We start from the raw sequence: 230,686 nt of genomic DNA on the forward strand, positions 1-230,686 counted from the left end.
CTCTTAATGATCTTCTTGCTGATTCGTCATCAACAAGCTAGGTCGGCTATACTACTCTCTTTCCAGAGAAAGTCAACAGGTTTTGTTAAATTCTTTTCCGACAAACCCAAGCTTAAATCCAATCTTAAAATCTCATTCGAAATCTTAACAATCCAACCAACTTATTGATTTACCAGAGGTTTTATTTAACATCACCGCCGATGGATACGCATTATAGGGGAAAAAAATTCCTGCGCAACCCCTTTTCTTAACTTTCCCTATCGGATGAGTGTTTATTCTACAAAATATGACGTTTTTCTTATTTTTTGCATGCAAAAGGTACAGAATTGGCAAATTCATCACGCATTTTTTCTTGTTTATTTTTTTCTTGCCATGTTAATGAGCGACAATCGATATATTCACAGTAGCCACTTTCGCCTATTTCTTCATGATGATTAATTTTAAGTTGATATTTAAAGCTCCCAACATAACCAGCAGCTAAACCAAATTTAAAATCTCCACGACTTTGTGCTTGCACAGAAATACATGTGCCATCTTTACCCTCATACCCCCACTCAAATTCACGCGGCAGATACATAACTTGTCCATTCGGCGTTTTCACCTTTGGATAAACACGATGTACTTTAAAGCGCACATTTTCATCAAACATTTGTGCAATACCCGTTTTACCATCGCGTAAATACAAACGAGACTGCAAAATACCGTTAAAAGAATCTCGAACTTGTGCCAATAACAACTGGCGATTATTTTTCAGATTAATCACTTGATAGGTAAAAAATGCCAAAGGCAAATATGAAAAGTTAATTGAGCGTGCAAATTCAAAACAACCCATTTGCCGAATTGCCATTTTTTGTTCTTTATAAATGATCTCACCTTCACATTGACACAATAAAGACCAATGATCCGCCAAGCCCATACGTAACTTAGTAAAATAAGAAATAATATTGCTGGTGGTAATGGATAAATCAAAACTCAGCTCTTTATCTTTGCGCTGAATACGAAAATGAGGGAAATTCCCTGAAATCATTTCTCGATCTGCAAATTGAAAGTATTCTTTTTTAAAATGACAGTCTTGTTTAATTGAATACGAGTTCAATTGCCCAATCATGTGCGGGCTGACACTGGCAATAATGGTCGCGGTATCTAAAGCAGTGGAGTGAATCGCACTTTCATTGCGAAGCATTGGGGCATTGGGCTGACCAATAATGCTTAGAAAATTTAAATAATGTAAGGGTGCGGGAAGGTTCGGAATAATCAAGCCTTGATGAATGGTTTTATATCGACCTTTTTGCGCATGGTAAGCCAACTGCGCCTGAAACGGAGCTTGATTGAGTTGTTTAGACTGATCCAATAAATCATGAAACAACTGCATATCATGCTCCTTTTTATTTTCAGTATCGCTATCTCATTTTTATGTTGTGGTATTTTTTCTGGCCATAAATGTGGTCACAAAGCCAGACAGTGCATAGATAATAGAAATCACTAAAATACCCACAGGAATATTATAAGTCATTGCAGCAAAGATAAATACGGCAATAGGTAACACCGCAAAAGGCACACGTTTACGATCAAATGTTTTAAATGAATAATATTTAATATTGGAAATCATTAACAAACCAACGGCAACAATCAGTACTGCATTGGTAATTTGTACACTAACTTCACGTAAATCAAAAATATCTGGGAAGTCGCGTCCCACCCAAACGATGGTAATCATTAAAATGGCAGCCAACGGACTGGCAACACCAATAAAATAGCGCTTATCGACCACGCCTATTTGCACATTAAAACGCGCTAAACGAAATGCAGCACAAGCGGTATACACAAAACAGCATGCCAAACCAATACGACCTAAATCATGCAAACTCCAGCTATACATTAAAATAGCGGGTGCTACACCAAAAGCCAGCAAGTCAGACAACGAGTCATATTGTTCACCAAAAGCACTTTGTGCACCAATCGCACGCGCCACACGACCATCCAAACCGTCGAGTAATGCTGCCAAAAAAATGGCATAAATGGCATGGGTAAAATCACCATTCATACTCGCGATAATGGAATAAAAGCCCGACAGCAACGCTGCCGTGGTAATGAGATTCGGCCACAGATAGATTCCACGACGTTTCACCTTTTGTCCCTCTTGGGTATGCTCTTCTTCTTCCACTTCAAAAGTGATGCCATCAAATGCATGTTCATCGCGGGCAGAAGATTCACTTTCAGGTTTATTTATACTTGTCATTCTTATCGATCCTAACTGTAACCTATCTCTCTTAAACGTCTATCTTATTCGCCAACCAACCAACGCACCGCAGCATGTCCGCCATTTTCACTCATGCGTAAATGCGGGAATAACCACTGCAATGCTTCATCAGCATCTTGTGAGAATTTCCAAGGTGGATTAATCACCAGTAAAGCACAACCGTTTAAACCGACTGGCGTATCATCTGGCCATACACAAATTTCACACACCAATTGACGACGAATACCCGTTTTCATCATTTTCTTTTCAAAACGATCAATCATGGCGCGATCTTTAATTGGATACCATACAGCAAAAACACCTGTCGGCCATTTTTTGTGTGCAGTCGTCAACAATTCGACCAATTGCGGAAAGTCCTTACGTTCTAATTCGTAAGGTGGATCAATCATAACTAAACCGCGTTTTTCTTTTGGCGGAATAACCCCTAATAAGCCTTCATATGCATCACGTTCATGCAAGCCTGCACGGCGGTCACGAATATTGAAATATAATTCTTGAAAAACTTCTTTTTGCATTTCAAAAATAGTGGCTTGATCAATATCACGCATACCTTCTAGCGCAAACCACGGCGAACCAGGATAAGCACCCTTACCTGAACCGGCACGCATATCTTCAACAATTTTAAGATATTGCTTAACGGCTTCAGGTGCATTACGGGTAATTGAATCATCTAGCTTTACTAAGCGATGAATACCCGTTAAAAACTCACCTGATTTTTGTGCTGCAGAGGTCGATAAATCATATTTACCCGCACCACCATGCGTATCGATATAGCGATAAGGTTTATCTTTGGCATTTAAACGTGTTAAAAGTTGCAGTAATAACACATGCTTCATGACATCGGCAAAGTTGCCTGCATGGAAATGGTGACGGTAATTCATGTTTCTTTAATTCCTATAATCAACAGACATTTTAGCATGAAAAAATGTTTCGTTCCGCAGGATATCTTGCTCTAGAATACGCCAGCCTTTTCTATATCATTTTTGAGTATATGTGTATGGATGTAATTCAACTCCCAAAGTCTTGGAATGTTGATCAAATTATTGAAGATTTAGATCAACATGGTTTTACCGTCATTGATAATGCTTACCCTTTAAACTATGTACATGCTTTAGTTAAAGAATGCACGGCTAACCTCAAGCTTTTCCGTGATGCCGCGATTCAAAGTGGGGTGGTCAGTCAAATTCGTAGTGACCATATTCTTTGGATTAGCGATGAATTAGAAATAGCACAACAACACATCGAAACCCTGACAGCACTCTCCCAAGATTTAAATCGAAATTTTTATTTGGGCATAAAAGAAGTCGAAGCGCATTTTGCCTGCTATAACGCAGGAGAATATTATGCTTTGCACCGTGACAACCCACAAAAGAAAAATGATCGAGTCATTTCTACAGTTTATTATTTGCATGAAGATTGGCAAGAGGACTGGGGTGGAGAGCTACATCTACAAGATAAAAATGAGCAATGGCATATCATTCAACCTAAACCAAACCGTATTGCGCTGTTTCAAAGTGATTTATTACATGAAGTGATTCAAGCCAAACATCAACGTTTATCCATTACCGCTTGGTTACGTAGCGGTCAAAACTTATTCTAAGTATTGATCATAAGCAAAACAGGGTGCAAGATTTGCCTTTAAATTCCTGCGATTGCCCCGATATACTGAGCATTCATCAAAGAGGTATAGGCTAATGTTTGAAAATACAAAACAAGTTATCGAGCGTATCGGTGAAACAGACCAATTGTATTTGGAAAACAATACACCTGCCCTCGCTTTAGAACGTGCAGATTTACGCTTACAACTGGTGATTTTTAGTAATTTGCGTCAAGAACAGATTCATTTTTTGCAAGAAGCCGTGGTGCTTTTAGAACAAGCACGGATTGAACATGAAGAAATGCCGATGTCTTTGTATTTAAATCTGTCCTTGCATCTCGCAAAAGCCTATATGTTGTATTTCGAAATGACCAAGGAACAGCGCTTTGCTTTAATTACCCAGCAAATTTTAAAACCGCTGAGCCAACATGAGCATAGTGATATTTACTTTTTCCTTGCCTATGCATCGATTTCTAGAAATGAAACTGCACTGACGCGTCACTGGCTCAACAAATATCGTCAAACAGCTGAGTTTGATTTAGAATTACTACAGAAGCATCCTTCGTTTAAAGTCCTACACGAAGAATTTTGGTTTACGAAACTGATTCAAAGTAAATTGCATTAAGCTTAAAAATTAAAAAACTCCTGAAATCAGGAGTTTTTTTATATCTTTTTTAATATCACGAACGCTTACAAAACACTTATACAGCCAGACACAAGCAAAATAGGTTCTACATCTATAGCGGTCTAGACCACCTGTAATTTATAGGCATCCAAGTGTAATTGCTGATTTAATTCATCAATCCACATCGCCCAGTCATCATCTTGAACCAAATGACTAATCAAAAAATCTCGCTGAGATTTATTCCAAAAAGAGGCATCATGTAAATTTTGATGTGCGGGTAATTGATGGGTACGCACATATAATTCAATCGCTGCTGGGCTATTCGCCAACCCCAATTGTGAAAACAATAATGCTAAGGATGGTGTATTTTGATTGAGCATCTCGCCCTCCTTATCAACTAATCTGTCATTTATTATTCAATTAACTTATAAGATATTGATAAAAAAACCTAGTCATAAAACTAGGTTTGTTGTTTCAATTTGTATTCACAGCTCGCATGACCCTAAAAGCTGATTTTCGACATGTAATTGCTCATTTAAAATATCAACCACCATTGCCCAATCATCATCTTTTTTCCAATGGCTGATAATAAAATCATGCTGTGACGGTGTCCAAAATGGAGCTTTATGCAGCGGTATATCCATGGTCAATTGATGTGTTTCGATAAACCGATCGATGGCTTCTGCACTCGCGTCGAGTCCCAATTGTTCAAAAAAAAGTTCTAATGTCGGCTGCTGATCAAACATAGGGTTCTCCTCAAGTCTTGCTTACTTCCTTCTAAGTTAGACCGAAGCCTGTGCAAGTTCAGTTGTCACTACATCACAGCATGTTATTTTTTGTTCAACACAAGAATCTATTGACAACTATGCGTATTTTTAAAGCATAAAAAAGCACCCCTAAATGGAGTGCTTTTTCTCTAATTTAAAATCAGCTTAAGCTGAAATCAATTAGTTGAACAAGTGAGCAATCGCAGCACGTTCGCCTTCTAACTCTTCAAGCGTTACGTCCATACGTTCACGGCTGAATGCATCAATTTCTAAGCCTTCAACACGTGTGTATTGACCGTTTGCACATGTTACTGGAACACCGTACATAACGCCTTCTGGAATACCATAAGAACCGTCAGAAGGAATACCCATTGTTACCCATTCGCCATTTGTGCCAAGAGCCCAATCGCGCATATGGTCGATTGCAGCATTCGCAGCAGAAGCAGCAGATGAAAGACCACGTGCTTCAATGATTGCAGCGCCACGCTTACCAACGGTAGGAAGGAATACATTTGCATTCCATTCTTGGTCGTTGATCATGTCTTTAACGCTTTCACCGTTGATTGTTGCAAAACGGTAGTCAGCATACATGGTTGGAGAATGGTTACCCCAAACAGTAAGATTTTTGATGTCTTTAACTGCTTTACCCGTTTTAGCCGCAACTTGGCTAAGCGCACGGTTATGGTCAAGACGAAGCATCGCAGTGAATTGACCTGGGTTTAAATCAGGAGCAGATTTCATAGCAATGTAAGCATTCGTGTTCGCAGGGTTACCTACAACAAGAACTTTAACGTCACGGCTTGCGTGGTCGTTAATTGATTTACCTTGAACAGTAAAGATTTTAGCATTTTCTTGTAAAAGCTCTGCACGTTCCATACCAGGACCACGTGGACGAGAACCTACAAGTAAGCAGTAATCAGCATCTTTAAAAGCAACATCTGGATTATCAGTACCGATCATACCTTCTAAAAGAGGGAATGCGCAGTCTTCAAGTTCCATCATTACGCCTTTAAGCGCAGCTTGAGGTTTCTCAAAAGGAACTTCGAGCAACTGTAAAATCACTGGTTGATCTTTACCTAACATTTCGCCGCTTGCGATACGGAATAATAGGCTGTAACCAATTTGACCTGCAGCGCCAGTAACGGCAACACGAACTGCTTGCTTCATCTAATTCTCTCCAATAGAGGATATTCAATGCGATTAAATAGTTAGTCCATTTAATCTAATCATCATAAACGCGAAAGATTGTACTCCAATCTTTTGGCAGTTGCATGTAAAAGAGAATGGATTTCAACAAAAGTATAATGGGAAATATGAATAAAATTGCAAAGAAACGCTTAGTAAGAACCTTTTATTATGAATGACACGGGACAATTCGTTTCAACTGTCGCTGGACATTGTTTGTACTGACCATTATTTTTGTAGCACAGTTTCACCTCGGTCAAAATAGGCGTTCCATGTGAAACTGAACAATTAAATTTAATCGCATTGACTGGCAAAGTCGGATTCAAACGTAAAAAGCGTAAGCGAAGATTCGCTATATGCATGGGACGTGTTTCAGGGCTGGTCAATTCAGCCGGGATTTTGAGCCGTTCAGCATAATTAATTATGGTACGAAAATATTGACTGGCATTCATCGGGACACAACCGCCAATCGCAGACCAAAGCTGGACTCGTGCATTTTCATCGGGCATGACGCGTGCCACAACTTTCGCTTGCAAGGGTGATAAAGCCGCAGAAGATGCCGTTTTGCATTCTGACTCTGAGGTTTCAGGGAACAAACCAGCAATATTCAAAGAATAACCCTCTAAACATTTTCGTTTTTTTGACTTTTGAGTATCCAATAAACACACAGCAGGTGTCATTTGCACCAGCATCACATAACCCTGCACAGGCGCTGCAAAAACATGAGATGTAAACAGACTCAATCCGACACTGCTCAATACCAACAGTGCGAACCGTTTTAAAACTGCTGTGTACTCAAAAAATATCATTAACAAGTCAGACCCATCAACAAAATTAAAATGATTAAGGATTATTCTTTAATGGAATAATATTCATACGTTTTTCAATGGATTGTGCACCTTGCCCAAGCAACACCCCATAATGCGTTGCGTTGGTCATCACATGTTTTACATAATCGCGAGTTTCAATAAGTGGAATCGTTTCAGTGTATTGATCTGCTGCAATAGGTTGTACATCGGGTTGCCAACGACGTGCTCGATTTGGCCCTGCGTTATAACCAGCAGTGGCTAAAACAGGACTATTACTTAACTGGCTCTGAATCATGGACAAATAAAAGGTGCCATAGCGAATATTGGTATTCATATCGGTTAATGCCGCAGGGTTATAAGTTTCACCCATCTGGCGCGCCACGAGTTTTGCGGTATCTGGCATAATTTGCATCAGACCGCCCGCCCCAACATGTGAGCGCGCATTTGAAACAAAACGACTTTCTTGACGCATCAAGCCATACGCCCATGCAGGATCGATACCTGCATTACGACTGTGGCTAACCACATAACTTTGGTGTGGCATGGCATAGCGATAAGCATAATTATGTTTATTTTCAGTACGGTCTGCCGCATATATCGCACGGTCATACCAACCCATATCTGTGGCACGTTTCGCTGCCGCAAGCAGCAAGCCATCATCATGTTTTAAATACGCCTGACGGACTGCCCAATTCCATTCACGATTAATATAATTGTCAGGTGCATTGACACGGCGTAAAGCAAAAGCACGGCTAAAATGAATATCTTGGTTTAAGCGCTGTATGTCACTGTTGGACGGTTGCACATTATTTGGAATGTTATTGTAACTTTGCCCCAAGTGATCTTTGGCCAATAAATTATGATAATCATCACCGTGTGCCAATCTTTTAAAAATTTCTTGTGCAGTGCGTTTAGAACTGGCATCTCCGCGCTGCTCAGAAGCACGTGCCAACCAATATTGCCAACGATCTTCTTGTTTTTGCGACACACTCATGGCATCAATGGCACGAATTAAACTTTCCCAACTGCTGAAACGAATGGCTTGACGGGCATAAATTTCGGCTTCTTCGACACTAAATGGCAATCCATAACTGGCATCTAAATAATCCAATACTTCACGATTGAAATTATTTTTCATCACCGTGGTGCCGCCAATATATCCGACAACACGATATAAGGCTTTTTGCACTTGCACAGGTGTTCCTTGTGCCGCACGTTGTACAGATGATATGGCCGAATTTAAATCACTGTCGGCTAAACGTCCCAGCGCAAAAACTAAATAGGCATGATCAGTAGCGGATGCTTTGGGTGCAGACCATAAATAATTTAATGGATTGGCTTGAATTTGATTAAGTTGAGATAACGATAAGCTCATCCCCAAGGTTTGTGCAGTCGCCAAAGCCTGACCCGACTGCCCTGCGCGAAGCTGTCCCCATAAGCGCTGTTGACGGTCTTGCTCTGTCATTAAAGGACTAGAGAGCATCATGCGCCCCAAACCCATACAAGGTTCAGGTTGGGAATTGGTGTTGAGCCAAACATCCTTATATTCAGCAAAAACCAGAGAATCACCTGACTTTGCGCGTACCTGAGCCACAGCACAGCTTTCTGCTTGATCCGCATTGGTTACATACTGCAAAACAGGTTGTGCTGTTGCGAAATCGGCTTGTTTGACTTTTTCTTCAACGTAGTCTGCTGCTAATTTTTCAGCCATAGCGGATTGCGGATAGCGCTGGGCAAAATTAACAATATTGCTCGCAGGTTGGATCGCTAAATTCGCATTCAGTGACCAATACTCAGGATAATAGCCCAAAACATCATTTTGCATAGACGTTTGGAATTGTTGCAGCAATCCGATATTTCCAGTATTAGATGCTTGTAAAGCATCATTAAATTGCTCATCTGCTGCATGCGTCACCGACACATATCCTGCTGATGCCAAACCTAAAGCAAGCACTTTATAATATTTTTTATTGATTAACTGATTGAACATCTGCTTGCCTTCCGTCATTTAGTGTTGCCTTGATCGCACCTAATCATTTTTAAATAGTGTAATTATTATTAAACTACTCTACTGTTCTGTTGTGTAACCTTATGATTAGACAATATTAATTTTCCAGCATTTTTACCTCATAAATCAATCTTCTGGTCTGCTTATTTATGACTATAAGTTTATCTTCAATTCCTGTTAAAATGTGCGCCTTTCTTCTATTCAAATCGCAATTTTTAATTATTTTAGCCAGTCCCCCTCATTTTCCGAATTCAGTTTCAAACATGTGTTGAAAGAAAATGGTAAAAAGCAACTCGCTAAATGCCTCACCCTCTATTGGAATGAGACGATTAAATTGCGATTTCTTCGATTTATCTTTTAGGAGCCTACATGACGGTTCAAACCTTCATTCCCAATAGTGCCCAAGCTGCTTCAGAAAACACTGTTACCCAGCCACAGCACACCCCAGCCGACGGATCAGTGAAAAAGCTGTATATCGAAACGCAAGGGTGTCAGATGAATGAGTATGACAGTCATCGTATGGCGGACCTTCTAGGCGACTCGCACGGTTATGTGCTGACCAAAGATCCGAAAGAAGCCGATATTCTACTGATGAATACCTGCTCAATTCGTGAAAAAGCCCAAGAAAAAGTATTTTCTGAGCTGGGTCGCTGGCGCAAACTAAAAGACAAAAATCCTGATTTGGTGATTGGGGTTGGTGGTTGTGTGGCTTCGCAAGAAGGTGACAACATTCAAAAACGTGCGCCTTATGTCGACATGGTTTTTGGCCCACAAACCTTGCACCGTTTGCCACAAATGTTAGACCAACATAGCGAACAAGCTGAAAAACCAAAGAAAGATAAAATCAAACTGGTAGATATTTCCTTCCCTGACATCGAAAAATTCGACTTTTTACCTGAACCACGAGTTGAAGGTTACAAAGCTTTTGTTTCGATTATGGAAGGCTGCTCAAAATACTGTTCTTTCTGCGTCGTGCCTTATACCCGTGGTGAAGAGGTTTCACGTCCACTGGATGACGTACTGGCTGAAATTGCTGGTTTGGCTGAAAAAGGCGTGCGTGAAATTTCGCTTTTAGGTCAAAATGTGAATGGTTATCGCGGTGAAACCTTCGAAGGCAACATTTGTACCTTTGCAGACTTACTACGTTTAGTGGCTGAAATTCCGGGTATTGGTCGTTTGCGCTATACCACGTCACATCCGCTTGAATTTAACGATGATTTAATTGAATGTTACCGCGATCTTCCGCAAATGGTTTCACATCTACATTTGCCTGTACAAAGTGGCTCAAATGATGTTCTGCAAGCCATGAAGCGTAACCACACAATTGATGTTTACATCGATAAGATTGCAAAACTACGTCAAGTGCGTCCAGATATGCATTTATCGAGTGACTTCATTATTGGTTTTCCGGGTGAAACCGATACGCACTTCGAAGAAACCTATCAATTCATTCAAGATCTAGATTTTGATCACTCTTATAGTTTTATCTATTCCAAACGTCCGGGTACGCCTGCTTCTGAATTACCAGACAGTACACCTGAAGATGTGAAAAAAGAACGTCTTGGCAAAGTTCAAAAATGGATTAAACGTTCGAGTATTGATAAAACAGATGCCATGCTGGGTACGATTCAACGCGTTTTGATTGAAAATGTCTCGGATAAAGATCCAAACCTGTTGGTGGGGACTGCCGATAACACACGTTATGTCAGCTTTATTGGTGATGCAGCATGGGTCGGTCGCTTTGCAGAAATCGAAATTACCGAAATTAAAACTTTGAATTTTGTTTACGGTGAGCTATTGAATCTTGAGCCTGACGTGGCGTAATGTAAGCAGATAGATTTAACTTCCCAAAAGGATATCTCTTGACTGCAGCGATTCGACGTACAGTGGCTTTTCCGGGTATTTCAGTAGATCGTTTAAAAAGCATGCTTGGTGCTTATAACGGTCATCTGAAACAAATCGAACAACGTTTAGATGTAAAAATTTCTCACCGTGGTGATAGTTTTTTTATCGATGGTGATATTGATACGGTTGAGAGAGCTGAGGTTTTATTGCAGCGCTTACATGAAGAAGCCGAGGTCTCTCAACAAATCAGTGCCGACACACTACATTTGATGATTCAAGGCAGTCAGACCGATCGTGAGTTACAAATCGATCCTGATCAAGAACATACAGGTCTCGACGAGGTTTGGTTACAAACGCGTAAAGGTCGAATTAACCCACGTGGTGCAAACCAAAAGCGTTATGTACAACGTATTTTGCAAAGTGATATTTCTTTTGGTATAGGTCCAGCAGGGACAGGTAAAACCTACCTTGCCGTTGCCGCTGCTGTCGACATGCTGGAACGCAATGAAATTCAGCGTATTCTACTGGTTCGTCCCGCCGTTGAAGCTGGTGAAAAACTTGGTTTTTTACCGGGTGATTTAAGCCAGAAAATTGATCCCTATTTGCGTCCACTTTACGATGCTTTATATGAAATGCTGGGTTTTGAAAAAGTTGCTAAACTGATTGAACGTCAAGTGATTGAAGTTGCTCCATTAGCTTATATGCGTGGTCGTACCCTCAATCATGCTTTCGTGATTTTAGATGAAGCACAAAACACCACACCTGAACAGATGAAAATGTTTTTGACCCGTTTAGGTTTTGGTTCACGTGCCGTAATTACGGGTGACATTACTCAAGTCGATTTACCGCGTGGTCAACAGTCAGGGCTATCTCATGCCCTGCGTGTCATCGAAAACGTGAAAGAAATTCATATTACTCGTTTCCATTCTCGTGACGTGGTACGTCATCAGCTGGTACAAAAAATTGTCGAAGCCTATGAAGGATGGGACAGTGAACAACACCGTCTAAGTGCAGAAGCGCGGGCAGAACGCAAAGCCCTTCAAGAAGCGCTGATTGCTGAAAATAATGCTGCCGCCGATGCTCAAGACTGACTCAAATATTCAATGAATTAAGGATTCATGTTGAAACTTAGCCTCTCTTTACAGCAAAATTTTCAAGCTCCTGAATTGGTGCTGAAACGTGCTTACCTCAAAAAGGTGGTAGAAACCTCGTTACGTCACATTGCAACACAAAGTAACTGCGAAATTGGTATTGCCTGTGTCGACAATGCTGAAAGCCAGCAACTGAATTTGGAATATCGTGGTAAAGACAAACCGACCAATGTATTGTCCTTTCCAAGCGACCTTCCCGATGAAATGGCGGCAATTTTAGATTCATTCCCAATTGGCGATTTGGTGATTTGTATTCCTGTGGTTTTACAAGAAGCGCTAGATCAGCAAAAAACACCAATTGAGCATTTCACCCACATGCTGGTCCATGGCACATTACATTTAATGGGTTATGACCATGAAACCTCTGAGGCAGATGCCGAAGAAATGGAAGCGTTAGAAATTGAAATTCTGAAAAAACTCGGTTTTGATAACCCGTATAAAGAACAGTAATTTCAAACAGCTAACTCAATCAATTTCGCTCGATCAATTTCGATTGGTCGAGCGAATTTAAAAACCAATCCAAGAAAATAAAAACACCTTTAAAGACACATCAAATCAAGACACATTAAAATATAGAGGCACCTTCATGAAAAAAATTCTGACTGCACTCTTCTGCATTTCTTCTTTAGCTTTTAGTTCACCGCTCTATGCCCATAATGAAACCACCTGTAAGCAAGTAAAGTTTCAATCTACAGATAGCACGTGGGCAGGACATTATTATTTACAAGGCGTGATGGAGGTCGGTTCTGAACTTTTACTTGAACCCAATGGCAAATTCAAATGGTATCTTGCCGTCGGTGCATTAGATCAATATGCTGAAGGAACATGGTGGAAAAATGGCAACTGTATTGGTTTAAAAGCAGCATCCAAATATGCCAAAAAATTAGAAATATTCCCAACCCGTTTAGAAATTCATGACAAAGATTTAGCTGTAACTTGGCTCGGCGGACAACAAGATGGTGTTTATCACCTTGCTGAATAATTGCCATGAATCCATTTAAATTCGGCTTATTTCACTTCAAATTCAGCTTCGGCTGGATCAAAGCGCCAAGTTCGCACGATACGTAGCTCTGAAATCTCTTTCATCCCTTGATCAAAAGCACCAAAAGGTGCGGCTTTACGCACTGAAGCTTTGGCTGCCTCATCAAGCAAACCATGCCCTGAACTATCAATTAAACGAATGGCACGAATTCCGCCGCTCTTATTTAGAATAACCATTAAACGTACTTCCCCTGCCAATTGTTGTGCCTTGGCCGCATCGGGATAATAACGGTTGCCGTAAAATTCAACTTTTTGGCGAAATTTTTCTAGATAAGCCGCTGAAATATCTTGTTTTGCCTGAATCCCATCGACCGTTTTAATCTTTTGCTGACGACTAAAATTTTGCTGTCGTTGTAAGTATTGTGCTTCTAAACTTGCCACCATCGCGGCTTTGGCTTGAAACTGACTATTCAGCTCTTGCATCGCTTTTTTACGTTGATTTTGTTCGGCTTCCTTTTTCCAACTTAAGGTGGTCATTAAAACTTTTTCATCAAAGCTTAATTCACGCTTTTGTTGTATTTTCTCTAAACTTTCTTGCTGTTGCTCACCAGCACTTTGCTCAAGCATGGGTGCTGGCATATCGCTCGACATTCGGTGTGCTTCACGAAATGTGCCTGAACCCTGCTGATCTGCCTGAGCCAGAAAATCAGCATTTTCAACTTGGTCCTTCGTGGGACGCAAAGTCACCGCAATCTCTTTCACTGCGGCATCACTTTCTTGCGGCATTGCAAATTGCAAAGTTAAAATAATTAAATGCAGAACGGCAGCTAAAATCACTGCGCCGCTAAAAATAGGATCTTTCCACCATGCATACATTAAAGGTGTAAAACTGATTTTCTTAAGCATCACATTAAACCGACAAAATGTCTGGTTCCCCAAACTGTATAAAAACAGCATAAAATAAATACAGCTTCTACTTTTGAATAAAAAACGAGAATTCAATCAACAAGCGAACTGCATAGAATTAAAATCATGAAAATGGTGCAATTAATTTTGCTAAACTGCAAGACGGAATACTTGTATTTTTAATACTTTCGACAAAACCTATCGAAGTCCAAGAAGATTCACTTGCTAGGATGCTTTATATGCAAACGCTAATATCCAATATCTCTAAACGTATACGTCAAGTGTACCAAAAAGCAGAGGGATTTATTGAAGATGAGCGTGATTTCCCATTATCCCAAGTTTTTCTCAATGCCACTTTCCAGCGTTTTGTCACCGACAATGTCTCTATGCTCAAAGACTTGCATGCAGACTTACATGATGACTGGTTGCGTTTATATGCAACACTCGATGTTAAAGGTTTATACATTACCCTTTCGGTCGATTTAAAACTAATTCAAATGGAAATGAATAAAGATATCCAGCTCATTGTTTTTGAACAAATCAGTGATACGACATTAATTGAAGCAAAATTTAAAAATATAGTGCAAAAAATTGCGGTCAACTTTGCTTTGTTTTTCTACCAAAAAGTCTTAAATAAAGATCCTTTAGGTATGATTCTTGAAAAGTTAAAAGTCATTAAAGTCAAAGATGATTTACTGCATTTGGACTTAAATCGCTGGTTAGGCAAAAACCGTTCGATTATCGACACCTTAGCCAAAGTTCATGTCAACCATGCCGTTTTACGCGAAGCTGAATTGGTGATCATTGGCAATGTCAATCTGACTGCTTTATTTAGAAAAATGTCGGAAGAACCAGTAGACAACTGGAGCGTAGAAGATGATCTAGCGGATAAAAAAGCCAGTTCAATTAAGCAAAAATAAACTAAACTATTTTCCCAAATTAGAATCTGTATTTTTATCCCTAGAAAAACTACATAAAAATACAGATTGGACAAAATTTCGAATTTTATCTTCATAATCAAAGTGCATAATAGAAACCAAGCAAGCAATTTGCACTTTATTCAAACTTCATAGGAAGACTGTACTTATGGCTCACAATGTATTGAAAACAATTGCGATGACCTCTGGTGTAACCGCTACACTGTTGTTTGCTGGTTTCTCAAACCAAGCATTTGCCATAAGTCCATTCCAAGCAAGTTATCAATTTAGTTATAACGGCAAAAATATGGGCTCGGCAACACGTAATTTAAGCAAGTCGGGCAATAACTGGACGTATGTTTTTACGGCAAAAGCGGGTGCTATCGCATCTGCCACTGAAACCAGCCGTTTCAGCTTCAATGGCAACCAGATTGTTTCAGATAGTTTTAGTCGCAGCAGTAAAATTTTAGTGCATAACAACACTATGAGCATAAAATTTAACCCAAGCACTAAAACCATTTCGACTAAGAAAGATGATAAAGCACGTTCTTTTGCATGGAAAGCAGGTGTTTTAGATGAACTCAATGCAGAATTACAACTGCGTGAAGACTTAAAAGCCTCGGGTTTAAAATCGAGTTATGCCATTGCAGATGCGAAAGAAGTTGAAGCACGTAAATTTGTAAAACAAGGTTCAGAGAAAGTGACAACCTCTTATGGAACTTTCGATACCATTAAAGTTGTCATGAAACATGATAAGCCAAACCGCGATACCATTTTTTGGTTAGCACCTAAACTTGACTATGTACCAGTGAAAGTTTCCCACCAAGATGGCAAAACATCGTACGGTTTGCTGCTAACTGGGTATAAAGGCTCCACGAATTAATCGATTTGATCAATTTTGCTTGCATTTTTTCAGCGCCTTTTTAAAATACGCCTTTGCTTGAAAAAGCATCCGCCCTTAGAGGACTCTCCTGTGCACGCACTAGAACAGAAAATCTTAAATGAAGGTATCGTTCTATCTGATCAAGTTCTGAAAGTTGATGCTTTCTTGAATCATCAAATTGACCCTGTATTGATGCAGCAAATTGGTAAAGAATTTGCTGCTCGCTTTAAAGATGCAGGCATCACCAAGATTATTACCATTGAAGCTTCAGGTATTGCTCCTGCAGTAATGGCAGGTTTAGAACTAGGCGTGCCTGTCATTTTCGCGCGTAAATATCAATCTTTAACGCTAAAAGATGACTTATATCGCTCTAAAGTATTCTCTTTTACCAAACAGACTGAAAGCACAATTGCGATTTCCAACAAGCACATTAACGCGAGTGACAAAGCATTAGTGATTGATGATTTCTTGGCAAATGGTCAAGCGGCTTTAGGTTTAATTGACCTGATTCACCAAGCCAATGCAGAAGTGATTGGTGTTGGTATTGTGATTGAAAAATCTTTCCAAACCGGTCGCGATCTCCTTATTGAAAAAGGCTACCGTGTTGAGTCTTTGGCTCGTGTTAAATCTTTAAGCAACGGTACTGTTGAATTTGTTCGTGACTGAGTTTCAGTGTGAATTTTAAAAGAGCGCTTAGACGCTCTTTTTTTATTTTGGAGAAACTGGACATTTCTATTTGGGGCTTACAAACTAGATTCGTATAACGACCATTGTGTTAAATGGGTGTTAATCAGATAGATTAAGCCTGTCTATTTACAACTCAGATCAACTTCGATGTTGTGATTCAGCTAGAATTAAATTGGTATGAAATTGCCCTGACAACATGCGTGAAAAGATACAAGCTGTTATGCTTGGTTGTAACGATTGATTATCTGTGTGGCGTATTTTAAACACGTCCTCACAAGATCAAGAACAGATAAATAGTTGATGGAAAAATCTATGCTATGTCCTAAATGCGGCTCTGCTGAAGTTGAAAAACGAGACCACGAACAAAAGTTAAGAACCATTAGTGGCATTCTAATGACTTCTGCTGGCGCTACAGCAGGAACGGTCGGTGGTGCGGCAACGGGCGCATCAACTGGAGCGGCCATCGGAGCTGTCGCTGGCCCATTGGGTGTTATTTTTGGTGGAACGGTCGGGACTTTTGTTGGTGCAATTGCAGTCGGTATTACAGGTGGTGTTTTAGGTAATATCTTTGGCAAAAAAGCGGGTGTCATTATCGACAAAAATGTGTTCTTAGATTACAAATGCTTAAAATGCAATCATCGTTTTAAAGAAAAAGTTTAAACTGTAACGGTTTAACTTGATATTCAAAAGTCCAAAGCAATTCATTTTTCAATATACTTTGGACTTTTTTTGAGACAATTCAAAAATTCATACATGTTAGAAAAACTTAGAAAGTGTGCTGATTAAACTCACTTTCTACGCGACCAATCATGCACTTGCTTGTAACTTCTGCACCACTTTACCCAAACATTTACCCTGTTCGACACAGAGGACTTTTTCATCTTGGCTTAGACCCAAGTCATGACGCGGGCCACTGACATGACTTGCACCATACGGCGTACCACCAGATTTGGTATTGGATAAAGCAGGATTAGCATTTGGTAAGCCCATAATCATCATACCGTGATGAAACAACGGTGGAAGCATGGTCAGCAAAGTACTTTCCTGCCCACCATGCATCGAACCTGATGAGGTAAAAACACAAGCCGGTTTATGATGCAATGCACCGTTTAACCAAAGACTTGTGGTCTGATCCCAAAAATACTTCATTTCACTGGCCATATTGCCAAAACGCGTTGGCGAACCCAAAGCCAAGCCTGAACAAAGTGCCAAGTCATCTAAAGTACAATAAATATCGCCATCCGCAGGAATACTTGCTTCCGCCTCTTGCACCACAGTCGATAAATTGGGCACCGTCCGAATTTTTACCGCCATACCTGTCGCTTCAACACCATTGGCAATTAAATGCGCCATGTCTTTCGTTGAACCATATTTGCTGTAATATAAAACAAGGATGTAAGGCTGCATAATTTTTATAAACGAAGCTAAAAAAGAAAACTATACGGTATTTTTCCCATTTTTTGGTTAAGCTTAGTCATGAAAATTCATAAAGATGCTTAAAAAATTGAGACTTTATACTTATGTTAGAAAAGTATTTAAAAAAACTTCGCTTTTATGACGAGACATGGTTTCAGTTTGTTTTATTTGTCATACGACGTTTTGAAGCAGATCGTTGCCGTGAACAAGCAGGGTCTTTAACTTATACCACCCTCTTTGCTGTTGTACCCATGCTGACTGTTTTCTTGGTCATCATTTCTTCCATTAAAGCGCTAGAGCCAGCCAGACAACAATTACAACAACTGATTTATAGCAATTTCCTACCTAAAACCACCATTGCTTTTGACAAGGCTTTTAATGCCTTCACCGATAAATCCAGCAACCTAACGATCATTGGTATTTTATTTCTGTTTATTACCACAGTGATGATGCTGACCAGTATCGAAACGGTCTTTAACCGTATTTGGCGTGTTCGAGAAACGCGTGGCGGTATTATTGGCTTTATGCGTTATTGGACCATTATTTCACTTGGCCCAATTTTACTCGGCAGTGCATTTGTCATTTCATCTGCTGTGGCATCACTCAATGTACTGAGCAATAATTTTACCGGTTATGAGGTCGATGGTTCATTGATCTTTTGGTGCATTTCTTTTGCACTGACCATATTAGGTTTTTTTATTTTAAATTGGACCATTCCAAATCGCAGCGTTCCGATTAAAGCTGCATTAATTGCGGGGACTTTTAGTGCGGTGGTATTTGAATTATTAAAGCATTTATTTGGCTTTATTATGTCCAATTTCACCAGTTATGAAATTATTTATGGTGCTTTTGCCGCAGTGCCTATTTTCTTGTTATGGATTTTTTTGTCATGGAATATCGTGTTATTGGGCGTTGAAATTAGTTATGCACTAACGGCTTTTCATTCGGATAAAGAACAAAAACGCCATCCCGTCATCATGCTCTTGGACTTGCTAGAACTGTTTTATAAAAAGCAACACGTTGGCGAAAGTGTGTCCGATGAAGAAGCACTGGACGTCTTAGGACGTGGCGAAATTGGACGCTGGCCTTCTTATGTCTTAATGCTAGAACAACAAAATTTGGTCAGACGTACTGACAATAATGAATTTGTTCTGGTGCGTAATTTAACCCAAGTCGATTTCTGGCATTTCTACACACAGTTACCTTATCCACTGCCACGACGTCAAGATGTCGGTAATATCCACCCTGACGATGAGTGGATGCAAAAACTGGGACCTGCTCTCATTGAAGCCGATGATTACCTTTCTGCAAAATTAGCGATTCCCCTGTCTAAAATTTTGGAAGAAAAATAAAGTAGACTCATATTATTGATGAATTAAACAGAAACATCTCATGTCAATCAGAATGACTATCTTCGCCACCTCTTTCACAGAGCAAAAGATCGTTATTCTGATGGCGTTTCTGAAGTACTTTTCCAACAAATGATTGCACCCAAAGTCACCAAAAGCGTTCCGATCCAAAAACTCATTTGTGGTCGTGCATCCAAAATCAGCATCGACATCAAAGAAGATAAAATTGGAATAAAGTAAGTCGCAAGAATAAGCAGTTTGATATTGCCAAACTGTAAACTTTGATTCCAATTACTATAAGCAATTCCCACCAAACCACCAGTAACGGCAATGACTAACCACATCTTAAATTGAGGAACAATAAAAGGCTCATTCAGCACAAAATGAATTCCCCACAACGCCAGCGCAGTCACCATGAAAAATAGCGGGACGGCATTTTGCCCTTGGGCATATTTTTTAGTCAATACGCTATAACAGGGCCACAGCAATGCGCCTAAAAATGCAAAAAAATAGGCAATTGGGTTCTGCTGCAAAATATGCATCAATTGAGCTAAGTCTAGAATATCTGGATTGACCACCAACAAGAGTCCAAACACAGAAAGAAAAAATCCTAAAATAACTGGCCAACGATAATTAAGCTGCTTTGCCAGTATTGAAAATACAATGGTTAATGGCGGCCACAAATAATTAATCATCGCAATAATGAGCACTTGATCGTGATTGTGTGACAAGGCAATCGAAAGTAAAAATAAAATTTCATAACTGACAAATAAAGCGCCACAGCCCCACACATAAGCTTTAGACATCTGTTGAAAACGAGGTAGTCCATTGAGTACTAAAATACACAGCGCACTAAAACTATAAATCAGAGCAATAGCCGAAATAGGCGTTAAAGATTCGCTAATCAGTTTGACCACAGCAACCAAACTTGCCCAAATTAAAATAGAGGACCAACCAATGAATGTGGCTGATTTGCTAGACTTAAACATAGTGTAATTTTCTTTTAAGCCAATCCTGCATGCTCACCACCAATACTCCAACCATCACCAATATTGTCCCGAAAATAAAATTAGGCTCAATACTTTCATTTAACAATAAAACCCCGAAAAGTAGACCAAAAATGGGCGTCAAAAAAGAAAAGACTCCCAAATGGCTGGCTAAGTAGTTACGTAACAACCAAAACCACAACATCAAACTCATAAAGGACATGATCAGGGTATGAAAAACCAAACTACCAATTGCAATATAAGTCCAATGAATTTCCGCTTGCCCCAATAGAAAAGCCGCAGGAAATAAAAATACAAAACCACCCAGCAATTGATAAAACAAGGTTTGGGTGGGATGGGCTTCATTTAATTTGCTTAGGCGTAATGAAATTGTCGTTAATGCCCACATGATACCCGCCAACAATGCCAACAAATCCCCCAACAAAACTTGACTAAACCCTTGTTCAAGCAGATTTTCTCGACCAATAAATGTCGTTACAATCCCCACAAAAGCAATCAAAATTCCAGACCATTGAAGCTTAGATAAACGCTCAGATGGCAATTTCCAATGCAAACCTAAAGCCACAAAAATAGGGGCTGTATAGAGTAAAACCACGGTATGTGAAGCCGAAGTTAAAGTCAGGGCTTGTGCAACCAATAAAAACTCAGCAGAAAATAAAAAAGCCAACCAGATCCCCGGCCATAAATAGGCTTTCGAATAAAGATGAGTGCCTTGTTGCAATTGAATCAGTGGAAAAACCAGCAATGCGGAAAGCCCTGAACGAATAGCAATTTGCATGATGGGGGAAATATCAGCCGCAGCAATTTTGAGTACCACTTGCTGTAGCCCCCAAACAATACACAATACCATCATCAAACCAGATGCACGTGCATCGAGTCCTTTCCTCTCGCCCACAATACTGACTCATTTTAAAAGATCAGCACACTATAGACCTGTCATATTTTAAATATATAATTCAAAGTAGACAAAAGATCTTCTTATTCAGGCATTCGAATTTATGATGAAAAAAAGACGCCCAAATGAACAGTTCTTAGAAAAACTCAGCACCAATAATCAAATTTCTGCCCCGTTATGGATTCAGTTTCGTCATGCACCGGCACAATCTATTTATCCTGCACATGGACACGCTTGGGGCGAATTTATCTATGCCTTTCATGGGGTGATGGAAATTAATATTGATCAAATTGATTATATCCCCCCTCCGCCTTATGGCATCTGGTTACCGCCACATTTAGAACATAGTGGTTTAAATCGCACCGCAGTTTCACACGGTACACTCTATGTTCATGAAAACCTATGTACAGAAATGCCGAAACAAGCAGGAATTTTACTGACCTCACCTTTAGTCTCTGCATTATTACAACATCTTAAGCAACATCCACAAGATAAAGATGATCCTGAACATTTACGTCTATTACATGTTTTGCTAGATCAGTTGCATCACGCCACCCTCGTGGGAAGTTATTTACCCCATTCCGACCACCCTGTTTTAAAACAAATTCTTGATTATTTACATCAACATCCGTCAGATAACAGCACCTTAGAACAACTTGCCCAAGGCGTGAATATGACGGAGCGAACTTTGGCACGTTACAGTCAAAAAGAATTGGGAATCTCTTTAAATGAGTGGCGACAACGCTTAAAAGTCACCAAAGCGATGTCGATGTTAGATCAGGGAAAAACTGTAGAAAGTATTGCTTTAGATTTAGGTTATGCCAATGCCTCAGCGTTTATTAATATGTTTAAGCGTTGGATGCAATGTACGCCCGATCAATTTAGGAAACTGTATAAGTAAAATTTGCTATCATGTGTATAAGGATTCATTTTATTGAGAAAATGATGAAAAAAAAAGAACAAGATCTTCCAACCATTATTATTGATGAGCATAACCCTGATCAAGATAAGTATGAGCTGTTAAAAGAAAAGCTTAGATATAAACAGGCGTTACGCGAAAATTCAAAAAAAATTGACCATAAACAAGTCCGTTTAAATATTCAGGCTGATGCACTGCCGAGTAAAACATTCTTTATTATGAATGCCTTAGCAGCAATTATTGCTGGATATGGTCTATTGGCCGATTCCACCGCAGTGGTTATTGGTGCAATGCTCGTTGCCATGATGTTAGGGCCTATTTCAGGAATCGCCTTAGCGTTTATTGATGCGCGCTGGATTTTATTACGAACCGCATTAAGTACCCTGTCTTTAGGGGTCATGATGATTTATAGCATTGGGATCATCATGGGATTCATTCATTTTGATCTTCCCATGACCAATGAAATTCTCGCACGCACAAAACCGACAACCATTGACCTCATGATTGCATTAGCAGGTGGTGCAGCGGGTGCTTTTGCTGCTGTTTCACCGCGCTTATCTGTTGCAGTGGTGGGTGTGGCAGTAGCGACAGCATTAGTCCCTCCTTTAGTTGCGAGTGGTATTTTATTAGCACATGGTCAACTGCAAAACTCAGCCAATGCTTTTTTACTGGCCTTTACCAATATGATTGCCATTCAAGTGAGTTCATCTTTAGTTTTATGGATTACAGGTTTTAGACGTGGTTCAGATGAAGAAATCAACAGTATTTGGGGGTTCATTAAACGCAATAGTATTAGTTTGATTATCCTGATGATTCTGGCCATTTATTTGACCTTCAACCTCATTCAATCGATTCAAAAACAACTCTATGAGACTCAGATCAAGCAACAAATTAGTCAAAGTTTAAATGTAAATAACAATGTGATTGATATTGTTCAATTTGATCCGCGTGAGAATTTTACTGTCGTTCGTGCCAGTATTCGTGGTGATCTGGCTCCAACCTATGCTGAAATTGAAAAAATAAATACTCAACTTGCAGCAGATCGAAATGGTCATCCCTCTTATCTACAAATTCGATTTATTCCTGTACAAATTATACAACCGCGTCCGCTTAATACCGTTCACCTTAATGATCAAGAAGCACAAGAACTTGCCATTGGTACAGAAAATAAATAAAAATGGATGATAGTTTAAGTATGCTTTGTGCTTAAAATGCACATAAAAAATAGACCTGATTCTATAATCAAGCCTATTGTTAATTTTTATTCGATTGAATTTAAAAACTATTTTACAAACGTCTTCCACACAAAATCTTGGGTTTGTCCTTGTAAAGTCATGCTCAGCTGATCGCCCGCCTTTAACGCAGCAACACCTGCTGGTGTACCCGTCATCACCACATCACCTGGCTCTAAGGTAAAGACCCGACTAATATCAACAAGCAAAGTGGCAATATCAAAAATCAGCAATGCCGTATCGCCTGTCTGACGCAGCTCATCATTAACATGCAAAGTATAATGTACATTCTTCCAGTCTTTAACTTCAGTAACGTCCACCCAATCTGCCAATACACAGGAACCATCAAAAGCTTTGGCACGTTCCCAAGGCTGACCTTTCTTTTTCAAGTCATCTTGTAAATCACGTAAAGTTAGATCTAAGCCTAAAGTCACCGCACCCACCGCTGCTAACGCTTTGGCTGGATCGGTTTCTACCGTTAAGGTTTTATCAATCCTTAACGTCAATTCACATTCATGATGGCAATTGCCCCATGCAGGATTCCAACTAATCCCTTTCTCCAAAGTTGATAGACTACTCGGTGGCTTCATAAAGAGCACTGGATAATCAGGAATCGCATTGCCTAATTCTTCGGCATGGTCTGCATAGCTACGACCGACACAGACAATTTTAGATGGACGTGTACTCATGATCTTCCCTTTTATTTCTCTACGACACTGTTTTAAAATTTATTTTTTAAAGGTATTTTCAAATATGGTTTGATCCGCAGACTGCTCAAAAGCACGCTTAGGCACAATCACTACCGTACGATTTTTCAGTTCAATCATATAGGTCAACTTACCTATGGCAAAGTTTTGCACTTCATTGTAGTTGAAAATTTGCTTGCGGCCATTGGCATAAATTTCCGCATGATCTTGAAATAATTCGATGCCCTGCTCACTTTTACCAAACTGATATTTCACAAATTGACGTTTAAACATCATGGGTAAAAACCAGTAACGCATCACCAGTTGCATCACCAGAAAGAAGATCCCAAGCGCAACATAGTAACGTCCAACCCCAGTAAAACCGAGCATAAAGCCCCAAACAATGACCCCAATACTTACCAATGGGGTAATAAAACGTGTAATTTGCTTTTTACCAAAGGTTGCAAGGGCAAAACCATCTTGTGATTCTTCTAGGTTTAAAAAATAACGTACCGATACAGCAGGCTGGGTTTCAGACATAATTCATCATCAAATTATTACAACAATTGCGCTAGATATTACACCAGATTGATCAGTTTCTTCATATTGGATGCAAAGTTTTCAAGGCAGCGTTGTAGACACACTTTGGAATGAATCATCAGATATTATAGAAAATAGCGAACTATGATGATAATCGAAAACCATAAATCTTGAGATAGCTTAAATTGGATGCTGAGCCATAAAACAGACACAAAAAAACCGCAACATGTGCGGTTTTTCAGTCTTGATCAAGTTGGTGCGCTCAGAGAGATTCGAACTCCCGACCCCTTAGTTCGTAGCCAAGTGCTCTATCCAGCTGAGCTATGAGCGCGACGTCTTGATGTGCTGCATTATACGCATTTTTATTGATCTGTTAAGTGCTTTTTAACAAATAGTGAACCAAGTGAACAGTTATTGGGCGAAATTCGATTTTTCATCTATTTTTTAAACAAAAACCTAATTCCGTTGGTCTTAAATGCAGTATTGGCTGATTGATGTCATTCATTCGGACTAAAATTTGACGAAAGAAGCAATAAATTTCAAACACAAAAAAACCGCAACATGTGCGGTTTCTTCCAATTTTACATCTCTCGATGTGTTCAAGTTGGTGCGCTCAGAGAGATTCGAACTCCCGACCCCTTAGTTCGTAGCCAAGTGCTCTATCCAGCTGAGCTATGAGCGCGTACTTGAGTTGTCTTTCGACTTCGTTACTATAAATAACCACGTTTTACTTGATTGGTGCGCTCAGAGAGATTCGAACTCCCGACCCCTTAGTTCGTAGCCAAGTGCTCTATCCAGCTGAGCTATGAGCGCATTTCAAGTTATTCGTGGCGGTGAGGGAGGGATTCGAACCCTCGGTGGGCTTTAAGACCCACGCTCCCTTAGCAGGGGAGTACCTTCAGCCACTCGGCCACCTCACCGTAACGAGCCGCCATAATACAAACTAAACTCTACTTCTTCAAGTCACATTTGAAAAAATTCTTGTTTTTTTAATCAATCATCTATTTTTTGAACAATTTAGCCCTTTTTACTGCCCTTCTACCCAGTTTTTTAGCTGTGGTACGTGTGAAATATTTGGTAGCACGGTAAAATCTGACCTAAAAACACAATATTGCAATCATTTACGTGCAGTATCACGCGGCATGACTTATGCTAATCCTATCTTCTGACATGAAGCCAAAGACATTATGAAAAATTGGGTCGATCCTGAAGCTAAAGCTGAAGCTGAGCGTTATGACAATCCTATTCCAAGCCGTATTCTAATTTCAGAAACGATTGAAAAATTACAAGCACCACAGTCTCATTCAGATTTGGTGGAACACTTCAATATTGCAGACGAACGAAGCATCGAAGCACTCAGTCACCGTTTAAGTGCAATGGTACGCGATGGTCAGTTGATGAAAGATGGATTTAAATTCCAACTTGCAACCAACCAACCGACGCATGAAGGCACGGTCTATATCAACTCAAAAGGTTTAGGCTCAGTCAACATTGCCGATCATGATGATATTGTATTGCCTGAACGTGAACTGCGTTTGGTCTTTAATGGTGACCGTGTAAAAGTGCGTCAAACTTCTGTTGACCGCAAAGGTAAACCTTGGGGTTTTATTACCGAAGTCGTGCAACATCGTGTCAAACAGATTATTGGTAAAGTCGCTGTATACGATGGCGAATACTTTATTCAACCGGCTAATCCAAACGCACACCAACCCATTACCTTAGAAAAAGAACTGATTGAACATGCTCAGGTTAAAGTCGGTGATTCTGTTCGAGTCGCAATTGATGACTACCCGACGCGTGAAGAATTGCCAACAGGGCATATCGTGCAATCTATGGCAGACAAAGCTGACACTGAAATTATTATTCCGCAAACCATTTTAGAATTTGGTTTGCCATATGAATTTCCAGAAGAAGTGATCCGTGATGCAGAACAGTTTAAAGAACCCAATGCGCAAGACCGTGAAGGTCGCATCGATTTACGTGATTTAGCACTGGTCACCATTGATGGTGAAGATGCACGTGACTTTGACGATGCCGTTTACGCAGAAAAACGTCCGGGTGGTGGTTATCGTGTCGTGGTTGCCATTGCTGACGTGAGTCATTATGTGCGTCCTGACAAACCGCTTGATCATGAAGCAAGAGAACGTGGAACCTCGGTCTATTTCCCACACTTTGTTTTACCCATGTTGCCTGAAGCATTATCGAATGGTTTATGCTCACTCAATCCGCATGTCGATCGCCTCTGTATGGTGTGTGATCTGAATTTATCGCGTGCAGGTAAAGTGACTGGATTTAAATTCTATCCTTCTGTCATGCATTCCAAAGCACGTTTAACTTATACGCAAGTTGCACAATATTTTGATGGTGACAGTGCTGCGATTCCTGAAGATCGTGATGTGCGTAAATCCATTAATACCTTGTTCCAGCTTTATCAAGTGCTCAAAGGTTTACGTGCGCAGCGTCATGCGATGGAATTTGAAACCGTCGAAACCTATATGACCTTTGATGAGCTTGGCGGCATTAAAGAAATTTTGCCACGTTCACGCAATGAAGCGCATAAACTCATTGAAGAATGTATGTTGCTGGCAAATGTTGCAGCAGCAGAATATGCCTTAGAAAATGACATTCCAATGTTATACCGTGTGCATGAGCCACCTGAATTTTCACGTATTCAGAAAGTTCGTGAGTATGTGAAGTTACTGGGTTTGCCCTTCCCTGAACAGCCAACACAAAAAGATTATCAAGCCGTCATTGAAGCGACCAAAGAGCGTATTGATGCACCAAGTATTCACGCCGTGTTATTACGTTCCATGATGCAAGCCTACTACGGCGCAAACAACGCTGGCCATTTTGGTTTGGCGTATGATGCCTATACCCACTTCACCTCACCCATTCGTCGTTACCCAGACTTGTTATTGCACCGTGCCATCAAAGCACATTTAAAACAAAAGCCGTCTCCACTGTCAGGAGCTGCTTTAGATGATGCTGGCGAGCATTTCTCGCAGACTGAACGTCGTGCCGATGAAGCATCTCGCTCTGTGACCACATGGTTAAAATGTCACTATATGCAGCAGCATTTAGGTGAAGAGTTCATTGGTATCATTAGTGCAGTAGCTGAATTTGGTTTGTTCGTGACACTCAAAGACCTCTATGTCGATGGCATGATTCATGTCAGCCAATTAGGCGATGACTTCTTTGTTTATGATCAAGCCAGTCAAAGCCTCGTTGGACGTGGTCGTGGTCAAAGCTTTAGTTTGGGCGATGAAGTCAAAATTAAAGTCGCAGCAGTCAACTTAGATGATCGTAAGATTGACTTTGAATTGTTGCAACAAATGACCCATGCTGGTCGTGCGATTCGCAGTCGTGCTCCTCGTGTTGCAGCTAAACCTGCGCGTGAATCTAAAGAAGAAGTTTTTACGCCACGCGCTAAAGCCGTAGTGAGTGAAGATGGCGAACAGCCGATTCGTAAGAAAAAGCCAAAAACCAAATCACCGTCTGTTGCGAAAAAGTCAGACAAAAAGCCTTCGGCAAAATCTGATGTAAAAGCCAAAGATAAAGATAAAGTGAAGAAAAAATCTAAGCCAAAAAAGAAAAAATCCAATGCTAAAATAAAGCAGGATTAATTCTGAAATAAAAAGAGAGCTTCGGCTCTCTTTTTTTATTCATAATTTACTCGAACCATGCAAATTCAATAATCTTGAACTTAAAAATAACTCATCTAATAGCATTGCAATCTATTAGCCCTGTGCTATTAGGATTTCCCAATCATGTTGATCTTTTAAAACAAAGTGCAATGCATTGTTCAGCTTCGTTTAAATGCTCATCGAAGTTATTTTTAAATAAACAAAATAACAAATCTCAAAAGAAACCTTGATTTCCCTGCTCACAAGCCCTACATCTACTACTAAGTTTATCAATGAAATGGCGTATAGAAATGACTTTAGAAAAGGCGACTTTGCCGGTTCCACAATTTGATCAAATTCAACTTGCCGATTTAAAACAACAAATTGAACAAGCCATTCAGCAAGGACAAAACTTTTTAACAGATTTAACCGAAGTCCCTGAAAGTATTCAGGCACAACTTACAGTACTCAAACAAATGGATACGCTCGAAAATAATATGAGTGAAGCTTGGGGGGTACTTTCACACCTCAATGCAGTGATGAACAATGCTGAAACCCGCGAACTCTATCAATCACTGTTACCCAGTCTAAGCGAATACTATACAACGCTCGGTCAACACACGGCGTTGTATCAAAGCTATCAACAAGTGCATGATGCTGCACTGTTTAATAGCCTTCCTGCGGCACAGCAAAGTGCAATTAAACTGGCACTGCGCGACTTCAAATTGTCAGGGGTTGCTTTAGAGGGTGAAGCGAAAAAACGTTTTGCAGAAATTTCTGCGCGTTTGTCACAGCTTTCCTCTGATTTTTCCAACCATGTGCTGGATGCCACGCAAGCTTACTTCAAACCGCTAAATGAAGAACAGCTCAAAGGTTTACCACCAAGCAGCGTCGATCTCCTTAAACAATATGGTCAGCAACGTGAACTTGACCAAGCCGTGGCCACTTTAGATATTCCCTCTTATCTTGCCATTATGACCTATGCAGCTGACCGTGCCTTGCGTGAAGAACTGTATAAAGCCTACACCACACGTGCATCAGATCAATCTGAACAGACTGAATTTGACAACACCGAAATCATGGAAGAAATCCTAAGCCTACGTCAAGAAATGGCACAGCTACTCGGTTTCAACAATTATGCCGAGCTATCACTGGCCAGTAAAATGGCACCCGATGTCGCAACCGTCGAGCAATTTTTGGTTGAACTTGCAGAACATGCTCGTGCACCTGCGGAAAGAGAAATTGCCGAACTTAAAGCCATTGCACAACAAGATGCTATTCTGGATTTACAACCTTGGGATACAGGTTACTATTCCGAAAAGCTTAAGGTTCAACAATTTAATTTATCGCAAGAATCATTAAAGCCCTACTTCCCTGCACCAAAAATTTTGCAAGGCTTATTCCGTATTGTAAATCGTTTATACGGGATCACTATCGTGCAGCGTGAAGCCCCAGTTTGGCATCCCGATGCACATTACTTTGAACTGGAAGATCAAGGCACGGTGGTCGGTGGTTTTTACTTTGACCTATATGCACGTAGTGGTAAACGTGGTGGTGCATGGATGAGTGGCTTCCGTTCACGTATGCAAACTGAACATGGCATACAAAAACCCATTTGCTATATGGTCTGTAACTTCACGCCTGCTGTAGGTGATCAACCTGCACTGCTCACTCACGATGAAGTAAATACCTTATTCCATGAATTTGGTCATGGCTTACATCATATGTTGACCGAAGTAGATCATATTGCGGTGGCGGGTACTCATGGTGTCGACTGGGATGCCGTGGAACTGCCAAGTCAATTTATGGAATTTTGGACATGGGATCATGAAAGTCTAGATTTACTTAGTGAACACATCGAGACCAAACAACACTTACCGCAAAATTTACTGAAAGCTTTACTCGATGCACGTTTCTTCCAATCAGGTATGCAAACACTCCGTCAAATTGAATTTGCCTTATTTGATTTATCGATTCACAAACACAATCCAGCTTTAAATGCCGCACAAGTCCAAGCCATATTAGATGATATTCGTCAAAAATATGCCGTTGCACCGACAGCAAGCTATAACCGTTTTCAGCATAGTTTTAGCCATATTTTTGCCGGTGGTTATGCCGCAGGTTATTACTCGTATAAATGGGCGGAGGTTTTAGCCAGTGATGCCTTTGACCGTTTTGAAAAAGAAGGGATTTTTAATACACAGACTGGAAAAGAGTTCCGTCAATTTATTCTAGCAGTTGGCGGAAAAGATACAGCACTTGATGCGTTTATCAATTTCCGTGGACGTGAGCCAAAAATAGATGCTTTATTACGCCATCAAGGTTGGACGAATGCCTCTAAAAACACTTAAACTAAGCGCCTTAAATTGATCAAAAGGTAAGTCAGATGACTATTAAACGTCGTTTCATCGCAGGTGCTAAATGTCCCAAATGTGAAGCGTTAGATCGAATAGTCATGCTTAGCTCTGGTGACGATGAATGGATTGAATGTATCGAGTGTGATTATAGTGAAAATCGACCTACCCATGTCGATGAACCACAAATGCCAGAAGTTGCAGATGAAATCGGTGTCATTCAATTCAAACCTCGTCAACCAAAATCATAAAGGTTCATAAATGGCGTTAGATCAAAGAAATAGCCCAACACTTTTATTGGGCATTACTGGGGGCTTAGTTGCAATCATTGTGCTTTTTTCGGCCTATCAATGGTTTTTTTCAACCTCGAACGAAGCAATTCCTGAACATGAGGCAATCAGCTTACAAACGCCAGCAAAACCAGCTACTTCTGCTGAAGTAAAACCGACTGAAGCAAAGTCCGTAATCGATGAAAAAACCATTCAATTGGTCGATGAAAAAATTCTAAAAGCGCCTGTGCCAGAAAATGAATCATTGCTCAAAGAAGAAGTGGCTAAACTTGACGATATTCAAACTCAATTGAATGATCAAGAAGTCATGCTAAAAACACAACATACCGATGCTGATGACTTAATTGCACTCAAAGAAGAACAAATTAAATTACTTGAAGCTCAACTGAAAAAATCAAATTCAAATTGAAGCATGGCTTAATCTTTTCTTCCCTCAGATTGATCAGCTGATATATGAATGAAACATCAAAAACAGCATAGGACTTTGTTAACATCATAGTATGTATGCTGTAATAAAGTTGATTCTTATGCATGCGTTTATAAACTTGCACCCGCAAAATAAATTAGCCTTATAAACGCTATAACCCTTCTTTTTTCTAATATTCAAGCTATGTGCTCTGAGCACAATATTCAATCACGATCGTCTGATCGGATTTAGATGCATTCTCATCGCTACTATGTGGCGGTGTCTTTAATACAAGAACATTGAGCATAGCCATTCATACACCATGAAATCAAAAAAGCACCCGAAGGTGCTTTTTCTTCTACTGGTAAAATTTAGTGATACCAGCCAAATAATTTAAAAATGTAAGGAATATAAGCAATAATCAACATTGCAGGGAACATCACAATTACTGGCAAAATCCAACGTTCATAACGATAGAAGAATGGCTGATCTCTCACCTCAGCATCGGCTGCTGCTACTTCTGCATCACCAACAGACTGTCTTGCCAAGAGATGATTCAGTGCAACTGGTGGCGTTACATAGCCCAACTCGAAACCAATTAAAGTAATCATCCAAAAATGTATAGGATCAATGCCATATTGGTAGGCTACAGGTGCGACAGTTGCCGAAATTAAAATTACGGCACCAAATGGATCCATAATCATGCCGACAAAAATCATCAAGGCAACAATGAGTGTAATCACGATAAAGATACTGCTAATGTCCGTCGGGAAAAACTCCATAATCTCAATGCGTTCAAGGAATCCCCCCACACTCACAGACAATGCCATCAAAATGATTAATGCACCAATATGCCCGACTGTTTCACTGGTCGAAATATGCAAGGCTTTAAAGAAACCGACTTGACGTGGCTCATCTTGATCAGTTGTGGATGGCTTAGTGATTACGGACTCTTTAACCATGACAGATGTTGTGGTCATGGTTGGCGCTGCATCCATTGCAGATACTGCTGTCATTGCTGATGCTTGAGAATATGCATACTGCTGCTCCACGGGTGTATTGTTCAGCGTTTCATCCCAATGTCCAACTGGAGGAATCGGTGCAGGCTCATGACGTAATTTATCAAATAATACCATGACCAACAAAATCACGGGCATCATCACTGGCGCAGTAAACTCATTCATATCTGTTGAAAGTAAATACTTATAAAACAACCAGATCAGTATAAAAATACTGATATAAGGCAAAACGGGTAAAATTGCCCGTAATGATTTCGGTGCAGCAAATGCAGGTGATGCAATTCTGAATTTTTGCTCAGCAAAGTACAAAGAAACAATCAAAAATAACGTCGATGTCAATAAGAATACATACACACCATAATGATAGAGTACATCGGTTGTAACCTCTTTATTTAATGAGGCAACCACCACAATTAATAAACATGGACGTAATACGACCCCCATTGAACCCGACATTGCTGTTGCTGCCAAGGCAAACTGACGACGCCCCCCCGCATTCCAAACTTCCTTATAAATAATTGCACCTGCTGCAATTACGAAAATACCTGATGCACCGGTATAAGCTGTCGGTAAAGCCGCAGCAATCAAAATCAACCACGTTAATGTTTCAGGTGCAAGATTCCACGGACGCAAAATATTCAAAAATAAATCGACAATTCGTGTTTGCTTAAGCAACATACCAGCCCAGACAAACAAGGCCAAATTTAGAAAAATACTAGAGAACTCAACCAACTGCCCCAAGTAAATCCCTTGCCCCATTGGATAGTCCATGAAGAAAGTAAATGCAATACCAGTAATGATGGCCATATAGGCATACAACGGAACACTGAGGAAAGCCAAACCAACACGACCCCCTTCATCACTAGAAGGTCTTGGTGGTTTAATCAGTTGAAATAAACTAATACAGGTCAAAACAGTAAACAGAACAATCCACATCCAATAAATAGTATGCATTTCTCCTGTAACAGGTACACCTGAATCTTTGATCGAATTATATTGACTCCAACTTGATGCCATCAAGAAACCATTGGCAACAAACATAGCGATTGAATAAACACGAAAATCAATACGGGTTGCTGGACTGCGTAAACCAATATGGTGGGTTTTTAGCGTTGCACTGATTGCGGCAAAGACCACCATCAAGACCAATAAAATTGCCCGATTTTCACTTCCGAATTTAAAAATACCAAAGAATGAGGTTTCAATCGTGCGGTACATTCTTAGACTTGGGTGAGCCTGCATATGCTTAATGGCTTTATCATAAAATAGATACTTTTCTTCACACTGCTGCTGTGCTGCCAACACCGAAGCACGAACATCTGCAGCCGATGTAGTCCCAAAAATATCGGCAAATTCATCATTGGCATTGGCTTTCATTTGCTGTTGTACTTGCGCGTCTATATTTGGATTGCGATCGCAATCTGGCGCTGTCGGTTCTGCTCGTAGAAATGAATATTGCATACTGGTTGCTGGGTCGCCATATAAACGCTCGCCCATACGTAACAACTGGCCATGAATCATCTCGCCCGTGCCAATAATCAACGTAAGCAGCAATAAAGCCAGAATAACAAAGGTTGAGATCCACTCAACCCAGATATAACGTAATAGACCCAATCCGGATCTATTGTTTTCATCATTTTGCATGTGTATTCCTATTTTTTATTTTGGTCATCACAATTGGTTCAGCAATGCCAATGTCCTTTTTGAATAGAAAATATCCTTTCTCTACCCAATCTATTTATTGTTGTGTATAAATCTGCATCAATTTGGTTGGAATAAAAATGACAATATGCATTTTCTTTTATGTTTTAAATGTCAATCTGTTTGCCATCTATAAAAATAACACCATAAAATATAAAAGATTGCGATCATTACCCCCCAAATAACACCCAGTAAATGTGCTTCAACCAATACGGGACTGCCTATCAGTTCCGCTGTCCCAACACTGCCAATGGTATTTTCCCAAATCAATTTAGCAAGAATAAGAAACCAGACCAATACCGCAAAATTACGTTCTTTCTTATCTAATAAATGCACACTTGCAACTGCGACATATGCACCGTGCAAAACCCCAGATAAACCTGCATAAGCCTCAATATCGGGAAAAACATAATAAAAACTAAGACTAATTAAAAGGGGTAGCAACAAAAGTAAAGCCACAAAATGCCACACTTTCACGCGTGGAAAAATAAAGGGCAAACAGGCAAAAGCCAGCATGTTCAACAAATAATGAACCCATCCGACATGAACCCAATGTGCTGTCCATAAACGCCAAAACTGTTGCAGTAAGTCTGCTTTCCAGTAAATAAATGCATCTGAAAAAACTTGAAGGCATGCCGAAAATGACACCGCAATTGCAATAAAAACAATTTTTCGCATTAGAAATGGGTCTTTCATTGGCATGCCCCTTACTTAAAATACTTCTATCCAAAATTTAAACGATTCATTCTAGTCCCTTAAAACCCTATTTTTATTGAATCAAACTTAGGATTAAGCACCTTCCTTTTCGCTAAATAATTCATCTAATTCTGCGCTATTGTCTTTCTCATCCCAGAAACGTTGCATACCATCATCGCCAGTACGAATGCCCGTATGTTCTGTCCAATAACGGTCAGAAATGGCCTGTACCATATTCTTTGCCATGCTATCTACGAGTTTAAATTGTGGGTTGACTGGTTTTTCTTCTGAACGTGAAGCAGCAAAGGTTTTTAGTGCATCACGAATTTTGGCATCATCACCACTGGCTTGAGCAGCCACGGCATATAAAGCATGCGATAAACGCACCCCTTTTTGCTCGCCCAGTTGAATTGATGCTTTTAAGGTCTGGTAAGGATCTGGTTTACCATCACCAGCACCCGGCAACAACGTCCAAATCACCGCGCGCGTAGCATTGGGTGCACCCCAGAATTTTGCATTGTCTAAGCAGGTCATACCACGTTCAACCACTGCCGCAATATCTTTGGGAACATTGACTGCACCACCTGAATTAATATCATTGGTCATGGCTTGTAAACCACTAATCATCCCCATTAAGTAAACGGTTTGATCCAAATCACTTTTCATTTTCGGGCATTCTTCACCCAGTTTTTTGTTATATTTCGCTTCCCAACGATTTTCAAACAGTTGATAACCTGCATATTGACGCTGTGCAGCAATCGCCGCCCAGCGTTTTTGTTCTATACGGGCATCTTGCGCTTCTGATACTTGACCTGCCTTAGAGGCACGTAAATAGCGCAACTCTGATTCAAGCGCCTGATTTTCTGCACAAATTCCAGATGAGGCATATAAAAGTACCGCAATACGTGTTGGATCTGCGCCCATATCTTTGGTTGCCATAATGGCTGGGGTTAAAGCATTGCCTGAATTACACGCCATATCGGCATCATCCATGGCTAAAATAGGCGGTACGATATGCTTTTCGCTAAAGCCAAGTGCGACATTCGCCCCTGTTTTAACCACTTGAGAACAACCTGATAATAAAGAACTTGCAACTGTAATAATTGCCATACCTTGGCATATTTTTTGGACTTTCGACATTTTCCTGTCCTCTATAATTGTGTTTATGTCCATATAACTAAACATATCAGATGCGAAATCTGAATAAAAGAGCATTTACTCTAATTTAATTTGATACTTTGCCATGAAATGAAGTACAAAAAATTGACTGTATTCAATGAAATTAAAAAAATTAGGCAAAAAAAAGTAGCATTGCGACGGTTCGGCACATGCTACTTATCAAGTGGTAAAAGCCTATTGGCTTTCATGTTTTATCAACTGATCCTTCAGCACTGTTCCGAGTCGTCCAATAACAATTGCCAAAACAATTGCGATCACCAGAAACATCCAAGTTGGAATCACCATGATGATTTCCTCATTTGCTGTTGGTCTATTTAATGTACAGTTAGCGTCAAAAATTAAGCGGAGAAATTGTCTAACAATTGAAATAATGGCTATTTTTATATCAAAGCTGTCTTACATAGCGGGTGATTTAATACGTATACATCTGATTATTAATATTTTAATGTATTTTTATAGAGGTGGAATTGTCTAACAATTAAATCAATTTCGCCAATTTTTTTAAGGCTTTCCACTGTTGTCGCGGCAGTTGGTCTATCCAAATCAGTAATGGTTTTTCTCGGAAATGCTGAAAATAAACCACAATATAAAACTGATGATCAATCATATGACTCACTGAAACGCGTTTAACCGGCTTAGACTGAGTACTTGAAAGTGACCATTCTCGTGCAGCTAAATGCTCAAAATAAATCGGTTGTGACACTTTTAAAGCATAGGCATATGCAATGACTGCCAATAAAATGCAAAGTACCCATAACCATAACGACAAGAGTTGCTGTAAAATTACAATGAAAAGGGTAAAAATAATCAGCTGAAATACAAAGGCTAAGCGGCTGCGTCTCAGCTGAAAAGACCGATTAGCCATGCACGTAATGTTTCAATTTTACAATCAGCGCTTTCATTTCAGGGCGTGGCGGTTCCGAGACTTCCATAAACCAATCGAGTAAATCAGGATCTTCTTGTGCAACCAGTTCCGCAAAAGTTTCTTTTTCTGCTGTATCCGCATGCAAATAATATTGTTTTACATATGGGTCAAAATAAACATCAATTTCTTTTAAACCACGACGAGCACGATAAATAACTTTGCGCTCTTCCAAGCTCATTTCTTCACTCATAATTTCCCCCAATGCTGTACAAATTTTTGCTAGTTTACCCTATCATTAACGTATGTTTCGAGCCATTTACTGCAATTGACCAAATTCATCATTTTATGCAAATATTTGAGCATTCATCACATTGCCACCTCAGCAGCTATCTTCTACTTTCTATAGAACAATAACCTTGTAGATGGATACAATAAAAATGCAGTCAGGTGCGATTCGACCAATAGCCAATATGTTGCCACGTCATTTATTCACAGCAGAGCATGAAGCATTCCGTGAAACCGTGCGCAAATTTTATGCAAAAGAAGTAGTTCCAAACACTGAAAAATATGAACAACAGCAACATGTTGATCGTGACTTATGGAATAAAGCAGGTGCTATGGGATTACTCTGTGCAACGATGCCTGAAGCCTATGGTGGCTCAGGCGTTGACCGACTTTACAGCATGATTTTGATTGAAGAACAAGCTTATGCGATGGATTCATCTACGGGATTTTCCTTACATTCAGACATTGTTGCCAACTATTTAAATAACTTTGGCAATGAAGTACAAAAAGAATATTGGCTACCGAAAATGGCAAGTGGTGAAACTGTAACAGCAATCGCCATGACCGAGCCAGGTACAGGTTCAGATTTGCAAGCAGTTCGAACTACGGCTGTGTTAGAGGGTGATGACTATGTCATTAATGGCTCTAAAATTTTCATTACCAATGGCTACTTATGCGATATGGTCATTGTGGTGTGTAAAACTGGCAGTAGTGACAAAGGTTCAGCCAATTTATCCTTGCTTATCGTTGAAGCAGATCGAGTAGGTTTCAGCAAAGGAAAACCGTTAAATAAAATTGGCATGAAAGGACAAGATACCTGTGAATTGTTCTTTGATAATGTCCGTGTGCCGAAAGAAAATTTACTCGGTATGGAAGGTATGGGTTTTATGATGCTGATGAAAGAGCTGGCATGGGAACGCATGTTGGTTGCCATCATCTGTCAAGCAGGGGCTGAAGCTGCTTTCGCTCATACGGTGCAATATACCAAAGAGCGTAAAGCTTTTGGCAAACCCATTAGCGCTTTTCAAAATACCCGTTTTAAATTGGCTGAATTACGCACCGAAATTGACTTTTGCCGTGCCTATTTAGACCTTTGTATGGAATTACAGTTGGAAGATAAACTTGGCATTGATGCTGCCGCTGCTGCGAAATATAAAATTTCTGAAATGTTCTCTAAAGTGGTCGATGAGTGCCTACAATTACATGGTGGCTATGGCTATATGATGGAATATCCGATTGCCCGTGCTTATATTGATAACCGTGCAAATCGTATCTATGCAGGAACCAATGAAATTATGAAAGAACTGATTTCTCGCACTCTCTAAAATGACTCAGTAGATCCTAAAATGGGACCATTGTCCCATTTTTATTTGTTTGTTGTATTTCATCTTTTTATTCTATATTTTTCAAAAACTTTTCAATACTGGCTAAAACTTCACTTGGTTTTTGCTAATGTGGAAAATGACCAAAACCTAAACGATCATAAGCAATCACATCACGTCCAGTTAGCAAAGCCAACTTTTCTGGAAAATTTCTCCATAACGCAACACAGCCTAAAGACTCATGAAATAGAATAATGGGTGATTCCTGACAAGCATCTATACGGTCAAATTTCCATTGTTTAATAAATATTTGACCTTGTTCAAGCTCTAAATATCGTTCTTTAATTTCCATACAATTTAATACTATTGTTCATGAACAATACTACATTTTTAACATATTAAAATGAGGCCTAAATCATTTTATTTTGACCTTATCATCCACTTTTCAAAAATTTTATATTATTTAAATGCAGAAGCTAAAAACAAAAAAAAGAGCCGCAGCTCTTTTTAGAATAAACAATTTTTACGATACTAATTTCGGTTTATGCGAATCTTGTCGTGTACGTTTCTCGAATTTAAGCACACCATCATCAAACCTCGCATTTTTTAAAACTTTACGATCGGCTAGATAATTATTGGTTACATTCCACGGTGCATGCTTACCTTGTTTTGGCATGACATCCACTGCGCGTGCAATATATCCCGAAGATAAACTCCCCATCACGGTATCTTCCATCAATTCAGTTTGATCGCCTTGAGCAATGACTTCATCATAGCCATTTTTATCCATATAATTGATCATACGACAAATATATTCAGCAGCGATATCCACTTTAAGCGTCCAAGAGGCATTAATATAACCAATGATCATCGCCATATTCGGCACATCACTTACCATAATCCCTTGATATAACATATGCTTAGAGGTATCCATCGGTTTACCATCAATCGTCGCTTTAATCCCCCCTAGAATTTGAATCTCTAAACCTGTCGCAGAGACAATAATGTCTGCATCCAGATGTTGACCAGATTTCAACTGAATACCCTTTTCAGTAAACTGCTCAATTTGATCTGTTTCAATACTGGCTTTACCTGAGCGTAAAATTTTAAATAAATCACCATCTGGCACCACACAAAGGCGTTGATCCCATGGATTATATGCAGGAGTAAAGTGTTTCATATCGACTTTACCCTTCAGTTGCATTTCAATCGATTTCAGCAGCAATTTACGTAATAACTTAGGTTGTTTCTGTGCAAGTGCATAAATGCCACGTTGCATACCAATATTACGTGCGCGGGTGAGTTTATAAGCGAGATCTTCGGGCAATACTTTGCGCATCTTGTCATAAATAAAATCAATAGATGGTACTGAAGCAATATAGGTCGGTGAACGTTGCAGCATAGTGACATGTTCTGCACCGCCCTTCGCCAAAGCTGGAACCAAAGTAATCGCAGTTGCACCACTACCAATAATCACCACTTTTTTACCTGCATACTCTAAATGATCAGGCCAAAATTGCGGATGAATCAATTGCCCTTTAAATGCTTGTTGATTTGGAAAATTCGGTTGAAAACCCTGATCATAGTTATAATATCCAGTACAACCTAGAACAAAATTTGCAATCCAAGTCTGTTTTTTCTGATGTGAATCTTCAATTTCAACACGCCATTTTTTTTGCATTGAATCATAATTTGCCGCCAGTACACGATGTTGAAAATGGATTTTATCTTTTAGTTTATATTCATCCAATACTTCTGAAAGATAACCTTTAATTGAAGCCCCATCGGCAAGAACATTGGCTTTTTGCCAAGGTTTAAAATTAAAGCCAAAAGTCGACATATCAGAATCAGAACGAATACCCGGATATTTAAAGAAATCCCAAGTCCCACCAAAACTTTCACGACGTTCGATAATATCAAATTGACGTTGTGAACAATGCTTCGAAAGATGTACAGCCAGCCCAATACCTGAAATACCTGCACCGACAATCAAAATATCAATATGCTTTTCCATGTTGTTTTTATAGCCTGATTTAAACTTTATTTTATTAAACCACAAATCTGACAATACTCAATGTCAAGTTTAAACAATTCGGACAAAAAACATATCACTTCAGGACAAAATGATAAATTGTCTAACAAGCAGACATAAAAAAAGACCAGTGAAACACTGGTCTTTTTTCGAACAACTGAAGTTCTTCTGGCGAAATTATTTAACTTCGCGATCTACTAGCTCAACGTAAGCCATCGGCGCAGCATCACCTGCACGGAAGCCCGCTTTAAGAACACGTAGATAACCGCCATTACGTTCTTTGTAACGAGGGCCAAGAACGGTAAATAATTTACCAACAGTTACTGCTGAACGAGTACGAGCAAACGCTAAACGACGGTTTGCAACAGTATCGTTTTTAGCTAAAGTGATTAAAGGCTCAGCTACACGACGTAACTCTTTCGCTTTAGGCACAGTTGTTTTAATCAACTCGTGCTCAAACAAAGAGTTAGCCATGTTTTGGAACATCGCTTTACGATGACTGCTTGTACGGCCTAATTTCACACCACTATTACGATGACGCATGGTGATAGTCCTACTTAATTAACGGCTACGATAGGCAAAACGATCGTCCATACGTAAACTAGCTGGTGGCCAGTTCTCTAAACGCATGCCGAGTTGTAAGCCTTTTGAAGCCAGAACATCTTTGATTTCAGTTAACGATTTTTTACCTAAGTTAGGAGTTTTTAACAACTCAACTTCAGTACGTTGAACCAAGTCACCGATGTAGTAAATATTTTCTGCTTTCAAACAGTTAGCAGAACGAACAGTAAGCTCTAGATCATCTACTGGACGAAGCAAGATTGGATCCACTTCTTCGCGAGGTTCTTGAGCAACAGGAGCTTGATCTTTCTGAAGATCAACAAAAATTGCAATTTGTTGTTGCAAAATTGTTGCCGCTTTGCGGATTGCTTCTTCTGGATCAACTGTACCGTTGGTTTCAAGATCAATGATCAATTTATCAAGGTCAGTACGTTGTTCAACACGCGCATTTTCAACGGTGTAAGAAACACGTTTGATCGGGCTATAAGAAGCATCTAACTGTAAACGACCCACTGGGCGAGTTTCGCCTTCTGGGAAACGTGAGTCAGAAGTCTCATAACCACGGCCTTGAGAAACTTTCAGGCGCATTTTTAATGAGCCTGAAGCACTTAAAGTGCCAATCAAATGCTCAGGGTTTACCACTTCAACATTATGAGGTAAACGAAGATCAGCAGCAGTTACATCGCCAGGACCTTGTTTTTCTAATGTTAAATATGCTTCGTTTTGATCGAACAGCTTAATCGACAATCCTTTTAGGTTCAGCAAGAGCTCGACGATGTCCTGCTGCAAGCCTTCTAAGGTACTGTACTCATGCTCGACCCCTTCAATTTCAACTTCAACCACAGCAGCGCCAGGTAAAGAAGAAAGAAGGATACGACGTAAAGCATTACCCAGAGTATGACCAAAGCCACGCTCTAATGGTTCTAGAATCACTTTTGCCGAGGTCCCGCTAGCCGCTTCGACCTTAATCGCTTGCGGAGTTAGAAACTCATTTGCAGTACGCGTCATTATTGCTACCTCAAGGATTATTTAGAATACAATTCTACAATCAAGCTTTCGTTGATTTCAGCAGGTAAATCAGAACGATCCGGTGCAGCTTTAAACGTACCTTCCAATTTAGAATGGTCAATTTCCATCCAAGAAGGGAGGCCACGTTGAGTAGCCAATTCAATCGCGCCTTTAATACGCAATTGTTGTTTAGCACCTTCGTGAACCGCAATTACATCACCCGCTTTAACTTGGATAGACGCAATGTTAACACGACGACCATTCAAAGTAATGCTACGGTGAGATACAAGCTGACGAGCTTCTGCACGTGTAGAACCAAAACCCATGCGATAAACTACGTTATCAAGGCGGCTTTCAAGCAATTTCAACAAGTTTTCACCTGTTGCGCCTTTAACACGAGCAGCTTCTTTATAGTAGTTACTAAATTGACGTTCTAACACACCGTACATACGACGTACTTTTTGTTTTTCACGTAATTGTAGTGAGTACTCAGATTGTTTACTACCACGCGCTCCACCATGTTGGCCAGGAGCTTTTGCATGTTTTTTTGTCTTAACGTCAAACGGTTTAACGCCTGATTTAAGTTGCAGGTCTGTCCCTTCGCGGCGAGAGAGTTTGCATTTTGGACCAATATAACGAGCCATGAATGTTTCTCCTTAAACGCGACGTTTTTTAGGTGGACGGCAACCGTTGTGCGGGATTGGCGTCACATCGGTAATGCTGTTAATTTTATAACCCACTGCACCTAAAGCACGAACCGCAGATTCACGACCAGGACCAGGACCTTTTACAAGGACGTCCAAGTTTTTCAAACCGTAGTCTAAAGCAGCTTTACCAGCAACTTCAGCAGCTACCTGAGCAGCAAACGGAGTTGATTTACGTGATCCACGGAAGCCTTGTCCACCAGAGGTAGCCCAAGCCAGTGCATTACCTTGACGATCGGTAATAGTCACAATGGTGTTATTAAAAGAAGCGTGAATGTGTGCAACACCTTCAGAGACGGTACGGGTGACCTTCTTGCGTGCGCGAGTATCTTTAGCCATCTTTTAGCTTCCAGAAATCTTATTTCTTAATAGGTTTGCGCGGACCTTTACGGGTACGTGCGTTAGTTTTGGTGCGTTGTCCACGGACAGGCAAGCTGCGACGATGACGAAGACCACGATAGCAGCCTAAATCCATTAAACGTTTAATGTTCATGGAAATTTCGCGACGTAAATCACCTTCGGTCGGAACCTTAGTAATTTCTGCACGAATCGCATCAAGTTGAGCATCATCCAATTCACGGATCTTAGTAGTCGTAGCGATACCAACAGCAGCTAAGATATTCTTAGCAGTATGGCGACCGATACCAAAGATATACGTGAGGGAGATAACAGCATGCTTGTTATCCGGAATGTTTACACCGGCAATACGAGCCATTCACTTTCTCCAAAAAGGCAGTAGAGATAATCAACCGCCCGACAAAAACCTTGAGGGGCGGATATTAACCCAATTCACCTACTGAAATCAACAGGTCTTGATTAGATTAACCTTGACGCTGCTTATGACGAGGTTCAGCGCTACAAATCACGCGGATAACCCCATTACGACGGATAACTTTACAGCTACCACAAATTTTTTTTACAGAAGCTTGTACTTTCATGATGAAACCTCAAGTGCGCTTATCCCTTAGGATGAGCAGTCGTTTTTCTCATTAACGTTTGATTATCATACTGGTGCGAGGTGAGATGTGCTTGAAGCTGAGCCATAAAGTCCATCACGACCACCACAACGATGAGCAAAGAGGTACCACCCAAAGAGAATGGAATACCAAATGAGCTCTGTAATACCATCGGCATTAAACAAATCACTGTGATATAAATCGCGCCAATAAAGGTCAAACGATTGAGAATATGATCTAAGTAACGAGCAGTTTGCTCACCTGGACGAATACCAGGCACATAAGCTCCGCTGCGTTTCAAGTTCTCTGAAACTTCTTTCGGGCTAAACACTAGCGCCGTATAGAAGTAACAGAAAAAGATAATTAACGCACCAAAGAGCACCAAATACAACGGCTGTCCAGGCGACAATACGAGTGCCAAATCTTGTAGGCTACGTTTGATAATATTTGCACTAGGATCAGCACTACCCACCCATTGCCCTAAGCTCGCAGGGAACAAAAGCAATGAACTTGCAAAAATTGCTGGGATAACACCTGCCATATTAATTTTTAATGGCAAATGTGTCTGCTGTGCAGTAAACACACGACGACCTTGTTGTTTTTGAGCGTAATTGACTGGTATACGACGTTGTGCTTTTTCAATAAACACAATAGCTGCTAAAACACCTATAGACAACAGACCAAAAATAACCAAACCAATCAGGCTTGTTTGACCATTATCTACGGATGAGAAAGATTGCATAATTAAATTTGGCAATCCTGCAACAATACCTGCAAAGATGATCATGGATATACCATTCCCTACTCCGCGTTCAGTAATTTGCTCACCTAACCACATTAAGAACATTGTACCTGCAACTAACGAAGTCACAGCAGGGATATAAAAAGCCAAACCTTCTGTCAAGGTAATACCCTGACTAATAAGCCCAGCACACATCCCTACAGACTGCACAAGTGCAAGAAACAGTGTTCCCTGTCGCGTATATTGATTAATCTTACGCTTACCTTGTTCGCCTTCTTTTTTTAAAGCTTCCAGCGAAGGAACAACCGTAGACATTAACTGCACAATAATTGAGGCAGAAATGTATGGCATGATCCCTAAAGCAAGAATTGACATCCGCTCTAATGCACCACCTGAAAACATGTTAAACAAACCAAGGATCGTACCTTGGTTTGCATTAAAAAGATTTTCAAGTGCAGCACTATTAATGCCTGGTACTGGAATATGTGCTCCTAGTCGAAAGACCATCAATGCACCGATAAGAAACATCATTCGGCGAATAATTTCACGATATTTCACATGAAACGGTTGACCTTTCATCATGTTCACATGACCTGAAGAACTAGGAGACATAGACACTAGCGATTACTCCTCGACTTTGCCGCCAGCAGCTTCAACAGCAGCTTTAGCGCCTTTAGTCAATGCAACACCTTGAATAGTGAATGCACGAGTAATATCACCAGAAAGTACGATACGAGCACGAGTCATATCTTTACGTACAACATTCGCTGCTTTTAAAGTTTCAAGTGAAATAATATCACCTTCAACTTTAGCAAGCTCAGATAAACGTACTTCAGCAGTTTTTAAAGCGAGTTGGCTAGTAAAACCGAATTTAGGCAAACGACGATATAACGCAGTTTGACCACCTTCAAATCCTGGACGTGTACCACCGCTCTTACGTGAATTCTGACCTTTGACACCACGGCCACCGGTCTTACCAACGCCAGAACCGATACCACGGCCTAGACGAAGGTTGTCACGCTTAGCACCTTCTGCAGGTGCAATAGTATTTAAACGCAGAGTCATGGCTTATTCCTCTACACTAACCATATAGTAGACTTGGTTGATCATACCGCGGTTAGAAGGCGTATCTTGCACTTCTACAGTATGACCAATACGACGCAGACCTAAACCTTGAAGGCTAAGCTTGTGATTTTTCAAGCGATGCGATGAAGATTTAGTCTGGGTAACTTTAATCGTTTTCATGATTGATTACCCTTGAATTTGTTCAACAGTAAGACCACGTTTCGCAGCGACTTTCTCAGGAGAAGTCATATCACGCAAACCTTTGAAAGTTGCGTTAACTACGTTAGCAGCATTTGTAGAACCATAGCATTTTGTCAATACGTTATGTACGCCAACAGCTTCTAGAACTGCACGCATAGCACCACCAGCAATTACACCAGTACCTTCAGAAGCAGGTTGCATGTAAACGCGGCTTGCACCGTGACGAGCATTAATAGGATGTTGTACAGTACCGTTAACAAGATCAACAGTAATCATGTTGCGACGTGCAGCTTCAAGTGCTTTAGAAATAGCAGCTGGAACTTCACGTGCTTTACCACGACCAAAACCTACGCGACCATTACCATCACCCACAACAGTTAATGCTGTGAAAGAGAAGATACGACCACCCTTAACAACTTTGGCTACACGATCAACGGCAACCAGCTTTTCAACAAGACCTTCGTTTTGTTCAACTTTAGCCATGATTAGAACTCCAAGCCGTTTTCACGAGCAGCATCAGCCAAGGCTTTGATACGACCATGATATTTAAAACCAGAACGGTCAAATGCAACTTTAGTTACACCAGCTGCTTTAGCACGCTCTGCGATTAAAGCACCTACTTTTTGAGCTGCTTCAACGTTACCAGTTGTGCCAGCACGTAAAGTAGCATCTAAAGTTGAAGCTTGCGCTAAAACTTTGCCACCATCTGCTGAAATAACTTGCGCATAGATGTGACGCGGAGTGCGGTTTACACACAAGCGAGTCGCACCCAATGCACGAATGTGCAAGCGTGTGCTTTTCGCACGACGCAAACGGGATTGTTTCTTTTCGTTCATAAGAACCTCGCGCCTTATTTCTTCTTAGCTTCTTTACGAAGAACAACTTCATCCGAATAACGAACACCTTTACCTTTATAAGGTTCAGGTTCACGATATGAACGGATATCTGCAGCTACTTGACCCAACATATGTTTGCTTGCTGATTTCAAAATGATTTCAGTAGCAGTTGGAGTTTCAGCAGTTACACCTTCAGGAAGTTTATAATCGATAGGGTGTGAATAACCAAGGTTAAGGTGAACAACATCACCTTTAACCGCAGCTTTATAACCAACACCGATTAGTTGTAACTTACGTTCGAAGCCTTCACTAACACCCTTTACAAGGTTGTTAAGAACAGCGCGAGCTGTACCAGCTTGCATCCAAGCGTCTTTCGACTCTTTAACTGGAGCAACTTGAAGATTACCTTCTTCCTGTTTAAGCTCGACCAGCGCATGCAGGTTGAAAGACAAAGTACCTTTTGTGCCTTTCACTTCGACCTGCCGGCCGTTCTGAGTAACTGTTACACCGTTAGGCACAGTTACTGGGGCTTTAGCCACACGAGACATGAGGAATCACCTATTAAGAAACAAAAGCAATAACTTCACCACCGATGCCCGCAGCACGTGCAGCGCGATCAGTCATGATGCCTTTGCTTGTAGAAACAATTGCAATACCTAAACCTTGCTTAACGCTAGGAAGTGCATCTTTACCGCGATACTGACGTAAACCTGGACGGCTTACGCGTTTCACAGTTTCGATAACTGGTTTGCCTTCAAAATATTTTAACGTAATTGTTAAAGTTGGTTTGCCTTCAGCATCCGCAACTTCTACGTTTGAAATATAACCTTCAGATTGAAGTACGCTAGCGATAGCTACTTTCAACTTCGAGTTAGGCATAGAAACAGTTTGTTTCTTAGCCATTTGTGCGTTACGAACACGTGTTAGCATGTCGGCAACGGTATCTTGCATACTCATTTATAGTCGCTCCTTACCAGCTTGCCTTAACAACGCCCGGTACATCACCTTGCATTACTGTTTCACGTAATTTGTTACGGCTTAAGCCAAACTTACGGAAGTAACCATGAGGACGACCAGTTAAACCGCAACGGTTACGAAGACGTACTGGAGACGCATTACGTGGTAATGCTTGAAATTTCATCATCGCTTCGAAACGTTCTTCTTCGCTTGCATTTACATTTGCAATGATTGCTTTTAATTCAGCACGCTTTGCAGCAAATTTAGCAACAGTAGCTTCGCGTTTCAATTCGCGATTAATCATACCTTTCTTAGCCATATCGACCTCTTATTTGAACGGGAAGCCGAATGCACGCATAAGCGCACGGCCTTCGTCATCGGTGCGAGCAGTCGTAGTAACGGTAATATCCATACCACGAATACGATCAATCTTATCGAAATCGATTTCAGGGAACATAATTTGTTCCTTGAGACCCATCGAATAGTTACCACGACCATCAAATGATTTCGCAGAAAAACCGCGGAAGTCACGAATACGAGGGATCGCAATAGAGATCAAACGGTCTAAGAATTCGTACATACGTTCGCCGCGTAAAGTAACTTTACAACCAATTGGCCAACCATCACGGATTTTAAAACCCGCGATTGATTTACGTGCTAATGTAAGAACGGGTTTTTGACCAGCAATTGCTTGCATGTCTGATAATGCACCATCTAACAATTTCTTGTCAGCTGAAGCTGCACCAACACCCATATTAATGGTGATTTTAGTAATGCGAGGAATTTCCATCACATTCTTAACGCCCAATTGTTCTAATAATTGAGCTTTAAGTTCTTCGTTGTAACGTGTTTTAAGTCTGGCCATGGCCTATATCAACCTATTACTTCGCTACCGCCACTGATTCACCAGTTGATTTGAATACGCGAGTTTTCACGCCTTCAGTCACTTGGTAACCAACACGGTCAGCCTTTTGGGTTGTAGCATTAAAAATTGCCACGTTTGAGATATGAAGCGTAGCTTCTTGAGTTACGATGCTGCCTTCAGCGCCAGTAGCTCGGTTCGGCTTTTGATGCTTCTTCACCAAGTTAAGGCCTTCAACCTTAACGCGATCATTTGAAACAGACAAGACAGTTCCCTGTTTGCCTTTTTCTTTACCTGCGATCACAATAATTTGATCGCCTTTTTTAATCTTAGCCATGAGTGCCTCTTATAGAACTTCAGGAGCCAATGAAATGATTTTCATGAACTGTTCAGTACGAAGTTCACGAGTCACTGGTCCGAAAATACGAGTTGCAATCGGCGCTTTGTTGTTGTTCAAAATTACAGCAGCATTGTCATCAAAACGAATGATTGAACCATCCGGACGACGCACACCAAATTTTGTACGTACAACTACAGCATTCATCACGTCGCCTTTTTTAACACGGCCACGAGGAATAGCTTCTTTTACAGTAACTTTAATAATGTCGCCAACAGAAGCATAACGACGGTGTGAACCACCTAGTACTTTAATACATTGTACACGGCGAGCACCACTGTTGTCTGCTACGTCGAGCATACTTTCGGTTTGAATCATTGCCCTACTCCAAAACCGAGCATCACCGGTCACAATTTCGAAAGGCTCAAAGAGTACTCGAAATTAACCGATGATGCAACAAGAACGTCTAATTACTCAGCAGCAGCTTCAATAACTTCCACTAAAGCCCAAGCTTTAGTTTTAGAAATTGGGCGGCTTTCTTTAATGGTCACTACGTCGCCAGTTTTAGCAACATTGTTCTCATCATGAGCGTGTAATTTAGTTGAACGGCGGATTGATTTGCCATACAACGGGTGTTGAACTCGGCGTTCAATAAGCACAACAATAGACTTGTCCATTTTGTCGCTTACAACTTTGCCGGTTAACGTGCGAACTGTTTGTTCACTCATTGTCCGTTCCCCTGTTTTTCGGTAAGGAGTGTCTTAATACGAGCAATAGTCTTACGAGTAAGCGCAACTTCATGCGATTTACCCAACTGACCAGTTGCTTTAGCCATACGAAGACGGAATTGGTTAAGCTGTTGCTCATCAAGCAAAGCTGTCAACTCTTCTACCGATTTTTCACGTAGATCTTTAGTTTTCATTACATTACCGTCCGAGTCACGATAGTGGTTTTAAACGGAAGCTTCGCAGCAGCAAGCGTAAATGCTTCACGCGCTAATTCTTCGCTTACACCATCCATTTCGTACAAGATCTTACCTGGTTTGATTTGACAAACCCAGTATTCCACAGAACCTTTACCTTTACCCATACGAACTTCTAATGGTTTTTCAGTAATTGGTTTGTCTGGGAAAACACGGATAAAGATCTTACCACCACGTTTTACACGACGGCTAATTGTACGACGCGCAGCTTCAATTTGACGAGCAGTCATTTGACCACGCTCGATAGATTTAAGTGCAATAGTACCAAAAGATACAGTGCTACCGCGATGCGCTAGACCAGTGTTACGGCCTTTTTGCACTTTACGGAATTTAGTACGTTTAGGTTGCAACATGGATTATTCTCCTTTTTCAGCAGAACGATCATTGCGACGACCACGACGCTCTTGACCTTCACCACGACCGCGACCACGTTTAGCTGGACGTTCTTCAGCAGGAGCAGGGTTCATGACTTGTTTCATGCCACCTAAGATCTCACCACGGAAAATCCAAACTTTAACGCCAATCGTACCGTAAGTCGTTTCAGCACGCATAGTAGAGTAGTCGATATCTGCACGAAGTGTATGCAAAGGTACACGACCTTCACGATACCACTCAGTACGAGCAATCTCTGCACCACCAAGACGACCAGAAACTTCAACTTTGATACCTTTAGCACCAGCACGCATCGAGTTCTGTACCGCACGCTTCATAGCACGACGGAACATTACACGTTTCTCTAATTGAGAAGCGATAGCTTCAGCAACTAGACGAGCGTCTAAATCTGGGCGATCGATTTCGTTGATACTTACTTGCGCAGGAACACCCATAATAGATGTTAATTCGCGTTGTAATTTCTCAATGTCTTCGCCTTTTTTACCGATAACGATACCTGGACGAGCAGTGCTAATAGTAATTTTAGCAGCGCCTGTAGGACGTTCGATAAGAATTTTGCTGATCATCGCATTTTTAAGTTTTTTAGTTAAAAACTCACGAACTTGAAGATCTTTAAGCAAATATTCAGCGTATTGTTTCGGACTCGCATACCAGTTAGCGTTATGACGTTTCACAACACCTAGGCGGATACCGATTGGATGAACCTTCTGACCCATATCAAACCCCTACCTTAACGGTGATGTGACAAGTACGCTTAGTAATACGATCTGCACGGCCTTTAGCACGTGGCATAATACGTTTAAGGCTAGTGCCTTCATCAACGTAAATCGTAGAAACTTTAAGGTCGTCTACATCTAAACTGTTATTATGTTCAGCGTTTGCAATTGCAGATTCCAAAGCTTTTTTCACTAACACAGCAGCTTTTTTGTTGCTGAAGGTTAAAATGTTCAAAGCGTGGGCAATAGATTTGCCACGAATCAGGTCTGCAACCAAACGAGCTTTTTGTGCCGAGATAGCGGCACCGCGTAATTTAGCAGTAACTTCCATCATAGCACCTTAACGTTTAGATTTCTTGTCAACACCGTGACCACGATAGGTACGAGTTGGCGCGAATTCACCGAGTTTATGACCAACCATATGCTCTGATACAATTACCGGAACATGGTTACGACCATTATGAACAGAAATTGTTAAACCAACAAAATCTGGGAGAATCATCGAACGACGCGACCAAGTTTTGATCGGCTTACGGTTATTAGCCGCGATAGCCGCTTCAACCTTAGCGAACAAGTGCGCATCGACGAATGGACCTTTTTTCAGAGAACGAGGCATTAGTCAGATTCCTTTACTTGACGCGACGGTCGCGAATAATCATCTTAGTCGTACGCTTATTGGTACGTGTTTTGTACCCCTTAGCTTTTTGACCCCATGGGCTTACAGGTTGAATACCTTTATTACGCCCTTCACCACCACCATGTGGGTGATCTACTGGGTTCATCGCCATACCACGAACGGTAGGACGAATACCACGCCAGCGCGAAGCACCAGCTTTACCCAATGAACGAAGGTTGCTTTCTGCGTTAGATACTTCACCTAATACAGCACGGCATTCAACATGAATTTTACGCATCTCGCCTGAACGTAGACGAACGATAGCGTAAGAGCCATCACGACCCAACAACTGAACAGAAGTACCAGCTGAACGAGCTAATTGCGCGCCTTTACCGATTTTAAGTTCAAGGTTGTGTAATGTAGAACCGATTGGCATGTTACGAAGTGGTAAGCAGTTACCTGGACGAATTGGAGCATCGTTACCAGATTGTACTTTATCACCAGCACGTAAGCCCTTAGGAGCAATAATATAGCGACGTTCACCATCAGCATACAAAACTAAAGCAATGTGTGCAGTACGGTTAGGATCGTATTCAATACGCTCTACAGTAGCTGGAATGCCATCTTTATTACGTTTGAAGTCAACAAGACGGTAGTTTTGTTTATGACCACCACCAACGTGACGAGTTGTAATATGACCGTTATTATTACGACCACCAGTACGTTTTTTAGCTTCAACCAACGGTGAGTACGGTGCGCCTTTATGAAGATGGTCGTGAACGACTTTCTCTACAAAGCGACGTCCTGGAGACGTTGGCTTACATTTTTGAATAGGCATAAATTTCGTCCTTATTCCGCTGCGCTTTCAGCGGTATCGCCCAAGTCAGCCATTTCAACATCTTGGCCAGCTTTCAGGGTGACGTATGCTTTTTTAACATCAGAACGACGTCCTAATGTTTTACCAAAGCGTTTAGTCTTACCTTTAGTGATGGTCGTGTTAACTTTAACAACTTCCACACCAAAGAGTTGTTCAACTGCTTTTTTGATTTCAAGCTTGTTTGCACCAAGTGCAACTTTAAAAACTTGAACACCAGCAGCCTCACCTAAAGCTTGAGCTTTTTCTGAGAATACAGGTCCTTGTAGGACTTGATAGATACGTTCGTTGTTCATCCGAGTTCTACCTCAATTTTCTTAGCAGCAGCTACAGACATAACAACTTTGTCGAACGCAATCAAGCTAACAGGATCAATTGCAGCAGCATCAACCACATCTACATGGGGAAGGTTACGTGCAGCAAGATATAGATTTTCATCTACAGAATCCGTAACGATTAATGCGCGAACTGCATTTAAGTCGTTAAGTTTAGCAAGCAATTCTTTAGTTTTAGGAGCAGCAACTGCAAACTCTTCAACCAATATTAGGCGATCTTGACGAACAAGTTCAGCTAAGATGCATTGCATAGCACCGCGGTACATTTTACGGTTAACTTTTTGAGACCAATCTTGTGGACGAGCAGCAAAAGTCTTACCACCACCAACCCAGATTGGGCTACGAATAGAACCAGCACGCGCACGACCAGTACCTTTTTGACGGAAAGGTTTTTTACCACCGCCAGATACATCGCCACGTGATTTTTGAGCTTTAGAACCTTGACGACCACCAGCTAAATAAGCTGTAACAACTTGGTGTACAAGAGCTTCGTTAAATTCACGACCGAAAGCAACTTCAGATAATTCAACAGCAGAGCCGGAAACAGTATTTAAATTCACAATATTTCCCCTCAGGCCTTGATCGTAGGACGAACAGTAACGTTGCCACCAGTAGCACCAGGAACCGCGCCTTTAACAACAAGAACTGAACGCTCAACGTCGATAGCAATGATCTCAAGACCCTGTGTAGTTACGCGTTCAGCACCCAAATGGCCAGCCATTTTTTTGCCTTTGAACACGCGTCCAGGTGTCTGGTTTTGACCAGTAGAACCCAAAGAACGGTGAGAAAGTGAGTTACCGTGAGTTGCATCTTGCGTACGGAAGTTCCAACGCTTAACACCACCTTGGAAACCTTTACCTTTAGATTGACCAGTTACGTCAACAACTTGACCCACTGTGAACAATTCAACGGTAAGAGAACCACCAACTTCACGACCTTCAAGATCAGCTTCTGTAGCGCGGAATTCTTGAACTAAACGACCAGCAGCAACACCCGCTTTCGCGAAATGGCCTTTTTGAGCGTTAGTTACGCGAGATTCGCGACGTTCACCAGTAGTGATTTGAATCGCTTGATAACCATCAGTTTCAAGCGTTTTGATTTGAGTGATGCGGTTAGGATCAACCTCAATCACCGTAACAGGTACAGAAACACCAGCATCTGTAAAGATACGTGTCATACCGCACTTGCGACCGACTAAACCAATAGTCATGTGCATAAACCTCTAAAAAAGCGGCTTAATTAACCTAAAATGTCAATTAACCCGAAAGCCTTAACCCAATGCGATCTGAACATCAACACCAGCTGCAAGATCCAATTTCATCAATGCATCAACAGTTTTGTCTGTTGGTTGAACGATATCGATCAAACGCTTGTAAGTGCGGATTTCATACTGATCACGCGCGTCTTTATTAACGTGCGGAGAAGTTAGAACGTTAAAACGCTCGATGCGTGTAGGCATCGGAATTGGACCACAAACTTGTGCGCCAGTACGTTTTGCTGTTTCTACGATCTCTTGAGCAGATTGATCAATCAGACGATGATCAAAAGACTTCAAACGGATACGGATTCTCTGGTTAGACATACCAGTAAACTCCAAGCCAAATATATAAAGAATCACCTCTGACGCATCTCACCTAGTGGTAAGTGTCAAAGGCAGTGAAAATCACTAAGGTCATGATCGATGCCACGACTGTCACGATATTAACTACTTTATTCGTAGTTAACCCCTTTTATTAAAGGGTCGCTCATTATAGCGATTGTTTAACGCTTAAGCAAATCTCTTTTCAACTTTATCCTATCTTTTTCAAATCACAAATTTGCAGCATTGTTTAAAAAAACATCAGCATGCTGTTTTTTGCAAAACGTACTCTATTGCTTGGTTTAATATTTGATTTCCATCAATAAAATTATTTTTTGATGTCTTTTTGAGTTGTTGTTGCGTTTGTACATGCTGACCAGAAAAATGATCTAACTCCTCCTCATTTTCTAAAAACAAGTTTAATGTCTCTGGCGTAATTTCAGGGTGAAACTGAAAACCCAAGACATTTTTGCCAATTTGGTACATTTGGTTTCGACAGACATCATTTTCCGCCAAATGAATCGCACCTTTTGGAATTTCAAAAGTTTCACTGTGCCATTGCATCACATTAAACTCTGCTGGCAATTCAAAACATTCCGCAGGCACATAATTCACTTTACGCACTCCCGTCCAACCCAATTCCTGTTTTTCGCTTCGACTCACAGCAGCACCTAGGGCATTGGCGATCAACTGCCCACCTAAACATAAACCGATTGCGGGTTTTCCCATAGACAAGTATCGTCGTAACCAGCGTTTTTCTATTCTCAACCAAGGGAAATTGACTTCATCATTTACGCTCATTTCCCCTCCCATAATGATGAGTAAATCGACATCTTCTACCTGAGGTAAGGCTTCTATTTCCAAGGAACGATCGACAGGTAACGCAAAAAATTCCGTTGCACTAATTTTAGCATGGTGCTGTTTTAAAAATTGATGACAACTACCGAACCCTTCACCAGCAATATGCTGAAAATAATGTACTTTTAAATGCGACTTCATCCGCCCAAACCTATTGTTGTTGCTCTAATAGAGGTTTAGCAAAAATGAAGCCAACTTTTAAAAATGTAGCCCTTTTTATACGTTTGGGCATTTATATAGCCTAATGGGTCTGTTTCTCTTAAGCTAAAGCTCATTTTGATACGACTTAGAGCAGAACTTTGAAAAATAATCCACAAACTGCATTGATTCATGCACCACGACAAGCCCCTCAATACATTTCGACCATCCAACCTCCCCTGTTTCGTGCATCGACCATTATTTTCCCAAACACAGATGCACTGTTTAATCGCCACTGGAGTGATGCTTATGACTATAGTTATGGTACGCATGGCACACCAACAACCTTTACTTTAGGCGACAACATCGCGCAGATTGAAGGTGGAAATTTTTGTTTACTGGCACCCAGCGGTTTGTCTGCCATCAACCTTGTGAATGCTTGCTTTTTAGCACAGGGAGATGAAGTTTGGGTTGCAGATAACATCTATGGTCCAAATATGGAACATTTGCGCAATCTAGAAACACGTTATGGCATCCACGTGAAAATTTACAATCCAATAGAGGTTGATAGCTTCCAACCCTCAGCACAAGCCAAACTGATTTGGTTAGAGGCAGCAGGTTCAATCACTTTAGAATTCCCAAACTTGGTCGCTTTGGTCAATAAAGCCAAACAAGCCAATGTTTTGACTGCGCTGGATAACACTTGGGGCGCGGGGCTTGCCTTTAATGCCTTTAATTTTGCTGATGAACATTTAAGTGTCGATATTACTGTACATGCGCTGACCAAATACCCTAGCGGCGGTGGTGATATTTTAATGGGTTCCGTGGTGACACGTGATCAAAAGCTGCATCACCAACTGTTCCGTATGCATGCCATTCAAGGCATTGCCATTTCAGGGGATGATGCCGCACAAGTTCAGCGCAGCTTAGCGTCTATGCGACTTCGTTATGAACATCAATCACAAAGCACTTTAAAACTGCTTGATTGGCTGAAACAACAAGATGAATTTGTACAAGTCCTGCATCCTGCCGATGCATCCTCTGCTGGGCATCACTACTGGAAGGAAGTGTGTCAAGAGGGACATAGCGCAGGTTTAGTCAGCGTGATTTTTAAAACTAAATATGATTTAACTGCCATTCGAAAGTTTTGCGACAGCTTGAATCTTTTTAAACTCGGCTTTAGCTGGGGTGGCCCTGTTAGTTTAGTCATGCTGTATAACTTAAAAGAGATGCGTGAACTACAACATACACATTTACAACAAGGATTATTGGTTCGTTTTTGTATAGGGCTAGAACATCCAACCGATTTAATTCAAGATATAGAAAATGCGCTAAAACAACTGAATACACAACAACTCGAACAACCTAAACACAAGAAAATAAAATAGGGATAAACCGTATGGGTACAGCAATTGTTATTGCAAAAAAAACCTCAGACACACAACAAGAAATTGTTTTACATTCACAGTTTGCCAACCGTCACGGTTTAATCGCTGGAGCAACGGGCACAGGCAAAACAGTCACACTCAAAGTCCTTGCAGAAAATTTTTCCCGAATGGGTGTACCCGTATTTTTAGCCGATGCCAAAGGTGATGTATCTAGCCTTGCTCAGGCAGGAGCAAGTAGCCCTAAATTTGATGCACGTCTGAAAGTTTTAAATATTGATACAATTCCTTTTGCCGCTTCACCTGTCGTGTTTTGGGATTTATTTGCCGAACAAGGTCATCCGATTCGCACCACGGTTTCGGAAATTGGCCCACTCTTATTAGCACGTATGCTCAATCTGAATGACACGCAAGAGGGTGTACTTTCCGCAGTGTTTCGTATTGCCGATGATCAAGGCTTATTGCTGATTGATTTTAAAGATTTAAAATCAATCATTAGCTATGTGTCCGAACATGCAACCGAGTTTCAAGCTGAATATGGCAACCTTTCTCCTGCCAGTCTGGGCGCTATACAACGTAATTTATTGGCGCTTGCAGACCAAGGCGGTGATCAATTTTTTGGTGAACCCAGTTTAAATATTTTAGATTTCATTCAAACCGATAGCCAAGGCCGTGGTTATATCAATGTATTAGCCGCAGACAAGCTGATGAACACGCCCAAATTGTATGCCACATTTCTGCTTTGGATGCTTTCAGAATTATTTGAACAGTTACCCGAAGTCGGTGATCTGGACAAACCTAAACTGGTGTTCTTTTTCGATGAAGCCCATTTATTGTTCGACAACGCCAGTACCGCGCTGCAAGAAAAAATTGAACAAGTGGTCCGCCTAATTCGCTCTAAAGGGGTCGGAATTTACTTCGTGACGCAAAATCCGCTCGACTTACCTGAAAGCGTTTTAGGACAACTGGGCAACCGTATTCAACATGCCTTACGTGCATTTACCCCCAAAGATCAAAAAGCTGTCAAAACTGCCGCAGATACCTTCCGATCCAATCCTGAATTTAAAGTCGATCAAGCCATTACAGAACTGGGAGTTGGCGAGGCTTTAATTAGTTGCTTGGATGAACAAGGAATTCCACAAGTTGTCGAGCGTGGCTGGGTGATGCCGCCCTATTCATCATTTACCCCGATTAGTCTAGATGAACGTCAGCTCCTCATGAAGCAAAGCATTGTTGCAGGCATTTATGAGCAACAGGTCGACCGTGAAAGTGCTTTTGAGATGTTGCAACAGAAAATCATACAACGTCAACAACAGGCCATTGCAGAAGAAACAGCAAAACAACAAGCCAAAGAACAAGAAGCTATAGCCAAGCAGCAGGCCAAAGAACAAGAGGCTTTTGCAAAACAGCAAACACGTGAGCAAGAAAAAGAAACGGATCGTGCATCAAAACAACGTGAAAAACTCACCCAAGACATTGTGGGCACCTTTGCAAAAAGTGCCGCACGCAGCTTAGGTGGCAGTACAGGACAAAAAATTGTCCGCGGTCTACTCGGCTCTCTTTTTGGCAGAAAATAGCGCTCATTTCCCCTATCAAGATTTTTAAAATTATGGGATATTTAGATATTCCATAATTTTTTTATGGTTTTTTTTAAAAGATGTATTTACAAGCCAGTTTATAAAATGTATTTTAAATACATCTTATAAATAACAGCCATGAGAGATCTGCCATGACTCCGCACCAAATTGACCTTGTAAAAGCAACTGTCCCTGTACTTCGTGAAAACGGTGTAGCTCTAACTGGTTATTTTTATAACCGTATGCTGGGCAATAATCCTGATCTAAAAGAAACTTTTAATATGGGACATCAACGTAGCGGTGCACAAGCACAAGCCTTAGCAGGTGCAGTTTTGGCGTATGCTGAAAACATTGAAGACCCTTCAGTCCTTTTACCTGTCGTTGAATTAATTGCTCATAAGCATGTGAGTCTGAATATTCAATCACCAGACTATAATATTGTCGGTGAAAATTTATTACATTCGATTAGTGAAGTGCTCAGCATTCCAATGGAAGACCCTCTAATTGGTGCTTGGGCGGCTGCTTACGGTCAATTGGCGGATCTTTTCATTAGTACTGAAAAAGCGATTTACGATCAACATCAGCAAACTAAAGGCAGCTGGTTAGGCTGGCGCAATTTTAAAATTGCCAAAAAAGTGGTGGAAAGTGACGAAATTACGTCATTCTACCTCGCACCTGTAGATGGTGGCGAATTACCAAAATATGAAGCAGGACAATATATCTCGGTTCGTGTGTTTGTTGAGGAACTCGGTCTAAAACAACCTCGCCAATACACTTTATCAACCAGTCCACAAGCAGACTATTTACGTATTTCAGTGAAACGTGAAGATGAAAAAGGTGATTTGGCAGGCGGTTGGGTTTCAAATACGCTACATGGCTTGGCGGAAGGTTCAGAAATTGAAGTCTCTGCACCAACAGGTAACTTCTATCTCACTGACCCAAGTAAACGTAATGTCTTTATTAGTGGTGGTGTTGGATTAACCCCAATGATTGCCATGCTGAACCAATTGGTTACTTTGGATATGCCACAACCAGTGAGTTTTATCCACGCTTGCCGTAGCAGCCACGTACATGCCATGAAAAAACATATTCATGAGTTACAAGCAAAATATCCTCGCCTAAGCACATTTACTGCTTATGAAGCACCCCATCAGGGCGATGTCTTAGGTGAAGACTATGATGTTGCTGGACGTTTAGACTTAACCACAATGGATGCTGCTTTACTTCCTGTAAATGCAGATTACTACTTATGTGGTCCAATGCCATTCATGGCAGAACAACAAAAAGCTTTGGTCGCTCGTGGTATTCCTGCTGAAAACATTCACAGTGAAGCGTTTGGCACAGGTGGCGTTCATCACTAATCCGCTCCGCTAACATTAAATAAAGAGAGGGTTAGTCTTGTTATGCTAGACTAACCCTGATTTTTTTACCTTAAACACCCGTATTATCATGCAGCTAAATAAATTTACTGATTATGCTCTGCGTATTTTAATGTATATCTCACAACCCCAAGACAGCCCTTATACCATTGCAGAAATTGCACAAAATTTACGCGTCTCACAAAATCATTTGGTTAAAATTGTCCATTTCATGGGAAAACAAGATTGGATCATCACCACGCGTGGTAAAGGTGGCGGGATTCGTTTAAATGCAGAAACTTTAAATTTAAATTTGGGATACATTGTTCGGATCTTACAAGGCAATAACCAGATTGTAGAATGCAATACTCCACCTTGCGTACTTCGCCACAACTGTGGTCTTAAAGGTATTCTAGATCAAGCACTTGAACAGTTTTACCAGTCTTTAGATCAATACCGTTTAGTCGATGTTCTTGATCAAAGCAACGCCAGCAAAGTTGCAACTTCATCGCCTATTTCACTGATTAATCTTTAAATCACCACGCAAAGTTTTCCGCTTTCAAAATGCAAAGGTCGCTTGCCTAGACGACTTCCTTTATAATGCTTCTTTGTAGATCATTTATTGAAGTTGAGTTATGCACCACAGCAGAGGAAAATCCAAAAACAGTAAAATTTCGGCTGCGCCTAAGCAAAAGATTAGCTATGAGAAAAAAGTTGATCCAGCCATTACTGAGTACTCTGTTCGCTCGCTGAACTGGTTACACAAAGCCGAATTTTTAATGAGTGCGCCTAAGCTCAACCTTTGCGTAGATGATACAGGCTATGAAATTGCGTTTGCAGGTCGCTCCAATGCTGGTAAATCAAGTGCAATTAATGCATTAACCAACCAAAAGCAATTGGCACGTGCATCGAAAAGGCCGGGTCGCACCCAAATGATTAACTTCTTTAGCTTGGGTAATCCAGATCAACGCTTGGTCGATTTACCCGGCTATGGTTATGCAGCCGTACCTGAAGCGATGAAACTGGTTTGGCAAAAAGAACTGGAAAACTATTTAATTCATCGCCAAAGCCTACAAGGTTTGGTGTTGCTGATGGATATTCGTCATCCATTACAACACTTTGACGTCATGATGTTGGAATGGGCATATTCACGTAAATTATTTGTGCATGTGTTATTAACCAAGTCAGACAAATTAAACCGTGGCCCTGCATCAAAAGTACTGCAAGAAGTGCAACAACAATTGAAAAAAATGAAGCTTCAGTTCTCCATTCAATTGTTCTCATCCATGAATAAACAAGGTTTAGAAGAACTTGCCAGTGTGATGGGCGGTCGTCTGAACTTTACCCTCGAACAAGCCAGCGCATTTGATTTAGACAGTATTCCTGATGCATCAGCAGATGAAATTGAGTTTGTTGAAGGCGATGAGGAACTGTTTGATGAAAGCGAATTTGAAGATGCGATGCTTGAAGATGAAAGCATCGACCATAGCTCAGCAGATCTACCTAAAAACGGGCAATAATCTATATCAGTCAGATTATCTGACCAAACTCATCATCTATTGATATTTGAATGTCCTCTATTGCTAACCACAATTGAGGGCATTTTTTTATACTGATTCTAAAGCAACGTGAATACACTCACAGTGAAAAAACAATAGGACAGGATGATGAAGCTTTTATCTTTACTCAAGAAGTCTAAAATTGGATCTTCAATTCAATACCAAATTAAACCGCGAAAAGTGAAATTTGAATGGCAAGAAACACCCGTCGACTGGATTCCCAACCATCCTTTTACCAGTTACTTCATCAACGAAATTAATATGATTTTACCTGCCGGTGAATTTTGGTTTTGTCGCCTTTACAACAAAGTTCTAGCGCAAATTAGCGATGAAAAACTCAAAGAAGATGTCAAAGCTTTTATTCGCCAAGAAGCCATGCATGCTCAAGCCCATGCTTCAGCCAACAAAGAATATCTGACTGTGCGTAACATTGATGTACAACGTAATCTTGAAATTATGGATTTTCTCTTTGGTCAATTGCTGGCAGACCAACCGTTAGGTTTAAAAGTCCCTAAAGTACTCGAACATCAATGGGATTTATTTCGTCTCGGGATTATTGCCACAGTTGAACATATGACCTGCGTGCTTGGAAAATATGTTTTATACAACCAGCATTGGGAACAACTGGGTGCGGATCCTGCCATGTTAGACCTTGTTAAATGGCATGGTGCTGAAGAAATTGAACACCGTACCGTGGCCTTTGATTTGTACCGTCATTTGGGTGGTGGCTATATTGCACGTTACTATTTAAGTGTGGCGGTGATTGTTGGCGTACTGGGTTTATGGGTTGACGGCGCAGCGCATATTATGAAGCAAGATGAACGTTTTAAATCAATTCGTCCCAGCGTGTTTAAACCGTGGATTTGGCGCGAATGGTATGCCATTTCACAAAAAGATAACCGCATCATGCCGAATCCATTTTGGTTGGTTTCACAACAATTGGGTTATTTAATGCCGTGGTATGATCCTGTGCATGAAGCCAAAACCGAAGATGCCATTGCCTATTTAGACCACTCCCCTGCGGCAAAACGCGCAGCACTGAAAGTCGCTTAAAGCAGTCACACAAATACCAAACAGTAGGGCTTTATGCCCTACTTTTATTTGCATTACAATACATCCAGGTCAAAAAAAGATCAGGATAAAAGATGAAACCCTATATTTCTGTCATCACGCTTGCTGTTAACAACTTAGAGCAGTCATTGAAGTTTTATTGTGAAGGTTTAGGTCTACATAGCAAAGGTATTCTGGGTCAAGAATATGAATATGGTGCGGTTGCTTTTATTGAACTCCAGTCGGATATAAAACTCGCTTTATGGTCACAACAAAGTATTCAGCATGATACGGGTCTAGAACTCAGTACAATGTGTCCAACCCAAATGACCCTTGGACATAACGTTTTTAGTCCACTAGAGGTCGATCAAGTCATGGCGCAAGCAGCACGTGCAGGTGCCCAAATTATCAAACCAGCACAAGCCACATTTTACGGTGGCTATGCCGGTTATTTTCAAGACCCCAATGGACATTTATGGGAAGTGGTATGGAATCCGTGTTGGGAAAATGATTAAGTGGCCATTTCATCATCGCGGGTATGACGGTCTACCACCACACTAATCATCATATCGCCTTGTACATTGACCACAGTACGTACCGTATCCAGCAAACGATCTATCGGCAATAAAATGGCAATCGCTTCGGCAGGCAAACCCACCGATTGCAACACCATAATCATGGTCACCATACCTGCACTAGGAATGCCCGGTGCACCGAGTGATGCAATCATTGCGGTTAAACAAACAATTAGCTGCTGCCCGATGCTTAAATCTAACCCCATCAGATTGGCAATAAATAAAGCAGCAGCAGCTTCATACAGTGCTGTACCATCCATATTCAATTGTGTACCCAATGGGATAACAAAACCGGCTGTTGCAGGACGTACACCTAAATTTTCTTGCGCACATTTCATCGAAAGTGGCATGGTGGCAGAACTTGAACTGGTGGCAAAAGCGGTAATCAGTGCGCTACGTGCTCCTTTAAAAAAGGTCAGCGGACTCATCTTGCCAAAAATCCACAGTAACAGCGGTAAAACCACAACCCCATGAAAAATGGTGGTTCCCGTCACCACAGCAGCGAACTCAACCAAACGGTTCAGCACTGAAATATCTTCCGTAGCAATCAATTTCGCCAGTAAAGCAAAAATACCAATCGGCGCCAGTCGCATCACCCAAATAATCATGAACATCATCATGTCAAAAAACTGTTGGCTCAGTTGCCGTACCGTTTTAAAACGCTCACCGCCATGCACCAAAGCCACACCAAAAAACAAAGCAAACACCACCACAGCAAGAACATTGCCTTCAGAAAATGCTTTAAAGGGATTAATTAAGGTGTTTTGAATAAAATTAGTTAAAAATGAGGTTGGGGTTAACGTATCCGGTGTTTGATGCTGATTCATGGCATCCTGAAACATCGCAATGTCTACACCCTTCCCAACATCAAACAAATGCGCACAACCAATGCCGAGTATCAAAGCCAAAGTCGTGGTCGTGACACAGCAGGCCAAAGTGATTTTCCAAACCTTACCCAATTGCCCACCCGATTGTAAATTGGATACACCGACGACAATTGAACTAAAAATAAGAGGCACTAAAAGCATCTTCAATAAGCCAATAAAAATACTACTGGCAATCCCCAAGCCATACAAACTAGCATCAAAAAATGGGGTATTCGGATAAAAATTGAGAATAAAGCCAAAAGCTACGCCCAAAATCGCAGCAATTAAAATTTGTGTGTTTAAGCCCATTTCTGCATGCTTTTATTGTTCAGTCTTGTAGGCACTATGCCATGCCCTATTTTTAGAATCGAGGAATTTTTTGTCACAAGTTCAGCATAAATATGCCAAAGCATGATTCACCCTTTATCTGAATCAACAACGGCTTAATAAAGATATGGCATAAAATCTGCTTTTGAATTAGAACCATCGCCCCCATAATTAAAAGAGCAAAAATATGAAAAAAATAATCCTCATCGCCGCGCTGCTTTTAAGCATAGGGCAAACTTTTGCTCATTCAGGTCATGGCTGCCATAAAGATGTCTCCGAAGACATTCCACGCTACCACTAACACTCCACCATCAAAAACTGGGCTATATGCCCTAATGCCAGTCAGTTAAGGAGTTTTACAATTAACTCCTTAACTTTTTAGTTATTCACGACGGAGTCTTATCTCTTTAAATCAAATCCTTGGAGCTCGTTTGTTCCTTGCGAAACAATGTTTCTCATTAGCAAAAAGAACCAAAAACATTTGTCATCCGCAAAACTCGTCGAATACCTGTTATTGATCAATTAATCGCAGAAACTTTACTTTTTTTACAGTAGTTTTGCCTCAAACAGTTGCTGATGACGTTTCCGCGTATCAAGTAACATTATGAATTTAAAATAAAAAAACCAGTCAATTTCTTAACTGACTGGCATTAGCTATATGCCCAGTTTTTTAAAGTAAAATGACACTTTATTGGGTTTCAATTTCACGAATACGAATTAAACCTTCTTGTGTTGTACTACATACCAGCTCACCATTTTGCCACATGCGACCGAAGTTTAAACCGCGCGAACTTGCACTTACGGTCGCATCCATGTCGTACAGCATCCATTCATCCACACGGAATGGTTTATGGAAATACATGGCATGGTCGATACTGGCACATTGCAAACTAGGCGATAAATAACTTAAACCATGCGGACGAAGTGCCGTGGTCATTAAAGTAAAGTCTGAATAGAATGCGGCAATGGCTTGATGCAAAGAAATCTCGTCCATTTCTGGCGCGATTTTATCGTGCGTACGTAAATAGTGCGCATACGAAGGTGCTTCAGGCTGCGGTTGAAATGGATTGCTTGGATCAATTGGACGGATATCAATATGACGATCACGCATAAAACTGGCACGGACGTTTTCGGGTACAAATTCAACCAGTAATTTTTTTAATTCAGCTTCAGACTTCAATGTTTCAACGGCTGGATATTCAGGTTCAGCAATCTGATAATTTAAACCTTCTTCTGGATGTGCAAAAGAAATCATCGCGGTAAAAATGGTTCGACCATGTTGAATGGCTCGGACTTGGCGACTGACAAAGCTTTTGCCATCACGTAACCGATCAACTTGATACAAAATAGGGGCATTCACATCGCCACCATACAAAAAATAAGCATGCAATGAATGTGCAGGACGATCTGTAGTATACGATGCCGCGCGTAATGCCTGTCCTAATACTTGCCCACCGAAAACACGCTTGCCAACCAAGTTTCGACTTATTCCTCGGTAGATATTTTCTTCAATTTTTTCAAGACTCAATAATTCAACCAATTCTTGGGTTAACGCGTTCATAAGCGACCTTTTTGATGTGGAATATCGGAGATGGAGGCGGAAAATTTAAATCAATTAAATAAACTATTTTATCTATTTTGCCACAAATTCAGACTAAATCCCTAGTGTTAGTCTAACTAGTCTGTCACATTGTTTTTGGATTATAGTGACTAAAAATACGATTTTTAACGATAAAATTTTACAATCAATATGCATTTTGTCAGAAAATGACATACAGTTTTAAATTACAATAATGCAAAACCATCCCCCCTCAGAAAATCTGGGGTTGCGGTCATTTAAGTAGGAGTGTGTATGTCCAAGAGTGGCTTTGGTCAAATCTATCGTCAGTTTTCCAGTAAACTGCTTGACCTTGTGGTAACTCCACATGTTCTTGGTGAGGTTCCTACTGAACCGACAGCTACAGACGTAAAAACAACAACAGACCAACCTATTCAACAAAAAATAGTCTGTTATGTTTTACAAAATTACTCACGCAGCAATGCTTTGATTGTGGATGGTGAAACACGTCGTCTCAAACTATCACCCGCGTTAAATCCATTGGTCATCGGTGATCATAAAGAAAAAGCATCGGTGTTATTTTTACAGCATCACGATGAAAATAATTTACTCAATCCGCCACCCCATGCTTTTCCACCGCGCTTATTACGTCTGATCGATGTTTTAGAACAGCACCCTGAAATTGATATTGAACTGATTCCTGTCACTGTACTTTGGGGACGTTCGCCCGATAAAGAAGATTCTTGGTTCAAACTGCTGTTTACCGATACTTGGGCAACACCAGGTACAGTCAAACAATTGGTTAATATTGGCCTGCATGGTCGTCAGTCCTATTTAGAATTCCATAAAGGACAATCTTTACGTGCACTGGTCAATTTTGCCAAAAAGACCCATCCAAACTTGTCTCCTGCGACCTATATTCTAAATACCCTGAATAACTATTTAGATGGTCAACGTGAAGTTGTGCTCGGCCCTGACCTATCAGACCGTCGTAATGTGGTGCATTCACTGATTAAGTCTCACGATGTACAAGATGCTATTCGTCGTGAAAGTATTCGCAGTAAAGTCAGCATGATTGAAGCTGAACGTCGTGCCATTGGTTATTTGAACGAAATTGTCTCTGACTATTCACATTCAGCGGTTCGCTTTGCCGATATGGCACTTACGCGTTTATGGACCCAGCTTTATGATGGTGTAGAAGTTCACAACTTCAGTACAGTACGTGAACTGGCGAAAGACTACCAAATTATCTACACCCCATGCCACCGTAGCCACATCGACTATTTATTACTGTCTTATGTTATTTACAAACGTGGCATGATGGTGCCGTACATTGCTGCGGGCGATAACTTGAATATGCCTTTTGTCGGGCAATTACTGCGTGGTGGCGGTGCCTTCTTTATCCGTCGTACCTTCCGTGGCAATGGCTTGTACACTACGGTATTTAAAGAATACCTGTACAGTATTTTGTCCCGCAACACACCGTTGGAATACTTCATTGAAGGTGGTCGTTCACGGACGGGGCGCTTACTACCCGCCAAAACTGGCATGCTGGCCATGACCGTGCATAGTCATTTACGTGGTCGAGCGAAACCAATTGTGTTCTTACCGACCTACATTGGTTATGAACGTCTGATGGAAGGTTCAACTTATGTCGGTGAAATGCAAGGCAAGCCAAAAGAGTCTGAATCGATTGTTGGTATTTTAAAAAGCTTACGTAAAATCGAACGTATTTTCGGTAAAGTGCATGTCAACTTTGGTGAACCTGTGTTTTTAGATGATTTACTCAAAAAACATGGTGCCGATCAAATCAAAATTGAAAAGAATGACGAACCTATTCCGCAGCAAGTATCGGATGCAGTGAATGGTTCAGCGCATGCCATCCTAGAAAATATTAATCGTGCTGTGGTGATCAATCCTGTATCCCTGTTGTCGTTAATTTTATTGGCCACCCCAAAACATACCTTAGATGAAGAAATTTGCATTAAACAGCTTGATGCCTATCGTAATTTAGTCACTGCTTTACCGTACGATGCTCGCGCACAAGTGACACCGCTTTCTGGTAAAGAAATTATTGCCTACGGTTTAAAACTCAAACTGATTAAACGCGTTAAGCATGTGCTGGGCGATATTATTGCGATTGAAGACAATCAAGCCGTTTTGCTGACGTACTTCCGCAATAACATTTTGCATGCCTTTGTCTTACCCTCTTTAATTGCGGCTTTGGTTAAACATAACGGTTCCATCCGCCGTGGTGATTTAATCAGTGTGATTCGTACACTTTATCCATTCTTAAAAGCTGAATTGTTCTTAAAGTGGCAAGATGATGAACTCAAAGATCAAATTTGCGCTTATGTCGATGCGTTAATTAATGCGAAACTCATCGCGGCCGATGCTGAAGATCATCTGATTTCCCCTGCTCCCAATTCAGAAGATCACAACCAATTGGTGGTGCTTGCTGCACCTGTCATGCAAAGTCTTGAGCGTTATTACATGACGTTGGCTTTAATTACCCAACGCGGTTCAGGCAATATTTCGATTCGTCAGGTGGAAGAACTCAGTCATTTGGTCGGTCAACGTCTATCTGTGCTTTATGAGTTCAACTCACCTGAATTCTTTGATAAAGCCTTATTCCAAAGCTTTATGAAAGTATTGACGCAACAAGGTTACATTCGCAACAACGAAGACAATGCCATTGTGTTTGATGAGAACTTCCAGAATGTTGCCCAGTATGCCAATCTGGTTTTAGATGATGTAACCCTGCAAATGCTTCAACACATTACGACTTTTAGTGATGATGAACTCAAAGAAGCTTTGGATGCTGTTGCCGCACAACAAGCGAAACGTCGTTTAAAGCGTAAGAAAAAATAAAGTAAAAATCCCCCTCCTTTACAAAAGGAGGGGGATTTATTTATCACTTTCCTAACATCTCTAAATAATCCTCAAAACAATCCTTATGCTGCAACTGAAAACCCATTTCAGCCATTCGCGTCGCATAAATTCTTTTTCCAGAACATTCATCACTTTGCAAAACCAACTCAGGCAGATTCAATTGTCGTTGGAACCATTGAATCGTTTCATGCAAAAGACTAGGCTGATTATTGCTGACAATATACGATTTTTCAGCATGTTCCACGTGAAGTAAATGCGCCAAAAAACTTGCCAGATCATCAAGATTAATTCGATTTGACCAGTGACGGTTCGGGTAGGTTTTAGTTTTTTCAGCCAGCTTCAACATTCGAGCCACCGATGTACCATAAATTCCCGTTGGACGAATGATGATACTTGCAGATGGATAAGCCTGCTGCCAAAGCTGCTCCATCTTTAACAATCGTCGTCCTTGTTCATCAGTTGGAATGTTTTCTGAATTATCATCGATTCGCTCACCATGATTTTCACCATAGACTCGCGTGGACGACACAACCACAACTTTTTTCACAGGATGTTGTTTTAAAGCCTTGCTGATGGGTTGTACCGAATCAACATACACCCGTTGATAAGCCTCGGGCGTACTTTCATTTGGACTCAACAACACATAGACCCAATCAATCGGTGGAATATGATCTAAATTCAGCTGATGTACGTCTTGAACCAAATGAGTTGCGTATTCATCGGTTTTAGGACTTTGACTGATTGTGGTAATTTGGTGCCCTTGCTCAAATAGTTGTTTAGCAACGCGGCAAGATGTTTTACCATAACCGATAAATAAAATATGCATAAGCACCTGATTACATAACCTAAGTTGAGGGGAAATGGCTGCCGTCCATCAATTACAAGGGGTAGGAACTGCCTCTGCTGCTTTACTGGAAAAACTGAACATTTTCACCACAGATGATTTACTGTTTCATCTGCCACGTGATTATGAAGATCGTAGCACGATCATCGCCATGAACCAATTGATCGTGGGGCGCAGTTATTTGCTCGAAGGCATGGTCAAAGGTGTCGATTTTCCACCCGGTAAACGCAAGTCTATGGCGGTGTTATTACAAGATGATTTTGGCAAAGTCACTTTGCGTTTTTATCATGTGTATAAAGCCCTGACGGATCGTGCCAAAATTGGCAATCATCTGCGCATATTTGGTGAAGTACGTGTCGGTGCGCGAGGTTTAGAACTCTACCATCCAGAAATACAGCTGATTACTGAACACACGCCACTACCTAAAACTGAACTCACCGCCATTTATCCTGCGACAGAGGGTTTAACGCAGCCCAAGCTACGTGAATATGTCAAGCAAGCACTTCAACAGCACAGCGATGATCTTCCTGAACTGTTACCAGCAAAATTCACCAATGGTTATGCACTCAAGCAGGCACTCGAATATATTCATGAACCACCAACCAATGCCAACATGTTGCAATTGGCACAAGGTTCACACCCTGCTCAGCAACGCTTAATCTTTGAAGAATTGGTTGCCCATCAACTGAGCCTGCTTTCACGTCGGGCTTATATTCAGCAAATTGAAGCACCATCTTTTTCAGTCAGTCAAAACTTTGCCAAGCAACTGTTGGCAGGCTTACCGTTTAGCATGACCGATGCACAAAAACGAGTATCTAAAGAAATTGCACAAGACCTAAAACAAAACAAACCGATGCTGCGTCTGGTTCAAGGTGATGTCGGTGCAGGAAAAACACTGGTGGCAGGTATTGCAGCGTGTCATGCGCTAGAAGAAGGTTGGCAAGTGGCACTCATGGCACCAACGGAAATTTTAGCGGAACAACATTATTTAAATTTTAAAAAATGGTTTGAACCGCTGGGTTTAACGGTGTCATGGCTTTCAGGCAAACAAAAAGGTAAAGCGCGCGCGGCAGCCGAACAAAGCATTAAAGATGGCTCAGCGCATTTAGTGATCGGCACACATGCCTTATTTCAAGACAATGTTGCCTTTGCCAAACTCGGTTTGGTGATTATTGATGAACAGCATCGCTTTGGGGTCGATCAGCGTCTAGCACTACGCAACAAGGGTGCACAAAATATGACCCCACACCAATTGGTGATGACAGCCACCCCCATTCCCCGTACCTTGGCGATGTCGGCATATGGTGATTTGGATACCTCTGTAATTGATGAATTACCGCCGGGACGAACCCCGATTCAAACCGTGACCATTCCGCTGGATCGACGTGAAGAAGTTTTAAGTCGGATCGCCAGCAATTGTGCGGCAGGCAAACAAGCCTATTGGGTTTGTACCTTGGTTGAACAATCCGAAACCTTAGATGCACAAGCTGCTGAAGCCACTTTTGCTGAAATTAAAGACCGTTTTCCTCATCTGAACACGGGCTTAGTACATGGCAAAATGAAAGCCGATGAAAAGCAATTGGTGATGCAACAATTCAAAGACAATCAATTGCAGTTACTGATTGCCACGACCGTCATTGAAGTGGGTGTAGATGTACCGAATGCATCCATCATGGTGATTGAAAATGCAGAACGCCTCGGACTTTCTCAACTACATCAGCTTCGTGGTCGCGTTGGGCGGGGTGCAACAGCCAGTTTTTGTGCCCTGCTCTACAAACACCCTTTATCGCAAAATGGACAAGAACGCCTACGCATTATGCGCGAAACCAATGATGGTTTTATCATTGCAGAAAAAGACTTGGAAATTCGTGGGCCGGGTGAATTACTCGGCACCAAACAAACGGGTGACATGGGCTTTCGGGTAGCTAAATTAGAACGCGATGATCATTTACTCAATCAAGCACATTATGTCGCGCAGCAAATTTTAAAAGATTATCCTGAAAATGCGCAGGCTTTGTTAAAACGCTGGCTACCTGAAGCACCGCGCTATGCCTATGTCTAAAAGAACAGGACAGTTAAAATGACTCAAAATATACCTGTTCCATATGATTCAGAATTTCAATCTCCAATTCCAAGCATTTGGAAGGACTGCATTATTCAAATTGTTGAGGCTTTTAAAGATAAAGATTTGGCCCGTTTAAACACGCTTCCATCTGTTCAACGTATTGACTTAGCATATGCTTCAAAAATTGCAGAAAATATTGATGCTTATGGCGCTCATCTCATGAGCTTAGCTGAAGAATCATGGCATACATCCGTATGTATATACATGGAAAATGAATCTTGGAAGGCCATTATCGATTTATTTACCGTTGAAGAAGGCAGAAGTGATTTAATCATTGATCTTTTTATCTTCAAGAAAGAAAATCAATTTATATTTCAAATTAATAACATTTATGTCCCATAATCAATTGATGATCAATAAAATAAAAATATAATCTTGAGAATAAGATGCTTCAATTCATTAACCCATTACTTCACAAAGCTCTACAAAGCATCTCGTCCTGTCAACTCTGTAATACTGAGCAACAACAGATCCACTCTGTCTGTGCAGATTGCTGGCAACAATTACCGTGGTTGAAAAGTACCGTGCAACGGCAGGAAATGGATATTCAAAGTGCTTATCATTATGACTACCCGATTGATCGTATCATTCAAAAATTTAAATACGAACAACACCTGCATTTTCAGCAGCTATTGGCGGGTGCATTCATGCAACTACGGCTGCCCAAAGTCCAAGCCATTGTACCCATGCCCATTTCCAATCAACGCCTAGCAGAACGTGGTTATAATCAATCCTTGGTGCTTGGCAAGATTTTAGCCAAGCAATTAGACCTGCCGATTTGGCAACCCATCACGCGCTTACAACAACATTCACAAAAAGGCTTAACTCGCCTAGAGCGCATTGAAAATATTCAGCAGCAATTCCAAATCAATACAACGTCCAAACTGTGTTATCGCCGTGTACTTATTTTGGATGATGTGGTGACGACAGGAAGTTCAATTTTTGCGTTAAAACAAAAACTTGAGCAATTGGGCTGTCAGAAAGTCTATGCGGCATGTATTGCGAGTGCAGCGATTTAAGCCATCGCTGCATCACTGTTCTCGCGTAGCGTAATAGACTAAATCAAACCTCTACCTTTAAATAGTTTTTTACCCATGGCATCACAATTTCTGTGGTTAAAGGTGCAAGTAAGGTACTTTGATCATCCAAATCTACCCATTTCATCTCGGCAATTTCGGCATCAATTTGGGGTGCATGATCTAAAGTTACGACATACACATAACTGACCAATTGATGATCTGGTTCATTTGCTGTTGCCGTTTCATAACGGCCAACAAATTGTTCAATCTGTGCCTGACAACCAATTTCTTCCTGAATTTCACGCAGCATGGTTTGTTCGGGCGGCTCATTGGGCTCCAACTTACCACCAACTTGCATAAAACATGCGGTATGATGCTTGCGCACCACCAAAAGCTGCTGTTGAGCATTTAAAATAATCGCTGCTGCAACGGTAATCACCTTCATCTTTACTTCACCAAATCCTGCTGATCGACCATACCCCATTTCGGTTGCGGTGCTTGAAAAGCATCAAATTGTTGCAAAATTTGTTCAATGGAATCTGAGGCAATAATGCTTTCAGAAAAGCGAGCATGAGTAAAACCTTTGACTGTAGTCAACTGAATGAATTTTAATAAATCATCATAAAAACCTGCCACATTTAAAAATGCACACGGCTTTAAATGAATTCCCAATTGCGCCCAAGTCCACTGCTCAAAAATTTCTTCCAAAGTGCCTGCACCACCGGGCAAGGCAATAAATGCATCCGATAATTCCGACATTTTGGTTTTACGTTCATGCATATTTTTTACCACATGTAATTCCGTTAAATGTGGATGTGCAAGTTCACGGTCAACCAAAGCATTTGGAATAACACCAATCACTTTCCCGCCTGCCTGCAAAGCACTATCCGCAACAACCCCCATCAAACCTGAACGACCACCGCCATACACCAGTGTTTTGCCTTGCTCAGCAATGGTTTGACCCATTTTTTGTGCGGTGTCTAGAAAAATGGAATCCGTCCCGATAGCTGAACCACAAAAAATTGCGATAGAATTCGTCATTTTTTCACCCTGTTTTGAAAATGTCATACTATTAAAGTAAATTTTAAGGAGATTTTTTCATAAAAAAGCAATTCGATCAGTGTTTTTATTCAATTCCTTGTCTAAAATACACCCATTGATTAAACCAGACTGCGCAGGGGAGCAAAGACAGCATGCTTGAAGCCTTTTACGCCACAGAGCGCGGTAGTTTGGAAGATGCCACTATTAATGGGGGCTTTGATCTTCATCCAGATTTAGTGTGGATTGACTTAATTGCACCCTCACAAGAAGAACAACAATGGGTCCTTGATGCTTATGAGCAAAACCTACCCACGCTAAAATCCTTAGAAGACATCTCTTCATCAGCACGATTCTACCGTGATGATGATGGTATTTTACATATCAGCACCTATTTTTTAACGAAAAATAAAAATTTTCAAGTAGATGGTGAACCAGATGACAATTCCAGTATTTTAGCCACAGTACAAACCGTTGCTTTCATTCTGCATAAAGAACGCTTATTTACCTTACGTGGTGAAAAACTGGTCGCCTTTCGTGCCTTTCGCGCACGTGCGCGCCGTAATGACTATGAAATTGACTATAAAGATCCCACGTGGGTGTTACTCGGCTTACTTGAAGCCAAACTCGATGAACTTGCGGATATCTTGGAAGATATTCACAAAGACCTAGAAAAATACTCTACAGAGGTCCTCAACAATCGTCATCGTGAACAAATACTTGATTTAGATGACATGATTACTCGCCTAGCACAACTCGAAGATATGCTAGGAAAAGCACAATTGTGTTTAATCGATTTACGCCGAGTTTTAACCTTTCTCTCGCGTCCACGGGCTTTAGGCAGTCATATTTACGATGCCGATATTCGAGAACTCAGTGAAGATGTTCGCTCACTAGTTGAACATGATGCATTCTTATTCCAAAAGGTTCGATTCTTACTCGACACCACCTCTGGATTCATTAACACCGAACAGAATGACACGATTCGTCGCTTCTCCATCTTACCCAGTATGCTTGCGCCACCCATGCTGGTTGCCAGTGTCTATGGCATGAATACAGATGTACTACCTTTTGCTAGAGGGACAACCAGTTTTGTCATGGTGGGGATTATTCTGCTGGCCTTCTTCATTGGCCCACTGATTTATTTCCGCTGGAAAAAATGGATTTGAGCGAGTTTTAAAAACACGACTTTTAAAGCAAAGTACAAAAAATATTCAGACTTTAAATATATGGTATGGCAACAAAAAAGCACCTTACGGTGCTTTTTTATGTCGTGTTCAAGCAATTAACAGCAAGTCATTTTGCAAATGACAGGCCTGAATAATTTTCATCATTCTTTCAGGAACAGCCTTAAACTGTATGCCTTGAGCTTGCGGCGTTTGACGCAACCAACGCACCAATACTGCTAAAGCCAGCGTACTGCCCTGCTCTAACTTTGCCAAGTTCACCACCAACGGAAACTGATTCTGTGCTTGAATCAATTTCAAACCCTGTTGGTAATAGCTTTCAGCATTTGCATAATCTATTTTTCCAGAAACATGTAATTCCTGATGAATGATTTCAATCACCGAACACGTACTCCATTATTTTTTATTTACCGCTACTTCTGCATCTGGTTCGAAATTAGCAATCGCTTTATCCAAGTTACCACCATTACGTTTTACTGTTGCCGCAAACTGATTACGGAACTGTAAACCTAAATCAATGCCTGAGACATTAATATTACGGATTTTCCATTGGCTGCCTTTATCGACCAATTGGAACGATACAGGAATTTTTTCGCCCTTATTATTGAAGTCTAGTGTCACTACAGGATTTTTACTGTCCGTAGCTTTATATGGACGAATGTTATAGGTTTGATTCGAGAACTTCGCAAATGCAGTACCATAATTTTCAATTAAAGTTTCGCGAAAGTTACGTTCAAATTGCGCACGTTGCGCTGCTGTACTGTATTGATTGGTTGCATACGTCCCCATCACAATACGAGTAAATGCCTGTGAATCAATATATGGGTCAAGATTTTGACGTACGATTGCTTTCACAGCCGCTGGATTATTTTGTAATTTCGCATTATCAGCTTTTAAACGAGCAATCAAACCGTCAGCAACTTTTTTAACAAAAACTGGGGGTGCTTCCGCGGGTACTGCAAAAGCAGTACTTGCAATCATTGTAGACAAAATACTCGCTGTAAGCGTTTGTTTCATTAAAGTATTCACTAAAACCTTCTCTCCAAATTATTCAACGAATGATGCTTCTGCACCTGTTGATTCACCCGATGTCTTTTCATCTGGCGCTTTTTCTGATGACTTACCAGCACCACCAGTAATAAACTTACTAATCAAATCTTCAAGATCCATCGTACCTTGTGTATTGGCAATACGCTCACCACGTTTGACATAGTTCAAACCACCACCCGGCACAACTTTCAAATATTTTTCGCCCAACAAACCATTGGTTGCAACCATAATATAAGCATCTTCATCAATACTGGTGATGGAGTGCATGTTATCGGTGAGTTGTTTTTCCATTTCTTTTTGTTGTGCAGGCGTCGCTTCTATATATTCAGCACTATAGCGCAGCTCTTCTAGAGCATTTGCCGTCACTGTTTTCAGTTGCTCTTTATTAAATGAAGTTAATTTACCATCTAAATCAAAATACACTGTCGCTAAGCGTGATACTGGATCTAGGGTAATATCGGTCACACGACCAATACTTACACCGCTCATGGTCACTTTAGCACGTGGTTTTAAACCATTTACATTGTCAAATTGTGCAGTCATCTCATAGGCATCACGTAAATTTGTGCCCGATAATCCGCTTACTTTCATGGCTAAGAAAAATAATGCCACACCAAAGATAATGACAAAAATACCTACGGTCAGCTCACTTGTACGTGATTTCATTAAACCCCTCCAAACATGACCGCAGTCAACACGAAATCAAAACCTAATACACACAATGATGAATACACCACCGTACGTGTTGTTGATGTTGCAATACCTTCTGATGTTGGCTCACAAGCATAGCCTTGATACACCGCAATCCAAGTACAAATGAGAGCAAAAACAATACTTTTGATGATGCCATTTACAACATCATGCCCAAACTGAACTGAATTTTGCATACCACTCCAGTAAGAACCTTCATCAACACCTAAAAAATCCACACCGACCATTTTACCGCCCAAAATACCAATTGCAGCAAAAATGACCGTCAGCATTGGCAAACTCACAACACCTGCCCACAAACGTGGTGAAACAATCCGTTTGAGGGGATCAACACCAATCATTTCCATGCTCGACAGCTGTTCCGTCGCCTTCATTAAACCAATTTCAGCGGTCAAAGCAGAACCCGCACGCCCTGCAAACAACAAAGCCGCGACCACAGGTGCAAGTTCGCGCAACAAAGTCAGTGAGACCATCGTTCCCAGCATGGCTTCAGAACCAACATTGACCAAAATAGAATAGCCTTGCAAGCCAAGTACCAAGCCAATAAATAAACCAGAAACCCCAATGATCAATAAAGACATGACCCCAATACGGTGCATTTGGTAAATAAAGAGTCTGACACCTAGCCGAGTCGGCATGGAAAATAGAATCTGGAGTAACATTACAGTTGCTACACCAATCCCCTGTACACGTTCAATAACGCGTCTACCTAATAAGGCAATGGCATTCATGAACGCACCTCATCACTTAAATAAGCTTGATGGCTAAATTGATAATCGACTGGACCATCTATTGATCCCGTCAGAAATTGACGTACAAAAGGCGACTGATGTTCTCGGAGTTCAGTTGGTGTTCCTTCTCCTTGAATCTTGCCTTCTGCCACAACATAAATATAGTCCGCAATAGATAACGTCTCTGCAACATCATGCGAAACAACAATGGTGGTTAAATCCAAAGCTTCACGTAATGAGCGAATCAAACGACTGAGTACACCCATTACAATCGGATCCTGCCCTGCGAATGGCTCATCATACATAATCAGTTCTGGATCAAGTGCAATTGCACGAGCCAACGCGACACGACGATTCATACCACCAGACAACTCTGAAGGCATCAATTGTTCTGCACCGCGCAACCCGACAGACTCTAATTTGAGTGCCACAATTTCGCCAATCAAATGCTCTGGCAATTGGGTGTGAGCTCGAAGTGGAAATGCCACATTTTCATAAGTGGTCATATCGGTAAACAATGCACCACTTTGGAAAAGCATCCCCATTCGCGCACGTGCAGCAAACAATTCAGACCGCGACATACTGGCAATATCGGTTCCATCCAACAACACTTGTCCTTGATCTGGAATGAGCTGCCCACCAATCAAACGCAGCAATGTTGTTTTGCCCGTCCCTGAAGGTCCCATAATGGCAGTGATTTGACCACGACGAATCGTTAAGCTGACATTGTCATAAATGATACGTTCCCCTCGTTTAAAGCTCAGATTTTTAACCTCAATCAAAGATTGAGATTGGGGGAGGATTTGATTATTCATAGCTGAGCGTTTTCCTACATTTTTTCAGCATGCATACTATAAAGGATTCAAGTTCAAAATGTTGTATTTGATCAAAAAGCAACAAATTTAGCGTAATTTTCTAATTAATTTAATTGTAGTTCGATTATGAATAAAAAACAGATCTAAAAATAGAACAGTGCGTTACAGAAAAGAATTATAGATATAGTACACAATATTGCATAACAATAAGAACAAACCAATATAAGGCATAATCACCTCTTGATTGAAATTCCAAATATAATGAGCAGATTTATTGTTCATATTTAACGAATTTAAAACAAAACATGATTGAGTATACAATTTTATTAAATAAGAACAAAGATTAATCTCATAAAAAAACCGGTGTTTCCACCGGTTTTTTCTATCTAAATCGAACGACTAAATTAGTCGTTAAATTTACGACGTGGACGATCTTCACCGCCAAAAGCTGGACGCTCACCACGTGGTTTGTCATCAAAGCTACGACGTGGACGATCTTCGCCACCAAAAGTACGCTTAGGACGATCATCACTGAAGCTACGTTGTGGACGATCACCGAAACCGCCTTCACGACGTGGCGCTGGACGATCACCAAAATCACGACGTGGAGCTGGACGATCACCACTTGGTTTATAGTCTACACGATTGCCACGGTTATCATCTGCAGAACGCGGTTTATCACCAAAGCTACGTTGTGGACGATCACCGAAACCACCTTCACGACGTGGCGCTGGACGATCACCGAAATCACGTTTAGGACGGTCATCAAACGAACGTTGTGGACGATCACCGAAACCACCTTCACGACGTGGCGCTGGACGATCACCGAAATCACGTTTAGGACGGTCATCAAACGAACGTTGTGGACGATCACCGAAACCACCTTCACGACGTGGCGCTGGACGATCACCGAAATCACGCTTAGGACGATCTTCACCACCAGCATAAGCTGGACGCTCACCACGAGGCTTGTCATCATAGCTACGACGTGGACGATCTTCACCACCAGCATAAGCTGGACGATCACCGCGAGGTTTATCATCATAGCTACGACGTGCGCCGCCGCCATCACGACCACCGCCAAAACCGCCACGACCGCCATCACGACCACCGCCAAAACCGCCACGACCGCCATCACGACCACGACCACGACCACCGCCATCACGACCGCCGCCATCACGACTACCGCGTGCAGGAGGTGGAGATGGCTCAAGACCTTCAATTTCAGATACGCTTAAACGTGCATCTAGGAAGTCTTCAAGCGCGCGAATTTTGCCGCGTTCACGGTAAGTTGCAAGTGTAATTGCATTACCTGTACGACCAGCACGACCTGTACGGCCAATACGGTGTACATAGTCTTCGTTCTTCATTGGAAGACCGAAGTTAATTACGTGTGAAATTGTTGGTACGTCAAGACCACGAGCAGCAACGTCAGTTGCAACTAAGATCTTAGCACGACCTTCACGAATGCTACGTAAACGACGGTTACGAACAGTTTGTGGCATAGCACCGTGAAGTGCTACAACTGATAGACCTGCTTCAGCAAGTTCTTCAGCCAACATATCGGTATCTTCTTGAGTGCTTGCAAACACAACAGCTTGATCTACAGACTCATCAGATAACCAATGTGTAAGTAGTTTTTTCTTGTGTTCAAAACCATCAGTCCAATGCAATGTTTGCGTGATGTCTGTATTGGTAGAGTGACCAGTTTCGATCGCAATACGCATTGGGTTGTTCATCATGCGTTCAGCAAGCGTGATAATACGCGGTGCAAACGTTGCAGAGAACATCAATGTTTGTTTACGGTTCGCCGCTAAATCACCAATTGCTTCTAAGTCTTCAGAGAAACCTAGATCAAGCATACGGTCAGCTTCATCGACAATTAACGCATCAACGTTATCAAGTTTAATTTGACGACGGTTAACAAGATCAAGTAAACGACCTGGTGTCGCAACTACAACTTGTGCACCTTTTAACTGTTGGATTTGTTTACCAAAAGGCATACCACCCATAATCGCAGCAACACGCACACCTTTCATATGACGTACCAATGCAATTGCATCTTGACATACTTGTTGTGCAAGTTCGCGAGTTGGTGAAATCACCAAAATATTCGGTTGTGTAATCGCTTTCATGCGATCTTTAAATGGCACTAGCGTATCTTGATTCGCTAAACCGTTTAAAGTAGGTAATAAGAATGCAGCAGTTTTACCAGAACCTGTTTGGCTTGATACAAGAAGGTCTTTACCTTCGAGTGCAGCTGGAATCGCTTGTTCTTGTACAGGAGTTGGTGTAGTAAAGCCTAAACCTTCGATCGCTAGTGTTAAAGACTCATCGAGGGAAAAATCAGCAAAAGTTTTGCTCATAGAGAGTGTTCACCCTGAAGTGGGTGCTCCATTTAATAAATTACAAATATGGACATCGGCAAAAAGCGGCACAGCAAATAGAGCTGAAAAATAAGGATTCAGCAGCGATCCGAATAACGACGATGTGGATATAACGCACGTATATGATTACGGCCGCAAACCTGAAGGAATCGCTTAAGCGATTGGGGCGCGAAGGATATGTCCTCTCTATGGACAGCACGCGCATACAATGATTAGAAGATAATGTTCAGGTAAAGAACGGAAATTTAAGTGCGTGACGGCATGATAACAGAAACATTTTAAAAAGTAATCATTTTTTTCGATTAAATTATGAATATATACTGTTTTTTTCAGTAACAGTCTATTTTACAACTTGTTTTTTGTTTGATTTTTAAACAAATACTTTATATAAATAGCTGATCAGTGAATCCAGTGGCTGAATAGACCTTTTAAAAACATCTGTTCAAAGCCTATAAACTTTTGTCTGAAATATAAAAAAGCCCTCACATGGAGAGCTTTTGACTATATCACTGATTCAAATCAATGTTACTTTGCTGCGTCACCCCAAGCTGGAACAACAGCTTGCATTAAAGGTTTGAGCATTTTCATCGAGCAAGCAATCACTTGACCATTTTCCATAGAGTCAGAACCACCACGGGCATCGACTACAGTACCACCCGCTTCTTTGACGATTAACTCGCCCGCAGCGATATCCCAAGGTTTCAAACCAAGTTCGAAGTAACCATCCAGACGACCCGCAGCAACATAAGCTAAGTCTAATGCAGCAGAACCCGAACGACGGAACTGTGCACCAGCTTCAGTCACATTTAATAATGAATCAAAATGGTTTTTCGCATAAGAAACCACTTCACCGTTACGTTTATTACGGTAAGCATGACCTACAGCCAAGAACGTATTGTCCAAGCTGTCTTTCACATTTACACGAATACGACGTTGATTCATCATGGCACCGCGACCACGACTTGCAGAGAAAAGCTCATCTTTCACAGGGTCATAAATAACACCATGCTGAGTGATGCCTTTATGCTTAACGGCAATGGAAATACAGAAATGTGGGAAACCGTGAATAAAGTTTAAAGTGCCATCAAGAGGATCAATCACCCAACACCAATCAGCGTCGTGACCTTTACCTTCTTGTAGACCAAACTCTTCGCCTAGGAAGCTGTGGTTTTTATAACTTTTACGTAGCGTATCGATCGCCAACTGTTCTAAATAACGGTCTACACGCGTTACTGGGCCATCAATCCCTTTTTCTTCGACTTGTAGATCGAGTTTATGACGATTTTGATGCGCTTTTAAAAGCTCTTGACCAACTAATTGAGCCGCACGCGCAGCCATAACCACCATAGGTTCCATTGAACACCCACTACAAATTGAAAATACTGATAAAGAATAATGCATAAAAGCCCGCACATTTTAGCAAATATGCAGGCTTTTAGGGGAAAAATGTTTCTAAAATTTAATAAATCAGGATGAAACGGTTTGCATCAGTTTCAACCACACCAATTCAATCGATTTTTCAATGCCTTTGCTATCGAGTCCTGCTTGTTGCAACATTTGTGCATGTGAGGCTTGGTGCATAAAAGTATCAGGCAAACCTAAATTTAAACTCGGTTTCACAATTTGTGCTTGAACCAAGTATTCATTGACTGCACTGCCCGCACCCGCCATAACAGCATGCTCTTCAACCGTCACAAATAAATTGGTGCTTGGTGCAAGTGCTGCGATCATCTGTTCATCAAGTGGTTTAACAAAGCGCATATTCACGACACGCACCCCGACATCATGGGTTTGTGCCAACGCTTGTGCTGCTTCTATTGCAACCGTTACACGACTGCCAAAAGCCAGAATACTGATTTGTTCATCATATTGTTCATTAAAGCTGGCCACAATTTCTGCTTTACCAATCTCTAAAGTGGTGAATTGTTGTTGAATTTCCACACCGACACCATTGCCACGCGGATAGCGTACAGCAGCAGGGCCTGAATATAAGTAAGCCGTATGCAACATTTGACGACATTCATTTTCGTCTTTCGGCGCCATGATCACCATATTCGGTACGGTACGCATAAATGCATAATCATAAGCACCGGCATGCGTTGGCCCATCTTCACCAACCAAACCAGCGCGATCGATCGCAAAAGTCACATCTAAATTTTGTAAAGCAACATCATGAACCAGCTGATCATAACCACGTTGTAAAAAGGTCGAATAAATTGCCACAACAGGTTTTAAACCTTCACAGGCCATCCCTGCCGCTAAAGTTACTGCATGTTGTTCCGCAATCGCGACATCAAAGAAACGGCTTGGATACTGTTTGGCAAACTGCACCATGCCTGAACCTTCACACATGGCTGGGGTAATTGCCAGTAAGCGGTCATCTTGTGCTGCTTCATCACACAGCCATTGCCCAAAGACATCCGAATATTTCGGTGTGCTATTTGCTGAAGCGACTGCATTTATTTTACTAATGGCATGATATTTAATTTGATCGGATTCAGCAGGAATAAAGCCTTTACCCTTTTTGGTATAGACATGAATTAAGCGTGGCCCTTGACGTTTTTTCAGTGCATTAAAGACTTGAACCAACTGATTCACATCATGACCATCGAAAGGCCCAAAGTAGTCAAAACCAATGGCTTTAAATAGGTTGTCTGCGGCATCTGTGGCTGAACTGTGCAAACGTGAGTTATAAGTCCACGCAGGATGCGGCTGAACAAAAGCCTCGCCTGTTTCTGAAATATTGACTGATTGACCACTTTCCCAAATTGCGGCGAGGTGTTTAGCAAAGCCACCCGTGCTACATGAAATGGACATATCATTGTCATTAAGGACCACCATCAAGTCAGCATTATGCGCCACTGCGTCATTCATGGCTTCAAAAGCCATTCCAGCAGTCATGGCACCATCGCCAATAATGGCAACCACTTCACATGGATCTTTTTGGTAACGACGTGCCAACGCCATGCCTAAACCCGCAGAAATAGCGGTTGAAGAGTGTCCAACGCCAAAGGTATCAAATACCGATTCTTCACGTGTAGGAAAGGCAGCTAAACCATCTTTAGTACGAATGGTGGTGAGTTGTTCACGACGACCCGTTAACGCTTTATGCGGATAAGCTTGATGTCCCACATCCCAAATTAAACGATCATGCGGGGTATTAAAACAATAATGTAAAGCAACCGTCAGTTCGATCACCCCAAGGTTGGCACCAAAATGGCCTCCACTTTGTCCTGCTGCATACAAAATGTATTGACGTAACTCATCTGCCACTTTTTCTAATTGGCTACGCTCGAGCAAACGTAATTGTTGTGGGTGATCAATCGCATCCAACAACGGTGTTATAGGGCGGTGAGTTGGTATTTCTGTATACAACATAAATGGCAAAGCCTTCTAAAGCCTGGCAAATCCTAAGCTAGGTAAATGGGTTACTCGATCATATTGTCGAATTGTATCACCTTTAAATCAGCCACATTTCTAGCGATGCAGTTTTGAGGAGTTCTCTCAACTGGGTGTTTACTCATAAACTCAGATTATCCTGAATAATCTTACTATTTATCAACCATTATCGTTCGCTTTATACAAAAAAGAAAATCTTATGCATAATTTCAACATAGCAATTCTACCAATGTCCAAGCATTACGCTATACTTTAATCAATTAATAAGCTATCTGACGGGTTAAGCAGTGCCTATAGAATTTGTTGCAACTTCAAGATTACCAACCGCTTTTGGTGAATTCAAAATCACTGTATTTCAAGATCCAGAAACTGGTGAAGAACATGTAGCACTTTCTAAAGGTCTCGACACGGCACCCACAGGTCCTGTATTGGTTCGTATTCACTCTGAATGTTTAACTGGTGATGCCTTTGCCTCACTCAAATGTGATTGTGGGCCTCAGTTACAAGCCACACAAAAATTAATCAATGAAGTGGGTCAAGGGGTGATTTTATACTTACGCCAAGAAGGGCGTGGTATTGGGCTAACCAATAAAATTCGCGCTTATGCGTTGCAAGATCAAGGTCATGATACGGTTGATGCCAACTTAATGTTGAATTTACCCGCGGATGCTCGACGTTACGACATGTGTAATATCATGCTGGAACATTTAAAAATTAAACAAGTCAAATTAATCACCAATAATCCTACAAAAATTAAAGCCTTAAAAGAGCTGGGTATTGACGTAATAGATCGTGTCCCCCTCACCGTCGGTTTGAATCCATTTAATGCGGACTATTTAAAAACCAAACATGAGCGTATGTCACACATGTATGATAAAGATGACTTCTAATTCACTTTAAAAAATATTACAAATCATATCATTCAGGGATTTTTTACAAGATGTTAAAAAATCCCTTACTTTTTTTATGACTTTATGCTTTGATGTATTCAGTCCTTAAAATCATGCTATAGAGGTCATCTATGCAGAACCCAACGTCAGCTGATATTCAACGCGTTCGCGAATTTCTCCTCGATTTACAAGCCCGTATTTGTGCAGGTCTAGAACAACGAGAATTACAGAGTGGTGGCACTGCTCAATTTGAAATTGATGATTGGGAACGTCCAGAAGGCGGCGGCGGTCGTTCACGTGTTTTACAAAATGGTACGGTGATTGAAAAAGGTGGCGTGATGTTTTCACACATCAATATTTCAAAACTTCCAGCTTCTGCAACTGAACGTCATCCACAAATTGCTGGAGCAAAAGCACAAGCTTTAGGGGTTTCTTTAGTCATTCACCCGAAAAACCCGAATGTTCCGACCTCACATGCCAATGTACGTTTATTTGTCGCCGAACCTGAAGGGCAAGATCCAATTTGGTGGTTTGGTGGTGGTTTTGACTTAACCCCATTTTATCCAGATGATGCAGATATAGTGGCTTGGCATCAAAAAGCCCATGACCTGTGCGCCCCTTTTGGTGACAACGTGTATGCCGAACATAAAAAATGGTGTGATGACTACTTCTATTTAAAACATCGTGATGAACAACGCGGTGTTGGTGGATTATTCTTTGATGATTTAAATCAATGGGATTTTGAAACCTGCTTTCAATATATTCAAGCCGTGGGGAATGGTTACTTAGACGCGATTTTGCCGATTTTCCAACGTCATCAAAATCAACCTTATAGCCAAGCACAACGTGAGTTTCAGCTCTACCGTCGTGGTCGTTATGTGGAATATAATTTGGTTTATGACCGTGGGACTCTGTTTGGTTTACAAACTGGTGGACGGATTGAATCGATTTTGGTCAGTATGCCACCACTTGCTGCTTGGTCATATCGTCCAGAATGGGATGAGGATTCAACTGAAAAACGCTTAACCGATTACTACTTAAAACCACATGATTGGTTAACTCAACTTTAATAATTAAATATCTAAAAAAACTAACCCCTTTATTCCATAGTGAATAGAGGGGGTTTTTAACTTTGATCTGGCTCTAATTTAATCTTGATTAAACCATAAAATGTTTTGAATTAAAGTCATTCGCTTATAAATATAGCGGACTATTCCACCAATAATAATGTTGCCGACATATTTCCTTACAGCACGAGATGCAATGGTGTTTCTAAAATCGTTTAGACTGGGTCATTCAATTTAAGTACTTTACGCCTATTTTAAAGCCAGCATAAATGACAAAAAACCATGCTTAAGGAGAAAAAATGTTCACTAAAACACTCAATCGCAAAGTATTTTTATTTTGGTCAATTTTCATCATGATCCTTTGCTCCATGAGCATTACCTTCTCATCAGACAATACCTTTTCCGATAGCTTATCCATTAGCTTTAGCGTATTTGCTGGTTTTGGCTTATTTTTTACTGCGGCAATGTTGCTTGAAGAAGTGGTACACGACATCTGTAATCCTTAGCTTTAACTTTAATCGCTTGCATTTTTCTACACGTTATTGAAGTGCGTTTTTCCAATTCCTAATTGTTTTTATTTTCTCTCCTTCTGGCTTTAGCCTTATTTAAAAATCACGTATATTGAATGCCATTTCCGTACATGGATCTTGTGAAATGAGCAAACAATTCGCGGTGATTGGTCACCCCATCGAACAATCACGCTCACCAGAACTTCATCATGCTTTTGCACAAAAAACAGGTATTGACCTTCATTACAGCAAACGTCTTGCTCCACTGGATGGTTTTGAAGCAAACATTAAAGATTTTTTTGCCCAAGGTGGCGTCGGCATGAATGTCACAGTGCCTTTTAAAGAGCAAGCATTTGCGCAATGCCATGTTCTGACTGAACGTGCCAAAATTGCCAAAGCGGTGAATACGCTGTGGATGCAAGATGGAAAACTGCATGGTGACAATACTGATGGTCAAGGGCTGGTCGATGCCATTCAAGCCTTAAGTTGGAATTTAGACAATACGGCTATTTTAATCATTGGTGCTGGTGGTGCAACGCGTGGCGTGGTCTACCCACTGGTGCAAGCGGGTGTGAAAAAAATTGTCATTGCCAACCGTACCTTAACCCGTGCAGAACAATTGGTGGCAGATTTAAAAGATGCGGTTCCGCAAGCCACCCTTGCTGCCGTTTCATTAGAGCATTTAAGCGGTGAGTTTGATCTGGTGATTAATGCGACCTCAGCAAGCTTAAGTGGCGATGCTTTAGTCTTACCTGAAACATTGCAGTTTAAATATGCTTATGAAATGGCCTATGGCAAACCCTCTAGCTTTTTAGATCAAGCCAAAGCACGTGGTATTCCCACATCTGAGGGTTATGGCATGTTGGTGGGTCAAGCGATTGAATCTTTTTCCATCTGGAATGGGGTCAAACCAGCGCTAAAAGATTTTCTTTAAATCTATTCTTAAAATATGTCCAAAAAAAGAACCTCATCTGAGGTTCTTTTTAACACTTATTTTTTAGGGTTTAAATTTTCCTTTAACACCGCATAGGTTTTTTGATACAGCTCTAAATCAATATACCCATCTTGTTCTAAAGTCAGTTTTTCTATCGACTTTAAAGACAGATGGTTTTGCGTTGAATCCACATAGGCTTGTGCCAAAATATCCGCAACAGCTTTCAATTGTTGCGGCTGATCTACGTCGTAGTCTTGTTTAAAGTTCTGTATATAGTGCTGGGCAAAAATAGCTTTTGGTTGTTTATATTGTTTAACCAGTTGCTGCCATGCCTGACGCTCAGCATCCTTTTTAACAACGGTGTTCACGATTTGATACACCGCTTCGCCTAACTCGTGATTAAACTGCTGATCGAGTTCTAAGTCATGTTTTTTCTGCAACGCTTGAATCTGTTTCAGCGCCTGACCTGTAGGATTATAAATCGCTTCGTCTGCAAACCAATAGGCATAGACCTGTGCAATTTCATGCAGGCTTTGTGCATTGTAGTTTTTAAGCAAATCACGATTTTGGGCTGCCATTTGCATTCCCCACAGCGCCTGATAAGTTTGCGCATAGGAATGGGTTTGCTGATAGGTTTTTTCTGCCAATTGCTTCAGTTGTTCATTCAAACTCAGCATATTTTTCACGGTTGTCGCTGCATCCGTTTCGGTTTCTCCCCCCCCTGTTGCAGTAGAAAAACCACGAACCATATTTTCAATTACCGACCCTTTAGAGACTTCTGCTAAAGACTTGGCTTGACGTAATTGAGCACGGTCAATTGTACTGGCCTGACCATAATTCTGAATATTAAAATCGGCCTGAATATTCACCGTACCATATTTTTGACTGGTGATTTGTATATCATAATCCACCAGTATGGCGCGCCCTTGGGCATCCAGTCCAACATCCACGAGCAGTGGTATCTGCTGTGCATTGGCTTTTAGCGCTTGCTGAATTTCAGGTTGATGCTTCACCCATAAGCCTGAAAATGTTTTGGCATCCATCAACTGATCTGACACATATTGTTCAAAAATAGGACTCAAGCTGCTTAGCGCATCGATCAGTTTTGTCTGAGCAACATCCTGCTTTTTGCTGGCAAAGGCATTTAAATCATACTCATGCTGACAGAAGGTTAAAGCACCCATCGTGGCACGCTGGGGTTGGCTGATCAATTCTTGACACTGTTGCTGATTTAAATATTCATCCGAGTCTGGAGCTGCGGTTTGCACGGCATCCGCAGCGACCCTATCTTCGCGTTGCTCTGTCACAACAGTCTCAGCTGCGGCAGCTGTTTCAGCACAGGATTCATCCTGTTTTAAACAACCAGACTCCGTTGCTGGCTCTGCTGTATCACCTTGCCCTAAAGCACTAAAATGCGTATCGATTAATTGGCTTAACTGTAAACTTGATTCAGCCGCTTCATCTTTAGCAGGACTGAGTACATCGTTTGCATCCCCTGCTACAGCGACAGCTTTATGCTGAGTCTGGGTCGAATCCTGTGCTGCTACAGTTGTCGCTGCTTGCTCCGCAACTGCATCTGTTGCCTTGATTCCAACCACTGAGTTAAGAAAATAAGGGCGGTTGACTTGTTCATATAAAGCCATTTGCAGCTGGAGTTGTTCTAAGGTGGTGCTTAAACGAATTTTCTCTACTACAGCCAAATTCTTATCTTTGGCATTCAACGGCAAAGCTTGAATCCCTTTCGGTTCAGCCAATGCATAAGACAAAGCATTCACTTGCTTTAAATAATCTGCCAGTTTTTTAAAATCAACGCGATTGATTTCATTTTTATACTTCGAAAAATCAATGTAGGCAAAGCTTGCCTGACTGTCTTTATTGACTAAATAAGGCATGAGTGAAAAATAATTGATATAAAACTTATACTCATTAAAATCAACCACCATCGGGACTTTGGCATGCACCAGTAGCGTTGGTTTTTCATATTTTGCCTCTAAATTTAAAGAGGCAAGTTTTTGACGATAATGCACTGAACCATTGTAACTAAACTGAATATTACTTAATAAGTTCAAAGCAAACTGATCAAAGTTACTGGCATATCCCTCTTTCGCAGCAGCCCGATCGGCATTCGGAAGCTGTTCTTTTGCCAATGCCGTATATAAATGCTGCTTTTCCTGATGACCTAAACGAAGCTTTTGAACTTTAAGATATTGTTCAATTTGACGCTGCAATATAGGATCTAATGGGGGAGCAACTTCTTGTTGAGTCACTTTCGAGGTTTTTGTCGTATTTGGGGCTAAATTTGCATGAAAATTCAATTTTCCTTGATAATCATAGCCCGATGTTTCAAACATGGCGTTTAAACCTGTAACAGCTTTTTGCTCTAAGCTCTGTCCAGTATTGGCATTGGATTTAATGACATGTTGTGAACAAGCACTTAGGCTTAAGGCCATTAAGCATAAAGTTAAATATCTTATTTGCATGATTTCTTTTTAAATACCTTATGTTATTTATACTTAAACACTGATCAATTTAACTTTTTGATCAAAATTAAAGTTTATACTTTAACAAAAAAATATTTCCTAAGCCGTTTAATTTTCATTGTTATTCGCCTTTCTGACATTTTTCCAAGGCTACACTATCAATGTATTTTGATGAGCAATGTGAATAATCAAACTATCGATTCGGATAATCCAAAACTATTTCTAAATTAGGATTAACACTATGCCTGCTTATAAAGCTCCTTTACACGACATTCGCTTTTTAATGAATGAAGTTTTTGACTTCTCTGCCCACTATAAAACTTTATCCAATGGCGAAGCTGCCGATGCTGACACTGTAGACATGATTCTTGAAGGTGCAGCAGATTTTTGTGAAAACATACTGTCACCTTTAAACCAATCGGGTGATGAAGAAGGCTGTCATTTCGAAAATGGCGAAGTCAAAACACCGAAAGGCTTTAAAGAAGCGTATGACCAATTCGTACAAGGCGGTTGGCAAGGTCTGTCTTTTCCAGAAGAATTTGGCGGTCAAAATTTGCCTCAATCTTTAAATCTGATCAAATCAGAAATGATGGGCACAGCAAACTGGTCATTCCAAATGTATCCAGGTTTAAGCGTTGGCTGCATGAATACCATTCTTCAGTTTGGTACTGACGAACAAAAAAATACCTACATGCCTAACCTTGTGGCAGGTACGTGGTCAGGCACCATGTGCTTGACTGAACCACAATGTGGTACAGACCTAGGTCAAGTAAAAGCCAAAGCAGAGCCAAATGCAGATGGTACTTATCATATTACTGGGACAAAAATTTTCATCTCTGCGGGTGAACACGATTTAACAGAAAATATCATCCACATTGTCCTTGCACGTCTTCCAGATGCGCCCGCAGGTACAAAAGGGATTTCTTTATTTATTGTGCCTAAATTCTTGGTCAATACCGATGCTACTGTAGGTAAGCGTAACCCTGTAACCTGTGGTTCAATTGAACACAAAATGGGGATCCGTGCTTCTGCAACAGCGGTTTTAAACTTTGACAATGCTGTGGGTTACTTAATTGGCGAGCCAAATAAAGGCTTACATGCCATGTTCACATTTATGAACACGGCGCGTATTGGGACTGCAATTCAAGGCATCGCGCATGCTGAACTGTCGTTCCAAGGTGCTTTACCGTATGCCAAAGATCGTATGTCTATGCGTGCTCTGTCTGGCAAGAAAGATCCTGAAAAAGTTGCCGATGCCATTATTCATCATGCTGATGTTCGCCGCATGTTGTTGACGCAAAAAGCGATTGCTGAAGGCGGTCGTTCAATGATTTATTATGCAGCGCAACTGGCTGACAAAATGGCAGATGCCCTAGAACGCGGTGATACTGCGGCATTTGAAGCAGCAGATGATCATTTAGGTTTCTACACTCCGATCCTAAAAGGTTTCTTAACTGAGCTAGGTTTAGAAGCAGCAAACCACGGTATGCAAATTTACGGTGGTCACGGTTATATCAAAGAATGGGGTATGGAGCAGATTGCACGTGATGCACGTATTGCTACACTTTATGAAGGTACAACGGGCGTGCAAGCACTCGACTTGATTGGTCGTAAAGTGTTACTAACTTCTAAAGGTAAAGTTATTCGTGACTACACCACTGAAATTTTGAAATTCTGTGCGCAAAATGCCACCAACAAATACATGCGTCGTTTTGCATGGGACTTAACCAAAGTATGTGCACAGTGGAATGCCTTAACGGTACGCATTATGCTTGCAGCACGTAAAGACCGTGACGTTGTATCTTCAGCTTCTGTCGATTTCTTGATGTTCTCTGGCTATGTGATGATGGCATATTTCTGGGCACAACAAGCTGCTGTTGCTTCAGAAAAACTGGCTTCTGGTGACGGCAAAGAATCTGCTGAATTCTATAAAGCGAAAATTAAAGTCGCTGACTTCTATTTCGAACGCTTATTGCCACGTACCCAAGGTCATGCTGAAGCTATGGTCAATCCTTCAAAAACCATGACGTCACTTGCACCTGAACACTTTAGTTTCGACTACTAAGTTTTAAGGTTTTTAGAGCATAAAAAAGAGCGCTACGGCGCTCTTTTTTATAACAAGTATTTTAGTTTTTTATTCATTTGCAGCAATATTAATCCGGCAAAAATTGAACATGCCAATACGACCAAACTAAATAAGGTTTGTTGATTTAAAAAATAGCCTTTTAAATGGTAAATAAAAAAAGGATGAATTAAAAAAATGGCCGTCGATAAACTTGCCAACTCTTTATTTGTCCCCAGTATTTTTTTATTTAAAAAATATAGAAAGATAATCGGTGCGGCAATAAATAAGGAAAACATCTGATCCAGACTTTCCTTCCGACTAATGAAAAAATAATTCGCGAGTGATTCCACGACCACTAAAAGAACCACAACAATGACATGCCAAAGCTTGATCGCTATTTTATTTTTAACTGTATCCTGACATTTGTTCAGCAGAAAACCTAAGGTCAGAAAAGGAAAACTCACCAATAAAAAATTACGATGCACGGTATATGTATTTAATTCAACATCCATTTGACCCTGAAATAAATGTAAGTTACCGACTTGCTGAAGCATAACGCCAAACAAAAATAAAACAGTGCTCCCTATAAAGAGCTTTTTCGGATTTATATTTCTACAGAAAAATAAAACAGAGCCACCCAACAACACGCCCTGAATATACCAAAGCACATAATAACCATTGTACAAAACAGAAAAATTATAGGAGGAGCTTTGGGTCCACCATATGGGTAAATAAAAGACCATCCAAACGGCATACAAAATAAAAATACGTTTCAGCCATGTTTTATATCTTTGAATATTATTGATATAAAAAAAATAATAACCTGTAATGACTAGAAAAGCAGGGACTGCTAACCTAAACATTCCCTGCACGAAAACATGGCTTGACAGTGTCGATAGATCATAAAAAATACGGGTATGTAAAAAACCACAGCAATGGCTAAAATGACTTTCAAAATATCAATCGATAAATTTCTTTCCATTTTCTACTCATACACATACATAAAGTTAAATTTTAAAATCAAAGAAACTCTTCCAACACTGAATTTAAAAATACATGTCCTTGCTCGGTACATGAAATTCGAGTTTGATCTTCAACCATCAACTTTCGTGCACGTAAAGAACTTAAAAGTGCATCCAAGCTAGCTAAACTCAAACCTGTCCGTTCTGCATACAGTTTCGCGTCAACGCCTTGGTTTAAACGTAGTGCATTCATCATAAATTCAAACGGCATATCATCCGCTTCAATGCGTTTAAACTGCACATGTTCTGCGGGGACTTTGGCTAAATAGTCTTTCGGTAAACGGGTTTTTTGAAAACGATACACACCATCAGGCTGCGTTACTTTGCCGTGCGCCCCTGCCCCAATTGCTAAATAATCGCCAAACTGCCAGTAATTTAAATTATGTGCAGAAGGCTTTTCCTTACGCCATGCCGACACTTCATAATTAACAAAACCCTGCGCTGTTAAATACGCTTCACCCTGTGCTTGAATCTCTTCCAACACATCATCAAGCGGCAAAATAGGTTGAGTTCTAAAAAATACCGTATTCGGTTCAATGGTCAATTGATACCACGACACATGGGTTGCCCCATTTTCTACCGCCAGTTTTAAATCATACAAAGCTTGCTCTAAGGTTTGTTCAGGTAAACCATGCATCAAGTCGACATTGACGCGTGCAAAACCTGCTTCCTTGGCCAAATGAATGGCATTCACGGCATCATCATTGCTATGAATTCGACCTAACTTCTTCAAATGTTCGGTATTAAAACTTTGCACACCAATAGAAAGGCGATTAATCCCTGCATCCAAATAACCAGCAAAAGGATCGTGCTCTACCGTACCCGGATTGGCTTCTAAAGTGATTTCACAACCGTCTTCAAAAGGAATGAGACTTTTAAGCTGAGTAAATAACCATTGATAGCCTTTAGCAGAAATTAAAGACGGCGTTCCACCACCAATAAAGACGCTATGAATATGGCGACCTTGAGCAAAATCGACCTGTATTTTCAAGTCTTCAACCAACGCTTGTAGATATTCTTGTTCTAAATCCAAAGACAATTTTCCATCGGGCACGGCATGTGAGTTAAAGTCACAATACGGACATTTACGCACGCACCATGGCATGTGAATATATAAAGACAGTGGAACACTTGCAGGATTTAAATCAGCCAAGGAATAAGCTCAAAACAACAAAATAAGGAGATATATATTTTAACATGACTGTATCAAGACACTTCTGAATTCTTCTTCTATCTACGATAAACTACTTAAAACCAAGAATAATTAGATCATGAATATGATGAAAATATCGACTCAGTTATTATTATTGTTGCCCCTCACCATGGGGATTGGTATAGCGATGACTTTTCAAACGGCAATTAATAGTCAATTACGAGAATATCTACATTCGCCTCTACAAGCCGCGCTTTTATCCTTTTTGGTTGGTACAATAGTGCTTGCCGTGTTGGTGTTTTTTCAAAATGTAGATAAACCAACTTTTACAATTTTGCTTCAACTGCCTTGGTTTCTATGGCTTGGCGGTTTTCTCGGTGTCTATGCCATTAGCATCAGTATTTATACTGCGCCCAAACTTGGTTTTTTGACCTTTGCAGGATTAATTATTTTTGGTCAAATCATCACCTCGATGTTGTTGGATCATTTTGGTTTACTGGGTACGGAACAAACACCGATTAACTGGCAACGTCTTTTAGGTAGCGTGGTGATTTTTATTGGTGTGCTTCTCACTTTACAACGCTAACGCCTTCTAAGCACATAATTAAAATGAGTAATTTTTTTGTTAAATGCTACATCTGTTACGACCACCCGCTTTGAGTTAAAACAACTCTTCCATCTTATGATTCCCATCTTGATCACGCAATTTGCCCAAGCAGGTTTTGGCCTGATTGATACCATTATGGCGGGGCATTTATCTGCACAAGACCTTGCTGCCATTGCCGTTGGTGTGGGTTTATGGATTCCAATCATGCTGCTGTTTAGTGGCATCATGATTGCAACCACACCCTTAGTTGCCGCAGCCAATGGCGCACGTACGCCTGAAAAAATTGCCACCATTGCCCGTCAGTCTTTATGGGTCGCTTTTATTTTAGGAGTGATTGCTGGACTGATTTTACAGTTCATGCCTTTACTACTGCCCATTTTAGGTGTCCCTGAAAATTTATTGCCTAAAGCCAGTTTGTTTTTACATGCCATTGGTTTTGGTATGCCTGCTGTAACCATGTATGCAGCATTAAGAGGCTATTCGGAAGCCTTGGGTTATCCACGCCCCGTCACCGCCATTAGCTTAATTGCGCTGGTGCTGTTAGTTCCTTTAAACTTTATTTTTATGTATGGCATTGGTCCTATTCCACATTTAGGCAGTGCAGGCTCTGGTTTTGCCACCGCTATTTTACAATGGCTGATGTTAATCACCCTCGCCACATATATTCTAAAAGCACGGCGTTATCAAAAAACCCAACCGTTTGCGCTGTGGGAAAAATTAGATCCTTATTGGGTCAAACGCATTTTGACTCTCGGTTTACCGATTGGCTTGGCCATTTTCTTTGAGGTCAGTATTTTTAGTACGGCTGCAATTGTGTTAAGTCCGTTGGGTGAAACCATTATCGCGGCCCATCAAATTGCCATTTCAGTCACTTCACAACTATTTATGATTCCAATGTCACTGGCGATTGCGCTCACCATTCGGGTGGGAACCTATTATGGTGAACATAATTGGCTGGCCATGCGCAAGGTACAGTATTTGGGTCTGGCGACAGGAACCGTGTTTGCGGTCATCACCATGCTATTTATGTGGTTGTTCCGCGCTGAAATTGTGGCCATTTACACGTCAGATTATGATGTGGCTAAAGTCGCCATGTATCTAATTTTATTTGCAATTGCATATCAGTTAATGGATGCATGGCAAGTCAGTGCCGCAGGTTGTTTACGCGGGATGCAGGACACCAAAGGTCCCATGTGGATTACTATGCTCGCCTATTGGGTTATTGCCTTCCCTGTCGGGATTTATCTGGCGCGCTTTACCGAAATGGGTGCAGCAGGGGTTTGGGTGGGACTCATTGTCGGTTTAAGTATTGCTTGTGTGTTGTTACTGACACGTTTGTATATGAATAATCAGCGCTTAAGTCAGAAATCCCCAACTCAAGCTATATAAAACCTTCTAATCCATTCAGAAACTTATGCTGTAGTTAAAAGGATAAGTTTCTGTTTGTTTGATCATGACGGAGTCCGATCATTTAAGGTTTGCCTCGAACAGCAGCGAATGACTTTACCGTGTATCAAATTTTAAAATATTGATTCACTTAGATTCGAGCATTTTTTATATCTGCATTGAGATAAATCGTTTTCATCTGCATCTCCAAACTGCATATTTTCCCATAGAAAAATCCATCCCAATAAAGTTCAAAATATTCAGACACCAACAAACGCTTAACAATTTAAAGTAGGTATTTTTAACTTTGTCGCCTATGATCATTCAAACACCCCAATGATGACCCTGAGGAATATCGCATGGCAAAAACGGCTAGCACACCCGGTCGTCGCTTTATGAAACTTGCCAGTATGACGGCGAGCATCGCAACTAAAACAGTTTCAAATTCGATCAAAAATTTTAATGCTGACGAAGAACAAAAAAATGCTTCACGCAGTAAACTTTTTCAAGACATTGGTCTACAAATTGCTGACACCCTTGGGGAAATGAAAGGCGCAGTGATGAAAGTTGGGCAAATTGCCTCACAATATAAAGATGTCTTCCCACCTGAAGTTGCGCGTGCCATTGCCAAATTACAGCGCCAAGCCCCTGCTATGCCTTTTGCTGAAATTAAAGCACAAGTTGAAAAAGAACTTGGCAAGCCACTGCATCAAATTTTTAAAAGCTTTGATGAACAACCTTTTGCCGCAGCATCCATTGGTCAAGTACATAAAGCTCTGCTACCCAATGGTCAGCAGGTGGTGGTTAAAGTGCAATATCCGGGTGTCGATGAAGCCTGCGAAAGTGATCTTAAACAAATACGATTGGCACTGCGTCTGATGGGCGTGCTAAAAGTTGATCGTAAACTACAAGATCAGCTGTTTAAAGAAATTCAAGAAAGCTTAGACAATGAATTAAATTATGAAATTGAAGCCCAAAATTTAGAAGTTGCACGTACTTTCCACCAAAGCTTAGACAGCAAAATTATTATTCCGCAAGTGTATAAAGACTATTCCTCACGCCATGTTTTAACCTTGAGCTTAGAACAGGGTGAAAGTATTGAAACGGCCAGTACATGGTCACAAGCCAGCCGAAATGAACTCGGTCGTCGTTTATTCCGCGCCATTGGACAAGAAATTTTCTATCTCAAACGCTTTCATTGCGATCCACACCCCGGCAACTTTGCCTTTCGTGAAGATGGCACTGTGATTATTTATGACTACGGTGGTGTTAAAACATTATCCAGTGCAACGGTGCAGCACTTTAAACAGTTAATACAAGCTGCTCGTGAAGGTAATATTGCCGAAATAGAACAACAATTGGATGCATTACATGCCATTTCAGCACAAGGAAAGTTTCCAACTGAATTATATAAGCAATGGTTAGAAGTCCTTCTACGCCCACTCACCACGCTATATGATTTTGCAGAAAACTCAGCACATCATGATGGAATGGAATTGCTCAAACCCTCATTAAAATATTGGGATGTCTTTAAACCTTCGCCAGAAACACTGATGGTTAATCGCACGGTATCGGGTCATTATTGGAATATGATTCATTTAAAAATGCATGACAATCTTAACGACTTATTTGACGAGTTAGCTCCACCCCGCGCATAAAATACGGATAGAACCCAAATGAAGATTTAATTTGGGTTTTATTTGGCAAACTATTTTATTTGTAATAATAATTGTTATGTTATAACATATCCATATTAACAATAATTTTGGAGCCAACTATGCGTTCTCATATTCACCCAGAGTATCGTGAAGTCTTATTCCATGACACCAATGCGGATGTCTATTTCATTATTGGCAGTACCTTACAAGCACAACAGACAAAAAGTTACCAAGGTCAGGACTATCCCTATGTCACTTTAGATATCTCAAGTGCATCGCATCCCTTTTATACCGGTGAACAACGTCAAACCAATAATGAAGGCCGTGTAGCGAGTTTCAACAAGCGTTTTTCTCGTTTCAAACGCTCACAGTAAGTTAATATTCAATTAAGCTGAGCTTGTTATTTTTTAATTATTCAGAAGCCTAAGCCTCCTCCACTTAGGCTTCTTTTTTTATCTGCTGTATTAATAGCAAAAAACCTTGCGCTTTTATTGACTGCTGTTTTATTTACTGGCTAATAGCGATTGAAATAGATAAAAACCCAACGCCAAGACCATCACACCAACCATCACACTTGACATGACATAGAGCAAAGCAAGTAGCGGTTGACCATGTTTTAACAGCTGAAATGTTTCTAAACCAAAACTGGAAAATGTGGTAAAGCCACCTAAAATACCCACCATCAAAAACAGACGCGCTTCATTTTGCAAAATGGGAAATTTTTGACTATAAGCAAAAAAGATTCCTGCCAATAAACAACCCACAATATTGATCCACCATGTGCTCCATGGAAACAAATTTGTCGGTTTCAGCAAAAATACCCCTGCGCCATAACGCAAACTTGCACCAATAGCGCCGCCCAAAGCCACCCATAGCCAACTCATTTTTTCACCCAATATCGACTGTCTATAGCACAGCCCTGTCCAGATTAGGCCATTACTTTTGCACGAATCCACCCGTTTTACAAAGAAATAATGCTGAATAAAATGCCTAAAAATTGCTATAGTCTCGCCATTAAATTCACTCTTTCTCTGGATTAAAAAATGATGGCTCAAGATTTATTAACACAACTTCAAACAGGTGAAGCGAAATTTACCGATGTCATTGCTTATATTGAAGCGCGTTATAATCACACTCCAACTGCATTTAAAAATGGTCAACAGGCCAATGCTGCAACTGAAAATCAAGGCAGTGCAAAAGTATTTTCTTTTGCCCAACTCAATGATTTGGATCAAGTACAAACCTTAAGTTTATTTGCTGAACATTACGCCGCAGTTTTAGCCACACCAGAAACAACTGACCATCAAAATATTCGCCAGTTTATGTTAAACGGTTGGGATGGTATCCAATTTGAAGGCGAAGCTTTAGCTGCCAAATAAATTTCTAATCTAAAAAGCCCTACTTATTAAAGAGGGCTTTTACTCCTCCCTTTCTTAAAGGGAGGTTGGGAGGGATTAAAAAAATCATCCCTCTTTATTCACACACATCACAATAGACAGCCCCAATATTGCAGCGGCACATCAGGCTAAACTGTTTATCACATAACTCTTGATGCACTCTTCTCAACCATTAGCCTTTTACTTTTTCAATCCATTCAATTGAACTGACCCGAAAAAGTTCACATGCCCCATCCCCTGTGTCTGTGGGGGTTAAAGATGACGTCCAGACCAAATCTTTATCTTTAATTTCAACTAAATCGCCCTTTAAACGGACTAAATCACCACGTTTTACATTTTTGATTTGCTTGGCAATCGTTGGGTTTGCAGGAATGATATGCATATTCGACACCATCTGCATTGCTTGCTCTTTAGGCACAGGCAGACGATCAATTTTCCAATTTAGATAACGGTCATATTGATTGACAGAAATATGACGTGCAATTTCAGGTTCAGCAAATAAACCCCAACTGACAGCATAATCAATCGGCGAAAATTTTGCTTGTTCATCGTGGCTATAAATTTTTGACCCTAAAATACGAAAGTCCCCTTTAAAGGGTTGCAGCATTTTAATTGACTGTTCTTTTGATATTGGCATCAGACCTTTAGAAATATTATGATCGACAGATGATGCGCTGGCACTCACGTGTAGCATGCTGGTCGCAAGTAAAGCACTGAATAATAATTGCCGAGTCATCTCTATACCCTCAAAACGAATGTCTATCTTCTAGTTTTTATCTTAAGTGATGAAACTGAAATAACCATATCGACTTGGTAACAATAGAGATATATTCAGTCACTTTTTTGTCTTATTATTCGATCAGAATAGCCATTAAGCTCGACATAGACACATAAAGAACAATCAATTGAATCATGATTTATAAATTTTATCAGCAACACATTTTTCCGCATTTACTCAATCAAGTGATGCAAACGCCCAGCCTCATGGATCAGCGTCGGCAACTGCTGTTGCCTATTGCGGGTGACGTATTAGAAATTGGCTTTGGTACAGGGGTGAATCTGCCTTTTTATCAAAATGTCGAAACACTGTATGCGCTAGAACCAAATGCAGATCTTTACCAATTGGCTGCCAAACGCATCCATGAAAGTACAATTCATGTCCAGCACATTCAAGCCTATGCAGAAAAATTACCTTTTGCCGATGCCAGCCTTGATCATATTGTCAGTACATGGACTTTATGTAGCATTGAAAACTTAGCGCAAGCGTTAATTGAAATGTATCGCGTACTAAAACCGAATGGGACGTTGCATCTAGTCGAACATGTTCAGTATCAGGACAATGCAAAACTTCAGCATTTACAAAACTTACTCACACCCATTCAAAAACGTCTTGCTGATGGTTGTCATCTCAACCGTAATATTGAACAAGCATTACGCGATGCTCATTTCGACTTTACAGAGCAGCATTATTTTGCTGCGCAAGGTATTCCTAAACTTGCACAGCGCATGTTCTTTGCCCGTGCACAAAAACAGCCTGAGTAAAACTATTTTAAAATACTGAGCGAATGCACGCGTAAAATTGCGCAGTTTTGACGATGTGCTGGAATTTTTTGACCGACACTAAAAAAGTGCTGTGCAGGAAGTGAATTAACCTCAACCCAATTCCCAGTGAAGTAAACGCTTTGCCCAGTGCGAAGCTGACGTAATTGATCTGCCACACGCGCGCTATTGGCAATAACACTGACATTTAGACTGTCGGCGTAAATATCCTCTGCACTTAAACGGGCTGTTGATTTGAGTTTAAAGTGATAACAGCGTTGTTGTTGCTCAAATTCGACCTGTTTTAAGTTCAGCGTATGGCTTAATTGTCCAGTTCCCAATAACAAGTCAATATTACTGACATACGCCAGATCATTAAAACTTCCCACTACAGGTGATGCAGGATGCAAAGATCGTCTTGCTGGACTGTAATAGCGTTTTTTGAGCAGCACATATTCACCTGAAAAATCATCCAGATGTTTAAGCTGAAAATTTTTCAATACACCGACTTGTTGTAAATGCGGAATGGCACGAAAATAAGAAGACCATACCCAAATCATCAAGGCAAATAAAACGAAAGTGATGATGAGCTTATTCATTCAACCATCAATCTCGGTTTAATCATCAAAGTCGATGCGAATCGTTTCAAAACGTACTCGACCTTGGGCAATCGCTTGAGCAATTGCCTGTTGTCCTTTGGTCAATCGTGCCCCGCCACTTTTAATATCAATCAGTACCACTTCGATGTCCTCTGCCCGACCTTCACCATCACGAAAATCGCTATAACCATCAAACACTACGTAATCAATAGGATCACCTAAGAATTTGGCATCGCTGGGTAAGTATTGAAACTCAGGCATGATCGGTGCCAGTTGCTCCGCCATTTTTCCTTTTAATACCGCACGACTGGTATTTACACTGCGTTTTTTCGCACTGACTAAAGCCTGTTGATGCTCCAACTCCAATTCAGCAATGTACTGCTCATACTCTGCTTTAATCCGTCCGTTGCGAGTATTGCTTAAAATTAAGGTGGTTAAAACTACCCCTATGCATGCACCAATCAGCATTGCCATCCAAATGGACATTATTTTTTCCTAATCAAAAAAGTACTATCACATGAATTTTTAAGACTTTTGTCATGTGTCATATTCACGGCATCAAACAATGATATGCTAGGGTCGAACAGAATAAAATCATCAGGGTCATGAAAACAATCTTAATTGCCAATCAAAAGGGTGGATGTGGGAAAACCATTACCGCGATTAATCTCGCTGCCGCTTTAGCACAAAAGGGTTATCGGGTTGCACTTGCCGATGCAGATAACCAAAAATCAACTTTACAATGGCTTAAACAGCGTCCTAAAGAAGCCCCACCCATTCAAGACCTCGACTGGCGTCAAGGAAAATCTATTGGTGATACACCAACCAATATAGAGTATCTCATTATTGATGCGCCCGGTGCGCTTTCAGGCGATCATGCAGAACAGCTGATCAGTGAAGCCCACACTATCATTACGCCCTTACAACCGTCATTTTTTGATATCGACAGTACGCGTCGTTTCTTAAAACATTTGCAAGAGATTAAACGGATTCGTAAAGGTAAAGTGCAAATTTTACTTTTAGCCAATCGTGTTAAAGCCAACAGTGCCAGTGCTAAAGATATTCAAGATTTTTTCAGCAAAATTGAACAACAACCTGTGGCTTGGATTTCGGAACGAACAGCGTATGGGCAGTTGGCAATGCACGGCTTAACGGTGTTTGATAAAACGCAAAAAAATTATTTAAGCATGCAAAATCAGTGGCAACCCGTCTTAAATGCCATTATTGATGATCCAACCAAGTGGTTTTAGTAGATTAAAAGGTTCTAAGGTCAGTCCCAGAAAACCAATGAGTTTATTCATTATTCACTAGAACTTACTCAGCTTTCATTTTCGATCTGTTTTTTTTCAGTTAAGATGGCATGGACCTTAGAAACAAATCAGTGAATGCAGTGCAACAGTACGCGCCAACATTACAAAAAGTATTATTATTTGGATTGTTTTTTATCCTCCTGTTTTTGAGTTTTAATGTTCTCAAATATTTTATTGTGCCTGTACTTTGGGCGGCCATTATTGCCTATATGACTTGGCCGTTGTATCACTCTATTCATCGCTGGTGCGGCTCACGTGCCACACTCAGTGCGACCATTATGATCAGCCTGATCATTTTACTGATTGGTATTCCACTGACCTTCGGTATTTTTATGCTGCAACATGAAGGTCGAAACTTATACTATGAATTGCAAAAACAAGTTTTTTCGGGTCATCTCAACGTGCCGCAATTTATTCGGGATTTGCCCTTTATTGGTAAGGAAATTAGCCGAACGCTGCATGACATTAATACTGACCCCAATAGTATTGTGCAGACGGTTTCAACATGGATTCAAGGTCATCTCAATTACGGTCGTTTCGTTTTAAATGAAATTGGTAAAAACATCGTTAAGCTGTGTTTTGCCGTATTGTCGCTCTTCTTTTTCTATCGTGATGGTCAAACCATTCTCAACCAAGTCAGTAAAGCCTTGGAAATGATTATTGGCCCACGCGTGCATCATTATTTAGACACCATTTCTGAAACCACCCGTGCCGTTGTTTATGGTGTAGGGCTAACAGCCGTTGCACAAGCTGGTTTAGCTGGTTTAAGTTATTTCGTTGCAGGTGTGCCTAATCCGATGGTCCTTACCATTGTGACATTCATCTTGGCACTGATTCCATTTGGAACTCCGCTGGCTTATGGGGCTGTCTCTTTATGGTTGTTCTCGCAAGGTCAAACGATTGAAGCCATTGGCGTGATGACATGGGGAGTCTGTATTGTCAGTACTTCGGATAATGTAATCCGTCCCTTGGTTATTTCAGGCGCCACACAAATTCCATTTTTACTAATTATGTTCGGTGTATTGGGTGGTATTGCCAGTTTTGGTCTGGTCGGCTTATTTATTGGCCCTGTTATTCTTGCTGTCTTACTGGCGATTTGGCGTGAATGGCTACATGAGACCAATGATTTTAATGCCCTTATAATGCCAAAATCGACACTGGCGTATGATATTGATGACGAAGAAGACCCACCCAGTCACGATAAAAATTAAGCCGCAGGATTAAGCTAAAAGGTTAAGAAACTCATACATTCAAATACTTAATCAGCATTGAATTGTATCCTCTGCCTTGATTGAATGATCAAGGTCATTATAAAAGAAAAGGATGCAACTCAATGCCATCTTCACTGTTTAACTTTACAATACTCTGTGCCATGACTGGTCTTGTAATGGCTGGCTGCGCCAACACTCCAATGTCATCATCCAATAATCAACATCGGGTAATCGTTCATGCTGTATCTGCTCAGGGTGTCGGCCCCGCTATTGGCAATATCCACTTCAAAGATACTCCAGCAGGTTTAGTGATTAACACTAACTTATCTGAATTACCACCCGGCCCTCATGGCTTTCATATTCATGAAAAAGGTTCATGTGACCCTGCTGAAAAAGATGGAAAAATGGGTGCAGCCATTGCTGCGGGTGGTCACTTTAACCCTACACAAGCTCCTCATCACGGCACCCCTCTGCAAGGTCATCTCGGTGATTTACCTGTATTAAATGTGGATGCTCAAGGTCAGGCGAAAACCAGCGTAATTGCGCCACGCTTAAAATTGGCAGACATTCATGGTTTAGCGGTGATGATCCATGCAGGTGGCGATAATTATGCCGATCAGCCTAAACCCTTAGGTGGTGGTGGAGAGCGCATTGCTTGTGGTCTGATTCAATAATTATCTGTAACACGATTTAAAAAAGCAGGCTCCAGACCTGCTTTTTGTTCAATTGGCTCGCTTATAACAAAGTTCCTTCAAGCACATAAATTGACAGCACAGTTAAAAAAGCTCACGCTATATGCATAATAATGACACTTTAGAAAAATTGTGAATAGCCTAAAAGATCTGCTGCAACGCTTTAAATCTAATTCCATTTTGATCTATTGCTTGCAAATTTTTATTGTTCTTACAGGAACAACGCTCGGTCTGCTTTTTTTAGATCATGAACCCTTAATTGTGCCAATCACTTTAGGGGCAATTGCAACAGCACTGACCGATTTTGATGATCGCTTGAGTATTCGCTTACGCAATTTACTCTATGTCTGCATTTTGTTTTTTGCTGTCAGTAGTATTCTCGAATTTCTCTACCCTTATAAACTGCTGTTTATTCTGTATTTATCCCTGTCCAGTGCTGCTTTTATTTTAATGGGTGCATTTGGGCAGCGTTATGCAACCATTTCTTTTGGTACGATTTTATTGTCTATTTACACCATGTTTGGACTGGGTGAGTACAGCGAATGGTATCAACAGCCCAGCTATTTTGTGATGGGTGCATTGTGGTATGGCCTAACCTCAATCATCTTTTATTTACTCAAACCCACTCAAGCATTACAAGACAATTTAGCTGCCAATTTTAATGCCATTGCCGACTTACTACTGAGCAAAGCCCATCTCTTTGACCCAGACAATACCGATAATATTGAACCCTTATTGTATCAACTTTCACTTAAAAATAGCCTTGTGGTCCAAAGTTTAAATATGACCAAAGGTTCTTTACTAACCCGTTTAAAAGCCTCTCGTGCCAATAAAAATACCATTTACTGGCTCAATCTGTATTTTTTAGCGCAAGACATTCATGAACAAGCGACATCCAATTATTTGCATTACGAAAAAATTCATCAAAATTTCAGCCGCACCGACCTAATTTTTCGCATTCAGAAAAATGTAAAACTGCATGCTTTATCTTGTCAAAAACTGGCACAAAACATTCTCAACCATCAGACCTACCAATCTGACCCACAAACAGATATTGCAATTGCTAACTTAGAACAGTCCATCCAATTATGGATTGCAGAAAACCCGCATAATTTAGAAGTCAAAAACCTGCTGCCGATTTTGCGCAATTTAAAGAAAATTCAGGAACAATTTATCAACCTCAGTCGTGAACAGAATAATTATCGTCAAAACTATTTTCAGCATCAGGACAACTTAAATCTGTTGGATGACGATATTCACGATCTACCCGATTTATGGCTCAAACTTAAACAGCACTTAACTCCCCAGTCTGCGCTATTTCGGCATGCGATTCGCATCGCCTTTGTTTTTGCCGTCGGTTATGCCATTTCATTACTGCCTTTTGCCAAACATGGTTACTGGATTTTATTGACCAGTTTATTTGTCTGTCAGATGAGTTATTTTGCCACCAAAAGCCGTCTGAAACTGCGCACTTTAGGCACGGTTTTAGGCGTTATTTTAGGGGTTCCCGTTTTATACTTTGTGCCCAGTATTGAAGGACAATTGGTACTGACCATTATTTTTGGCGTATCTTTTTTCTATTTACGCTCGAAAAAATATGCCATGGCGACCCTGATGGCAACGCTGATGGTGTTACTGATTTTCAACCTGAAAGGTGCAGGCTATGCCATTATTTTACCGCGCATGATCGACACCCTTTTAGGTTGTTTCATTGCATGGTTTGCGGTCAGTTTTATTTGGCCCGATTGGAATTTCCGTGATATTTCAAACACCATCAAAAAAAGCAATCAAGCCACTTTGGACTATTTCGATGCAGTGGTACAACAGTACCAATCGGGTAAAAATAACAGTATTGATTACCGTAAAGCACGTCGTTCCGCGCATAATGCACAAATTGAACTGTCGAGCATGATTTCCAGTTTAAGTACCGAACCGAACCCGAACCAAGCACTGATTCATTCTGCATTTCGCTATTTGGTCTATAGCCATAGTCAGTTGAGTTATGTCTCGGCTTTAGGCAGCCACCGTGAACAGGTACAAGACACTCAAGTACTGGATTTAATGCGCTGGTGCAAAGACACTTTATTCTCGGTACTGTTGCAACAACAGCCTTTAGCCGAAGATCAAGTTCAAGCGAAGCTAGAAGAAATTCAACAGATAAGCGCACAAGATAATTTATCCGAGGACGTATTATTGGTGCTCAAACAGATCAGTTTATTATTGGAAACCTTGCCTGAATTGTTAAAGTTAAGAACGGCATTGTTTATACAGGAAATAAAATAATCCGAGTTAAACCGTTGGTTATAAATATCTGATACTACTCATAAATATATTTATTTTTCATTCACCCCTACTGCAATATTGAGTACACTCAGGGTTCATTCTGATTGAATTAAGCATGACCATGAATATCCAAACTTTACGTGTTGTCGGTTTTTTGGAAGGTCTTTCCTTTCTGCTGCTTTTATTCATCGCTATGCCGATGAAATATATGTTTGATAATCCAATTTTAGTGAAATATGTTGGCATGGGGCACGGCGTACTATTCATCCTGTTTTTAATTGTTTTATTTACCGTTTGTGAAAAACAGAAATGGTCGATTACCATTTTTTTAATGGGTCTGGCTGCCTCTATTTTACCATTTGGGCCTTTTGTTTTTGATCGAAAATTAAAGCGTTTTGAACAACCCATCAGTGAATAAAAAATATTTCCTTATCATTCAATTCACTCGTCCTCTCCTCCATTTTTGAAGGAGAGAATGAGTGAGTCAATGCGTTTAAAATACGCCGCTCTGTTTACGTTCTAGTAGCACTTGTTTCAGTATGACCCGAGGGAAAGTAAACCACAGTGCAATCAAGATAAAACATGACATGCTATAACCGATTAAATGAAATTGTTCATACAACACACGCACAAATTCAATAATAAAAAAGAAACTAAACATCAACAGCATCGACACTGCTGCTGCCACAGTGCCTTTTGATACTTCGGAAGACATGAGAGCAAAACGGTAAAGTACCGAAAAGCTAATCCCTTCACCAAAGCTCAGTAGCGTCATTCCTGCAATTAAGCACCAGATCAGATAATCCTGCCAAATCACCCCTGCAACTAAAACCAAGCTTCCCAGCAACATAATGGGTAAACCAATCAGTACGGACTGACCCAAAGCCAATTTGTCGATAATTTTAATTAACACAATATTGCCCAGAATTAAGCCACCCAGCACTGGAAATTGTGCCAAGCCATATTGCATGCTACTAAACCCTAATTCTTCCACCAACATCACAGGTGACAGCGCAATCCACAGCATTAACGGCATACTGACCATGGGCAGTGCCAAAGTCATGCCTAAAAAGTGTTTGTTTTTATAGACCTGTTTAAAGTCATACAAAATATGGCTGAGCGGCTGTTTTCGGATACTCACTTGGCTTTCTGGCATTTTAGCTTTTAAACCAAACCAACTTAAAAAAGCCAACAATGCAATACCAATAAAGCCCCAATGCCATGACACATGATCAATTAGAAATGCACCCACCACAGGCCCCAGTAATGGCGCAAGCAGTGAAATATTCGCCATCAGTGCCATGACTTTAATGGCATCACGTTCTTCAAAGGTTTCTTGAATGGCGGCATAACCAACGGCGGAAATCACCGTTAAGCCTATACCTTGTAAAAAGCGTAGTGCTAAAAAGCTTTCAATATTCTGTGTCAGTAAAATGAGTAAGCAGCACACCACAAAAAATAATACGCCTGCCAGTAGAACTTTTTTTCGTCCTATGCGGTCAGACAATGGGCCGAGTAGCCATGCAACACATGCACCACCGAGTAAATAAAATGACATAGATGATGGCGCCCAACTGCTACTCACACCAAACTCTTTGGTAATGGCAAGCATAGCGGGTTGAACTAAGTCGTTGCCGATATAGACGGAAAATTCAAATAATACCAATGCCAATGGGAACATAAGCGTGGCACGGCTTAACGTTGTGGTTTTAACCTTTTGCATTGTTTTCTACATATCGTTATAGGCTTGTGGAGCTAAACACTATTTTTGGGGAGATAAGCGTCAGCCCAATGACAAGCACTGAGTTTTTAGAAGTTTAGTTGGAAAAATACGCTTGAAAATAAGCGATTTAAAACACCGTTTTCACAAAGTGTCTGAGTAGATAAAAATAAGTAATTGTGATGTTTTATAACAAAGCCAAGTACACTTAATTGGTTAAGTAGATATAGTTTAGCAGAGATAATCTTCTAAATATGTGAACTTCTTAAGATCATTTAGGTAGATTAGTTACTATGAATTTTACCAAGTCTAAACAGTAATAATGATGGAACAGTATTGCCTAATTCGTAATAGGAAATACTGAGATTACTGGTGCAAAGTCACCAATAGCAGCTAGTGTGCTATTGGTGTGGACAAAAACAAGGGTTTTCATAAAAAGACCTTATATTGTTTTAAATTGCCGCTAATTATTAGATCAAAATAAAAATATTTAAATTTATTAAAATCCAATCCAGAGAGCTTTATATCAACATCTTCATTCTCAATCAGCTTCTGTATATCTGGAATACTTTGTATTTGTTCCTCAATAATCTTTTCAATTTTATATTTCAGTTGAATAAAATATGCATGACCTTTCATAATATTTTTGCCTCCCCAAATTTCTTCAGGCTTATAGCAAGTACCATCAATATCTAAAAAATATGTATATCCATTCTTTCTTAAAGCTAAAATTTCTTCATCTTTAAGATTCTCCCCTATCAAACCGCTCACTACTCTATGCTGAATTAAATCAGGTCTTTCTCGATGCAGAATTTCCAAATTATTTTTTAAATGCCACTCTCCATGATTTGCTATTTTAATAAAAAAAATTTCTTCTTCATTCAAGTAAGCAAAGACAACTTCCTCTGTGCCCTGCATCATTCTTTTATGCTTTAAATCTTCTTCTACCCCTAAATGTAAATGATGAATACCAAAATCACAGAACATTAAATCAATAGCATTTCCCTTAAATAATTTCCTACTTTGATGCTGAAATAATCCACCAGTGCCTGATTCACACTTTTTAAATAACAGTTGGAAACCTTCTTCATACTTAGGCGGTAGTTTAAATTTTTTAGAAAAACTAATTTTTCTTGGAATATCTGCTATTAACAAATGATTTAAATTCATCAATTGAAGAAAACTACTATTTTTTTTATCAACTTTATAATCTAATGAAATCAAAAGGTCTGTTGCTAAACTATTTATATCCCTGTATATAATTTTTTCTAGATTCATTTATAAATCTCATAACAAAAAAGCGCATCAACCGATACGCTTTTTATGAGGTATAACAGCCTAACTTTCAACCACAAATCAAATATTTATTATGAGCAAACAGCTGTTTGAAAACTTCTTTTATTCTTCCCACGGGCACATTGATAACTCGTCTTGGTTTCCTGCAACTCCCAATTATCTTCCACACGCTTAAAAACATAATCGGTACGAATCGCACTGACAGAATCATCCATTAAATTTGACTCAATCACTGCAATTTGTGCAGCCGTTGGCGATTCTACTCGGTCAAATACTTGACGAATCGAAAGACTATTTTGATTTTTGACCAAATCAGGTTGTGCTTTTAACACCTGTTGCATTGGCATATCTGCACCAGTAAAACTGACTTTACTGGCTAATTTTTCAGTCGTTGCACAACCAGAAAGTACGGCTAAAGACAAAGCAGAAATTGAAAATAAACGGATCATTAGTATATTCCCCAAAACAAAAAAGGCATCGCACCCATGATGCCATGCCTTCATTTTTCACACGATTAACTTTATGTAGTTATCCGTGCAACAAGCTTATAAATCAAATAACTTACCCGGATTCATAATGCCTTTCGGGTCAAATACTTGTTTCAATGCTTTCATGTATTCAATTTCTTGCGCAGTACGTGAATACTCCAAATATGGCTTTTTGGTCATGCCCACACCATGTTCCGCAGAAATTGAACCATCATATTTTTTCACGGTTTCGAACACATATTTGTTCACCACCTGACATTTGGCAAAGAATTCATCTTTACTTAAATCCGCAGGTTTTAAGATATTTAAATGCAAGTTACCGTCACCAATATGACCGAACCAGCAGATTTCAAAATCAGGGTAATTTGATTCCACAATTGCATCAATTTCTTTAATAAATGCAGGTACATGGGTAATCAATACTGAAATATCATTTTTGTATGGGGTAAATGGCGCGATTGATTCCGAAATGTCTTCACGCAACCGCCATAAGCTATGCACTTGGTCTAGGCTTTGGCTCATCACGCCATCTAATACCCAGCCTTGTTCCATGCAATGCTCAAAGATTTCCATTGCCGCATCCATAATCGGTTCATACGGTGCTTCAAACTCAAGCAACACATAGAAAGGACAAGCGGTTTCAAATGGACGTTGCACGTGCCCATGATCCAACACTTTCTGCATCGCCAATTCACCAAAGAATTCAAATGCAGTTAAATCAATTTTACTTTGAAATGCGTGTAGCACAGGCATAATCGCATCAAAGTCTGGCACACCCAATACCATCACTTGTAGGTCATGCGGTTGACGCTCAAGCTTAATCTCAGCTTCAGTCACTAAACCTAAAGTACCTTCACCACCAATGAATAAATGTTGTAGTGCATAACCTGTGGCATTTTTAATCATGCCTTTGTTCAAGCGCAGTACATCACCTTTACCCGTCACAACGGTTAAACCCAGCACCCAGTTACGTGTCATGCCGTATTTAATCACTTTAATACCGCCAGCATTGGTGCCAATGTTACCGCCAATTTGCGATGAACCAGAAGATGCAAAATCAACGGGATAATACATGCCCTGTTCTTCAGCATAGTTTTGCAATTGTTCAGTCACCACACCGGCTTGTACGCGTACCATACGGTCTGCGGGGAAGAACTCAAGAATCTGATTCATCTTGTCCATGCTGACCACAATTTCACCGTTCGATGCAACAGCACCGGCCGATAAACCAGTACGACCACCCGATGGCGTGATAGCAATATTGTGTTGATTGGCAAATTTAACAATCGCCTGCACCTGTTCTGTACTAGATGGGAAAACGATGACTGATGGATTTGGATCAAAATGCTTGGTGTAGTCTTTGCCCCAGGCATCGAGACTAGCAGCATCAGTTTTAATGCGGTTTTCACCAACAATAGCTGTCAATTGGGTTAATAACTCAGGTGTTAAAGCGACTGGAGCATTCATCGTTTGCAGACCTAGCAAGAAATATACAAGTGGTGGATGGTCTATACAGCATTCATTTCAAAAAGAGGAATAAAAGAACACTGCCTAAGACTGGGCGTGAAGATAAAATCAACAGCATCACGGCGATGCTTTCACTACACAGCATTATAAGACATTTTCTCTCGAAACCCTGCGAAAATAAGCTTTTTGATTATCACACCTTAGAAATGACAGCTTTAGTTAGACCAAAATCTGCATTTCATAGTGTATCTATTGCAAAAATACCTATCCGCTGCGTCATAAAGGAAATGTATATAGACCCTTCTCGTATGTTATCATATCGCGACTAAATTTGGCCTTTGTAGCGGAGCCGTAATGAGCCAACATCTTTCTCTACCTAAAGATAAAATTCGTTTCTTGTTGTTAGAAGGCGTTCACCAAAACGCAATCGACACATTAAATGCTGCTGGATACACCAACATCGATTCCCGTAAAACTGCGCTTGAGGGTGAAGCGTTGAAAGAAGCGGTTAAAGATGCTCACTTCATCGGTATTCGTTCACGTACTCAACTGACTGAAGAAGTATTTGAAGCAGCCAACAAGCTTATCGCTGTTGGCTGTTTTTGTATCGGGACTAACCAAGTTAATCTGAATGCTGCGATGATTCGTGGTATTCCAGTCTTTAACGCACCATATTCAAATACACGTTCAGTGGCTGAACTGGTACTTGCTGAAGCAATTCTTTTACTTCGTGGTGTTCCTGCGAAATCTGCTTCAACGCACCGTGGTGGTTGGAACAAATCGGCAGTTGGTTCATTCGAAACACGTGGCAAAACTTTAGGTATCGTGGGTTACGGCTCAATCGGTTCGCAACTTTCAGTACTTGCTGAAAGCATGGGTATGCACGTCATTTATTATGATGCAGTGACTAAATTACCTATGGGTAATGCACGTCAAGTCGGTTCTATGGCTGAACTTCTTGCCAATGCTGACGTGGTATCTTTACACGTACCAGACGTACCATCTACGCGCAACTTCTTTGGCAAAAACCAATTTGCACAAATGAAAGAAGGTTCGATCTTCATTAATGCTGCACGTGGTACATGTGTGCTTATTGAAGATTTGGCGGATGCGATTAAATCGGGTCACATTGCTGGCGCAGCGGTTGACGTATTCCCGAAAGAACCTAAAGCAAACGGTGAAGAATTTGTTTCTCCACTGCGTGGCTTAGACAACGTGATTTTAACCCCTCACGTGGGTGGTTCGACCATGGAAGCGCAAGCAAACATCGGTTTAGAAGTGGCAGAAAAATTTGTTGCTTACTCAGATAAAGGCATGACTTTATCTGCGGTGAACTTCCCAGAAATTGCTTTGCCATTGACTGAAGGTAAACACCGTTTACTGCACATTCACAAAAATATCCCTGGTGTTCTTTCTAAAATCAACAACTTGTTTGCTGAACATGGCATCAACATCTCTGGTCAATCGTTAATGACCAAAGGTGACGTTGGTTACTTAGTGATGGACGTTGACGCAACTGCTTCTAAAGAAGCGTTGGATACCTTAAACGAAGTTGAAGGTACAATCCGAGTTCGCGTATTGTTCTAATTTAATTTAGAACGCAAAACCACAGCATCCGTGCTGTGGTTTTTTATTTTGAACATCTAAAAACAAAATTTAAGAAAATAAAAACTCCACAATTACACTAATTACAGTTGTTTGCGGCACATAGACATGTAATCATCCGAATATAAAAATACTGTCCTAATATTTTATTTTTAATAAGTTTTGAGTGATTCTATCGCTTATTGCTCATCTTCCACTCTTCGAACAATCGAAATAAATTTAATTACAGAAATAAATGCTGAATTTTAAAAATACACCACAAGCTCAAGCTTTAATTTTATTGTTTATTGCCATGATCAGTATGCAAAGCAGTGGCTCGCTGGCCAAAATCCTGTTCGGTCAGTTTCCTGTACTGACTGTTTCAGTCATGCGCCTGTTATTAGGCTCACTTATTCTGGCCATAATTTTTAAAATTTGGCACATCAATTTTAGACACGTGAACTGGCGTGCCATTAGCAGCTATGGCATTGCTTTGGCCGGCATGAATGCCATGTTCTATTTGTCTATTGAGCGTCTCCCCCTCGGCATTGCGGTTTCTTTTGAGTTTATTGGTCCACTCGGTGTAGCGCTTTATTATGCGCGGCAAAGATACGATTTCATTTGGGTTGGACTGGCCATTTTAGGCTTAATTTTACTCTTTCCATTCGATCAAATGGCTCAAGCGTTAGATCCTATTGGTATTGCCTTTGCCTTAGCTGCGGGTGCATGTTGGGCGATGTATATTATCTTTGGGCAGAAACCTTCAGGCATTTCAGGTAATCATACTGTGTGCTTAGGCATGTTCATTGGCATGCTGTGTTTAATGCCCGTTGCACTCTATTCAGGGATTCCAAGCACCGTTTTTGAACCTTCAAATTTCATCTATTTTATTGCCTTGGCCATACTGGCGAGCGCATTGCCATTTTCTTTGGAGATGATAGCGCTGCGACGTTTAAGTCCTTTTATTTTTGGTACATTGACCAGCTTGGAGCCTGCCATTGCAGCCTTTTCAGGTTTTATCGTTTTACATGAACAATTGCTCTGGACACAATGGTTAGCACTGATGGTCATCATTGCCGCCTCCGTGGGTTGTACCTATACTACGCATCAAGCCAAGCAAAAAATAGAAGCCAAATTAAAACAATAAAAAACCACACCGAAGTGTGGTTTTAGAAGACTTACTGCGGCATATCATACCAACAGTATTTATTCATATTTTGCTCTGAAGGTTCAGGATAATTAGTATCTCCTTGCCAAGGTTCACACCAGTCAGTCGCATTAAAGTCAAACTGAATCAGGGTTGAATTCATGCCAACCTCAAGTCTTTTACGATTTTCAAGCCCATTGCGATAGATATATGCTTCTGCATTAATCCACACACTATCAACGGATTCTGCGGGTGGTATTGGTAAGTACACTTTGACCTTTTTATCCAATGGAATCGTAAAACTTTTTAAGAAACTACCACTCAGGTTTTTAACTTCAGAATAAAAAGATCCATCCAATCGAACCTGACAGAAAAATACAGGGTCTGGTGATTTACACAGAAGCTCATAAACGGTTTTATCAAATAACTTTTCAGAGGTTAAAAGAATGATTTTAACGTCACCTGTTAGCCCTGAAATGTGATTACCTTTATATTGATACACAGAGGATACCGTTTCATAAGGTGCAGACGTTGCTTCCCAATTCAGTTGAGTTACATTTTGAAGCCCTGTCAGAACATTGCCGCCTTCTTTAGGAAGCGAAAAATCAATGCCTCCGTTCAACTTGCCTGAACAGGCAACAGCAGTACCATTTGCCAACTCACATTTGACAAAATTCTTTGTAGTAGGAGCACCCAAGTCGATAATGACATTACCCGATGTTGCAGAGGTCTTTTCACCAATTAAAGTCCCTGTTATATCTTTTGCAGTCCACTCAATTGAACCTTCAGATGGCATATTAATAATGCTGATGCCTTCTGCCGAAATAGAATTGACCTTGGTAAGACCAGAGCCATCTTTCAGTTTCACTTTTGCAGTAATATGACAAGGAACCGCAACTGAAGCCGACTGACACTGGACAAAGACCGAACCTGCATTTACAAATTTAAAATCCCAATTCCATGTAGAAAAATGTGAAACTGTCGCATGTACAGCCAGACCTGTTGCAGATGTCACCGCTTTTACCACCTGCCCGACACCCTCTTCTGCCCAAAGTCCTTTGGCTTCATCAAAGTGCCACATTGGAATACTTGATCCAACCAGCAACTTCTGATTATTAATACTCTCTAGCGGTAAATCCATTTGGATATCCGCTGTTTTACCCGCAGCCAATTGTAATTTTTGACCTGCTGCATTGGTAAATATGGCAGTGATCATTCCAGCACTGATTAAATTGACAATATTGCCCTGTGCATCTCGTGCCACACCATTGGCTGGCATCGCATTTAAATCCGATCCTGCAATATCCCAAGGTGTAAATGTAACCGTGACCGCACCTGTAGCGGGCTGACCATTCGGCAATACAAAGGCATTTTCAGAAATCGTAATCTGTGCATTTTGATATACAGACTGAATGATCTGCGCTTCTTCAATCTTGGCAATCGAAACAGTCTGTTTAACCTGCAGCAAATTGGCTGAAAGCTGTTCCAGTTGTCCAGCTTCAATCCGCAAAGACTGACTGATAAAACCCTCTTTTTTAAAAACCACCACAACATGCGTTGCTGATTTTGGAATCTGTACCGTAAAAGCAGCTTTACCCAAATCATCCGCCTTAAACGTTTGACCTGCGATCACAATTTCAGCTGCGGCAAGCGCATTGCCAGTGGATGAAAGAACTAAAGCCGATACATTTTTTTGCAGCATTGCCTCTTCATTTGCAGGTTTCGTTTCCGAGTCACTATCAGAACCACAGCCTACTAATGACATTCCCAAAAGACAAGCGAAGGCAATGTTTTTTAATTTTATGGATGATGTAATCATTATTATTCCAAAGTTAAGTACAACAAAAAATACTCGCTATTATTATATTTTTGATTTTGAATAACAAATTCAGAGTAACATTCATTTAATAGTGATCATTTTCATCAGAAGATGTGATGCCTGCTTTTTTCTATCATTGCTATAATATGAACACTTTCTCAAACTGATCTACCTTGACTGGTTGTAGCGCGGAGCATATGTCCAATACCCAACTTACTGCTGTGTTATACATGGTCTTATCCATGGTGGCGTATCAGATCAGTGCCTCATTTGCCAAACAACTGATTGAAGTCCTCGACCCACTCACCGTCGTGACCCTTCGCCTTTGTTTTGCTTCTATTTTAATTGTAGTGATGTTCCGTTCTTGGAAAATCATCAAACGCTTACCCTATCTAAAATGGAAGGACTTGTTATTTTATAGTGGTTCAGTCTGTTTGATGAATGTGCTGTTTTACGCTTCTTTGGGCAAATTACCGCAAGGCATTGCTGTCGGTCTGGAATTCTTAGGACCGCTGACTTTGGCCTTACTCTCCATTAAGCGAAAAAGTGATTATATCTGGGTTGGTTTAGCCATTTTAGGTGTGGCACTGATGGTTCCTTGGCAAGATGCCAATCAACATAACTTCTCCTATTTAGGTGCTGCTTTTGCATTAGGTGCAGGTGTCTGTTGGGCAATCTATATTTATTTTGGCCAACGTGTGGTACGACAGAATATTGGTATGCATGCACTCAGCATCGCCATTGTTTTATCCGCGATGCTGATGCTCCCAATAAGTCTCGTACATAACCCAACGGCATTGGTGCAATTTCAATATTGGCCACAGGCTTTAATGATTGCACTCTTGGCCACAGCCATTCCTTATGCACTGGATCTGATGGCACTAAAACGCTTAACTAAACTGAGCTATGGCACTCTTTCCAGTTTATCGCCGGCATTGGGTGCTTTGGCAGGTTGGTTCTTATTAAAAGAACAAATTACCCTGCTACAAAGTGTTGCGTTGCTATGTATTATGATCGCCTCGGTGGGTGTGACCTTTCGATCAGGTCAAAAAACTGATTTACCTAACCATGAAAAAGCCAAATAAAAATGGTTCACAGCCATCTTTATTGCATCTATCCCGCATACCAAAATGAGCCCTATATAGGACTCATTTTTAAGCAGCAAGATTCAATAACACTGTTCGTTTCTGTGCATTTTGCTATTAACTTGGGAAAAGCATTTGATAGCTTAAACGCAGAATCAACACTGAAACCAAAATCAAAAATAAAATACGAATAAAGCCACTACCGTATTTTAATGCCATTTTTACTCCAATCAATGAGCCAGCAACATTGGCTACAGCCATGATCAGACCTAAACTAAACAGCACATGACCAGTTGGAATAAAGAAACTTAGCGCGGCAAAATTGGTCATAAAATTACCAATTTTAGACAATGCAGATGCATGTAAAAAATCGACTTTTAAGTACCGGATAAAATAAAAAATAAAGAAGCTACCCGTACCCGGGCCAAAAATGCCGTCGTAGAAACCAATGACTAAACCGCCCACACCCGCCAAGACTAATGTTTTAGTGGTGATACTTTGCTGAAAATGGACTTGACCAAATTGCTTCTTCATAAAAGTATAAATGGCAATCACAATCAGCATAAACAACACAAAAGGTTTTAAAACCGCCTGTGGAATCATCGAAACACAGGCTGCTCCGCCAAAGGAACTGATAAATGCGGTGACAGCAATTACAGCCAATAACTTCCATTGCAGCTTAACTTGACGTAAATAGGAAAATGCCGCTGAAGCTGTGCCACAAATCGAAGCCAGTTTATTGGTACCAAAAACCGTTGCCGTTGCATAGTTTGGCAATGCCCCCATAAGTGCAGGAATTTGAATTAAACCGCCACCACCTACCGCCGCATCTATTGCACCTGCACAGAATGCGAAAAAAATCAGGCTGATGATAATCTCGATGTCCATATGATTTTATCGCTTTCCTAAAAAATGATTAAAAAATAACTAGAGATTTAACACACGTTTCGGGACTAAACGCTTTGTATCGGTAATTTCAGCCAGACCTAAACATTTCTCGCCATCAAAAACCAAAACCTCATTTTCTGCTGCATGTTCAATATTACTTTCCATACCACGACTAAAATATTCGGCACGACCTTCAGGAACTTGTACTTGGGTAAAATGATCGACTGGCGCAAAAACTGGCAACAACAAAGCATCACGTTCAAATTCAGTTAAGCTTTCTAAATATTCAATGGTATAGCTTGGAATCAGATCAAATTGCCCTGTTTTAATTCGGTGCAAATAAGTTAAATGCCCAAAAGTGTTTAAGGCTTTGGCAATATCTTCACCCAACACACGAATATACGTCCCCTTAGAACAAGTCACATCTAAGGTCAGGCTATTTTCACTAAAAGACAATAACTCAAGTGCCTCAATGGTAATAGGACGTGCTTCACGTTCTATTTCAATACCCTTACGCGCCAGTTCATACAACGGACGGCCTTCTTTTTTTAAGGCAGAATACATCGGTGGAACTTGCTGAATATCGCCCACAAAGGTTGCCAAAACCTGTTCAATTTTTGCTTGAGTTAACTCAGGAACGGCTTGCTCGAACAAGACACCGCCTTCAACATCACCCGTGGTGGTGCTATGACCTAAATGAATGGTGGTTTGGTAGCGCTTGGTTGAATCCAATAAATAATGTGAAAATTTAGTCGCCTCACCCAGACAAATCGGTAACAAACCTGAAGCTAAAGGATCTAAAGCACCAGTATGTCCAGCTTTTTGAGCACTATATAACCAACGAACGCGCTGCAATGCAGCATTAGAACTAATACCCAAAGGCTTATTAAGTAAAAATACACCACTCAGATGTCGGCGTTGAATTTTAGGTGAAGTCTTTTTCATAGCGAAAATCAAGCAAGTTCAAACGAATGACATGTTAACAACCGCTTATCAGGATTTACAACTTTTCTACCATGTATTTGCACATTTAATGGCAAATTGAGTTCTATTTTAGACTTAATAAAAACAGCAATAAAAGGTTGCATAGGACATGCAGAAATATAAGCTCTGGGTCATTTTGGCTCTTATTGTATTGTGTATCGGTGCAGTATTATTTTGGTTAGCACCGTCTCAATCCAGTGCAGACCCAACAAATTCAGCACAAGCTATTGCTATACAAGAGAATTTTTTAACAGCAAACAATTCCATAAAATCAGTTCAGGGTAAGGCTTTTATGGGTAAAAGCCAGCAAGACACTGAAATTAACTGTCAGTTACGCTTAGATCAGACCAATCGTTTAATTGTGAATGAACAAACGCGTAACTGTTTTGAATACTTTATTACTCAATATGGTGAAAAAGACCTCAAGCAAATTAAAACGGACTTTAAGACTTATATTGAGCAAAGCTATCAAGAGCCTGCCCGAGCGCAAATTTTAGATTTATGGAATCGCTATATGGATTACCGTGAAAAACTCGGTCATCTACAAGCACCCAATATTGATAAAGATGATGCCAAATATTATCAAAGCATATTTGCCGATATGAAAAATTTACGCAAACAACTGTTCTCTAACTACGAAATTGAAGGTTTATTTGGTACTGAAGATACTTACCATGAATACACTTTAAATCGCATGGCCGTTCTGGATGACAAAAATTTAACTGAAGCACAAAAGGCAGAAAAATTAAAAAATTTATTCAATCAACTGCCTGAAGACTGGAAAGAAAACTTACAACAACTCAATAAATTGGAAGATTTAAGAAAACTCACTACAGATATTAAAGCACGAGGAGGTTCTGCTGAAGAAATTCATCAAATGCGCACCAATTTGGTCGGACCTGAAGTCACACAGCGTTTAGAAACTTTAGATACAGAACGCAGCGACTGGAAAAATAAAGTCAATGGTTATCTAAATGAGCGTGACAGCGTGATGAAAAGTGGCATGAGTGATGATGCTAAACAAAAAGCAGTGCAACAATTACGTCAACAGCATTTTAACAAATCAGAAGAACAACTTCGGGTGAGTACCTTTGAGTCCATCCATGATCAAGGTGGAAAACTACCTTTTTCTGAATAAGGACGAATGTATTAAAGCGATATTTTCAGGATGAAAATAAAATGATGAATAACAAAAAATAAGAGAATGAGACAAAGGCTTTAAGAAAGCTCAAAACTCAATGGATAAATACAGGAGGTTTATTTTTTCTTTCGCTATACAAAAAAATATTAAAAAAATTTAACAAAGGATCGGTTATGAAAATTTTAACGACAAAAACCAAAGCAGTGACCTTTGCCGTGATGGCAACCCTTTCTATGGGACTGACTGCTGAAACTCAAGCTGCAAAAGGTATTTTACAAGTCAAAGAAACAGTAAAATCTGACTATGCCAAGACCAAATATCCCATTGTGATGACTCACGGAATGTTTGGTTTTACCCGCCTAGGAACCTCTGCCTTTGGTATGGACTATTTCTACCAAGTGTTGCCCGATTTAGCACGAAATGGTGCTACGGTTTTTGCGACTCAAGTTTCACCTTTAGAGTCCACTGAGGTACGCGGTGAACAACTGCTTGCTCAAGTCGAAGAAATTCGTGCCCTAACAGGTAAAAATAAAGTGAATTTACTTGGACATAGCCACGGGGGGCCAACCGTACGTTATATTGCCGCGATTCGACCAGATATCGTTGCTTCAGTTACAGGTGTTGCAGGCACTTTCCGTGGTTCTAAAGTCGCTGATGATATTTTAGCAAATCAGGGGACATCCACGCTTGCTAATTTTCTCGGGGGGAAATTACTTGCGCCCATTATTACTTGGGCTGAAGGCAACTCTAGCTTACCTATCAATACAACAGCTTCATTAACTTCAATTAGTGAAAAAGGCTCAGCTCAGTTCAATCAGAAATTTCCAACAGCGGCTCTAGCGGCAAATTGTAATACTTCAGGTGCAAACCTTGAAAATGGCATCCGTTACTATTCTTGGACAGGTAAAGCACAAATCACCAATATACTGGATGTGCTTGATTCTGCAATTTCACAACTGGCTCCTCTCTCTTATGGAAATTTCGACAATGATGGTTTAGTCAATCGTTGCAACGCCCATTTAGGACAAGTCATCCGTGACAACTATCACCATAATCACTTAGATGAAGTCAATATGGTCTTTGGCTTACGAGATATTTTCTCACCCGATCCAGTTGCACTGTATCGTCAACATGCCAATCGTTTAAAATTACAAGGCTTATAAGACCAATTCCCATAAGTGTGATTGACACCTATGGGAATCTATTCTCGAATTAATTCGTAACATTTATAAAAACCTTCTGTCGCCTTCTGCTTATTTTTAATGTCTTAGACTTTATACTTAGCATTGACAATACATATTGTCATAAAATAAAAATAGAGAACCTACTATGAAATATGGACCATTGTTTGCCTGTGCCATGATGGCTGCAACATTTTCTACCACACATGCTTCCACTCAAGCTCAGCAAGTTGAAGCCAAATCACCAATCTCAAATTATGCCAAAACCAAATATCCGATTGTCTTTAATCATGGTATGGGTGGCTTTATTACTGTGGGTACAGATCAGTTTGGACTAGATTATTGGTATCAAATTTTGCCAGATTTAGCGCGTAATGGCGGGAATGTTTGGGCAACACGTGTTTCGCCTTTTAACTCATCTGAAGTTCGTGGTGAACAACTGGTTCAACAGGTTGAAGAAATTTTGGCCATTAGCGGTGCGGCTAAAGTCAATTTGGTCGGACACTCCCATGGTGGCCCAACCATCCGTTATGTCGCAGGGGTCATTCCCAATAAAGTGGCCTCATTAACAGCTATCGGTTCACCCAATACTGGTTCTCCTGTGGCTGATCTAATCTTAAAAGCAGAAGGTACGGTGGTTGAAGCACCCTTAGTCGGGGCAGTAAATTTGGTCTCTAAGGCCATTACTTGGGCACAAGGTTTAGACCCAAATAGCTTCCCACATGATGCTTTGGCAGGCGGTAACAGCTTGACTCCTGCGGGCTCTGCCAAATTTAATACTCAATTTCCATTAGGCATGCCAACGACTGCATGTAGCGAAGGTGCTGCTCAGAAAAATGGGATGTACTTTTACTCATTTGCTGGAGTCGGCACCGTCACCAATTTACTTGATCCCGATTCGGCATTAAAGGTGACAAGTTTACTGATTGATCAGGGTAAAGATAATGATGGTCTTGTTTCACGTTGTAGTGCCAAATTTGGCAAAACTATTCGCGATAACTATAACTGGAACCACTTAGACGAAGTTAATCAAGTGTTAGGATTACGTGCTCTATTCGCACCCGATCCAGTAGACGTCTACCGACAACATGCCAACCGTTTAAAACTGCAAGGTTTATAAAATTCATCTATATTTAAGACATAAAAAATGCGCCATAAGGCGCATTTTTTGACTCGTATAAAACTTAAAATTAAGCTTTAACTTTACGAGCTGGTAATTTTTCACGAATACGTGCAGCTTTACCAGACAATTCGCGTAGGTAGTAAAGTTTAGCACGACGAACGTCACCACGACGTTTCACTTCAACTTTAGCAACGATTGGTGAATGTGTTTGGAAAACACGTTCAACACCAACACCGCTAGAAATTTTACGTACTGTGAACGCAGAGTTCAAGCCACGGTTTTTCTTAGCAATTACAACGCCTTCAAATGCCTGAAGACGTTCACGCTCACCTTCTTTTACTTTCACAGAAACGATTACTGTATCACCTGGTGCAAAAGCAGGGATATCAGTTCTTAACTGTGCATTTTCAATTACTTGTACTAAAGGATGCTTACCGCTCATGGGGTATCTCCAATGTGCGAGTCAGAAGAGGTCTGATCATCGCGGGGTATAGAGGCTAAAGCGCATAGACCCGATTATCTTTCTCTTTATTGCTGACCATCTCAACCAATAAAGAGCCTATTAAAGAATACTTAAATTAAATTTAAGTATTTATATCCTTCAACCATTTTTTTTGCTGTTTGGTCAGCTCCACCTGTTCCACCAACTCTGGGCGACGTTCAAGTGTGCGCTGATAACGCTGCAAAAACCGCCATTTTTCAATATTGGCATGATGTCCTGATTTTAATACTTCAGGCACATCCAATCCTTCAAAATGATCTGGCTTGGTATATTGTGGGCAATCTAAAAGACCATCCACAAATGAGTCTTGTATCGCTGACTGTTCATCAGACATTGCACCCGGAAGTCTCCGAATAATACTGTCCAATAAAACCATCGCAGGCAGTTCACCACCCGATAAAACATAATCACCAATTGACCATTCCTGATCAACATATTGCTGGATCAAACGCTCATCGACCCCCTCATAACGTCCACACAATACAATTAATCCGTCATATTCAACAAATTGCTGTACCGCTGCTTCGTTTAAGGTCTTTCCTTGTGGAGACATATACACCACAGGAACTTGAACACATCCCGCTTGCAAAGCAAGCTCTTTAGCATGATGAATCGCTTTTGCCAAAGGCTCTGCCATCATCACCATACCCGGACCACCACCAAATGGACGTTCATCCACTCTTTTGTAGTTGCCCGTCGCAAATTCACGTGGATTAATACAAGTGACTTGTACTATTTCACGTTTTGCTGCACGCCCGCTAATACCAAAATCTGTAATCGCTTCAAACATTTCAGGAAAAAGCGTAATGACTGCAAAAAACATCGCAGACTCCTCTATTTTCCTGCTGCGTTCATCCTTAAAGGATTAATAATCTACGCCCCAATTTACGTAGATACGACCAGCTTCTAGATCAACTCGCTGTACCACATCTTTATGCCATGGAATCATACGCTCTTCAGCATCAATGCTGTCTGGTGTTGCGTGAACCACCATCACATCATTGGCACCCGTCTCGAACATTTCATGGATTTTACCGAGGTTCACTTCTTGTTCAGCATCATCCAAACCTAACACTGTTAAGCCTTTCAAATCTGTCCAGTAAAACTCATCCATTCCTGCTTTCGGAAGTTGCGATTTTGAAATCCAAACATTTACGCCAACCAAGCCATCCGCTGCAGTGCGATCGCTCACATCTTTTAGCGAAACAACTAAGCCTTTGCCATGCGGCTTCCAACGTTTTACATCTACTGTTTGCCAACCTGCTTTGGTCTCAATGTACCAAGGAAGATAGTCAAAGATGTTGCTCATAGGTTCTGTATTGGAATAGACCCAGAGCCACCCATTTAATCCATATGCTGAACGTAACTGTCCAATCTGAATACGATCTTCGGGAACATTCTGTGTTGGTGTCATGGGTTTTCCTACTACTTAATTTAGAATTATGCAGCAGCTGCAGCTTTCTTAGCTTGAGCAGCTAAAGAAGCAACACGTTCAGACGGTTGAGCGCCTTGAGAAACCCAATGAGCAAAACGATCAGCATCTAAACGAAGTTTTTCTGCTTGACCTTGAGCTGTAGGGTTAAAGAAACCGATACGTTCGATGAAACGACCGTCACGTGCATTACGGCTATCAGTTACAATAATTTGATAGAACGGACGTTTTTTAGCACCACCGCGTGCTAGACGAATTACAACCATGATAAAAACCTTATAATTTTTACGGATTATCCCTGCACCGACCACCGGAACATTTCAAACCCCTTTCATAGAGGGCAATATTTTACGTTATATTTTCCATGAAAGGAAGATCAAAATTTATTTATCCACAGTTTGAATTTATATTTTAACGTCCATCCCAGTTGGAAGTATTATTTAAATCATTCGAGGTACAATTTTGACCTTTAGCCCAAAACTTTTGACCTTGATCGTTTAAACAAATCGAACCATTACCTACTTGCATTGTTCCTGTTTTTGGAGTTGCCACGAGCAGCCATACATTTGTATTCGCTGAACTACTTGTCAATGCAACATTATTGCTATCAGTAATAGTTAAATTATACATTCCATCTGGAGTCTGTGTTGCTCCATAGACGTTTGACAATGTCCTGCCTGCATAATTATTGTTAGCTAATTTAAAATTCGCCAGACCACGTGCGATTTGTAACATTTCAGCTTGTGCATCAGCACGCTGTACTCGCACCTTGTACCCCACATATGAGGGATAAGCAATCGCAGCAATGATTCCAATGATTGTGACAACAATCATTAACTCTATGAGTGTAAAACCTTTCATATTACCAACTTTCACTCCCTGTCGCAGATGAACCGCAACTAGCATCTTTTTTTGTATTGTTTTGATATTCGAGGTTTGCTTTCGTTTTATTCTTACAATTCACTCCTGTACTACTAAGCAAATAGCTATAATTTTTAATATCTGTTGATTCTGCCATAATCACCCAACGACGTGCTCTAATTGTTGGAGAAGCTGTCGTATCCGTTAATAACTTAGTCGGATCATCACCATCTCGAATAGTGATCGTATATTTGATGCCAGAACCCGTTGCACCTCGTGGTAATGTCACAGAATTCATCGCACCTGTAACCCCATAAATAAAATTGGGATCAAATCCTCTATACGAAAAGTTACGCGACTTATGACGCTCTAATTGATCTGCTATTTTTTGCATTTCCTGTTGTGCCAAAGCTGCATCTGCTCGACGTGTATAATTCAAATAACTCGGTATCGCAATCGTGGCAAAGATCGCCACGATCACAATAACAATCATCAACTCAATCAAGGTAAAACCTTGTTGCTCTACTCTTGATCTACTTTCAATGGATTGTAAACCAGAAAAATTATTTTGATTTATTGCGTCCATTTTTCATACCACCGTGTTGGATTGACAATTCGACGGCATTCCCATTTACCCACACTCCCCTGACTGGTACTAATGGTTGATTCACAATCTGATCCACCTGTGCCCGACCCTGTTGGTACTAAAGCGATACCACGAATACCTGAACCAATCGGATTATCATTACACTCAGCCACACCCGCCGGACAACCTGTCGTTTTTGTTACAAAGCCTGTGCGATCATCTTCTTTACTACGATCAACGGCCCCACTCCTAGTCAAACATGCACCAAATGGTAAACAGTATTTTTGACGATCAGTTTCACCTACCACACGCGGTAAACATGGGTTTTGTGGTGCAATGCCCGTACCTTGCGGGTCATATACTGGAACAAGTAAATTTCCTGTAATCGCCATTGGTTCTTCAAAGGCTTTCATCCCACCCAATACCCGGAAACTTCCACCTGCACGCTCTACCCCAGCACCATTACTTGAAAGTGAACGATACCAACCATCTTTACTTGCTGTTGTACCTATAAAGGTAGATGCAACAATACCCGATAATAACTGTGGATTTTTTTGCAAATTCGCGAGGGTCTTATTCTGCGATTCTAGGGTTGGAGAACCCGTAATTAAATTACGTTTAATAAAATCACGATCAATAATACCATACACATTATTTACTAAACGATCTGTTAATGCTGTGGTTGGCAACATACCATCACGCCCTATACTCGGGTATACATCAAGTGGTGTACTTCTGTTTCCTGAAGCTAATCCAAGTAAGATAAAAGTTGTTGAGCCTTGATCATGAATCGTAACTGTTGGTGCTTCATAAAAACGAGGATTTTTTCCTAATGTTAATGCCGTACCACTTGTATCTGTTGCCATATTTGCAAGACGTGCTACACGTATACCAAAAGCACTATAAGCAGACCCTGATTTTATTTGATTGTTATTCAGGTCGGCACGGAAAACTTGTCCACCCAAATCACCAAAATAAAGATGATCAATAAGACCATCGGCATCACGATCAAGTGCACTAATCCGACTCACAATGCTATGCTTCATATCTGTATTTGCTGTACCAACACCCGATACACTGCTACTTGCCCACCAAATACGTTCACCTGTAGTTGCATCAATTATATAAACTGCATTTCCTTGAGCCGCAGATTTACTATTACATGCTGTATCTGGATAGTCGGTCGTTGCAACTGTCGAGTTTAAACGGAAACTTGGGTTTTCATAGCATTGGTCATAACCACCACCAACAATCATTACGCGACGAATAGTGCCATTGTAACGAATATTAGCCAACACAGGTTTCGACCAAGACTGGCCCATACGACTATAATCAGATAAATCAGGTCCTACTCTAAATAATAATTTAGGACTTGTTGGCGTTAAAACATCCAAACCATAATAACTACTCCCCCCCATACGTAACCCACCATAGATATTCATCAGACGGGCTTTTACCATACTACTTTCTGAAGATGACGCTGCTTTTTGCGCTGTATATGCAGAGTCTGCAACCCATGCACCATCTACGCCATGTACAGGCGCATTATTATCATCTTGCCCTTTTACCAATGCTTTAGAAGATACAGTACCTCTTAATAATTCAGCAGGAACAAATACCATTTGCTCTACACCAGTGTCACCATCGACCAAATGCAAACCGCCATCCATTGTGCCATACAATACAGATTGGCTCCGAGTACTGGTTAATTCACCAGCACTATCTAGTGTCCCTGAATAAGTCAACTGAACTGGGAAGGAGTGAATACTGCCACCCATTGCTAAATACGGTGCATTTGGAGTAGTTAACGTGGTTGGTAAAGCTGTAGCCGTTTCATCTAAAGGAACACTATAGCCCAAGTAGTTCAATAGTTTTTGTTTAACTAATAGCGGGAATTCTTTTAGTGTAGTTTGAGTATTAAACTGAGATAAAATATACGTTGTAATATTGGAAGCTGGTAAAGCACCGCTCGGAATGCTCAACAAACTCGCACCATTGGCTGCATTCGTTAACGCAGCACCACCTGTTGCAGATACATCTGTAAATAAGCGACGTAATCTATTGGCATTTGCTGTATAGGCATACTGCTTAGGCTTTATTGTTAAATTTTCAGATTGACCTAAAATCGGCATTGGAACTTTAGAATAAGCCCCACCTAGAGTAATAATACCACCATCATCATAACTTTGGTTCTGATAAATACTTGCACTGTTCCACAAGTCTTTGGTATTTGTTTGGAAACCACCATCGTTATCATAAACCAAAGTTGTGCCATTGGCTGCAGCAAAAGCACCAGCATTCGTTCCTGAAAGTACAACTTGATATTTCTTTAAGTTCCCTGCCCAAATAATTTTACTACTTTGCGGGTTTGGTTCTAGGGCACGTAAATAACCATAAGGTTGCAAACCATTTGGATTCAAACTATCCACTGGCACTGAAATCGCACCAGTAGTTAATGGCTCTAATGGTGCGGCCCCCAAGTTATTAATAAAAGCGACTACACTATCAGTTACACCTGATGCACTTTGAGTAGGGAAGAATCCACCATTACCATAACCTGGCGCTGTAACCGCATAGCTTGGTTGGTTTGGTGAACACTTGTCATCACCTGATCGATCGGCTTGAGTACGAGAACTAATACGGCATGCATTACGTGCATCATCCGCACCAGAAGTTGCTGTCAAATTATTCATGACCGAACCAAAACCAACAAATGCCGTTTGAATTGGCACATTAGAAGGGTTAGTCATTTGACTACTTACAGATTGAATTTGTCCACCATTGTAGAGTTTTTTTGCAAATTCCCCCATACAGTCCCAAGCAGAATCATTACCTGTATTAGATAGCCCACCTGAACAGCTAAAACCCGTGCCATAGTCACCTAAAGCTTTGGACATAACTTGTGTCGCTTCAGCAGTACTTGAACTATTTGCTGCACCATCTGATAAGAAGTAAATCCCTTGGCCATCACATGAGACCCGATCTGATGATGCTGGCAAAGGTGACTTATATAGAGCATTGAGATCTGTAGCTGTTCTATCCATTACAATATCTGGATTTGATGACGTATCACGACTTTTTGACTTCGGTGTACCACTGTTTGCATCATAAGTTATTTGATAAAGTTGGGGTTCGGTACTTCTAAAAATAATTGTTTGATTTGTATCACGACTCGGATTTGATATAGAACTAGGATTAGTTGAGTCATAATTTGTACTCCATGGTTGGTTAACCCATTCAGGATTTGAACCACTAGTGGTACGAATCGTATTACTTGGATCTTGGTAGGATGTGTTACTAGCAGTACCCCAGTTAGCACAGCTTTGTACATTTGTATTTCCAAATGTAGTCGAGCTTAAGCTTTGACAGGTAAAAAATTGATACGTATAAGTATAACGATAGTATGATTTACCACTCACAGTTATCGATGTACGGCTATAACTTCTCACTAGTTTTTGTTGTTCAACAGCAATATCTCTATATACCTTGTTTTCAGAATAAGTGCTTGTTCCCATTAAATAAGCTGCGGCTTCAGCATATGCATGTGCAGAAGGTGTTCCGTTACTTGCAACCAAACCTGCAACAGCAGTTTTTAAAGCTAAACGTTGTGCAGAACCAACTGCTCCCAGCTCTTTTGTAGCAACTAATATTTCACCAGTTGATCCATCCCCTGTCGTAGTCCCACTGTTGTATCCAGAAAAATGCCCCAATCCGACACGAACAACATTCAGTGTTACGTTATTACTATCCAAAAAGGCAAACATACCATCTTTAAGACGGCTTAAGCGATCATAACAACGGTAACTACCATTAGTTTGTACTTCACATCCAGTTGAAGAATCCTTCACTTTAGTATTTGAAGTACTCGCTGAAATGCTACAATAGGAACGAGTATAACTAGGTGTAGTCGAAGTTGTTGTAGAAGTTACACTACAGGTACTACTTGTTAAACCATAATCATCATACAAACTATAACCAGAACTTAATGTTGGACCCATCGAACCAGAAGTATCCAACATCATCACAATGGTTTTTTTACCCGCACTTGGCTTTGCATAAATTTGCAAATCAGTCGCTTGTACAACAGATGATGTAATGAGTAGCGTACCAATAAAAAATACAGAAAATACAGCACCAGTATGAATTTGGGTGCGACTTCTTCGCTCAAACTTATTTAATTTCATTATCGTTCTCCCATTAATCATGGTGCTGTGACTTGAATATCACGTTTACGTAAATCGATTTCCTGTACTTGTGTATTCACAGGTATACCGTAACTTCTTAAACAGTCTGCAACTGTTCTCTTTCCTGCAACAGCATCATCAATATTATCATTGATATAACCCACCGCACTTGCTGAGCCAATACAGTCATTCTGTACCGTGGTTAAACTTTCTGTTGAATATGCAGGCATAATTGCAGTTGAGGTAATACGAACACGAGCTTCTACTTTCCCTTTTGACGTATTTGACTGCAAACTCACATCTGTATCCCGAGCAAGTGTTGAACCTGGATCTGCATCAGAGATTTCATTAGTAGGAATACGAACTGCAACTTGAGTCACGACAGCTTGTCGCGCACTTCCAAAATCACTTTCTAAGTTACAAAAACCACTACGATTTGACTGAGTAGAATCAATAGTTGCTTTAGTATCAGCATCAGCCCCCTTAATTGGTGCAACCAAGACCGTCGTATCAAATGCAACACCCATTTTCTGACTTGCTGTCGGTTTATAACAGAAAATAACTTCTTTTCCTGGAGCTACTTTATGCTCTTCAATCGCTTTCCCTATCGCTCCACTTAAAACAATGAGGTCATTATAGTTCGATACATTCAAAAACTGATTGGTTGGGGTATCGCCTGTCTGTAATAACAACTGCCCTACCTGACTATTGGTTGCAATATTCAAAGATGTCATCGCAACACGAATTCCAACAATACCCATAATTGTGATGAGTAAAAGCATAAACAATACAACGATTAAAGTTGCACCACGCTGTGATTGATAACTTAAATTACTGTTTCTCATAATGCTTCCCCTAAACCATTACGCAGGGTGATATTTGTTGTGTATACACGACGAGCAAACTTTGTTGTTGTATTATTTAAAGTAACATTCTGATTTAAAATTGGAATTTGCTTAGTTAAATCAATTGCAGCATTGTTTGTATTATCCATAGACCGCACTAATACTCCTAATTTCACTGCAATAATACGTGGTGGGGTTGTAGATGCTGCACGAGCCGTTGCGGCAATGGCTCGATATTGATTAATCGTATAATACGCCAAACTACCCGCATCATTTCTTACACTCAATTGCACAATAAAATGATCTACACGTGGAATAATAATCTCCCCAGCATCTCCAAATCCATTAATTGCTGTTGGTGGAAGAACTGGTGTTGTACCCGATGCCGTAGGTCGATTAGCATCGCAAGCTAAACCAAAGTCTGTTCCTGAAGTCGCATTTGCGGGATCACGTCGTACGAAATAGCGTTGAATGACATAATCTCCTGCTTGAACATTGGCACCTTCACAATTTATCATTGTATTTGGCGCAATGAACTGAATGGTTAACTGATCACTGGTTTCATTCACATTTGAAAGTCCACGCCATTCATTTGTCACAGTACTTAACGCGTCTCCCGTACCCTGACTATGACTTAACAATCCATTTGAAATAAAAGGAGCTGAAGCTGGGATTGGAATATTTGCTGTTGTAATTGATGCTGTTTTTGCGGTTAAAACGATACCACCCCATGATGTTTGTTCATTCAGTACAGGATTCGTAGTATTAGCATAATTGGCTAATCGAACATCTTTAGTAATATAGTCCAAACCAAAAATACCACTATTCTGTAGTTCCGCACTTGCTTCCTGCATACGAGAAGAAAGTAATCCTCCCGTAAATAACTGAATCGCGGCTGCACTGACCAACAAACCCAAAACTAAAGCGACCATCAATTCAATCAACGTGAAACCTTGTTGAGTTGTGATAGAAACATTATTCTGATTCATTTTTAATATGCCTCCATCATTAAACAACGTGCGGTATTCACATAGATTCCTGTAGAAGACATACACTGACTAACATTCGCAGTTGTTGCGGTTGCACTTAGAGTTGTATTATTCCATGCTGCATATAAGCATTGTCTTCTCACTGGAGCACTCGATACACCTGGGCATTCCGCCATCGTAATTCGCATCCCAATTTCAAAAGCAGACTTTGCAGCACTATATGCATCGTAATTAGCCATTTGTGCAGCAGTACAAAGTGTGGATGGGTTATAACAAGATGGTGTTGGTGCAGTTGGGGTGGCGGCAATTGATGTGTATCCACGGACTGCCGCTGCATAATTGGCTTGTCCTACACCATTAGCCCGCATATTTTCAGATAAGCCTCTTAAAATTAAAATACCTTGTGATCTAGTCAAAGCCTCTGCTGAGGCATCCATTGCTCGTAACTGCAAAGCAGCATAACCCAACACACCTATTGCTAAGAGTAGCAAGGCAACGAGAACTTCCATGAGTCCTACTCCAGCTTGGTAATTATTCTTATTCATTAACATGTTCCCGAACTTTGACTAATACTTCCCAATCTCAGCACACTGATAGTACGTAAATTCCCTGAAGCACAAATATTAAATGTTGCCTGTGTAATTACACTTCCAGTCGCATTAAAAAGTGCTCCCGTAGTACTCGAAGATTGCACAATCACTTTAGGATCAACTTCGACCAAATAAACTCGGTCAATTTGTACATTTTGCTTTTGTGCCGTCGTCATAGATGAATAATTCGGAATCACAGCTGTTGCACACTCATCTTTTGTAAAATCATCGTCTGAATTGATTTTATTAGGACAAACAGCAACTGTTGTACGCAATAGCGCTGCTTGTGATTTAGCTTGGTTTAATGCCGTTATAAAACCACGCGCATTACTATTTAATTTTTGTCTTGTTACCATATCCCCAAAAGAAGGTGCAGCCATCATTGCAATAATCGCCATTATTGCAACGGTCACCATCAACTCAATTAAGGTGAACCCTTGATTTTTTTTTGTTTGCTGCATACCCCCCCCAGATAACAAAATTTTACCCTATTAAAAATAATACCTAACTTAATTACAAACTAAACACATAAAGGATGAAAGGCATAAAAAAACAGATAATTGCCAAAATACAATTATCTGTCAAATTAAGAATTTAAAGAGAATGTTACCTCTTTAACAGTTATGCCTGAATTACAGAGATACGCAACTCTTTTGGCAAACTAAAGGTAATATTTTCTTCACGCCCTGCAAGTTCTGCTGGTGCTTGAGCACCCCAATCCTGCAGTCGCTGTATGACTTGTTTGATTAAAATTTCTGGGGCAGATGCGCCAGCAGTGACCCCAATTTTAGTCTTTTCATTAAACCATGATTGATCCAGTTGGTCTGCATTATCGACCAAATAAGCCTGCTTGCCCATACGTTCAGCCAATTCACGTAAGCGATTTGAATTTGATGAGTTTGGCGAACCGACCACTAAAACCACATCACATTGATTGGCTAAATCACGCACAGCATCTTGGCGGTTTTGCGTGGCATAGCAAATATCATCTTTACGTGGCCCTTGAATATGTGGAAATTTAGTCCGTAAAGCATCAATCACTTTGGCAGTGTCATCAATGGACAAGGTGGTTTGGGTGACAAAAGCCACTTTCTCTGGATCTTTAACGGTTAATGCAGCGACATCCGCTTCATCTTCAACCAAATAAATTTCCCCACCATTTTTTTTATCATATTGCCCCATGGTGCCTTCAACTTCTGGGTGACCTTCATGACCAATTAAAATTGCTTCCGTACCTTCACGGGCATATTTAGTCACTTCAATATGTACTTTGGTCACCAATGGACAAGTTGCATCAAACACCTTTAAACCGCGACACTCAGCCTCAATTTGCACGGCTTTAGATACGCCATGTGCGCTAAAAATCACAATATTGTCATCTGGAACTTCATCCAGCTCATCAACAAAAATCGCCCCACGCTGACGTAAATCATCTACGACAAATTTATTGTGTACCACTTCATGGCGCACATAAATAGGCGGATTAAAACACTCAAGTGCACGATTAACGATCGCAATTGCACGGTCGACACCTGCACAAAAACCACGTGGATTGGCCAATACAATTTCCATAAGACCCTCAATGCTCACTCGAATTTAAACTGAATAATTTGAAATAAATGCAAACAAACTACGATCAGCTCTTTAGTTTGACGATAGTCTGCTCTAAAATAGAGAAGATATTTTATCATATCAGGAAAAATATCATGTCGGGTCTCTTGTTTGTCGTTTCTGCTGCATCTGGAACAGGCAAAACATCTCTGGTTAAAGCCCTACTTGAGCGTGTGAACAATTTACACGTTTCTGTCTCACACACAACTCGCGGTCAACGCCCGGGTGAACTCGACGGTGTGCATTATCATTTTTCTCAAAAAGAAGATTTTCTTGCTTTAGTTCAGCAAGGTGGTTTTATTGAATATGCTGAAGTATTTGGTAACTATTACGGCACAGCTCAAGCCACGGTAAAACAACAACTGGCTAAAGGTCATGATGTATTACTTGAAATTGATTGGCAAGGTGCAGAACAAGTTCGTAAACTTTTCCCTGAATCTCAACAAATTTTCATTTTACCGCCAAGCCAATTCGATTTGCGTCAACGCTTGTCCAATCGGGGCACCGACTCTGTCGAAGTGATTGAACACCGCTTAAGCTGCGCGGTTGAAGATATGCAACAATATCTCAACTTTGACTATCTGATTATTAATGATGACTTTAATAAAGCATTACATGACTTAGAATCGGTGATTATTGCCAATCGTTTGCGTTTGTCACAACAAGCCAATCGTCATCAAGAATTGATTCAAAAATTAATAACGCCGATTGAATCGTGATTAAAACTTGAGTCTACAGTCAAAGCCTTTTATACTGCTCAGTCTGTTCAAATTTAATATTCAAACGAGAATTCTTATGGCACGCGTAACCGTTGAAGATTGTTTAGACCATGTAGACAACCGCTTTGAGCTTGTACTAGTGGCAAGCAAGCGCGCGCGTCAATTGGCACGTCAAGGTATCGAACCAACTGTAGAGTGGGATAACGACAAACCGACTGTAGTTGCTTTACGTGAAATTGCTGCTGGTCATGTGTCGAAAGATATTTTGAAACAACGTGATCAAGACTATCAAACTTCGAGTCTTGACCTTGCACTTTCTGCAAACAATCTGAATTTAGATGGCTTTTCTTTCCAATAAGAAAAAAAATCTTGAAAAAGCCTAGTTTTTAACTAGGCTTTTTTTATTGGATAACTTTTATATTTACTCAATAACCGTTATAACATAAGTATAAAGGTACGTTATTTCAGAGGTATCTTTTTGCTTTTTTTTGAATGAAAAATTTGACAAGTCATGCAATATGTTTTTCATTAAAGGTCTAGCGATTTAAATTGTAGAAACTTAAGTAGTAAAGGTGTTATATGCCAGGCCCACAGGTCAGCCAAGCCAGACAACAGCTCAAAATCATTATCGACGCTTACCTAGATGCAAGCGATGTCGAGCGCGTGCTTGCGGCCTGCGATTATGCAGATCTTGCACATGATGGCGTGACGCGTAAGAGTGGTGAGCCTTATATTTTACACCCGATTGCGGTCAGTAGTATTCTCTCGCATATGCGCTTAGATGCCGAAACCCTCATGGCGGCACTGTTACATGATGTGATCGAAGATACTGAATTCAACAAAGATGATATTGCTGAAAAATTTGGTCGTACCGTGGCCGAATTGGTCGATGGTGTCACTAAACTCAGCCATTCCAGCGATAAAGAATACAATAAGGCAGCCTCGTTCCGTAAAATCCTGCAAGCAACGCTACAAGACCCTCGTGTCATTATTATTAAGCTTGCAGACCGTTATCACAACATGACCACTTTGGGCTCATTACGTCCAGATAAACGCATGCGTATCGCACAAGAAACCTCTGATATTTTTGTTCCGATGGCACGTATCGTCGGCATGAATGAAATGGCGGATAACTTAGAACATCTGTGCTATCAAAATCTTGATTTAGATATGTTCAATAATGTGCAAGAAGCACTATTACAAACCAAACCTAAACGCTGTGAATATCAAAGTCTTTGGGAAAAAAATCTAACGGAATTGCTGCAACAACATCAAATCTCTGGTCGTATTAAAAAGAAAAATAACAATATTGAATTACTGCGTCACTTTGTTAAAAATGATATTGATCTACAAGAACTTACCCATAGTCATGCGTTTGAAATCATTTTACAGAGCATTGCTGACTGTGACCGTTTAGCAGAAATTTTGCGTGAAAATTTCCAAATCTTACATTATGAAGATCATATTCGTCGCCCACTTCCTGGTGGCAATCAATCGTTACTGATGCGTTTAAAAGGTGAAAAAACCACTTTATCACTGACCATTCAAACTGAACTGATGCGTAAAGCAGCCCGTTTCGGTGTGATTTTAGGCGAAAATGCACCTCAAGCGTGTCGTTCAGCCATTCAAGCCTCGATGCAAAACCTCAATGTCCTGATTGATGGCGCTTGCGCAAAAACCACCTTTAGTGATCTTTTAGATTATTTACATCAAGAAAAAATTTGGGTCTATACCCCACACGGTCATTTACACGAACTTCCACAAGGTGCAACAGTCGTTGATTTTGCTTATTCAGCCAGTCTATTTTTAGGCAACCATGCTGTGGGCGCAAAAATAAATGGCGAAATCAAGCCACTTTCCACCCCCTTGGTTAGCGGACAAGTAATTGAAATTATTACTGATGTTTTGGCAACACCCAATCCAGATTGGCTCAGCTTTATTAACACTCAAAAAGCACGGCGTGCAATTCAAAATATTTTGCGTGATCAAGATATTGAAGAGCAGCAATTGGTTGGTCAACAGGCATTAAACCGTGCGCTAAAACTCTTTAATCGCTCAATCACAGATTTAACTGATGCTGACTGGTTAGATATTCTGCAATGGCGGCATATTGAATCTCAAGAACAACTATTTGAACAAATTGCCGTGGGTGACTTACTGCCTCAATTGGTTGCAAATCATCTCTTTGCACAAGGTCAAAATATCGACTCTCAAGCGTCCACTCGTCTAATTCAAGGCACGGAAGGCGTTGATGTCAAATATGCACATTGCTGCAATCCTGTACTCGGCGACCCGATTCAAGGGCATTTATCCCGTCGTGGCTTAATTGTACATCGCGCACGTTGTCATAATCTTTTGCACGAACAACATTTGCATCCAGAAAATATCATGCCTTTACATTGGACGTCCGATGATGCCAATGATATTAGTTTTACAGCTTACTTAAGTATTGATATGGTCATGAATGATGAACAAATCTCTGACCTGATCTATCAATGCCGTAAAGAAAAAACGGGGGTGGAAATGGTACACAGCCACGAAGACAAAACTTACGTCAACATTGTGGTACATAATCGTAAGCAAATTGCACAAATCATTCGTGATTTACGCATGCATTTTGGCTTTCCACGTATTACTCGCTTAGCCCAACCCATTAATATTTCAGAAGCATCAAAAGCAAGTTAATTCAATCATATCCCCCTAATTCATGGATATGCGCTATGATGTTTTCAGACAATATAAGGAAAAATCAATGTCCCGCCAAGTCATTCATACTGAAAATGCACCTGCAGCAATTGGTACTTATTCTCAAGCAATTTTAGTGGGAAATACGCTATACCTTTCAGGTCAAATTGGTTTAGACCCTTACAGTATGGAATTGGTTGAAGGAATTGAGGCACAAATTCGTCGCGTATTTGATAATTTAAAAGCAGTCTGTGAAGCAGCAGGTGGTTCGCTAGCAGATATCGCCAAACTCAACATTTTCATGACTGATCTTTCACACTTCCAGCTAGTGAATCAGATTATGGGTGAATATTTTGCACAGCCTTACCCTGCACGTGCAGCATTAGGCGTTGCAAGCTTACCCAAAGGTGCTTTAGTCGAAATGGATGGCATTGTCATTATTAACAATTAAAAATCATATAGTTAAATATTTTTATCAAACACCACCAATAAAGTGGTGTTTTTTTATTCAAAAATCCAATTAAAATGGATAACATTTCAAATGAAATACATTGACAAACGATAACAATTATCAATAATATTACTTATCCCATTTCACTCTTATGGCCAGTCTCAAATGTACGTTTGTTTATGTCGTGGTATTACCGATCAAGATATTAAAGATGCCGTCGCAAATGGTGCCGAAAGCTATCGTGAAATTCGTGATTTACTTGATCTAGGAACATGCTGTGGTCGCTGCGCACCAGAAGCTCGCGCAATCATTAGTGATGAACTCTCCGATCTGGCTGCCCGCCTGTCTTATGCGGCTTAAATCTCTATTCTTATAATTATACTGTTTTGATGATCGAAAGATCACTCCTCCCCCGCTTATGACTCTAAGCGGGTTTTTTCTCATCAAAACTCAAGCATCAATTGCTCTTGATTGCGATTTTCATTTGCCGTTCTATAAATTACTCGCCATTATTTCTGTTCTTGTTTAAAATAATTGCAATAATAATTTTTGATTGCCTGACAAATGGTTAAGGCAGAAATTGTTGATGGAGTATTTCCCATGAAAGGCAATCGCGATGTAATTAATCAGTTAAATCAGGTGCTGTTCCACCATTTAACTGCGATTAACCAATATTTTCTCCATTCACGTATGTTTAATGACTGGGGAATTGAACAACTGGGTTCTGCGGAATACAAAGAATCGATTCAGCAAATGAAACATGCGGATAAAATTATTGAACGTATTTTGTTTTTAGAAGGCTTACCGAATTTACAACATTTAGGTAAGTTGTATATTGGCCAACACACCATTGAAGTGCTCAATTGTGATGTACGCAAAGTCAAAGAAAATATTGAAACATTACAAAAATCCGTCAGCCTAGCGGAACAAGAACTTGATTATGTCACCCGTGACCTTGTACAAGAAATTTTAGAAAAAGAAGAAGCTTACTGGGACTGGACCACAACTCAACTCGATTTGGCGGAAAAAGTGGGTATCGAAAATTATATTCAAAGCCAAATTTAATCCAAAAAAATAGCCAGTCAATTGACTGGCTGTTTTTTATTTTCTGTTCTACTTTTTAGAAATGGGTTGTGCTAATGAAGCATAATCCAGATCCATTTTTCCTAATTTTTTAAGTAGCCAAAGCTGATGTTTTGCTTCTTTTTCATGACCATTAAAAGCCAGTGCTTTGGCATATTTAATCAAATCATATTTGGTCGGATAGTTTAAAACCATTTCCCGAATTTCGTTTAATTCCTGCTGATTAAGCTTTGTGTATGGACTCATACGAATCCATGCAATCCGTCGATCAAATTCTTCAAGCAAATAAATGGGTTTTTGATTGGTTATTTTTTCAGGTTTTTTTTCATAACGTATTGATTGATTCAGTTTTGCAGCAGCAACTGCATAATCTCGAATAATCAAGCCCAATAACAGCAGCGACACGACATAAAGCACACGCATATAATTGGGTGAAAGCGTAATGGTCTTGATATTGAATTGTTGTGATTGTACTAGCCCCAGAATAAAACCCACAGGAAGCAAGAAATAAGCATAATATTGCGGGAATTCGAGCATGGCATGAACCAGCACCGCCCCAATCATTAAAATACCAATCACTGACTCCACTGAATTAACATGCTTATTCAGCTGATAGCCCCAATAACCAAAGTAGGCCAAAAATGGAATGCCGATCAGTAAGCCATTCCACAACACAAAATCAAGAATGAAATTATGTGCGCTACGTATCCAAACGGGTCCCTGAAAATGATCACTCACCAAAGTATAAGCCACACTGGTTTGATTCCAACCATAGCCCCACCAAGGACGATCTAAAATGGCATGTAGCATTTGCTGCCAAATGGCTAATCGAGACATATCCCCTGTTGCACGCTCAGCAGCCGTTTTGGTTTGAGCAATAGCAACATCTGCGACCTGTCCAATCCATTGCGTAGCAATCGGTAATAGCGCAATTAAACCGATAAAGAGCGCAAGCCATGCAAGTGTGTAATACCATTTAAGTGTGATCAATCCCTTATATTGCTGATAAGCGCCGTAAATAAGAATACATAAGCACACGACCCAAGAAGTACGCGACTGACTCAGCACCACCGCAAAAATCAAAATAAAGGTACAAAGACTAAGAACCCACGTTTTTATTTTCTGTTTTTCATATAAATATACGCAACCAAGTAATGACATAATCAAAAATGTCGCCATATTATTCGGTTGAGCAAAGTTTGCGTAGGGGCGTACAGCATTCTGCATATTCACCATACCCGGAATATAGGCATCTAAAGTTAACCACTGACAAATGGCAATGATGCCCGTCAATGTTCCTGACAAAAGTAAAACCGTGCTAAAACCAATAAAAATCTTTTCTCTGTCAAGTTTGTTTTGGGTCAAGTTATATCCCAACACGCTGCACAGCCAAAACCCAATAACAAAGAGTGAACAGAGCAAAGCTTTGTCAAAGAAGAAGAGTTCACCACAGAAATATTGTAATAGAGGCACGCTAGCCAAAAACAATAAAGGCAGACTAATCACAGGGAGCTTAATCTTGTCTTTTAAATAAATGGCAGCAAGGGCAAACAAGGATAAAAAGGCAAACAATTCGCCTGTATAGGTCACCCACGGGCGGTAATGAATAGGCAAAAGCCAGCCGAGGGCAATGAAGACACTGGCTAAAAGCAATAACAAAAATTTCATGATTAGATCAGTGAAAATAGAATGGGCATATGATAATAAAAAAGCAGATTAAAAGATAATCTGCTTTTTTATTCGGGCTTAAATAGGTGCTTTTGTCATAAGCTTAATGCCATGGGCGTAAGTCTACAATTTTGACTACTTCACCTTTTTCTTTATTAACTAAAACTACCATATCAATAGCAACCGCTTTCATTGGAAGATAAGTATCAGCTAATGGATATTGTTGTAAAATAACACCCACTGCTTTCTGGTCATTATATTTATACAGTTCGTTCACATTAATTGCCTTATTTTGTATTTGTAATTTTTGATCCTTTAATGGCATATACAAATTTGGTCTCTGTGCTATATCTACCCCTGAAAAGATCGCTTCAAATGTCACCGTATTATTTTCTTCTATATCTTTAGGTGCTACTGCTGCAACCCATTGAGGATAAAACCAAGATGGATTCTGGTACACCTGTTTTGCTTTCGAAATATTACGGTTATCTATCTCATTCACTCTTACACTATCAAAACGGTCTGCATTAAATACAAGCCATACAGGACGCCCCTGCGAAATAGTCCATAATCCATAACCTAAAGCTAAAATTTGCAAAAGAGCAATAATTGTTAAATCAAAAAGTAACGTTTTTTTCCCTTGCTTATAAACGACTAAAGTTAATAATGGTCCCACAATGACATCTATCGCCAACATCATTAAAAAAATATGTGTAACGCCCGATGCTTTTGCTAAAGGTGCAGGATACCAAACTAAAAAAATAAGACCAATAACCAATAAGGCGATACTGATCGAAATCAGTCCATGAATCAAAAAAGCTTTAATACGAGCAGACATTTTAGAACAGTCTTCCATCACTATGATTTGTATACTTTATGCTTTAAAGTGAATAACGACAATTGGTAGGAATATACTTATACGCTGTAATTGATCGCACTCCACACCCCCATACTACAGGCTGCCCTGGAATAATAGCAGCGCTAGGTCGCGCAGCATTTGCAACTGTGCCAGAACCAGGTGTCAAAATAATATTTGAACCTAAAGCTGTATTAATCATTCCAGTATACTGGATTTCAATTTGACCCTCATCCATAACAGGAATCGCTAAATTCGAAATTCCAGCAATACTAATGCTACTTACGTTTTCAGTTGGGGTAAATTGGAAAGAGTACGACCCAGCAACATTCAACCCCGTACCACTGTAGGACGTAATACTTCCGCTAATCATGTACCCTAATGTTTCAACTACCGCTATTTTTGCTTCACTTGAAAGTATTAACCCCTCTGATACTTTAGTTCGTATGGTATAACTCTGATAAGCAGGAATTGCGATTGCTGCTAAAATTCCAATAATTGCGACCACTAGCATTAACTCAATGAGAGTAAAACCTTTTATCTCTCTCATGATCCGATCTCCCTAAAATCCTATAATTATTTTTATTATTACAATTTTAATGCCAATCATATTTTTTAATATTTAACAATAACTTAAAAATAAGTACCAAATCATTTATAACATTTTTTGTCAGATTCTCCTTATTTAGTTACGATTCTTACATTTATAAAAAAACCACCTAATATAAGGTGGTTTTTTTAATTACTAAATTAGAAACGACAATTTGCTGGTACATATTTAAATGATGCATCAGTACCAATTGAACAACCCCAAACCACTGGCGCTGCTTGATCAAGTGCTGCTGCTGGCAAACCAGTTGTATCACTTACAGCACCACTTCCTGGTGTTAAAAGAATTGGAGTTACTAATGCTGTTGCTAATTGACCAGCATAAGTAATCGTAACAACACCGTCACCAACAGCTGGGGCTTCGACGTCAGCAATTCCAGCAATTTCAATTGAAGCTACATTTTGACCCGCAGTATATTCATAACCATAAGAACCAGCAGCAGAAGGACCTGTACCAGCATACGCAGCTACAGCACCAGAATTACGCGTTGCAAAAGTTTCTGCTACTGCAGTTTTTGCTGCTGATGCTAAAGTTAAACCTTCAGTGACTTTAGAACGAATGGTGTAACTTTGATAAGCTGGAATCGCAATTGCAGCCAAAATACCGATAATCGCAACAACGATCATTAATTCAATAAGAGTAAAACCCTTTTGTATAGATTTCATAACATTCTCCACAAATGTTTATTGTTTATTTATAAGCTTTATAAACTTATTTAGCTTATTTTATGTATAGCACTAAATATGCCAAGAGTGATTATAATAAAATTAACAGAAAAAACAGCACTTTAAAAAAATAAAATTGTTACAGTGTGGATTTAATGTTTTTTTAAGTAAAAAAATGACATTTTTTGTCACTTAAACACCGTTTTCTAGCCCAATATAATGGGTTCGTTACTCAATTCATTCTGCTGATCGGCTATGGCATGTGCATAAAACTCAATTAATACCTCTCCAATACTTTCCACACCCTTTATAACGGCTGCTTTATAGTGCTGTGCTGCCAGTTGTTGAATTATATTTTGACAAATTTGATCCCAAACCACTTGTTCAGTCGCTTTTTGAATGCCACGGTCAATCACAATTTCAACCTTTTGCTCACATAAGTTTAGATAGAGCAGTACACCACTATTCAACTCGGTATCCCAAACACCCAGTTCAGCAAAAAGTTGTCTTGCACGCATATGCACAGTTTGCTGATACGCTTGATTTGATGGAATACAACCCTCTATCACCACCTGAATTTCTCCAACATGACCCTGCTCCGCATGTTGTACGACTTGAGCAATTTCATATTGATCTTGTTTGGAAAAATAGCGCTTGGTTGCTGGCATAAAAAAGAAATGCTTGAGCCAACGCTTAAAGCTTGGCTGAGCGATGTCTTCAATTTTAGGCTGTGTGACAATTTCTGTCGTATCTATTGTTGTTACCATGAGCCTGATGCTCCTCCCCCGCCAAAACCACCGCCACCACCACTATATCCGCCACCACCAAAACCACCACCGCCTCTGCCACCCCGTCCACCACCAGAGGAAGCTAGAAACAGCTGAAAAATGGTTTGTGCTAAAGCCGTAATCAGTAAAAAGAAAATCCCGCCACCAATCAACAAACTGGTCACTAAGCCTGCACCATTCACCAAGCCTGCAACTGTACCTGCAACCGCAGCAGTTGAAGCACTTAAGCGCTTACCCACAACGAAAGAACCAATAATCCCCGCAATGAGGATAAATAATGCCGTACTTAGTGTTTTCTGTTTGGCTTGTTGCTCGTGTAAAGCTTGTGCTTGACGTTCTTTTAATTCCTTTGCGGCTTGCGCTGCCACTTCAGGATCCAGATTTAAAATACGTTCAATTTCTGCTAAACCAGCATTAATTCCTTGCGCATATTGGGCTTGTTTAAAATAAGGCGTGATTTGATTACGAATAATACGACTGGCCACAATATCGGGTAACACCCCTTCCAAACCATAACCTGTCAAGATTTGAATTCGGCGATCATTTACCGCAATGGCCATGAGCAAACCATTGTCTTGTTTGGCTGAACCCAATTGCCATTTTTCTGCAATGCGCATGGCAAAATCAAAAATATCTTCTTGCCCTGTCGTAGGAACAATCACCACGCCGATTTGCGCTTTGCCTTGTTGATGTAATTTGAGAATCCGCTGAGTTAAGGCTTGTTTTTCAGGGGTAGAAAGTAAATTTGCCTGATCAACCACGGGCTCATTTAAAGTGGGTAATCCACGAATAGATTCACCCTCTGCCAGATCATTGGCAATTTTCGGTTGTTGCGATGTTATTTCAGTATTTTTTTGAATTGATGTTTGATTCTGCGCTGTCTGTTGATCTTTGACAATTTTACCCAGCACTACCGCTTCAGCACTCTCATCCATAGCTGTAGTGGCTTCACTCCACGTAACTGAACACATCAGTATGCTGCAACACAATAACAAAGCTTGCAGTATGCTTATGGGTGAAATGTGTTGTTGATCAAAATCAGACATCGGCATTCCTTATTCAATCATGTATGACTTAATCGAAGGATACTTTCGGTGCATTTTGTGCACTTTGATCCGCACTAAAATTCGGTTTAGTCTCCATACCAATCACTTTGGCCGTCATCACTTGCGGGAACTGACGCGAATAGGAATTAAAATCCTGAACAGCAGTAATATAACGATTACGTGCCACGGCAATACGATTTTCAGTACCTTCTAATTGAACTTGTAAATCACGGAATTGTTCATTGGCTTTTAAGTCTGGATAGTTTTCAGATACTGCAATTAAACGTGATAGTGCACTGGTCATCTGTGCCTGTGCTTGTTGATATTTTTCAAATAAAGCGGGATCTTCTAAAACTTCTTTATCCACTTTTAAGCCTGCAACATTGGCACGTGCTTGCGTTACTTCTGTTAATACTTGCTCTTCATGTTTAGCATAGCCTTTAACGACATTAACCAAATTAGGAACTAAATCGGCACGACGTTGATATTGGTTTTGTACTTCAGACCACGATGCAGTCACGGCTTCGTCTTTCACCTGTAAGGTATTATAGCCACAACCCGATAATGTTAAGGTACTGACCAGTGCGATAGCGACTAAACTTTTTTTCATGGGATTCATTAACTTATATCCTCTATATTTCTTTGTATTTGTTTGGATATTTTTATTGTAAACACATTTAGGCAGAGTTCTGTTTAATTTCAGTATTCCACATGATCAATAAAAAAAGCGAATATCATGATTCGCCTCTGCTTCTTTTAGTCATTAATTCAGCAAAATTGGCTTTAATTCATGTTGAAAACTTTCCACTTGATAATCTTCTGCTAAACGCTGTTTCCAGTCGCGAATCAGGTTTGTATAGTCAATTTCTGAAGGATGAAAATCACGTTTAAAATAAGCTAAATATTCTGGAGTAAGTTGCAGAAACATTTTTCCCAGCAAGTACAATCCAAAAATATTTCCGCCCACTTTCGGCAAACTTTTTTTCTTATCTTGCAGAAATAACCGTGTGGCAGAATAGAGCGTCAAGCTAGCAAAGCCTGTGGTTACACTACGCATAATCATACGCCGGATTTTATCATCACCGTATACTGCTTGGTAAACATCAAAAGCCACCGCCCGATGTTCAATTTCTTCAATGGCATGCCAAACCCAAAGTTTTGCAGCATCCTCATCTAAGGTCGCCAAAACCTCTGGATGTCGCAGGATATAACCGCCTAGTAATGCCGTAAAATGCTCAAAAGCACAGGTAATCGCGAGTTGAATTTTAGGATGTAAATTTTTAACATAGTCATCTTTACGCGCAAGCCATGCCTGAAAACGATCTAAATTATAATCCTCACTGCGCCAAGCCGCATTGAATTCAGCATGCGCTTTGGAGTGCATGGCTTCTTGCCCAATAAATGCTGCGATTTGCGCTTGTAGGTTTTCATCTTGCACTTTGTCCCGTACATTTCTTACGCTATGCACAAAGAATTGTTCCCCGATCGGAAAAGTCGAAGAAAGTGCCGTAAGTAAATGTGACATGACAGGAGAATTGGCAAAATAATGCCGACGAATGGCCTGAGGGTTGAATTGTAAACGTCGCACTGTAATGCCAATGGCTTTGGGACGATTTTGATATGATTTTTCTGCCGCCACGTTGCTCATATAGAGTAATCCAGTCAAAATATACAATGGATTTTAGTATGCGAAGTAAATCACAGCTGTTATATGGCAAAAGCGCTTGTTCAATTAGCCAAAAGAGACAACATGATCAGCGGTTTTTGTCTAAAACGTTTGGAAAATAAAAAATCCCCCTTTTTTCAAAGGGGGATTTCAGCGATTCACTTTTCAAATATTTTCAATTTAGCTTAAATATCCGATCAGATGTCCAATCAGATATCTAAGTAATCCAAAATACCTTCAGCAGCTTCACGACCTTCCCAAATGGCAGTCACCACCAAGTCAGAGCCACGAACCATATCACCACCCGCAAAGATTTTCGGATTTGATGTTTGGAATTTGTATTGCTGCTTTTCAGCTGCAACCACACGACCAGAACCATCTAAACCAATGTTTGCACCCGCAAACCAATCAGCAGGACTGGCACGGAAACCGAAAGCTAAAAGTACCGCATCCGCAGGCAAAATTTCTTCTGAACCTGGAACTGGTTCAGGGCTACGACGACCACGACTATCCGCTTCGCCCAATTGCGTTGTAACTACTTTAACGCCTGTGACTTTACCATTTTCACCAACAATTTCAATTGGTTGGCGATTAAACTGAAAGTCCACACCCTCTTCACGTGCATTTTTTACTTCACGACGTGAACCCGGCATATTTTCTTCATCACGGCGGTATGCACAGACAACAGATTCTGCACCTTGACGAATTGAAGTACGGTTACAGTCCATCGCAGTGTCACCACCACCAAGCACAATCACTTTCTTACCTTCAACACTGATGTACTCGCTTGGGTCTTTTTCCCAACCTTGCGTACGGTTGACATTGGCAATCAGGAAATCCAGTGCATCATACACACCATCCTGCTCTTCACCTGCAAAACCGCCCTTCATATAAGTGTATGTTCCCATACCCATAAAGACAGCATCATAATCTGCAAGCAATTGCTCAATCGTGACATCTGTACCAATTTCAGTATTTAAACGGAATTCAACACCCATCCCCGTGAAAATTTCACGGCGACGTTTCATCACGTCTTTTTCCATTTTAAATTCTGGAATACCAAACGTGAGTAAACCGCCAATTTCAGGACGTTTATCGAATACAATAGGTTTAACCCCATTACGCACTAGAATATCGGCACAGCCTAAACCTGCTGGACCTGCACCAATAATCGCGACTTTTTTATCTGTCCACTTTACAGAAGACATATCTGGACGCCAGCCCAAAGCAAAGGCAGTGTCATTAATATATTTTTCTGCATTACCAATGGTCACTGCACCAAAACCATCATTTAAGGTACAAGCACCTTCACATAAACGGTCTTGTGGACATACACGACCACAGACTTCTGGCAAAGTATTGGTTTGATGGCACAGTTCTGCTGCTTGGAAAATACGACCTTCAGCAATCAGTTTTAACCAGTTTGGAATGTAGTTATGTACTGGACATTTCCACTCACAATACGGGTTACCACAACCGAGACAGCGATGCGTTTGATTGGCTGCAATTTCCGCTGTAAACGGTTTATAAATTTCCACAAACTCTGCTTTGCGGACAGTGAGATCTTTTTTCTCTGGATCTTGGCGTGCTACATCCAGAAATTGAAAGTCATTGTTTAGGCGCTCTGCCATGTCTCTCTCCGTGGGTAGGTGCAGTCGGTTTATTTATCCGCTACACCTGCCTATCAATCTGTTCGTCGTGGAATTATTGTGGATCAGCTTTAGTGGTTTTCAAAAGCGTTTGCAAATTAGCAGCTTTTGGTTTTACAAGCCAGAATTTACGGCTGTAAAAATCAAACTCATTACGGATCTTATATGCCCACGCACTACCTGTCTCTTGAATGTGTTCATCTAAAATACGGCTTAAGAATTCTTGATGTTCTTCCATCGCTTCTGTAGAGATACGATTTAATTCAATCAACTCATGGTTGTAGTGATCAACGAAATCATTATCAAGGTCAAGCACATAAGCAAAACCACCCGTCATACCTGCACCGAAGTTGTGACCCACTTTACCCAGTACAGTCACAATACCACCTGTCATATATTCACAACAGTGGTCGCCAGCGCCTTCAATCACCGCAAATGCACCTGAGTTACGCACTGCGAAACGCTCACCCGCAGTACCGGCAGCGAAGACTTTACCGCCCGTTGCACCATACAAGCAGGTGTTACCAATAATCGCTGTATTTTGAGTTTGGAACGGTGAACCTTTTGGTGGGAAAATCGAAATACGACCACCCGCCATACCTTTACCCACGTAATCGTTGGCATCACCTTCAAGTTTGATATGCAATCCACCTGCATTCCAAACACCGAGTGATTGACCTGCCGTCCCTTTCAAATTCATGACAACAGGATGTGCTTCCATACCCAAGTTGCCATAACGACGTGCAATTTCACCTGAAATACGCGCACCAATTGAACGGTCACAGTTGACAACGTTGTAGTTAAACTCACCAATCTTGCCTGCCTCAATAGTCGGAAGCATCTCGACCACCATTTTCTCTGCAAGTAAGCCTTTGTCAAAAGGTGCATTGCCTTGAACTTGGCAGTATTGTGCCTTACCTTCCGCAGAAGGATGTGAGGTTAACAAGGCACTTAAATCTAAGTGTGCATGTTTGTCGGTATCACCTGGTAATACTTCAAGTAAATCAGTACGACCAATCAAATCTTTCAGGCTTGAAACACCTAAAGCCGCCAACCATTCACGCGTTTCTTCGGCAATAAAGTGGAAGAAATTAATCAGCATTTCTGGCTCGCCAATATAATGCTCTTGACGTAAATGATCTTGTTGCGTTGCAACACCCGTCGCACAGTTATTCAGGTGGCAAATACGCAGGTATTTACAACCCAATGCGATCATTGGCGTTGAACCAAAACCAAAGCTTTCAGCACCAAGAATAGCCGCTTTAACCACGTCTAAACCTGTTTTCAAACCACCATCGGTTTGTACGCGTACTTTGCCACGTAAGTCATTGACACGAAGCGCTTGATGCGCTTCCGCCAAACCCAATTCCCAAGGCGAACCTGCATGGTGAATTGAAGATAATGGAGAAGCGGCTGTACCACCGTCATAACCCGAAATGGTAATGAAGTCGGCATAGGCTTTTGCAACACCAGCGGCAATCGTACCCACACCCGGTTCAGAAACCAGTTTCACTGATACCATCGCTTGAGGATTAACTTGTTTTAAGTCAAAGATCAATTGCGATAAATCTTCAATCGAATAAATGTCGTGATGTGGCGGTGGAGAAATCAGAGTCACACCCGGTACTGAATAACGTAAACGTGCAATTAAGCCATTCACTTTACCACCCGGTAACTGACCACCTTCACCTGGTTTCGCCCCTTGCGCAACTTTAATCTGCAACACTTCTGCTGAAGTTAAGTAGGCCGGTGTTACCCCAAAACGACCCGAAGCAATCTGCTTGATTTTCGAGTTACGAATCGTACCATAACGTGCAGGATCTTCACCGCCCTCACCCGAGTTTGAACGACCACCAATAGTGTTCATGGCAATCGCAATCGCTTCATGCGCTTCAGGAGACAATGCACCCAAAGACATTCCTGCCGAGTCAAAACGCGGTAAAATCTCTTCGACTGATTCTACTTGCTCAAGGGCAATTGAATTATCCGTTTTGAGTTTAAAGAGATCACGAATAGTGGCAATCGGACGATTATTCACTAATTCTGCATATTCTTTAAAATCGGCATAATTGCCTGAACGTACCGATTTATGCAAAGCATTGATCACGTCTGGGTTAAATGCGTGGTATTCCTTATCGAATACAAATTTCAGCAAACCACCTTGATCGATTGGCTTACGTGCTTTCCACGCATTTTCCGCCAATTTTTTAAGATCATTTTCAAGGTCAGCAAATGTTGCCCCTTGAATACGGCTTGGTACGCCTGTGAAGCACTTATCCACCACTTCATTGGACAAACCCACAGCTTCGAATAACTGACCACCACGGTAAGAGGCAACCGTTGAAATGCCCATTTTCGAAAGTACTTTCAGCAAGCCTTTCTCAATCCCTTTACGGAAGTTGGCTTGAGCGTGAATTGGATCACCCAGTAACTCACCTTTAGCAACCAAATCATTGATCACATCATAAGCCAAGTATGGATAAATCGCAGTTGCACCAAAACCTAAGATCACGGCAAATTGATGCGGATCACGTGCTAGACCTGTTTCGACAATAATGTTGGCATCTGTACGTAAACCCACTTGAATCAAGTGATGGTGAATCGCACCTGTTGCCATCAATGCATTGGCGGGTAAATACCCTTCACGAATTTTTTTATCGGAAAGCACCAATAAGGTTTTACCATCACGAACGGCTTGAGCCGCTTCTTCGCAAATACGTGCAATCGCAGCTTCTAAACCTTCAGTTGCCACATAGTTCAAGTCGATGTCGGCAATCTCATAGCCTTTACGACCTAAAGTACGCATTTGGTGCATTTTAGAATTTGAAAGTACAGGGCTTGAAATAATCAAACGATCTGCATGTTCAGGACTTTGTTCAAACACATTTTGCTCACGACCCAAACATGTCTCTAAAGACATCACAATCGATTCACGTAATGGATCGATCGGTGGATTAGTCACCTGTGCAAACTGTTGACGAAAGAAATCTGATACATGGCGTACTTGGCGAGACAAGACCGCCATTGGCGTATCATCCCCCATCGAACCGACTGCTTCCTGACCGCTTTCTGCAATCGGACGCAGCAATTGATCACGTTCTTCAAAGGTCACCATAAACATTTTTTGTGCTGCTTTTAGGTCATCACCTTTTAAGCCTTGATCACATAAATATTCTTCAAGCTCTGGACTACCTTGGACGCGAACTGAATTTTCACGTAACCATTGACGGTAAGGACGCATATTTTTCAAATGCTTGTTAACATCTTGCGTATCAAGCATTTTACCTGTGAAGGTATCAACCACTAAAATTTGACCTGGACCAACACGACCTTTAGAAATCACATCTTCAGGCTGATAACCCCAAACCCCAATTTCAGATGCCAAAGTGATGTAACCATTTTTGGTAATCACCCAACGTGCAGGACGTAAGCCATTACGATCAAGCATGCAAATGGCATGACGACCATCTTGAATCACCAGACCTGCAGGACCATCCCATGCTTCCATGTGCTTAGAGTTAAACTCATAGAATGCACGTAAATCTGCATCTAGAGTTTCAACATTTTGCCATGCTGGTGGAACCAGCATACGAAGCGCACGGAATAAATCCATACCACCACCGACCAGAATTTCAAGCATATTATCTAAGCTTGAAGAATCCGAACCAGTACGGTTTACAATTGGATTTAATTCAGTTAAACCTGGCAATAATGGGTTTTCCAATTTAGGCACACGTGCCATTGCCCAATTACGGTTGGCAGTAATGGTGTTAATTTCACCATTGTGCGCCAAGTAACGGAAAGGCTGCGCGAGTGGCCAGCGCGGTAAAGTATTGGTCGAAAAACGCTGATGGAATACTACAATATGGGATTCTAAACGTGGATCTGCAAGGTCTGTATAGAAGTCTGCAATCGCAGCAGGCATCATCAAACCTTTATAGGTAATCACGGTTGAACACAATGTTGTGACATAGAATGATGAATCATTCACTAACAACTGTTCAGCACGGCGACGTGCCAAGAATAACTTACGGTTGAACTCAACCTCAGTCACACCCATAGGACAATTGACAATAATTTGTTCAAAGGCTGGCATCGATTGCAATGCAATCTCACCTAAAGCCTCAACATTGGTTGGAATTAAACGCCAAGCTAAAACTTTTAAACCTTCAGATTCAATTTCTTTGGTGAGAATTTGTTTTGAATGTGCAGCAATAGCGGGATCAAGATTTAAAAAAATAGTACCGACCGCAAAAATTTCGCTCAGGGTAATATCACTGAGTTTCTTTGCTTCTTCACGGAAGAACGCTTTTGGCATAGCCAGCAATAAACCACAACCATCCCCTGTTTTGCCGTCTGCGGCAATACCACCACGGTGGGTCATACAACTTAAACTATGAATCGCGGTCTTGACCAAATCATGGCTCGCATCACCCTGCATATGGGCAATTAAACCGAAACCACAGTTATCTTTAAACTCATCCGGTTGGTATAAACCTTGAGCGGGAGCTACAGTATTAGGCGATGGCATGTGCATAGCGTACCCTTCTTTCAACATGGCCCTATAGCGGGCGTCTAACAATCAAATATCTTCTTTGCGATTTAGTCCAATTTACTCACACGCGATCAAGATTGAGCCAAATCATTTTCTTCACATGCTTAAGATAATCGCATTTCATCTTGCATACATGAATCAATTACAAAAATGTTTTGTTGACCTTACGCACTCTTTTAAAGCAGGTAAATTCAACAACTTCGCACAATCATTGAATCTTTTCGCGCCAAAATAGGGACAATAACTCAATTCATGCACCAATAAAGCAAAAATGATGCCAATTTAGAAAATGCAATGCTAAATGTTTTAAATATAGAAATATTAAAGTTTCTACAGCACAAGTTCATTTTCTAAAAAACACTTTTCGCACTATATTTGTGCATCTAAATATTTTTATAACTTAATTTGCTCTATTTTAGAACTATATTTTTAATTAAATGGATCACTAATTTCTTTTTCTGCTGCTTTACTGCCACTTTGTTTAACAACAGGGTCAACCGTAGAATGAGATTCTTGTACATCAACCACATTCCCTTGCTCATCACGACGTGTCACCTTGGTCGTTGTGGTGGCTGTTTTCGGGTCAACAGGTGCAACTGCTGGTTTCAGTTTAGGTAAAGCCAATAAAGTTTGATCGACTTTAGGCAAAGGTGCAGATTTTAAGTTGATGGCATATAATTTATTATTCGTCGCCATTTCTTCCGCCCCCATATCGTTCACCAATGTTACATAATTTTCGATATCTTGTACTTTAGGTTGAATCGACTTTGGAAATTTCAGTGGCAATTGTTCTAGCGCTTGTTTTGCTTCAGCATTACTCTTATATAAACCGTAAAGCAGCACATATTGTTCAATTTGATTTTCGCCATTCAAACGAATATAAAAAAAGTTGCTACGATCTGATTGTTTTTTAAGAAAACTTCGAAGAACATCATCTTCAGTCACTCGAAACAGCTCGATCGTGATTGCATTTTTATTGTCATTAATAAATTTACTGCCACGAAATTCTGGTTCATAGCTTGCAGTTGTCACTACACGGGTCGTCATAGCTAAAGGACGCACTTCGTCTTGCAGTGCACCTAAAAGGTTGGTTGCAGCCACTTTTTCAGGTTGAATTTGCAACTCAGACTCAGTTTCAGCAGATTTTTCCACTTCCACCAATGCATCACTATCTGTAATCGCCCAAAAAACCAGTGCCGCAAACAAACACACCATCCCACACACGAGCCAGATATAGTTTCGAATACGTTGCCATTGTGTACGGATGGTTGCCATGCCTTATGCCTTCTCTTGATTCGTTAAAATCGCTTGTTTCATCAATTCCAGATCAAATTCTTTGCTAATTACCGCCTGTCCTAAAGATTTCATTAGTACCAGACGTAATTGTCCATTCAGCACTTTTTTATCATGTGCCATAAAGCCAAGGAATTCATCCAGTGGAATTGCTGGGCATTTTACGGGTAAATGGGCACGTTGAATGATTTTTTTTGTACGTTCGACATCATCAAGTGAAATCCAGCCCATGCGCTGCGATAAATCCGCAGCCATGACCATGCCAGTTGCAATGGCTTCACCATGTAGCCAAACCCCATAACCCAAATACGATTCAATGGCATGACCAAAGGTATGACCTAAATTTAGTAAAGCACGTTCACCTTGCTCTTTTTCATCATTGGCGACAATTCGTGCCTTATGCGCACATGAACGATAAACCGCTTCAGCCAGTAATGTAGAATCACGTCCAACCAAGCCATCCATATTCGCTTCGAGCCAAGTTAGAAAATCAAGATCACCCAATAAGGCATACTTAATCACTTCTGCTAAACCCGCAGACAGTTCACGATCTGGCAACGTGTTTAATTGCGCCATATCTGCCAACACCACTTGGGGTTGCTGGAATGCACCAATCATATTTTTACCCAAAGGATGATTAATACCTGTTTTTCCACCAACACTTGAATCGACTTGAGATAAAAGCGTGGTCGGCACTTGAATAAAATAAACACCGCGCTGAAAACATGCTGATGCAAAACCGGCCATATCTCCAATCACCCCTCCACCGAGGGCTAAAACTGTCGCATCACGATTAAAACCCGCTGCTAACAAAGCATCAAAAATTAAATTTAAATGTTCAATATTTTTATATTTTTCGCCATCAGGTAAAATACACGTTGCAACTGTTTTACCCAAACGCTCAATCGCACTCACATAATGATCTAAATACAAAGGCTTAACTGTTGTATTGGTTACAATCATGACTTGTTTTCCGTGAATATACGGCTCAAGTAAAGATTGTGGGTTTAAATCACTGCCAATAAAAATAGGATATCGACGATCGCCGAGTTCAACATGTAAAGTTTGCATGAAATTTAAACCATTAATTAGACTAAATCTGCTTCTTGAGAAACAATCATATGTAAGATTTTCTGCGCTAAATCACGGGCAGCACCCTGATTTGTTTCAATAATATAATGGGCAATTTCTCGATATAAAGGATCACGAATTGCCAATAAATCACGTAACTTTTGTTCAGGGTTCTCAACTTGCAGTAAAGGACGGTTTTTATCCCGATAAGTACGCTGTAATTGAATTTCGACAGGAGTATAGAGATAAACAACAATTCCGCGTTGTTTTAAAAATTCACGATTCGCAGCTTGAGTGACGACCCCACCACCCGTTGCAAGAACCAGTTGTGAGCGGGCAGTAAGTTCATTAATAACCATGGTTTCACGGTTACGAAATCCATTCTCCCCTTCTTTTTCAAAAATCCAAGGAATGGTTGCACCAGTCTTACGTTCAATTTCATGATCACTGTCAAGAAACTCTCGTCCTAACAGTTCTGCTAAATGTCGACCAACCGTTGTCTTCCCAGCCCCCATTGGCCCTACCAAATAAATATTTGGCAGGGTTTCAAACTCATTGCTTGGCAAGGAGTCACCTATTTATTTTGCTAAATTCAAAATATATTAATGATTTCTTGAAACACTGTCATTAACAATTCGTGGTGTAACAAAAATCAATAGCTCACTCTTTTTATCCGTTTTCGCATCTTTACGGAATAAACGCCCTACATAAGGCAAATCACCAAGGAAAGGCACCTTGGTTTGACTCGTAGAAGTTAACTGTTCAAAGATACCACCAAGCACAACGGTCTCGCCATTATCCACCAATACATTGGTATTGATCTCATTTTTATTAATTGTAAATTGACCTGTCGGTGTAGCCGCACCCACTGAGTCATTTTTAATTTTCAACATCATTTGGATTTTACCGTCAGGGGTAATGCTTGGGGTCACATCCAAACTTAAGGTTGCGTCCACAAACTCAGTTTTAGATACTACGTTTACACCACCGCCTTCTGATGATTGGTAAGGGATCTGAGTACCTGATGCAACTTTAGCGGCTTGTTTATCTGCCGTGAGCACTTTTGGTGTTGAAATGACTTCACCATAACCATCCGCTTGTAATGCAGAAAGCTCTAAATCCAGCATAAAATCAGACAAACTAATTAAACCAAAGGCAATACTGCTTGCCCCAGAAGTTGTTACGCCTAAATCAACATTAAGATTATCTGGACGCTGAATGGTATATTTACCCTCATCATCAGGATCTCTTAAATCCCATAGGGTCGTATCACTACCACCAACAAGTAAACTGTTATTATTACTAATACCTTGAGATAAAATACCCCATTTCACGCCCATTTCTTTTGTAAAATCGGTTGAAGCACGAACAATACGCGCCTCAACCATGACTTGTTTAACAGCAATATCCAGCAAGTCAATCATTTTACGAACTTTATCAATATTCAGTGCAGTATCATTGATAATTAACGTATTGGTCCGCACATCAGCAACAGCACTACCACGTGAACTCAACAAGCTTTCTAGCGCAAGTGAGTCTGAGTTAGCAGTACGATTTGATGCACCACCCTTACTATCACGAGATTCTTCTAATAATTTTAAAATATCTGCGGCTTTGGTATAACTTAATTTAATATATTCCGTTTGAATCGGAGCGAGTTTAATACTTTGTGCAATTGCTTTTGCCTCGTCATCTTCTGATTTGATTAACTCAGCAACAGGAGCAATCCAAATCACATTTCCATTACGGCGTTTATCTAAATTTTTTGTTTTTAGAATAATATCCAGTGCTTGATCCCATGGCACATCTTTTAAACGTAAAGTGATATTGCCTTGCACGGTATCGGCTGCAACCATATTAATTTCAGTAAAGTCTGCCAACAACTGTAGAACTCGACGTACTTCTATATCCTGAAAATCGAGTGAAATCTTTTTACCTGTATAGCTATTTGTAGCTTTTGGTTTCAGTGGACTTTTATCCTCTGGACGCTTCAAACTGATGGTAAGTTTATTATCCGCTTGGTATGCCATGTATTCATAGCTACCCGCGGTCTGAATGGTCACCACACCATTTCCACCATCATTATGTGCATCAATGGTAGACACTGGTGTTGCAAAATCATTGACATTTAAACGACGAGCCAAATGGGTAGGTACTTTATTGCCTAAAGTCCTGACCACAACCTTACTGCCTTGTTGCTGTACATCGACTGGGGTATTCGTCCCCAATAAATCAATCACAATTTGCCCTTCACCTTGACCACCACGCTGGAAACCAATATTGGAAATTCCTTGTGCAGATTTTTGGGCAGTGACATTTTCAGTGGCAACAGCATTACCAGCCGCATTAATTTTTAGAATAAAGGTATTACCCTCAACACGTGTGGTAAAGGCACCCGCATCCGCTAAATTTACCGTTAAACGCGAACGCTGAGCATCAGAACTGACATCTATAGAGCTGGCTTCTTGAGTGGCAACTGCAATACTATTTTGTTTTAAATTCTGCTGTGCTTTATCAAAATCAAGAACTAAACGTGATGGCTGTTCTAATTGATAGGCTTGGGGTTGCGGTGGCAGGCCATTAAACATGACCCGAATTTCTGTACCTTGACCTGCAATTTGCATTGGTACAATATTGGTAATACTGACTTGTGCATTCGCAACTTGCATGACCGCAATCGCTACAGCACCCATAGAAAATTGACGGAACAAATGGTTCATTGTATTGCCATCCCCAAATATAAAATCTTTAAAACTGTTATTCATTTTTATTCCTTTAAACTTACGGCGCAGGTCCAATTAAGATAAGACTTCTTGGACGCTCCACATACCCTTCTCGTCCATCTGGAATAATTTCCACGAGATCAATTTGTGTTGGCGTAATTTTCACCACACGACCGTGATTAACACCCATATAACTGCCAAGTTGTATACGTTCAATTTCACCATCTGGGGTTTGAATCAATGCCAAAATTTGTCCAGTTTGGCTACGCATACTGCCCTTCATATTTAAGGACTCAATCGCATAACTTTCTAAAGGTTGCAGTTGACGTGACAAATTCGGATATACACGTTTTCCAGCCATAATTTGCAATTCAGCAGCCAAAGAGCCAGGTAAAAAAGGGCTTTTAAGCTGGTGGGCTGAATAATCAAAGGTTGGCACAGGTGCAAACACGGGTGCTGCTTCAATCGGTGAAGGGGGTTGATTACGAATACTCGCCATTTGCTCATTCACAGCATCAATACGAGAATCACAGCCAACCAATAACAATCCCAACATTAGGCTTAAAGTAATTTTTTCCATTTTCATCACTGTGTCCCCCCTGCTGCAGTAGGTGAGCTAGCAGTTGCACTATCCGTCGCATTAGCTGTTCCAGCGGTTGATGCGCTATTGTCCGTATTTCCGATGTAACGGTACGTTTTGGCTTTCACGCTATAAGTAATTTGAGGAATATCGGTTTTTTTCTCTTTATTTTCCGTTGCTGTAATATCAAAATCATGCAAAGTTACAATACGCGGAAGTGCAGCAATACCACTGACAAAAGAACCAAAGGCATGATAATCACCCGTCGCTTCAATCGAAATCGGTTGTTCAATAAAGAACTCTTGTTTTACTTCATTTTCTAAACGAATATTTTTAAATTTCAGACCTGAATTCACACCACTGACGTTAATATCTTCAACCAATCCGGGAATTTCAGTTTCTTTTGGCAATTGCTCGAGTTGCTGATTAAAATTTGCTTCCATTTCCAGCAATTGTGCCTGTAACTGTTGCAAATTACGTAACTTGGAATCCTTTTCACGAAATTCATTGAGTAAATTTTGCTCTTGTGCACTAGCACTAGAAATATCATCCAACTTACCCTTAATCGATGCGAAATAACCCAACAGAGCAATCATCATCATAATCAAAATCCAACACGTGATTTTGACTGATAATGGCCAACTCCCATAGTTATTCATATCTAAGGTATTAAACTGCTGAAGAAACTTATCTAACGTCATCTTCTTTTTAGTTGCAACAGCTTCTTTTGAGTTTAATTCATCAAATTCATCGAGACTCATTGTGCTGCCCCCGCTGTTGAATTAGTAGCTGTATTGGGTTGTGCTTCTGGTTCTGTTGGCGCTGCAATTTCATCTAAATCAGCAGTCACAACAAATGAACCATAACTCTCTTCAACACGTGGTACGACAGAGCTTGGTGCTTTATCTTTTTTCTCTTCTACAGCTAAGAAGGAATTCATAAAGGCATTACGATACCAAGGAGATGCTTCTAAATTACGTAAAAATTCCGCAACCGTATTTGGACTTTCTGCTTTCCCCTCAATGGTAAATTTATCACCTGTACGGGAAAATTTAGTAATATACAAATTACTTGGTGTCACGCGTACCATTTCATCAATCAGACGAACAGCAATCGGTCTTTGTCCTTGTAAACCTTGAATCAGCTTCATACGTTCAATAATCGCATCACGCTGCTTTTCCAAGCCTTCTAAAGACTTCAATTGCACATCAAGATTTTGATTGGTACTGGTAATCAGTTGGTTGGCCTGTGCTTGGTCTTCAAGCTTATGGTTATAGTAAAACCATGCCAGTGCAACGGCTAAAACCCCGATTAATGCTGCCCCAATACAAATTGCAATAAATTCTTTTTTTCGTTTCTCTCTTAGCTCATCACGCCAAGGGAGTAAGTTAATTCTTGCCATTAATCAAAACTCCTCAATGCCAAACCACATGCCACCATGAGAGAGGAAGCATCGTTCTCTATCTTTTTAATATCAATTTGTTGAGAAAACCCCATTTGTAAAAATGGGTTGGCAATAGTCACACGATAACCAAGTTTTTGTTGTAATAGCTTCGCGAGCCCCGGAATATTGGCATTACCCCCCGCCAATAAAATATGATCAATTTCATTAAACTGTGAAGATGAGAAAAAGAACTGCAATGATCTTGCAGCCTGTTGTACCACTGCATCTAAGTATGGCTCTAAAACCTCAACATCATAATCATCTGGTAATGAACGACTTTTTTTCGCACGACCTGCTTCTTCAAACGACAAGCCATAACGATTTTGAATTTCTTGAGTCAATTGTTTACCACCAAACACCTGTTCTCGGGTATAGATCACTTTATTTTTTTGCATAACAGATAAGGTCGTCATGGTATGACCAATATCTAAAATTCCCACGGTATTTACACCCATAGGCAAAGTATCTGAAAACACTTGATAGGCATTTTCTATCGCAAAACTTTCAACATCAGCAATTTTCGGTGTCAAATTCGCCAGCTCTAGTACTTCAGAACGTGCTTCTATATTTTCAAGACGAGTAGCCACCAATAGCACATTTACCCGATTTGGGTTGGCCAAACGCTCTGGCAAAACTTCAAAATCAAGGCTCGCTTCGTCAAGAGGAAAAGGAATATATTGCTCAGCATCCATACGAATTTGAACTTCTCGTTCATCATCCGTCATATCTGCATCCATCTCAATTGTTTTGGTAATCACCATTGACGTTGGAATTGCAAAAGCAGCAGCTGTAGATTGAGTGTTTGCTAGATTGATTGCTCGCTCCAATGCATCACCCACGGCCTCAGGATTCAATATATTTTTTTCAACCACACTACCTTCTGGTAATGGAACCAATGCGTAGCTTTCAACCCAATATCTATTACCGCTTTTAACAGAAAGTTCCAATAATTTAACAGAAGTAGAACTGATATCTACTCCAATTAACCCCTTATTTGGCTTACGATATAACCTGAGCACAATACAATTCCTATTATTTTTTTATCCCCAATAAAAGTAACCCACTAATCAGTGTTGGTCTATAATTTTATACAGATACAATAACTCATCTAACAATCTGTATTTGTAAAGGCTATACTGACCGCCAATTAGTTTGCCATTAGCTCTTATTAAAACTTACTTGTTATGAAAAAGCTATCTCGTTCAGGCCGTGTTCATCCATTTTTTTTGATCATAATTATAGTTTTGGTCTCAATTCCGATGGGATTCTATGGCATGTATCTCTATATTGCCCCGTCTTTACCCAAAATGACCACCTTAAAAAAGGCGCCGTTGTTAAAACCGTTACAGGTGTATAGTGCTGATAATGAGCTTATTGCGGAATATGGTGGAAAATTATCGGTCCCTGTAGAATATAAACAAATTCCAAAACCCTTTATTTCTGCCTTCCTTGCGGCAGAAGATTCTTCATTTTTTGAACACAGCGGCGTGAGCTTTAAAGGTTTAGGCCGAGCTGTGAGTGAAACCATTATTGGATCGAATGTACAAACAGGTGGTTCAACCATCACCATGCAGGTGGCAAAAAATTATTATTTAACCCCTGAACGTACACTGAAACGTAAACTGACCGAAATTTTTCTCGCACGCAAAATCGAACAAAACCTGAGCAAAGAAGAAATTCTAACGCTATATGTCAATAAAATTTTCTTAGGAAAAAATGCTTACGGCATCGCTGCAGCAGCAAAAATTTATTACAACAAAAGCTTAGATCAGCTCAGTATTGCCCAAATGGCGATGATCTCGGGTTTACCCAAAGCACCCTCTAAATATAATCCTGTGGTCAACCCAACGCGTGCCCTAGAACGCAGAAATTGGATTCTAGGACGGATGTTGCAATTAGGTTCAATCAATCAATCCCAATATCAAAAAGCGATTGCTGAACCGATTAATTTAGATATGCCTGACCGCGGTATCAATAATAAATTCCCTTATGTGGGGGAAATGGTGCGCTCTGAACTGGTCGAAAAGTTTGGTGAACATGCCATCGATTCTGGCTATAAAGTTTACACCACGGTCAATAGCCAACGCCAAGCTTATGCTGAACAAGCTGTTCAAGAAGGTTTGGAAGCCTATGATCGTCGACATGGTTGGCGAGGTGCCGAAGCGCATGACAAACCACTGACCGAATTCAATGCTTATGCAAATACCTACCCCGCCAAGGTTATTCAAGTCAATGGCAATTCTTTTGAAGCCCTGATGCAAGATGGCTCTACCGTGACCGTACCTTGGTCAGGTATGTCATGGGCTGCCCCATACCGCAATGCCAACAGCGTTGGTCCTGCGCCAAGCAAAGCTGCTCAAATTGTAAAAGTAAAAGATATTATTCGCTTACGCCCAAATGACAACAAAACCTCATGGGCGCTGGTTCAAGTCCCTAAAGCGCAGGGGCAACTGATTGCCATCAACCCCAATAACGGCGCAATTGAAGCCATTGTCGGTGGCTATAATTTTTATCAATCTAAATTCAATCGTGCATTACAAGGATGGCGCCAACCTGGTTCAACCATCAAACCATTTGTATATGCCTTGGCGCTTGAACGTGGTATGACACCTTATAGCATGGTCAATGATAGCCCAATTACCATTGGCAAATGGTCGCCTAAAAACTCCGATGGACGTTATTTAGGCATGATTCCGCTGCGTCGTGCCTTGTATCTTTCTCGAAATACGGTTTCTGTTCGTCTGTTGCAAACGGTCGGGATTGAACGTACTCGACAATTATTTATGGATTTTGGTTTGCACGAAAATCAAATTCCACGTAATTACACCATTGCACTAGGAACACCGCAAGTTCTGCCGATTCAAATGGCAACGGGCTATGCAACCTTTGCCAATGGCGGCTATCGCATTCAACCGCATTTTATTGATCGCATTGAAGATGCTTATGGCAAAGTGATTTATCAAAGCAATCCTGAATATGCCTGTATTGCTTGTATCAATCAAACGGATGCAGAACAAATTGAATCGGCAGAAGCTGTGACTCCAGATGATGAAGTCATTGAAGTGACCAACCAAACGCTGCCAGAAGAAAAAGAACTGCTCCAACTTCAATTGGATGAATCCAAAAGTCAGTATCGTCAAGCTCAGCGTATTTTAAAATCAAGCTCTGCTTATGACATGGCCAATATTTTGCGTGATGTGATTCAGCATGGTACAGGTCGAGCTGCACTTAAAATTGGTCGTGATGATATTGGCGGTAAAACAGGCACCACCAATGATGCCAAAGATGCTTGGTTTGCTGGCTTTAATGGCAAGCTGGTGACTGTGGCATGGGTTGGATTTGACCAGCCAACCACATTGGGTCGTCGTGAATATGGTGGTGTTGCGGCTTTACCGATCTGGACCAATTTTATGGGGAATGCGTTAAAAGGTACGCCAGCAGCATGGGTTCATTTCGATAAAAATGCCAAAGCACCGAGCAATCGTAATCAGACGGTTACTGTAGATGCACAGGCCGAAGGTGATCGCTCTTCACCTCCTTTAGCACTGCCATTATACCGCCCTGCATTGGTTACACCTAAACGAGCGCCTGAACGTGACTTTGAGGATCTGCCTGATGAGGAAGCCCTTGTCCCTAATCCTACAGCACCTCCAACCATGCAAAAAACACCAACCAAACCCGATGCGCTTGAACACCTGATTGATCAAGTTCAGTAAGAGCATAAAAAGCCCTCATTTGATGAGGGCTTTTTATTGAGATCACTTCTTTTTAAAGAGGTAAATTTGGAACTGCCCTGTTAACTTAAATTGCTCACTCTGCTCCAAAACCTGACGACGTTCTGGTTTGGCTTTATAGGCATAGGGTGTCATCGCAATCAGGTTTTTCAAGTCCGTTTGTTGCACAGTAAATGCTGATTCAACAACACACTCTTCAACCAATTCAAAAGCATCTTCCAATTGTTCAACAAACTTATGTGACTCGTGTGGATTCACTTCTTCAAAGAGTGCCTCACGCATGGCATATAAATGTTCAGTTGCAGGTGTGACTACCATTAAATAGGCATTGGGTTTGAGTACTCGCAATATTTCTTGCTTTGGAATTGGACTAAATAAACTCGTACATAGGTCAATTGAGGCATCCAACACCGGTAAAGTCGCACCTGTACCCACCACCCATGTCACCTTTTTATTCAGCTTCGCAGCCACCTGTACTGCATTTTTCGCAATATCAACCCCGATACATTGCGACACTTCAGCTTGCATTGCATTGGTGTAATAGCCTTCACCGCAACCAATATCCAGTAGGTTGTTAATTTTTAATTCAGCAATTTTTGTCACCACAGCATGTTGTAGTGGGACATAAAAACCTGCACTTAAAAATGCACGACGCGCTTGCACAGATTCAGGCGTATCACCTGGATTTTTACTATGCTTATGTTGTACGACATGTAAGTTCACATATCCCTGCTTTGCCACATCGTAACTATGCTTATTGACACAGCTCCATGTTTTCTCAGTTAAGTGTAATGCCTCACGACATACAGGACACATGAGCAGATTCATTATTTTCTCCAACAGCGTAAGTGTGCAATAAAAAAGAGCCGGCAAATGTGGGAGCAAATGCCGGCTCTTTTTTCAAGGGTTTGCTTAACGTAATTTTAAGGTCATTAAACCTAAAACAACCAGCATAATTGTAATAATCCAGAAACGAATCACCACTTGGGTTTCACGCCAGCCTTTTTTCTCATAATGATGATGCAAAGGTGCCATCAAGAAGACGCGTTTATTCCGCATTCGCAATGAGCCAATTTGTAAAAACACCGAAATTGCTTCCACCACAAATACGCCGCCCATAATCGCAAAAACGATTTCCTGACGAACCATCACCGCAATCGTCCCCAGCATTGCACCCAATGAAAGCGCGCCCACATCACCCATAAATACTTGCGCTGGATGTGCGTTATACCAAAGAAATGCCAAACCAGCGCCAATCATTGCAGCACAAATCACCACCAATTCAGATGAATATTTCACATAAGGCAGATGTAAATAACCCGCAAAACGAACATCACCTGCAAGATAAGCAAACACACCTAAACCTGCTGCAACCAAGACGATTGGCATAATCGCCAAACCATCAAGACCATCCGTAAGATTCACGGCATTGGATGCACCATTAATCACCAAATAGGTAAACAGAATAAAACCAATACCCAAAGGAATTGCCGACAACGGAATACTGATATTTTTAAAAAATGGAATCAACAAATCCAACATATTCGCAGTATGTACTGGATTGGTTTGCTCTGTCGCAATCACATACAGCGCAATACCCGCCCCTAAAGATGCCACCGAAGTCCAAAAGAATTTTTTCTTGGCAGGCAAACCGGCATTGTCTTTATAGCGAACTTTAATCCAGTCATCTGCCCAACCTACCGCACCAAAAATCACCATCACCGCCAGTACAATCCAAACATAAGGGTTGGATAAATCTGCCCAGAGCAAAGTTGAAATACCAATCGAGAGCAGAATGAGAATCCCGCCCATGGTCGGTGTGCCCATTTTTTTAGCATGATTTTCAGGTGCAAATGAACTCACAGCTTGACCGTATTTGAGTGTCTGAAGCTTACGGATCATCACGGGACCCAAAACTAGCCCAATCGTCAGCGCAGTTAAAACACTGAGCAAAGCACGTAATGTTAAATAGCGAACCACCTGAAATGAGCTGTTATAGCCCGCCAGTTGTTCAAATAGCCATAACAGCATTAAAGTTTCTCCATCAAATCAGCCATCAATGTTTCCATGTGGGTATAACGAGAACCTTTGAACAGAAAACTCATGGATTGCGGTTGATGTGTTGCAATTAAATCAATTAAAAAAGGCAGCGCCTGTTGCTGTGTCAAAAAGGCCTGCATTTTCTTACCATATTGAGTACTACGCGCACCTTCTTGTGCGGCAGGCGCAAATTCACCCACAGCCACCACAAAGTTAATGCCTTGTGCGACCAGATCACGACCAAGCATATAATGCTGTTGTGCCGCTGATGCGCCTAATTCACCAATATCTCCCATCACCAACACTTTCACCCCGCCTTGCTGAGCAAGTACTTCAGCGGCTGCTCGCATGGACGTTGGATTGGCATTGTAAGTATCATCAATAAATAGATTTTTATCTTGCTGAATAAAGTTCAAACGGCCTTTTGCACCTTTCGCTTGCTCCAGACCTTGTACAATATCATCCAACGTAATGCCAATCGCTAAAGCAAATGCAGCGGCAGCGGTGGCATTTTGCACATTATGCTCACCCGCAAAAGGTAATTCCACACTACGCACACCCTGTGGTGTATTTAAGCTAAAAGTCGATGACTGCGGCTGCAATACAAGTGCTGTCGCAAAAATATCTCCCCCTTCACCAAAACTTAAACACTGTGCAGTTTTGACTGACTGACGAATACAGTCAGCAAAATCATCAGCCGCAGGAATGATGGATGTCCCAGAAGGTGCAATATGTGCATAAATTTCAGATTTAGCGCGGCAGATGCCATCGCGTCCACCAAATTCACCCAAATGCGCTGTGCCAATATTAATAATGCCTGCCACATGCGGTTGAACCAAATTCGAGGTGTAATCAATTTCACCCTGATGACTGGCACCCAGTTCCATGACGGCATATTGATGCTCAGCACGCAGCTCCAGCAACATCATCGGTACGCCTAAATCATTATTTAAGTTGCCACGGGTAATCAAGGTCGGTGCAAGGCGGGATAAAATACTGCCCAGCATTTCTTTGGTGGTGGTTTTACCACTACTTCCGGTTAACGCAATCACTCTTAATTGTGTATTTTGCGCACGGCGATAAGCGCCCAAATGCCCCAATGCCAAGCGCGTATCGGCAACCACCAACTGACAAATATCAGCATCCACAGGATGACTAACAATGGCGATTTGACAACCCTTTGCCGCAACTTGCGCCACGAAGTCATGCGCATCGAAACGCTCACCTTTCAGGGCTAAAAAAGCATCCCCCATTTCTGCATGACGTGAGTCAGTCAAAATACGCTTAATATTACCCACAGGGGCTTGATCATTAAACCAATAGCCTTGTGTCGCTTGAACCAATAGATCTGCTGTCCAAGGCTCTAAAGGCACGGTACTTGTCGTTGAGGTATGCATCATTCTTCCTATTGAGCCAGATATGCTGAATCTGTACTGTGATGCTGTGCGTCAATGGCCGCTTGCACTTCCACCACATCATCAAACCAATGACGTACGCCATCCACTTCCTGATAATTTTCATGCCCTTTGCCCGCAATCACCACAATATCGCCAGCTTGAGCATTTTTAACGGCAAATTTGATCGCTTCACGGCGGTCATGAATTTCATGAACCAGATGCGTTGAAAATGCGATGCCATTTTTCATATCGGCAAAAATTTGTTCTGGATTTTCACTGCGTGGATTATCTGAGGTCAGTAAAGTAACATCTGCGCCATCTAAGGCCGCCTGAGTCATGAGTGGACGTTTACCACGATCACGATCCCCACCACAACCAAATACAGCCCATAAATTTTGCGCAACATGACGTTTTAAGGTCTTCAACACTTGCGTTAAAGCATCGGGGGTATGTGCATAATCAACCACAAATAAACGATCAGCATCACGAATCACCTGCATGCGACCCGGTGCACCTTTTAACTGTGCAACCACGGCAATTAATGCCGCCAAATCAAAACCTGCCTGTTCAGCACTGATCAAGCTTGCCAGCAAATTTTCCACATTAAAATGACCTAACAAGGGGCTTTGCACTGCAAATTCGCCCTGTGCTGTGATCAATTTAAAATTTGCACCATTCAAACTGTATTGAATATCTTTAACCTGATAATCCGCAGCTTGTGTGGTTGAATAGGTCAAAATTTTCGGCTGTGCAGGATTGGCTTTTGCCGCATCCAGCATAATCTCGGCATAGGCATCATCAAGGTTAATGATCGCCACTTTTAAAGCGGGAAATTTAAATAAGCCTGATTTTGCATCAGCATAGGCTTCAAGCGTACCGTGATAATCCAGATGATCACGACTTAAATTGCTATAGGCTGCAATTTCAATATCACAGCCATTTAAACGGCCTTGCTCCAAACCATGTGAGCTGGCTTCAATTGCAGCAAATGCAGCGCTTTGTTGTGCATATTCATGCAAAGCACTTTGCAGATGCAAGGCATCCAACGTGGTATGCGAAGACGCTTCTAGATTCGGTAAAATACCGTTCCCTGTCGTACCCATCACTGCACATTTTTGACCTTGCAGCATTAACAGTTCAGCCACCAAACGAGAAATCGTGGTTTTGCCATTGGTTCCTGTGACTGCCAGTATCCGTACGGCCTGTACAGGTGCGGTTGCCTGTAAGTATTGTTTTTGCCACTGTCCCATCAAATGACGAACATTCGGCACAACCACACTATGCTCTAAACCTAAATCAACTTCACTGACCACCGCTAAAGCACCATTTGCCAAAGCTGAGACTGCAAACTGCAAGGTTTTTGCAGGTTGAGAAAAACTATTCAGGGCAATAAAAATTTGTCCTGCTTCAACTTTACGACTATCTAAACTCAAACCACAGAATGGCTTGCTCATCCACTCAGTGATTTTTTCAGCAGTGTAGAGATCTTGAAATGTAATGGACATTCATCACCTATTACTGGATTTGGGGAGTATCTAAAGGTTTATCTAAAGGGACATTCATCAGACGTAATGACTCTTGCATCACGCGCGAAAATACAGGTGCAGAGACCGTACCACCGTAGTAACTGCCTGCCGGATTCTCCACCACAACAATCATGGCTAAACGTGGATCACTGACGGGAGCAACACCTGCAAATAAGGCACGATATTCACTGGTTGAATAGCCTTTGCGGTCAGCACGCAGTTTATGTGCGGTTCCTGTTTTACCGGCAACGCGATAACCCGGAATCGTGGCACGGGTTGCTGTACCGCCAGGTAACGTCGCTGTTTCCATCATCAAGAGCACTTGATCGGCAATTTTTGCATCAATAATTTGCTCACCTTTCGGTGGCTGTTCTAATTTATATAAACTTAAAGGAACCTTGACCCCTTTATTGGCCAACATCGCATAGGCATCGGCAATTTGTAATACAGTCGCATTTAGGCCATAACCATACGCCATGGTTCCCACTTCAGAAACATTCCATTTGCTTGGTGGCAAAATTAAGCCGCCACTTTCACCGGGAAATTTAACTGCTGAACGCTGTCCAAAGCCGACTCGCTTATAAAATGTCGGCAGGGTGGCATAAGGCAGAGACAAGGCAAGTTTCGCAACACCAACGTTAGATGATTTCTGGATAATGCCACCCAAAGTCAGTGCACCATAGTTATGGGTATCACGAATGGTATGGTTACCAATGCGCATACTGCCCGGTGAAGTATTCACTACTGAGTTTGGCGTGTATTTACCACTTTCCAAAGCCATTGAAACTGTTAGCGGCTTCATGGTTGAACCAGGTTCGAATGAATCGACGGCACCACGGTTACGCATAGCATCCTTATTGCCTAAACTATTTTTATCATTCGGATTATAAGATGGCCAACTGGTCATCGCTAGAATTTCACCCGTTTTGATATCCACTGCAATTGCTGTTGCTGAACGCGCGTTATTAGCAACACCCGCAGCCGTCAATTCACGATACATAATATATTGCAAACGCGAGTCAATACTTAAGGTGATATTTTCCCCTGCCTCTACTTCTTTAATCACTTCAGCGTCTTTGAAACGATTACCTTTTTTATCACGAACAACTTGCTGTGCGCCATCATGACCTGATAAAGCAGTATTCAGCTGCATTTCCAGACCTTCAATTCCAATTCCTTCACTATTGGTTAAGCCAATAATTTGTGCATTCGGCTGTGGCTGCGGATAGTAACGCTTATAGTTTTTTTCGGTATAAACCGCTTGGAAGTCACGTTTTGCAATCAGTTCAGCTTGCTGAGGTGGAATTTCTTTTTGCAAAACCAAATAACGTGAACGGGGACGCTCGTTCATTTTCTTTTTCAGTTCGGCACGATCCATCCCCACAGCATCAGCCAGTTCATCCAGATTTAAGTTTTTATCGGGTAATTGACGTTTTAACTTACGGTTCTTTGGATCTTTCGCCAATTCAGCGGTAATTTCATCAAACTGTTTTTTAGTTTCAAAATAGTCACGTGGGTCAATCACCACTTTCATGACAGGCGTACTAATGGCTAAGGGCACACCGTGGCGATCATAAATCACGCCACGCATGGCCTTGACTCTTTCAGTTCTTAAAATATTGGCATTGGCTTTATTTTGTAAAAAGTCTTTATTAATGATCTGCACATAAAATGCACGCCCCACTAAAGCTAAAAAGCAGAGCAAAACCACACTCCACATCAGATAAAAACGCCACATATCGACACTGAGTGTGGTTTTTTCCGTAATAGACTGCTGCTTTTTACGTACTTGCTTATTTCTCTTGTCCACCATATTACCGCTAGCCTTATTTTTTATCTTCTGAAGTCATTGGTAAAGAAATTACAACGGTCTGTGCCACGGGTGGCGAGTACATGCGTAATTGGGTCACTGCGCGTGTGCCAATTTGGGCAGTCGCACCAAAGGTTTGTTGCTCAATCAACAAACGCCCCCACTCGGCATTCAGATCATCTTTTTCTCGGTTAAAAGCACTCAGTTCACGATAATCATGACGATATTCAAAGACTTGAAATACCACCATAATTGCGCTCACAAAAACCAAGACCAATAAAATGATATAACTGATGATTTTTTTCATCGCCAATTTTTCTGCTTTTTTTTCAACAACTTCAGTTTTCATTATTCGCCTTTTAAAGCTAAGCGTTCTGCAACTCTAAGCCATGCACTACGTGAACGAAAATTGGCTTTGATCTCTGCTTCACTGGCACGGACTCGGGAAATTTTCTTTAAACGACGGGTATCTTCCCGTTCTTGTGGCATACCCCAACTGGTATCTTCAGCTAAAGTTGATTCCTTTTGAATAAATTGTTTAATTAAACGATCTTCTAGCGAGTGGAAACTAATGACGGCTAAACGACCTTCTATTTTGAGCACATCAACCGCTTGCGGTAAGAACGCTTCAATATCTTCTAATTCTTTATTAATGGCAATACGAATCCCCTGAAAAGTTCGTGTTGCTGCATGTTTATTTTTTTCCCATTTCGGATGCGCGACTTTCACAATTTCTGCTAATTGTGCAGTGGTGTCAATATAGCCCGCAGCTTTAATGGCTTTTGCAATACGACGGCTATAACGTTCTTCACCATATTGGAAAATCACATTGGCCAAAGCTTCTTCTTCGATATTGACCAACCACTCAGCCGCAGTTGGGCCTTGTGAATTGTCCATGCGCATATCCAGTGGACCATCTTTCATAAAGCTAAAACCACGTTCTGCCTGATCCAGCTGTGGAGAAGACACGCCTAAATCGGCCATCACGCCATCAACCAAACCAATTCCGCGCGCTTCAAGTTCTTGTTTTAAATCGGCAAAACTGGCATGGATAATTTTAAAACGTGGATCTTCTTGTTCTAAGATTGCCGCAGCTTCCAAAGCCTGTGGGTCTTTATCAAAACCATAGACACGGGCATTTTCATCTAATTTAGACAACAATAAACGCGTATGCCCTCCTCGGCCAAACGTGCCATCGACATAAATTCCTGTATTGCGATCTGCCAATAAGGCATCAACAGTTTCGTGAAGTAATACAGAAATATGCGACATAAGGGTTCAATCAATACTATGAAAAGTGTAACTGCACATTATTACCTTGTTTTGATAAAGCTCCAAACGTCTTTTTGTAGATAAATATTACTTTCTATAGAGAAAACCGTTTTAAATTTTTCCAATATTCAATAAAAAAAGCCTCCAACAAGGAGGCTTCTAAAATCACACGTCAATCAATTACTTACGCGTATTATAAATCTGATCAAAAGTTGCACCATTCACAAAGTGCGTTTTTTGTGCTTGCGCCCAACCCCCAAACACTTCATCAATCGTGAATGTCTTTAATGGCGGAAATTGTGCTTTGTATTTTGCCAACACTTCAGCATTACGCGGACGATAGAAATGCTTGGCTGCCATCTCTTGACCTAAGGGTGAATACAAATAATTGATATAACCTTTGGCTAACCATTTATTGCCATTTTTTTCCACGGTCTTGTCCACAATAGCAACTGAAGGTTCGGTTAAAATTGAAATCGATGGATAGATGATATCGAACTTATTTTTCCCCAAAGTCTTTTGCGTTACTAAAGCTTCATTTTCCCAAGTCAACAACACATCCCCAATGCCACGCTCAGCAAATGTGGTCATTGAAGCACGTGCAGCCGAGTCCATGACTTTGACGTTACGGTACATTTTGCCGACAAAGTCCTTGGCCGTTGCGTCTGTGCCAGCAGGTTGCTTCAATGCATAACCCCAAGCCGACAAATACACCCAACGCGGTAAACCGCCTGTTTTAGGATTTGGCGTAATAATTTGTACGCCTGATTTGGTTAAATCAGACCAGTCTTTAATCTTTTTCGGATTGCCTTTACGCACCATAAAAACGATGGTTGAGGTATAAGGTGCAGAATTATATGGAAACTCTTTTTGCCAACCCGGCTGAATTTGACCTGATTTTACAATTTCTTCAATATCATTGGCTAAAGCCAAAGTCACGACATCGCCTTGCAAACCATCGACCACAGAACGGGCTTGCTTACCCGAGCCACCGTGTGACTGTTTGAAATTCACCGTATAGCCAGTACGCTGTTTCCAATACGCACCAAAGGATTGATTGAACTCATCATAAAATTCGCGCGTTGCATCATAAGATACATTTAAAAAATCACGATCGGCTGCTTGAGCAGACGTGGCAGTAACAGCTATGCCAGTTGCCAGCAATGCTGCACTGAATAAAGCTTTAAATTGAATTTTCATTACGATACAGACAACTAATCTTGATTGATGCTAAATATATGAAATAAAATCATAAATCGCAATCCATTCAACTTACTGAAAAATCTATTAAATTAGATTTTTTATTTTAATTTATTGTTTTAGTTTAGAAAATTCAAATACAGTTTACTTATTCTATATTTATAGCATTTTATGCACTACATATAAGAAAAATGGATAACATTCGCTATCCATTTCCTTAACCTTAATAAAATCAGGTCATTTATTTATTGTTTACTGCTGTAAATCTGATCAAAAATCGCCCCATTTACAAAATGCGTTTTCTGCGCTTTTGCCCATCCGCCAAACACATCACCAATGGTGAACAGTTTAATTTTTGGAAATTGTGCTGCATATTTTGCGGCAATTTGTGGATTACGTGGACGGAAAAAATGCTGTGCCGCCAAATCCTGCCCTTTGGGTGAATATAAATAATTAAGATAACCTTTGGCTAAATTACGGTTACCATTTTTATCGACCGTTTTATCAACAATGGCGACTGAAGGCTCTGCCAAAATTGAAATTGAAGGATAAACAATCTGGAATTTGTCTTTACCCAAACCTTGGGTCGCCAATAAAGCTTCATTTTCCCAAGATAACAATACATCGCCAATACCACGTTCAGCAAAGGTGGTTAAAGAACCGCGTGCGCCTGAATCAAGCACTTTCACATTGCCGTAGAGTTTTGTCACCAACGCTTTTGCTTTAGCATCATTGCCACCCGGCTGTTTTAAAGCATAGCCCCAAGCAGAAAGGTAGATCCAGCGTGGTGCTCCCCCCGTTTTGGGATTTGGCGTAATAATTTCTACACCTGATTTGGTTAAATCATTCCAATCTTTAATATTTTTAGGATTACCCTTACGCACTAAAAATACCACCGTTGAAGTATACGGTGCAGAATTATTGGGAAACTGTTTTTGCCAGTTTTTATGAATCAGTCCAGCATTGACAATTTCCTCAATATCATTGGCTAAAGCGAGAGTCACCACATCGGCTTGTAAACCATCAATGACCGAACGTGCTTGTTTGCCCGATCCACCATGCGACTGTTTAAAGTTAATCTCCTGCCCAGTTTTGGTTTTCCAATATTGTCCAAAGGCTTGGTTATATTCCTGATAAAACTCACGGGTCGGATCATAGGAAACATTCAGAAAATCTTTTCCAGCAAAGCTATGTGAAGTCATTCCGCCCAATAAAGCAACAAGAGTCGAGACTATTATTTTTTTCATGTTTATAAATCGCTTATTGAAGGTTCTAAGCACTATATAAATCTAAAATAATTTTATCAATCATGTGGTTATATCATTTTATTTATTCAAAATCAGTTTTATAGATATCAATTTAAATGCTGATGTTTACACTTTTATGACTAAAAATATAACAAATGCCGATCAATCTGCATGACCTGCACAAATCTCCATGTTCTATCCATATTTTTTTGATACAAAGTAGCCTATTCAATTGGTTTTCATCATTTTGTAAAAGAGTGTGAGGCAGTTCTACTGTTATATTTTTTTATGTGTTTAAATGATAGTGCTAGAATAAAACAACAATTAGTAAATTCCAGTAGCAAACGGCAGTACTAAAGGGGAAAGTTGAAATGAAATATACACAGTTGATCCAGATATGTAGTTTGAGTCTAAGCTTAGGTCTAATGGCACAAGTCGGACATACGGCTGCCATTAAAACCACGAATGCAAAGATAACGCTTGCGCCTGAACGCTCGTCATTGATTGAAAAAGCACTCCTGCAACAAAAGCAAGGGACCAATATTTTACGTAGCGATAACGATTTAAAAGTTCTTACTGAAATTAAAGTCGCACCGACGCAAAGCTTTTTTGCATCTCAAAATCAAAAATTTACGCGTTTCGTACAAGCCTTATTTCCTCAAAATAACTCTTAATCGCAGCATAAACGTCTTCCCCCCTTAAGACGTTGCAATCAAGCCTAATCATCTCGATGTTGAATTTAACATTAAGTGATTAGGCTTTTTCGTTATAATAGTGTCTATTCACATTCTGAAAATATTGATTATGACTGTTCGTACTCGTATTGCCCCTTCTCCTACAGGCTTTCCACATGTAGGCACTGCATATATTGCTTTATTCAATTTATGTTTTGCCAAGCAACATGGTGGCGAATTTATTCTTCGTATTGAAGATACTGACCAACTTCGTTCAACCCCTGAATCTGAAAAAATGATTTTAGATTCATTGCGTTGGTTAGGTCTAAACTGGTCTGAAGGCCCAGACATTGGTGGGTCACATGCACCGTATCGCCAGTCTGAACGTATGGGGATTTATAAGCAATACGCGCTTGAATTGGTTGAAAAAGGTCATGCTTTTTACTGTTTCGCAACCCCAGAAGAACTGGATCAAATGCGTGCTGAACAGCAAGCCCGTGGTGAAACACCAAAATACGACGGTCGTGGTTTAAAATTAACCACCGAAGAAGTACAACACCGCTTAGCAGCAGGTGAACCACACGTTATCCGCATGAAAATTCCTGAAGAGGGAATTTGTACTGTACAAGATTATCTTCGTGGCGAAGTGGAAATTCCATGGGTACAAGTAGATATGCAAGTTTTACTCAAAACGGATGGTTTGCCAACCTACCACCTTGCCAATGTGGTTGATGACCATTTAATGCAAATTACTCACGTATTCCGTGGCGAAGAATGGTTGCCGTCTGCACCAAAGCATCAATTGCTTTATCAATATTTTGGCTGGGAAATGCCGGTGCTTGGTCACATGCCATTATTACGCAATCCTGATAAATCTAAATTATCTAAACGTAAAAACCCAACGTCAATCAATTACTACAAAGACATTGGGGTATTACCAGAAGCGTTGTTGAACTATTTGGCGCGTATGGGTTGGTCAATGCCAGATGAAAGTGAGAAATTCACTTTGGCAGAGATGATTGAAAACTTCGACATCAAACGTGTTTCACTGGGTGGGCCAATTTTTGATGTGGAAAAACTCAATTGGTTGAATGGTCAATGGATTAAAGCACTTTCTCCTGCTGAATTGTTAAATACACTTTTAGCGTGGAAAGCAGACCGTAAAATGTTGGAAGACATTGCCGCAGCCATTCAACCACGTATCAACTTATTGTCTGAAGCCGTCAATTGGGCTGGTTTTTACTTCAACCAATTCCCACAAGTGTCTAAAGAACAATTTGAAAGTAAAAAACTGTCTGAAGAACAAGTTCGCCAAAGCTTACAGTTTGCAATTTGGCGCTTAGAAAGCTTATTTACTTGGAATAATGACACCGTTAGCCAAACCCTGATGGATTTAGCCAGCCAAATGGAAATTAAGCTGCGCGATTTCATGCCGACTTTCTTTATTGCGATTGCGGGTTCGACCAGTTCAACCCCTGTCATGCAGTCCATGGTCACCATTGGGCCAGATTTAACCTTTGCCCGTTTACGCCATGCATTGGAAATTGTTGGTGGTCCGAGCAAAAAAGAAACGAAAGTGTGGGAAAAACTCAATGAAAGCTTAAAATTGCCGAAAAATGATGCAGTTGATGCGGTATAATTGATTTTATAGTTGACGTGTGAACGCAATGCCCCTAATATTGCGCTCACACAGACTGGGGGTTATAGCTCAGTTGGTAGAGCGCTACAATGGCATTGTAGAGGTCAGGAGTTCGATCCTCCTTGACTCCACCATCTCATGTTTTACCTGTGTTGCCTCGATAAGTCCCTATCGTCTAGAGGCCTAGGACATCGCCCTTTCACGGCGGTAACCGGGGTTCGAATCCCCGTAGGGACGCCAAATTCAAAAAAGCCACTGATCTATTCAGTGGCTTTTTTATTATCTGTACATTATGCAATTTGTAAATTAATCTAACAGCAAAAAAATGGCTTCTCCAACCTCATCCGATTCTTATTGAATTACTCTATACGATTACTTATCAGACAGCGCTAAACTACAGATATACAGCGTGATCGTGATCAATAAGCCAAAAATACCACCGATATAAGTTCCGAATAAAATAAAAGCAATCCACCACATCGAAATGATCTATTTTTTTAATTTAAAACACTTATGTTAACCCTGCAAAATAGATCAATAGGACTTGCCAAATGAAGTCTGATGCGATGTCCATTTCGTTCACACTGTGCTGATGCCAAGTATATTTTTGCTTTCTGCTGCATTAGCATTAAAATAACGCATAGATTAAAATTGTGGAGTTGTAATGCAATACCGTTGCCCAAAATGCCAAAGCCCTAAAATCATTCCTGTTGCACAATCGAGCGGACCAACGACTCGACCTGTCGTTCCTAAAAGCTTAGTCTTTTTAATCTCTGCTATTTTCATCTTATTGCTATTGGTGTTAATCAGTATTGCCATGTGGATTTTTGGCGATGGCGCAGGAACCACCTTACAAGCTGCCACAGTGGTTATTTTTGTCTTGTGCTTAATTTTAGGCTTCCTGTTCTATCGTGATTTGCCCGATTTTAAAATTTCCATGCAAGGTTTTATGCAGTCACAAAAAAAATGGAAATGTCGTGAATGTGATCACGAGTGGGAAATTTAAAAGAAAATCTATTTTCACATCAGCCCAGATGTTCAGCCAAGGTGCTGATGTGAATGCCCATCATGATCATGTAAGTGTTCCTTGTGAGCTTTATTAGGCTGACAAAGTGATTGAGCAAGACATTCATCATTTTCAATCTGTAGTGTCATTTCAGTGATGCCATGCTCATGGCTTAATATTTCCAATGCTTCACGATATAAAGCATTATGATCTGCCTGTGGTGCATACAAATGCACGGTCAAATGCACATTCTTTGACGTAATCGCCCAGACTTTAAGTTGGTGAATACTTTCCACATCTTTTAAATTCAGAAGATCATTGCGCAATTTTTCAATATCAATTTCTTCAGGCACACCTTCAAGCAAAATATTGATACTTTGTTTGAGCAAAATCCACGTTCTTGGCAACACCCAAAAACCAATCAGTACCGCAATTAAAGTATCCACCCACATCCAATGGGTCACATAAATTACCACTGCACCGATAATCACGCCAACCGAACCCAATGCATCACTAAGAACCTCTAGATAAGCCCCTTTAACATTCAGGCTATCTTTGGAACTGGAAAATAAAATACGCATTGAAATGAGGTTAATCACTAAACCAATCGCGGCGACACTCATCATGCCTAAGCTTTGGATTTCAGGCGGATGTGAAAAACGCTGATAAGCTTCATATAAAATATACATCGCCACAACAAACAGCATAGAGGCATTAAATAGCGCTGCAAGAATCTCGAAACGCTGATAACCAAAGGTGCGTTTATCGTCTGCGGGAAGTTTGCCAATTTTAATCGCCACCAAAGCAATCGCTAAAGCTGCTGCATCCGTAAACATATGTGCAGCATCAGACAGCAATGCCAAGCTTTGCGTGATAAAGCCTGCAATTACTTCAATCACTAAAAATGAGGTGGTTAATATCAACGCAAAAGTGAGTTTTTTTGCATTGTTTTCAGTCACAACTGCATGACTATGATCATGCCCATGATGGCTACTCATTGCATCCCCTTCTTCTTGTTTGATTGATTTTTTTAAATTTCAATTTCTTGACTCTTAAATCAATATTGATAATCATTACCATTATCAATTAAACCCATTCCTCGATATACTTAGCTTGCCTTTAATTCAATTATCCCATGAAAACACACCAGAAATATTCAGGAAGCTACTGATGAAAAAATATTTAGTTTTGGCTTTACTCGCCTGCTCATATAGCCAAGCGCATGAACCTTATATTGCACCTTTAAGTTACCTGACTGCAAATACACAAATTTCAATGCTCAGTGGCTACGCAGAAGAAGCATTAAATGCAGAATATGCCTTAAAAGATGTTCAGTTTAGCGTGATTCAGCCCAACCAAACTCAAATCAGTATTCAGCCGCAAAGTCAGCTAGAGTCTGTGAGCACATTCGATCTAAAATTACCTGAACAAGGCACTTACACGGTTTATGGCAAAACCTCTTATCCAATTCAGTATGTACAACATAATCAACAATGGAAAGTTTTTGCAGATGTTGCCGCAGATAAAGTTCCAGCACTGAGTGAACGTGACTATGTGATTCCAAGTGACTTTAAAGGAAAAACACCGAAGAAGGTCGACACGATTCGCGAGTGGAGTATTCAAAGTTATATCAGTAAAGCAACCACGTCGCCAATTGCAGCCACTCCAGCGCCCATTCAAGTGACCTTCCAAACCCACCCGAATGAAATTGTGGCTGGGCAACCCGTTCAACTTCAACTAAGAAAAGCAGGCAAAGCACTTGCCCATGCCGAAGTACTGATTCGCGCCCAAGGCACAACCGATAAACAAGCACAAACGGTGGCTGTAAATCCCAATGGAACAGTGACACTTACGTTCCCGAATGCAGGGAGCTATTTACTGGAAGTTAGTGAAAAAATCGAAAGTAAAGCCACACCTCAAAACCAGTATTACACCATTATCAGCTTAGGGGTTAAAACGCCTACTGCTTAATATTTAAAACAAAATATAAATACCCTACAAAAAAAACCAGCCCGTAGGCTGGTTTTTTTAATCACACAAAAATAAGCAATTAAACGCCTATTTTTTTGTATTTAGCACGCTTTTGTACACCAGCATCACCTAAACGAGACTGACGGTATGCTTCATATTCAGCATAGTTACCCGCGTAGAATTCAGGTTGATCATTTTCAAACGATAAGATATGCGTTGCAATACGGTCTAAGAACCAACGGTCATGCGATACCACCATTACCGTACCAGGGAAGACCAAAATGGCATCCTCAAGCGCACGTAAAGTTTCAATATCCAAGTCGTTCGATGGCTCATCCAGTAAGATCACGTTTGCGCCCATTTGCAGGATTTTCGCCAGTTGTAAACGGTTACGCTCACCACCAGACAATTCACCTACGCGTTTTTGCTGATCTTGACCTTTAAAGTTAAAACGACCAATGTACGCACGCGATGCGATTTCGTAATCACCAATACGTAAGATATCTAAACCGCCAGAAATTTCTTCCCAAACCGTTTTCTTATCATCTAAGGTGTCACGTAACTGACCCACATAAGCAACTTTAACCGATTCGCCCAGTGTTACCGTACCCGTATCTGGCTGCTGTTCGCCTGTCATCATACGGAATAGTGTCGTTTTACCCGCACCATTCGGCCCCACAATACCCACAATCGCAGTCGGTGGAACAGAGAAGGTTAAGTTCTCATACAATAAACGACCATCAAACGATTTGCTGATGCCTTCAACATCAACCACCTTGTTACCCAAACGTGGGCCAGGTGGAATATAGATTTCTGAAGTTTCATTACGTTGTTGGAATTCTTTAGAGTTCAGCTCTTCAAAACGTTCCATACGCGCTTTGTTTTTCTTTTGCTGACCTTTGGCATTAGAACGAACCCATTCAAGTTCTTTCTTCAATGCTTTAGCAAAAGATTCCTCTTGCTTGTTTTCTTGCTCTAAACGGGCATTTTTCTGTTCCAACCAATTGGTATAGTTACCTTGGTAAGGAATACCCATGCCACGGTCAAGCTCAAGAATCCACTCAGCCACGTTATCCAAGAAATAACGGTCATGCGTAATTGCTACAATCGTACCAGCAAAGTCTTTTAAGAAACGCTCTAACCAAGTCACAGATTCTGCGTCTAAATGGTTCGTCGGTTCATCAAGAAGCAACATGTCTGGCTTAGACAAAAGCAAACGGCACAGTGCAACACGGCGGCGTTCACCACCTGAAAGCAAGTTTACATCGGCATCCCAAGCAGGAAGGTTCAACGCTGCAGCAGCTTGATCCATTTGGTTGCTTAAGTTATGTGCATCCCAAGCATGAATGATCGACTCTAATTTTTCTTGCTCTTTCGCAAGTGCATCAAAGTCAGCATCTTCTGCTGCATATTCAGCAAACACTTCATCCAAACGCGCCAAAGCGTCCAGTGGTTCACGCAAACCATCTTCAACGTTACCACGAACATCTTTATTTGGATCTAATGGTGGTTCTTGCTCAAGATAGCCGATTTTAATACCCGGTTGAGCACGTGCTTCACCTGAGAAATCTTTATCTACGCCAGCCATAATACGAAGCAAGGTAGATTTACCTGCACCGTTTAAACCAAGTACACCAATTTTGGCACCTGGGAAAAATGATAAAGAGATGTCTTTTAAGATTTCGCGCTTAGGCGGAACCATCTTCGACACACGGTTCATCGTGTAAATATATTGGGCCACGTAGGACTCCTCTATAGAAAAAGCAACATTCACACAATGTGAATAACATTATGCGAACAAATATTCGGGGCATTATACGATGAAAGCAGCGAAAAAATAAGGCATAGCACGCATCTTCAATAGAATGTTACAACTCAGCGCATGTCGATTTTTTAAACATCCTGATAGCCCGTTATTTTTTTTCAGCTTGGATTGAAAAAACATCATTAATATAAGGATTTAAGATAACATTTTCACTTAAATAGCACTTTGATTCATATATAGAAATGCTAAACTCAATCAATATTTAACTCACGAAGATGATGTAAACATGACCTACAAAGACGAAACCCTTGCCATACATGCAGGCTATAGCCCAGAAGCCACCACCAAAGCCGTGGCGGTGCCTATTTATCAAACCACATCTTATGCCTTTGACAATACACAACATGGGGCCGATTTATTTGATTTAAAGGTGCAGGGCAATATTTACACCCGCATTATGAACCCAACCACGGCTGTTTTAGAACAACGTTTGGCTGCGCTTGAAGGGGGTATTGGGGCTTTGGCTTTGGCATCAGGCATGGCTGCCATTACCTATTCTATTCAAACGATTGCAGAAGCAGGTGACAATATTGCCTCTGTTTCAACCTTATATGGCGGGACATACAATCTTTTTGCCCACACCTTGCCAAAGCAAGGCATTGAAGTGCGTTTCTTTGACTATCAGGATCCCGAAGCGCTACGTGGCTTAATTGATGATAAAACCAAACTGGTGTTTGTCGAATCAATTGGTAATCCACTGGGTAATATTATTGATTTAGCAGCGATTGCAAAAATTGCCCATGAATATGGCGTACCAGTGATTGTTGACAATACCGTTGCAACACCTGCCCTACTGAAACCTTTTGAACATGGGGCTGACATTGTGGTGCATTCACTGACCAAATATATTGGCGGGCATGGCAACTCGATTGGCGGTGCAATTGTTGATAGTGGTAAATTCCCTTGGGGTAAATACCCTGAACGCTTCAAAGTTTTAAATACGCCTGATCCAAGTTATCACGGCGTAAATTATGTCGAAGCTTTAGGCGAAGCTGCATATATCGCACGAGCACGTGTTGTACCTCTACGAAATACAGGTGCAGCAATCAGTCCACTCAGCGTATTTTTGATCCTACAAGGTTTAGAAACTTTGAATTTGCGTATGGAACGTCACACTGAAAATGCGCAGAAAGTGGCTGAATACTTACAACAACACCCTAAAGTAAAATGGGTCAACTATGCGGGTCTAAAAGACCACCCACAGCATGCTTTGGCACAAAAATATGTCCAAGGCAAACCCTCTGCTATTTTATCCTTTGGGGTACAGGACGGTTTAGAAGGCGGCACGCGCTTTATTGATGCACTGCAACTCTTTACACGGTTAGTCAATATTGGCGATGCCAAAAGTTTAGCTTGCCACCCAGCCACCACCACCCATCGTCAGTTGAATGAAGCTGAATTGAAATCTGCGGGTGTCAGTATTGATATGGTTCGCCTATCTGTGGGGATTGAGCATATTGATGATTTAATTGCCGATTTAGCACAAGCACTGGCACACGTTTAATACTTCTTATTACAGCATATTTTGAACCTTCTTTCTTACTGGAAGAAGGTTTCTTAGCTTTTTACTTTCTGATTATTTATCTTTAATTGAGTTTATGTTCTTCACCAATCAGAATGTCTATGTAATAATCCAATTACAGAGCGAACAACAATAGAGCAATTACTCTAATTATGTTTATAAATTCAACAACTTATTTATGGATTTTTTTTAAACATTGGTTATTATATGCCACATGAGGACAGCTCAATTTCCCAGTATTTGAGCCCAATAATCGACTATAAAAAACATAATCTAGAAGTTTATTCTATACAAATAAGGAAACTACAGCGTGAATTCAAAACTAGAGAAACTTTTTCAAAATAAAGTGAAGGGTAAAGTTGTTTTAATCACCGGTGCATCCAGTGGTATCGGCTTAACCGCGGCACATAAACTTGCCGATGCCGGTGCGCATGTTTTATTGGTCTCACGTACCAAAGACACATTAGATGAAGTCAAAGCAGAAATTGAGGCTAAAGGTGGAAAGGCTTCCGTTTTCCCATGTGATTTAAATGATATGAAATCGATTGATGATGTATCTCAACAAATTTTAGCCTCTGTCGATCATATTGATATTTTAATTAATAATGCGGGGCGTTCAATTCGTCGTGCTGTGCATGAATCATCAGATCGTTTCCATGATTTTGAACGTACCATGCAGCTCAATTACTTCGGTGCAATCCGTTTGGTGATGAACATCTTGCCACAAATGATGGATCGTCGTGATGGTCATATCATCAACATCAGCTCGATTGGTGTATTGGCGAATGCAACGCGTTTTTCAGCTTATGTTGCTTCTAAAGCCGCACTAGATGCTTTCAGCCGTTGTCTGTCAGCAGAAGTTCACTCACATAAAATTGCCATTACTTCAGTTTATATGCCATTGGTACGCACACCAATGATTGCACCGACTAAAATTTATAAGTACGTACCAACATTATCGCCAGAACAAGCGGCTGACTTAATTGCATATGCAATTATCAAGCGTCCGAAGAAAGTAGCAACCAACTTAGGTCGTTTAGCCTCTATCACCTATTCCATTGCACCAGATGTCAATAATAAGTTGATGTCGATTGGTTATAACCTATTCCCAAGCTCTTCAGCTTCAGTGGGCGAACCACAAAAACTCAATTGGGTACAAAAAGCATATGCACGTCTATTCCCAGGCGAACATTGGTAAAATTGTGATAAATGAAAGCCAGTCATAAGACTGGCTTTTTTTATGTTATAAACAGCTACCCTTTTTTCTTTTAGATTTTTATGCGCATTGCGGCTGTTATGTTCCAATTGGGTTGTTTTGCTTTTGCCCTATTTCTTGGCTACCAAATCATCCATTCTATTTATCAACAAAATTATGAATTAATGGAAATCGTCAGTAATGTCGGCACGATTCTCATTTGTATCGACCTAGGTATATTTCTACATTTCAACAAGTCGATTGCAGCACTCAAAAGTAAAGCAACATCGCAACACGCCCCAGTCCCAGTTTCAACATTAGAAAAAATCACCCGCAAGTTGGGTCATTTGGGCATTATGCTGATTATTTGTAGTTGGATCGTACCAAAGCTCGCATAAAAAAACCTCCCATTGGGAGGTTTTTTTATGCGGTTAAAGATTACTTAGAACCTTTAATCCCTGCTTGTAATAACAATGCACCTAAACCACCAATTTTTTGCTCTTGTGGTTTAGCCGATTGCGGTTTCTTCGCTTGTGAGTGATCACCTTGAGGACGTGCAGTTTGCGGACGTTTAGCCTGTGGCTTACGCTCACCACGTGGTTCAGTTTGAGTATTTTGCTCACGACGTGGTTGACGCTGTGCCTTTACTGGTGCTTCCGAACCTTCAGGACGCATCGACAAGTTCACACGGTTACGTTCAGCATCAACTTGCAAGACACGGACTTGCACAATTTGACCCGGTTTCACGACTTTATGTGGATCCGCAACAAATTCATTTGCCAATTCAGAAATATGCACCAAACCGTCTTGGTGTACACCGACATCGACAAAAGCACCAAAGTTAGTCACATTAGTAATCACACCTTCAAGCTGCAAGCCTTCAGTCAATTGTGATACGTCAGTAATGTCTTCACGGAATTTTGCCGTACGGAATTCTGGACGTGGATCACGACCCGGTTTATCCAGCTCGTTTAATACGTCTTGAATGGTTGGAAGACCAAATTTGTCATCGGCGAAATCTTCTGCATTCACTTGGCGAATGATTTCAGAATTACCAATCATATCTTTCACTGTGGTCGCTTTAGCAGCAACAATTTTGCTCACCAAAGCATAACTTTCAGGGTGAACGGCTGAAGCATCAAGCGGTTCAGAACCTTCTTGAATGCGTAAGAAACCTGCCGCCTGCTCAAAAGTACGTTCGCCTAAACGCGGCACATTCTTCAATGCTTGACGATTATCAAAACGACCATTGTCTTTACGGTATTCTACAATTTGCTGTGCAATGGATTTATTTAAACCTGCGATATAACCCAAAATTGCAGCGGATGCTGTATTCACATCCACACCAACAGAGTTCACACAGTCTTCAACCACCGCTTCAAGCGTTTTTGCAAGTCCTGCTTGGTTTACATCATGTTGATATTGACCTACACCAATTGATTTCGGATCAATTTTCACCAGCTCAGCAAGCGGATCTTGTAAACGACGAGCAATGGATACTGCACCACGAATAGAAACGTCTAATTCTGGCAGCTCAGCAGATGCCAATTCAGATGCTGAATAAACCGATGCCCCTGCTTCACTGACTGAAACACGCGTCAATTTCAAATCAGGATTTTGTGTCATCATCTCTGCAACCACCGCTTCTGTTTCACGGCTTGCAGTGCCATTACCAATGGCAATTAAATCAACATCAAATTCACGGCACAAACGCGTAAGTTCAGCAATTGAACCGGCTTTGTCTTCTTTCGGTGCAAATGGGTAAACCGTGCTATGCGCAACCACATCACCCGATGCATTGACAACAGCCAATTTCACGCCAGTACGAATACCTGGGTCTACACCTAAGGTACAACGAGAACCCGCTGGTGCTGAAAGCAATAAATGACGTAAATTTTCAGCAAAGACATCCATCGCCTCAGCTTCAGCGATCAAACGTTTTTCGGTTAACAATGAATGTTCGATTTGTGGACGAATTTTGCCTAACCAAAACAATTTTGCAGTTTGTTTTAAGTAGTCTGCACGCGCTTGCGGTTGAACTGAATCAAGATGATATTCAGTTTCAATTCGGCTGAGTGGTGCATCATTTTCACCATCTACTTTTAAGTTCAAGACATTTTCTTGACGACCACGTAACATCGCCAATAAACGATGTGATGGCACTTTATTAAAGTTTTCAGAAAAATCGAAGTAATCACGGAATTTTTTACCGACTTCTTTTTTCTCGTCACTGGCCACTAAACTTTTAAGCACTGCTGTTTTAGCAAATGTCGCTTTAAGCTCTGTGGTTAAAGCAATGTTCTGCGCCCAGTCATCAATTAAAATATGCTGAATCGCATCCAGCTGGCTTTCAACATCAGGATAATCTTCATGACTAAAACCAGCCAAAGCTTCAGTTGGATCGACTTGCTCTGCAAAGATTTTTGCCGCAATCGGTGCTAAACCTGCTTCTTTGGCTTTAAATGATTTACTGGTACGTTTTGGACGATACGGTGCATACAGTTCTTCTAAAACATTCTTTGTTTCAGCAGCATTTACACGCGTTAATAAATCATCTGACAATTTATTTTGTTCTTTCAGAGATTCAATAACTTTTTCTCGGCGTTCAAATAAATCGCGCAAATACGATAAACGCGTGTCGAGTTGGCGTAACTGCGTATCGTCTAAGCCCTGAGTTACCTCTTTACGGTAACGTGCAATAAAAGGAACGCTTGCACCTTCATCAATCAGCTTGATGGCAGCTTCTACTTGATTTGGACGTACGGCAATTTCTTTTGCTAACTGCTGAACTAAGTCAGTCATCGTGTTTGATCCCACAAGGATAAGTACTAAATGGCATGATTATAAAGACCAAGACCATAAAATCCACAATTGTTTTTATTAAATTCATAAGTGGTCAATATTGCCAATCCATGTTTTTTTCATACTTCGCTACAAAATTAAGGGATAAGTTCATTTTTAGTCTGCATGTTTAGCAAGATTAACGGCCAATTAGATGTATACATTTGGTATCTATGTCTTGATTTTATCTGCAATATTTGTTGCTTTAGAGCATAGTAAACAGATACAAATGAATCGTATACTCAAGGCTATCCGAACTTTTGTTTACGATGACAATAAAGAATAAAGGAGCACATCATGAGTTTAGTTGTACCTGCTGAAAAAACAGATCCAGTACACACCGAAACTGATCGCGTCGAACGCATTCTCGTTGTGGATGATGATGTGCGATTGCGTACGTTATTACAGCGCTTTCTGGAAGATAAAGGCTTCGTAGTGAAAACGGCACACGATGCAACACAAATGGATCGTTTGTTACAGCGTGAACTTTTCTCCCTCATCGTGCTCGATTTCATGCTTCCTGTTGAAGATGGTCTGAGTATTTGTCGTCGTTTACGTCAATCGAACATCGACACCCCTATCATTATGCTGACTGCACGTGGCAGTGATTCTGATCGTATTGCAGGACTTGAAGCCGGTGCAGATGACTACTTGCCAAAACCCTTTAATCCAAATGAACTGTTAGCACGTATTCGTGCCGTACTTCGCCGTCAAGTCCGCGAAGTTCCGGGTGCGCCGAGCCAACATATGGAAGTGGTCAGTTTTGGTCCATGGTCACTGGATTTATCCACACGCACCCTGACGCGTGAAGGTCAAGTGGTGACGTTAACCACGGGTGAGTTCGCCGTACTGAAAGCCTTAGTACAACATCCACGTGAACCGCTTACCCGTGACAAATTGATGAATTTGGCCCGTGGTCGTGAATGGGGTGCAATGGAACGCTCAATTGACGTACAAGTATCACGTTTACGTCGTCTGGTTGAAGAAAACCCAGCCCGTGCACGTTATATCCAAACCGTTTGGGGTGTCGGCTATGTCTTTGTTCCAGATGGCGCGGAATAAGAAAAAACCTGACAATGTGAACCATATATTTGTCCCTTAATGCCATTCGCTGCTGTTTGAGCTAACCCTCAATTAAAGGCTCGCATTGAAGTGCGCGAGTTCAGCGAATGGCAAAGTTTTTGGTTCTTTTTTAAAAGAACAATACGAGCTCCTACCATTAGAATTAATTCGGTAAGACTCCTTCAAAATTCAACAAATCAAATACTTCAGATTCAGCATAGGAATCAGATGTGAAACTCGAACCCATCGACCCACAAAAATTTACCGATTACGAAGCTTATTCAGAAAAAAAACGTACCCGACCGGAACGCTTTTTGGATAAAATTAAGCCGCGTTCTGCTGCAATGCGTACCACTGTACTGGTGTTATTCATTGTATTTTTCAGTTTATTTATGTCGTTGTGGTTCTTTTGGCGCACCCTCTATCTTCCAGAAATTCAACAACATGCCCGATATCTAGGTGTTGAACTCGAAATCATTAACAATCCCGATTTACGTATTTTCCATAATGATGCCGAAGTCGATGTCGACACTTGGTTAAAAAATCGTGTCGGTATTGAATACATCACCAACCCCAAAGAATATCCCAGCGTTCGCGACAAAGTTATTGCTGAATTTTTTACCAATCAAATTGAAAAAAAGCTGGCCAAAGAACTCAAAGTTGAAAATGTGACGGTCTATTTCCAATTTAAACCCAGTCCCCGTATTTGGATTCAAACCCCTGAAATGAATGGACACTGGGTGCGTGAACCTTTGAAAACCTATGCCAACTATAGCCCTGAACTGGTCTTTGGTTGGTTGCTGGGTGTACCCCTGATTGCTGCTGCCATCATTTTAACACTGGTGCGCCAGCTCAACCGCCCTTTACGCCGTTTGCAAAATGCTGCCAATAATTATAGTAAAACTGGTTCTGCACCTTATCTTGAAACCAATCATGGGCCACAAGAAATCCGTGAGGTGAATCAAGCCTTTAATCATATGATCTATACCTTAGATCAGGCTGAACGCGACCGCCGTATTATGCTGGCTGGCATTTCCCATGACTTACGCACGCCTTTAACCCGTATTCGCTTAAGTGCAGAAATGATGCCTAATGATGACTTTCTCAAAGAAGGTTTAATTTATGATGTAGAAGATATGGATGCTATTCTGAATCAGTTTATCTCCTATATGCGTGACGGTTCAGATGAGGAAATACAAGACACCGACATTAATATGTTGTTACAAGAATTAGTGGTGCAGTTCAAACCTTTAGATATTCGTTTCAAAGCTGAAGAAATTCCCGTGATTCAAGCGCGAAGTCTCTCGCTGAAACGCCTAATTGGTAATTTAATTAATAACTCAAAACGCTACGGCGCTGAACCCATTGAATTGTCAGCAAAAGTTGAAAACGATCATATTTTTATTAGTGTTGCAGACCATGGTGAGGGTATTCCTGAGGATCAAATTGAAGACTTAATGCAACCCTTCGTCCGAGGAAATGAAGCCCGTACCGTACAAGGCAGTGGTTTAGGTTTAGCGATTGTTAAACGTATTGTTGACATCCACCAAGGTCAACTTACGCTGCATAATCGACCTGAAGGGGGTTTAGAAGCCCTTATTTCTTTACCTATTGTTCAAGAGAAAATTGAGGAAAATATCCATAGCTCCACATTAGGAAAAATTAAACAAACATTCAGTGAACGCTTTTAGCACCGATCAAATAAACAACAAACAGTTTTATTTCGCTATGCAGCTGTTGATTTTTAGCTCATTAAAATCAATCAATTAAAAATCATAAAAAATTGTTATACCCACATTTTTTCAAAAAATTAGACCTTAGCCTAACAGGCATGCACAATTTGTTTTTAGGACGGTACAATCTACCCAGTTTCGAACAAGAATTGAGCTTAAACCATGTCTTTAGATCGTATTCGTTTAGCGTCACTTCATGACAAAGTCATGAGCGCAGAACAAGCTGCTACTTTTATCCAAGATGGTATGACTGTAGGGATGAGTGGTTTTACTCGTGCAGGTGAAGCAAAAGCTGTACCTTTAGCACTCGTAAAACAAGCAAAGGAAAATCCTTTAAAAATCACGTTAATTACCGGTGCAAGTTTGGGTAATGACCTAGACAAACAATTGACTGAAGCTGGTGTACTTGCTCGTCGTTTACCATTCCAAGTCGACAATACTTTACGTAAAGCCATCAACAACGGTGAAGTAATGTTCATCGATCAGCATTTGTCTGAAACAGTTGAACAAATGCGTAACCTTCAGCTTAAAAAACCTGATGTTGCCATCATTGAAGCCATTGCGATTACTGAAGATGGCGGAATTATTCCAACCACTTCAGTGGGTAACTCTGCAAGCTTTGCCATTTTCGCTGAAAAAGTGATTGTCGAAATCAACACCAACTTAAGCCCTGCTTTTGAAGGTCTACACGATATTTATATCCCTAGCTATCGTCCAACACGTCAAGCGATTCCTTTAACTCAGGTTGATGAACGTATTGGTACACATGCCATCAATATCGACCCTGCTAAAATTGTCGGTATCGTGATTAACAATGAATATCATGACTCTCCATCAACGGTGACTGAACCAGACGATGAAACTCAAGGTATTGCCAACCACTTGATCAATTTCTTCGAACAAGAAGTTGCTGCAGGTCGTTTACCGAAAAATTTAGGTCCATTACAAGCGGGTATCGGTTCTATTGCCAATGCCGTATTGACCGGTCTTAAAGATTCAAACTTTGAAGATTTAGTCATGTATTCAGAAGTACTACAAGACTGTACTTTCGAATTGATTGATGCGGGCAAAATGAAATTTGCTTCAGGTAGCTCAATTACACTTTCTGCTAAATATGGCGAAAAAGTGTTTAACAACCTTGACGCCTACAAAGACAAATTGGTTCTTCGCCCACAAGAAATTTCGAACCATCCTGAATTGGTGCGTCGTTTAGGTATTATCGGCATTAACACTGCACTCGAATTTGATATTTACGGCAACGTAAACTCAACTCACGTTTGCGGTACTAAAATGATGAACGGTATTGGTGGTTCAGGTGACTTCGCGCGTAATGCTCACTTGGCTATTTTTGTGACCAAGTCGATTGCAAAAGGTGGCGACATCTCTTCAATCGTACCAATGGCATCGCATATCGATCACTCTGAACACGATGTCGATATTCTGGTGACTGAGCAAGGTCTTGCCGATTTACGCGGTTTAGCACCACGTGAACGTGCGCGTGCCATTATTGATCACTGTGCACACCCAATGTATCGTGATGCATTGAATGACTACTTTGATCGTTCTTGTGCAAAAGGCGGACATACCCCTCACCTTCTTCGTGAAGCATTGTCATGGCATGTCAACTTTGAAGAGCAAGGTCAAATGCTTGTTGCTCAACCAGAAGCTAAAATCGCTTAAATAACATCAAAATTTCGTATAAAAAAGCGTACTTCGGTACGCTTTTTTATTGCCGAGATGAATGTTTGAAGTGCATGATGTCCTATCTTAATACCTAACCATTTCATTCAATCCCGCTCTCTCTTCAAGCATATAGCAACTTAAAATGCTATAAACGCTGTTCAATCGCTTTACGATTTTGCTTTTTAATTTTTTCTATTTCTGCATTCAACTGCACTATCTCTGCATATAAAGCATTAAATTGCTTTAAGGGTTGATCTTCATAAAACATAAACGTCTGCTTGTTTTTTTGCCATTTATTGTTTTTCAAAATCTCAAATAAAGCATCAGCCTTACTTAATATCTGCAACTCCAATGCAAATAAAGCATGGGTTTGATCACTATCCCGACTTTCGCGTAAGCTATCTGCCAACTGATGTCTCAAGTTGGCTTTAATCGACAAATGCTTCGCTCGATCTAAAGTATCTTCTTCACGTTGCTGGGTTTGTTGTTGATACTGGGCGGTCAAAAGATGGACTTGTTTTAACATTTGCTCAGTTTCGATAAAATTCTGTTTACGATCTTTCTCTAAACGATCAATATTTAAAAACTGATCCCAATGCAGCGCTTTAAGTTCACGTAAATACTGATTTCTTGCTTCAGCATTTTGAATCATATCGCTCAGGACAAAGTCTGCCATCACTTTATAATCGCCCTGCAAATGATTATCCGACACATTGACATCAATCGGTTTCGACCAATCTTGGGCTTGCTGATAAATGAGTTTGGCTTTTTCATACAATACCGTTTGATAGTCTTTAATTTGGCTTAACTCGTCTTGTTGTACCGAATACTGATAAAACATCCAACCAAATACGGTACATGTCGCTAACGCTAAGATTAAAAAAATCTTTGGCATACGAGACTCCCTTAGACTGACTTTTCAATATGATAACGCGATTCAGAATACAACTGGTTATTTATTCAGCGAAAAGACTGCCGATTTTTGCTACCAAATGAGCTTTTAATTCAATTTTCATGCTTTAAATTTTGCCAGCCACCCCCATCAATGTAGGCAAGAAAAGAGAAGAGATTGCTCATGCGCGTAGATATTTGGTCAGATGTAGTTTGCCCATTTTGTTATATTGGTAAAAAACGTTTGGAAGCGGCAGCGAAACAAGCGGGTGTAGAACTTGAAGTGCATTGGCACAGCTATGAACTTGATCCAGAAGCACCCACTCGTCAGGAAGTTTCAAATTCTGAACGCCTCGCGCAAAAATATGGCCGCACCGTTGCCGATGTTGAAGATATGCAACGCAATATTGCCGCTATGGCTGCTGAGGAAGGGATCCAATTTAATTGGGAAAATGCCAACTCAGGGAATACCTTCAATGCACATCGTATTATTCATTTAGCCCAAAGCAAAGGTTTAGGCTCAGAAGCCAAAGAAGCCTTTTTCTATAGCTATATGACGCAAGGTTTATCAATTGGTGAACGTGAAACCATTGAAGACGTCGCTGCACGTATTGGACTCAATCCTGTTGAAGTCGAGAACGTATTAGATTCAGAAGAATATGCAGACTTTGTTAAATTTGATGAAGAAGTCGCTCAAGATCAATTAAAAGTCACAGGTGTTCCTTTCTTTGTCTTTGATCAACGTATTGCTTTAGCAGGTGCACAACCCCGTGAAGTCTTTTTACAAGTCTTTGAGAAAGCTTTAGCAGCACCTGAACAAGCCTCTATTACTGCTGAAGATGCCGCTGCGTGTAAAGATGATACCTGTGATCTTCCAGAAAAATAAGGCTCTTTTTTGATATAGATTGAGATAACTAAGCATAAAAAATCCCCGAATTCGGGGATTTTTTATGCTCTGATTGATCCATCTAGTCGACCAAGAAACTAATTTTCAAATTAACTCGATATTCGGTAATTTTATTCTCTTTAATAATCACTTTTTGCTCATTAATCCAAGCACCTTGTACATTTTTTACCGTTTCCGTCACCTTGGTAATTCCTGTTTGAATGGCATCCTCAAAACTTTTTTGGCTACTCGAATTAACTTCCACAACTTTAGCGATGGCCATTTTAGAACCTCAAATTTTATTTTTTTGAAGCCCGATATTAGGCTATTTTTTAAACAAAATATTCAACTTTAACATTACAGCGCAAAAACTTACAGAGAAAAACAATACGAACTTTTATTCTTCAAGTCTTACAAAATACAACGTATCTATACAAGGCTTGGACACACAGACATGAACAATTCGCTAGGCTAATACGTGGAACATTTAAGTTCTGAACCATCTAACTTAAAAGAGGTCAATATGGACACTGAAACTCAAAATTCTGCTGTTGATTCTCCCCCTGAACATCATTCATGCTCAAAATCACGTTTTTCACCTATGGTAAAAGGCGTATTCATTGGTGCAGTTGCTGGTGCTATATTATCTTTATTTGGCACTTTGAGTGGCGCTATTATTGGCGGTATTTCTGGTAAAATTTACGAGAAAAGATGCCACAACAAATGCCATAAAAACTGATATTTTTAAACCAGTTAAGACAGCTTGTTAAAACACAACCTGTCTTAGAGCAAAAACTCTAAATATATGATTTATATAATAATTTAAACTCACCATTCATCTTTTATCTTTCTATTTTTTAGCCAAATTGATTATTTTTTGTTACCATTCACATGAAGTCTATTTTTTGTACTCTCTCCCTTTCGTCCATCTTATTTGGGCATTTTCTCCTTTAAAGGACATCATGATGAATATCATTAAAGCTCTTGTGGCTGTCGCTGTTTTGGCTGTTTCTGTAAACGTATCTGCGCAAATTGTTTTTATCCCCGATTTTCCTGTAAAAAAAGCGGTTGAAACCGTGAATGCAGAGCAAAACGTACCTGCTGCTAAAGCTGTAGCTCAAGGAGCAGCTGAAGCTAAAAAAGCCGCTTAAAGTACCTCTGCTTTTCAAAAAAACAGACTTGAGGTAATGGGTCTGTTTTTTTATTTCTGCATTAAAGCTCTGCTGTTTAGAAAACACATCAATAAAAATCTCCAATTCAGCTTCAGTTAAATCGATTCACGACCTGTTTATCGAATAGTTCAACTCGGAGTCAGCATTTTATCTCTTCAGCCATACTGAAAATCGGATATTTATTATTCAAAATTTACAATTTTTGTTTTTTATGTCTATAAAATCTCAAAACATGACAATTTTTTGCATGATTTTTATTTTTAAATCCATATAATCAAAAGCATGACCTTTATCATTTCATCAAATGAAAATGTTTTCTTATGCAAGAACTTCAAGCACTGATTCAAGGTAAAATTCCTCCTCAAGCCATCAATATTGACCAGTTGATTGAGCTTGCTGAACGCTACCCTAAACCGATGTCTGCTGAATATAAATTACTTGAACTTGCCATCAATATTGTCTTGGCAAGTTATCTCGAAAAAGCACAAACACATCTTTAGAGGTCAGTTGATGAATGCCTTAGAAAAAGCGCTGCTGATTAAAGAATTAAATATTTTAATTGATGGATTAGAACATCGATCGTTATCTTTCTTTGAAATCGCAAAATCGAAATCACGTTTAACAGAAATTTTTGGCTTATGTGATGAACCCATTTTTCAAAAACAAATTTTGAAGTTTAAATCCCATACTCAACCTGAAAAAGCAGCCCGTGATTTCGCTGCGAATACCCTGTATAAACTGTCTTTTCGTGGCGTATTTCTACAGGACTCTCTTTTAGAAAAAGCACTCTATCAAAATGCGGATGCGGGTTGGGCTATTTTGTATCATGCTCAAAAAGGTTGGCAAATTTGGTTAATTCCAACGCCAAACCGAACAGCTTTAGTGAGTGAATGGGGTTATTTAGAAAATATCTATCACTGGATGCTGGCACAACAACAAATCTATAGCTGTTTACAAACCGACCATGAATTAAAACAACATGCCCTTTTAGAACATCAACGGGTGAAAGCATTGACCGAGACTGATTTGAATCTATTGATAGATTTCATACCAGAGCAAAATCAGACGGATATACCCGATAGTCTGAATCAAGCGATTGAAACTCTTGATCCTTCTCAGCAAATCATCGCTATAGATTCAAAGGTACAGCACGATGAACTACATGCTGCTCTGCATCCAGAACGGCCATCCGTATGCAATGATCATCCACAAGAAACTCTTGTATCGGTAACTTTAACCGCTCAAGAAAATAATTTAGCTGAAAAGTTGGCTAAAAATTCTGTTCCACAGACCTTAGCACTCAAGCAATATATTGCACATATTCAACCTCTTGACGATGCCAACAAACCTGAGCAAGCGTTATATCGCTTAGAAATACTCGATGCGCCTGAAATCTCACAACATGTAGATTTATTATTGTATGGCCCAAATGTACAGCATTGGCAACAATTGCCGATTTATCTTGCCGAGCAAATCAATTCCCAAGGTCGCTTTATTAAATATTTAGTGTTATTGGGTACAGAAAATCAAATGCAAGCAATTCGCTTAATCCATTTATTTACTGATCCATATCAGCATCAGCCATCCGCGATTAAAGAAATTTTTTGGCATCATTTACAGGACAGTTTTACTCATCTTGAAACGCTATTTGATAGCTATAGCCAAAAAGCCACGTTAATTTGGAATATTGACAGCTATACCCCTTTTATTCCCATACAACTGATCCAAGCACAAAAATTTATCCAATTTGAGGAAAGCCCAGCAGACATCCAAACCCCATTATTGTTATTAAAAGAGCGGCATAAAATCCGTCTGATTCATGGGCAAAACCGCTTAAATCTGTCACGAACTGAATCGGCTTATCCTTATTTATTATTAGACCGTCATCAAGGCGTAAGTTGGCAGCTGATCCAAACCATCCTGACCCAGTTAGCGTCCCCAATTGACTGCTATCAATTATATGAAGCCATTGAAAAATATCTTTCAGATTAAGTTCTATTTTTGTAGCAAACGCTTGCTTTTTAGTCTCATTTTTTACAAGACTATTCAATTATCAAAAATAAAAGAGCAAGGATATGCCTCACATTAAAATAAATTTATCAAAACCACTTTTATTCATCTTCTTATCGGGGCTGGCGTATAGCTCGGCGTGGGCAACAGTCACAGAACCTGTAACGGAGCAAAAAAACTGGCCTTTGCCAGCAACGGATGAAAATTTCAATTTGCTGTATCAACTGCCCATTTGGATTGATGCAGCACCCACCTTTTTACCCCAGCAATCAGATGAACTTATGGTTCGCCCTATTCTCGAAACGGCAGATCGGACGTGGGTAGATCGTAAACAATTTCAAATTCGCAGCTGGGCGGATGATACTTCGCATAAAATTGACAATTGGTTTGGCGAGACAGATCCAGAAAAACCCGCCTCTGCAACATTACGCGTGATTGTGGATAACAGTTGGAATAAATACGATGGTTATGAAATTAAACCGCGTATTCGAGGCAGAATTAAACTACCCACTTTAGAGCGTCAACTCAGTTTAGTCTTCGGGGATGATTCCTTAGACAATGAACTCGACAATAATGTTGCCATTACCAATGAAAACCCAGGCAACAGCAGTGACAAAACCTTAGACCGACAACGTACTCGAGAAAATAACAGCTCTTTTGCCTTACGTTGGTCAGAGTTTTCTAAGCACCTGCCCTTCGAAACAGATTTAGATTTAGGTCTACGTTCAGGCAATGATATTTATCTACGTCTAAAAGCCTCTAAAGATTGGGCATTAGAAAATGATTTTAGTTTCCATGCTGAACAAATTTATCGTTATGGTATTGATAGTAAAAATTATTTAAGAACCAATCTCGAACTGACTCATGCGCGTCCAAATCAAGCATTCCTGTCGAATCAACTGAATCTCACTTATTCTGACAATCAAGATGATGATTTAACTTGGGATAATAGCCTGTTTAGACAACATCAATTTTTCCATGAAAATAGCTTTAGTTATGGTATTTACGCTGGTGGTTTTTTAAACAATAAAGATTTACGTTTAAATAGTTGGGGCCCCTTCATTTCTTGGCGCCAACCTTTATGGCGTGAATGGTTTTATGTACAAGGAAATTTAAACTATATGAATGATCATCGTGATGACCGTAGTCATTTCATTAGCACCTCGATCCGTTTGGAAGCCTTATTTTAATCGAGTGAGTGAACCACAATATTGATGAATAAAAAAACCTCCCGCAGGAGGTTTTTCATTTTGAGGATGAAAATCTCAGTTATTTCAACAATAGGCTGTTAATACGTTTGACATATGCAGCGGGATCATCAGGTAAACCACCTTCTGCAATCACTGCTTGATCGAAAATCACATGGGCTAAATCATCAAATTGGTTCGAGCTTTCCAGTTTTTTCACCAATGGATGTTCTGGGTTAATTTCCAGAGTCGGTTTACTTTCAGGAATTGCTTGACCCGCTTGTTTCAACATACGAACCAGCTGTGGAGAAAGCTCACCTTCACTGGTGACTAGACATGCAGGAGAATCCACCAAACGTGTCGTGACACGAACTTCTTTGGTTTTGGTTTTTAAAGCATCAGACAGTTTATCGACCACAGGCTTGAATTGTTCAGCCGCAGCTTCAAGTGCTTTTTTCTCTTCGGCATCCTGCAAATCACCTAAGTCAACGGCACCCTTAGATACATTCTGCATTGGCGTGCCATCGAATTCATTGACGAACTCCATCGCCCATTCATCGACACGATCCGCCATCAAGAGTACTTCAATGTCTTTTTTCTTGAACAGTTCAAGTTGTGGTGAGTTTTTCGCTGCATTTAAACTGTCTGCGGTCACATAATAAATGGCTTTTTGCCCTTCTTTCATACGTGCTTTGTAATCTGCCAATGACGTTGAAATATCATCATTGCTTGAGGTCGAGAAACGAAGAAGTTTTAAAATACGCTCACGATTGCCGAAATCTTCACCCAAACCTTCTTTCATCACTGAACCAAATTCAGCATAAAACTGTTTGAATTTCTCTTGGTCTTGTTCATCTTCCGACTTCGCCAAACCATCCAACATGGTCAAAATACGGCGCGTATTGCCTTCACGAATGGTTTTCACATCACGACTTTCTTGTAACAGTTCACGACTGACGTTGAGTGGCAGATCGGCACTATCCACCACGCCCTGTACAAAACGTAAATAATTCGGAATTAAATTGTCCGCTTCATCCATAATGAAGACACGTTTGACATATAGCTTAATGCCCGCTTTCGCTTCACGGGTGAACAGATTATGTGCTGCTTTGCTTGGCACATAAAGCAACTGGGTATATTCAGTACTGCCTTCCACGCGATTATGCGCCCATGCCAGTGGTGCTTCAAAGTCATGGCTTAAGTTCTTATAGAACTCAACGTACTGCTCATCAGTGATCTCATTTTTATTACGCGTCCAAAGGGCACTGGCTGAGTTAATCGCTTCCCACTCGTCAGTCTTGACCATCTGACCACCTTGAGGAGTTTCACCTTCGGCAACCGCTTCTTCCTGCCAAACTTCTTTTTGCATTTCAATCGGCAAGCTAATGTGGTCAGAATATTTATTGATAATCTGTTTCACTTTAGACGATTCTAAATAATCCAGCGCATCATCACGCAAATGCAAAATGATGTCTGTTCCACGTGAAGCCTTATTGATCTGCTCAACTTCGAAATCACCTGTACCCGTACTGATCCAACGTACAGCTTCGGCTGCATCTACACCCGCATGACGAGATTCAACGGTAATTTTTTCAGCAACAATAAAACCTGAATAAAAACCGACCCCAAATTGACCAATCAATTGCGCATCGGCTTTTTGATCACCCGACAATTTAGACATAAAGTCTTTGGTGCCCGATTTCGCAATCGTACCCAGATTATCAATTGCCTCTTGCGCCGTTAAACCAATGCCATTATCTGAAATGGTGATGGTTTTATTATCTTTATCTAAACTGACCCGCACATGTAGATCGGGGTCATTTTCATAATATTCAGGATGGTTGATGCCTTCAAAACGCAACTTATCACATGCATCTGAAGCATTTGAAATTAGTTCACGTAAGAAAATTTCAGGATTGGAATACAGTGAATGGGTCACTAAATGTAGAAGCTGGGCAACTTCAGCTTGGAAACTATGTTTTTTGGTACTTTGTTCGGTCATCATCATTCCTTAAATTCATTAAACACTTTTATCTAATGCTTAATGAATTGGAGTGACTGGAGCAATTTTCAATAGCACCCGATAAATTTTTCTTAAAAAGGACCGTGTTTGTAAACACGATCCATATACATATCCAATTTTTGCTGGCGCATCTTATACACTTCACTTAAACAACGACTAGAATCGCCACATTGGTCTCGTAACTGTAACCACTTCACTTGTTCATCCTGAATCATACCTCGTGTTCCCATAGGCACTAAGCGCTTAATAATATTATAGGTTGTGGCCATTTTTACATCGGCATCATTGACCACTCGATATTCACAGACTGCATGTTCCGTCTGTGTTCGTGCTTTGTCACAATTAAAACTTGCTGCGTAAGTCGCAACATTAAAAGCACTACATAAAAATAAAGCAGCCCATTTCCATATTTTCATTTTTTCTGCCTTTTTATTTGATTATCTTTCTACGGTTATTTTAGCAACAAGCCTGTCATTAAATAAAATAGTTTTGCTCAATTACAATAGTTTACTCCAATACTTTAGTGCAATTAAAAAACCCATCAAAAGATGGGTTTTTTAAGGGCCAACTCAAATTCTAATGTTTAGAATTTGTAGCTATAACCAAGGGTATAAATGATTGGGTCAATGTCTAAATCAAATGTAGCTACATTCTTAACTTCTACTTCTGGGCTGAGTTGTGCATAACGGATGTCTGCAAATATACCCCAGTTTTTCGCATCAGCAGGTTGGAAGTTAAAACCAATCTGACCTGCAAAACCGAAATCTTCTTTCACTTTCACTTCTTTGCCTGTCAATGGTCCCGCAGTCTCTTCATCCCAAGCAATGAAAGCAGTACCACCTATACCAATATACGGTGTAAAACCAGTTGAATTTTTAAAGTTATATTTCGCCGTAATGGTTGGTGGTAAATGTTTAATTTTTACTGCATTCGCACCATTAATTGCAACATCATGACTAATTGGCGCCGCTAACAATAGTTCAGCAGAGAAGTTATCGTTAAAGAAATACTCAACAGATGGGGTAAAAGCCAATTCACTATCCGCTTTCACAACACCAATACCATTTAAATTGGTATCACTCGTTGGTGCAATTGCAGAAGCACCAACTTTAACTTGCCAACCATCTGCCATCGCTGAAGCAGACAACCCCAATAACACAATAAAAGTAGCTTTTTTTAACATTTTAAATAACCCAAGGAAGAATAATAACAATAAATTCAAACATTAATTAATAATAAACATGAGTGTAATTAATATGCAATAGTTACGAATTAATAATAATTTTATTTATTTACAAGTTATTGATAATAATTGATATTTATTTTAATCAGACCAGCTTGGTTGGTTTTGACACCAACCAAGTTAATCATATTTTTATTATATTCCGAGTATAAAGCTTGGTTTTATTATAATAAGTTATTTAAATATTTATTTAAAATACATCTATTAACATTAGATGTAAATTAGAAAATTAAAATATTGGTTTCAGTTAAAGCACCATTGCTGCAATCCATCCAAATATCATTAATGGAATATTAAAATGAATAAATGTAGGGATTACACTGTCTTTCATATGATCATGTTGTCCATCCATATTTAAACCAGAAGTAGGGCCTAAAGTTGAATCTGAAGCGGGAGAACCAGCATCGCCTAGTGCTGCTGCTGTACCAATAATGGCAATCGTTGCCATAGGGCTAAAGCCAAATTGAATACAAAGTGGGACATAAATAATCGCTAAGATCGGCACAGTTGAAAAAGAAGACCCAATGCCTAAAGTAATCAGCAAACCAATGAGCAACATTAAGAAAGCAGCCAAAGCCTTACTATCGCCAATCCATTGAACTGAAGCCTCAACCAAAGCAGGCACTTGATTCGTGGCTTCAATCACAGCAGCAAAACCTTGTGCCGCAATCATAATGAAGCCAACCAATGCCATCATCCGCATGCCTGTAATAATAACGTCGTCCGCCTCTTTCCATTTAAAGATGCCAGCACAACTCAAAATTGCAACACCGACCAGCCCTGCTAAAATCATAGAGTCAGAATACAACTGAACCGTTAACGTTGCTAAAACAGCAAAGGCCGCCATAAACATGGTGAACTTCGCAATTTTAGGTACTGCATCATCGGCTTCAGCGGTGGTCATCTCACCCGTAATGCTATGCACTTTTTGTTCTACTTTAATCTCTTGGTAATCTCTTGGTTTACGATAGCTAATAAATAATGCAATCAACAAACCAACAAACATACCAGATACAGGAATCATCATGGCATGTGGAATTTGTTCATTGGTAATCACAAATCCATAAGGTTTACCAAAAGTATTAATATTCTGCGCTAAAATATCGTTGAGGAAGATCGCACCAAAACCTACTGGAATAAGCATATATGTTGCACATAAGCCAAAGGTCAATAGGCAGGCTACTGCACGTCGATCTAGGTTTAAATGATTAAATACCCCCAATAAAGGCGGAATCAAGACTGGAATAAATGCAATATGCACAGGAATTAAATTTTGAGAAGATACTGCGGCTAAAGCAATGGTCACAAAAATAATATACTTTACTTTATTTTGAGATTTGCTGTCGCTATCTGCTTTTAAAGTCCGAATCAGCTTATAAGCCAGTAAATCTGGTAAACCTGAACGGGCCAAAGCTAAAGCAAATGCACCCAGCACACCGTAGGCTAAAGCAATTTTAGCACCGCCACCCAAACCATTATTAAAAGCATCTAAAGTTCCCTGTAGACCCAAACCAGCCAATAATCCACCAGTCACAGCACCAATAATTAGTGCAAATACAACAGGCACACGGGCTAAAGAAAGCCCGAACATGACCACGATAGCAGCGATAATTGCAATCATAAGAAAAGGTTTTTGAAAAAAGAGGCATTTTATCAGAATTTAATCAAAATATTGCTCCTCAATCCCCTTGCTCACCAAGCTAAAGTATATTTTTCCACTAAGTTCACACGGCTTAATGGGCAGCAGTATGCTGCTGTGCAAAAGTTTTAATATAGTCTGCAATTTTTTCTGGCTGACTTAAAACTGCCCAATGATTGGCATCAATTTCAACACGCTGAAATTGTTCTGCCCATTTTGGCATTTCATCAATTAATTCAGGGCTAACAAAATGATCTCGTTGCAGCACGATCGCTTGTACTGGACACACGGCAAAACGCTGCCGAGGCTGCGTTAAACGCGGAATAAAATTAGCACGATATAAGCCGATCCCATGCTTCCCATCTAAGGTGATATTTGTATTTAAAGGCAAGTCTTTTTGACCTTCTAACTGCTCCAGTACTTTAGCCCACTTGTGAGGCGTAAAAAAATTCCAAACTGTCGGTGCAAGCAAAGGCAACTGAAAAACGGCAATATACCAAGATTTACTTAATTGCTTAAAAAATTTGCCTTTGTGCTGTTTAAATTGATTTCGCATTGCAAAAGCCGCGTGATCTAAACAAGGACCTGAAATCGTACTATAAGATAAAATTCGGGTCTTAAATTTCGCTTCGGTGACTGACTCCCAAGACTGAATCGAACCCCAATCATGTGCAGCCAAATGAAAAGGACGATCTTTTAATACTGCATTGACCACACTTTCTAAATCTAAAGATAACTGTTCTAAACGATAATCACGAATACGTGTTGGAATAGAGGACTGCCCTGCTCCACGTACATCATAGGTAAGAATATAAAAATCTTGCTTTAGTTGCTGAATAATCAGTTCCCATACCTCTTGATTATCAGGATAACCATGTACCAAGACTAAGGCTGGTTTGTTATCACTGCCCCATGTTTTCACATAAAGACGGTGTTGGTCTTGGGTATGCACCCATTGAGTCTGCGCTTCCATGTTCTTCCTTTCTTGTTATTGGCGATTTATTGCAGCATTTTGACAACAAAATCAAGACTGCCGTACAAATTTTGTTCTAGTATGGTCTGAAGCGAGAAAAAAACAATTGACCTAAATATGCCTTTTAACAAAACCACAGACAATTTCAGCCCGTTCTAAATCTTTTATTCACCCCAATGCTTCATATCACAGGGCAAATATTGCAGTCGATGAGATGAATTAGGAAACGATCATCTGCGCATAAGAATGCTTTTAACAAGCAAAAATCATAAAAAAAGTGCTTGATCAACAAGCACTTTTTACTTCATTTAAAATGTGTAATTAGCGTTTTTTCTGTTCAATGGCTGCTCCTGCACCACCACCAATGGCACCACCAATCGCAGCACCAGCATTTCCGCCAATGACACTTTTACCTACAGCAGAACCAATTGCACCACCGACACCACTATAGGTTGCATTACGGTTAGAACCACCTTGGGTTTTACTACCCACAGCAGCCCCAGCACCACCACCAATCGCTGCACCAGCACCACCACCGATGCTATTACCGACACCACCACCAATTGCACCACCTAAAGCAGCAGTACCAATACGCTGTTCATTGGCTGACATACTTTCACAGCCTGTAAACATAATTGTAGACAGCAGTACAGCAGAAATTAAACCGATTGTTTTTTTCATATCCACGACTCCTCTACTTTATAATTAAAGCCTAATCTTATTTTCTGTAGCAAATGATCAGATTATGTAATTACCATACGTGCATTCTTTTCATTTTGTAAGCTAATTTTAACGCAAACACTCAAAGATCAATACAACTTTAACTGTTGCACTGAAGCATCCGAAATCAGTTAAAGTATTCCAATTGATCCATGATCTGATAACAAAAAATTTTAAAGTGCTGTTTGCTTAAACAAGAAGGATAGTCAGGATGAAAAAACTGCTTTTGTCGATTTTTATATTACTGTGCTGCAATCCATCAGCCTATCCCAATAATTTTGATACGAATGTAACCAGCAAAACTCAATCTTTAAAAAATATTGCTTATGGGCCTCATCCTCAACAAGTGATGGATGTCTATTTGCCTGTCAAAGCTTTAACAGATAAAACGCCAGCACCGTTAATCGTGATGGTACATGGTGGGGCTTGGAGCAGAGGTGATAAAAATAATGCAGCCGTGGTCAAAAACAAAGTAGATTATTGGACAAAACAAAATTGGATTTTTATTTCTATCAACTATAGATTAGTTCCTGATGTGACAGTACAGCAGCAAACTCAAGATATTGCAGAAGCACTCATTTATATCCAGAAACAAGCGCCCAATTGGCATGCTGACTCAAAACGCTTGGTTCTCATGGGGCATTCATCAGGTGCACATATAGTCAGCCTACTCACAACTCGTCCCCTTTGGCTGACATCACAGCCCCAGCCTTGGCGCGCTACGGTTGCTTTAGACAGTGCTGCTTATCATGTCGAAAAAATTATGCAAACTCGACATGCACGTCTTTATGACCAAGCCTTTGGTGATCAGCCCTCAAACTGGCGGGCACTGTCTCCGACATCGCAACTACAGCAAGCGCTACCTGCATTTCTCGCGGTTTGTTCGACCACTCGTCCAGACCAACCTTGTACGCAGGCACAGCAATTTATTCAACAAGCACAGAAATTAGGGACTAAAGCCAAGTTATTGCCTCTCCCACTTTCACATTTCGAGATCAATAAGTCACTCGGGAAAGATAATTCCTATACTCAAGCGGTGAATCAATTTATACAAAGCAATTCATTTACGATTGAATAAGCCGAATGTGATTTTATTAAACATACAGATTATTTGCACAGCAATGAAGAGTCTATTTTTAAAACACTCATTCAATATTTCCTCAACTTCCAGAACAGGCTTTTCAAATGTAAGCACATAAAAAAAGACGCCCGAAGGCGCCTTTTTCACTCACTTAACTTAAGAATTAAAATTCTTGGTTAAATGCTTGGCTTAATGCTTGGTCTACATCAGAAAAGTCATTTACAAGTTCGTGTTCAGCAGCTTCTGCTTCTTGACGACGACGTTCTAAATGATACGCAAGACCTGTACCCGCTGGAATCAAACGACCCACAACCACGTTCTCTTTCAGACCGCGTAATTCATCTTCTTTACCTGTCACAGCCGCTTCAGTTAACACACGTGTGGTTTCCTGGAACGATGCAGCAGAGATGAACGAGTCAGTCGAAAGCGATGCTTTAGTAATACCCATCAATTGACGTTCATACTTCGCAGGGAACTTGTTCTGAGCAAGTACAGCTTGGTTTTCAGCAACCATGCGGATGTAATCCACTTGTTCGCCTTTAATGAAGCTGGTATCGCCACCATCGGTGATTTCAACTTTACGCAACATTTGACGTACGATGACTTCAATGTGCTTATCGTTGATTTTTACACCTTGCAAACGGTAAACGTCCTGAACTTCATTTACGATGTAGTTCGTTAACGCTACTTCGCCTTTCAGACGTAAGATGTCATGTGGGTTTTGTGGGCCGTCAGAAACGGTTTCACCACGGTTCACATGCTCACCTTCATAAACGTTCATGGTACGCCATTTCGGAATCAACTCTTCATAAATTTCAGAGCCGTCATCTGGTGTAATCACTAAACGGTTTTTACCTTTGGTCTCTTTACCGAAGCTTACAACACCTGAAATTTCAGCCAAGATTGCATGTTCTTTCGGTTTACGTGCTTCGAACAAGTCAGCTACACGCGGTAGACCACCGGTAATGTCACGCGTACGCGACGTTTCTTGTGGTACACGACCAATAACGTCACCCACACCAATTGTTTCGCCATCACGGACAGAAAGAATCGTATTTTGTGGCAAGAAGTAGAATTGTTCGCCACCATCAGTGGTATCCAATACGACCGCAGGACGCATATCTTTACCTGACGCAGGACGTGAAGTCACTGGTAAGATTTCAATCGTCGTCATACCTGTTGCATCATCAGTTTTCGATGTCACGGTTACGCCATCAGCAATTTGGCTGAAACGTACTTTACCAGCAACTTCAGTTACCAATGGATGTGTATGCGGATCCCAAGTTGCAACGATGCCGCCAGCTGCGACTGCTTCGCCATCTTTCAAGATGATCGACGCACCGTATGGGATTTTGTAGCGTTCGCGTTCACGACCTAAGTCATCCGCAATACCAATTTCACCTGAACGAGACGTTGATACCAAGTGACCTTTGGCATGTTGTACCGTTTTCACATTATGGAAACGTATAGTACCTTTGTTACGTACTTGAACACTGTTTGCAGCAGACGTTCGGCTTGCAGCACCACCCACGTGGAATGTACGCATGGTTAACTGGGTACCCGGTTCACCAATAGATTGTGCAGCCATAACACCTACAGACTCACCAGGATTTACCTGATGACCACGTGCAAGGTCACGACCATAACATTTCGCACATACACCGAAAGTCGATTCACAAGAAACCACTGAACGTACTTTAACTTCATCGACACCCGCTTCTTCAATGAAGGCAGCAAGTTTTTCGTCAATAAGTGTATTACGTGGAAGAATAACGTCGTCAGAACCAGCACGTTTCACATCTTCAGCAACTACACGACCTAGAACTCGTGCACCCAAGTTTTCGATGACATCGCCACCTTGAATGAATGGAGTCATCACCAGACCGCTTAAAGTACCGCAATCAGGTTCATTGATCACCAAATCCTGCGCAACGTCTACAAGACGACGCGTCAAGTAACCCGAGTTCGCAGTTTTAAGTGCTGTATCGGCCAAACCTTTACGTGCACCATGTGTTGAAATGAAGTACTGAAGTACGGTCAAACCTTCACGGAAGTTTGCTTTAATTGGGGTTTCAATGATCGAACCATCTGGTTTCGCCATCAAACCACGCATACCTGCAAGCTGACGAATCTGAGCTGCCGAACCACGGGCACCAGAGTCAGACATCATGTAGATACTATTGAATGATTTTTGCTTCTCATCTTCGCCCTGTTTGTTTTTAACAGTTGTGAAAGACAAGTTGTCCATCATCGCTTTAGCAACTTGGTCATTGGTACGCGCCCAAATATCGACCACTTTGTTATAACGTTCACCAGCAGTTACGAAACCTTGTTCAAACTGTTGTTCAATTTCACGAACTTCAGTTTCTGCTTTTTCAATAATCGTATATTTCGTTGGTGGAATAAGCATATCTTCCATACCAACAGATACACCTGAACGCGTCGCTTGACGGAAGCCCAAGTACATCAATTGATCCGCAAAGATCACTGTATCTTTAAGACCCAACTTACGGTAGCACGAGTTAATTAACTTCGAGATGTTCTTCTTATTCATCTCAAGGTTAATTTGCTGGAAGTCCATGCCTTTAGGAACAACTTCCCAAAGCAAACAACGACCTGGTGTCGTGTCTACAATAATCGTTTGATCTTCACGATTACCATCTTCATCAATTACAGTTTGATGTACACGTGCTTTTACGCGAGCGTGTAAGTTCACCTGACCTGTAGCAAGCGCACGGTTTACTTCATCAGTATCCGCAAACACCATGCCTTCACCTTTGGCATTGATTGCATCACGCGTGATGTAATACAAGCCCAAGACCACGTCCTGAGACGGTACAATGATTGGCTCACCGTTCGCTGGAGACAAGATGTTGTTGGTTGACATCATTAACGCACGAGCTTCTAACTGAGCTTCAAGTGTTAATGGTACGTGTACCGCCATTTGGTCACCGTCGAAGTCGGCGTTAAACGCAGCACATACGAGTGGGTGAAGACGGATCGCTTTACCTTCAATCAAGGTCGGTTCAAATGCTTGAAGACCCAAACGGTGAAGTGTTGGCGCACGGTTCAACATCACTGGATGTTGGCGAATCACATGAGCAAGAACGTCCCAAACTTCTGGCGTTTCGCGCTCAACCATTTTCTTCGCAGCTTTAATGGTGGTCGCTTGACCTGAAGCTTGTAGTTTCGCAAAAATAAATGGTTTGAATAATTCAAGTGCCATTTTCTTCGGAAGACCACATTGGTGCAAACGTAAAGTCGGACCTACAGTAATAACCGAACGACCTGAATAGTCGACACGTTTACCCAATAAGTTTTGACGGAAACGACCTTGCTTACCTTTGATCATATCGGCCAAAGATTTAAGCGGACGTTTGTTCGAACCTGTAATTGCGCGACCACGACGACCGTTATCTAGCAATGCATCGACAGACTCTTGCAACATACGTTTTTCGTTACGTACGATAATGTCTGGCGCTGAAAGGTCAAGAAGACGTTTTAAACGGTTGTTACGGTTAATCACACGACGGTAAAGATCATTCAGATCAGATGTCGCAAAACGACCACCTTCAAGCGGAACCAACGGACGAAGATCAGGTGGAAGTACTGGAAGTACAGTCAACACCATCCATTCTGGTTTGTTGTTCGACTCTTTGAATGCTTCCATCAACTTCAAACGTTTAGACGCTTTTTTAAGCTTCGTCTCAGACGTTGTTTGTGGAATTTCTTCACGAAGACGCGAAATTTCATTTTCAAGATCGATGTCTTTCAACAAATCTTGAATCGCTTCAGCACCCATTTTCGCGCTGAATTCATCACCGTGCTCTTCTAACGCTGTGAAGTATTCTTCATCGTTAAGAAGTTGGTATTTCTCCATCGGAGTCATACCCGGATCAGTGACAACGTATGATTCGAAATACAATACACGTTCGATATCACGTAAAGTCATGTCTAATAATAGACCAATACGAGATGGTAATGATTTTAAGAACCAAATGTGCGCCACTGGAGAAGCAAGATCAATATGACCCATGCGCTCACGACGAACTTTTGCAGTGGTTACTTCAACGCCACATTTTTCACAAATGACGCCTTTGTATTTCATACGCTTGTATTTACCACACAAGCATTCGTAATCTTTCACTGGACCAAAAATTTTGGCACAGAATAAACCATCACGTTCTGGTTTGAACGTACGATAGTTGATGGTTTCTGGCTTTTTAACTTCACCGTGAGACCATGACTTAATCATTTCTGGTGACGCAAGACCAATACGGATGCGATCAAACTCTACTGGAGCATGACCGTCTGAATCCGTCTTTTTGCGCATGATATCGAGCAAGTCTTTCAATTTTTTTCTCCGTGTGCCGAAAAGATTTTCACTTTCCGGCTGGGTCACAAATATTGTTTTTTAACTGAGAAATCTCCCCCTCTTCCCTTTTGAGGAAGCCCCTCTTTTTAAAGAGGGGTTTGGGGAGATTTAATGGAGAGTCTTAGTCACCATTTTTCAGTTCAATGTTGATACCTAAAGAACGGATCTCTTTGGTCAATACGTTGAACGATTCAGGCATGCCCGGATCCATATAATGGTTGCCATCTACGATGTTCTTGTAGATGCGAGTACGACCTTCAACATCATCCGACTTCACAGTAAGCATTTCTTGCAGGGTATAAGCTGCACCATATGCTTCAAGCGCCCAGACTTCCATCTCACCGAAACGCTGACCACCAAACTGAGCTTTACCACCCAATGGCTGTTGCGTCACAAGTGAATAAGAACCCGTAGAACGCGCATGCATCTTGTCATCAACCAAGTGATTCAGTTTCAACATGTACATGTAACCTACAGTTACTGGACGGTCAAAACGCTCACCTGTACGTCCATCATACAAGACGGTTTGACCTGTACGTGGAATGTCTGCAAGTTCTAATAATTCTTTAATTTGACCTTCATCTGCACCATCAAATACTGGTGTAGCTAAAGGAATACCTTTACGCAAGTTGCCTGAGAGAATCATTACTTCATCATCAGTTAAGCTATCAAGATCTTCTTGCTCGCCACCAACTTTGTTATAAATTTTGTCTAGGAATTCACGAATTTCAATCACTGTACGTTGCTGCTGAAGCATCTTGTCGATTTTATCGCCAAGACCTTTTGCTGCCATACCCAAGTGAGTTTCAAGAATCTGACCCACGTTCATACGCGATGGTACACCCAGTGGGTTCAACACGATATCAACAGGAACACCGTAAGCATCATGTGGCATGTCTTCAACTGGCAAGATGTTCGATACAACACCTTTGTTACCATGACGACCCGCCATTTTATCACCCGGTTGGATGCGACGCTTTACAGCCAAGTAAACTTTAACAACTTTCAATACACCCGTTGTTAGCTCATCGCCTGTAGAAAGTTTGCGTTTTTTCTCAGCAAATTTCTCATCAATTTCGATGCTCTTCTCTTTCAAGAACACTTGAATTTGAGTTAAGCGTTCCGCAATTGCTTCATCATTTGGCTGAATTTCAAGCAAATCAACAAGCTCTAAACCAGATAACATATCTTCAGAAAGCTTGTCACCACGTTTAGTGGTACCACCACCATTCGATTCTTGACCTTTCAACAAGCGTACAATACGTTCACGTGCTGCTTCTTCGAAGATTTTGTATTCTTCTTTCAAGTCTTTACGGTAAGCATCTAATTGTGCTTTTTCAATTGCTTGAGCACGTTCGTCTTTTTCAAGACCGTCACGTGTAAACACTTGAACATCAATCACAGTACCTTTAGTACCCGATGGAACACGTAAAGATGAATCTTTCACGTCAGCTGCTTTTTCACCGAAGATTGCACGAAGCAATTTTTCTTCAGGTGTTAATTGCGTTTCACCTTTAGGTGTTACTTTACCGACGAGGATATCGCCCGCAGTCACTTCAGCACCGATGTAAACAATACCTGATTCATCGAGTTTAGACAGCGCTGCTTCGCCCACGTTCGGGATATCGGCAGTAATTTCTTCAGCACCCAATTTCGTATCACGTGCAACACATGATAATTCTTGGATATGAATCGAAGTCAAACGGTCTTCTTGAAGCACACGCTCAGATAACAAGATCGAGTCTTCATAGTTATAACCATTCCACGTCATGAACGCGACGCGCATGTTTTGACCAAGTGCAAGCTCACCACCATCTGTTGATGGACCGTCAGCCAATACGTCGCCACAAGCAACTTTGTCGCCAAGTTTCACAACAACTGTTTGGTTAATACAAGTATTTTGGTTCGAACGCGTATATTTGATCAGGTTGTAGATATCTACACCTGCTTCGCCTGCGATCATCTCTTCTTCATTGACACGAATAACCACACGAGAGGCATCAACAAACTCAATACGACCGCCACGTTTTGCAATAACACATACACCTGAGTCACGCGCTACGTTTGCTTCCATACCTGTACCAACAAGCGGTTTGTCCGCAATCAGTGTAGGTACAGCCTGACGTTGCATGTTTGAACCCATCAATGCACGGTTGGCGTCATCGTGTTCAAGGAACGGAATCAGTGATGCTGCAACAGATACAACCTGTTGAGCAGAAACATCCATATGCGTCACTTTTTCAGGCGGCATACGAACGAAATCACCTTGATGACGTACTGAAACAAATTCTTCAGTCAACGTACCATCTTTATCTACACCAGAATCGGCCTGTGCAATCACAGTACCTACTTCTTCAATGGCAGATAAATACTCAATATCATCCGTTACACGACCATCTACAACGCGGCGATATGGTGTTTCCAAGAAACCGAAGTTGTTGGCTTTTGCATAAACTGAAAGCGAGTTGATCAAACCAATGTTTGGTCCCTCAGGCGTTTCAATTGGACATACACGACCGTAATGCGTTTGATGTACGTCACGTACTTCAAAGCCTGCACGTTCACGCGTCAAACCACCTGGCCCAAGCGCTGATACACGACGTTTGTGTGTAATTTCAGACAATGGATTATTTTGATCCATAAACTGAGACAATTGGCTTGAACCAAAGAATTCTTTGATGGCAGCAGCAACTGGTTTCGCATTGATCAAATCTTGTGGAGACAAGTTATCTGTTTCAGCTTGGCTTAAACGTTCTTTAACAGCACGTTCTACACGAACTAAACCAACACGGAATTGGTTTTCAGTCATCTCACCCACTGAACGTACGCGACGGTTACCCAAGTGATCGATATCGTCGACTTCACCTTTACCGTTACGAATTTCAACCAGTGTTTTTAATACGTCTGTAATATCACTGTTTGAAAGAATACCTTCAATTGCACGTGACTTCTGATCTGTACCTACATCATATGGACGACCCAAACGACGGTTGAACTTCATACGACCCACTGGAGAAAGGTCATAACGTTCAGACGAGAAGAACAAGTTATTGAATAAGTTTTCAGCCGCTTCTTTCGTTGGTGGCTCACCTGGGCGCATCACTTTGTAGATTTCTACCAGTGCTTCTTCACGACCTGAAGTCGTATCTGCACGTAAAGAATCTGCAACGAAAGAACCACGGTCGATGTCATTGGTAAATAGAATGTTAAATTGTTTAACACCACCTTCAGCCAACTTCACCATCACTTCATGGCTAAGTACAGTATTTGCAGCAATTACATCGCCATCACGTAAAGCAACATCCTCAGCAGTGATGCGCTCATACAAGTATTCATCAGGAACAGATAGCTTCGTTAAGCCAGATGCTTCCATTTGACGTACATGACGTGCATTAATACGTTTACCTTGTTCAACAATCACTTTGCCGTCAGCATCAGTAATATCGAATTGAGCCATTTCACCGCGCAGGCGTTCAGGCACAAGGTCAATTTGGTAGCTACCCATGTCAAGATACACAGGTACTTTTTCATAGAACATGTCTAGGACTTGTTCGTTGCTATAGCCTAATGCACGAAGGACGACGGTCGCGAGTAATTTACGACGACGGTCAATACGCACATAGACTAAATCTTTCGCATCAAATTCAAAGTCTAACCATGAACCACGGTAAGGAATAATACGTGCCGAATAAAGAACTTTACCACTAGAATGAGTTTTGCCTTTATCGTGGTCAAAGAATACACCTGGTGAACGATGTAATTGAGAAACAATTACACGCTCAGTACCATTGATGACAAAGGTACCATTTTCGGTCATGAGTGGCATTTCACCCATGTACACTTCTTGTTCACGTACGTCTTTAATCGATTTGGTTTCGCGATCTTTGATGATCAAACGAATTTTTACGCGCATTGGTGCTGCATAAGTTGAACCGCGTAAAATACATTCACGCACATCAAACTCAGGCTTACCAAGACTATACTCAACAAATTCTAAAGCAGCATTGCCAGAATAACTTTCAATAGGAAAAACTGAACGAAATGCGGCTTGGAGACCGATATCTTCGCGGTTTTTTGGAGTTTTGCCATCTTGTAGGAATGTTCTGTACGAGTCGACTTGAATCGAAAGCAAGTACGGAGCATCCATGACGCTAGGCAATTTACCAAAATTCTTACGGATCCGTTTCTTTTCGGTATATGAGTATGCCATCTGGAGTCCTCGGAAAGTAAACTAAGCCCGCCTGCAGAACGGGTCTAGAAGGAATTACACAGGCCGATATGGCCACCACTTTTTACAAATGCTGCAATTTTTAGTGGTATTAAAACGCTTAGCAATATTTTCAAATATGAAAAAATATTGGTAAATGTTTGATATTATTGATTTATTATAGTAATTGATGCTTTTTGCATCAACCAAACAAAAATCGAGCCGATAATTGTAACGCAAAAAGGCTGATGACCCAAGAGCCATCAGCCAAATTTCGGGGTCAATTTAAAATTAGACCCCTAGCTAAATTACTTAACAGTAATTGTAGCACCAGTAGTTTCAAGCTTAGCTTTAAGTGCATCAGCATCTTCTTTAGAAATACCTTCTTTAAGAATTTGTGGAGCACCTTCAACTAAATCTTTAGCTTCTTTCAAGCCAAGACCAGTAACTTCACGAACTGCTTTAATTACAGCTACTTTGTTCGCACCGAAAGAAGTCAACTCAACGTTGAATTCAGACTGTTCTTCAACAGCAGCAGCAGCAGGACCAGCCGCTACAGCTACAGCAGCAGCAGATACGTTGAATTTTTCTTCAAAAGCAGAAATAAGTTCAACAAGTTCAAGAACAGTTTTTTCAGCAACTGCGTTAAGGATTTCTTCGTTTGTTAAAGCCATGAGAGTAACTCCAAATGGGTATTGAGTGGTGTGAAAGTAGATTTAAGCTTCTGTAACTTCTGGAGCTTCTGTAACTTCTGGAGCTTCGTTTTTCTCTTGAAGCGCTGTAAGTAAGCGACCCAATTTCGAAATAGGAGCTTGAAGAACAGATGCGAGCATAGTAAGCGCTTTTTCTTGGTTCGGAAGATTCGCGATAACACTAATTTCTTCACCTTGATAAAGTTTGCCGTCAAATGCAGCAGCCTTTAATTCAAATGCTTTATTAGTTTTAGCGAATTCTTCGAACAAGCGTGCAGCTGCACCCATATCGTCTTCAGAAGTTGAGAATGCTAAGATTGTTGGGCCAACAAGGTTGTCATCCAAGATCGCGAATTGCGTATCTTGAAGAGCACGTTTAGCCAAAGTATTACGTACAACGCGTGTAGCAACACCTAGTTTACGAGCTTCAACACGAAGAGCAGTTAATTGCCCTACAGTTAAACCTTGGTAGTCAGCAACAACGGCAGCGAACGCTGTAGAAGCAATTTCAGCTACTTCAGCAACGATCTGTTTTTTGCTTTCAATAAGAAGAGCCATTGTAAAACCTCCTAACGGTGATTTATGTACTCAAACGAGTACACTCCCAATTCGTAAGTCAACAAGGATTTGACTTACACGCGGAGGAGGAATAAATCACACCACCGCGTCTACTCGGACTGGATTTTTAAGAAGTGAGACTCGAAAGACTCCCCTCGCCCGAGGTCTTTGACGCTGATAAACTTACATCTATCAATTCAAAGTTTGCCTAATGTGCAAAACACCACAAAACAACCAATATGTGATTTTTTTTGCGTAAAATTTTAAGCATTGCTTAAAATTTTATTCAGGGCTTTAAAATTCTGTTTTATCTAATTAAGTAAAAACTTAGTTAGAAACGTTTGATACATCAACAGTAAGACCAGGACCCATAGTAGAGCTCAAAGTGATCTTTTTGATGTAAATACCTTTAGAAGTCGCTGGCTTTAATTTTTTCAAATCAGCAACCAACTTTTCAAGGTTTTGACGGATCGCAGTAGCTTCAAAGCCAACTTGACCAATCGCAGCATGAATAATACCGCCTTTGTCTACACGGTAACGTGCTTGACCAGCTTTAGCGTTGCGAACAGCGCCAGCTACGTCAGGAGTTACTGTACCGACTTTAGGGTTTGGCATTAAGCCACGTGGACCAAGGATCGTACCTAACTTACCTACAACGCGCATTGCATCTGGAGCAGCAATAACAACATCAAAGTCAAGATTACCGGCTTGAATGCTTTCAGCAAGATCTTCAAAACCAACGATATCCGCGCCTTCAGCTTTAGCAGCTTCAGCAGCAGCACCTTGAGCAAACACAGCTACACGTACAGTTTTACCAGTACCTGCAGGAAGTGTAGTCGCGCCACGAACAACCTGATCAGATTTACGTGGATCAACACCTAGGTTTACTGAAACATCCAAAGATTCTTTGAATTTAACAGCAGGAAGGTCATTTAGAACTTGTACCGCTTCTTCCAAAGTGTAAACTTTGTTTGCTTCAATAGCAGCAGCGATGGCTTTTTGACGTTTCGTTAATTTAGCCATGTCTTATAACTCCACTTCCAAGCCCATAGAACGCGCAGAACCAGCAATGGTACGTACACGTGCGTCTAAATCAGCACCAGTTAAATCTGGTTCTTTAGTAGTCGCAATTTCTTCTAACTGAGCGCGAGTCAACTTACCAACTTTAGTTTTGTTAGGTACAGCTGAACCCTTCGTAATACCAGCAGCTTTCTTAAGAAGAATCGCAGCAGGAGGAGTTTTCATGATGAATGTGAACGACTTGTCGTTGTACACAGTGATCACTACAGGAATTGGAAGACCCGCTTCAACTTTTTGTGTCGCAGCATTGAATTCTTTACAGAATGCCATGATGTTAACACCACGTTGACCCAATGCAGGACCAATCGGTGGAGATGGATTCGCTTTACCAGCTGGAACTTGCAGCTTGATATAGCCGTCAATCTTCTTAGCCATTTCAAATTACCTCTGGGTACAAACGCCGCTAGGCTCCCCAACGCTATTCATGTAACAAAACCGTTACAACAACAATGCCCGATCCATAACAAATCGGGCGTTTTCAACCAACTTAAATTAGTTCGCTTTTTCGACTTGACGAAATTCGAGTTCAACTTGAGTTGGTCGATTAAATACATTAATGGTCAACGTTAAACGTGACTTCTCGTATTGAACTTCTTCCACCACGCCTTTGAAATCGGTGAATGGACCGTCAACAACAAGTAATTCTTCACCTGGTTCAAACATCGTCTTAGGACGAGGTGCTTCACCAGTATTACGTACACGCGCAAGAATCGCATCCGCTTCTTTTTGCGTAATCGGTGCAGGTTTTTCTGCAGTACCACCGATAAAACCAAGCACTTTTGGACATTCTTTTACGATATGCCAAGTATCATCATTCATTTCCATTTCGACCAATACATAGCCTGGAAAGAATTTACGCTCTGATTTACGCTTCTTACCATCCTTCATTTCTACGACTTCTTCAGTCGGAACGAGAACTTCACCAAAGCTATCGGCTACAGCGCTACGCTGGATTCGATCATTAAGTGAACGCATCACTTGTTTTTCATAACCTGAATAGGCATGAATAATGTACCAACGTTTCATAGCTCTCTTACCCGATAATAAACTTCATTAACCAGCCTAAAATGTAATCAAAGCTCCACAAAACCAGAGAAGCGATTACAACAACTGCAAGAACATGCCAAGATGTGGTCACTGTTTCTTGCTTAGTTGGCCAAGTCACACGACGTAACTCTATTCGAGCATCTTTCAATAAACGAACAAAGCCTTTGCCTTGATGGGTGGCGTATAATAAACCCAAAGCCGCTACGATACAAGCCAAAATCACACCAACGCGCACCCAAACATTATTCGCAGGTGCCCAATACGCAGGCAAATACTGACCCACCATGGTCGCACCAACCAATAAAATCAATGCGATAACCCATAGAACTATATCTACAGGGGAACCAGAATGAACAACTTCAGCAGGATTATTTCTTTGTGGAATTGGCGCTTCGCTTAATGCGTCACGCGATTTATCATTCGACATTTTTGTACTCGTCGTAGGCTTCGCGACTTATTATATGACAATTTAACCAGCATCAAGCTTTTTTTTAAAAATAATGGCAGGCCAGGAGGGACTCGAACCCCCAACATTCGGTTTTGGAGACCGACGCTCTACCAATTGAACTACTGACCTAGAGTACAAATCGGGAACTCAAGCTCCCGACCTGTAAATATTTACTTATCGTATTATGCAGTTACTTTCGCAACAACACCAGCACCAACTGTACGACCACCTTCACGAATCGCAAAACGTAGACCTGGGTCCATTGCGATTGGGTGAATAAGTTCTACTGACATTTCTACGTTGTCACCAGGCATAACCATTTCCACACCTTCTTGTAATTGGATTGCGCCAGTTACGTCAGTTGTACGGAAATAGAATTGTGGACGGTAACCATTAAGGAATGGTGTATGACGACCACCCTCTTCTTTAGAAAGTACGTATACTTCTGCGTCGAATTTAGTGTGCGGTTTGATTGTACCTGGTTTAGCAAGTACTTGACCACGTTGAACGTCTTCACGCTTAGTACCACGTAGAAGAACACCACAGTTCTCGCCAGCACGACCTTCGTCAAGCAATTTACGGAACATTTCTACGCCAGTTACAGTAGTAACTACTGTATCTTTAATACCAACGATTTCAACTGATTCGCCAACTTTAACGATACCAGATTCAACACGACCAGTAACTACAGTACCACGACCAGAGATAGAGAATACATCTTCGATTGGCATAAGGAATGCTTTATCGATTGCACGTTCTGGTTCAGGAATGTAAGAATCAAGCGCAGCAACCAATTCGATTACAGCAGATTCGCCATAAGGACCTTCGTTACCGTTTAATGCTTGAAGCGCTGAACCACGGATGATTGGAGTGTCATCACCTGGGAAGTCATAAGTAGAAAGAAGTTCACGAACTTCCATTTCTACCAATTCAAGTAATTCTTCGTCATCAACAAGGTCACACTTGTTAAGGAATACAAGAATGTACGGTACACCAACCTGACGAGACAAAAGGATGTGTTCACGAGTCTGTGGCATAGGACCATCAGTCGCAGCACATACAAGGATCGCGCCGTCCATTTGAGCAGCACCAGTGATCATGTTTTTAACATAATCGGCGTGACCTGGACAGTCTACGTGAGCGTAGTGACGAACTGGAGAATCGTATTCTACGTGTGAAGTATTAATGGTAATACCACGTGCTTTTTCTTCTGGTGCAGAGTCAATTGCTGCGTAGTCTTTAGCTTCACCGCCGTAGTTTTTTGCACAAATTGTTGCAATCGCAGCAGTTAAAGTTGTTTTACCATGGTCAACGTGACCAATTGTGCCCACGTTTACGTGTGGCTTATTACGTTCAAACTTAGCCTTAGCCATGAGATCTTCCTTTTTAAACTACTCATGGGGGTTAACCCATGAGCACTTGGTTTTTAACTATGAATTAGTTTGGGCTTATAGTAATCGAAAGATTACTCGTCGTCACCTTTTTTACCGCCAGATTGGAACTTAGAAATGATGCCTTCAGCCACGTTACGTGGAGTTTCAGCATATTTAGCAAATTCCATAGAGTAGGTCGCACGACCTTGAGACATAGAACGCATAGAAGTTGCGTAACCAAACATCTCAGCCAATGGAACTTCAGCTTTAATTGCTTTAGTACCACCAGGTAAGTCTTCCATACCCTGAACCATACCACGACGACGGTTTAAGTCACCCATGATATCGCCCATGTAGTCTTCTGGAGTTTCTACTTCAACTTTCATGATTGGTTCAAGAAGGATAGGATCCGCTTTCATGAAACCATCACGGAAGGCATAAGAACCTGCCATTTTGAACGACAATTCGTCAGAATCGACATCATGGTAAGAACCATCAAATAATGTCGCTTTGATACCCACAACAGGGTAACCAGCCAATACACCATTTTTCATGCGTTCTTGAATACCTTTATCAACCGCACCAAAGAATTCTTTAGGTACAGTACCACCGACAACTTCTTCAGCGAATACGTATTCTTTACCAGCTTCTTCGACATTCATAGGTTCTAAACGAACATATACATGACCGAATTTACCTTTACCACCTGTTTGACGTACGAATTTGCCTTCTTGCTCAACAGTCTTTTTGATTGTTTCGCGGTAAGCAACCATTGGTTTACCAATGTTTGCTTCAACACCAAATTCACGCTTCATACGGTCAACAAGGATGTCAAGGTGAAGCTCACCCATACCAGCAATAATCGTTTGACCAGATTCTTCGTCTGTGCGAACACGGAACGATGGATCTTCTTTAGCCAAACGACCTAAAGCGATAGACATTTTTTCTTGGTCAGCTTTTGTCTTAGGCTCTACAGCTAAAGAAATTACTGGCTCAGGGAATTCCATACGCTCTAAAGTAATGATGTTTTTCTCATCACATAGTGTATCACCAGTCGTAACGTCTTTAAGACCTACACATGCAGCGATATCACCAGCGCGGATTTCTTCAACGTCTTGACGATCGTTCGCGTGCATTTGCACGATACGGCCAATACGTTCACGTTTACCTTTAACTGGGTTATATACTGGGTCGCCTTGTTTAAGCACACCAGAATAAACACGTACGAAAGTTAAGTTACCTACGAACTTGTCATTCATGATTTTGAATGCAAGTGCAGAGAACGGAGCTTCGTCAGATGCTTCACGAATCGCTTTAGTTTCAGCTTTGTCGTCAAGAATACCTTCGATAGGCTTAACTTCTGTAGGTGATGGTAAGAATTCAATTACAGCATCCAACATACGTTGAACACCTTTGTTTTTGAACGCTGTACCACAAAGCATTGGCTGAATTTGGCAAGCCAAAGTTTGTGCACGAATACCCGCAATGATTTGTTCTTTCGACAAGTCACCATTGTTTAGGTATTCGTCCATCAATTCTTCATTAGCTTCAGCCGCAGCTTCAACCATGTTAGTGCGCCATTCTTCAGCAAGCTCTTGAAGTTCTGCAGGAATATCACCATATTCAAACTGCATACCTTGAGATGCTTCATCCCAAATGATTGCTTTCATTTCAACTAGGTCAACAACACCTGCGAATGTATCTTCAGCACCAATTGGAATTACTACAGGTACAGGGTGTGCACCTAGACGTGTCTTCATTTGTTCAACAACACGGAAGAAGTTTGCACCAGTACGGTCCATCTTGTTCACGAATGCTAAACGAGGCACTTTATATTTATTTGCTTGACGCCATACAGTTTCTGACTGTGGTTGTACACCACCTACAGCACAGTAAACCATGCATGCACCGTCAAGAACACGCATAGAACGCTCAACTTCGATTGTGAAGTCAACGTGTCCTGGTGTGTCAATTACGTTTACACGGTGTTCTGGGAATTGTTTACCCATACCAGACCAGAAACAAGTAGTAGCAGCTGAAGTGATTGTAATACCACGTTCTTGCTCTTGTTCCATCCAGTCCATTGTTGCTGCACCATCATGTACTTCACCAATTTTGTGAGATACACCTGTGTAGAACAAAATACGTTCAGTAGTCGTGGTTTTACCAGCGTCAATATGAGCTGAAATACCAATGTTACGGTAACGAGAAATTGGGGTTTGACGAGCCATGATTTCTTGCATTCCTAAATTTTGTTGTTTAAAACAGGACGCTTTAAGCTGCATAGCAACTTAAAGCGATTCGATGACAATTCAGTGAAACTGACTCACCACCCTCCTGACTAGGGGCTGTTTTATCCGCTTAGAAACGGTAGTGAGAGAATGCTTTGTTGGCTTCAGCCATACGATGCACATCTTCACGTTTTTTAATAGCTGAGCCTTTACCTTCAGCTGCATCAAGCAACTCACCAGCAAGACGTAAAGCCATAGTTTTTTCAGAACGCTTAGCAGCAGCATCTACTAACCAGCGCATAGCTAAGGCAGTACGACGGGATGGGCGTACTTCCATAGGCACTTGATAAGTAGCACCACCAACACGGCGTGCTTTTACTTCGACCATAGGACGAACTTTTTCAAGAGTAGTCTCGAAAAATTCAACTGGGTCTACTTTACTTTTTTCTTGAACGCGGTCTAAAGCACCGTAAACGATACTTTCAGCAATAGATTTTTTACCATCTTGCATTACGTGGTTCATGAATTTAGCGATTGTTTGGCTGCCGAACTTAGGATCCGGAAGGATTTCACGGGCAGCGACTACGCGACGTCTTGGCATTTTAATACACCTATAAATATGACACTTCAGGTTTATCCAGCATGAGTACAAAGTGTCATGTACTGTTCGCTGGCCTTACTACACGTCGCTTGAATTTCACAAAATTAAATGCAGAAATCAGACAAGCGAGACGATAAAGGATTGCGGTTCTACGTTCTTAAGAAAATGATCTTAAAAGATTATTTCTTAGGACGTTTAGTACCGTATTTAGAACGAGACTGGTTACGATCTTTAACACCAGCGCAGTCTAAAGAACCACGAACGGTATGGTAACGTACACCTGGTAAGTCTTTAACACGACCACCACGGATAAGAACAACACTGTGCTCTTGTAAGTTATGGCCTTCACCACCGATATAGCTTGATACTTCAAAACCTGAAGTTAAGCGAACACGGCAAACTTTACGCATTGCTGAGTTAGGTTTTTTAGGTGTAGTAGTGTAAACACGTGTACAAACACCACGACGTTGTGGACAAGCCTTCAACGCAGGAACTTTTGATTTTTCAATCAAAGTCGTACGACCCTTACGGATCAACTGATTTGTTGTTGCCATTTGGCAAATCTCCCGTTAATAAAAAGCCTCAAAAAAATACTACTTTTCGAGGGCACGCAATTGTAAGCGAAGATAGAAAAATGGTCAATATTCGAGGTGACGTCAAATATTGACCATTTCCTTGTATTTAGACCATTTGAAAGCCTTTAGCAGACTTCATGCTGCACTTTTATGATTTCTTTTTTGTAACTTTTTTCTTTACAGCGGCAGGTTCAGCATTTGCTTGAGGTTGAATGGAGGCAGACTGATCACCCTCCTCTGCTACACCATTATCGTCTACTGCATATTCATCCAACTCAAATTCTTCTACAGAAATTGCTGGTTTTTGAGGTTCTACATATTCGTGTTGCTCAAGCATTTGTTCAGCCAACTGCTCCAAACCCTGTTGAACTTTTTGACTTTTTTCAGTTTCATCTACTTTTAGAGAGTCTGTTTTCTTTTTAATGGTCACTTTAGAAATGGTCTGATGGTTATCAATCTTCATTTCCTGATCTAATTTAATGTCACTCGCAGCCACATCCACTTTAGCAAAATGATCTAATAGTTTTGGCGTTGCTTGCGCCAATAATTCTAATGATTTTTCATAAGCGGCTATAGCCGATAACTCGACACCCTGATGCTGCTGTAAATAACTTCGTGCATGTGAAAATATTTGTTGTGCTTTCTGATTTACATCTTCAACCAATTTCCAGCTATATGCTGCACCAATGCTCGCACCAACAACGGGGGTCAATTTACCCAGCAGTGAAACTTTAGGAATGTGATTCAACCAATCCCATTTCATTTCACCACTTTCATTGACCAGCCATTTTTTCAGCGATTCAATATCATTACTTGAACCCAATATTTGTTGGAATTGAGAAATGTCATGTGTTTGCAACATATTCGATAAAGCTTTTAACGCCATCAAAACACTTTGTTTCTCTGCAATCATGCCTAAATCAATTTGTTTAAAAACAAACTGAACGATATCTTGTTCTGTTTCTTTATTCAGTTCAAAACCATAAGCACGTCCAACTTGATAAATCATGCGTAAAGACATCACCAAGGACAGAGGAACATCAATCGCTGAACCGATGACACCTGTCGCACCTGTTACAGCACCTTGCAGCGATGCAATCCATTTATTTTGTTCTGCCAATGCTTGGCTAATTCGCTTGGAACGATCTACGTCTAGCGTCAGTTCTTCTAAATCTCGTGCGCCTGCTTGATCAAGCACCAGATCGACAGAGCTTAAATCCGAAGTAAATTGATTCAGATGATCAAAAAAATAGTCTGATAATTTATCTGAAAATTCTGGGGACACAAAAGTGGCAACACGATTCACTTTATTATATTGACGACCCAATAATTGTTTAGAAACATTGGGCAAATACTCGCGCAGCATTTGTTGAGGATTCTCATATTTTGGCGATTCAAATGAGTTCATATGACGTGAACTCCCCTCAAACATCTGACCATTTTTCGAGGGTTGCATTACCTTCGCTACCTTGTCTGAAGCGACGTGGTTCAGCACACCCATTCCAGTTGCACTGATCTTTTTAGCCACTCCAAAGGCATTTGAGAAGAAACTATGTGAATGTTTATTATTACTATCTGTCATTCTTTATCCTCATTTTTGATTCTTACAATTATTGATAAATACTAGGCATAGTCTAAGTTTATCTCAATATTAATGTGTGTGTTTTAGTTAATTGCTTTGTGGTTGTTTCACAAATACACAGACAGGGAAATAGGCATAATATTTGCCATAAGAATTCAAAATTCTTTCTGCTATCATGATTGCAATTCAAAAATATGAGCTGCGTGCCGCCGGCTGCTGATTCCAGCGCCCGCAAGGCATGCCTCAATCTCACCATAAAGGGATCTGTAGATGAAACGTGTTGTAATCACTGGTATGGGCATTAACTCATGCATTGGTAATACATTGGAAGATGTCACTCACTCTTTGCAAAACGGGATTTCGGGAACACGTTTTAACCCCATTTATGCGGAAATGAATTTTAAAAGCCATATCAGCGCAGCTGCTGAACAGAACTTTGACGGCATTGACCGCCGCTTAAAGCGCTTTATGGGCGTATGTGCAATGTATGCCTATAACGCAGCATTGGCGGCTGTTCAACATGCGGGTCTGACCGCAGAACAGATTGGCGGCAACCCGCGCTACGGCATTGCTGGTGGTTCAGGTGGCGGCTCTACAGCCTCGGTGATGGAAATGAAAGAGCTACTGGACACCAAAGGTGCACGTAAAGTTGGCCCGTTCTTCGTGCCGCGCAACATGTCTAACACCATTACCGCCAACGTCGGTGTTGCCTTCAAAATGCAAGGCATTGCACATACCATTACCAGTGCCTGTGCAACGTCTGCCGATGCTATTGGCTATGCTTACAACCTGATTCAACTAGGCAAACAGGATTTAATGCTGGCCGGTGGCGGTGAAGAAGATCACTGGTCACAAAGTTTATTGTTTGATGCAATGGGTGCACTTTGTTCTAAATACAATGACACGCCTGAAACAGCTTCTCGTCCTTATTCTGCTGACCGTGATGGTTTTGTGATTGCAGGTGGTGGTGGTTTCGTAGTACTTGAATCACTTGAACATGCCCAAGCGCGTGGTGCAAACATCTTGGCTGAAGTGGTTGGCTATGCTGCCAATAGTGATGGTGCAGATATGGTTGCGCCAAGTGGTGAAGGTGCAACACGTTGTATCCTTATGGCTTTAGAAGAAGCCAAACAACATGGTGTAGATAGCATTGATTATGTAAATACTCACGGTACGTCTACCCCAGCAGGTGATATCACTGAACTACAAGCCATGGGTCGTGCTTTTGGTGAAGGTCATGTTCCACCGCTTAGTTCAACTAAATCGATGACAGGTCATAGCTTAGGTGCTGCGGGTGTACAAGAAGCAATTTATTCTATCCTAATGATGCAAAATGACTTTATTGCACCAAACATCAATGTGACTGAACTTGATGAAGGTACAAAAGGTTATGACATCGTACTTGAAAAACGTGACGCAAAATTGAATACTGTGATGAGTAACAGTTTTGGCTTTGGCGGTGTAAACGCCTGCCTCGTTTTCAAGAAGTGGGATGCATAATCCCCGATAGGATTTTCGATGGATGCACCTTCTGATGCTTTCTTGTGGGTAAAAGCATTACATATTATCGCTGTGGTCTGTTGGTTCGCTGCTTTGTTCTACTTACCACGCTTATATGTTTACCATGCCATGAGTGATGATGCCGTCAGTCATCAGCGTTTCGAAGTCATGGAACGTAAGTTATACCGCGGCATTATGTGGCCATCTATGATTGCCACACTCATCACGGCGCACTTTTTGGTAGATTGGGGCGATGCAACGCGCCACTATCATGAAGCGTTATGGTTTTACCTCAAAGTTGGCTTGGTTGGTTTGTTGGTGATTTACCACTTTGTTTGTGGTTATTATCGTAAAAAACTGATTGGCAATGCACATTACAAATCGCATAAGTTCTGGCGTTTTTTTAATGAAATGCCAACCCTGATTTTAGTTGCAGTGATCATTTTAGTGGTGGTTAAGCCGCAGTTTTAATCCTGAAAATTTTAAAAAGCCTCGAATCATTCGAGGCTTTTTTATTCTCTCTCATTTTCTCTGCAAACCAAGGCAATATCTAATCCTGATTCCCCTCTACAAAGTCGCATGCAAATTTTTATCTACGTTCGGATTTAATCAATGTAGTTCGAATTTTTAAATTCAATGGTACTGAATAATACTTTTCAATTGCCCAACTCAAAATAAACGTCGTAATAAAGAATATGGGCAACAATATTAATTTTTCGGTTGGCAAAGTTTGTTTAGGAAAATAGATAACTTTAATCAAGCCCAAAACAATTAAATGAAACAAATACATTTCATAACTGCGTTGCCCGATCCAGACCATCGCTTTAGACATTTTCGATTGAGCTGCTGCTTGAGGGTTTTGTGCAAAACAAAATATGAGTAGCGCAGCAAGTACAGCAAATACACTGATTCCCCAAGTGCTCACTTCTTTAATCGGGGCATATACATAAAGACCGATCATCAATAAACACATAAAAAGAATGACAGACGGATTCATTTTTCTATTCAATTGAAACTTCTGTGCCATTAAAGCAGTTAAACAGCCGATTGCGATCCCATCAAAACTGGAGAAATAATGATAAAGGTATGCGCCACTTTGCTCAGCACAATGTAATGCACGAAAATACGGTGCATAACAAATCACGACCAATAAAAACAAAATAAAGCCTTTACCACGCCCCAATAGCAAACAGAGCATTGGAAAAATCAAATAAAAAACTTCTTCTACCGATAGTGACCACAACACACCAAGCGCATAATTCACCCAGCCATATTGAATAATCAGAATATTCATCCAAAAACTAAAAGCTGAAAATACTGTTAAGCCATAGGACACTTCAATATCATTCGGTGCTTGATTTAAAAACGGCTTTAAACCGAAACTTGCCAAAATAGTAACCATCGCCACCAACAGCACCAAACACGGCATAATGCGCGCAATACGGCGAATGTAGAAGTCTTTAAGATTGATTTGAGCGAGTGAGCCACTACGTTGTAATGTGTGTTGGGTAATTAAAAAACCTGAAATAACAAAGAACATCGTCACGCCATAATTACCATTACGGGCAATTAAAGTGCTCAAGCTTTCCCCAAAGATATGTACGCCTAAAAATGTATCATGCAGTTTATAAGAGATATTAAAATGGTGGAATAAAACTAAAAGTATGGAGATTCCACGTAGTACATCAATTTTATAATTTCGCATCTACACTGTTCTTATTTTCAAAGCGTTCTATTAAATAATAATGATCATATAATTGCATTTAATTTTTGATCAAAATAAAGAAGCGTTATTTTTATATTCTGAGCATGGCTCAATAAAAAAAGGCTGATGTATCAACATCAGCCCTTTTTAAATTCAAATCAAATCACTACTAAAGCTTTTTGTTCAGCTTTTTCATGCGTGGCTTATACAGAACGTGATACGTTACCGCCAAAATAACCAACCATAATGGGCTAATAATTAATGCTTTTAACGTATCTGGCTCTAGGCTTAAGATCACTAGCGTAAACAATAGGAATGCCAAAACAATGTAAGACATCCATATACCACCCGGCATTTTAAAGGTTGATTTCGTATGTAGCTCTGGATTCAACTTTCTATAGCGTAAATAACACACCATAATCAAGCTCCAAATACTAATAAACAAAATCACACACAGAGAGCTGGCCAAGGTAAAAGCTTCGATGGTGTTCGGAACAAAATACTGTAATGCCGCGCCACTCATAATAAAAGCGCAAGAAAACAACAAGCCTTTCGCAGGAACTGCACGCGCAGAAAGTTCTGCTAACTTGGTTGGTGCTTGCCCTTCTTTGGCTAAACCAAACAACATACGACTGGTTGAAAAGACACCACTATTCATTGAAGACAAGACTGAAGACAACACCACCAAGTTCATAATAATGGCTGAAACCGGAATACCTGCATGCAAGAACAAGGATACAAATGGGCTTTGATCTGCTGGAATTTCTGTCCATGGTGTAACAGACATCACAATAAATAATGCGAGAACATAAAATAAGATAATTCGTGTTGGAATAGCATTGACCGCTTTCGGTAGATTCTTTTCAGGATCTTTGGTTTCAGCAGCCATCGTACCAATCAATTCGACACCGACAAAGGCAAACAGGGCAATTTGGAAACCAGCCAAGAAGCCTTCGCCACCTTTAGGGAACATGCCGCCATGAGACCAGACATTACTAAAACTTGCGATTGAGCCACCCGGTGCTTGATAGTGAGTGAACACCATAAAGCCACCAATACCAATCAAACCAATAATGGCTAAAATTTTAATCAGTGCAAACCAAAATTCAATTTCACCAAATAATTTGACGGTAAGTAGATTAATCCCTAAAACAAAGAGCACACAGCCTGCACTAATCAGTGCCTGTCCCATTGGGGTGAAGGTCATGTCTGGCGGCAACCAAAAGCTTAAATAGTTAATAATGGCGGCTAAATCTGCGATACCCACCAAAATCCAGCCTAACCAATAAGACCATCCAATATAATAACCTGCCCCCGGCCCGATTAAATCATGAGCCATATCAATAAATGATTTATAGTGCAAATTTGATAATAAGATTTCACCTAATGCACGCATCAGGAAAAAGAACATACCGCCAATAATCATATAAATGATGAGAATTGAAGGTCCTGCTAGAGAAATGGTTTTTCCGGACCCCATAAAGAGTCCTGTTCCGATCGCACCACCAATGGCGATTAATTGTAAATGGCGGTTCGATAATTTTCGCTGAAGCTCATGGGGCGACGATTGTGCGTCTTCATGCTGGCTTGAAGTGGTCATAAAATATCCTTTTTGACATATCCCTTAACGGGTAAATCATGCTTTTGGCACTTGAGCGTTCTACTCAATAATTTGATTTACCCGTCCAAGAATGAAACGAAATGGATTACATTTCATCTTCATTCTAAGTATTTCATTTGTTTCTCAACAACACCACATTACTTTTGTGCTGCTGTTATTGCGATTTCAATGAGCCAATTTGGGTTAACCAAATCAGCTTGAATTGTTGCGCGCGAAGGTGCCACACAACCTTGAAGCCAGTCAATCCAAATTGCATTCACTGCTGAAAAATCAGGTAAGTTTTTTAAATAAATTTGCGCAGACAATAATCGTGTCTTATCTGTATTGGCCAATGCCAATAATTCATCAATGGTCGCTAAGATTTCACGCGTTTGCCCAGCGACATCTGCATCGGTATTTTTAGGCACTTGACCTGATAAATACACCACCTGATTAAACACGGTTACAGCACTCATTACTTCGTTGCTGTTGATCTTTTGGATATCATGGTTTGACATGCTTATGTCCTTATTCTTGATTGATAAAATTGACACGTGCGGTGACTGCACACATCAGTTCATAGCCGATTGTTCCTGAACTTGCAGCGACTTCATCGATGGGAAGAATCGTGCCATTGGACGATTTCCCCCAAAGTACAACCTCGCTGCCCACGTCCACATCTTCAATATTTGAAATATCTACTGCGAGCATATCCATACTGATACGCCCGATAATTTTGGTCCGAATTGAATTCACCAGTACAGGCGTTCCCGTCGGTGAAATGCGTTGATATCCATCGGCATAACCACACGCGACAATGCCTATTTTCATCGCTTGCTCTGCAATAAAAGTCGAGCCGTAGCCCACACTGTCATGACTTTGGATGTCCTGAATGGCAATAATTTCACTGCGCAAGCTCATGCTCGGCTGCAAATTCCAATCTTGAATGGTATGTGTCGGATAGTCTGGAGAGCTCCCATACAGCATGATTCCACTGCGCACAGTGTCTGAATGTAGGGCTGAATGTCTAAGAATCGCAGCACTATTACACACCGTTCTTTCACCGGGTAAATCGCGAATCGTTTCTTCAAAAATGGTGTATTGATAGTCAATACCCGACTCACCAAAACGATCACTGTCTGCATCGGAAAAATGCATCATATGGGTGATGCTTTGAATTTGATCCAGCTGATTTAATCTGTGCCAAGCATGTCGATAATGCTCAGGCTGAAAACCTAAACGGTTCATACCACTATTCATTTTTAAATAAACATCAAAGTGAGCAACGGGAGAAAATTGCTCAATCCAACGAAGTTGATGTTCACTATGAATGGTAAAACTTAAATTTAACTCAAGGCAATCCTGTAAATCTTGCGCAGAAAAAATGCCTTCCAATAATAAAATTGCACCCGTCCAACCCAGCTCACGTAACCATCTAGCTTCGGCAATATCGAGCAAGGCAAAACCATCTGCCGTTTTAAAGGATGGATAGACATGTTCGATACCATGACCATAAGCATTGGCTTTAACCACGGCAAAGACTTTGCTATTCGGCATCTGCTGTTTGGCAATGGTTAAATTATGCTGTAATGCTTCGTGATGAATGATGGCAGTAATTGGGCGTGGCATTTTATTCTTCCTTGAATAATCAATTTCAAATGATTTTAAGCAGCATGTGGATAGCGCAGAATAGACAAGCCATCCGTACTAATATCTGGCTTATGATTCATGACCAAATCACTGATTAATTTGCCTGAACCACATGCCATGGTCCAACCTAAAGTGCCATGACCAGTATTGAGGAACAAATTCTTATAACCTGTTGCACCAATGATTGGTGTGCTATCAGGGGTCATTGGACGTAAACCTGTCCAGAAAGACGCCTGTGCTAAATCACCACCTGGGAATAAGTCTTGAGTGACCATTTCCAAAGTTGCACGGCGGTCTGTATTTAAACCATGGTTAAATCCACTCAGTTCAGCCATACCACCGACACGAATACGTTGATCAAAACGCGTAATGGCAATTTTGTAGGTTTCATCCAACACAGTCGATTGCGGTGCAAAAGCAGGATCAATAATTGGAATTGTGAGTGAATAGCCTTTCACAGGATAAACCGGTAAATTCAAATTGAGTGGTTTAAGGAAGTCACGTGAGTAGCTACCAAATGCCAAGACGTAACGATCCGCAGTCAGGACTTTACCATCGACCACAACACCTTTAATTTCATCGCCTTCAACCACAAGTTTTTCAACATTTTGGTTAAATTTGAAATCGACACCTAAACCTTTGGCTAAATCGGCTAAGGCATTGGTGAACATATAACAGTCACCTGTTTCATCATTCGGCAAATGTAAACCACCGACCAATTTATCTTTGGCATGTTCTAAAGCAGGTTCTACTTTTGCAAGTTCATCTTTAAG

222 protein-coding genes, 7 tRNA genes and 1 pseudogene (1 of these 230 cut by a window edge) are annotated in these 230,686 nt (G+C 40.7%); 80 read left to right on the forward strand and 150 right to left on the reverse strand.

Annotation, left to right across the window (positions count from 1 at the left end; all coding sequences use genetic code 11):
• Window positions 1-298 precede the first annotated feature (298 nt).
• The 3 genes from B9T24_RS03835 to B9T24_RS03845 are packed head-to-tail and all read right to left on the reverse strand — an operon-like array spanning window position 299 to window position 3,141.
• Window positions 299-1,372, reverse strand: a complete 1,074-nt coding sequence (locus B9T24_RS03835) for a DUF6670 family protein (RefSeq protein ID WP_086164594.1) — start codon at window positions 1,370-1,372, stop codon at window positions 299-301.
• 39 nt (window positions 1,373-1,411) lie between these two features.
• Window positions 1,412-2,239, reverse strand: a complete 828-nt coding sequence (gene pssA, locus B9T24_RS03840; RefSeq protein ID WP_086164595.1) for a CDP-diacylglycerol--serine O-phosphatidyltransferase — start codon at window positions 2,237-2,239, stop codon at window positions 1,412-1,414.
• 44 nt (window positions 2,240-2,283) lie between these two features.
• Window positions 2,284-3,141, reverse strand: a complete 858-nt coding sequence (locus B9T24_RS03845) for a 23S rRNA (adenine(2030)-N(6))-methyltransferase RlmJ (protein ID WP_086164596.1) — start codon at window positions 3,139-3,141, stop codon at window positions 2,284-2,286.
• A gap of 116 nt (window positions 3,142-3,257) precedes the next feature.
• On the opposite strand from B9T24_RS03845, the gene B9T24_RS03850 reads away from it, so the two are divergent.
• Together B9T24_RS03850 and B9T24_RS03855 are read left to right on the forward strand one after the other, a co-directional pair.
• Complete coding sequence (locus B9T24_RS03850) at window positions 3,258-3,860, forward strand: 2OG-Fe(II) oxygenase (RefSeq protein WP_086164597.1); 603 nt, start codon at window positions 3,258-3,260, stop codon at window positions 3,858-3,860.
• A gap of 94 nt (window positions 3,861-3,954) precedes the next feature.
• Window positions 3,955-4,482, forward strand: a complete 528-nt coding sequence (locus B9T24_RS03855) for a hypothetical protein (RefSeq protein ID WP_086164598.1) — start codon at window positions 3,955-3,957, stop codon at window positions 4,480-4,482.
• Window positions 4,483-4,604: 122 nt separating this feature from the next.
• On the opposite strand, the gene B9T24_RS03860 is transcribed toward B9T24_RS03855, so the two are convergent.
• From B9T24_RS03860 to B9T24_RS03880, 5 genes are all read right to left on the reverse strand, one after another.
• Window positions 4,605-4,862, reverse strand: coding sequence for a DUF2789 family protein (locus tag B9T24_RS03860; protein ID WP_086164599.1), 258 nt, complete (start codon window positions 4,860-4,862; stop codon window positions 4,605-4,607).
• Between the two features lie 105 nt (window positions 4,863-4,967).
• Window positions 4,968-5,228 (reverse strand): DUF2789 family protein, encoded by a 261-nt coding sequence (locus B9T24_RS03865; RefSeq protein ID WP_086164600.1) that lies wholly within the window; start codon window positions 5,226-5,228, stop codon window positions 4,968-4,970.
• A gap of 201 nt (window positions 5,229-5,429) precedes the next feature.
• The gene (locus B9T24_RS03870; RefSeq protein WP_068889785.1) at window positions 5,430-6,416 is read right to left on the reverse strand and encodes a malate dehydrogenase; all 987 of its coding nucleotides are present in this window, start codon (window positions 6,414-6,416) and stop codon (window positions 5,430-5,432) included.
• A 170-nt stretch (window positions 6,417-6,586) separates the two neighbouring features.
• Window positions 6,587-7,243, reverse strand: coding sequence for a ribonuclease I (locus tag B9T24_RS03875; RefSeq protein ID WP_086164601.1), 657 nt, complete (start codon window positions 7,241-7,243; stop codon window positions 6,587-6,589).
• Between the two features lie 34 nt (window positions 7,244-7,277).
• Window positions 7,278-9,251, reverse strand: coding sequence for a lytic transglycosylase domain-containing protein (locus B9T24_RS03880; protein ID WP_086164602.1), 1,974 nt, complete (start codon window positions 9,249-9,251; stop codon window positions 7,278-7,280).
• A 369-nt stretch (window positions 9,252-9,620) separates the two neighbouring features.
• Here B9T24_RS03880 and miaB point away from each other — a divergent pair, with 369 nt between their 5' ends.
• From miaB to B9T24_RS03900, 4 genes are all read left to right on the forward strand, one after another.
• Window positions 9,621-11,075 carry a tRNA (N6-isopentenyl adenosine(37)-C2)-methylthiotransferase MiaB gene (miaB, locus tag B9T24_RS03885; RefSeq protein WP_086164603.1) on the forward strand — a complete coding sequence of 485 codons (1,455 nt, stop codon included), beginning with the start codon at window positions 9,621-9,623 and terminating at the stop codon, window positions 11,073-11,075.
• Window positions 11,076-11,113: 38 nt separating this feature from the next.
• Entirely contained in the window at window positions 11,114-12,187 is a 1,074-nt protein-coding gene (locus B9T24_RS03890; RefSeq protein ID WP_086164604.1) for a PhoH family protein, read from the forward strand.
• Between the two features lie 30 nt (window positions 12,188-12,217).
• Window positions 12,218-12,697 carry an rRNA maturation RNase YbeY gene (gene ybeY / locus B9T24_RS03895; protein ID WP_086164915.1) on the forward strand — a complete coding sequence of 160 codons (480 nt, stop codon included), beginning with the start codon at window positions 12,218-12,220 and terminating at the stop codon, window positions 12,695-12,697.
• A gap of 136 nt (window positions 12,698-12,833) precedes the next feature.
• Window positions 12,834-13,229: a hypothetical protein gene (locus tag B9T24_RS03900; RefSeq protein ID WP_086164605.1), complete on the forward strand. Its 396-nt coding sequence runs from the start codon at window positions 12,834-12,836 to the stop codon at window positions 13,227-13,229.
• A gap of 26 nt (window positions 13,230-13,255) precedes the next feature.
• Here the strand turns inward: B9T24_RS03900 and B9T24_RS03905 are convergent, their stop codons facing one another.
• Window positions 13,256-14,134 (reverse strand): energy transducer TonB, encoded by an 879-nt coding sequence (locus B9T24_RS03905; protein ID WP_086164606.1) that lies wholly within the window; start codon window positions 14,132-14,134, stop codon window positions 13,256-13,258.
• 239 nt (window positions 14,135-14,373) lie between these two features.
• On the opposite strand from B9T24_RS03905, the gene B9T24_RS03910 reads away from it, so the two are divergent.
• The 4 genes from B9T24_RS03910 (at window position 14,374) to B9T24_RS03925 (ending at window position 17,281) form a co-directional block, all read left to right on the forward strand.
• Window positions 14,374-15,054, forward strand: a complete 681-nt coding sequence (locus B9T24_RS03910; protein ID WP_086164607.1) for a hypothetical protein — start codon at window positions 14,374-14,376, stop codon at window positions 15,052-15,054.
• A 166-nt stretch (window positions 15,055-15,220) separates the two neighbouring features.
• Window positions 15,221-15,934, forward strand: coding sequence for a DUF3108 domain-containing protein (locus B9T24_RS03915; RefSeq protein WP_086164608.1), 714 nt, complete (start codon window positions 15,221-15,223; stop codon window positions 15,932-15,934).
• Between the two features lie 90 nt (window positions 15,935-16,024).
• Window positions 16,025-16,600 (forward strand): xanthine phosphoribosyltransferase, encoded by a 576-nt coding sequence (locus B9T24_RS03920; RefSeq protein WP_004650431.1) that lies wholly within the window; start codon window positions 16,025-16,027, stop codon window positions 16,598-16,600.
• Window positions 16,601-16,921: 321 nt separating this feature from the next.
• Window positions 16,922-17,281, forward strand: coding sequence for a hypothetical protein (locus tag B9T24_RS03925; RefSeq protein WP_086164609.1), 360 nt, complete (start codon window positions 16,922-16,924; stop codon window positions 17,279-17,281).
• A gap of 147 nt (window positions 17,282-17,428) precedes the next feature.
• Here the strand turns inward: B9T24_RS03925 and wrbA are convergent, their stop codons facing one another.
• Window positions 17,429-18,028, reverse strand: coding sequence for an NAD(P)H:quinone oxidoreductase (gene wrbA, locus B9T24_RS03930; RefSeq protein WP_086164610.1), 600 nt, complete (start codon window positions 18,026-18,028; stop codon window positions 17,429-17,431).
• 113 nt (window positions 18,029-18,141) lie between these two features.
• On the opposite strand from wrbA, the gene B9T24_RS03935 reads away from it, so the two are divergent.
• Window positions 18,142-19,389 carry a YihY family inner membrane protein gene (locus tag B9T24_RS03935; protein ID WP_086164611.1) on the forward strand — a complete coding sequence of 416 codons (1,248 nt, stop codon included), beginning with the start codon at window positions 18,142-18,144 and terminating at the stop codon, window positions 19,387-19,389.
• Window positions 19,390-19,481: 92 nt separating this feature from the next.
• Here the strand turns inward: B9T24_RS03935 and yddG are convergent, their stop codons facing one another.
• Together yddG and B9T24_RS03945 are read right to left on the reverse strand one after the other, a co-directional pair.
• Window positions 19,482-20,375: an aromatic amino acid DMT transporter YddG gene (yddG, locus tag B9T24_RS03940; protein WP_086164612.1), complete on the reverse strand. Its 894-nt coding sequence runs from the start codon at window positions 20,373-20,375 to the stop codon at window positions 19,482-19,484.
• Entirely contained in the window at window positions 20,368-21,288 is a 921-nt protein-coding gene (locus B9T24_RS03945) for a DMT family transporter (protein ID WP_086164613.1), read from the reverse strand. Before B9T24_RS03945 ends, yddG begins: the two co-directional genes overlap by 8 nt.
• Before the next feature lie 106 nt (window positions 21,289-21,394).
• Here B9T24_RS03945 and B9T24_RS03950 point away from each other — a divergent pair, with 106 nt between their 5' ends.
• Both B9T24_RS03950 and B9T24_RS03955 read left to right on the forward strand, forming a co-directional pair.
• On the forward strand, window positions 21,395-22,189 hold the full coding sequence (locus B9T24_RS03950; RefSeq protein WP_416224350.1) for a helix-turn-helix domain-containing protein: 795 nt from the start codon (window positions 21,395-21,397) through the stop codon (window positions 22,187-22,189).
• A 44-nt stretch (window positions 22,190-22,233) separates the two neighbouring features.
• Complete coding sequence (locus tag B9T24_RS03955; protein WP_086164615.1) at window positions 22,234-23,382, forward strand: DUF389 domain-containing protein; 1,149 nt, start codon at window positions 22,234-22,236, stop codon at window positions 23,380-23,382.
• Window positions 23,383-23,489: 107 nt separating this feature from the next.
• Here B9T24_RS03955 and B9T24_RS03960 read toward each other — a convergent pair whose 3' ends face one another.
• The 6 genes from B9T24_RS03960 to B9T24_RS03985 all read right to left on the reverse strand — a co-directional run bounded on the left by B9T24_RS03960 (window position 23,490) and on the right by B9T24_RS03985 (window position 25,585).
• The gene (locus B9T24_RS03960) at window positions 23,490-24,128 is read right to left on the reverse strand and encodes a fumarylacetoacetate hydrolase family protein (RefSeq protein WP_086164616.1); all 639 of its coding nucleotides are present in this window, start codon (window positions 24,126-24,128) and stop codon (window positions 23,490-23,492) included.
• Between the two features lie 39 nt (window positions 24,129-24,167).
• Entirely contained in the window at window positions 24,168-24,665 is a 498-nt protein-coding gene (locus B9T24_RS03965; RefSeq protein ID WP_086164617.1) for a YcxB family protein, read from the reverse strand.
• A gap of 254 nt (window positions 24,666-24,919) precedes the next feature.
• Window positions 24,920-24,996: transfer RNA gene (locus B9T24_RS03970), tRNA-Arg, on the reverse strand.
• Between the two features lie 274 nt (window positions 24,997-25,270).
• A tRNA-Arg gene (locus tag B9T24_RS03975) sits at window positions 25,271-25,347 on the reverse strand.
• Between the two features lie 54 nt (window positions 25,348-25,401).
• Window positions 25,402-25,478, reverse strand: a tRNA-Arg gene (locus B9T24_RS03980).
• A gap of 15 nt (window positions 25,479-25,493) precedes the next feature.
• Window positions 25,494-25,585 (reverse strand) — tRNA-Ser (locus B9T24_RS03985).
• Window positions 25,586-25,849: 264 nt separating this feature from the next.
• Here B9T24_RS03985 and rnr point away from each other — a divergent pair.
• The 4 genes from rnr to B9T24_RS04005 all read left to right on the forward strand — a co-directional run bounded on the left by rnr (window position 25,850) and on the right by B9T24_RS04005 (window position 31,341).
• Window positions 25,850-28,288, forward strand: a complete 2,439-nt coding sequence (rnr, locus tag B9T24_RS03990; protein WP_213032946.1) for a ribonuclease R — start codon at window positions 25,850-25,852, stop codon at window positions 28,286-28,288.
• A 293-nt stretch (window positions 28,289-28,581) separates the two neighbouring features.
• Window positions 28,582-30,639: a M3 family metallopeptidase gene (locus tag B9T24_RS03995; RefSeq protein WP_171264847.1), complete on the forward strand. Its 2,058-nt coding sequence runs from the start codon at window positions 28,582-28,584 to the stop codon at window positions 30,637-30,639.
• A 41-nt stretch (window positions 30,640-30,680) separates the two neighbouring features.
• The gene (locus B9T24_RS04000; protein WP_171259197.1) at window positions 30,681-30,893 is read left to right on the forward strand and encodes a YheV family putative zinc ribbon protein; all 213 of its coding nucleotides are present in this window, start codon (window positions 30,681-30,683) and stop codon (window positions 30,891-30,893) included.
• A gap of 10 nt (window positions 30,894-30,903) precedes the next feature.
• Window positions 30,904-31,341, forward strand: coding sequence for a hypothetical protein (locus tag B9T24_RS04005; RefSeq protein WP_086164621.1), 438 nt, complete (start codon window positions 30,904-30,906; stop codon window positions 31,339-31,341).
• A 368-nt stretch (window positions 31,342-31,709) separates the two neighbouring features.
• Here the strand turns inward: B9T24_RS04005 and B9T24_RS04010 are convergent, their stop codons facing one another.
• The 5 genes from B9T24_RS04010 to B9T24_RS04035 all read right to left on the reverse strand — a co-directional run bounded on the left by B9T24_RS04010 (window position 31,710) and on the right by B9T24_RS04035 (window position 37,048).
• Entirely contained in the window at window positions 31,710-34,001 is a 2,292-nt protein-coding gene (locus tag B9T24_RS04010) for a TRAP transporter large permease subunit (protein WP_086164622.1), read from the reverse strand.
• 171 nt (window positions 34,002-34,172) lie between these two features.
• Complete coding sequence (gene rrtA / locus B9T24_RS04015) at window positions 34,173-34,754, reverse strand: rhombosortase (protein ID WP_086164623.1); 582 nt, start codon at window positions 34,752-34,754, stop codon at window positions 34,173-34,175.
• A gap of 93 nt (window positions 34,755-34,847) precedes the next feature.
• Window positions 34,848-35,894, reverse strand: a complete 1,047-nt coding sequence (locus tag B9T24_RS04020) for a hypothetical protein (protein WP_086164624.1) — start codon at window positions 35,892-35,894, stop codon at window positions 34,848-34,850.
• A gap of 517 nt (window positions 35,895-36,411) precedes the next feature.
• Complete coding sequence (locus B9T24_RS04030) at window positions 36,412-36,798, reverse strand: hypothetical protein (protein ID WP_086164626.1); 387 nt, start codon at window positions 36,796-36,798, stop codon at window positions 36,412-36,414.
• Window positions 36,791-37,048, reverse strand: coding sequence for a succinate dehydrogenase assembly factor 2 (locus B9T24_RS04035; RefSeq protein WP_086164627.1), 258 nt, complete (start codon window positions 37,046-37,048; stop codon window positions 36,791-36,793). Before B9T24_RS04035 ends, B9T24_RS04030 begins: the two co-directional genes overlap by 8 nt.
• Window positions 37,049-37,235: 187 nt before the next feature.
• Between B9T24_RS04035 and B9T24_RS04040 the strand changes: the two genes are divergently transcribed.
• Entirely contained in the window at window positions 37,236-38,408 is a 1,173-nt protein-coding gene (locus B9T24_RS04040; protein WP_086164628.1) for an acyl-CoA dehydrogenase family protein, read from the forward strand.
• A 124-nt stretch (window positions 38,409-38,532) separates the two neighbouring features.
• On the opposite strand, the gene B9T24_RS04045 is transcribed toward B9T24_RS04040, so the two are convergent.
• From B9T24_RS04045 to B9T24_RS04195, 31 genes and pseudogenes are all read right to left on the reverse strand, one after another.
• Window positions 38,533-38,757, reverse strand: a complete 225-nt coding sequence (locus tag B9T24_RS04045; RefSeq protein ID WP_086164629.1) for an alpha/beta fold hydrolase — start codon at window positions 38,755-38,757, stop codon at window positions 38,533-38,535.
• A 171-nt stretch (window positions 38,758-38,928) separates the two neighbouring features.
• Window positions 38,929-40,419 (reverse strand): flavin-containing monooxygenase, encoded by a 1,491-nt coding sequence (locus tag B9T24_RS04050; protein WP_086164630.1) that lies wholly within the window; start codon window positions 40,417-40,419, stop codon window positions 38,929-38,931.
• Window positions 40,420-40,614: 195 nt separating this feature from the next.
• Window positions 40,615-40,980 carry a 50S ribosomal protein L17 gene (gene rplQ / locus B9T24_RS04055; RefSeq protein ID WP_004650463.1) on the reverse strand — a complete coding sequence of 122 codons (366 nt, stop codon included), beginning with the start codon at window positions 40,978-40,980 and terminating at the stop codon, window positions 40,615-40,617.
• Window positions 40,981-40,998: 18 nt separating this feature from the next.
• A complete protein-coding gene (locus tag B9T24_RS04060) occupies window positions 40,999-42,006 on the reverse strand; it encodes a DNA-directed RNA polymerase subunit alpha (RefSeq protein ID WP_004650465.1) in 1,008 nt (335 codons plus the stop codon).
• A gap of 17 nt (window positions 42,007-42,023) precedes the next feature.
• Window positions 42,024-42,650, reverse strand: coding sequence for a 30S ribosomal protein S4 (gene rpsD, locus B9T24_RS04065; protein ID WP_086164631.1), 627 nt, complete (start codon window positions 42,648-42,650; stop codon window positions 42,024-42,026).
• Window positions 42,651-42,662: 12 nt separating this feature from the next.
• Window positions 42,663-43,049, reverse strand: coding sequence for a 30S ribosomal protein S11 (gene rpsK, locus B9T24_RS04070; protein ID WP_004281491.1), 387 nt, complete (start codon window positions 43,047-43,049; stop codon window positions 42,663-42,665).
• Window positions 43,050-43,068: 19 nt separating this feature from the next.
• Window positions 43,069-43,425 carry a 30S ribosomal protein S13 gene (gene rpsM / locus B9T24_RS04075; RefSeq protein ID WP_004650467.1) on the reverse strand — a complete coding sequence of 119 codons (357 nt, stop codon included), beginning with the start codon at window positions 43,423-43,425 and terminating at the stop codon, window positions 43,069-43,071.
• Window positions 43,426-43,531: 106 nt separating this feature from the next.
• The gene (rpmJ, locus tag B9T24_RS04080; RefSeq protein WP_000867907.1) at window positions 43,532-43,648 is read right to left on the reverse strand and encodes a 50S ribosomal protein L36; all 117 of its coding nucleotides are present in this window, start codon (window positions 43,646-43,648) and stop codon (window positions 43,532-43,534) included.
• Window positions 43,649-43,667: 19 nt separating this feature from the next.
• Complete coding sequence (gene secY / locus B9T24_RS04085) at window positions 43,668-44,987, reverse strand: preprotein translocase subunit SecY (RefSeq protein ID WP_171260850.1); 1,320 nt, start codon at window positions 44,985-44,987, stop codon at window positions 43,668-43,670.
• A gap of 45 nt (window positions 44,988-45,032) precedes the next feature.
• Complete coding sequence (gene rplO / locus B9T24_RS04090) at window positions 45,033-45,473, reverse strand: 50S ribosomal protein L15 (protein ID WP_086164632.1); 441 nt, start codon at window positions 45,471-45,473, stop codon at window positions 45,033-45,035.
• A gap of 3 nt (window positions 45,474-45,476) precedes the next feature.
• The gene (gene rpmD / locus B9T24_RS04095; protein WP_034682838.1) at window positions 45,477-45,653 is read right to left on the reverse strand and encodes a 50S ribosomal protein L30; all 177 of its coding nucleotides are present in this window, start codon (window positions 45,651-45,653) and stop codon (window positions 45,477-45,479) included.
• Window positions 45,654-45,659: 6 nt separating this feature from the next.
• Window positions 45,660-46,157, reverse strand: a complete 498-nt coding sequence (rpsE, locus tag B9T24_RS04100) for a 30S ribosomal protein S5 (protein WP_086164633.1) — start codon at window positions 46,155-46,157, stop codon at window positions 45,660-45,662.
• Between the two features lie 2 nt (window positions 46,158-46,159).
• Window positions 46,160-46,510: a 50S ribosomal protein L18 gene (rplR, locus tag B9T24_RS04105; RefSeq protein ID WP_004281497.1), complete on the reverse strand. Its 351-nt coding sequence runs from the start codon at window positions 46,508-46,510 to the stop codon at window positions 46,160-46,162.
• Window positions 46,511-46,524: 14 nt separating this feature from the next.
• On the reverse strand, window positions 46,525-47,058 hold the full coding sequence (rplF, locus tag B9T24_RS04110; RefSeq protein ID WP_004650474.1) for a 50S ribosomal protein L6: 534 nt from the start codon (window positions 47,056-47,058) through the stop codon (window positions 46,525-46,527).
• 13 nt (window positions 47,059-47,071) lie between these two features.
• Entirely contained in the window at window positions 47,072-47,467 is a 396-nt protein-coding gene (gene rpsH / locus B9T24_RS04115) for a 30S ribosomal protein S8 (RefSeq protein WP_086164634.1), read from the reverse strand.
• 13 nt (window positions 47,468-47,480) lie between these two features.
• Window positions 47,481-47,786 carry a 30S ribosomal protein S14 gene (gene rpsN / locus B9T24_RS04120; protein ID WP_086164635.1) on the reverse strand — a complete coding sequence of 102 codons (306 nt, stop codon included), beginning with the start codon at window positions 47,784-47,786 and terminating at the stop codon, window positions 47,481-47,483.
• Between the two features lie 9 nt (window positions 47,787-47,795).
• Window positions 47,796-48,332, reverse strand: coding sequence for a 50S ribosomal protein L5 (gene rplE, locus B9T24_RS04125; protein WP_004650477.1), 537 nt, complete (start codon window positions 48,330-48,332; stop codon window positions 47,796-47,798).
• Between the two features lie 16 nt (window positions 48,333-48,348).
• On the reverse strand, window positions 48,349-48,666 hold the full coding sequence (rplX, locus tag B9T24_RS04130; RefSeq protein ID WP_004650478.1) for a 50S ribosomal protein L24: 318 nt from the start codon (window positions 48,664-48,666) through the stop codon (window positions 48,349-48,351).
• A 9-nt stretch (window positions 48,667-48,675) separates the two neighbouring features.
• Window positions 48,676-49,044, reverse strand: coding sequence for a 50S ribosomal protein L14 (gene rplN / locus B9T24_RS04135; RefSeq protein ID WP_004650480.1), 369 nt, complete (start codon window positions 49,042-49,044; stop codon window positions 48,676-48,678).
• Between the two features lie 92 nt (window positions 49,045-49,136).
• Window positions 49,137-49,394, reverse strand: a complete 258-nt coding sequence (gene rpsQ, locus B9T24_RS04140) for a 30S ribosomal protein S17 (protein WP_004650481.1) — start codon at window positions 49,392-49,394, stop codon at window positions 49,137-49,139.
• Window positions 49,391-49,588: a 50S ribosomal protein L29 gene (gene rpmC, locus B9T24_RS04145; RefSeq protein WP_004650482.1), complete on the reverse strand. Its 198-nt coding sequence runs from the start codon at window positions 49,586-49,588 to the stop codon at window positions 49,391-49,393. Before rpmC ends, rpsQ begins: the two co-directional genes overlap by 4 nt.
• Window positions 49,588-50,001, reverse strand: coding sequence for a 50S ribosomal protein L16 (gene rplP, locus B9T24_RS04150; RefSeq protein WP_004650483.1), 414 nt, complete (start codon window positions 49,999-50,001; stop codon window positions 49,588-49,590). The genes rpmC and rplP overlap by 1 nt, the downstream gene beginning before the upstream one ends.
• Window positions 49,941-50,757 (reverse strand): annotated as a pseudogene (gene rpsC, locus B9T24_RS04155) (30S ribosomal protein S3). The gene rplP and the pseudogene rpsC overlap by 61 nt, the downstream one beginning before the upstream one ends.
• Window position 50,758: 1 nt before the next feature.
• Window positions 50,759-51,088, reverse strand: coding sequence for a 50S ribosomal protein L22 (rplV, locus tag B9T24_RS04160; RefSeq protein WP_004650485.1), 330 nt, complete (start codon window positions 51,086-51,088; stop codon window positions 50,759-50,761).
• Between the two features lie 9 nt (window positions 51,089-51,097).
• A complete protein-coding gene (rpsS, locus tag B9T24_RS04165) occupies window positions 51,098-51,373 on the reverse strand; it encodes a 30S ribosomal protein S19 (RefSeq protein WP_004281508.1) in 276 nt (91 codons plus the stop codon).
• Between the two features lie 13 nt (window positions 51,374-51,386).
• The gene (gene rplB / locus B9T24_RS04170; protein ID WP_086164636.1) at window positions 51,387-52,211 is read right to left on the reverse strand and encodes a 50S ribosomal protein L2; all 825 of its coding nucleotides are present in this window, start codon (window positions 52,209-52,211) and stop codon (window positions 51,387-51,389) included.
• Between the two features lie 11 nt (window positions 52,212-52,222).
• Window positions 52,223-52,543 (reverse strand): 50S ribosomal protein L23, encoded by a 321-nt coding sequence (gene rplW, locus B9T24_RS04175; RefSeq protein ID WP_004650487.1) that lies wholly within the window; start codon window positions 52,541-52,543, stop codon window positions 52,223-52,225.
• Window positions 52,540-53,142 (reverse strand): 50S ribosomal protein L4, encoded by a 603-nt coding sequence (rplD, locus tag B9T24_RS04180; RefSeq protein WP_086164637.1) that lies wholly within the window; start codon window positions 53,140-53,142, stop codon window positions 52,540-52,542. The genes rplW and rplD overlap by 4 nt, the downstream gene beginning before the upstream one ends.
• 11 nt (window positions 53,143-53,153) lie before the next feature.
• The gene (rplC, locus tag B9T24_RS04185; protein WP_086164638.1) at window positions 53,154-53,792 is read right to left on the reverse strand and encodes a 50S ribosomal protein L3; all 639 of its coding nucleotides are present in this window, start codon (window positions 53,790-53,792) and stop codon (window positions 53,154-53,156) included.
• Between the two features lie 60 nt (window positions 53,793-53,852).
• On the reverse strand, window positions 53,853-54,164 hold the full coding sequence (gene rpsJ, locus B9T24_RS04190) for a 30S ribosomal protein S10 (protein WP_000070912.1): 312 nt from the start codon (window positions 54,162-54,164) through the stop codon (window positions 53,853-53,855).
• A 258-nt stretch (window positions 54,165-54,422) separates the two neighbouring features.
• Entirely contained in the window at window positions 54,423-55,160 is a 738-nt protein-coding gene (locus B9T24_RS04195) for a type 1 glutamine amidotransferase (protein WP_086164639.1), read from the reverse strand.
• A gap of 158 nt (window positions 55,161-55,318) precedes the next feature.
• Here B9T24_RS04195 and B9T24_RS04200 point away from each other — a divergent pair, with 158 nt between their 5' ends.
• The 7 genes from B9T24_RS04200 to B9T24_RS04230 all read left to right on the forward strand — a co-directional run bounded on the left by B9T24_RS04200 (window position 55,319) and on the right by B9T24_RS04230 (window position 62,601).
• Window positions 55,319-56,545 carry a PLP-dependent transferase gene (locus B9T24_RS04200; RefSeq protein ID WP_086164640.1) on the forward strand — a complete coding sequence of 409 codons (1,227 nt, stop codon included), beginning with the start codon at window positions 55,319-55,321 and terminating at the stop codon, window positions 56,543-56,545.
• An 11-nt stretch (window positions 56,546-56,556) separates the two neighbouring features.
• Window positions 56,557-58,119, forward strand: a complete 1,563-nt coding sequence (locus B9T24_RS04205) for a helicase HerA-like domain-containing protein (RefSeq protein WP_086164641.1) — start codon at window positions 56,557-56,559, stop codon at window positions 58,117-58,119.
• Window positions 58,120-58,271: 152 nt separating this feature from the next.
• On the forward strand, window positions 58,272-59,480 hold the full coding sequence (gene hmpA, locus B9T24_RS04210) for an NO-inducible flavohemoprotein (RefSeq protein WP_086164642.1): 1,209 nt from the start codon (window positions 58,272-58,274) through the stop codon (window positions 59,478-59,480).
• Window positions 59,481-59,568: 88 nt separating this feature from the next.
• Window positions 59,569-60,012, forward strand: coding sequence for an RrF2 family transcriptional regulator (locus B9T24_RS04215; protein ID WP_086164643.1), 444 nt, complete (start codon window positions 59,569-59,571; stop codon window positions 60,010-60,012).
• Between the two features lie 100 nt (window positions 60,013-60,112).
• Entirely contained in the window at window positions 60,113-60,997 is an 885-nt protein-coding gene (gene yihA, locus B9T24_RS04220) for a ribosome biogenesis GTP-binding protein YihA/YsxC (RefSeq protein WP_086164644.1), read from the forward strand.
• Between the two features lie 147 nt (window positions 60,998-61,144).
• A complete protein-coding gene (locus B9T24_RS04225) occupies window positions 61,145-62,089 on the forward strand; it encodes a metal-dependent hydrolase (RefSeq protein ID WP_086164645.1) in 945 nt (314 codons plus the stop codon).
• A gap of 92 nt (window positions 62,090-62,181) precedes the next feature.
• Window positions 62,182-62,601, forward strand: a complete 420-nt coding sequence (locus B9T24_RS04230; RefSeq protein WP_086164646.1) for a VOC family protein — start codon at window positions 62,182-62,184, stop codon at window positions 62,599-62,601.
• Here B9T24_RS04230 and B9T24_RS04235 read toward each other — a convergent pair.
• Both B9T24_RS04235 and B9T24_RS04240 read right to left on the reverse strand, forming a co-directional pair.
• On the reverse strand, window positions 62,598-63,836 hold the full coding sequence (locus B9T24_RS04235; RefSeq protein WP_086164647.1) for a dicarboxylate/amino acid:cation symporter: 1,239 nt from the start codon (window positions 63,834-63,836) through the stop codon (window positions 62,598-62,600). The genes B9T24_RS04230 and B9T24_RS04235 overlap by 4 nt on opposite strands.
• Before the next feature lie 706 nt (window positions 63,837-64,542).
• Complete coding sequence (locus B9T24_RS04240; protein WP_086164648.1) at window positions 64,543-65,415, reverse strand: acyl-CoA thioesterase; 873 nt, start codon at window positions 65,413-65,415, stop codon at window positions 64,543-64,545.
• A 291-nt stretch (window positions 65,416-65,706) separates the two neighbouring features.
• Between B9T24_RS04240 and plsB the strand changes: the two genes are divergently transcribed.
• Window positions 65,707-68,283 (forward strand): glycerol-3-phosphate 1-O-acyltransferase PlsB, encoded by a 2,577-nt coding sequence (gene plsB / locus B9T24_RS04245; RefSeq protein ID WP_086164649.1) that lies wholly within the window; start codon window positions 65,707-65,709, stop codon window positions 68,281-68,283.
• Between the two features lie 43 nt (window positions 68,284-68,326).
• Here plsB and B9T24_RS04250 read toward each other — a convergent pair whose 3' ends face one another.
• The gene (locus tag B9T24_RS04250) at window positions 68,327-69,130 is read right to left on the reverse strand and encodes a sugar nucleotide-binding protein (RefSeq protein WP_086164650.1); all 804 of its coding nucleotides are present in this window, start codon (window positions 69,128-69,130) and stop codon (window positions 68,327-68,329) included.
• Between the two features lie 34 nt (window positions 69,131-69,164).
• Here B9T24_RS04250 and recG point away from each other — a divergent pair, with 34 nt between their 5' ends.
• The 3 genes from recG to B9T24_RS04265 are packed head-to-tail and all read left to right on the forward strand — an operon-like array spanning window position 69,165 to window position 72,292.
• Window positions 69,165-71,210, forward strand: coding sequence for an ATP-dependent DNA helicase RecG (gene recG, locus B9T24_RS04255; protein ID WP_086164651.1), 2,046 nt, complete (start codon window positions 69,165-69,167; stop codon window positions 71,208-71,210).
• A gap of 18 nt (window positions 71,211-71,228) precedes the next feature.
• Entirely contained in the window at window positions 71,229-71,615 is a 387-nt protein-coding gene (locus B9T24_RS04260) for a hypothetical protein (protein ID WP_086164652.1), read from the forward strand.
• 44 nt (window positions 71,616-71,659) lie between these two features.
• Window positions 71,660-72,292 (forward strand): ComF family protein, encoded by a 633-nt coding sequence (locus tag B9T24_RS04265; protein ID WP_086164653.1) that lies wholly within the window; start codon window positions 71,660-71,662, stop codon window positions 72,290-72,292.
• 43 nt (window positions 72,293-72,335) lie between these two features.
• Here B9T24_RS04265 and B9T24_RS04270 read toward each other — a convergent pair whose 3' ends face one another.
• Window positions 72,336-72,737 carry an NUDIX hydrolase gene (locus B9T24_RS04270; protein ID WP_086164654.1) on the reverse strand — a complete coding sequence of 134 codons (402 nt, stop codon included), beginning with the start codon at window positions 72,735-72,737 and terminating at the stop codon, window positions 72,336-72,338.
• 2 nt (window positions 72,738-72,739) lie between these two features.
• A complete protein-coding gene (locus B9T24_RS04275) occupies window positions 72,740-73,333 on the reverse strand; it encodes a TIGR00730 family Rossman fold protein (RefSeq protein WP_086164916.1) in 594 nt (197 codons plus the stop codon).
• A 152-nt stretch (window positions 73,334-73,485) separates the two neighbouring features.
• Here B9T24_RS04275 and B9T24_RS04280 point away from each other — a divergent pair, with 152 nt between their 5' ends.
• Window positions 73,486-74,499 carry a CorA family divalent cation transporter gene (locus tag B9T24_RS04280; protein WP_086164655.1) on the forward strand — a complete coding sequence of 338 codons (1,014 nt, stop codon included), beginning with the start codon at window positions 73,486-73,488 and terminating at the stop codon, window positions 74,497-74,499.
• Window positions 74,500-74,607: 108 nt separating this feature from the next.
• Here the strand turns inward: B9T24_RS04280 and B9T24_RS04285 are convergent, their stop codons facing one another.
• The 8 genes from B9T24_RS04285 to dxs all read right to left on the reverse strand — a co-directional run bounded on the left by B9T24_RS04285 (window position 74,608) and on the right by dxs (window position 83,589).
• Window positions 74,608-74,898, reverse strand: coding sequence for an STAS domain-containing protein (locus tag B9T24_RS04285; RefSeq protein ID WP_086164656.1), 291 nt, complete (start codon window positions 74,896-74,898; stop codon window positions 74,608-74,610).
• Window positions 74,899-74,913: 15 nt separating this feature from the next.
• Window positions 74,914-75,546 carry an MlaC/ttg2D family ABC transporter substrate-binding protein gene (locus tag B9T24_RS04290; protein ID WP_086164657.1) on the reverse strand — a complete coding sequence of 211 codons (633 nt, stop codon included), beginning with the start codon at window positions 75,544-75,546 and terminating at the stop codon, window positions 74,914-74,916.
• An 18-nt stretch (window positions 75,547-75,564) separates the two neighbouring features.
• Entirely contained in the window at window positions 75,565-76,233 is a 669-nt protein-coding gene (locus B9T24_RS04295; RefSeq protein WP_086164658.1) for an outer membrane lipid asymmetry maintenance protein MlaD, read from the reverse strand.
• Window positions 76,233-77,009, reverse strand: coding sequence for a lipid asymmetry maintenance ABC transporter permease subunit MlaE (gene mlaE / locus B9T24_RS04300; protein ID WP_086164659.1), 777 nt, complete (start codon window positions 77,007-77,009; stop codon window positions 76,233-76,235). The genes B9T24_RS04295 and mlaE overlap by 1 nt, the downstream gene beginning before the upstream one ends.
• Window positions 77,006-77,824, reverse strand: a complete 819-nt coding sequence (locus B9T24_RS04305) for an ABC transporter ATP-binding protein (RefSeq protein WP_086164660.1) — start codon at window positions 77,822-77,824, stop codon at window positions 77,006-77,008. Before B9T24_RS04305 ends, mlaE begins: the two co-directional genes overlap by 4 nt.
• 404 nt (window positions 77,825-78,228) lie before the next feature.
• A complete protein-coding gene (locus B9T24_RS04310) occupies window positions 78,229-80,190 on the reverse strand; it encodes a DEAD/DEAH box helicase (protein ID WP_086164661.1) in 1,962 nt (653 codons plus the stop codon).
• 546 nt (window positions 80,191-80,736) lie between these two features.
• A complete protein-coding gene (locus tag B9T24_RS04315) occupies window positions 80,737-81,567 on the reverse strand; it encodes an inositol monophosphatase family protein (protein ID WP_004650520.1) in 831 nt (276 codons plus the stop codon).
• Between the two features lie 111 nt (window positions 81,568-81,678).
• A complete protein-coding gene (gene dxs / locus B9T24_RS04320) occupies window positions 81,679-83,589 on the reverse strand; it encodes a 1-deoxy-D-xylulose-5-phosphate synthase (protein ID WP_086164662.1) in 1,911 nt (636 codons plus the stop codon).
• 308 nt (window positions 83,590-83,897) lie between these two features.
• Here dxs and ribA point away from each other — a divergent pair, with 308 nt between their 5' ends.
• From ribA to aroE, 4 genes are all read left to right on the forward strand, one after another.
• The gene (gene ribA / locus B9T24_RS04325) at window positions 83,898-84,500 is read left to right on the forward strand and encodes a GTP cyclohydrolase II (RefSeq protein ID WP_086164663.1); all 603 of its coding nucleotides are present in this window, start codon (window positions 83,898-83,900) and stop codon (window positions 84,498-84,500) included.
• A 131-nt stretch (window positions 84,501-84,631) separates the two neighbouring features.
• The gene (hemF, locus tag B9T24_RS04330) at window positions 84,632-85,570 is read left to right on the forward strand and encodes an oxygen-dependent coproporphyrinogen oxidase (RefSeq protein ID WP_086164664.1); all 939 of its coding nucleotides are present in this window, start codon (window positions 84,632-84,634) and stop codon (window positions 85,568-85,570) included.
• 296 nt (window positions 85,571-85,866) lie between these two features.
• Window positions 85,867-86,073, forward strand: coding sequence for a hypothetical protein (locus B9T24_RS04335; protein ID WP_086164665.1), 207 nt, complete (start codon window positions 85,867-85,869; stop codon window positions 86,071-86,073).
• Window positions 86,074-86,221: 148 nt separating this feature from the next.
• On the forward strand, window positions 86,222-87,010 hold the full coding sequence (gene aroE / locus B9T24_RS04340) for a shikimate dehydrogenase (RefSeq protein WP_086164666.1): 789 nt from the start codon (window positions 86,222-86,224) through the stop codon (window positions 87,008-87,010).
• 56 nt (window positions 87,011-87,066) lie between these two features.
• On the opposite strand, the gene B9T24_RS04345 is transcribed toward aroE, so the two are convergent.
• A complete protein-coding gene (locus B9T24_RS04345) occupies window positions 87,067-89,490 on the reverse strand; it encodes a hypothetical protein (RefSeq protein WP_143223732.1) in 2,424 nt (807 codons plus the stop codon).
• A 241-nt stretch (window positions 89,491-89,731) separates the two neighbouring features.
• On the opposite strand from B9T24_RS04345, the gene B9T24_RS04350 reads away from it, so the two are divergent.
• Complete coding sequence (locus B9T24_RS04350) at window positions 89,732-91,555, forward strand: acyl-CoA dehydrogenase C-terminal domain-containing protein (RefSeq protein WP_086164668.1); 1,824 nt, start codon at window positions 89,732-89,734, stop codon at window positions 91,553-91,555.
• Between the two features lie 47 nt (window positions 91,556-91,602).
• Here B9T24_RS04350 and B9T24_RS04355 read toward each other — a convergent pair whose 3' ends face one another.
• Both B9T24_RS04355 and hemW read right to left on the reverse strand, forming a co-directional pair.
• Entirely contained in the window at window positions 91,603-92,466 is an 864-nt protein-coding gene (locus B9T24_RS04355) for an acyltransferase family protein (RefSeq protein WP_228145691.1), read from the reverse strand.
• 109 nt (window positions 92,467-92,575) lie between these two features.
• The gene (gene hemW, locus B9T24_RS04360) at window positions 92,576-93,730 is read right to left on the reverse strand and encodes a radical SAM family heme chaperone HemW (protein WP_086164669.1); all 1,155 of its coding nucleotides are present in this window, start codon (window positions 93,728-93,730) and stop codon (window positions 92,576-92,578) included.
• 124 nt (window positions 93,731-93,854) lie between these two features.
• On the opposite strand from hemW, the gene B9T24_RS04365 reads away from it, so the two are divergent.
• From B9T24_RS04365 to B9T24_RS04380, 4 genes are all read left to right on the forward strand, one after another.
• Window positions 93,855-94,316 (forward strand): DMT family transporter, encoded by a 462-nt coding sequence (locus tag B9T24_RS04365; protein ID WP_086164670.1) that lies wholly within the window; start codon window positions 93,855-93,857, stop codon window positions 94,314-94,316.
• Between the two features lie 96 nt (window positions 94,317-94,412).
• On the forward strand, window positions 94,413-95,726 hold the full coding sequence (locus B9T24_RS04370; protein ID WP_171264853.1) for an MATE family efflux transporter: 1,314 nt from the start codon (window positions 94,413-94,415) through the stop codon (window positions 95,724-95,726).
• 356 nt (window positions 95,727-96,082) lie between these two features.
• Window positions 96,083-97,381: an ABC1 kinase family protein gene (locus tag B9T24_RS04375; RefSeq protein ID WP_086164672.1), complete on the forward strand. Its 1,299-nt coding sequence runs from the start codon at window positions 96,083-96,085 to the stop codon at window positions 97,379-97,381.
• Window positions 97,382-97,500: 119 nt separating this feature from the next.
• Window positions 97,501-97,755, forward strand: coding sequence for a type B 50S ribosomal protein L31 (locus B9T24_RS04380; protein ID WP_086164673.1), 255 nt, complete (start codon window positions 97,501-97,503; stop codon window positions 97,753-97,755).
• A gap of 129 nt (window positions 97,756-97,884) precedes the next feature.
• Here B9T24_RS04380 and crcB read toward each other — a convergent pair whose 3' ends face one another.
• Window positions 97,885-98,265 carry a fluoride efflux transporter CrcB gene (gene crcB / locus B9T24_RS04385; protein WP_086164674.1) on the reverse strand — a complete coding sequence of 127 codons (381 nt, stop codon included), beginning with the start codon at window positions 98,263-98,265 and terminating at the stop codon, window positions 97,885-97,887.
• A 162-nt stretch (window positions 98,266-98,427) separates the two neighbouring features.
• Here crcB and B9T24_RS04390 point away from each other — a divergent pair, with 162 nt between their 5' ends.
• Window positions 98,428-98,760 carry a HopJ type III effector protein gene (locus tag B9T24_RS04390; RefSeq protein ID WP_086164917.1) on the forward strand — a complete coding sequence of 111 codons (333 nt, stop codon included), beginning with the start codon at window positions 98,428-98,430 and terminating at the stop codon, window positions 98,758-98,760.
• A gap of 190 nt (window positions 98,761-98,950) precedes the next feature.
• On the opposite strand, the gene B9T24_RS04395 is transcribed toward B9T24_RS04390, so the two are convergent.
• On the reverse strand, window positions 98,951-99,514 hold the full coding sequence (locus B9T24_RS04395; protein ID WP_074945088.1) for a hypothetical protein: 564 nt from the start codon (window positions 99,512-99,514) through the stop codon (window positions 98,951-98,953).
• A 176-nt stretch (window positions 99,515-99,690) separates the two neighbouring features.
• On the opposite strand from B9T24_RS04395, the gene B9T24_RS04400 reads away from it, so the two are divergent.
• Entirely contained in the window at window positions 99,691-100,320 is a 630-nt protein-coding gene (locus B9T24_RS04400; RefSeq protein ID WP_086164675.1) for a class I SAM-dependent methyltransferase, read from the forward strand.
• Window positions 100,321-100,322: 2 nt separating this feature from the next.
• Here B9T24_RS04400 and B9T24_RS04405 read toward each other — a convergent pair whose 3' ends face one another.
• Window positions 100,323-100,916 carry a hypothetical protein gene (locus tag B9T24_RS04405; protein WP_086164676.1) on the reverse strand — a complete coding sequence of 198 codons (594 nt, stop codon included), beginning with the start codon at window positions 100,914-100,916 and terminating at the stop codon, window positions 100,323-100,325.
• An 18-nt stretch (window positions 100,917-100,934) separates the two neighbouring features.
• Entirely contained in the window at window positions 100,935-101,402 is a 468-nt protein-coding gene (locus B9T24_RS04410) for a Holliday junction resolvase-like protein (protein WP_086164677.1), read from the reverse strand.
• 119 nt (window positions 101,403-101,521) lie between these two features.
• Here B9T24_RS04410 and B9T24_RS04415 point away from each other — a divergent pair, with 119 nt between their 5' ends.
• The 5 genes from B9T24_RS04415 (at window position 101,522) to B9T24_RS04435 (ending at window position 106,830) form a co-directional block, all read left to right on the forward strand.
• Complete coding sequence (locus tag B9T24_RS04415; RefSeq protein WP_086164678.1) at window positions 101,522-102,166, forward strand: ParA family protein; 645 nt, start codon at window positions 101,522-101,524, stop codon at window positions 102,164-102,166.
• A 140-nt stretch (window positions 102,167-102,306) separates the two neighbouring features.
• On the forward strand, window positions 102,307-103,437 hold the full coding sequence (locus B9T24_RS04420) for an AI-2E family transporter (RefSeq protein ID WP_171264854.1): 1,131 nt from the start codon (window positions 102,307-102,309) through the stop codon (window positions 103,435-103,437).
• A 122-nt stretch (window positions 103,438-103,559) separates the two neighbouring features.
• On the forward strand, window positions 103,560-104,111 hold the full coding sequence (sodC, locus tag B9T24_RS04425; RefSeq protein ID WP_143223733.1) for a superoxide dismutase family protein: 552 nt from the start codon (window positions 103,560-103,562) through the stop codon (window positions 104,109-104,111).
• 150 nt (window positions 104,112-104,261) lie between these two features.
• Window positions 104,262-106,412 (forward strand): YccS family putative transporter, encoded by a 2,151-nt coding sequence (gene yccS / locus B9T24_RS04430; protein WP_086164680.1) that lies wholly within the window; start codon window positions 104,262-104,264, stop codon window positions 106,410-106,412.
• Between the two features lie 121 nt (window positions 106,413-106,533).
• Window positions 106,534-106,830 carry a DUF3817 domain-containing protein gene (locus tag B9T24_RS04435; protein WP_086164919.1) on the forward strand — a complete coding sequence of 99 codons (297 nt, stop codon included), beginning with the start codon at window positions 106,534-106,536 and terminating at the stop codon, window positions 106,828-106,830.
• 75 nt (window positions 106,831-106,905) lie between these two features.
• Here the strand turns inward: B9T24_RS04435 and B9T24_RS04440 are convergent, their stop codons facing one another.
• The 4 genes from B9T24_RS04440 to B9T24_RS04455 all read right to left on the reverse strand — a co-directional run bounded on the left by B9T24_RS04440 (window position 106,906) and on the right by B9T24_RS04455 (window position 111,383).
• Window positions 106,906-108,135, reverse strand: coding sequence for an MFS transporter (locus B9T24_RS04440; RefSeq protein WP_086164681.1), 1,230 nt, complete (start codon window positions 108,133-108,135; stop codon window positions 106,906-106,908).
• A 426-nt stretch (window positions 108,136-108,561) separates the two neighbouring features.
• Window positions 108,562-109,410 (reverse strand): hypothetical protein, encoded by an 849-nt coding sequence (locus B9T24_RS04445; RefSeq protein WP_086164682.1) that lies wholly within the window; start codon window positions 109,408-109,410, stop codon window positions 108,562-108,564.
• Between the two features lie 89 nt (window positions 109,411-109,499).
• Window positions 109,500-109,877, reverse strand: coding sequence for a hypothetical protein (locus B9T24_RS04450; protein WP_086164683.1), 378 nt, complete (start codon window positions 109,875-109,877; stop codon window positions 109,500-109,502).
• A gap of 96 nt (window positions 109,878-109,973) precedes the next feature.
• Window positions 109,974-111,383: an FAD-binding oxidoreductase gene (locus B9T24_RS04455; RefSeq protein ID WP_086164684.1), complete on the reverse strand. Its 1,410-nt coding sequence runs from the start codon at window positions 111,381-111,383 to the stop codon at window positions 109,974-109,976.
• Between the two features lie 354 nt (window positions 111,384-111,737).
• On the opposite strand from B9T24_RS04455, the gene serA reads away from it, so the two are divergent.
• Together serA and B9T24_RS04465 are read left to right on the forward strand one after the other, a co-directional pair.
• Complete coding sequence (gene serA / locus B9T24_RS04460) at window positions 111,738-112,970, forward strand: phosphoglycerate dehydrogenase (RefSeq protein WP_086164685.1); 1,233 nt, start codon at window positions 111,738-111,740, stop codon at window positions 112,968-112,970.
• 253 nt (window positions 112,971-113,223) lie between these two features.
• The gene (locus tag B9T24_RS04465) at window positions 113,224-114,114 is read left to right on the forward strand and encodes an EamA family transporter (protein ID WP_086164686.1); all 891 of its coding nucleotides are present in this window, start codon (window positions 113,224-113,226) and stop codon (window positions 114,112-114,114) included.
• 31 nt (window positions 114,115-114,145) lie between these two features.
• On the opposite strand, the gene B9T24_RS04470 is transcribed toward B9T24_RS04465, so the two are convergent.
• Window positions 114,146-115,879, reverse strand: a complete 1,734-nt coding sequence (locus tag B9T24_RS04470) for an FAM171 family protein (RefSeq protein WP_228145687.1) — start codon at window positions 115,877-115,879, stop codon at window positions 114,146-114,148.
• 251 nt (window positions 115,880-116,130) lie between these two features.
• On the opposite strand from B9T24_RS04470, the gene B9T24_RS04475 reads away from it, so the two are divergent.
• Window positions 116,131-117,018 (forward strand): EamA family transporter, encoded by an 888-nt coding sequence (locus B9T24_RS04475; RefSeq protein ID WP_086164688.1) that lies wholly within the window; start codon window positions 116,131-116,133, stop codon window positions 117,016-117,018.
• Between the two features lie 117 nt (window positions 117,019-117,135).
• On the opposite strand, the gene B9T24_RS04480 is transcribed toward B9T24_RS04475, so the two are convergent.
• Together B9T24_RS04480 and truB are read right to left on the reverse strand one after the other, a co-directional pair.
• On the reverse strand, window positions 117,136-117,906 hold the full coding sequence (locus B9T24_RS04480) for a sulfite exporter TauE/SafE family protein (RefSeq protein ID WP_086164689.1): 771 nt from the start codon (window positions 117,904-117,906) through the stop codon (window positions 117,136-117,138).
• Between the two features lie 39 nt (window positions 117,907-117,945).
• Complete coding sequence (gene truB, locus B9T24_RS04485) at window positions 117,946-118,851, reverse strand: tRNA pseudouridine(55) synthase TruB (protein ID WP_086164690.1); 906 nt, start codon at window positions 118,849-118,851, stop codon at window positions 117,946-117,948.
• Window positions 118,852-118,999: 148 nt separating this feature from the next.
• On the opposite strand from truB, the gene B9T24_RS04490 reads away from it, so the two are divergent.
• The 3 genes from B9T24_RS04490 to B9T24_RS04500 all read left to right on the forward strand — a co-directional run bounded on the left by B9T24_RS04490 (window position 119,000) and on the right by B9T24_RS04500 (window position 122,332).
• Window positions 119,000-120,028 carry a lipase secretion chaperone gene (locus B9T24_RS04490; protein ID WP_086164691.1) on the forward strand — a complete coding sequence of 343 codons (1,029 nt, stop codon included), beginning with the start codon at window positions 119,000-119,002 and terminating at the stop codon, window positions 120,026-120,028.
• A gap of 176 nt (window positions 120,029-120,204) precedes the next feature.
• The gene (locus B9T24_RS04495) at window positions 120,205-121,194 is read left to right on the forward strand and encodes a lipase family alpha/beta hydrolase (RefSeq protein WP_086164692.1); all 990 of its coding nucleotides are present in this window, start codon (window positions 120,205-120,207) and stop codon (window positions 121,192-121,194) included.
• 166 nt (window positions 121,195-121,360) lie between these two features.
• Window positions 121,361-122,332: an esterase/lipase family protein gene (locus B9T24_RS04500; protein ID WP_086164693.1), complete on the forward strand. Its 972-nt coding sequence runs from the start codon at window positions 121,361-121,363 to the stop codon at window positions 122,330-122,332.
• Between the two features lie 70 nt (window positions 122,333-122,402).
• Here the strand turns inward: B9T24_RS04500 and rplS are convergent, their stop codons facing one another.
• From rplS to ispH, 12 genes are all read right to left on the reverse strand, one after another.
• Window positions 122,403-122,777, reverse strand: coding sequence for a 50S ribosomal protein L19 (rplS, locus tag B9T24_RS04505; RefSeq protein ID WP_086164694.1), 375 nt, complete (start codon window positions 122,775-122,777; stop codon window positions 122,403-122,405).
• Window positions 122,778-122,919: 142 nt separating this feature from the next.
• Window positions 122,920-123,660 (reverse strand): tRNA (guanosine(37)-N1)-methyltransferase TrmD, encoded by a 741-nt coding sequence (gene trmD, locus B9T24_RS04510; protein WP_086164695.1) that lies wholly within the window; start codon window positions 123,658-123,660, stop codon window positions 122,920-122,922.
• Between the two features lie 42 nt (window positions 123,661-123,702).
• On the reverse strand, window positions 123,703-124,251 hold the full coding sequence (rimM, locus tag B9T24_RS04515) for a ribosome maturation factor RimM (protein WP_086164696.1): 549 nt from the start codon (window positions 124,249-124,251) through the stop codon (window positions 123,703-123,705).
• Between the two features lie 26 nt (window positions 124,252-124,277).
• Window positions 124,278-124,535: a 30S ribosomal protein S16 gene (gene rpsP / locus B9T24_RS04520; protein WP_004650567.1), complete on the reverse strand. Its 258-nt coding sequence runs from the start codon at window positions 124,533-124,535 to the stop codon at window positions 124,278-124,280.
• 145 nt (window positions 124,536-124,680) lie between these two features.
• Window positions 124,681-125,130, reverse strand: coding sequence for a type IV pilin protein (locus B9T24_RS04525; protein WP_086164697.1), 450 nt, complete (start codon window positions 125,128-125,130; stop codon window positions 124,681-124,683).
• A 1-nt stretch (window position 125,131) separates the two neighbouring features.
• Window positions 125,132-125,716 (reverse strand): type IV pilin protein, encoded by a 585-nt coding sequence (locus B9T24_RS04530; RefSeq protein ID WP_086164698.1) that lies wholly within the window; start codon window positions 125,714-125,716, stop codon window positions 125,132-125,134.
• Complete coding sequence (locus B9T24_RS04535) at window positions 125,704-129,900, reverse strand: PilC/PilY family type IV pilus protein (protein WP_086164699.1); 4,197 nt, start codon at window positions 129,898-129,900, stop codon at window positions 125,704-125,706. Before B9T24_RS04535 ends, B9T24_RS04530 begins: the two co-directional genes overlap by 13 nt.
• A 17-nt stretch (window positions 129,901-129,917) precedes the next feature.
• A complete protein-coding gene (locus tag B9T24_RS04540) occupies window positions 129,918-130,745 on the reverse strand; it encodes a pilus assembly PilX family protein (RefSeq protein WP_086164700.1) in 828 nt (275 codons plus the stop codon).
• A complete protein-coding gene (locus B9T24_RS04545) occupies window positions 130,742-131,734 on the reverse strand; it encodes a PilW family protein (RefSeq protein WP_086164701.1) in 993 nt (330 codons plus the stop codon). The genes B9T24_RS04540 and B9T24_RS04545 overlap by 4 nt, the downstream gene beginning before the upstream one ends.
• 2 nt (window positions 131,735-131,736) lie before the next feature.
• Complete coding sequence (pilV, locus tag B9T24_RS04550; protein ID WP_086164920.1) at window positions 131,737-132,279, reverse strand: type IV pilus modification protein PilV; 543 nt, start codon at window positions 132,277-132,279, stop codon at window positions 131,737-131,739.
• Complete coding sequence (locus B9T24_RS04555; protein ID WP_086164702.1) at window positions 132,279-132,785, reverse strand: GspH/FimT family pseudopilin; 507 nt, start codon at window positions 132,783-132,785, stop codon at window positions 132,279-132,281. Before B9T24_RS04555 ends, pilV begins: the two co-directional genes overlap by 1 nt.
• Before the next feature lie 160 nt (window positions 132,786-132,945).
• Window positions 132,946-133,896: a 4-hydroxy-3-methylbut-2-enyl diphosphate reductase gene (gene ispH, locus B9T24_RS04560; protein ID WP_086164703.1), complete on the reverse strand. Its 951-nt coding sequence runs from the start codon at window positions 133,894-133,896 to the stop codon at window positions 132,946-132,948.
• A gap of 134 nt (window positions 133,897-134,030) precedes the next feature.
• Here ispH and gmk point away from each other — a divergent pair, with 134 nt between their 5' ends.
• From gmk to bfr, 6 genes are all read left to right on the forward strand, one after another.
• The gene (gmk, locus tag B9T24_RS04565) at window positions 134,031-134,654 is read left to right on the forward strand and encodes a guanylate kinase (RefSeq protein ID WP_086164704.1); all 624 of its coding nucleotides are present in this window, start codon (window positions 134,031-134,033) and stop codon (window positions 134,652-134,654) included.
• 76 nt (window positions 134,655-134,730) lie between these two features.
• Window positions 134,731-135,012: a DNA-directed RNA polymerase subunit omega gene (rpoZ, locus tag B9T24_RS04570; RefSeq protein ID WP_004650579.1), complete on the forward strand. Its 282-nt coding sequence runs from the start codon at window positions 134,731-134,733 to the stop codon at window positions 135,010-135,012.
• A gap of 221 nt (window positions 135,013-135,233) precedes the next feature.
• Window positions 135,234-137,339: a RelA/SpoT family protein gene (locus B9T24_RS04575; RefSeq protein ID WP_086164705.1), complete on the forward strand. Its 2,106-nt coding sequence runs from the start codon at window positions 135,234-135,236 to the stop codon at window positions 137,337-137,339.
• 67 nt (window positions 137,340-137,406) lie between these two features.
• On the forward strand, window positions 137,407-137,790 hold the full coding sequence (locus B9T24_RS04580) for a RidA family protein (protein WP_004650581.1): 384 nt from the start codon (window positions 137,407-137,409) through the stop codon (window positions 137,788-137,790).
• Window positions 137,791-137,955: 165 nt separating this feature from the next.
• On the forward strand, window positions 137,956-138,150 hold the full coding sequence (locus tag B9T24_RS04585) for a bacterioferritin-associated ferredoxin (protein WP_004650582.1): 195 nt from the start codon (window positions 137,956-137,958) through the stop codon (window positions 138,148-138,150).
• Window positions 138,151-138,390: 240 nt separating this feature from the next.
• A complete protein-coding gene (gene bfr / locus B9T24_RS04590) occupies window positions 138,391-138,855 on the forward strand; it encodes a heteropolymeric bacterioferritin subunit Bfr (protein ID WP_086164706.1) in 465 nt (154 codons plus the stop codon).
• 48 nt (window positions 138,856-138,903) lie between these two features.
• On the opposite strand, the gene B9T24_RS04595 is transcribed toward bfr, so the two are convergent.
• From B9T24_RS04595 to B9T24_RS04680, 18 genes are all read right to left on the reverse strand, one after another.
• The gene (locus B9T24_RS04595) at window positions 138,904-140,541 is read right to left on the reverse strand and encodes an O-antigen ligase family protein (RefSeq protein ID WP_086164707.1); all 1,638 of its coding nucleotides are present in this window, start codon (window positions 140,539-140,541) and stop codon (window positions 138,904-138,906) included.
• Between the two features lie 103 nt (window positions 140,542-140,644).
• Window positions 140,645-141,379 (reverse strand): TfpX/TfpZ family type IV pilin accessory protein, encoded by a 735-nt coding sequence (gene tfpZ, locus B9T24_RS04600; protein ID WP_171264848.1) that lies wholly within the window; start codon window positions 141,377-141,379, stop codon window positions 140,645-140,647.
• Window positions 141,380-141,422: 43 nt separating this feature from the next.
• Window positions 141,423-141,947, reverse strand: coding sequence for a pilin (locus B9T24_RS04605; protein ID WP_086164709.1), 525 nt, complete (start codon window positions 141,945-141,947; stop codon window positions 141,423-141,425).
• Between the two features lie 200 nt (window positions 141,948-142,147).
• Window positions 142,148-142,672 (reverse strand): pilin, encoded by a 525-nt coding sequence (locus B9T24_RS04610; RefSeq protein ID WP_086164710.1) that lies wholly within the window; start codon window positions 142,670-142,672, stop codon window positions 142,148-142,150.
• Window positions 142,673-142,878: 206 nt separating this feature from the next.
• Window positions 142,879-143,439, reverse strand: a complete 561-nt coding sequence (locus tag B9T24_RS04615) for a TPM domain-containing protein (protein ID WP_086164711.1) — start codon at window positions 143,437-143,439, stop codon at window positions 142,879-142,881.
• Window positions 143,433-144,506, reverse strand: a complete 1,074-nt coding sequence (locus B9T24_RS04620; protein ID WP_416224347.1) for a TPM domain-containing protein — start codon at window positions 144,504-144,506, stop codon at window positions 143,433-143,435. Before B9T24_RS04620 ends, B9T24_RS04615 begins: the two co-directional genes overlap by 7 nt.
• 28 nt (window positions 144,507-144,534) lie before the next feature.
• Window positions 144,535-145,125 carry a LemA family protein gene (locus tag B9T24_RS04625; protein ID WP_074944999.1) on the reverse strand — a complete coding sequence of 197 codons (591 nt, stop codon included), beginning with the start codon at window positions 145,123-145,125 and terminating at the stop codon, window positions 144,535-144,537.
• A 144-nt stretch (window positions 145,126-145,269) separates the two neighbouring features.
• Entirely contained in the window at window positions 145,270-146,154 is an 885-nt protein-coding gene (locus B9T24_RS04630) for a metal-dependent hydrolase (RefSeq protein WP_086164712.1), read from the reverse strand.
• Between the two features lie 227 nt (window positions 146,155-146,381).
• The gene (locus B9T24_RS04635; RefSeq protein WP_086164713.1) at window positions 146,382-147,803 is read right to left on the reverse strand and encodes an FAD-dependent oxidoreductase; all 1,422 of its coding nucleotides are present in this window, start codon (window positions 147,801-147,803) and stop codon (window positions 146,382-146,384) included.
• 73 nt (window positions 147,804-147,876) lie between these two features.
• Window positions 147,877-152,352 carry a glutamate synthase large subunit gene (gene gltB, locus B9T24_RS04640; RefSeq protein ID WP_086164922.1) on the reverse strand — a complete coding sequence of 1,492 codons (4,476 nt, stop codon included), beginning with the start codon at window positions 152,350-152,352 and terminating at the stop codon, window positions 147,877-147,879.
• Between the two features lie 453 nt (window positions 152,353-152,805).
• Complete coding sequence (locus B9T24_RS04645) at window positions 152,806-153,651, reverse strand: hypothetical protein (RefSeq protein ID WP_086164714.1); 846 nt, start codon at window positions 153,649-153,651, stop codon at window positions 152,806-152,808.
• A 3-nt stretch (window positions 153,652-153,654) separates the two neighbouring features.
• Complete coding sequence (gene aroB / locus B9T24_RS04650) at window positions 153,655-154,740, reverse strand: 3-dehydroquinate synthase (protein WP_086164715.1); 1,086 nt, start codon at window positions 154,738-154,740, stop codon at window positions 153,655-153,657.
• 17 nt (window positions 154,741-154,757) lie between these two features.
• On the reverse strand, window positions 154,758-155,306 hold the full coding sequence (gene aroK, locus B9T24_RS04655) for a shikimate kinase AroK (RefSeq protein WP_074944980.1): 549 nt from the start codon (window positions 155,304-155,306) through the stop codon (window positions 154,758-154,760).
• A gap of 36 nt (window positions 155,307-155,342) precedes the next feature.
• On the reverse strand, window positions 155,343-157,460 hold the full coding sequence (pilQ, locus tag B9T24_RS04660; protein ID WP_171264855.1) for a type IV pilus secretin PilQ family protein: 2,118 nt from the start codon (window positions 157,458-157,460) through the stop codon (window positions 155,343-155,345).
• A gap of 61 nt (window positions 157,461-157,521) precedes the next feature.
• On the reverse strand, window positions 157,522-158,049 hold the full coding sequence (locus B9T24_RS04665; protein ID WP_086164717.1) for a pilus assembly protein PilP: 528 nt from the start codon (window positions 158,047-158,049) through the stop codon (window positions 157,522-157,524).
• Window positions 158,049-158,804: a type 4a pilus biogenesis protein PilO gene (locus tag B9T24_RS04670; RefSeq protein WP_086164718.1), complete on the reverse strand. Its 756-nt coding sequence runs from the start codon at window positions 158,802-158,804 to the stop codon at window positions 158,049-158,051. Before B9T24_RS04670 ends, B9T24_RS04665 begins: the two co-directional genes overlap by 1 nt.
• A complete protein-coding gene (locus B9T24_RS04675) occupies window positions 158,801-159,445 on the reverse strand; it encodes a PilN domain-containing protein (RefSeq protein ID WP_086164719.1) in 645 nt (214 codons plus the stop codon). The genes B9T24_RS04670 and B9T24_RS04675 overlap by 4 nt, the downstream gene beginning before the upstream one ends.
• On the reverse strand, window positions 159,445-160,506 hold the full coding sequence (locus B9T24_RS04680) for a pilus assembly protein PilM (protein ID WP_086164720.1): 1,062 nt from the start codon (window positions 160,504-160,506) through the stop codon (window positions 159,445-159,447). Before B9T24_RS04680 ends, B9T24_RS04675 begins: the two co-directional genes overlap by 1 nt.
• Before the next feature lie 165 nt (window positions 160,507-160,671).
• On the opposite strand from B9T24_RS04680, the gene ponA reads away from it, so the two are divergent.
• Window positions 160,672-163,203 (forward strand): penicillin-binding protein PBP1a, encoded by a 2,532-nt coding sequence (gene ponA, locus B9T24_RS04685; RefSeq protein WP_086164721.1) that lies wholly within the window; start codon window positions 160,672-160,674, stop codon window positions 163,201-163,203.
• Between the two features lie 42 nt (window positions 163,204-163,245).
• On the opposite strand, the gene B9T24_RS04690 is transcribed toward ponA, so the two are convergent.
• From B9T24_RS04690 to B9T24_RS04730, 9 genes are all read right to left on the reverse strand, one after another.
• Window positions 163,246-164,049 carry a putative RNA methyltransferase gene (locus B9T24_RS04690; protein ID WP_086164722.1) on the reverse strand — a complete coding sequence of 268 codons (804 nt, stop codon included), beginning with the start codon at window positions 164,047-164,049 and terminating at the stop codon, window positions 163,246-163,248.
• An 84-nt stretch (window positions 164,050-164,133) separates the two neighbouring features.
• Window positions 164,134-165,252 (reverse strand): phospho-N-acetylmuramoyl-pentapeptide-transferase, encoded by a 1,119-nt coding sequence (mraY, locus tag B9T24_RS04695; protein ID WP_086164723.1) that lies wholly within the window; start codon window positions 165,250-165,252, stop codon window positions 164,134-164,136.
• Window positions 165,252-166,658, reverse strand: coding sequence for a UDP-N-acetylmuramoyl-tripeptide--D-alanyl-D-alanine ligase (locus B9T24_RS04700; RefSeq protein WP_086164724.1), 1,407 nt, complete (start codon window positions 166,656-166,658; stop codon window positions 165,252-165,254). The genes mraY and B9T24_RS04700 overlap by 1 nt, the downstream gene beginning before the upstream one ends.
• Window positions 166,659-166,666: 8 nt before the next feature.
• The gene (locus B9T24_RS04705) at window positions 166,667-168,163 is read right to left on the reverse strand and encodes a UDP-N-acetylmuramoyl-L-alanyl-D-glutamate--2,6-diaminopimelate ligase (protein ID WP_086164725.1); all 1,497 of its coding nucleotides are present in this window, start codon (window positions 168,161-168,163) and stop codon (window positions 166,667-166,669) included.
• A 10-nt stretch (window positions 168,164-168,173) separates the two neighbouring features.
• A complete protein-coding gene (gene ftsI, locus B9T24_RS04710) occupies window positions 168,174-169,997 on the reverse strand; it encodes a penicillin-binding protein PBP3 (protein WP_086164726.1) in 1,824 nt (607 codons plus the stop codon).
• A 13-nt stretch (window positions 169,998-170,010) separates the two neighbouring features.
• Window positions 170,011-170,301 (reverse strand): cell division protein FtsL, encoded by a 291-nt coding sequence (ftsL, locus tag B9T24_RS04715; protein WP_407079022.1) that lies wholly within the window; start codon window positions 170,299-170,301, stop codon window positions 170,011-170,013.
• Between the two features lie 41 nt (window positions 170,302-170,342).
• Complete coding sequence (rsmH, locus tag B9T24_RS04720) at window positions 170,343-171,266, reverse strand: 16S rRNA (cytosine(1402)-N(4))-methyltransferase RsmH (RefSeq protein ID WP_086164727.1); 924 nt, start codon at window positions 171,264-171,266, stop codon at window positions 170,343-170,345.
• 180 nt (window positions 171,267-171,446) lie between these two features.
• Window positions 171,447-172,466, reverse strand: coding sequence for a sulfate ABC transporter substrate-binding protein (locus B9T24_RS04725; RefSeq protein WP_086164728.1), 1,020 nt, complete (start codon window positions 172,464-172,466; stop codon window positions 171,447-171,449).
• A 245-nt stretch (window positions 172,467-172,711) separates the two neighbouring features.
• Window positions 172,712-173,713, reverse strand: a complete 1,002-nt coding sequence (locus B9T24_RS04730; protein ID WP_086164729.1) for a sulfate ABC transporter substrate-binding protein — start codon at window positions 173,711-173,713, stop codon at window positions 172,712-172,714.
• Between the two features lie 371 nt (window positions 173,714-174,084).
• On the opposite strand from B9T24_RS04730, the gene B9T24_RS04735 reads away from it, so the two are divergent.
• From B9T24_RS04735 to B9T24_RS04755, 5 genes are all read left to right on the forward strand, one after another.
• Entirely contained in the window at window positions 174,085-174,387 is a 303-nt protein-coding gene (locus B9T24_RS04735) for a hypothetical protein (RefSeq protein ID WP_086164730.1), read from the forward strand.
• A gap of 130 nt (window positions 174,388-174,517) precedes the next feature.
• On the forward strand, window positions 174,518-176,026 hold the full coding sequence (gene gltX / locus B9T24_RS04740; protein ID WP_086164731.1) for a glutamate--tRNA ligase: 1,509 nt from the start codon (window positions 174,518-174,520) through the stop codon (window positions 176,024-176,026).
• Window positions 176,027-176,084: 58 nt separating this feature from the next.
• Window positions 176,085-176,160, forward strand: a tRNA-Ala gene (locus tag B9T24_RS04745).
• 30 nt (window positions 176,161-176,190) lie between these two features.
• Window positions 176,191-176,266: transfer RNA gene (locus B9T24_RS04750), tRNA-Glu, on the forward strand.
• Between the two features lie 424 nt (window positions 176,267-176,690).
• Window positions 176,691-177,032 (forward strand): hypothetical protein, encoded by a 342-nt coding sequence (locus tag B9T24_RS04755; protein ID WP_086164732.1) that lies wholly within the window; start codon window positions 176,691-176,693, stop codon window positions 177,030-177,032.
• Window positions 177,033-177,064: 32 nt separating this feature from the next.
• Here the strand turns inward: B9T24_RS04755 and B9T24_RS04760 are convergent, their stop codons facing one another.
• Window positions 177,065-178,030, reverse strand: a complete 966-nt coding sequence (locus tag B9T24_RS04760; protein WP_086164733.1) for a cation diffusion facilitator family transporter — start codon at window positions 178,028-178,030, stop codon at window positions 177,065-177,067.
• 172 nt (window positions 178,031-178,202) lie between these two features.
• Here B9T24_RS04760 and B9T24_RS04765 point away from each other — a divergent pair, with 172 nt between their 5' ends.
• Window positions 178,203-179,003 carry a DUF4198 domain-containing protein gene (locus tag B9T24_RS04765; protein ID WP_086164734.1) on the forward strand — a complete coding sequence of 267 codons (801 nt, stop codon included), beginning with the start codon at window positions 178,203-178,205 and terminating at the stop codon, window positions 179,001-179,003.
• A 79-nt stretch (window positions 179,004-179,082) separates the two neighbouring features.
• On the opposite strand, the gene ettA is transcribed toward B9T24_RS04765, so the two are convergent.
• Window positions 179,083-180,744, reverse strand: coding sequence for an energy-dependent translational throttle protein EttA (ettA, locus tag B9T24_RS04770; protein WP_086164735.1), 1,662 nt, complete (start codon window positions 180,742-180,744; stop codon window positions 179,083-179,085).
• A gap of 310 nt (window positions 180,745-181,054) precedes the next feature.
• Between ettA and B9T24_RS04775 the strand changes: the two genes are divergently transcribed.
• The 3 genes from B9T24_RS04775 to B9T24_RS04785 all read left to right on the forward strand — a co-directional run bounded on the left by B9T24_RS04775 (window position 181,055) and on the right by B9T24_RS04785 (window position 183,943).
• The gene (locus B9T24_RS04775; RefSeq protein ID WP_086164736.1) at window positions 181,055-182,332 is read left to right on the forward strand and encodes an O-acetylhomoserine aminocarboxypropyltransferase/cysteine synthase family protein; all 1,278 of its coding nucleotides are present in this window, start codon (window positions 181,055-181,057) and stop codon (window positions 182,330-182,332) included.
• 328 nt (window positions 182,333-182,660) lie between these two features.
• Window positions 182,661-183,548 carry an SDR family NAD(P)-dependent oxidoreductase gene (locus tag B9T24_RS04780; protein ID WP_086164737.1) on the forward strand — a complete coding sequence of 296 codons (888 nt, stop codon included), beginning with the start codon at window positions 182,661-182,663 and terminating at the stop codon, window positions 183,546-183,548.
• An 80-nt stretch (window positions 183,549-183,628) separates the two neighbouring features.
• A complete protein-coding gene (locus tag B9T24_RS04785) occupies window positions 183,629-183,943 on the forward strand; it encodes a hypothetical protein (protein WP_086164738.1) in 315 nt (104 codons plus the stop codon).
• A 40-nt stretch (window positions 183,944-183,983) separates the two neighbouring features.
• Here the strand turns inward: B9T24_RS04785 and B9T24_RS04790 are convergent, their stop codons facing one another.
• A complete protein-coding gene (locus B9T24_RS04790; protein WP_086164739.1) occupies window positions 183,984-186,347 on the reverse strand; it encodes a Tex family protein in 2,364 nt (787 codons plus the stop codon).
• 336 nt (window positions 186,348-186,683) lie between these two features.
• On the opposite strand from B9T24_RS04790, the gene ompR reads away from it, so the two are divergent.
• From ompR to B9T24_RS04805, 3 genes are all read left to right on the forward strand, one after another.
• Window positions 186,684-187,448 (forward strand): two-component system response regulator OmpR, encoded by a 765-nt coding sequence (ompR, locus tag B9T24_RS04795; RefSeq protein WP_004650626.1) that lies wholly within the window; start codon window positions 186,684-186,686, stop codon window positions 187,446-187,448.
• A gap of 230 nt (window positions 187,449-187,678) precedes the next feature.
• Window positions 187,679-189,139, forward strand: a complete 1,461-nt coding sequence (locus B9T24_RS04800) for an ATP-binding protein (RefSeq protein ID WP_086164740.1) — start codon at window positions 187,679-187,681, stop codon at window positions 189,137-189,139.
• Window positions 189,140-189,343: 204 nt separating this feature from the next.
• Window positions 189,344-190,861, forward strand: a complete 1,518-nt coding sequence (locus B9T24_RS04805) for an acetyl-CoA hydrolase/transferase family protein (protein ID WP_086164741.1) — start codon at window positions 189,344-189,346, stop codon at window positions 190,859-190,861.
• A gap of 148 nt (window positions 190,862-191,009) precedes the next feature.
• On the opposite strand, the gene B9T24_RS04810 is transcribed toward B9T24_RS04805, so the two are convergent.
• A complete protein-coding gene (locus B9T24_RS04810) occupies window positions 191,010-191,759 on the reverse strand; it encodes a hypothetical protein (RefSeq protein ID WP_086164742.1) in 750 nt (249 codons plus the stop codon).
• Between the two features lie 180 nt (window positions 191,760-191,939).
• On the opposite strand from B9T24_RS04810, the gene B9T24_RS04815 reads away from it, so the two are divergent.
• Window positions 191,940-192,641, forward strand: a complete 702-nt coding sequence (locus B9T24_RS04815) for a DsbA family oxidoreductase (protein ID WP_086164743.1) — start codon at window positions 191,940-191,942, stop codon at window positions 192,639-192,641.
• An 82-nt stretch (window positions 192,642-192,723) separates the two neighbouring features.
• Here the strand turns inward: B9T24_RS04815 and B9T24_RS04820 are convergent, their stop codons facing one another.
• Entirely contained in the window at window positions 192,724-192,924 is a 201-nt protein-coding gene (locus tag B9T24_RS04820) for a dodecin family protein (protein WP_086164744.1), read from the reverse strand.
• A 195-nt stretch (window positions 192,925-193,119) separates the two neighbouring features.
• Here B9T24_RS04820 and B9T24_RS04825 point away from each other — a divergent pair, with 195 nt between their 5' ends.
• The 5 genes from B9T24_RS04825 to B9T24_RS04845 all read left to right on the forward strand — a co-directional run bounded on the left by B9T24_RS04825 (window position 193,120) and on the right by B9T24_RS04845 (window position 197,013).
• Window positions 193,120-193,380: a hypothetical protein gene (locus B9T24_RS04825; protein WP_416224348.1), complete on the forward strand. Its 261-nt coding sequence runs from the start codon at window positions 193,120-193,122 to the stop codon at window positions 193,378-193,380.
• Window positions 193,381-193,606: 226 nt separating this feature from the next.
• Window positions 193,607-193,792, forward strand: a complete 186-nt coding sequence (locus B9T24_RS04830) for a hypothetical protein (RefSeq protein ID WP_086164746.1) — start codon at window positions 193,607-193,609, stop codon at window positions 193,790-193,792.
• Between the two features lie 341 nt (window positions 193,793-194,133).
• On the forward strand, window positions 194,134-194,313 hold the full coding sequence (locus tag B9T24_RS04835) for a hypothetical protein (protein WP_086164747.1): 180 nt from the start codon (window positions 194,134-194,136) through the stop codon (window positions 194,311-194,313).
• A gap of 10 nt (window positions 194,314-194,323) precedes the next feature.
• On the forward strand, window positions 194,324-195,805 hold the full coding sequence (locus B9T24_RS04840; RefSeq protein WP_086164748.1) for a hypothetical protein: 1,482 nt from the start codon (window positions 194,324-194,326) through the stop codon (window positions 195,803-195,805).
• An 83-nt stretch (window positions 195,806-195,888) separates the two neighbouring features.
• A complete protein-coding gene (locus tag B9T24_RS04845) occupies window positions 195,889-197,013 on the forward strand; it encodes a hypothetical protein (RefSeq protein ID WP_086164749.1) in 1,125 nt (374 codons plus the stop codon).
• Between the two features lie 79 nt (window positions 197,014-197,092).
• On the opposite strand, the gene htpG is transcribed toward B9T24_RS04845, so the two are convergent.
• From htpG to B9T24_RS04875, 6 genes are all read right to left on the reverse strand, one after another.
• Window positions 197,093-199,012 carry a molecular chaperone HtpG gene (gene htpG / locus B9T24_RS04850; protein ID WP_086164923.1) on the reverse strand — a complete coding sequence of 640 codons (1,920 nt, stop codon included), beginning with the start codon at window positions 199,010-199,012 and terminating at the stop codon, window positions 197,093-197,095.
• A 92-nt stretch (window positions 199,013-199,104) separates the two neighbouring features.
• Window positions 199,105-199,449: a lysozyme inhibitor LprI family protein gene (locus B9T24_RS04855; RefSeq protein WP_086164750.1), complete on the reverse strand. Its 345-nt coding sequence runs from the start codon at window positions 199,447-199,449 to the stop codon at window positions 199,105-199,107.
• A gap of 167 nt (window positions 199,450-199,616) precedes the next feature.
• Window positions 199,617-200,216 (reverse strand): OmpW/AlkL family protein, encoded by a 600-nt coding sequence (locus B9T24_RS04860; protein ID WP_086164751.1) that lies wholly within the window; start codon window positions 200,214-200,216, stop codon window positions 199,617-199,619.
• Window positions 200,217-200,523: 307 nt separating this feature from the next.
• On the reverse strand, window positions 200,524-201,897 hold the full coding sequence (locus tag B9T24_RS04865; RefSeq protein ID WP_086164752.1) for a Na+/H+ antiporter family protein: 1,374 nt from the start codon (window positions 201,895-201,897) through the stop codon (window positions 200,524-200,526).
• A 112-nt stretch (window positions 201,898-202,009) separates the two neighbouring features.
• Complete coding sequence (locus B9T24_RS04870; protein ID WP_086164753.1) at window positions 202,010-202,888, reverse strand: alpha/beta fold hydrolase; 879 nt, start codon at window positions 202,886-202,888, stop codon at window positions 202,010-202,012.
• Between the two features lie 321 nt (window positions 202,889-203,209).
• Window positions 203,210-203,569, reverse strand: a complete 360-nt coding sequence (locus tag B9T24_RS04875; RefSeq protein WP_086164754.1) for a DNA transfer protein p32 — start codon at window positions 203,567-203,569, stop codon at window positions 203,210-203,212.
• Window positions 203,570-203,819: 250 nt separating this feature from the next.
• Here B9T24_RS04875 and B9T24_RS04880 point away from each other — a divergent pair, with 250 nt between their 5' ends.
• Entirely contained in the window at window positions 203,820-204,686 is an 867-nt protein-coding gene (locus tag B9T24_RS04880; RefSeq protein ID WP_086164755.1) for an alpha/beta hydrolase, read from the forward strand.
• 166 nt (window positions 204,687-204,852) lie between these two features.
• Here the strand turns inward: B9T24_RS04880 and rpoC are convergent, their stop codons facing one another.
• The 14 genes from rpoC to B9T24_RS04955 form a co-directional block, all read right to left on the reverse strand.
• A complete protein-coding gene (gene rpoC, locus B9T24_RS04885; RefSeq protein ID WP_086164756.1) occupies window positions 204,853-209,043 on the reverse strand; it encodes a DNA-directed RNA polymerase subunit beta' in 4,191 nt (1,396 codons plus the stop codon).
• A gap of 142 nt (window positions 209,044-209,185) precedes the next feature.
• Window positions 209,186-213,274, reverse strand: coding sequence for a DNA-directed RNA polymerase subunit beta (gene rpoB / locus B9T24_RS04890; RefSeq protein WP_086164757.1), 4,089 nt, complete (start codon window positions 213,272-213,274; stop codon window positions 209,186-209,188).
• 305 nt (window positions 213,275-213,579) lie between these two features.
• Entirely contained in the window at window positions 213,580-213,945 is a 366-nt protein-coding gene (gene rplL / locus B9T24_RS04900; RefSeq protein WP_086164759.1) for a 50S ribosomal protein L7/L12, read from the reverse strand.
• A gap of 42 nt (window positions 213,946-213,987) precedes the next feature.
• Entirely contained in the window at window positions 213,988-214,521 is a 534-nt protein-coding gene (gene rplJ / locus B9T24_RS04905; RefSeq protein ID WP_086164760.1) for a 50S ribosomal protein L10, read from the reverse strand.
• A gap of 327 nt (window positions 214,522-214,848) precedes the next feature.
• Entirely contained in the window at window positions 214,849-215,544 is a 696-nt protein-coding gene (gene rplA / locus B9T24_RS04910; protein WP_086164761.1) for a 50S ribosomal protein L1, read from the reverse strand.
• A gap of 3 nt (window positions 215,545-215,547) precedes the next feature.
• On the reverse strand, window positions 215,548-215,976 hold the full coding sequence (gene rplK, locus B9T24_RS04915) for a 50S ribosomal protein L11 (RefSeq protein WP_074944877.1): 429 nt from the start codon (window positions 215,974-215,976) through the stop codon (window positions 215,548-215,550).
• 117 nt (window positions 215,977-216,093) lie between these two features.
• Window positions 216,094-216,627 carry a transcription termination/antitermination protein NusG gene (nusG, locus tag B9T24_RS04920; protein WP_004650657.1) on the reverse strand — a complete coding sequence of 178 codons (534 nt, stop codon included), beginning with the start codon at window positions 216,625-216,627 and terminating at the stop codon, window positions 216,094-216,096.
• Window positions 216,628-216,634: 7 nt separating this feature from the next.
• Window positions 216,635-217,075 (reverse strand): preprotein translocase subunit SecE, encoded by a 441-nt coding sequence (gene secE, locus B9T24_RS04925; RefSeq protein ID WP_086164762.1) that lies wholly within the window; start codon window positions 217,073-217,075, stop codon window positions 216,635-216,637.
• A 74-nt stretch (window positions 217,076-217,149) separates the two neighbouring features.
• Window positions 217,150-217,225: transfer RNA gene (locus B9T24_RS04930), tRNA-Trp, on the reverse strand.
• 53 nt (window positions 217,226-217,278) lie between these two features.
• Window positions 217,279-218,469: an elongation factor Tu gene (gene tuf / locus B9T24_RS04935; protein ID WP_086164763.1), complete on the reverse strand. Its 1,191-nt coding sequence runs from the start codon at window positions 218,467-218,469 to the stop codon at window positions 217,279-217,281.
• 92 nt (window positions 218,470-218,561) lie between these two features.
• On the reverse strand, window positions 218,562-220,700 hold the full coding sequence (fusA, locus tag B9T24_RS04940; protein WP_086164924.1) for an elongation factor G: 2,139 nt from the start codon (window positions 220,698-220,700) through the stop codon (window positions 218,562-218,564).
• Window positions 220,701-220,830: 130 nt separating this feature from the next.
• The gene (gene rpsG, locus B9T24_RS04945; RefSeq protein ID WP_004648014.1) at window positions 220,831-221,301 is read right to left on the reverse strand and encodes a 30S ribosomal protein S7; all 471 of its coding nucleotides are present in this window, start codon (window positions 221,299-221,301) and stop codon (window positions 220,831-220,833) included.
• A gap of 179 nt (window positions 221,302-221,480) precedes the next feature.
• Complete coding sequence (gene rpsL, locus B9T24_RS04950) at window positions 221,481-221,855, reverse strand: 30S ribosomal protein S12 (RefSeq protein ID WP_004648013.1); 375 nt, start codon at window positions 221,853-221,855, stop codon at window positions 221,481-221,483.
• Between the two features lie 169 nt (window positions 221,856-222,024).
• Complete coding sequence (locus tag B9T24_RS04955; RefSeq protein WP_086164764.1) at window positions 222,025-223,458, reverse strand: EcsC family protein; 1,434 nt, start codon at window positions 223,456-223,458, stop codon at window positions 222,025-222,027.
• Between the two features lie 270 nt (window positions 223,459-223,728).
• On the opposite strand from B9T24_RS04955, the gene B9T24_RS04960 reads away from it, so the two are divergent.
• Both B9T24_RS04960 and hemJ read left to right on the forward strand, forming a co-directional pair.
• Window positions 223,729-224,958: a beta-ketoacyl synthase N-terminal-like domain-containing protein gene (locus B9T24_RS04960; RefSeq protein WP_004648011.1), complete on the forward strand. Its 1,230-nt coding sequence runs from the start codon at window positions 223,729-223,731 to the stop codon at window positions 224,956-224,958.
• An 18-nt stretch (window positions 224,959-224,976) separates the two neighbouring features.
• Complete coding sequence (gene hemJ / locus B9T24_RS04965) at window positions 224,977-225,429, forward strand: protoporphyrinogen oxidase HemJ (protein WP_004648010.1); 453 nt, start codon at window positions 224,977-224,979, stop codon at window positions 225,427-225,429.
• Between the two features lie 118 nt (window positions 225,430-225,547).
• On the opposite strand, the gene B9T24_RS04970 is transcribed toward hemJ, so the two are convergent.
• From B9T24_RS04970 to B9T24_RS04990, 5 genes are all read right to left on the reverse strand, one after another.
• Entirely contained in the window at window positions 225,548-226,663 is a 1,116-nt protein-coding gene (locus B9T24_RS04970; RefSeq protein ID WP_086164765.1) for an acyltransferase family protein, read from the reverse strand.
• 169 nt (window positions 226,664-226,832) lie between these two features.
• The gene (locus B9T24_RS04975; protein WP_086164766.1) at window positions 226,833-228,263 is read right to left on the reverse strand and encodes an amino acid permease; all 1,431 of its coding nucleotides are present in this window, start codon (window positions 228,261-228,263) and stop codon (window positions 226,833-226,835) included.
• A 158-nt stretch (window positions 228,264-228,421) separates the two neighbouring features.
• Window positions 228,422-228,781 (reverse strand): RidA family protein, encoded by a 360-nt coding sequence (locus B9T24_RS04980; protein ID WP_086164767.1) that lies wholly within the window; start codon window positions 228,779-228,781, stop codon window positions 228,422-228,424.
• 10 nt (window positions 228,782-228,791) lie between these two features.
• Complete coding sequence (gene alr / locus B9T24_RS04985) at window positions 228,792-229,892, reverse strand: alanine racemase (RefSeq protein WP_086164768.1); 1,101 nt, start codon at window positions 229,890-229,892, stop codon at window positions 228,792-228,794.
• A 35-nt stretch (window positions 229,893-229,927) separates the two neighbouring features.
• Window positions 229,928-230,686, reverse strand: partial view of a D-amino acid dehydrogenase gene (locus tag B9T24_RS04990; protein WP_086164769.1) — the 3' portion only. Its footprint extends 501 nt past the window's final position; the window shows 759 of its 1,260 coding nt (coding positions 502-1,260); the start codon falls outside the window, past its right edge; its stop codon occupies window positions 229,928-229,930.

Origin of the sequence: Acinetobacter sp. ANC 4654 (assembly GCF_002135425.1) — a bacterium.
GTDB lineage: Bacteria > Pseudomonadota > Gammaproteobacteria > Pseudomonadales > Moraxellaceae > Acinetobacter > Acinetobacter kyonggiensis.

Coding starts and splice junctions, on each gene's coding strand:
- B9T24_RS04585 (WP_004650582.1), top strand. CDS start 137,956: ATGTACGTTTGTTTATGTCGTGGTATTACCGATCAAGATATTAAAGAT.
- B9T24_RS03835 (WP_086164594.1), bottom strand. CDS start 1,372: ATGCAGTTGTTTCATGATTTATTGGATCAGTCTAAACAACTCAATCAA.
- B9T24_RS04380 (WP_086164673.1), top strand. CDS start 97,501: ATGCGTTCTCATATTCACCCAGAGTATCGTGAAGTCTTATTCCATGAC.
- rpsM (WP_004650467.1), bottom strand. CDS start 43,425: ATGGCTCGTATTGCCGGTGTAAACATTCCGGATAACAAGCATGCTGTT.
- B9T24_RS04230 (WP_086164646.1), top strand. CDS start 62,182: ATGAAACCCTATATTTCTGTCATCACGCTTGCTGTTAACAACTTAGAG.
- rplA (WP_086164761.1), bottom strand. CDS start 215,544: ATGGCTAAATTAACGAAACGTCAAAAAGCCATCGCTGCTGCTATTGAA.
- B9T24_RS04250 (WP_086164650.1), bottom strand. CDS start 69,130: ATGCATATTTTATTTATCGGTTATGGTAAAACATCTTGCCGCGTTGCT.
- B9T24_RS04395 (WP_074945088.1), bottom strand. CDS start 99,514: ATGACTCGGCAATTATTATTCAGTGCTTTACTTGCGACCAGCATGCTA.
- B9T24_RS04760 (WP_086164733.1), bottom strand. CDS start 178,030: ATGAGTAGCCATCATGGGCATGATCATAGTCATGCAGTTGTGACTGAA.
- rplW (WP_004650487.1), bottom strand. CDS start 52,543: ATGAACAACGAACGTATCTATCAAGTCCTACAAGGACCTGTATTCTCA.
- B9T24_RS04755 (WP_086164732.1), top strand. CDS start 176,691: ATGCAATACCGTTGCCCAAAATGCCAAAGCCCTAAAATCATTCCTGTT.
- B9T24_RS04970 (WP_086164765.1), bottom strand. CDS start 226,663: ATGCGAAATTATAAAATTGATGTACTACGTGGAATCTCCATACTTTTA.
- nusG (WP_004650657.1), bottom strand. CDS start 216,627: ATGAAACGTTGGTACATTATTCATGCCTATTCAGGTTATGAAAAACAA.
- B9T24_RS04310 (WP_086164661.1), bottom strand. CDS start 80,190: ATGAGCAAAACTTTTGCTGATTTTTCCCTCGATGAGTCTTTAACACTA.
- B9T24_RS04810 (WP_086164742.1), bottom strand. CDS start 191,759: ATGCCAAAGATTTTTTTAATCTTAGCGTTAGCGACATGTACCGTATTT.
- B9T24_RS04625 (WP_074944999.1), bottom strand. CDS start 145,125: ATGAATCCCATGAAAAAAAGTTTAGTCGCTATCGCACTGGTCAGTACC.
- B9T24_RS04830 (WP_086164746.1), top strand. CDS start 193,607: ATGAATATCATTAAAGCTCTTGTGGCTGTCGCTGTTTTGGCTGTTTCT.
- B9T24_RS04535 (WP_086164699.1), bottom strand. CDS start 129,900: ATGAAATTAAATAAGTTTGAGCGAAGAAGTCGCACCCAAATTCATACT.
- wrbA (WP_086164610.1), bottom strand. CDS start 18,028: ATGCAGCCTTACATCCTTGTTTTATATTACAGCAAATATGGTTCAACG.
- B9T24_RS04050 (WP_086164630.1), bottom strand. CDS start 40,419: ATGGAAAAGCATATTGATATTTTGATTGTCGGTGCAGGTATTTCAGGT.
- B9T24_RS04040 (WP_086164628.1), top strand. CDS start 37,236: ATGCAGTCAGGTGCGATTCGACCAATAGCCAATATGTTGCCACGTCAT.
- B9T24_RS04870 (WP_086164753.1), bottom strand. CDS start 202,888: ATGGAAGCGCAGACTCAATGGGTGCATACCCAAGACCAACACCGTCTT.
- mraY (WP_086164723.1), bottom strand. CDS start 165,252: ATGCTGTTATGGCTATTTGAACAACTGGCGGGCTATAACAGCTCATTT.
- ponA (WP_086164721.1), top strand. CDS start 160,672: ATGAAAAAGCTATCTCGTTCAGGCCGTGTTCATCCATTTTTTTTGATC.
- rplO (WP_086164632.1), bottom strand. CDS start 45,473: ATGACTCTGCGTTTAAATACTATTGCACCTGCAGAAGGTGCTAAGCGT.
- rpsQ (WP_004650481.1), bottom strand. CDS start 49,394: ATGAGTGAACAAACAGTTCGCACGTTAACCGGCAAAGTTGTAAGCGAC.
- B9T24_RS04020 (WP_086164624.1), bottom strand. CDS start 35,894: ATGTCGAAAGTCCAAAAAATATGCCAAGGTATGGCAATTATTACAGTT.
- B9T24_RS04955 (WP_086164764.1), bottom strand. CDS start 223,458: ATGACAGATAGTAATAATAAACATTCACATAGTTTCTTCTCAAATGCC.
- hemF (WP_086164664.1), top strand. CDS start 84,632: ATGCAGAACCCAACGTCAGCTGATATTCAACGCGTTCGCGAATTTCTC.
- B9T24_RS04500 (WP_086164693.1), top strand. CDS start 121,361: ATGAAATATGGACCATTGTTTGCCTGTGCCATGATGGCTGCAACATTT.
- B9T24_RS04370 (WP_171264853.1), top strand. CDS start 94,413: ATGATTCCCATCTTGATCACGCAATTTGCCCAAGCAGGTTTTGGCCTG.
- B9T24_RS03875 (WP_086164601.1), bottom strand. CDS start 7,243: ATGATATTTTTTGAGTACACAGCAGTTTTAAAACGGTTCGCACTGTTG.
- secY (WP_171260850.1), bottom strand. CDS start 44,987: ATGAAAGGTCAACCGTTTCATGTGAAATATCGTGAAATTATTCGCCGA.
- B9T24_RS03865 (WP_086164600.1), bottom strand. CDS start 5,228: ATGTTTGATCAGCAGCCGACATTAGAACTTTTTTTTGAACAATTGGGA.
- rsmH (WP_086164727.1), bottom strand. CDS start 171,266: ATGTCGCATATTTCTGTATTACTTCACGAAACTGTTGATGCCTTATTG.
- rpsS (WP_004281508.1), bottom strand. CDS start 51,373: ATGCCTCGTTCTCTGAAAAAAGGTCCATTCGTCGATGCGCACTTGTTC.
- B9T24_RS03860 (WP_086164599.1), bottom strand. CDS start 4,862: ATGCTCAATCAAAATACACCATCCTTAGCATTATTGTTTTCACAATTG.
- B9T24_RS04700 (WP_086164724.1), bottom strand. CDS start 166,658: ATGCATACCTCAACGACAAGTACCGTGCCTTTAGAGCCTTGGACAGCA.
- rpmJ (WP_000867907.1), bottom strand. CDS start 43,648: ATGAAAGTACAAGCTTCTGTAAAAAAAATTTGTGGTAGCTGTAAAGTT.
- rpsJ (WP_000070912.1), bottom strand. CDS start 54,164: ATGTCTAACCAGAGAATCCGTATCCGTTTGAAGTCTTTTGATCATCGT.
- rplX (WP_004650478.1), bottom strand. CDS start 48,666: ATGGCTAAGATTAAAAAAGGCGATCAAATTATTGTGATCGCAGGTAAA.
- B9T24_RS04240 (WP_086164648.1), bottom strand. CDS start 65,415: ATGAACGCGTTAACCCAAGAATTGGTTGAATTATTGAGTCTTGAAAAA.
- rplN (WP_004650480.1), bottom strand. CDS start 49,044: ATGATTCAAACCGAAAGTATGCTCGACGTAGCAGACAACAGTGGTGCT.
- rpsP (WP_004650567.1), bottom strand. CDS start 124,535: ATGGTTGTAATTCGTCTAGCACGCGGTGGTGCTAAAAAACGTCCGTTC.
- B9T24_RS04010 (WP_086164622.1), bottom strand. CDS start 34,001: ATGCAAAATGATGAAAACAATAGATCCGGATTGGGTCTATTACGTTAT.
- B9T24_RS04455 (WP_086164684.1), bottom strand. CDS start 111,383: ATGAATGCTCCAGTCGCTTTAACACCTGAGTTATTAACCCAATTGACA.
- B9T24_RS03965 (WP_086164617.1), bottom strand. CDS start 24,665: ATGTCTGAAACCCAGCCTGCTGTATCGGTACGTTATTTTTTAAACCTA.
- B9T24_RS04975 (WP_086164766.1), bottom strand. CDS start 228,263: ATGACCACTTCAAGCCAGCATGAAGACGCACAATCGTCGCCCCATGAG.
- B9T24_RS03925 (WP_086164609.1), top strand. CDS start 16,922: ATGGAAAAATCTATGCTATGTCCTAAATGCGGCTCTGCTGAAGTTGAA.
- B9T24_RS04845 (WP_086164749.1), top strand. CDS start 195,889: ATGCCTCACATTAAAATAAATTTATCAAAACCACTTTTATTCATCTTC.
- B9T24_RS04855 (WP_086164750.1), bottom strand. CDS start 199,449: ATGAAAATATGGAAATGGGCTGCTTTATTTTTATGTAGTGCTTTTAAT.
- B9T24_RS04060 (WP_004650465.1), bottom strand. CDS start 42,006: ATGACGCGTACTGCAAATGAGTTTCTAACTCCGCAAGCGATTAAGGTC.
- rpsH (WP_086164634.1), bottom strand. CDS start 47,467: ATGAGTATGCAAGATACCGTTGCCGACATGCTAACACGTGTTCGTAAC.
- B9T24_RS04540 (WP_086164700.1), bottom strand. CDS start 130,745: ATGAGAAACAGTAATTTAAGTTATCAATCACAGCGTGGTGCAACTTTA.
- B9T24_RS04365 (WP_086164670.1), top strand. CDS start 93,855: ATGATGAAAATATCGACTCAGTTATTATTATTGTTGCCCCTCACCATG.
- B9T24_RS03845 (WP_086164596.1), bottom strand. CDS start 3,141: ATGAATTACCGTCACCATTTCCATGCAGGCAACTTTGCCGATGTCATG.
- B9T24_RS04480 (WP_086164689.1), bottom strand. CDS start 117,906: ATGGACATCGAGATTATCATCAGCCTGATTTTTTTCGCATTCTGTGCA.
- B9T24_RS04350 (WP_086164668.1), top strand. CDS start 89,732: ATGCCTGCTTATAAAGCTCCTTTACACGACATTCGCTTTTTAATGAAT.
- ftsL (WP_407079022.1), bottom strand. CDS start 170,301: ATGAAAAAAATCATCAGTTATATCATTTTATTGGTCTTGGTTTTTGTG.
- B9T24_RS04785 (WP_086164738.1), top strand. CDS start 183,629: ATGCGCATTGCGGCTGTTATGTTCCAATTGGGTTGTTTTGCTTTTGCC.
- B9T24_RS04620 (WP_416224347.1), bottom strand. CDS start 144,506: ATGTCTGATTTTGATCAACAACACATTTCACCCATAAGCATACTGCAA.
- rplF (WP_004650474.1), bottom strand. CDS start 47,058: ATGTCTCGTGTGGCTAAAGCCCCAGTAACTGTGCCTAACGGTGTAACA.
- rpsE (WP_086164633.1), bottom strand. CDS start 46,157: ATGGCTAAAGTTGAACAAAACGAAGGTCTTGTTGAAAAGCTGGTTGCC.
- B9T24_RS03915 (WP_086164608.1), top strand. CDS start 15,221: ATGGCTCACAATGTATTGAAAACAATTGCGATGACCTCTGGTGTAACC.
- rpsD (WP_086164631.1), bottom strand. CDS start 42,650: ATGGCTCGTTATATTGGTCCAAAATGCAAACTCTCTCGCCGCGAAGGG.
- B9T24_RS04525 (WP_086164697.1), bottom strand. CDS start 125,130: ATGAAAGGTTTTACACTCATAGAGTTAATGATTGTTGTCACAATCATT.
- secE (WP_086164762.1), bottom strand. CDS start 217,075: ATGTCGAATGATAAATCGCGTGACGCATTAAGCGAAGCGCCAATTCCA.
- B9T24_RS04880 (WP_086164755.1), top strand. CDS start 203,820: ATGAAAAAACTGCTTTTGTCGATTTTTATATTACTGTGCTGCAATCCA.
- rrtA (WP_086164623.1), bottom strand. CDS start 34,754: ATGAAAGACCCATTTCTAATGCGAAAAATTGTTTTTATTGCAATTGCG.
- B9T24_RS04345 (WP_143223732.1), bottom strand. CDS start 89,490: ATGCAAATAAGATATTTAACTTTATGCTTAATGGCCTTAAGCCTAAGT.
- trmD (WP_086164695.1), bottom strand. CDS start 123,660: ATGTTTTTTGCAGTCATTACGCTTTTTCCTGAAATGTTTGAAGCGATT.
- rplJ (WP_086164760.1), bottom strand. CDS start 214,521: ATGGCTCTTCTTATTGAAAGCAAAAAACAGATCGTTGCTGAAGTAGCT.
- B9T24_RS04265 (WP_086164653.1), top strand. CDS start 71,660: ATGCTTCAATTCATTAACCCATTACTTCACAAAGCTCTACAAAGCATC.
- rplC (WP_086164638.1), bottom strand. CDS start 53,792: ATGACTATTGGTTTAGTCGGTCGCAAGTGCGGTATGACACGTATCTTT.
- B9T24_RS04775 (WP_086164736.1), top strand. CDS start 181,055: ATGACCTACAAAGACGAAACCCTTGCCATACATGCAGGCTATAGCCCA.
- B9T24_RS04860 (WP_086164751.1), bottom strand. CDS start 200,216: ATGTTAAAAAAAGCTACTTTTATTGTGTTATTGGGGTTGTCTGCTTCA.
- tfpZ (WP_171264848.1), bottom strand. CDS start 141,379: ATGTCTGCTCGTATTAAAGCTTTTTTGATTCATGGACTGATTTCGATC.
- rplK (WP_074944877.1), bottom strand. CDS start 215,976: ATGGCTAAGAAGATTGACGGCTATATCAAGCTGCAAGTTCCAGCTGGT.
- ompR (WP_004650626.1), top strand. CDS start 186,684: ATGAGTTTAGTTGTACCTGCTGAAAAAACAGATCCAGTACACACCGAA.
- dxs (WP_086164662.1), bottom strand. CDS start 83,589: ATGTTGTATACAGAAATACCAACTCACCGCCCTATAACACCGTTGTTG.
- B9T24_RS04270 (WP_086164654.1), bottom strand. CDS start 72,737: ATGAAGGTGATTACCGTTGCAGCAGCGATTATTTTAAATGCTCAACAG.
- tuf (WP_086164763.1), bottom strand. CDS start 218,469: ATGGCTAAGGCTAAGTTTGAACGTAATAAGCCACACGTAAACGTGGGC.
- B9T24_RS04835 (WP_086164747.1), top strand. CDS start 194,134: ATGCAAGAACTTCAAGCACTGATTCAAGGTAAAATTCCTCCTCAAGCC.
- B9T24_RS04415 (WP_086164678.1), top strand. CDS start 101,522: ATGAAAACAATCTTAATTGCCAATCAAAAGGGTGGATGTGGGAAAACC.
- rpsN (WP_086164635.1), bottom strand. CDS start 47,786: ATGGCTAAGAAAGGTATGATTAATCGCGAATTGAAACGCGAAGCTACT.
- B9T24_RS04665 (WP_086164717.1), bottom strand. CDS start 158,049: ATGAAAATGGAAAAAATTACTTTAAGCCTAATGTTGGGATTGTTATTG.
- B9T24_RS04580 (WP_004650581.1), top strand. CDS start 137,407: ATGTCCCGCCAAGTCATTCATACTGAAAATGCACCTGCAGCAATTGGT.
- ispH (WP_086164703.1), bottom strand. CDS start 133,896: ATGGAAATTGTATTGGCCAATCCACGTGGTTTTTGTGCAGGTGTCGAC.
- B9T24_RS04790 (WP_086164739.1), bottom strand. CDS start 186,347: ATGACTGACTTAGTTCAGCAGTTAGCAAAAGAAATTGCCGTACGTCCA.
- B9T24_RS04260 (WP_086164652.1), top strand. CDS start 71,229: ATGACTCAAAATATACCTGTTCCATATGATTCAGAATTTCAATCTCCA.
- B9T24_RS04295 (WP_086164658.1), bottom strand. CDS start 76,233: ATGAAATCACGTACAAGTGAGCTGACCGTAGGTATTTTTGTCATTATC.
- B9T24_RS04595 (WP_086164707.1), bottom strand. CDS start 140,541: ATGAAATTTTTGTTATTGCTTTTAGCCAGTGTCTTCATTGCCCTCGGC.
- B9T24_RS04575 (WP_086164705.1), top strand. CDS start 135,234: ATGCCAGGCCCACAGGTCAGCCAAGCCAGACAACAGCTCAAAATCATT.
- B9T24_RS04465 (WP_086164686.1), top strand. CDS start 113,224: ATGCTGAATTTTAAAAATACACCACAAGCTCAAGCTTTAATTTTATTG.
- gltB (WP_086164922.1), bottom strand. CDS start 152,352: ATGCCATCGCCTAATACTGTAGCTCCCGCTCAAGGTTTATACCAACCG.
- B9T24_RS03910 (WP_086164607.1), top strand. CDS start 14,374: ATGCAAACGCTAATATCCAATATCTCTAAACGTATACGTCAAGTGTAC.
- aroE (WP_086164666.1), top strand. CDS start 86,222: ATGAGCAAACAATTCGCGGTGATTGGTCACCCCATCGAACAATCACGC.
- rpsK (WP_004281491.1), bottom strand. CDS start 43,049: ATGGCTAAAGATACTCGCGCACGCAAGAAGGTCACCCGTACCGTCTCT.
- B9T24_RS03960 (WP_086164616.1), bottom strand. CDS start 24,128: ATGAGTACACGTCCATCTAAAATTGTCTGTGTCGGTCGTAGCTATGCA.
- B9T24_RS04805 (WP_086164741.1), top strand. CDS start 189,344: ATGTCTTTAGATCGTATTCGTTTAGCGTCACTTCATGACAAAGTCATG.
- rplP (WP_004650483.1), bottom strand. CDS start 50,001: ATGTTGCAACCTAAACGTACTAAATTCCGTAAAGTGCAAAAAGGCCGT.
- rplB (WP_086164636.1), bottom strand. CDS start 52,211: ATGCCTATTCAAAAATGTAAGCCAACGTCTCCAGGACGTCGCTTTGTA.
- B9T24_RS04195 (WP_086164639.1), bottom strand. CDS start 55,160: ATGAAGTCGCATTTAAAAGTACATTATTTTCAGCATATTGCTGGTGAA.
- B9T24_RS04610 (WP_086164710.1), bottom strand. CDS start 142,672: ATGAAATCTATACAAAAGGGTTTTACTCTTATTGAATTAATGATCGTT.
- B9T24_RS03955 (WP_086164615.1), top strand. CDS start 22,234: ATGAAAAAAAAAGAACAAGATCTTCCAACCATTATTATTGATGAGCAT.
- B9T24_RS04495 (WP_086164692.1), top strand. CDS start 120,205: ATGAAAATTTTAACGACAAAAACCAAAGCAGTGACCTTTGCCGTGATG.
- gmk (WP_086164704.1), top strand. CDS start 134,031: ATGTCGGGTCTCTTGTTTGTCGTTTCTGCTGCATCTGGAACAGGCAAA.
- B9T24_RS04305 (WP_086164660.1), bottom strand. CDS start 77,824: ATGAATAATCAAATCCTCCCCCAATCTCAATCTTTGATTGAGGTTAAA.
- aroB (WP_086164715.1), bottom strand. CDS start 154,740: ATGCAAACTTTACATGTTGAACTCGGCGATCGTCGATATCCTATTTTT.
- B9T24_RS04735 (WP_086164730.1), top strand. CDS start 174,085: ATGAAATATACACAGTTGATCCAGATATGTAGTTTGAGTCTAAGCTTA.
- B9T24_RS04225 (WP_086164645.1), top strand. CDS start 61,145: ATGAAGCTTTTATCTTTACTCAAGAAGTCTAAAATTGGATCTTCAATT.
- B9T24_RS04280 (WP_086164655.1), top strand. CDS start 73,486: ATGCTTGAAGCCTTTTACGCCACAGAGCGCGGTAGTTTGGAAGATGCC.
- B9T24_RS04440 (WP_086164681.1), bottom strand. CDS start 108,135: ATGCAAAAGGTTAAAACCACAACGTTAAGCCGTGCCACGCTTATGTTC.
- B9T24_RS04005 (WP_086164621.1), top strand. CDS start 30,904: ATGGCGTTAGATCAAAGAAATAGCCCAACACTTTTATTGGGCATTACT.
- B9T24_RS04725 (WP_086164728.1), bottom strand. CDS start 172,466: ATGAAAATTCAATTTAAAGCTTTATTCAGTGCAGCATTGCTGGCAACT.
- ftsI (WP_086164726.1), bottom strand. CDS start 169,997: ATGGTGGACAAGAGAAATAAGCAAGTACGTAAAAAGCAGCAGTCTATT.
- fusA (WP_086164924.1), bottom strand. CDS start 220,700: ATGGCTCGTCAAACCCCAATTTCTCGTTACCGTAACATTGGTATTTCA.
- rplQ (WP_004650463.1), bottom strand. CDS start 40,980: ATGCGTCATCGTAATAGTGGTGTGAAATTAGGCCGTACAAGCAGTCAT.
- B9T24_RS04275 (WP_086164916.1), bottom strand. CDS start 73,333: ATGACGAATTCTATCGCAATTTTTTGTGGTTCAGCTATCGGGACGGAT.
- rplE (WP_004650477.1), bottom strand. CDS start 48,332: ATGGCCAGACTTAAAACACGTTACAACGAAGAACTTAAAGCTCAATTA.
- B9T24_RS03905 (WP_086164606.1), bottom strand. CDS start 14,134: ATGCTTAAGAAAATCAGTTTTACACCTTTAATGTATGCATGGTGGAAA.
- B9T24_RS03900 (WP_086164605.1), top strand. CDS start 12,834: ATGAAAAAAATTCTGACTGCACTCTTCTGCATTTCTTCTTTAGCTTTT.
- pilQ (WP_171264855.1), bottom strand. CDS start 157,460: ATGAACCATTTGTTCCGTCAATTTTCTATGGGTGCTGTAGCGATTGCG.
- pilV (WP_086164920.1), bottom strand. CDS start 132,279: ATGAATAAGAATAATTACCAAGCTGGAGTAGGACTCATGGAAGTTCTC.
- serA (WP_086164685.1), top strand. CDS start 111,738: ATGAGCCAACATCTTTCTCTACCTAAAGATAAAATTCGTTTCTTGTTG.
- B9T24_RS04675 (WP_086164719.1), bottom strand. CDS start 159,445: ATGGCAAGAATTAACTTACTCCCTTGGCGTGATGAGCTAAGAGAGAAA.
- rplV (WP_004650485.1), bottom strand. CDS start 51,088: ATGGAAGTTACTGCTAAATTACGCGGTGCCGCTATCTCGGCACAAAAA.
- B9T24_RS04390 (WP_086164917.1), top strand. CDS start 98,428: ATGGCTCAAGATTTATTAACACAACTTCAAACAGGTGAAGCGAAATTT.
- rpmD (WP_034682838.1), bottom strand. CDS start 45,653: ATGAAAACGATTAAAGTTACCCAGACTAAATCTTCATCGCATCGCTTG.
- crcB (WP_086164674.1), bottom strand. CDS start 98,265: ATGAGTTGGCTATGGGTGGCTTTGGGCGGCGCTATTGGTGCAAGTTTG.
- B9T24_RS03855 (WP_086164598.1), top strand. CDS start 3,955: ATGTTTGAAAATACAAAACAAGTTATCGAGCGTATCGGTGAAACAGAC.
- B9T24_RS04405 (WP_086164676.1), bottom strand. CDS start 100,916: ATGAATAAGCTCATCATCACTTTCGTTTTATTTGCCTTGATGATTTGG.
- B9T24_RS04840 (WP_086164748.1), top strand. CDS start 194,324: ATGAATGCCTTAGAAAAAGCGCTGCTGATTAAAGAATTAAATATTTTA.
- pssA (WP_086164595.1), bottom strand. CDS start 2,239: ATGACAAGTATAAATAAACCTGAAAGTGAATCTTCTGCCCGCGATGAA.
- B9T24_RS04410 (WP_086164677.1), bottom strand. CDS start 101,402: ATGTCCATTTGGATGGCAATGCTGATTGGTGCATGCATAGGGGTAGTT.
- B9T24_RS04435 (WP_086164919.1), top strand. CDS start 106,534: ATGAATATCCAAACTTTACGTGTTGTCGGTTTTTTGGAAGGTCTTTCC.
- rplR (WP_004281497.1), bottom strand. CDS start 46,510: ATGAACGAAAAGAAACAATCCCGTTTGCGTCGTGCGAAAAGCACACGC.
- B9T24_RS04545 (WP_086164701.1), bottom strand. CDS start 131,734: ATGAATCAGAATAATGTTTCTATCACAACTCAACAAGGTTTCACGTTG.
- B9T24_RS04820 (WP_086164744.1), bottom strand. CDS start 192,924: ATGGCCATCGCTAAAGTTGTGGAAGTTAATTCGAGTAGCCAAAAAAGT.
- recG (WP_086164651.1), top strand. CDS start 69,165: ATGGCTGCCGTCCATCAATTACAAGGGGTAGGAACTGCCTCTGCTGCT.
- B9T24_RS04315 (WP_004650520.1), bottom strand. CDS start 81,567: ATGGAACCTATGGTGGTTATGGCTGCGCGTGCGGCTCAATTAGTTGGT.
- B9T24_RS04815 (WP_086164743.1), top strand. CDS start 191,940: ATGCGCGTAGATATTTGGTCAGATGTAGTTTGCCCATTTTGTTATATT.
- B9T24_RS04035 (WP_086164627.1), bottom strand. CDS start 37,048: ATGAGTGAAGAAATGAGCTTGGAAGAGCGCAAAGTTATTTATCGTGCT.
- rpoB (WP_086164757.1), bottom strand. CDS start 213,274: ATGGCATACTCATATACCGAAAAGAAACGGATCCGTAAGAATTTTGGT.
- B9T24_RS04445 (WP_086164682.1), bottom strand. CDS start 109,410: ATGAATCTAGAAAAAATTATATACAGGGATATAAATAGTTTAGCAACA.
- htpG (WP_086164923.1), bottom strand. CDS start 199,012: ATGACCGAACAAAGTACCAAAAAACATAGTTTCCAAGCTGAAGTTGCC.
- B9T24_RS04605 (WP_086164709.1), bottom strand. CDS start 141,947: ATGAGAGAGATAAAAGGTTTTACTCTCATTGAGTTAATGCTAGTGGTC.
- B9T24_RS04490 (WP_086164691.1), top strand. CDS start 119,000: ATGCAGAAATATAAGCTCTGGGTCATTTTGGCTCTTATTGTATTGTGT.
- yddG (WP_086164612.1), bottom strand. CDS start 20,375: ATGTTTAAGTCTAGCAAATCAGCCACATTCATTGGTTGGTCCTCTATT.
- B9T24_RS04215 (WP_086164643.1), top strand. CDS start 59,569: ATGCAGCTAAATAAATTTACTGATTATGCTCTGCGTATTTTAATGTAT.
- B9T24_RS03950 (WP_416224350.1), top strand. CDS start 21,395: ATGAAAAAAAGACGCCCAAATGAACAGTTCTTAGAAAAACTCAGCACC.
- rplS (WP_086164694.1), bottom strand. CDS start 122,777: ATGAGCGGTAAGCATCCTTTAGTACAAGTAATTGAAAATGCACAGTTA.
- alr (WP_086164768.1), bottom strand. CDS start 229,892: ATGCCACGCCCAATTACTGCCATCATTCATCACGAAGCATTACAGCAT.
- B9T24_RS04875 (WP_086164754.1), bottom strand. CDS start 203,569: ATGAAAAAAACAATCGGTTTAATTTCTGCTGTACTGCTGTCTACAATT.
- yihA (WP_086164644.1), top strand. CDS start 60,113: ATGCACCACAGCAGAGGAAAATCCAAAAACAGTAAAATTTCGGCTGCG.
- gltX (WP_086164731.1), top strand. CDS start 174,518: ATGACTGTTCGTACTCGTATTGCCCCTTCTCCTACAGGCTTTCCACAT.
- rpsG (WP_004648014.1), bottom strand. CDS start 221,301: ATGCCAAGACGTCGCGTAGTCGCTGCCCGTGAAATCCTTCCGGATCCT.
- B9T24_RS04235 (WP_086164647.1), bottom strand. CDS start 63,836: ATGGGCTTAAACACACAAATTTTAATTGCTGCGATTTTGGGCGTAGCT.
- B9T24_RS04960 (WP_004648011.1), top strand. CDS start 223,729: ATGAAACGTGTTGTAATCACTGGTATGGGCATTAACTCATGCATTGGT.
- rpmC (WP_004650482.1), bottom strand. CDS start 49,588: ATGAAAACTAAAGATCTACGTGAAAAATCGGTAGAAGAGTTGACAGCT.
- rimM (WP_086164696.1), bottom strand. CDS start 124,251: ATGACACCAACACAGAATGTTCCCGAAGATCGTATTCAGATTGGACAG.
- mlaE (WP_086164659.1), bottom strand. CDS start 77,009: ATGAATGCCATTGCCTTATTAGGTAGACGCGTTATTGAACGTGTACAG.
- bfr (WP_086164706.1), top strand. CDS start 138,391: ATGAAAGGCAATCGCGATGTAATTAATCAGTTAAATCAGGTGCTGTTC.
- B9T24_RS04645 (WP_086164714.1), bottom strand. CDS start 153,651: ATGGCAACCATCCGTACACAATGGCAACGTATTCGAAACTATATCTGG.
- rpoZ (WP_004650579.1), top strand. CDS start 134,731: ATGGCACGCGTAACCGTTGAAGATTGTTTAGACCATGTAGACAACCGC.
- B9T24_RS03850 (WP_086164597.1), top strand. CDS start 3,258: ATGGATGTAATTCAACTCCCAAAGTCTTGGAATGTTGATCAAATTATT.
- B9T24_RS04705 (WP_086164725.1), bottom strand. CDS start 168,163: ATGTCCATTACATTTCAAGATCTCTACACTGCTGAAAAAATCACTGAG.
- B9T24_RS04730 (WP_086164729.1), bottom strand. CDS start 173,713: ATGAAAAAAATAATAGTCTCGACTCTTGTTGCTTTATTGGGCGGAATG.
- B9T24_RS04375 (WP_086164672.1), top strand. CDS start 96,083: ATGGCAAAAACGGCTAGCACACCCGGTCGTCGCTTTATGAAACTTGCC.
- B9T24_RS04630 (WP_086164712.1), bottom strand. CDS start 146,154: ATGAGCAACGTGGCGGCAGAAAAATCATATCAAAATCGTCCCAAAGCC.
- B9T24_RS03870 (WP_068889785.1), bottom strand. CDS start 6,416: ATGAAGCAAGCAGTTCGTGTTGCCGTTACTGGCGCTGCAGGTCAAATT.
- B9T24_RS04400 (WP_086164675.1), top strand. CDS start 99,691: ATGATTTATAAATTTTATCAGCAACACATTTTTCCGCATTTACTCAAT.
- B9T24_RS04765 (WP_086164734.1), top strand. CDS start 178,203: ATGAAAAAATATTTAGTTTTGGCTTTACTCGCCTGCTCATATAGCCAA.
- B9T24_RS04980 (WP_086164767.1), bottom strand. CDS start 228,781: ATGTCAAACCATGATATCCAAAAGATCAACAGCAACGAAGTAATGAGT.
- B9T24_RS04470 (WP_228145687.1), bottom strand. CDS start 115,879: ATGTCATTAGTAGGCTGTGGTTCTGATAGTGACTCGGAAACGAAACCT.
- truB (WP_086164690.1), bottom strand. CDS start 118,851: ATGAAAAAGACTTCACCTAAAATTCAACGCCGACATCTGAGTGGTGTA.
- B9T24_RS04475 (WP_086164688.1), top strand. CDS start 116,131: ATGTCCAATACCCAACTTACTGCTGTGTTATACATGGTCTTATCCATG.
- B9T24_RS04450 (WP_086164683.1), bottom strand. CDS start 109,877: ATGATCCGTTTATTTTCAATTTCTGCTTTGTCTTTAGCCGTACTTTCT.
- miaB (WP_086164603.1), top strand. CDS start 9,621: ATGACGGTTCAAACCTTCATTCCCAATAGTGCCCAAGCTGCTTCAGAA.
- B9T24_RS04635 (WP_086164713.1), bottom strand. CDS start 147,803: ATGGCAGAGCGCCTAAACAATGACTTTCAATTTCTGGATGTAGCACGC.
- B9T24_RS04690 (WP_086164722.1), bottom strand. CDS start 164,049: ATGAATCTGCTCATGTGTCCTGTATGTCGTGAGGCATTACACTTAACT.
- B9T24_RS04530 (WP_086164698.1), bottom strand. CDS start 125,716: ATGGACGCAATAAATCAAAATAATTTTTCTGGTTTACAATCCATTGAA.
- rpsL (WP_004648013.1), bottom strand. CDS start 221,855: ATGGCAACAACAAATCAGTTGATCCGTAAGGGTCGTACGACTTTGATT.
- B9T24_RS03935 (WP_086164611.1), top strand. CDS start 18,142: ATGTTAGAAAAGTATTTAAAAAAACTTCGCTTTTATGACGAGACATGG.
- B9T24_RS03995 (WP_171264847.1), top strand. CDS start 28,582: ATGAAATGGCGTATAGAAATGACTTTAGAAAAGGCGACTTTGCCGGTT.
- rplL (WP_086164759.1), bottom strand. CDS start 213,945: ATGGCTTTAACAAACGAAGAAATCCTTAACGCAGTTGCTGAAAAAACT.
- plsB (WP_086164649.1), top strand. CDS start 65,707: ATGTCCAAGAGTGGCTTTGGTCAAATCTATCGTCAGTTTTCCAGTAAA.
- B9T24_RS04335 (WP_086164665.1), top strand. CDS start 85,867: ATGTTCACTAAAACACTCAATCGCAAAGTATTTTTATTTTGGTCAATT.
- hmpA (WP_086164642.1), top strand. CDS start 58,272: ATGACTCCGCACCAAATTGACCTTGTAAAAGCAACTGTCCCTGTACTT.
- B9T24_RS04615 (WP_086164711.1), bottom strand. CDS start 143,439: ATGGTAACAACAATAGATACGACAGAAATTGTCACACAGCCTAAAATT.
- B9T24_RS04670 (WP_086164718.1), bottom strand. CDS start 158,804: ATGAGTCTCGATGAATTTGATGAATTAAACTCAAAAGAAGCTGTTGCA.
- B9T24_RS04205 (WP_086164641.1), top strand. CDS start 56,557: ATGGGTACAGCAATTGTTATTGCAAAAAAAACCTCAGACACACAACAA.
- B9T24_RS03880 (WP_086164602.1), bottom strand. CDS start 9,251: ATGACGGAAGGCAAGCAGATGTTCAATCAGTTAATCAATAAAAAATAT.
- hemJ (WP_004648010.1), top strand. CDS start 224,977: ATGGATGCACCTTCTGATGCTTTCTTGTGGGTAAAAGCATTACATATT.
- B9T24_RS04865 (WP_086164752.1), bottom strand. CDS start 201,897: ATGATTGCAATTATCGCTGCTATCGTGGTCATGTTCGGGCTTTCTTTA.
- B9T24_RS04030 (WP_086164626.1), bottom strand. CDS start 36,798: ATGGCTAATCGGTCTTTTCAGCTGAGACGCAGCCGCTTAGCCTTTGTA.
- B9T24_RS04555 (WP_086164702.1), bottom strand. CDS start 132,785: ATGCAGCAAACAAAAAAAAATCAAGGGTTCACCTTAATTGAGTTGATG.
- sodC (WP_143223733.1), top strand. CDS start 103,560: ATGCCATCTTCACTGTTTAACTTTACAATACTCTGTGCCATGACTGGT.
- B9T24_RS04045 (WP_086164629.1), bottom strand. CDS start 38,757: ATGGAAATTAAAGAACGATATTTAGAGCTTGAACAAGGTCAAATATTT.